This window comes from Enterobacter sp. DC4 (genome assembly GCF_000568095.1).
Classification (GTDB): domain Bacteria; phylum Pseudomonadota; class Gammaproteobacteria; order Enterobacterales; family Enterobacteriaceae; genus Enterobacter; species Enterobacter pseudoroggenkampii.
The window spans coordinates 401,930-629,279 of record NZ_AZUB01000001.1 but is presented as its reverse complement, the minus strand read 5'-3'; the positions used below and the strand labels follow the sequence as shown (position 1 = coordinate 629,279).

The following is a 227,350-nucleotide window of genomic DNA, read 5'->3' as shown; positions in this document are numbered from 1 at the left end:
CCCTGCTGCCGCTGATGGGTGCCGATCTGCATCTGAGCATTGAAGGTATGGGTCTGGTCCCAACGTTAACTCAGGCAGGCTATGCGCTCGGTATCCTGTTCCTGCTTCCCCTGGGCGATCGCCACGACCGCAGGACGTTAATTCTGATTAAAAGCGCAGCGCTGGCGCTGTTTCTTCTCGGCTGTAGCCTGACCGGGCAGATCCATTCTCTGCTGCTGGCAAGCCTGCTCATCGGCATGGCCGCCACCATGGCACAGGATATCGTCCCTGCTGCGGCGATTCTTGCGCCAGAAGGTAAACAGGGGAAAACCGTGGGCACGGTAATGACCGGGCTGCTGATGGGTATCTTATTATCAAGAACCGTGAGCGGCGTAGTGGGCGAAGCCTTTGGCTGGCGCGTCATGTACCAGCTGGCGGCGGCGAGCATTGCGTTCATCGGGGTGATGATGTGGTTTGTGCTTCCCCGTTTTGCCATTCACTCCACGCTGAGCTACCCCGCGCTGATGCGCTCAATGGAACATCTGTGGCGTCGTTATCCGGCGCTGCGCCGCGCGGCGCTGGCTCAGGGTTTTCTGTCGATTGCCTTCAGCGCCTTCTGGTCAACGCTCGCGGTCATGCTGCTGGAACGCTATCACCTTGGCAGTGCCGTAGCGGGTGGGTTTGGTATTGCGGGTGCCGCCGGTGCATTAGCCGCCCCGCTGGCGGGGGGTCTGGCGGACAAACTGGGCGCAGGAAAAGTCACGCAGCTTGGTGCCGTCCTTGTGACCGTCTCATTCGCCCTGATGTTCCTGATGCCCGCGCTGAGCGTTCATGGACAGCTGATGCTGATCGCCGTCTCTGCCGTCGGGTTCGACCTGGGTCTGCAGTCCAGCCTGGTCGCTCACCAGAACCTGGTCTACAGCCTTGAACCGCAGGCGCGTGGTCGTCTCAATGCCCTGCTCTTTACGGTGGTCTTTATCGGGATGGCGCTGGGCTCCGCACTAGGCAGCAATATCTACTCGCTGGCTGGCTGGACGGGTGTGGTCGCGCTGGCCACCGTCTGTGGCGTCATTGCGCTGGTCATCCGTCTGATAGAAAGCGCGCGTGTCGCCTCCGTACCGGCAGAAGCCGCATAAAAAAATGCCCAATCCAGACGGATTGGGCAGTAAAACATGCCCAGTTTCAAGACATGTTCCAAGAGGTCAAGATGTTATTTGTTCAGCTGGAACAGAGACATGCCCTGCATATCGCTAAACGCTTTATAAGACGCCTGCAAGGCCGCCTGCTGCATGGTGTAAGAGGAAATCGCTTCGTTCCAGTCGACATCCACCAGATCACTCATCTGCTTAGTCTGACCCAGAGCGCGGTCATCTCCCAGCGTATCGAGTTTTTCCAGCTCGTTCATCTTGGTTCCCACATCCGCAACGACCGTCAGGACGTTGTTCTGGGCGTTTTTGATGCCGATCTGCGCATTGGCAATCACCTGATTTTGCGCCGTTGCGGCAGCCGGATCGTTCTCAATCGGTGTCTTCAGGGACGCAATGGCAGAATCCAGGATTTTGAACATGTTGGTCTGGCCATATCCACCGCCCGGCAGCTGTTCCGCATTACTGGTAATGCTTTCGAAAATTTGCTGTCCGGTATGGCTAATGGTCATATTTCGCGCCGTATCAACCTGCTGCGAGATGGCCTCTGCGCCGCCGTTATAATCCCCGGTCACGGCATCAAACGGTGCGCTCTCGGTTTTGTATCCCGCAAAGATAAAGCGACCATTGCCATCCGTCGTGTTGGCCAGGTTCATCAGCTGATCGCGGATCCCCTGGATATCGGTCGCCAGAGAAAGACGGTCGTCATCGCTTAATGTGCCGTTCGACGCGTAAACCAACTTCTCGCGCACGCTTGAGATTGCGGTGTTCACCTGGGTTAACACGTTATCTTCCAGCGAGACCTTCTGCGTTGCAAAGGTACGCGCAAGCGCGAACTGGCTGTTTTGCGACTGAGATTGCGACAGAACGATGGCCTGCGACGCGGCGATAGGATCGTCCGAAGGACGGTTAACGCGCTTACCGGTGGACATTTGCTCACCATAGCTCAGCCATCTGCTCTGGGAATCAGTGATCCCGCGCATGTTCTGCTCATACATCATCTGGGTGCTAATACGCATTATTCACCTCAACCTTAACGAATGTTGATAATTGCATCGAAGAGCGTACTGGCAGTCTGGAGAACCTGGGCGTTCGCCAGGTAATACTGCTGATAACGCTGCAAATTGCCATACTCTTCGTCGAGGTTTACCCCAGAGATGGTCTGCTGCTGCTTGATTAACTGCGTTTCCACATTGGCTTTCGTCTGGCTGCTCACCTTCAGTGACGCCGTGGTGCTACCGACGGTACTGACGAGAGAAGCATACGCATCGTTGAAGGTTTTATTTCCACCCACCACTTTGCCGTTTTGCAGATCGAGCAGTTTCTGGCCGTTACGGTTGTCACTTTCGCCGCCGTTCTGTACCGACGCCATCGCCAGTTTGGACTCGTCGCTGATCGCCAGATCCATGTTCATGATGACGTTGGAAACCGGCTTCACGGTGAAACTGTCTTTGGTATTTGCCGTACCGCTCACGTTGACGTTAAGGCCATCAAAAGACAGATTACCGCTGGCATCCGGGCTCATCGTAAAACTGGTTTTGTCTGATGTGCGGGTGACCGTCCAGTCAGTGCCGTTAAACTGCAGCTTATAGTCAGTCGCCTGGACCTGTTTGCTGTCCGCCACAGAGGCCGTAACAACCGCCGATCCGCCGTTCTTGCTGTTGGACAGCACCGCAGGAGAACCAAAGTTGAACAGCTTACCGCCCGCATCACCGTTTGCATCAAAACCAGCTTCATGCTGCGTGTTCATCGCATCGGCAAAGGCCAGCGCCATCTGGTTCAGAGTGTTACGCGCTTTATCCAGATCTTCATTACGGAAGGTCAGTAAACCGCCTAAAGAACCGGTGGTGATAAATTTCTCGGGGATCTCAATATTACCCGCCACGTCATCGACGTAGGCGATGGTCGTACGCGCCGGATCGGCGCTGGACTTCACGGCAGCCAGCTGGCTGGCTTTGCTGCCCTGCACCAGGCTGTAACCATTGCCGAGAGAGATATTAAACGTGCCGCTATCCTGTACGGAGACTTCCACGCCCACGATTTTGTTCAGTTCAGTCACGAGCTGATCGCGCTGGTCGAGCAGGTCGTTAGGCGAAGCCCCCGCGCCAACGCCAGTCAAACGAGAAATCTGATCGTTCAGATTCGCAATCTGCGTCGCGTAGTTGTTGATCTGAGATACGCTGCTTGAGATGGCGGTATTCACCTGCGTATCCTGGTCACGAAGATACTGATCGTTGGTTTTAAACTGATTGACCAGACCGCCCGCTTTCCCCAGCACCGTCTGACGTGCAGCCGGATCTTCCGCGTTGCTCACCAGCGTTTGCAGACTCTTGAAGAAATCCTGCAGGGTGGTGGAGAGCGAGTTGGTGGTATCGGAGAGCACATCGTCAATTTTTGACATCTGCTGATAGCGCGTCGTCAGACCGCTGCTCTGCGTCTGCGCGGCGCGCAGCTGGTTGGTGATGAAGGCGTCATACTCACGCTGGACACCGGAGACATAGACCCCGTTACCCACCCAGCCACCGCCGGTCAGCGTGCTGTTAGATGCGCCCAGCACCGTGGTCTGGCGGGTGTAACCTGCCACGTTATAGCTTGAAATATTATTACTGACGGTATTGAGTGCCGACTGAGCAGCACTGAGGCCACTCATGGCACTGTTAATCAAACTGGACATGGGGGTTCCTTTTATACGTTCAGACACGAGTCCTGATGAAGGTTATCGGCAACCTCCACCGGGACTTGAGAACTTTCAGAACAGATTTTCGATATCTGTGCTATAGGCTTTGCTGACCTTCTCGCCCATGGATTTCAGCTGCTGGATCATGCTGGTGAGCTTACGTGCATAGTTCGGGTCAGTCGCGTAGCCCGCGTTTTGCAGCGCCTGAGCACCCTGCTCCGCCGTCGCCGCCTGCGTAACGGCGGTATAGCGCGGATTTCGGCTCAGCAGGCCAACATAATCGGACAAGGCTTCCAGATAAGAGCTGTAGACGCGGAATTTGGCTTTGACCTTCACCGCCGCACCGTTCTCGTATTCGGTGGTCGTGATCTCCGTTGTCGGCCCCTTCCAGCTGGAGGTGGCCTTCACGCCGAAGATGTTGAAGCTCGGCTCGCCGTTTTCCTTGCGGATCTGACGCTGACCCCAGCCCGACTCCAGCGCGGCCTGCGCCAGAATCAGGTGATGCGGCACGCCGCTCTGTTCGCTGGCAAGGCGCGCAGGCAGAGAAAGCTGCGCCAGGAAGTCTTTGCTGTCACCGGAGAGCGGCTCATCGCCGCTGCTCGTGGCTTTTGGCATCGCTTTACGCACCAGCTGCGTCAGGGCCTGGTTCTGATAGCTGGTCACCGTTTCCAGGTCGAACTTCATCGGCACCTGCTGAGGCTGCTCCTGAGGCTGAATGCCCTGCGCGGCTTCGGTCTGTTTGACAATCATGTCAGCCAGACCGAGGCCTTTACCCGCAGTCATCTGCTGCGCAATCTGCTGGTCATACATGCTGGTGTAGAGACGCGTTGAATCACTGCTGAACATCCCGTCTTTCGGCAGGGTTTCGCGCATGCTTTTCAGCATCATCTGTACAAACATCCCTTCCACCTGGCGGGCGACCGGGCGGATATTCGCCGCCGGGTCTTTACCTGCTTTGGTTTTCAGTTCGTTGAGCGACTGGGCGTCCCAGGCTGCACTGGTCAACAGTTTGCTATCGGTCAGCATTAGATGATTTCCAGTTTGGCGCGCAGGCAGCCCGCGCTTTGCATCGATTGCAGGATGGACATCAGATCCATCGGCGTTGCCCCCAGGGCATTCAGGGCACGCACCACGCTGTTCAGGTTGGCGCTGGAGCGCACGCTTTGCAGTGACCCGCCGCTCTGACGCATATCAATTTGCGTTTGCGGCGTCACCACCGTCTGACCGCCACCAAATGGCGTATTCGGCTGGCTCACGTTCGCGGAGCGGTTTACCGTCACGGAGAGGTTCCCCTGCGCCACGGCGCAGCTGTCGAGCGACACTTCCCGGTTCATGACCACCGAGCCGGTACGGGAGTTGATGATCACCTTCGCATCCTGGACCGGAACGTTCACTTCCATATTCTGGATGTCTGCCAGCATGCGCACCTGGTTGCTGCTGCCGGTGGAGGTACGGATCTGTACGGTGCGCGCATCGAGTGCCGTTGCGTTACCGTAGCCGCGGCTGCGGTTGATGGTATCGGCAATCTGCTGCGCCATCGTGAAGTCTTCATTATTGAGCTGCAGGTTAATGGTATTGCCCGCGCCAAACTGGGTCGGCAGTTCACGCTCAATGATCGCCCCGTTGGTGATACGTCCACCGTTGAGCTGGTTCACCTGCACGCTGCTTCCGCCTGCGGATGCACCCGCACCGCCGACCAGAATGTTCCCCTGCGCCAGCGCATAGACCTGGCTGTCGACGCCTTTCAGCGGGGTCATCAGCAGCGTACCGCCGCGCAGGCTTTTGGCGTTACCCATTGAGGAGACCACCACGTCAATGGTTTGTCCCTGGCGCGCAAACGCCGGGTAGGACGCGGTAACCATTACTGCCGCCACGTTTTTCAGCTGCATGTTGGTTCCCGCCGGCACGGTAATGCCGAGCTGGGAAAGCATGTTGTTCAGGCTTTGGGTGGTGAACGGCGTCTGGGTCGTCTGGTCACCGGTACCATCCAGACCCACCACCAGACCGTAGCCGATCAGGGAGTTTTCACGTACGCCCTGAACGCTGGTGAGGTCGCGAATACGGTCAGCCTGGGCAAACGTTGCCACCAGCGCAAGCGCCACGGCGAAGATCGATTTAAACATGGGTCACCTCGCTTACATCGGCGATAAATTAAGGAAGAAGCGCTGCAGCCAACCCATATTTTGCGCTTCATTGATATAGCCGTTACCGACGTACTCAATGCGCGCATCCGCCACCTGGGTGGACGGAACGGTGTTGGTGCCGCTGATGGTGCGAGGGTTAACCACGCCCGAGAAGCGAATGAATTCAGTGCCCTGGTTGATGGCGATCTGTTTTTCACCCACAACATGTAAGTTGCCGTTAACCAGTACCTGGTCAACCGTGACCGTCAGCGTACCGCTGAAGGTGTTGCTGGCGTTCGCGCCGCCTTTGCCGTTAAAGGTGTTGCCGCCGGACGCGTTCACATCAGCACGCGCGTTGCCGAACAGCCCTTCGAGATAGCGTGGCACGGTATCGAAGCCAAAATTGGTTTTGCCATCGCGGCTGGCATTCGCCGACGAGCTCTTGCTCGCGCTGACGTTTTCCTGCAGCACAATGGTCAATGTATCGCCGACGTTACGCGGGCGGCGATCTTCAAACAGCGGCTGATAGCCGTAATTAATCGGCTGCGCGGTCTGGAAAATGGAGCCGTTTACCACTGGCGCAGGGCCAGGAACGGGCTGGGCAGTCGTCGCACCCTGGACCAATGGTTTGGTCGGGATCAAAGCACACCCGCTGAGGGTGACAGCCAGAACAGTCAGTATCGGATAACGAAACGCCGCGTTTTTTTGCATTGCCTTCATCTTCGAAAACAGGGAGCCGGCGCGGCGTTTACCGCACCGGGCTACACCTTAGAGTTGCGTCAGTTTCTGCAGCATCTGGTCGGTCGTCGACACTGCTTTACTGTTAATTTCATACGCGCGCTGAACCTGGATCATATTCACCAGCTCTTCCGCCACGTTCACGTTGGAGGTTTCAACATAGCCCTGGTACAGCAGGCCCGCACCGTTCAGGCCTGGGGTGCTCTCATTTGGCGTACCGGAGGATTGCGTTTCGGTGTAGAGGTTCTCACCAATGCTTTCCAGACCGGTATCGTTCATGAAGGTGGTCAGGTTGAGCTGCCCAACCTGAACCGGCGCGGCCTGTCCCTGCTGGGTCACGCTGACCACACCGTCACGTCCGATGGTGATGCTCAGGGCGTTGGCCGGGATGGTGATCGCAGGCTGGACCTGGAAACCGCCCGCCGTCACCAGCTGGCCGTTCTGATCGACCTGGAACGAACCGTCGCGGGTATAAGCAGAGGTCCCGTCAGGCAGCTGCACCTGGAAGAAGCCCTGCCCTTTGATTGCCACGTCTTTACTGTTGTTGGTCTGAGACAGGTTGCCCTGACTGTGCAGACGCTCGGTGGCCACCGGGCGAACACCGGTACCGATCTGCAGGCCCGAAGGCAGCGTCGTCTGTTCAGAAGACTGCGCGCCCGGCTGGCGGATGGTTTGATAAAGCAAATCTTCGAAAACCGCGCGCTGACGCTTGAAACCATTGGTGCTCACGTTTGCCAGGTTGTTGGCAATCACATCCATATTGGTTTGCTGGGCGTCCAGGCCTGTTTTCGCGATCCATAAAGAACTGATCATAAGGAGTCCTGTTAACTCATAGCCAGAAGTTGGTTAGCCTTGCCCGCGTTTTCATCCACGCTGCTGATGATCTTCATCTGCATTTCAAAGCGGCGGGCGCTGGCGATCATGTCGGTCATGGCTTCGACCGGCTTGACGTTACTGCCTTCCAGAACGCCGGACATCACGCGGATGCTCGGATCGGCCTGTAAGGTGGCACCCCGCGTCGCCTGCGCCGCCTGGGTCAGACGGAACATGCCGTCGTCGCCACGCTGCACCTCTTTGCCTTCCGCTTTGACCAGCTTCAGACGACCGACGGGCGCAACGGTATTGGCCGGGTCGCCCGGGTTGAGCGCCGAAATGGTGCCGTCCGCAGCGATAGTCAGCTCAGAGCCTTCCGGTACGGTCAGCGGACCCGCTTCCCCCATCACCGGATGCCCCTGAATCGTCAGCTGGCCCGTCGCGCTCACCTGGATGTTCCCGTTACGGGTATAGCCTTCACTGCCGTCCGCCGTTTGCACCGCCAGCCAGCCGTCCTGCTGCAGAGCCACGTCCAGCGGGCGTGAGGTGTAATCCATCTGCCCTGGCGTCATATCGGCGCCAGGGGTCGATGCCGTCACCAGCGTTCGGGTCGGCAGGGAAAGCCCTTCTACCGGCACCGCGCGCAGCGCATTAAGCTGCGCGCGAAAGCCCGGCGTTGAGGCGTTTGCCAGGTTGCTGGCGGTAACGGCCTGCTGATTGAGCGTCTGACTTGCCGCGCCCATCGCGGTATATATTGCGTGATCCATTGCGCTTTCCTGTTAGCCGCTTAACGCAGGTTAACCAGCGTGTTGAGGATCTGGTCCTGGGTTTTGATGGTCTGCGCGTTCGACTGATAGTTACGCTGCGCGACGATCATGTTCACCAGTTCTTTACTCATATCCACGTTGGAAGCTTCCAGCGCGCCGTTGGTCAGCTTGCCAAAGTTACCGGTGCCTGCGGTACCCAGCAGCGCCACGCCAGAGGACTGGGTGGCAGACCAGACGTTATCGCCTTCTGATTTCAGACCTTCGTTGTTGGCGAAGTTTGCCAGCACGATCTGACCCAGAACCTGAGACTGTTCGTTAGAGTAGCTTCCCACCACGGTGCCATCGTCGTTGATCTGGTAGCTCACCAGATCGCCTGGCTTGTAGCCGTTCTGATTGGTAGCCACCACGCTGTTCGCGCCGGTGTTCTGCTGCATGGAGTTCTGGAAGCTCAGGGAGAAAGTCGCCGCCGTCGCACCGCTGACGGAGCCCGTGGTGATGTTAATGGCCGGCGTGGCGTTTGGCGCTGCGCTCAGCACACCCGCCGCGTCGTAGTTATACACACCCGCCAAGTTACCGTTCGCATCAAAGTTCATCTGCGCCGCTTTCGTCGCAGCAGAACCCGCTACGCTGCCGTCCTGAGTGTAAAGGTCCCATTTGTTGTCAGCCGTCTTAACGTAGTAGACGTACATGTTATGGGCGTTACCCTGGCTGTCGAATACGGTCACGGTCCCTTTTTTGTTGTAGGTATCCGGGTTAGTCGCATCGAAGGGAGCGGTTTGAACAGGATCGGTTGAGTTCAGGTTGATCTGCTGCGTCGCGGTGGTGGTCGATTTCGCCGCCATCAGGGTATTCGGGATGGTAATTGCCTGAGGGTTCGCACCGGTCTGAACGGTAGGCGGCGTTCCCGCTACCGGGTAGCCCGTCAGCTGCATGCCCTGCATGTTCACCAGCGTACGGTTTTCATCCAGCTTGAACTGGCCGTTACGGCTGTAGAACACAGAGCCGTTGGAATCGACCATACGGAAGAAACCGTTCTGGCTGATGGCAACGTCCAGACCGCGACCGGTGTTGGTGGTGGTGCCGTCGCTAAAGTCCTGAGTGATGCCCGCAACTTTCACGCCCAGGCCGACTTTGGAACCGGCAAACATGTCTGCAAAGGATGCAGAACCGGATTTAAAACCATAGGTCGCGGAGTTGGCGATGTTGTTGCCAATGACGTCCAGGTTGGTGGCCGCAGCATTCAGGCCGCTGACCGCTTGAGAAAAGGCCATGACTTACTCCTGATAAGTGTTAAGGCTTAGATAATCTGCCGAACTTCGTCGAGTGTGGTGGAACCCGAGGTTCCCAAATCCAGTTTGTTGCCGTCGCTTCCTTTAATCACGCCCTGGACCAGCGCGAACTGCAGCGGCTGCGCTACCAGCTGGGTCGTCCCGTTGCTGGCGCTGATTGCCACTTTGTAGGATCCGTTTGGTGCTTTGGTGCCGTCGGTCAGGCTGCCATCCCAGGTAAAGGTGTGAACGCCCGCCTTCAGCTCGCCGATATCAATGGTGCGAACCACCACGTTATTGGCATCCGTGATCGTTGCCGTCACCTTCTCAGCCGGCTGCTGGAGCTCAACGCCAAACGGCGTGGTCGTCGTGGTGGTATTGCCGTCGGTGGTGCTGGTGCCTGCCAGAATCGTGGTCCCCGGGATCATCACCCCGTGGCCAATCAGGCTTGCCGCCTGCAGAGACTGGGCGCTGTTAATCTGCCCAGAGACGGAACCGAGGGTGGTGTTCAGTTTCTCAATGCCGCTCACGGTGCTGATCTGCGCAAGCTGCGTGGTCAGTTCGTTGTTCTGCATTGGGTTGGTGGGATCCTGGTTCTTAAGCTGCGCCACCAGCAGCGTCAGAAAGCTGCCCTGAAGATCGGCGGCGTTACTCCCCGTCAGGGAGTTAGAACCCGTCGTACTCTTTGTGTTGTTAACACCCGAGTTCGTAGGATCATTCACATTTACGGCGATGGACATGCATGTCTCCTTTACTGGCCGAGAGTGAGTGTTTTGAGCATCATGCTCTTCACGGTATTAAGCACTTCGACGTTGGCCTGGTAGCTACGGGAAGCCGACATGGAGTTCACCATCTCACCCACCACATCCACGTTTGGCATCTTCACGTATCCGCTGGCATCTGCGAGCGGGTTACCCGGCTCATACACCAGCCTGTCAGGCGCCTGGCTCTCTACCACATCAGACACCTTCACGCCGCCCGTCGCCGCGCCCGGCGCAGCATCGACCTGAAAGACAACCTGTTTGGCACGATAAGGCTGGCCGTCGGGTCCGGTGACGCTGTCGGCGTTTGCCAGGTTACTGGCAGCCACGTTCAGGCGTTTGGACTGCGCGGTTAACGCCGAACCGGCAATATCAAAAATATTCAACAAGGCCATCTATCAGTTCCCCCCCTGCAGGACGTTCATCATGCCTTTGATTTGTCCGCCGAGTACGGTCAGGCCCGTCTGGTATTTCAGGCTGTTGTCGGCAAACTGCGTACGCTCCCGGTCCATATCCACGGTGTTACCGTCGAGTGAGGGCTGATCGGGAATGCGGTAAAGTAAATCGGTCGCTGGCGCGGTCATCGCCTGAGCAGGAATATGGCGAGAGGATGTCATGGCAAGTGCAACACCCGTTCCTTCGGCACGTCCACGCTCCATCACCTTTTTGAGTTCACTGGAAAAATCAATATCGCGCGCCTGAAACCCCGGGGTATCGGCGTTAGCGATGTTGGCGGCTAAAATCTCCTGCCGCTGGGCGCGTAAATTGAGCGCTTCCTGCTGAAAACGTAACGCGGCGTCGAGTTTATCGAGCATGTCTCCTCCGCTGATGGCAAAATTTCAGTTCACAGCTTAAATCTCACCCGGTCTCCCCTATCGACGGAATAAGCGCAAAATGCGTCGCTATTTATTGCGTTGATGCAAAACCACTGCAGGTAGAATTCATTCAACTCTGGAAACGGTGGAACTTGCGATGCAAACGTTAAAACGTGGCCTGATGGCAATTTTCTGGCTGTTTAGCCCGCTGGTGCAGGCTGAAGGCTTACAGGATCAGTTGACGGCTTTCTTTGCTGAGAAGCTGGCAGGCTTTAGCGATGACGTTACCGTTACCGTGCGCACGCCACCGAATCTGTACCCGACGTGTGACCAGCCTTCGTTCAGCGTGGTGGGGTTCACAAAGCTTTGGGGGAATGTGAACGTGCTGGCACGCTGCGCCAACGAAAAACGCTATTTACAGGTTGCAGTTCAGGCGACGGGCAATTATGTTGTCGCCGCCGTGCCCATTGCGCGCGGCAGCGTACTGCAGACGAACAGCGTGACGTTAAAACGCGGCCGTCTGGATCAGCTGCCTCCACGCACCATGCTGGAAATAAACCAGGCACAGGACGCCGTCAGCCTGCGTGATGTTGCACCAGGCCAGCCGATACAGCTCTCAATGCTGCGCCAGGCATGGCGGATAAAAGCGGGCCAGCAGGTGATGGTGGTGGCCAACGGAGAGGGCTTTAGTATCAACAGTGAAGGGAAAGCGTTAAACAATGCCGCGGTGGCGCAAAACATCCGCGTCAGAATGTCATCAGGCCAGGTGGTGAGCGGAACCGTCGATTCTGATGGGAATATTCTGATTAACCTATAATCTTTTTAAAGATTTCGCGGCGCGTGCCGATAAATATTCCACTAATGATGATGTCAGGCGCAAACGCCGCGAACCCTCGATGAGGACAACACTATGAGCATTGATCGTACATCAGCCCTGAAGCCGGTAAGCGCTGTACAACCTCGCGAAACGAATGACACTCCTGCGCAGAAAACGCGTCTGGAAAAACCGTCAACGTCCAACAGCACCAGCGTGACCCTGAGCGATGCGCAGGCGAAACTGATGCAGCCAGGCACCAACGATATCAATATGGAACGTGTTGAAGCGCTGAAAACGGCTATTCGTAACGGTGAACTGAAAATGGATACCAGCAAGATCGCTGATGCCCTGATTCAGGAAGCACAGAGTTTCTTACAGAGTAACTAACCGTATGAGTCGACTGTCAGAAATACTGGATCAAATGACGGTTGTCCTGAACGACCTGAAAACGGTAATGGACGCTGAACAACAGCATCTCTCTTCCGGTCACATCAACGGCAGCGCGCTGCAGCGTATTACTGAAGATAAGAGTTCGCTTCTGGCGACGCTGGATTATCTGGAGCAACAACGCCGCGCTGAGCAGGATCCGAAGCGCAGCGCCAATGACGATATTATTGAGCGCTGGCAGACCATTACCGAAAAAACCCAGCACCTGCGCGATCTTAACCAGCATAACGGCTGGCTACTGGAAGGTCAGATTGAGCGTAATCAGCAGGCACTTGAGGTGTTGAAACCGCATAAAGAAACCGGACTGTACGGTGCGGATGGTCAGACAGCGACTGCGCGTATTGCGGGTGTGAAAAAGATTTCGATTTGACGCATCAGCGACAAATCATGCAGTGGGGAGCACCATAAGGTGAACTCCCCTTTTGGCGTTTATGCCGTCCGACGGGCAAACTCTTTCACTTTGAAGCCCAGCACCGCGAGCGTGGCAAAGTACGCCACCACCCCGACGCCCACCACGGCCATCAGCCGCATCAGACGGTAGGGCATGGTGCCCTGAGACCACTCCGGCATCACGTACATCATGCCGAGCAGCGCGGCAGACATCACCAGTACCGCAATGATCAGACGCACCAGGAAACTTCCCCAGCCCGGCTGCGGTGTAAAAATATCCTGCTTGCGCAGCTGCCAGTACAGCAGTCCGGCATTCAGACAGGCCGCCAGACCAATCGATAATGACAGGCCCGCATGCTTCAGCGGACCAATAAACGCCAGGTTCATCAGCTGCGTCATAATCAGCGTCACAATGGCAATTTTCACCGGCGTTTTGATGTCCTGACGCGAGTAGAACCCGGGCGCCAGCACCTTGACGACGATCAGCCCCATCAATCCGACCGAGTAGGCAATCAGCGCGCGCTGGGTCATGGCGGCATCAAAGGCGGTGAATTTCCCGTACTGGAAGAGCGACACCGTCAGCGGTTTGGCCAGAATACCCAGCGCCACCGCGCTTGGCAGGGCCAGCAGGAAGCAGAGACGTAACCCCCAGTCCATCAGGCGGCAATACTCATCATGATTACCGCTGGCAAAACTTTTCGACAGCGACGGCAGCAGGATGGTCCCCAGCGCCACGCCCAGCACTCCGGACGGGAACTCCATCAGACGGTCGGCGTAGTACATCCAGGAAACCGAGCCGGACACAAGGAACGAGGCAAAGATGGTGTTGATAATCAGCGAGATCTGGCTGACGGAGACGCCGAGAATAGCGGGCCCCATCTGCTTGATGACGCGCATCGCCCCGGCATCTTTGAGATTGATGCGCGGCAGCACCAGCATGCCGATTTTTTTCAGATGCGGCAGCTGATACGCCAGCTGCAGCACGCCGCCCACGGTGACCGCCCAGGCCAGCGCCAGCACCGGCGGGTTGAAGTGCGGCGCAGCGAACAGGGCAAAGCCGATCATGCTGACGTTGAGAAACGTCGGCGCAAACGCCGGAACAGAGAAGCGGTTCCAGGTATTCAGGATCGCCCCCACCAGCGAGGCCAGCGAGATCAGCAGAATATAGGGGAAAGTAATGCGCAGCAGCTGCGAGGTCAGCGCAAATTTGTCGGCCGTATCGGCAAAACCGGGCGCGGTCACCATAATCACCCACGGCGCGGCCAGCATCCCGAGTACCGTCACCACCGCCAAAGCCAGCGTCAGCAGCCCGGAGACATAAGAAACAAAGACGCGCGTCGCGTCTTCACCCTGCTTGCTTTTATATTCCGCCAGGATAGGCACGAATGCCTGGGAAAACGCCCCTTCAGCAAAAATACGACGCAGCAGGTTCGGCAACTTGAACGCGACGAAAAAGGCGTCCGTGGCCATCCCTGCACCAAATACCCTTGCCACAATGGCGTCGCGCGCAAAACCCAGCACGCGGGAAAACATGGTCATCGAGCTGACGGCCGCCAGCGATTTTAATAAGTTCATTAACGTGAATTTCCAGAACCATACGGATTTGTAAGCCGGGTAAGCGTAAGCGCCACCCGGCAAAGCCAACAAGCGGCGCTTAGTCTAACCGGATTTCAACGAATTACTATCCGCAGATGTTACAGCGAGTTATTCGCTCATGGCCTCGCGCCAGAGCCTTTCCACAATGCGCTGCGCCATAATGGCCTGCTCACCGGACGTTTCAGGAACCGTCTGATTTTGCACGCAGGTGATAAAGTGGCGGGCACAACCGGCAAAACCGCGCTGTTCAAGCGTGCTCTGCCAGCCAGGGGCAGGAAGCGTCACCACGCCGCTGCCCTTCTCTTCCCGCCATTCACGCATGTCGGTTATGTCGTACAACGCGCCGTCGGTGACGGCCTGGACGGATTCACGCTGACTTCCCGCACGACGATGCATGCTGGTGGTGATCTGCAGATGGTCAATCGCGAAATGATGTTCGGCGTAGACCATTTCGCCCTGCTCGTTCGTCAGTAGCGTGCCACTTTGCAGCTGTGCATTGCCGCTGGCGAGCCACAGCGCCGTATCCACAACGTGCAGATAGTCATCCAGCAGCGTGAAACGCAAATCGTTTGGCCCAATGCTGTCGGTACGGTGCTTATCCATCCGCAGCGAGGCGAGCGTGCCCGACTGCGCCTTCAGCTGTTGATAAAGCGGCGCAAAGCGGCGGTTGAAACCCACCATCAGCGTCAGTTTTTTGCGCGCGGCCAGCTCAATCAGCCGTTCGGCATCCTGAACATTTTCAGCCAGCGGTTTATCCACGCAGACGTGAACCCCCAAATTGAGCAGCTCGCTCACCACCTGATAGTGGGTTGCCGTTGAGGTATGCACAAAAACCGCATCACACTCGCGGGCCAGATCCGGCAGGGAGGCAGCATACGGCATGCGCCAGGTTTCGCAGATACGTTCTGCCTTTTCTCGGGTGGGTGACCATGCCCCTTGCAGGGTCCAGTCCGTCGCCGCACCTAAAACAGGCAGCCAGGCTTTTTGCGCGATGCCGCCCAGCCCCACCACGCCTACGCGTAATTTTTTCACCGTCAGTCTCCCAAATGTGCCAGCAACGCATCCAGACGCTGTTTCAGCCCGGCGACCTCATCTTCCAGCGCCTCTACGCGGGCAACCAAATCGTCATCTCCAGCACTAATATCGGTTGCGCTGGATTTAACTGAAATATCAACTTCACCACTGAACAGATGCATATAGCGGCTTTCGCGTTTTCCCGGCTCTCGCGCCAGACGCACCACGTATGGGCCGTCTTCGCGAGAAGCCAGCCCTTCCAGGGTCTGCTCGACCTCCTGCATATCGCTGAACTCATGCATACGGGAAGCGCGCGTGCGCAGCTCTCCCGGTGTCTGCGCCCCGCGCAGCAGCAGCGTGGTGATGACCGCCACTTCCGCACTGCTCAGCTTCAGGTCGCCAAATTCGGAGTTACAAAAGCGCTGTTCGTATTTGGTCACGCGGTTGCCGAAGCCGCTGACGGTACGCAGATAGTGGCGTTTTACCAATGCATCGAGCACGTCCTGAACCTCATGCTCGCTGAGGTTCATCACCGGCTCGCGGTTGGTCTTCTGATTGCAGGCCATGGTCACGGCGTTGACGGAGAGCGGATACTGCTCCGGCGTGGTGACCTGTTTTTCGAGTAAGCACCCAATCACGCGCGCTTCTGTACCGTTTAGCTGATACTTCATCTTTTCTCCTTAACGACCTGCGGTCCAGTCCCGGGTGGTTAACGCCGTCAGAACGTGGTCGCGCCATTCTCCGTCTATCAGCAGATAGTCTTTGGCGTAACCCTCTTTCTCGAACCCTAAACGCGCCAGCAAATTGCCGCTGCGCTGATTATGCGGCATATAGTTCGCCATGATGCGATGGATATGCTGCGTGCGCTGCATATAACGGATCGCTACCGTCAGCGCCTCGTACATCAGCCCCTGCCCCTGCCATTTCTGACCGATGGAGTAGCCAAGGTAGCAGGCGTGAAACGATCCCCGCACCACGTTTGAAAAATTGGCGATCCCGATAATCTCTTTCTCTTCAGGATCCAGCAGCGCGAAATAAAACGCGCTGCCCTGCTTGTGAAATTCCGTAATCATGCTGAGGCGCGCCTGCCAGCCGGAAGGGTAACAATGGCTCTCATCCCGAACGGGTTCCCAGGGTTTTAAAAACTGGCGATTCTCGGCGTAATAATCCGCCAGACGCCAGGCATCACGCTCATGCACCAGACGAACGACCAGCCTGTCCGTTGTCAGACGCACTTTTGGCACATTACTGCGATAGCCAAACATCGATACCACTCCTTCCCGTCACTTCAGCTTACCCATTAGCTTTACTATACCTGCGCCTGCGCCGTCTGTGAAAACAGTGACATACCATTTTGCCCTCTTTTCATTATTTTCGATGAGAACTCTCTATCAAAGCACCCTTTTGATAAAAAAATATTGTCACGCCCGGGGGTGGGAAAAAACGCGGCGACACCGCAGAATGTTAGCGTGCTCACCTTCTTATTTTCCCTGGAGGGAAAATGTCCCGCGTATCACAGGCCAGGAGCCTGGGTAAATATTTCCTGCTCGTCGATAACATGCTGGTCGTGCTCGGCTTTTTTGTCGTTTTTCCATTGATATCGATCCGATTTGTCGATCAAATGGGCTGGGCGGCATTAATGGTTGGCATTGCCCTGGGGTTACGCCAGTTTGTCCAGCAGGGTCTGGGCGTCTTTGGCGGGGCCATTGCCGACCGCTTTGGCGCTAAACCGATGATCGTGACCGGTATGCTGCTGCGCGCGGCAGGCTTTGCCACGATGGCTGTCGCCCAGGAGCCCTGGCTGCTCTGGTTCTCCTGTTTCCTCTCCGGTATCGGGGGCACGCTGTTCGATCCGCCACGCACCGCGCTGGTGGTGAAGCTTATTCGCCCGCAGCACCGCGGCCGTTTCTTCTCGATTCTGATGATGCAGGACAGCGCCGGGGCGGTTGTCGGCGCTCTGCTGGGAAGCTGGCTGCTGCAGTATGACTTCCGTCTGGTCTGCGCGGCTGGGGCGGTGCTCTTTATTCTGTGCGCGCTGTTTAATGGCCTGTTCCTGCCCGCCTGGAAACTGTCGACGGTCAAAGCACCTGTCCGGGAAGGGCTTGGCCGCGTCCTGCGCGACAAACGTTTTGTCACCTATGTGCTGACCCTGACGGGCTACTACATGCTGGCTGTGCAGGTCATGCTGATGCTGCCGATCATGGTTAACGACATTGCTGGCACGCCTGCTGCCGTTAAATGGATGTACGCCATCGAAGCCTGCCTGTCGTTAACGCTGCTTTATCCGATTGCCCGCTGGAGCGAACGGCGTTTTCGTCTGGAGCATCGCCTGATGGCCGGGCTGTTCCTGATGACGCTGAGCATGATGCCGATCGGCCTGGTGAACTCTCTCCAGCAGCTGTTTACCCTGATTTGCACCTTCTATATAGGGTCGATCATCGCCGAGCCTGCCCGTGAAACGCTGAGCGCCTCCCTTGCGGATGCGCGTGCGCGCGGCAGCTATATGGGTTTCAGCCGGCTGGGGCTGGCGCTTGGTGGCGCATTAGGTTACGCCGGAGGCGGCTGGTTGTTTGATGCCGGCAAAGCGTTAAACCAGCCCGAACTCCCGTGGATGATGCTCGGCGTGGTGGGCTTTATGACGCTCCTTGCCCTGTGGTGGCAGTTCAGCCAGAAACGCAGCGCGAGCGGCATGCTCGAGCCTGGCGCGTAGCCTTTCCTGAGGTATCCCCACGGATTAATGTGGGCAGTGAACAATCCCCTCGCCCCTTTGGGGAGAGGGTTAGGGTGAGGGGAACATACGGCTGTGGTGGTCATTCCGTTCACTTTATATTTCTTGCTACTCTTTAACGACATGACCGGTGAACGTTCCAGGGCGGCTCAATCGCCACCGCCCTGGCAACCCGGGCTCCCGGCGGTAAATCGCCGCTTCGCGGTACCCTCAGCTTATTCCTTCAGGCTATCGGGTCGGGCATGAGCCTGCGTCCCTGCAGGCCACGCCCTCTCGGCGCATCCCTGCGCCTCGTCCCGGCCTTACGGAAACGCCTCGGCGATTTACAGCCGGACCAGGGCATCGCTGTAAGCTTTATATTAATCTGAAGGCCGTGTTAATGCTTCTGGTAACAAATCCAGTGGGATTCATCCGCTCCAACGGGAGTCCCTCCCGCCCCACTTCTCAGTTTTTTCTGCTGGTTTCTGCCCATTCACGCTGACATACTGGCGTAACAGGACAGAAGCGCCGATTTTTCGTTGAGGAACACTATGAAGAAAATTGTCTTTGCCGCTGCATTAGTTGTCAGCGGTCTGCTGGTTGGCTGTAACCAGCTCACGCAATATACCGTCAGTGAACAGGAAATTAATCAGGCGCTGGAAAAACATAACAATTTTTCTAAAGACATTGGCGTGCCGGGGCTGGCGGACGCGCATATCGTGCTCACGAATCTGACCAGCCAGATCGGACGTGAAGAGCCAAACAAAGTCACCCTGGCCGGTGACGCGGATCTTGATATGTCCTCCCTCTTTGGCAATCAGAAAGCCAACATCAAGCTCAAGCTGAAGGCACTCCCCGTTTTCAACAAAGAGAAAGGGGCGATTTTCCTCCAGGAGATGGAAGTCGTCGATGCGCAGGTGTCGCCGGACAAGATGGCGCCGGTTCTGCAAACCCTGATGCCCTATCTCAACCAGTCGCTGCGTAATTATTTCAACCAGCAGCCCGCGTACGTCTTAAGCGAAGATAAAAGCAAGGGCGAAGCCCTGGCGAAAAAATACGCAAAAGGCATAGAGGTTAAGCCGGGTGAAATCATCATTCCTTTCACCGATTAACCTGAAGGGCGCTACGGCGCCCTTTTTTTTACGGAAAAGTGTGCAAACGAAAACGTTTCCGCTTATGATTTGTGTCCGGCAAAAACAGCCATCCTTATGACTGATTCCTGACAAGCCGGAGCTTCCATGACTGCACAACCCCAGGTTCTTAAAATCCGCCGCCCTGACGACTGGCATATCCATCTGCGTGATGGCGATATGCTGAAAACCGTCGTGCCTTATACCAGCGAAATTTATGGCCGCGCGATTGTCATGCCTAACCTGGTTCCACCAGTCACCACCGTCGATGCCGCGATAGCCTATCGCCAGCGCATCCTGGATGCCGTGCCTGCGGGACACGATTTTACCCCGTTGATGACCTGCTATCTGACCGACTCGCTGGACCCTAACGAAGTGGAGCGTGGGTTTAACGAAGGCGTATTTACGGCGGCGAAACTCTATCCGGCGAATGCCACCACCAACTCCAGCCACGGCGTCACCAGCATTGATGCCATCATGCCGGTTCTGGAGCGCATGCAGAAACTGGGCATGCCGCTGCTGGTCCATGGTGAAGTCACGCATGCCGAGATTGACATCTTCGACCGTGAAGCCCGGTTTATCGAGACCGTGATGGAGCCTCTGCGCCAGCGCCTGCCCGCGCTTAAAGTGGTCTTTGAGCATATCACCACCAAAGACGCGGCAGAGTACGTGCGCGACGGCAACGATCTTATCGCCGCCACCATTACGCCACAGCACCTGATGTTTAACCGTAACCACATGCTGGTGGGCGGGGTGCGCCCTCACCTGTACTGCCTGCCGATTCTCAAGCGCAACATCCACCAGCAGGCGCTGCGCGAGCTGGTTGCCAGCGGGTTCTCCCGCGCGTTCCTAGGCACCGATTCCGCGCCTCACGCCCGCCACCGTAAAGAGGCAAGCTGCGGCTGCGCAGGCTGCTTCAACGCCCCAACGGCGCTTGCCAGCTACGCGACCGTATTTGAAGAGATGAACGCGCTGGAACATTTCGAAGCGTTCTGCTCACTTAATGGCCCGCGCTTCTACGGCCTGCCGGTCAACGACAGCTTCATCGAACTGGAGCGTAAGGCGAGCCACGTTGAGGAGTCCATTGCGCTGACGGATGACACGCTGATCCCCTTCCTGGCGGGCGAAACCGTTAACTGGACGGTAAAACGTTAAAAAATCAATGCCCCTTGTTGTCAAATCGATAATATACCTGTATAAATAAACAGTATATTACACAGGGGGCATTTATGCGTATTGAAGTCACCATAGCCAAAACAACTGTTCTGCCTGCCGGCGCGCTTGATGCACTGGCAGGCGAATTATCCCGCCGTATTAACAACACCTTTCCCGACAACGCGGGTGCCGTAACGGTGCGTTACGCCGCGTCGAACAACCTCTCCGTCATTGGTGCGGCGAAAGAAGATAAAGATCGCATCAGCGAAATCCTGCAGGAAACGTGGGAAAGCGCAGACGACTGGTTTATCACAGATTAATACTGCTCCCTCATTGTGTTTTTTGCCGGGTCGCCCCGGCTTTTTTTTGTCTAAAAATACGGTAAGTTCAAATTAATTCGGCATCTTCTTTAAGAATCGTGAACAAGATGGTGTTTTATTGTTCGAACAATCCTAAAAAGCAGAAAAATGTGTTGCCACCTGTTTATTTTTCCCTTCGGAACCCTTATTACTTGGTATACTGAAGATGCTTTCAGAAAAACATGCATTGAACCTCAAAGCCGTTGTCTTCTAACACGCATTAAGGGGGTTATAATGGAAAAGAATAGTGAAGTGATCCAGACCCATCCACTTGTTGGCTGGGATATCAGTACCGTAGATAGCTACGATGCGCTGATGCTGCGTTTGCACTACCAGACCCCGAATCAACTCAACCGTGAAGAAGCGGAAGTTGGACAGACGCTGTGGCTAACAACAGACGTCGCCCGTCAGTTTATTTCTATTTTAGAGGCAGGTATTGCAAAAATAGAATCTGGCGACTATCAGGAAAATGAGTATAAACGGCACTAAGCTTATGCCCACTTTTCTCTCTACAGGCACCCTCGCGGTGCCTTATTTATTTCTCCCTTGTCTAACTCCGCGTTGTTAATTACTCTGCTAACAAAACGTCAGTTTATGAGATGCATATGAGATACGACTTAATCATTATTGGTAGCGGCTCCGTGGGTTCCGCTGCCGGTTATTACGCAACACAGGCAGGTCTGAAGGTCCTGATGATCGATGCCCACCGCCCTCCCCATGCTGAAGGCAGCCATCATGGCGATACCCGCCTCATGCGCCATGCGTATGGAGAAGGCGAGCGCTATGTCCCGCTGGTGCTTCGCGCCCAGACGCTGTGGGATGAACTGGCGAAACAGACCGAAGAGCGTATTTTCGAGCGTACCGGGGTTATCAATCTTGGCCCGGCTCATTCGGAATTTCTTGCCGGCGTCGAGCGCAGCGCGAAAGCCTTTAATCTGGACGTTGAGAAGCTGGACGCAACGGGCATAACCGCGCGCTGGCCTGAAATTAGCGTCCCGGACGATTATATTGGCCTCTTTGAAGCCCACTCCGGCGTACTGCATTGTGAAACAGCGATCAAAACCTGGGTCGACCTTGCCGCGAAAGCCGGCTGTGCACAGCTGTTTAACTGTCCGGTGGAGGCCATCACCCATGACGAGAATGGCGTCACGGTAACGACCATTGACGGCGACTACTCAGCCTCTCGCCTGCTCGTCAGCGCAGGAACATGGGTCACTCACCTGCTGCCGGAGCTGCCAATCCAGCCGGTGCGCAAAGTCTTCTCCTGGTTCCAGTCGGATGGACGCTACAGCGCGCAGAATAAATTCCCGGCCTTCACCGGGGAATTACCGAATGGCGATCAGTTCTACGGTTTCCCTTCCGAGAAAGACGCGCTGAAAATTGGTAAACACAACGGGGGCCAGGCGATCACCTCCCCTGAAGAGCGTAAGCCTTTTGGCGCCTTTCCTCAGGATGGTTCGGAAGCCTTCTCATTCCTGCGGAATACTCTTCCGGGCGTCGGTGGCTTGCTGTATGGCGCGGCCTGTACCTACGACAACACGCCGGATGAAGACTTCATCATTGATACGCTGCCCGGGCATGACAACACCCTGCTCATCACCGGGCTGAGCGGCCACGGCTTTAAATTCGCTTCCGTGCTGGGTGAAATCGCCGCGCAGTTTGCCCAGGGTATCACGCCGCAGTTTGATCTGACGCCCTTCTCCCTTTCGCGTTTTAACGGATAATCCACACGGGCTCCGGACGTCCCGGGGCTCGTTTCACTCACACTGCATTACGAGGCGTTATGCGCAGGATCGTTAGCTTTCTGATGAATAATATTCGCGAGCATTTTATGCTCTATCTCTTATTGTGGGCGCTGTTGGCCATTATTGATTTCGTTTACATTGTATTTTACTGAAAAGCCTTACTGACAATAATTGACGTTAATTTATCTTTACTGAAACTCACCATTTCGCTTGCACGAAGAGATTGAATTAGCGTTAGCGATCCTTTTCAAAATTGCTGAAATAAATAAAATAAAAATCAATAGACAATTATTTCAGTTGCAATATCCCGCCTTCCCGTTCATTTTTACTTTCCGGTTAATTTGAAAATGGACATTCTGATGCAATTGCGTAACTCCTCCCGGCGCTACGGAATAATATCCATAGGTTTGCACTGGATATTTGCTCTTGCCGTCTACGGCATGTTTGGACTTGGGCTCTGGATGGTCACGCTCAGCTATTACGATGGCTGGTATCACCAGGCGCCGGAGTTGCATAAAAGCATTGGTGTCCTGCTGATGCTGGGCTTGGTTTTCCGCGTGATCTGGCGACATATCTCCCCACCGCCTGCCGCGCCGAAGACTCACAGCAAATTTACCCGCGTCAGTGCAGTTGCCGCGCATATTGCGCTCTATGCGCTGCTCTTCGCCATTCTGATTAGCGGATACCTTATCTCGACGGCGGACGGTAAGCCGATTAGCGTCTTTGGCCTTTTTGACGTCCCGGCAACGCTCAGCGATGCGGGCGTTCAGGCTGACACTGCAGGGGTCGTTCACCTCTGGCTTGCGTGGAGCGTCGTGATCCTGTCCGTACTTCACGGGCTTGCCGCCCTCAAACACCATTTTATTGATAAAGACGATACGCTAAGGCGCATGCTTGGCCGCTCGTCAGTTGACTCTGGAGCATAAAATGAAAAAACACCTGCTGGGTATCGCCCTGGGTTCTCTGTTATTCACCGCCGGTTCCGCCGTGGCGGCTGATTATAAAATTGATAAAGAGGGCCAGCACGCTTTCGTCAATTTCCGTATTCAGCATCTGGGATACAGCTGGCTGTACGGTACCTTTAAGGATTTTGACGGCACATTCACCTTTGACGAGAAAAATCCTGCCGCCGACAAGGTCAACGTGACCATTAATACTAACAGCGTTGATACCAATCATGCTGAACGTGATAAACATCTGCGCAGCGGGGAATTCCTCAATGTCGGGAAATACCCGCAGGCTACTTTCACCTCCACGGAAGTGAAAAAAGACGGTGATAAGCTGAATATTACCGGCAACCTGACGCTTAACGGCGTAACAAAACCGGTCACGCTGGATGCTAAATTACTGGGTCAGGGTGACGACCCGTGGGGCGGAAAACGCGCAGGTTTTGAAGCGGCGGGTAAAATTCACCTGAAAGATTTTAATATCACAACGGATTTAGGCCCGGCGTCTCAGGACGTGGAGCTGATTATTTCCGTTGAAGGTGTACAGCAGAAATCATAATAGATTCGCCCGGCAGGCTTTTGCCGTACCGGGCGTTATTATCATTCCGGGTCAGGGATACCCAGTTTGGTATTCAGACGGCCGCGTGATTTATTGAAAATCTTGTTGCCGTTTTCACGTCCTGCACGACGGCGACGCTGTTCTTCTTCCGGCAGGATGCTCTCTTCGCTGCACAATTCGCTACAGCAGCCGTTAAACTTCTCGGCACAGGCCGGACACTGAATAAACAGCAGATGGCACCCGTCGTTTTTGCAGTTGGTATGGGTATCGCACGGCGCGCCGCACTGGTGGCACTGGGCAATAACGTCTTCCGAGATACGCTCACCCATACGCTCGTCAAAGACAAAGTTTTTCCCGATAAAGCGTACCGGTAAACCCTGTTCACGGGCTCGGCGGGCATACTCGATAATGCCGCCTTCAATATGCCAGACCTTATTAAAGCCGTTGTGCTTCATCCACGCGCTGGCTTTCTCACAGCGGATACCGCCGGTGCAGTACATAACGATCTTTTTATCTTTATGTTCCTGCATCATCTCAACCGCTTTGGGCAGCTGCTCGCGGAAGGTGTCGGCCGGGATTTCCATCGCGTTCTCGAAATGCCCCACTTCGTACTCATAGTGGTTACGCATATCAATGAACACGGCATCCGGATCGTCCAGCATCGCATTCACTTCCGCAGCCTTGAGATATTCGCCGACATCCGCCGGGTTAAACTCAGGATCGTCGATACCGTCCGCCACGATGCGTTCACGCACCTTCATGCGCAGCACCCAGAAGGATTTCCCGTCATCGTCCAGGGCAATGTTCAGGCGTAAGCCGTCGAGGGCCGGATCGAAGTGATAAAGAACGTCGCGGAAAGCGCTGACTTTGCTTTCCGGTACGCTAATCTGCGCGTTGATGCCTTCACGGGCAAGGTAGACGCGTCCGAAGACGTTCAGGGCCGTGAACGCCTGATAAAGCGCATCGCGGGTTGCCTGCGGATCGTTGATCGTGAAGTATTTGTAGAAAGAGATGGTGGTGCGCGGTTCGGTTTCAGCCAACATACGCGCTTTTAACATCTCATTCGACACGCGGTTGTGTAACACTGGCATGGTGTACAGTCCTGGAATCGTTAGAGAGAATGAAAAATCGGTCGGCATCATATAGCAAATAAAACTAATTTACATCCACACAATTTACGCTACATTTCACACACCCTGATTAATCAGGCTTAACAATTGCTGTATTCGTGCACGCTTCGAAAGCAGATATTTTGGCTATGTCTAAAAAAATGAGACACTAGCAAAACAGGACGTTTGAACACAGGAAAGACATGACCCAGTTACCAAAATTTACTGCCGCCCTTTTGCATCCCCGCTATTGGTTGACCTGGCTTGGCATTGGCTTTTTATGGCTCCTGGTACAGCTTCCCTACCCTGTAATTTTTCGGTTGGGTAAATTTCTGGGCCGTTTTGCGCAGCTGTTTATGAAGCGTCGCGCCAAAATCGCGTACCGCAATCTTGAGCTGTGTTTTCCGCAGATGAGCGAGACAGATCGTCACGATATGGTTTCGAAGAATTTCGAATCCGTCGGGATGGGGCTTATGGAAACCGGTATGGCGTGGTTCTGGCCAGACAAACGCATGGCCCGCTGGAGTGAGGTGACGGGAACCGGCATGGAGCCTGTGCATACGCTTCAGGCCAACCAGACTGGCGTTCTGCTGATCGGCGTCCATTTCCTGACGCTGGAAATCGGGGCGCGCATGTTCGGCATGCAGGCGCCCGGCATTGGCGTTTATCGTCCTAACGATAACCCGGTCATCGATTTAATCCAGACCAACGGCCGCATGCGCTCCAACAAAAGCATGATCGACCGAAAAGATCTGAAGGGCATGATTCGCGCACTGAAATCCGGTGAAGTGGTCTGGTATGCCCCCGACCACGACTATGGCCCACAGGCCAGCGTATTTGTCCCCTTCTTCGCCGTTGACGAGGCCGCCACAACCACCGGTACCTGGATGCTGGCGCGGATGTCCAAAGCTGCCATCGTGCCTTTTGTTCCCCGCCGTAAGCCGGATGGTTCAGGCTACGAGCTGATGATGCTGGAGCCGGAACTCGCGCCGCCGCTTGACGATGCAGAAACCACCGCGCGCTGGATGAACAGCGTTGTGGAGAAGTGCATCATGCTCGCCCCGGAGCAGTATATGTGGCTGCACCGCCGTTTTAAAACACGCCCACAAGGTACGCCGTCCCGCTATTAATCCTCATGCGGTCCTCAGGGCCGCATGCTGTTTTAGCTTTAAAAGCTCCCCCTCATTGCGGCAATCATAACCCAGGCGCATAATTAGCAGGCTTATTACTTCATGCTTCAGGTGCTCAGCACCTCATTATGCGGATTGTTATGTCACCCTCAGATGCCCCCATAAACTGGAAGCGTAACCTCACGGTTGCGTGGCTTGGCTGTTTTCTTACCGGCGCGGCGTTTAGCCTGGTCATGCCCTTCCTGCCGCTCTACGTCGAACAGCTGGGCGTGACGGGTCACAGCGCGCTCAATATGTGGTCCGGCCTGGTATTCAGCATCACGTTCCTGTTTTCCGCGATAGCCTCGCCCTTCTGGGGCGGCCTTGCCGATCGCAAGGGACGTAAAATCATGCTGCTGCGTTCGGCGCTGGGGATGGCCATTATCATGGCGCTGATGGGCGTGGCGCAAAACGTCTGGCAGTTCCTGATCCTCCGCGCGCTGCTGGGCCTGCTGGGGGGCTTTATTCCCAATGCCAATGCCCTGATTGCCACACAAATTCCCCGCCATAAGAGCGGCTGGGCGCTGGGCACGCTCTCAACCGGCGGCGTGAGCGGCGCCCTGCTGGGGCCACTGGCCGGCGGACTCCTGGCCGATAGCTATGGCCTGCGGCCGGTTTTCTTTATCACCGCCAGCGTGCTGTTCCTGTGCTTTATCGTCACCCTGCTCTGTATTCGGGAAAACTTCACGCCTGTCGCCAAAAAAGAGATGCTTCACGCCAGGGAGGTGCTGACCTCGCTTAAAAATCCCAGACTGGTACTCAGCCTGTTCGTGACGACAATGATTATTCAGGTAGCTACCGGGTCGATTGCCCCTATTCTGACGCTGTACGTTCGCGACCTGGCGGGTAACGTCAGCAATATTGCGTTCATCAGCGGGCTGATCGCCTCCGTACCCGGCGTGGCGGCGCTGCTGAGCGCCCCGAGGCTGGGAAAACTGGGGGACCGGGTGGGTCCGGAAAAAATCCTGATCTTCGCGCTGGTGATTTCCGTCCTGCTGCTTATCCCGATGTCGATGGTGCAAACGCCATGGCAGCTGGGCGTCCTGCGCTTTTTGCTGGGTGCCGCCGACGGTGCGTTGCTGCCCGCCGTACAGACCCTGCTGGTCTACAACTCCACGAACCAGATTGCCGGGCGTATTTTCAGCTATAACCAGTCATTCCGGGATATTGGTAACGTCACCGGACCGCTGCTCGGGGCCGGGATCTCCGCCAGCTTCGGTTTTCGCGCCGTCTTTATCGTGACGGCGGGCGTCGTGTTGTTCAATGCCATTTATTCGTGGTTCAGTTTATCCCGCGCGTTACGGCCCGTGACGGAATAAGACGAACGCCTGAAGCTTATTTTCGCATTCATACTTGCAGAATCTTATATTCAGCTATTCTTTCCCTGAAACCTTCTGGAAAACAGGGAGACACCAATGACCATGTACGCCACGCTGGAAGAAGCTATTGATGCCGCTCGTGAAGAGTTCCTCGCCGACAACCCCGGCGTTGAAGAAGAAGATGCTGACGTGCAACAGCTTAATATCCAAAAATACGTTCTGCAGGATGGGGATATTATGTGGCAGGTCGAATTCTTTGCCGATGAAGGTGAAGAAGGGGAATGTTTGCCGATATTGAGCGGTGAAGGTGCGCAGGCCGTCTTCGATGGCGACTATGATGAAATCGAACTTCGGCAGGAATGGCTGGAAGAGAACACCCTACACGAGTGGGATGAGGGCGAGTTTCAGCTCGAGCCACCGCTGGATACGGAAGAAGGTCAAACCGCAGCCGATGAGTGGGACGAGCGTTAATTTACGCTATTCGTAAGGGCCATGGCTGGCATCAATCGGCAGCAACAGCGTGTCGAAAATCAGCGAGAACGGCAGATCGAGCACGGTGAGGTAGCGCCATGCGGAATCACGGAGATCCCATTTCACGCCAGGGTAATACTGATTTCCGTGGCCCTGCCCTGGAATGGTGCGACTGATGATACTGCCGCAGCCGCTGAGCAGGCATGCCATCAGTACGACGATGATTATTTTCATGAGTAACCTCTAAAAAAATACCGGCAATTAAGCCGGTATTTTATTTGGCGGATGGCGCTTCGCTTATCCGCCCTACTTAAAAACTTACTTCGCCTTCAGTGCAAGCGGATTCAGCTTCACGTCCTTATAGTAGTTCACCCACGAAGAGTATTTCTCCGGAGCGGACCACACGCGGTAGTGAAGACGCGCCATTGTCACCGGGTCGCTCAACAGCACCAGTCGACGGTCGCGGTTGAGTTTTTCCGGGGTCTCGTTAAGCGCCTGCTCAACGTGACGATCGCGGGCAATCTCCAGCACCTGGCTGGCACGGTGGCGCGCAGTGGCCATCGCCGTTGCCAGGGCGTTGAATGACGGGTTAAACACGGCGTGCATAAAGCCGTCATCCAGCGTGCGATTGCGGTTCTGCTCGAGATAACGATCGGTATCCACCAGCACCTGCGGCGGGGAATACTCTTCCGGGATCAGGAACAGTTTCCAGCGTTTGGTCCGCAGCCCCACCGTCGAACGGCTGGAGATCACGGACACAAACGGCGACAGGATCAGCGAGAAGACAATCGGCGCCAGCCAGAACAGGAAGCGCAGATCCAGCCAGGCCATTCCGGCCGCCCACACCAGACCCAGCAGCAGCTGAGAACCGTGGCGCATAAAGGCTTCGCTCCACGGCGTGGAGTCGTCATCACGCTGCGGCGAGTTCCAGACCACTTCCCAGCCCAGGAACGCGCTGACCACAAACACGGTGTGGAACAGCATGCGCACCGGCGCCAGCAGCACGGAGAACAGCACTTCCAGCAGCAGTGAAAGGGTCACGCGGAAGAAACCGCCGTACTCTTTCGAGCCTTTGCACCAGATCAGGATGATACTGAGCAGCTTAGGCAGGAACAGCAGCACCATGGTGGAGGCAAACAGCGCAATCGCCAGCTCCGGACGCCACTGCGGCCACACCGGGAACAGCTGGCGCGGTTGCAGGAAGTATTGCGGCTCCGTCAGGGCATGGACGACCTGCAGCGCAGTGGAGAGCGCAAGGAACATAAACCACAGCGGTGCGGAGAGATAAGACATCACGCCCGTCAGGAACACCGCACGGTGAACCGGGTGCATCCCTTTAACAAGGAACAGACGGAAGTTCATCAGGTTACCGTGACACCAGCGGCGGTCACGCTTGAGCTCGTCCAGCAGGTTCGGCGGCAGCTCTTCGTACGATCCCGGCAGGTCGTAGGCAATCCAGACACCCCAGCCAGCACGACGCATCAGCGCTGCTTCCACGAAGTCATGCGACAGAATAGAGCCTGCAAATGACCCCTCACCCGGCAACGGCGCCAGCGCACAGTGCTCAATGAACGGCTTCACGCGGATGATGGCGTTGTGACCCCAGTAGTGCGACTCACCCAACTGCCAGAAGTGCAGACCCGCGGTGAACAGCGGCCCGTAGACACGGGTGGCGAACTGCTGGCAGCGCGCATAGAGCGTGTCCATACCGGACGCTTTTGGCGAGGACTGAATGATACCCGCGTTAGGGTTGGCTTCCATCAGACGCACCAGACCGCTCAGGCAGTCGCCGCTCATGACGGAGTCCGCATCCAGCACGACCATGTAGCTGTACTGATTACCCCAGCGACGGCAGAAGTCATCGATGTTACCGCTTTTACGCTTCACACGGCGGCGGCGACGGCGGTAGAAGATCTGCCCTTCGCCCTGCACTTCTGCAATCAGCTCCATCCACGCTTTTTGTTCTGCAACGCAGATATCCGGGTTGTAGCTGTCGCTCAGGATGTAAACGTCAAAATGCTCCGCGTTGCCGGTCGCCTTTACGGACTCCCAGGTCGCACGCAGGCCCGCAAATACGCGGTCAACGTCTTCGTTACAGATAGGCATAATCAGCGCGGTACGGTGCTCGGGATTGAGGGGTTCATCCCCGACCGTTGACGCCGAAATGCTGTATTTGTCACGCCCCATCAGCAGCTGCAGGAAGCCCATCAGTGCGGTCCAGAAACCGGCCGAGACCCAGCAGAAGAGAACCGCGAACAGCAGAAGGATGCCGCTCTGCAGAATATACGGCAGCAGCTGCATGAAGGAGACCCAGAGATCCTGGCCCATCATGTCCGTCGGGTTGATGAACGCCCAGCCCTGATAAGGCAGGATGGTTTTCATGTACCAGGTCGCGACGACCGTCTGCGCCAGCGTCAGAAGCAGCAGGATATAGCGACGGATAGTCCCCACGGTACGCCATTTCTGTTCGGACGCCTGCTCTTCTTTTGTCAGGCGCGACAGATAGCGCGGCGTAACATCACGCCCGCGCAGGCGATCCCAGAAGCGGCCCACCGGGTTGGTGCGCCATGGATCGGGGAACATTGAGGAACGCGTGGCCTTCGGCATCGCCTGAAGCTGATCGCGTCCTTCATCGTCTTTAATCAACTGCCCTTCCGCCAGCGAGTCCGGCCAGGCCTGCTCCAGACGCGCCTTGACTGACCCGAGCGGCGTATCATCATCACGGGAAAACTGACGATGTTCACCATCCAGCGCGGTGTGAACCGCGCGGATGTCGCTCTTAGGCAGTGCCGCTTTTTCGATATCCGTCAGCGGCATGGCATCAATATATTCAGATGTATTATTCATTGGCAGGTAGCTGATAGCTCCAGGTTTCACTCAGCGGCTGATCGTTACTGACCAGCGCAGCACGCATTTCAGTGGTCTGTTTCGGATCTTTCACTTTCACGCGCAGGGTCAGACGCCAGCCTTTGGTTACCGGGTTGTAACGCACGGTATTCTCAACGATTTCACCGTTATCACCGATGCTGGCCTGAGCGGCAACGGCGGTGTCCGGCGACAGTTTCTTCATATCCTGGCCGGTGAAGTCCACGACAAACGCCACGGTCCCGTCAGGCTGACGGATAAGATTAGACTGCTTCACATCACCCGTTGAGCGGCGAGTCTGCATCACATACGCGTTATCCGGCGCATGCAGCTTATCTTCGTCGCGGCTGAAGGTAATGGTGTACTTGAAGTTCATCTCTTTACCGGCTTCCGGCAGTTGATCCGGTGTCCAGTAAGCGACGATGTTATCGTTGGTTTCGTCGTTGGTTGGAATTTCTACCAGCTCGACCTTACCTTTACCCCAGTCACCGTTTGGCGTGACCCAGGCGCTTGGACGCTGGTCATAGCGATCGTCCAAATCTTCAAAGCGGGAGAACTGACGACCACGCTGCAGCAGGCCGAAACCTTGCGGGTTTTCCATTGCGAAGCTGCTCACCGCCAGATGTTTCGGGTTATTCAGCGGACGCCAGATCCACTCACCGTTACCGGCATGAATAGACAGACCGTTGGAGTCATGCAGTTCCGGGCGGAAGTTGGTTGTCGGAGACGGCTGGTTCGGCCCAAACAGGAACATGCTGGTCAGTGGTGCAACGCCCAGTTTGCCTACTTTGTCACGCAGGTAAACCTTGGACTGCACGTCAACCACCGTGTCACGACCCGGCATAATCACAAAGCGATAGGCGCCGGTTGCACGCGGGGAATCCAGCAGCGCATAAATGGTCAGACGTTTGTCCGTTGGTTTTGGACGCTCAATCCAGAACTCACGGAAACGTGGGAACTCTTCACCTGATGGCAGCGCGGTATCAATAGCCAGTCCACGCGCAGAAAGCCCGTATACCTGCCCCGCGCCAATGACGCGGAAATAGCTGGCACCCAGCATGCTGACGATTTCGTCGTTTTTATCTTTGCTGTTGATCGGGTAAAGCACCTTGAAGCCTGCGAAGCCCAGGTCTTTCACCGTATCTTTATCGTGTTGCACATTGCCAAAATTGAAATAATCCGGGCTGTACTTAATCTTACGAACCGCTGTCGCCGTCACTTCATTGATGGCAACAGGCGTGTCGAAGTACATACCCTGATGATAAAATTCAAGCTTGAACGGGGTTTTGATATTGCTCCAGTACGCTTTATCGTGATTGAACTGGATCTGCTGATAGTCCGCATACTTCATGTCGCGGAAAACGGAGGGCAAGTTACTTTTCGGCGCTTCGTAGCTCTTGCCTGCCATCGATTTTGCCTGTTTTGCGACATCGTCGATGTTAAAGGCCAGTGCCGATGAGGTATACAGTGACAACACCACTGCAGCACCCAACCAACGCATTTTCATCATCTGTGGTTTATGTTTCATAATAAGTAAGCACTTCCCCCTTTGTGTGCTTATATCGATCCGATCCATTTTAATGGAAACTCAGGCAATCCGACAACATTATCACTGCTTTGTTCAGCTGCTGGCTCAGGGATTAAGCAAATGAAAGAACCCGCTATTCACTTTGCGTGCTTATCCTGGAGACAGGGTGTCGGTCTTGGTGTAGGGTTGCCTTCGAATGTAACCATTATGAGTCTTAGGGATAAGACGAAAAGTCTGAGAATGCACAACGTTATATGAGCACAACACCAACAGAACGTGAATATTTCCTCGACTCGATCCGGGCATGGCTGATGCTATTGGGGATCCCCTTTCACATTTCACTGATTTACTCCAGCCACACCTGGCACGTGAATAGCCAGATGCCCTCCTGGTGGCTGACGCTGTTTAATGACTTTATTCATGCCTTCCGTATGCAGGTGTTTTTCGTCATTTCCGGCTATTTCTCTTACATGCTGTTTCTGCGATACCCGCTCAAGCGCTGGTGGAAAGTGCGCGTAGAGCGCGTGGGGATCCCCATGCTGACCGCCATTCCGCTGCTGACGCTGCCCCAGTTCATTATGTTGCAGTACGTGAAGGGTAAAGCGGAGAACTGGCCGAATCTGACGCTGTATGAAAAGTACAATACGCTGGTCTGGGAGCTGGTATCTCACCTGTGGTTCCTGCTGGTCCTGGTGGTGCTCACCACGGTGAGTCTGTTGATTTTCAGCCGCCTGCGCCACCATCTAAGTACGAAAGCCGACGTATTTTTCGCCAACGTTACGATGGGCAAACTGTCAGTGCTCTTCTTGCTGTTGGGGATTGCCTATGCCGCCGTGCGACGGACCCTGCTTATCGTCTACCCGCCGATTTTGAGCGACGGGTTATTTAATTTTGTGGTGATGCAGTCGCTGTTCTACATTCCGTTCTTTTTAATCGGCGCGCTGGCGTTTATTCATCCGAAGCTTAAATCGCTGTTTGTCACCCCGTCACCGTGGTGCGCGCTGGGAGCCACCCTCGCGTTCGCGGCCTATCTGCTGAATCAGCGCTACGGGAGCGGCGACGCCTGGATGTATGAAACGGAAAGCGTGATCACGATGCTGTTGGGCCTGTGGATGGTGAACGTAGTATTCGCGCTGGGCCACCGTTTGCTGAACTTTAAGTCCCACCGCGTGACCTACTTCGTTAATGCTTCGCTGTTTATCTATCTGGTGCATCACCCGTTGACGCTTTTCTTCGGGGCTTACATCACACCGCACATCGCCTCCAACACGCTGGGCTTCTTTACCGGGCTGGTGTTCGTTGTGGGGGTGGCGATCGTACTCTACGAAATCCATCTGCGGATCCCGCTGCTGCGTTTCCTCTTTTCAGGAAAACCGCAGGCGAAAGCCTCTTAGAACACGCGGCGCACTGGATGCGCCGCGTTTGTTTCAGCTTTCCAGCTCTTGTCTGCGCTGAGTCAGAAGCCGCTGATAAAGATGCGTGGTGTCGTCGTCGAAACAGACAAAAATCACCTTCTCCGGCAGCGGTTTTAACGACAGGTAGCGGTAAACGGTTTCTACGGCGATCGTTGCGGCGGCGGCCTTAGGGTAACCATACACGCCGGTGCTGATGGCCGGGAACGCCATCGTTTTATAGCCGTTGTCGGCGGCCAGCCGTAAACAGTTCCGGTAAGCCTCTTCCAGAATACTCGCTTCGTGCTGGTCCCCGCCATGCCAGACGGGCCCTACGGCATGAATCACCGCTCTGGCAGGCAGATTGCCCGCAAGCGTAATCACCGCGTGACCGGGAGGACATTCGCCCTGCTGTTGCCGCACGGTTTTACAGGCCTCCAGCAGCTGCGGTCCGGCAGCCCGGTGGATAGCCCCGTCCACGCCGCCTCCCCCCATCAGGGAGGGATTGGCCGCATTGACGATAACGTCGACGTGCATGGTCGTAATATCGCCATGAATAATGTCAATTTGCGGTTTCATAAAGCCCCTCTGCAACCCGCCTTTTTCTTAAGTGTATCGCAGAGGAGACCGGGAGAATAAACTATCAGAAAAAATCCTCTTCCACCGCTGGGCGGGAGAGTGCGCATTAGCGATACTGGATTTCGACAACCGCGAGCGTTTTTTCAGGATTAAGGTATTTCATATTGAGCGTCGCCAGGTTTGAGTCACTCACTTTCCCGTTAAGCGCCTCTTCATAGCTCACCATACGCGTTTGCATACGGTTATTATCTGGACATGACATTGCAAACTGTTGCTTCTGGGGAGTGACTTCACAGGGGTCTGCGACAATGGCACCGCGAAAATGAATGACACCACCGTTCACAACGGTGGCCGAATAAGCCGGGATACTCAAAGCAGAAACGACCAGACCCAGACCTGCCGCGAGTCGAGCAAAATAGTTATTCATTATAGGTACTCCTCAATGAAAATCGTCCATGAGGGGTAAACGCGCTTCATTTATTACGGCAAACGAAGTCTCACGTTAAGGAACATAACGACCAGGTCCCTGATATCAGCATAGCTCAACGGCACAGACCCGCCACATTCACAACATATTGATTTCATGAATATTTAGATCGAACTTCCCGCTGGTGACCACTGTTGTGATAAATGAAGCGATTTTCCATCTGAAACGGTGACCACGATTTTTACCGTGTCTCCTGCGTTAATATTTAAACTCAGGCGCATTAAATCAATCGTCTGATTAGCGGGTATAAAAAGGGTATTTTGCTGTCGGGACGAACTTTGTCCCCCCTGCCCTTCCCGAACAGAAACAATTTGAACCTGACAATCACACGATTGCGCCAGAGTGACCTGCGGAATAATGGTAGTCATGTTTTCCTGCTGCGACGTTTTGAACGTTATCTGACTGGAAAGCGCGGCGAGTAGAATTAAGGTATTCATGATGAACTCCCGAAAAAAAACAGGGCTGATGCCCTGTTTTTTTGTAGCACAGATTTCAGTATCAGTACTGATGAGCTGTCGCGTGGTTACCAAAACCGATCTGGGTAACGTTAACAGTTGAGTTGGACGCAGTCTGGTCTACGAGTGCACCGTTAAAGCCGCCGGACTGGCTAACATTCATGACGGATTTTTTACTGTTCCACTGATCAAGTGTTGCACTGTTGCCAAACCCTTTCTGGGTCAGGTTGATTTTACTGTCATCAGAACCCTGACCAACGTCAGCGCCGTTACCGCCACCTGTCTGGCTAATATTCAGGACAGAATTTCTGGCGTCTGTTTGCAGAGCAACCGCGGAGTTACCGCCACCATTCTGATAAATATTCAGGGTTGAATTTGGGCCACCGTATCCGCCATGACCATGCCCATGACCCCAGCCATCCTGATTAATCAGACCAGCCATAGCACTACCAGAAACTACGATTGCTGCAAGCGCTGCCACTTTGAAAAATTTCATGGTAAACCCCCGTCGGATTGATTAAAGTCGTCGCGAAAGCGCTAATGTTGAATAACGTTAATCGCCATTTGCGACTGTTTCTGCACTACAACTGCGGTTTTCTGCGTACCGTACTGCGTAATATTTGCTCTATTACCCGACCCTTGCTGGATAATTTTCGCGCTATTACCGTATCCATCTTGCGTAATACCTGCATCATTCCCGTTACCGCTCTGATCGATCCAGGCTATATTGTAAGCCCCTGATTGATCGACTCTCGCTCTGTTGCCTGCCCCATCCTGGGAAACAATGGATAAGAGTTTTGAACCGTCCTGGCGAACCTGAGCGTCATTGAAAACGCCCCGTTGACCAATAATGGCTGCCTGATTTAGTGATGAAAGACTTAATTCGTTAACCGCAAAGTTATATTCAGCATTTGCCAAATCTGAATTAGCCGCGGTTACAAATCCAGGCGCACCCAGTAATGTAAACATCACAATTAACGATGTGTTTTTCATGTTGTCACCCTGGACCTGGCTATTTAATTACTCCATGTTTAAACGGCTCGTATGGTGTTAACGCGTCGTTACGGTGAAGAGTATGTCCGCTGAAACATTTTAAATATCTCACCCGCGCGGCTTATTTTTATTTTTCGGGTCACCACAAAGTCGTAATTTACAGTAAAAAACACTTTAATCAGGCCGGCTTATATTTTTTAATAAAGGTGTATTGTGAAAGGGTTGTACAACGAGACAAAGGCTGTCCACGCTTCCTCCCGGGTTGTTTAAACGTAACGGCAGGAAACATTTTTCTCTGTGCGTGACACGGAGCCTCTTTTCTTAAGCCAGACAGTCGCTCATTCCTGGGCTTAGAAATCATCTGAAACTCATACTTAATTAGTGCTTTACAAAAATAACAAATATTCTTAATAATCATATCTTTAAAAATATTTGTATGATTTTTAAAATCTGTGCATCTCTATTTAGGTGTACAACTTTCTCATCAATTCTCACCATTCCAAACAATCAAATTTCACAAATTAATATTGATTTTTACGTCCTGTTACATGTTTAACACTTGCTTTAAACTTCGTAAAAGCTAGATTGAAATTAGATGTACGAAATTGGTTTTATATTTACCTCCCTGTGGAGGTTATGGTCTGATTCTACACACAGCAGTGCAACATCTGTCAGTACTTCTGGTGTCCTCTTTTAAACTGGAGGACAGCTGCCAGGTGCCAAAATAAAGTGGGGTTTCATCATGTATAATGAAGTCCATAGTTTACATGGTCATACATTACTGTTGATCACAAAACCTTCTTTGCAAGCGACAGCATTATTACAACATTTAAAGCAATCGTTATCACTGAGCGGGAAATTGCATAATATTCAACGTTCTTTTGATGATATTGCACCTGGCAGCATCATTCTTTTCGATATGATGGAAGCTGATAAAAAGCTTATCCATTACTGGCAGGATATTTTAAGCAGAAAAAACAATAATATCCGCGTGCTATTGTTGAATACGCCTGATGAATATCCTTTCAGAGATATTGAAAGCTGGCCGCATATCAATGGCGTGTTCTACGTCACGGAAGAAGAAGACCGGGTGGTAGAGGGGCTGCAAGGTATATTGCGCGGAGAGTGTTATTTTTCGCAAAAGCTTGCCAGCTATCTCATCACGCACTCCGGAAATTATCGCTATAACAGCTCAGAGTCAGCACTGCTCACGCACCGTGAGAAAGAGATCCTGAATAAGTTACGCATTGGTGCTTCAAATATTGAAATCGCCCGTTCGTTATTTATCAGCGAAAATACGGTAAAGACGCACCTTTATAATCTTTTCAAGAAGATAGCTGTGAAAAACCGAACTCAGGCGGTTTCGTGGGCAAACGATAACCTCAGGCGTTAATCACATGAAGCGCACGTTGAGTTGGATCGCCGCAGCGAGTTTCCTGCTCGCTGCTGGGAATCTGAAGGCCGTCGAGGTCGAAGTTCCCGGATTGTTAACAGACCACACTGTCTCATCGGTCGGGCACAGTTTTTACCGTGCCTTCAGTGACAAATGGGAAAGTACATACACGGGTAATATAACAATCAACGAGCGGCCCAGTGCACGATGGGGAAGTTGGATAACAATAACGGCTAATCAGTCCGTTATTTATCAAACGTTTTTATTCCCGACCAAAATGGACTTCGATAAAAACGTAGTCTTAGCACTGGCACAATCAGAAGACGCTATTAATCGCCTGCAAATAGATAAAGCCCTATTAAGCACCAGCGATTTAGCAAAAGACGAGTTCTAGCGAACCGATATGCGGAGGCTGTCATGCGTATTGCATATGCAGTTGTTTCGATAATGCTGATCACACCCATCAGCTGGGCCGGAAACATGACGTTTCAGTTCCGTAACCCTAACTTTGGCGGTAACCCTAACAACGGCGCGTTCCTGCTGAATGAAGCTCAGGCGCAAAACTCCTATAAGGATCCCAGCTTAAAGAATTTTAGCGTTGATACCCCGTCCGCACTGGATAACTTCACGCAGGCCATCCAGTCGCAGATTTTAGGTGGTTTGCTGACCAACATTAATACCGGTAAACCCGGGCGGATGGTGACCAACGACTTTATCGTTGATATCGCCAACACGGACGGACAGCTTCAGTTGAACGTGACCGATCGTAAAACCGGAAAAATCTCCACCATCCAGGTTTCCGGTCTACAAAACGATTCAACTAACTTCTGAACAACAACGAAATAAGGACAACAATCATGCAGCGCTTCCTGATATTTGTTGCAGTGTGCTTATTGAGCGGTTGTTTAACTGCTCCACCTAAAGAAGCTGCAAAACCAACATTAATGCCTCGGGCCCAGAGTTATCGTGATTTAACGCATTTACCTGCTCCAACGGGAAAAATATTTGTCTCCGTGTACAACATTCAGGATGAAACCGGGCAATTCAAACCTTACCCGGCAAGTAACTTCTCCACGGCAGTGCCGCAGAGCGCCACCGCGATGCTGGTTACCGCACTCAAGGATTCGCACTGGTTTATTCCGCTGGAACGTCAGGGGCTCCAGAACCTGTTGAATGAACGCAAAATCATTCGTGCCGCCCAGGAAAATGGCACCGTTGCGGACAATAACCGGACGCCTCTGCAATCTCTGGCTGCAGCGAACGTAATGATTGAAGGATCGATTATCGGCTACGAAAGTAACGTTAAATCGGGTGGTGCGGGAGCACGTTACTTCGGTATCGGTGCGGATACCCAGTATCAGCTCGACCAAATCGCCGTTAACCTGCGTGTGGTTAACGTCAGTACAGGCGAAGTGCTCTCTTCGGTGAACACCAGCAAAACCATTCTGTCTTATGAAGTTCAGGCAGGGGTATTCCGCTTCATCGATTACCAGCGTTTGCTGGAAGGTGAAATTGGCTACACCTCTAACGAGCCGGTCATGATGTGTCTGATGTCGGCCATTGAAACCGGCGTGATCTACTTAATTAACGACGGTATAGACCGCGGGCTGTGGGATCTGCAAAACAAAGCAGACGTGCAGAACCCGATACTGGTGAAATACCGCGATATGTCAGTCCCTCCGGAATCCTGACAGGAAGCGCATAAAAAAGGCGAGATGATTATCTCGCCTTTTTTTATTCACTCACTGCCGTGATGTTTTGCGCTTTTTCCCGCCGCGACGCCAGCCATAGGCCGCTGTTTTTCATGGCATAGCCAAACAGCAGCCCCAGCGCCAGTGAAGGGACCACCAGCTTCCAGTCACCCTGCCCTGCAAAGGTCGCGCACGCCCCCATAAAGGTTCCCGGCACAAATGAAAGCAGCAGATGCTTAGCCTGGATGCACATTAAAAAGGCGACGACGCCCGTCATGATATACCCCAGCAACTCCAGATGCGGTGCCAGCGCGCTGCCTTTCATGATCACCAGCGCCCAGATAACGCCGCTCATTAGCGTGCAGCCTGAGATAAAGAGCCCTTTTACGCCCCCCTGCGGACAGGCGAAATAGGCGGTACAGCCGAGGAATCCGGCCCAGCTGAGCAATCCGAGAGACACGGCTACCCATCCCCAGAGCCCGGAGAGAATACCTGTCGTTATTGCGATACAAAGTAATATGTTCATGGCGCGCATCTTAGCAGAAGCGCACCATAGAAATGAGATCATCAGCACATTACATGCAAAATGAATTGATGAGTTGCAGAATTTATGTGACTTAAATCACTCTTCGTTCTCTTCTTCCAGCTCATCCCACATTGCCGCGATAGCGTCGCGGGTCAGCGGCGCCAGCGTTCTCCAGAATGGCGAGGTGGCATGCGCTTCAACTTTACCCAGGAACGTCCCGACCCACGGCAGCAGGTACGTTTCGAACAAGGTTTCAATGGCTTCGTTCTCATCATCACCGGCGTTATCTTCAATCCAGGACGCTGCCAGCAGCAGCGTACCGATATGATCGGCTGGCGTCTCGCTCAGCGGCATACCGCGGGTGGAGAGGAAAGCACGGACTTCCGCTTCCGTCGCCCCTTCCTGCCAGGCAGAACGGTATGGCGAAACGCGGCACTCATCGCCGACAAACAGCGCATTGTAGTCGGTCGCAATCTGCTGCATGTCGCAGCTTTTTTGCAGACGTTCCAGTAAATCATCCTGTTCCAGCGGCCAGTTCTGCGCCAGTTTACCTTCACGAATTAACGTAAAAAGTGGCACCAGCAGCGGGTCTTGCGGCTGGCGATAATAGAGCGTACCCAGCACGCGGCAGAGGATGGAAAACTCGTTCATTTTTTTTATTCCATTACACAATTAAAGATCGGCAAATTCGGCAATCGGTTCCATTCCGCGCGACTCGAGGAAATCGAGCATGCGGCGTGGGGTCACGTTCAGGATTTGCGCTTCCGGGAAGTTAACATCATTCAGCACTTTCAGGCACTCGCTGAAATCACCCAGCGTAAACGCGGTATGAGAGTCTGAGCCCAACGCCACCATGCCACCCGCATCACGCACGGCGGCCGCCACGGCGCGACAGTTGTCTTCGCTGCCCTTACGCGAGTGAACAAAGGAGGAGTTATTAATCTCCAGCGCCACGCGGTGTTTTGCTGCCGCCTGCGCGACAGCCTGAATATCAATCGGATACTTCGGGTTACCGGGGTGGCTGATAATGTGCACATTGCCGCTGGCAATAGTGGCAATCATCGCCGCGGTGTTGGTCTCTTTATCCTGAGGCGGGAAAACCGGCTCATGAAAACCGGCGAGGATAAGGTCCAGAGACGTCAGCATCGGGCCGGTGCAGTCGATCTCACCGTCGATATTTTTGATGTTCGCCTCAATGCCGCGCAGTATCCCAATGCCGTCCACCAGACGTGGCCAGATCCGCATATTCACAAAATGCCAGTAGTGCGGCGCATCCGCCATGTCCGGACCATGATCGGTGATCGCCAACAGCTTAATACCTTTAAGCTTCGCCTGAGCGATATAATCATGGAGGTTGCTGTATGCGTGGGTGCTGGCGACGGTGTGCATATGCAGGTCAACGGGATACATCTCTTTCTCCTCTGCGGTTTTTCCAAAGGATAGCAGTTATCAGCGGCGAATATTAGCAAAAACCCGGCGAACGCCGGGTTTCTCTCAGTAGCCGCGCTGTCTGTCGACCTGTCCGGTGACCGCGTTGCCCTTTTCCATTTCGCTGATGGTATGGGATATATAGGCCACCGCTTCTGCCGGACGCGTCACGGCAGCCACATGTGGCGTCATCGCGACGCGCGGGTGCTTCCACAGCGGGCTTTCCGCGGGTAGCGGTTCACGGCTATAGACATCCAGCATGGCGCCTTTTAGCTTTCCGCTGTCCAGGGCCTTCAGCAGATCGGACTCGACCAGATGCACCCCGCGCGCCAGGTTCATCAGGTAGCTCTGATCGACGAGCTGATTGAGCAAGGTTTCATTGATGATCCCTACCGTTTCCGCCGTGTTTGGCAGCAGATTGATCAGCACGCGCGTGCCGTTCAGAAAGGCCGGAAGCTCATCCGTTCCGGCAAAGCTCTCTACGCCCGGATAGTCCTTACGGCTGCGGCTCCAGCAGCGCAGCGGGAAGCCCCACGGAGCGAGTGCTTCTGCCACTTTTGAGCCTAGCACGCCCGCACCGAGGATGCCGATCGTAAAATCTTCGCGACGGTACTCAGGCAGCGGCTCCCAGTGGGCCTGCTGTTTAAAGGCCTGATAGTCATCAAAGCGGCGGAACCAGTGCAGCACCTGGCTCACGGCATATTCCTGCATTTGCTGGCCCATTCCGGTATCTTCGAGGCGGAACAGAGGGATATTTTCAGGCAGCATTTCGGGATGCGCTTTCAGTTTACTGAGGATCGAATCAACACCCGCGCCCAGGGCGAAAACCGCCTTCAGCTTGCGGCCCTGCAGCATCTCAACCGGTGGATGCCAGACCAGCGCATAGTCGGCATGTTCATTATCGCCACGCTTCCACTCGCGAACGCGTGCGCCGGGTAACGCCGCCGTAAGCGCCTTGATCCAGTATGCCGTATCAAACGTGGGGTGATAGAAGAGTATATCCATAGTTATTCCTGCCTTTGATTGCGCTGTTTTGTTTTCATTTTCAAGTGGATTGCCAGCATAACAAATTTACTGCGTAACTGTGTTGCTGATAAAAAAGACGCTTTCAGCACATTTAAGAATCATGTTGCCTGAAGTTTGTCTAAACGCGCTAAATTACTGAAAAAGTGGGTTGACGGCCGTTCGGCTTTTCCTTACATTAGCGCCCGTCCCGGCAACAACGGGATGACAATATGGTGAGGTGTCCGAGTGGCTGAAGGAGCACGCCTGGAAAGTGTGTATACGGCAACGTATCGGGGGTTCGAATCCCCCCCTCACCGCCATATTTGAAGAAGAGCTCGCATGAAAATGCGGGCTTTTTTTTCGCATGTTGCACGCCTGCGGGGAAGATGCCGCAATATACACTATCGTTGGCAGGGTAAGGCCCAGGCCACACCCGGCAATTGCATCCCTCCTGAACTCCCTTCTCGAAGTTGTTTCATGTTGTAAAAACAGCAGAAAATGAGTTATAGATGTCATATCCCATTTAGCAGTACTGTTTTCAATTCTGATCAGGAATTTCTCATGCTAGATCTCTGTCTGGAATACCTAAAAGGAAGAATGGACCAATCGATAAAAAATGTTTTTGAATTATCTGATGACCTGGTGGTTGTCTCTCCGCCAGCCGATCTTGATGGTTCAAAATCGCCAAAAATACAGAATAAAATCCTCATCTTTATTAGTAACATCGAAAAAGACTCCTTTTCCAAAAGTTACAGACCCGAAAACATCCACAACAGCAATCGTTCGACTATTTCCTCAAAACCCCTCTTCATTACCATGACAGTCACGATCGCGGCCAACTTTGCTACCAGTCACTATACTGATGGATTAAAGGTGCTTTCCCACTTACTGGCGTTCTTTAATCGTCATAACAGTTTCACCCGCCAAAACTCGCCAGATCTACCGAGGGATATTGAACAAATTAATATGGAACTGGAATCTATCCCGGGTGAACAGTTAAACCATATGTGGGGAATATTTGGCTCTCATTACCTGCCATCGTGTATTTATAGAGTGAGAGCGTTGATACCTGATAGCGAAGCAATTTTGTCGCAGGTTGGCAAGATTCATGTCTCAGATACTGATTTAACAAAAAGAGAGAACTAAATGACAGACTATCAATCCATCCTGGTCATTAATATAAAGCATGAATACTATAACGCATACAAAGATGAATTAGCGTCTGTAGAGGTCTGCCCCGCTCAGAAAACACAGCATTTACTGAGACAATACGGTATGTTGCTGAGATCGGGCCCCGGGTTCGCACAATTAATAGTTGAGAAAGAACTATTTAGCGACCTTGCTTCGCTAACTCGTGATTTTCATCTCAGATTTTATCTCGTCAGCACCGACCCTGTCCTCAGAAGCATCACCAAAATGCCAAGTATGTTTGATATCTCATACGTCAATGCAGTATTTGTTGATGATATCAATCTGAACCTCACGGTCAGCAACTGGATGGGAATAGATGATTTAGTTCAAGAGGATACTTTTCATACATCCGCTATTTGTAGAAGAAATTTAATCGGCGTACTGGACGTTCATATTCCTGGCAGTCACTTCACGCTGGAGAGAAAATCAATAACCATCCATTTCAAAACCATATCAACCTATTGGAAGTACTACATTTCTCTACAAAGAAAGCAGAAAGACATGAATATTTCCTGCCCACTCAATGATGCCCTCTCATTCACTGAACAGGAAGACGAAAAAATCTCAGGCAAAACTGTCAGGATTTTTCTTTCAAACAATGAAATTCCATTGACCAAGTCTTATGGTGATTCAGTGTCACTATCAGTGGAGAATAAAATCCTCATTAAAACACTACCTTATCCAGTTCCTGAGAGGACCTCAACATTATTTACTGAAGAAAAAACAAAACTTATCTCTCACATTTACGTTAACTAACGCCCAGTCGCCACCCTATTTTAATAATGCCCATATGAGATATCACCCACTGAATTGTTATCAAGCGTAGCCCATGTAGCTCCGATTATGATTCATGATATATAATATTTTTATTATTTAAACACCACTAAAATTCATTGAAGCACACGTAAACTATTGTATTATTCTTTAAATGCGCGTTATGCCGACATTGAAAGGAAGCGGCCGCACCGAGAATCCGCAGTGATTGGTTAGGTATCTGCAGCGCGAAAAAATATCTATTTGTAAAAAAGAAAAGGGAACTAAAAAATATCGCAATAATCTGTTGACAGAAAACAAAGGTCACGTTATACCAATCATGTCAATCAGATTAGTCTTTTATTGAATGCCTTTCTTAGCAGCGTCTTTTCCTGTGTGTTGACAGTTGGGCATGGTTGCCATTCAATTACATGAAGGTCCGGACTATGGGCGTAATGAAAACACCTGGCGTTTATATTGTTGAGAAGAATGCTTTTCCAAACTCTGTTGTTGAAGTTGCTACCGCAGTTCCTGCATTTATTGGATACACTGAAAAAGCTGACAATGGAGGTAAATCGCTAATCAATCAAGGATGGCGTATTACGTCAATGTCAGAATACCGGCAATATTTCGGCGGAGAGCCTCAGCATTTATTTGAAATAGCCGAAATCAGCGCCCCCCCCGATTCGAATACTCGAGAAGCCTTTAAGCAGTCAGGAAAGACCTATCAGATAACGCAATCAAATACCCGTCATCATCTTTATTACAGCATGCTATTTTTCTTTCAAAATGGTGGTGGTCCGTGCTATATCGTTTCGGTAGGGAGCTATGCTGATAACATTGATGCTGGCGTATTAAAAAGTGGTATTACACCTCTTATTAAAGAAGCCGAACCGACCATGCTGCTCATTCCTGAAGCCGTGCAACTTTCTGAAGATGACTGCATAAACGTCGAGCAGGCAATGCTGGCTCACTGCGGTGGCAAAATGAGAAATCGTGTCGCCATTCTGGATATCTGGAACGGTTACAAAGACCGCCAGCATCCTGATGGTGACTGCATTGAAAACTTCCGCTCTAAGCTGGGCACAAACTATCTCGATTTTTCATCCGCCTATTATCCGTGGCTCAATACGTCTATCGTACTGGACAGCGACGTCAGTTTTCTTAACGTTAGCAATGTCGATAAGCTCGTAGAACTGCTGAATGCTGAAGTCGCGTCTATATTTAGCGACTTAGATGGCCTTTCAGAAGAAGAGCTCAGCACTGGGGGCAATAAGCTAAGAGCAACTCGTAAGCAAGCGATGCTCGATGAAATTGCCAGGCTCAGTGGCGATATCTCAAAGCCGGATGCGGTGTTACTGCACAAAATCCTCTTCAATATGAGTCCACTGTATCAAACCATCATGGCGGACATTAAATTCCAGCAAAACATCCTGCCGCCTTCGTCGGCAATGGCCGGTATTTATACCATGGTTGATAACTCCCGTGGGGTATGGAAAGCGCCAGCCAACGTCAGCGTTAACGCTGTTGTCTCTCCTACCGTCAGCATTAGCGATGATGAGCAGGAAGATTTAAACGTCAGCACGCAGGGTAAATCGATCAATGCCATTCGGCCTTTTATTGGTGAAGGTACCCTGGTTTGGGGAGCAAGAACACTTGATGGCAATAGCCTGGACTGGCGCTATATCAACGTCAGACGCACGATGATCATGCTGGAAGAATCCATTCGCCTTGCGTCGAAAGCTTACGTCTTTGAACCTAACATCGCCAATACGTGGGTATCTATGGAAAGTATGCTTGGAAACTTTCTCTATGGTATCTGGAAACGAGGCGGCCTGGCCGGCTCAACGCCAGGCGAAGCTTACAGTGTCAGCGTTGGTCTGGGTAAGACCATGACTGCTAACGATATCCTGGAAGGTATTTTGCGCATTACCGTGCTGGTCGCAATGGTCCGCCCGGCGGAATTCATTGAAATCACCTTCCAGCAGAAAATGCAGGAGTCATAGAGACGTACGCAGTTCCTGGTTTTGATTAGCATTCAATATTAACGGTAACGACGTGGAAAGCTTTTAGGAGATCCCCATGGCAGATGATGGCTCAGCTCAATCTGAAACCGTATGGCCAATGCCGAAATTTCATTTCGAAGTGAAATGGGATGGTGGCGCTGGCGCTGGTATGGTTTCAGCTTTTCAGGAAGTATCAGGACTTGATTCGGAAGCACAACCCATCGAATACCGGGCGGGTAATAGTCCTGTATTCTCGACCATAAAAATGCCTGGCCTGATTAAAAGCGGCAACATCACGCTTAAGAAAGGTATTTTTAAAAGTGATAATAAGTTCTACGAATGGTATTCAAAGATAAAAATGAACACAATTGCCCGAACCGCTGTCACCATTAACCTGTTAGATGAAAGTGGCGCGCCTGTAATGAGCTGGAAATTAAAAAATGCCTGGCCCACCAAAGTGACCGGTACTGACCTAAAGTCGGACAGTAATGAGGTTGCAGTAGAATCTATTGAGCTTGCTCATGAAGGACTGGAAATATCCGTTTGATTTTTGTCATTAGGCCAGCCCTGATTTATCCTCTAGACCTAACATTTTATTAAGGATGCTCAGAACATAATATTATGGGAATCATTACAGGTTCAGGTGCGAGTCAGGGTGATGGCGAGTGGCCACTCCCTGCATTTTACTTTACTGTTTCCATCAGCGGCTGTGCTGGCGACACAGCCTTTCAGGAGGTCTCTGGTCTGGAATTCCAGATAGAAACGGAAGAGTACAGTGAAGGTGGAAACAACCTGGTTTATCACCTGCCGAAAACCATAAAAACCAGCAACCTTATTTTAAAAAGAGCCGTTACTGATAACGCGTCTAAACTGCTTGCATGGTGCCTGAGCATTTTAAACGATGGACTGTCAAAACCGATCCAAACAAAAAACGTTTCAATTAATTTACTCAATGAAAATGGTACAACCTGTAAGAGCTGGACAGCCTCGAATGCATATCCGGTAAAGCTGAAGATGGCATCATTCAACGCCATGCAAAATGACGTGGCGATAGAAGAAATTGAGATCTGTTTTAATCGTTTACAGAGGAACTTATAACTGTGCCATTAGAAATAAAGCAACTCGTTATTAAGTCGAAAGTGATTGGTGAGCAAAGCAAAAAAGAGGCTCTCGTTTCAGACGAGTGGAATGTTGATGATGATCAAAATCCGCCAGAGATAAGTCGAGCTTATTATGCCACTGACCCATTTAATGAAACAAGAGAAAGATAGTTGATTTAATTAAAGGGAATGTCGTATGGAAAGAATAACAATAAAATCTGTGACGTCTGATGGAAATGTCGCCCAAACATTCTCAGCAACATTGAATCCCAATAGTATAAAACATAGCTTTGGAATTTCCTATACTAATAAAGGCATACAGCAACAAGGGGATATCTCACCCAGTACATCTTTTAAGGGATATGACAGTGAAAAACTGGATTTTGAACTGTTGCTTGATGGGACTGGCGTCACAGGTAACACCAGTACCAACACTGTTCAAAAGCAACTTTCAACATTAAAAAAAGTGACCTATGCCTATAACGGTGAACAGCATGAACCCTATCCGGTAATGATATCGTGGGGAACATCTGTCAGTTTTCGCGGACGTTTAACGTCCCTCAGCGTGAGTTACTCTCTTTTTGACTCCTCCGGGAATCCATTACGTGCTACGGTGGCGCTCAGCTTTACAAAATTTTTAACGCAAAAGGAAAAAAGTGCGTTAAAAAAACAATCTTCACCTGACTTAACCCACATTATTGAATTTAAGGCGGGTGACACGCTCCCGATGCTGTGTCATAAAATATACAATGACAGTAGTTATTATATTGACGTTGCTCGAGCCAACAACTTAAGCAGTTCAAGACAAATCAAGCCGGGCACGAAAATTTACTTTCCACCTTTAATTTAGGCATCAGAATCTTATGGCAATCTCTCCCTCAAGCAATAGCAATGGCGTAACAACCTATACCATTAAAATAGATGGAAAAGCAATTGACAGTTCAATTGGCATTATCACCATTCATGTTGATTACCGTATAAATCATATCGCCACGGCCGAGATCACTATTAGTGATGGTAACATGGCCTCTCAGTGCTTTGACGTTAGTGATGGAGATACCTTTAAGCCAGGATCGGCTATTTCCATTTCTGCAGGATATGCAGCTGATGAAAGCACGATATTCGAAGGTATTATTATCAGTCATGGTATAGAAATAGCGACTGATAATAGCACCTTCCTGAAAATTGTTTGTAAAGACCAGGCTATCGCAATGACTATCGCCAGGCATAGCCAATGCTTCCTCGCTAAATCTGACAGCAATATCATTAGCGGTCTTATCGCCAATTATTCAGGGCTCACCGGCACTGTCGCGAGTATTAGTGAGACTCACGCTGAACTCGTCCAGTTCAACAGCACTGACTGGGATTTCCTTCTCGCTCGCGCTGAGGCCAATGGTTTCGTGGTCACCAATCAATCCAATAAAATCATTGTCGATAAACCTTCTGTCAGCGATACGGCAACTCTCATTGTGACTTATGGCACGGATTTAATGTCATTCTCTGCAAAAGCTGATGCCAGAAACCAGTTAAATACTGTCACGGCAGCATCCTGGGATCCGACAACACAAGCCATGCTGACAGGCACCAGTTCAAGTCAGTCCATTTCAGGACAAGGCAATTTCACGACGGCTGATTTAGCCGCAGTATTGGGCATTAGCGATTACACGCTACAAACCGCCGCCACGATCGGTTCTGATTCTCTGACTCACTGGGCCAACGGACAGCAAGTTAAGGCCATGCTAAGCAAAGTGCGCGGGAGCGTCTCCTTTCAGGGAAATGCCGGTGCCAGGATTAACAGTCTGATTGAACTGGCGGGTGTAGGTGAACGCTATAGTGGCTCACATTATATTGGCGGAATTCGGCACAGCATTGAAAAAGGCCAGTGGATCACCACGGCTGAACTGGGTCTTTCCCCCATGTGGTCTGCGGAACATCGCGATCTTGGGGCGCCACCAGCTTCGGGTTACTTACCTCCAGTCGATGGTTTGCAAATCGGCGTGGTGACGAAACTGGATGGCGATCCAGAGTCAAATTATCGAATTCAGATACAAATTCCCACCCTTAACAGTGAATCAAACGTAATCTGGGCGCGTCTGGCCACCTACTATGCATCTTCAGGTTACGGCAACTTTTTTATTCCAGAAGTGGGTGATGAAGTTATTGTTGGCTGTCTCAATCAGGATCCCAGCACCCCCGTTATTCTTGGTTCATTGTACAGCAGCAAGAATAAAATGCCGGAAGAACTTACGCCTGATAACCCGATTAAGACCCTGGTTACCAAAAGTCAGATGAAGGTTATTTTTGACGATGAAAAGAGCGTCATGACGCTGAAAACCCCCAACGGTAACTCCATTGTGGTGAGCGATAAAGATAAATCAATTACGCTGACCGATCAGAACAGCAATACGATAAGTATGGGTGAAGGGGGTATTACGATATCCAGCAATAAAGACATCACTATTTCGGCGAAAAACGTCATCAATATGTCATCGACCAGCAATACCAGCATTAATGCTACCGGTGACGCAAAAATTTCAGGCCTGAATGTTTTAGCACAGGCCAGGACGGGGTTAACGCTAAAAGGAAATGCAACCTCCGAATTGTCTTGCTCGGGGATCACGACCGTCAAGGGCGCACTGGTTAAGATTAATTAATAATTTGCGGAGCTGATTTATGCCATTTGCAGCAAGAATTACTGACTTACAAATTTGCCCAATGGCCACGCCGGGTCTTCCCCCTATTCCCCACGTCGGCGGCCCGGTTATCGGGCCGGGGGTGCCCACCGTACTCATCGGCAGTTTACCCGCAGCAGTAGTGGGTGATAGCTGCGTCTGTGTAGGGCCACCCTCAACCATTGTTAAAGGATCGACGACGGTAATGATTGGCGGTAAACCTGCGGCTCGAATGGGCGATACCACCAGCCACGGGGGAAATATCACTATAGGCTGCCCCACTGTAATCATTGGCGGCTAAGGTAACTATGGCTAACGATAACGCATTCTTAGGCACCGGCTGGGCATTTCCTCCCCGCTTTAGCGGTGCAAATCATCAGGTCATCATGAGCTCTGATATCCAGGACATTGAGCAAAGTTTAACGATCCTGCTCTCCACAACGCCTGGTGAACGACCTATGGCACCTGATTTTGGGTGCCGGATTAATCAGTTTGTGTTTGAAGAACTCACTCAGACGGTGCTCACGCAGTTAGAGTCTGAGATCCGCCATGCCATTGTATTCTTCGAATCGCGCATTAATGTCGAAGATATCCATTTTTTACCCGACCCTGTTTCCGGACAATTACTCATTCAAATTGACTATCACGTGATCACCATTAATACCCGCAGTAATATGGTTTATCCGTTTTATTTAAACGAAGGAACGTTAATATCACCGCAATTGCTACCGCTTTTTGATGTGTGGGATTTAGCAAAATGACAACGCGGTTGCAGCGACAGGATGAAGCGATTCATTCATCCGTATTTAGCCCGCATGAGCTTAACTTTGAGCAGTTAGTGGTCTGGGCCCATCAATTTGCCCAACGGCTGCCGTTCAAAAATCTGCAAGATGAGGTTGAGGGAAACTGGGGCGACTTATTTAAACAAAATGAAATCGTCGTCTGTGCGGCCATCTCAACCAGTGATACAAAACAGATCCAGGAACAATTTAAACACGCCCTGACCCACGGTGAAGAGACAACCGTTGAGTTTTTACTGATTCTACTGAAGCGGCTACAGGAGTGGTATTTGCATCTGCCGGGTACGCCAGAATCCGCATACCAGTTCAAATATTACCTGCTACATGAGTATCAGCATCATCTTTCACTGCCGCTCAGAGTGATGATTACCCGTCTGCCTGAACAATTTCGCCACAGCGTGCAGAAGCTGGATCCATTATGGAATCTTGATCAGCAAACAGTAGATACTGCGTCAACGGTGTTGCAACACAGCAGCTTTACTGAACAAATGCGTCACTGCTTTGCCAAAATAGTGTACGTCATTGAACAAATAAAACAGCACAGCCAGCAGGTATTACAAGCTGCATTATCACATCAGGTAAACAGCCCGCAGCAGGCACTCTATTTTGCCTTCCTGAAACTGTTTGAACGAGCACAGCAATGCCTGAATCAGTTCACGGAAAAACATCTGCAGTTTTACTATCAGCAAGTCCTGCAACAGCACAAGAAAGTGACATCTGACAACTCGGTGTACCTGAAGCTCTCATTAAATAATCAAACAAACGATACTATTCATTTTGAACGTGGAACCGAGTTTAGCCCTGGGGACGCTCCTGACTTTAATTCGATAATTTACCGCAGTCGTTATCCTATAGAAGTCACGGATGCCGAGGTGTCACATATTTTCAACCTCACGTTACAACGAGATCCGCTTGTTTCACCTGAAAAAGAATCAGGGCTAGTTTGTGGCGTGAGCGGACAACAACTGCTGATGACGCCGGGTGCCACTGGCAACGATTTTCCGAAAGACCAGCAATTTGCTCTCTTTAATAACAAGTATAAAACGGAAGAGCACACCCAACCGATGGGGATAATCATCACCGATCCCCTGTTTGCGATGCAGCAAGGGAACCGGACTATCGATGTCGTCTTTCAGCTTAAAGAAGTGAAATCCGGTATCGTGGCGCAGGAGCTACTGGCTATCGATGACGATGAGAAAACCAGAACCGCATTAATCCGAGTATTTTCTCAATTACTGACCACCCATGCCCACCTGTTCGAGGATTGGGCCGTCAGGATCACCGCCAGCCACTTAGCCAAACAAATAATACCTGAACAGCTCAGGCAGCTCCGTCACTTTAAACATTCACAACGGGTCTGGGCGACCTATAAATTATTTTATCTGCAAATATTGCAGTTTATTAGCTCAACGCCGGATCAGGGGGAACAATATGGTTTATCCCGCACAGATCTGCTATTTCGGGTATTAGGACAGAAGATAAGTCGACGCTGTCTTTACACGGTCCCATGGTTAACCGCCGCCGATATTGAGGGGATCCTTACAACCCTTACTCCACTTCTTGCTACAGATCCTGGCGCTTTTACCACCATCAAAGAATTACTGAGCCACTCCTCGACGGCGGCTTTTTATCAGCTTTTTCAGGATATTTTCCATGTTGAAGTCTCAACCGAAACCGGCTGGCAGCCAGTTGAAAATGTGGAAATTTATCCCTGTGCTTCTCATGAATGTCAGATGGGTTTTAGGATGAAATGCCATATTGATGCTGGCTTCGCACCGATCATTCCTGTTCATGCGCATCTTCCGCACAGTGCATCATTAAAGATCACGTTGAAACGGCAAAGCCATTGTTTCTCCTACGCCATTTTCCGTGATTTCGAATTATCAAAACTCGCCATGACGACTCATGTGAGCGGAGTAACTCAACTGCAGTTATTTAACCCTGAGGGACAAGTGGACCCATCCCAACCCTTTTACTTATTTGGGTCTCAGCCTTATCCCGATGCTTATATGGTCATCGCCAGTGAAGAAATCGCCAGGAAAACCGTTAAGTATTTATCACTGTATCTTAGCTGGGGTAACCTGCCTCGTGGGTCTGGCGGCTTTAGACAGCACTATGCTCAATACTCTTATCATTACAGCAACGCCAGTTTCCGAATGAGCATGGAAGTTCTGGATAATGGACAATGGGTTGCGTTTGGTCCCGCTGACTTGCCTTTATTTACACCGACCAGTGGTTTTCTTCAGCACGACCGGCGCCTGTCATTCCCGAATATCAAAAACAGCTACACGCCTATTACTCAGCCATGGCCCAAAACGCCTTACAGCAACCAGTCTGGCTTACGTAACGGACTCTTCAAGTTAAAACTCACGGCACCTGAGCAGGCCTTTGGCCACAAAGAATATGCGTCCTTGTTGAGTGATACACTGACTTATAATGTGAGCAAAAAACATAAAAAAACGCTGCCTAATCCTCCTTACACGCCATTAGTGACCCACATTTCAATCGACTATTCGGCGGAGTCGACCATTGATTTAATGCGGATTGACGATCACGTCCAGAGTGAGATTATTCACCTGCACCCTTTTGGCACAAACGCAATTTACCCGCCGAAGCAAACTCGCCAGCTAAGTCGGCCACGCTTCTTCCCGGATTATCAGGAAGACAGCCACTGCTTTATCGGCATCACCGCCAGCGAATTATCGGGGTATTTAAATATTTTCTTCGTTTTTGGCGGCAGTTCAAAACTCCTGATGCCCTACCCATCGACGTCATACCGCTGGTATTACCTGGTGGATAATGACTGGCATGAGCTCAATCCCCACCAGATTATTCATGATACGACGCTCAACTTTCTGACGACCGGTATCGTCACTCTGGATTTACCTGATGAAATCAACACAGAACATACCGTGATGCCGTCAGGTTTGTTTTGGTTGCGGGTGAGTACCAATAAAGGAATTGACCACTACCCTGACTGCCTGCATGTTGCCACGCACGTAGTAAAAGTCACAGGAAAAGGCATCCCCCTCGCCAGCGATGGGATCACCCCGCAGCTTTATTCTGCATGGCGAAGCACACCGCGAAAACCCAATCTGGCAAACATTGCACAGTTAAACGCAATGATAAATATCCCAGAAGCCGAAAGCGATCAGCATTTTCAGATGCGAGTGAGTGAAAGCCTGCGCCATAAAGGCAAGGCCTTAACCCCCTGGGATTACGAACACCTTATTCTGGAAAATTTCCCTGAAGTCGGCGCGGTATATTGTTTCCCGACACGAACATATTACTCACACCGCAAAGTACCCGGTAACGTCTTAATCATTGTGACGCCGGTGAATATCGATTGCGATCATTCCCTTTGTGCCCCAAAACAGCTGGATTCCTCTTGTCTGATCGCTATTCGCCGCTTTTTGATGGCTGTGTCTCGCTCACATGTGCAAATCGACGTTCGTAATCCCGGCTACGAAACAATACAGATACGCTGCAAAGTGACTTTAAACGAGGGCGTAAGCCATGGCCCCGCACTGCGAAGACTGGAAAAGGCGATTAAATCGCAATTATGCCCCTGGGAAGCGAATACCCTCAATACGGGACCGGGGTTTAGCTTATCGCTAGAAAAGCTCAGTGCCTTTATCCTCAGACAGAAAAACGTCATTAAGGTCAGCTCATTATCCGCACTGAAGATCAGCGTTGATGAAAATACTGTTTACACACTCCAGGACAGTGCGGCGTCCAGTCAGCCGATTCGCGCGGCCTATCCCTGGTATTTTTTAATCCCCGAAGAACATCAGTACATTCAAATTTCACCGGATAATCTCACTCACAAGCCCATGACGGTGGGTATCGGTGAGTTAGTGATCGGCGAACAGTTTATCGTCAGCACCTCAACAGCGTCGAATTCTGAAGGCGAAAAAAATAATGGCTAAACGCAATCGCAGCACGCTCAAAAATTATTTCCGTCATGGGACCATGCCGTCTGCCGAACATTTCTCAGATCTGATTGACTCCTGCGTGAATCAGAATGATGAAGGTTTTATCAAGCCTCCGGAGACAGGTCTTCAGCTCAGAGCGTTAGATCAGGAACATTTACTGAGCTTCTATCAACAAAACAGCCCGGATACCCCACTCTGGCATGTTGGATTTGCACCACAAAGTATTAACTTGCAGGTTTTTGCCAATCCGGATGCGGATATCACCGAAGACAACGTGGGCACTGACGGGGCAGTAAAAGCGATAAATCTCTCGATGACGCCGACGGGAAATGTGGGCGTTAACACGGCGACCCCCACTCAGACACTGGATGTCAACGGCACCATCGCGTCGAAGGGAAGAATGGGAGGGTTACTCATCACAACCTCGATCCCCGCCGATGGTGAGTGGCACGATATTACCCCGGTTCTGGAAGGCTGCCATATGTTCGAAGTGGTTGCAGGCGTCGGCATCCGATACAGCGGTCGTTATGCGCTCGTTCACGCTATTGCTATTAATACCTGCGCCCCTAACAGCCAGTGGTGGCACTGGAGGGACAAAAATCCCATCCGAATAACTCAGTCCTGGTTCCACTCTTCAGCAGACAAAATTCAACTTCGCTGGCGGCAAAACAACCACAAAGGCACTGTGCGTCCCTACGCTTTACAAATCCGTACCAATACCCCCTTTGAAGCAGAGCACACGATCCAATACCACATTACGCAACTATGGAATGACCCCTTTATGCAGCAATGCCAGCCAGCGGTAATCGGGGAGTAACTCAATTATGTCCAAGACAATTTCGAAAAAGCTGCATAATGATAACCCGAATAGTTTTGAACATCTTTACCAGTTGGGTCTGACCTGGATCCAGCAGCTGAGTGGTCGCATCTGGACTGACTACAACACACATGATCCGGGCGTGACAATCCTGGAGCAGGTTTGTTATACCCTGACCGATCTCATTTACCGCTGCGAGTTTGAGGTAGCGGACTACCTTACTGAAAGTACCGGTCATATCGATTACAAGGCTCACGGGCTGGCATTAGCACAGGACATTATCCCGGCGTTCCCTCAGCAGCCCGCAGAGTATGAAACATGGTTATTAACCCGGCTCCCTGAACTCGATAAAGTGTGGTTACGCTCGTGTGAAAATAACCCAGCACCGGGTATTTACATCCTCAATGCGCAGCTCAACCACTTTTACGCGCTAAGCCAGCAGCGCACCGATCCTGGCAATCGCTGGATTTACACTCAGCAGCATGCCGCCATTAGCCGTATTCGCCATGAGTTTCATTGCATCCGGGCGGTAGGAGAAGATTTGGCCGCCATTGAATTAACCGGCCAGCATCCCCTGACGCTCACCGCGACTATTCACATCAGCGATGATGTCACCGATGTCACCTTGCTTGCAGCCAACATTTATTACCGGATTGGTCTCTGGCTGGGCGCTAATACGCAAAACACGTCTGCTGACGTTATCCAGGAAATACTGCTCGCTGAAGACGGTATCCTACAAATCGACCGTCTGCAATTTTGCCGCTACCCTGATAATACCGACGATTTCGAGCCTGCGGCTATCAATGAGATAGCGCCTTTCTCATATTTAACACTGCCAGAATTTTCAGCCAGTTCAGGCCTTGAGATAATCCAGTTTCAGCATCCAGTCAGCCTCGACCATGCCGACCTGACCATTCAGATAGAGCAGATCCAATACCAGCGGCGCACCACTCAGCTCAAAGCCGTTAACGCCCCTGCACTCCCAGTCGGGCAATATTTTGACTTTAGCCGTTATGAATCGATTCAGACTCTCTTTCCCCGAAACTATCACTTAGCGCCGGGATTGCCGAACCAGTACCTTACACAGCAGCAAGCGCAGCGACATCAGCTACGCAGTTATTTACTGCTGTTTGACCAGCTGATGGCCAATTTCTGTGACGACATTGCCGGGTTGAATACGCTGTACTCGTTATCCCTGACCCCTGAGGCAACCTACCGCGCCCATCTGTTACGGGATGATGAGTTTTATAACATTGGTAAGCACTATCCCGCTAATGCGAGCAACACACTGGATCAATTGCGCAGTCAGTTTGATGATTACCCGGAGAGGAAAAACCGTATCTTCAATTATTTACTTGCCCTCTATAGCGAACGTTTTCCTGAGTCACTGCACCGCCAGTTCAACCCTTATTTTTCTGCAAAAAAGCTAGAAAAACAGCTCCTCAAATATAAGCAAATTTTTATTCTGAATATTGTTACGATGACCAACGGCCGGGGGATTGGGGATAATTTACTCCAGCCAGCCCATCGGGGAGGTTACAGTCAACGCCTTGCGCTTCTTCTTGGGCTGGTGCTAAAAACCGATTCCACGAGCAGTTATTTGCGAGCCATCACCGATCAGTCACTGAAGCTGGTGTCGGACCAAACCTTCGTGCTCAGCAATGCGGGCAGAAAAGCTTTATGGCTGTTGGATCCTGATATCGTTGCGAGTTTGCACCCCTTGGACGAGAACCATTCTGCGGAAAATCTGCACGAAAATAAAATTCGGCACAACCTGTTATCTCTCCCCCTGTTCAATCAGCAGACGCTACCCGAAGTGTTGTTGCAGTTTGGTATTGATAGCAGCCGATATCGGGTGCTTCAACGTGTGAAGCAAGGTGACTATCAGCTGTTTTTTAAAGCCAACAGAGAAAACAGCCAGCACTGGTTCTGTATTGCCAGCCACAAGAGCCAGCAGAAACTGACTCAGCTTTGTCACCAATTGCAACACTGGCTCATTCAGCTGAACCAGAACAGTGAAGGGCTTTATGTTGTTGAACCCATTTTGCTCCGACCAACGAACAATGACGAGCAGTTAAGTGACTATGCAAACCGTGTCACAGTTGTATTGCCTGGCTACACCGCGCGTTTTAATAACCGCAGATTCCGGGAACAGGCCGAACAACTGATCGTTGAAAATAGCCCGGCGCATCTGCTGACGGAATGTCTGTGGCTCAATTTTTCCGCTTTTGGCCACTTTGAATCCCTGTATAGCCAGTGGCGGCAGGCAAAATCCAGCGCTCTGCAACATAAAGAGCACCAGCAGGTATGTGACGATGTTGCTCTGCGGTTATACCAGTTGATTCAGTCTCATCTGAATGAAACTGAAGAGTCACAAAGACGATGACGTACGTGCACCTCATCAAGCAAGCTCACCTGGAATTTGACTTTACCGGGTTTGCGGATGCAGAAATCTTCGAAACTCAGGCCGCAGCGTGGGTTATTCAGCACGTTCTGCCGGTGGTTGAGGCGGTATTTGACGAAGTGTGCCCGGAGCATCTAACCCTGGTTATTGATAGCCTGACTCTCGATCTCGGTAGCCTCAATGCAAAAACGTTTTACACGCAGGCTCCGGAAAAACTCAGGCAGGTTCTGCAAGATAAGCTCAACGTAGAGTTACGCGCAGCTGCGCAGGCGCTTCAGAATATGGGTGCCGCCAGACCGGGCGATGCTGAGTCGCCAGACATGACAATATTGAGCCAGCAACAGCAGCGCTGGAACATACTCTGGCAGTTTCTCAGTACCGGAATTCTCCCTTGGTCGGTTTCAGGCCTTCAGCCGCTGGACGCTCTCGGTTTCTCTGATATGTTGATTGAACATGCGGCTCAATTTACCAGTATGCTCAATCAAATCGCTCACCCTGAACACACATTACGTCGGGTGATTGAGCAATTCCCTGTCAGCCAAATTGCAGGCTTATTTCCGTTGTTAACATCAGAACAGCAGTGGCAAATGATGTTACTGCTTTTAACGCACCCTAAAAGCCACGCCGCTGAATTAGCAGGCCATCTGACAGAAGCCTGGTTCGCCCGTATCACGCAGTTATTCGCGCAGCACAATTTAGCCCCGCTTCGCCTTCACTGGGAAAAGCTCATTAAGCAGTTCGCACCGCAGCTGATTAAAGCGCTCTATCTGCGTCATCGTGACAGCCAACTTCCTGAATATCTGGTGCGAGATTTAACTGAGGACGAGCGCCTGTTGCTGCTTAGCGTGTTAACGCCGCAAGACTATCCCTTCCTGGCCACGATCCTACGTGCACCGGCATGGTGGCATATGGAAAGCCTTCCCCCACTTAGGGTCCGCCCTCCTCAGACACTCCGCATCATGCGGCCTACCACGCTGTTGCCACAAGAGCAGATCCAGCAGCATTTGTGGCTTTTTACCTTCCAGTATCTGCTGGTTGACCGGGGGAGTGCCTTCAATCGCCAGAGTTACATGACGGGCCTGATTGTCCGGATGGCGCACGCGCAAAACCAGACGGCAGAGATCCTGCTGGCGTCACTAATTTCAGCCCTCAATAGCAGCAATCTCGACAGCGCGCTGCGAGGACAACTGCTGGATTTACTGTATACCATCCAACCCGCGATCGCTTCCGCGGATCCATTGCCGCCAAAAGTTGCTGCTCAGCCGATCGTTCCTGAGGGCTCAATACCACCCGTTGGGGAAGCTCAGCTACGTGATATTAATGAGCTGGTTCTGGCTCTCTGTTCAGGCCCGGAAAATCAGCTTATCCAGTACTGGCCACGCGAACGAGAGCACTTTGCCGCCCTGTTACGCTGGTGCGGTCAGCTGGACTACGTGCGCCGCCACTGGGCAGAAACATATTCAGACAAGATCTTACTAGCGCTGATCGACGTGCTGGATCCTGCAGCAACGCCGCTGATACGCCTGCTGGCCGCGAACATGGAACGCACGATGGCCGCTTATCTGTGGAAACAGTCCTTCACATTCCTGATTGTGGAAAAAGGCAAGGATACATTTCATCCACAAAACTATTTCAACTATGTGATCCAGCAGCTGGCTGCCTGGCACCGCGGCTCTTATTCGGATCTGTTGGAAAAAATGCATCGCAGCATCCTCCGTCACGGCGATTTTTCCTTGTCTGGCATATCGATGAATAGCCTGCTGGAAAACCTTACCCGCCAGGTGCAAATCGTCGAGCGCGATGAGTCGCGTCCTGCTCTGCTTCAGTCTTCGCTCTCTTCATCGTTGGTAAGTGCCTTTTCATTCAGCCAGCTAACCGACATTGACGAGATCCTCACTACGCTAAAAAGTGCCAACCAGCAAAAGTGGGATAGGCACATTAAGCAGTGGCAGCATGAATATGGCCGACAGCTACCGCTGATTATTCGCGATACCGGACGTTCAGCCTCCGTGTTAACAGACTGGGTGACGCATTTCGATGACTCAGCGCTCTCAACATTAACCGCTATTATCAATCCACACGCAACAGAGAGCGTGCGCACTCTTATTAACCAAAGGCAGCCTCTGGGCGCGGCCATCAACCAGACCACCACCAACACCAGAAATGCGCTCTGGGAATTGACGTTGCACTACCTGATTAGCCGTCGGGGCAGTGAATTCAATCAATACCAATATTTGCTGAGCATCACGGAGCAACTGTCAGCGCGCTACCAGATTAAAACTGAAGTCTTAATTGAGGAGTGGTTAAATCTCAGCGAAAGTGGCTTTTTATGGCGACAGCAGCTGCTTGATCTTATCGATGACCAGCAACGGCCTCCCGTCACTGCCCCCGAATTACTCGCCACGCTTCAGTTCGCCAGCGATACTTCGACGCTAGGCCAACAGCAAAGCGCTCTTCTGCATCACTATACCGCGAGCAACGCAGCTGTGATGGCAAGGCAGCTGCAAACCTGGAATGCCCCTGAGTTAGCTCGCCTGCTACGGATTATGCAGCCACTTGTGAGTGAGCGAGTCACCCTGCTGCTGCCTTTATTGCTGGATATCGTCCGCCGCTTTCACCTCGCTCCCCACTGGTTTTATCCGCTGTTGATGGGTCGGGATTGCCCTTCAACAGCCGAGCAATGGTTACAGCACATGTTGCGTCAAATTAATCGTCATGCCCCATCGGCAGCGCGGTCACACTATCAGCAATTGCGACAGCTAGTGCTCAGCAGTCAGGCAATACATCAACACCAGGATGAGCGGAAGCGCTGGCTGTACAGCATAATCCCGGAAGAAGAACTGTCGGAAACAGTACAACGCTGGCTCGAAGGTAAGGCCCCCGCGCCTGAGCAAGCCTTGCTGCTCGGGGTGTTACGTCACTCGCGGCAGAATGTATTGCTGCAAGGGTTACAGCAAGCCCTGGTAAATCCACGCTATTTACAGCGCTGGTGCCAGGCGTTGTCTCCCGAGATACATCGGGTGATTTTACTCCCAACGTTAACCCGTAGCGCCATCGCCCTGCTGGCAATCCGCCGTGCCGTTTGCCCGCTCTTTGGTTCCTGGCATCAGGGTGAACCGCTGTTCTGGCAAACGCTTTATCACCTGCACTGGATTAGAGGTATAGCCCTGACCGGCAACACGCTAATGCGGGAATTGCTTACAGAGTTAAACCGTCTCTGGCTGGACGCCATGCCTCAGGGCCAAACATCGCCAGACACGTCGGTGGCAGGTTTGATTACGCAACTACTCCCCCTGGTATCCTCGCCGTCACTGCGAAAGACGTTAGCGGACATTGCCAGTCAGGCAGAAGCTCGCCAGCCAGACGGCCCGAAATGGGCCGACCGTTTACATGACCAACGACCCGAGATCAAACAGCTTATTGAGGCCATTAAAATGCAGCACAAGGACGTAAAAAAAAGCGCAGGTATTCTCTGGAAAAACCCGCAGGATGACGCTGACATCAGCAGCGACCCCGTGACCATTCATAATGCGGGATTGGTTATCGCTTCGCCCTATATCCCAATGTTATTTCAACGTTTAGGGCTGACCAACGGATCGGCCTTTGTTGATATTCAGGCGCAGCATCAGGCTCTGTTTTGCCTGCAGTGGATGACAAACTGTACCAACAACGCCCCGGAGTACCAGCTCCTGCTGAATAAAGTGTTGTGTGGGGTAGCGGCAACCACCCCGATCCCGCAACAGGCTTTATTACCGGATGGCGCCGAAACCCTTATTGATGGCTTATTTACGGCGTTGATTGCGCACTGGAAAGTGCTGGGAAACACCAGTATCAGCGCACTGCAATCCACCTTTATTCAACGTGAAGGTCTGCTCATGGAAACCCCCAAACACTGGCAGCTGAATATCGTTCCCGGCTCGTTTGACATGTTACTAGACCATCTGCCCTGGAGTTTTCAGACCCTTAAATATCCATGGATGGATAAACCCCTTTTTGTTTCATGGCGCTAAGGACGAAAACAATGATCAATCCTGGTTTCAGTTTGTTATCACTGATGCGTAAGCCACCTCTGCGCTCCGCCCTGCATGTTATCGGCTGGGTCATATGCGGTGGTCTGATTGGCAGTATCCCAACGTCAGGTTACACCAGCCAGAGCAACACCGCGGAACAGGCGGCGGCGCTTAAAACCTGCAGTCTGCAGTTAACGCCCAGCGATAATCGCTATCTGGGAAGAGTAATTCAAACTCAACTGGCCTCTCTTTATCAGAACAACAGCGATTTTCAGGCTCAGTTGAAAAACGGCCGCCTGCTGAATGATGGCATCGTTGGGCCGGCAACACGCTACTGGCTGGATTATTTTTGCGGTGAATTTGCCTTCACCACGCCCCAAACGTCCACCAACCAGCACCAGGTTTTTATCGAGTCTTTACTGATTGAGCTAAGTCGCGCCGCCCAGCTTAATGCGCTATTTCCGACGTGGCGTACAGCGATTAAACCCGCTGAGCTCCTGCACTTAACCTCGCCGGCGATAGTGCAAAAACTCGCATCAGGTGCCGCTAACGGCAACAGAGGAGCTGCGGTCCCCACGCCAGCGCCACAAATTCCCGACAGCAGTACCGCGCCTTATTACTATCAGTTAACCGAGGAGAATATCGCCAGCCTGACGCAGCGCCAGAGCCTTCTGGATACGCTGACAAAATTAGAAAAGCAGCAGTTTGATCAGCGCAGCCAGCTCTATAATCAGCTCAGCGATTTATTTACCCAGTTGCAAAAGCCGAATACGCCGTTACCGAACATCGATAGCCTGATTGACTCTTATTCTATTGAGGATTCCCACTCCAGCAGCAGTGCAACGACCAGCACCAGCACGAGTACGAGTACGAGTACGAGCACCAGTCAAAGCGCGAATAGCGCAGGGACGGATACCAGTACCGTTAATCAAAGTCCTGATGATAAAACCGCCGACATCCCGGATACCTCAACGCAGGTCATTGAGACAAGTACGCAAAGCGACACGCAGATGACGGCGCCGCAAATAGTCTGGCAGCTAAACGCTGAAGCCCTGCACAACATGCTTAAGCAGATGGGAATTACTGCTCTGTCCAAAAAAGAGTTAAAAGCACTGGCACCGCTGCAGAATGAAGTTTTCCCGAGCCTGTATTTATTAAAAATGGCGGTGAATGAGTCGGGTATTCCACCTGAGGAAATGCAGGACAAAGGCGTCTTTGCCTTGGCCCGAAAAGATGGCCTGAGCCCCCGCCACGCAGTCCCTATGCAGTGGGATGCCCCCCCGGACTGCGGGTGCCAGGACAGCACTAAGTCTGTCTTTAATGTGGGGAGCTTTTATGGTTTCTACCCTTACTGGCAGCACCCCGCTAAAGGTCAGACTATCGATTTTAGTCGCTTAGACCGCGTCGGCTATATTGCCGCGGTAATGAAACCGGAAGGGAATGGCAATACGTTAGCGCTGCCGCAAAACTGGTTAGCCGGGCAAAAATTTAGTCAGTTTATTCAGACGACTCACCGTTACCGCACCAAACTCGACCTGGTTGTCACCACGCCTGGGGATCTGTCCAGGGACCAGTTGACCGCGCTGTTTACCGACGACATGGTGAAAAATCTGGTCGACGCTGTCACAGCACCTATGGATAACTACCTGATTAACAGTCTAAAACCAGTAATAAGCTTCGGATTTGAAGATGTGCCCTCAATGGCTGACGGTATTACTTTTGATATCGATCTTTCTATCCTGAATACCCAGGAAAGCCAGCAGGCGCTATTCACATTCCTCGATAAGCTGAAAATTGCGCTGCGCCAGAGCTATAAACGTCAGGCGGTCGCCAGTGATTTAGATTATCCCATCAGCAACAGCGATAAATATTATCTGAATGTGATGATTCCCATTAAAGATGTGGTGAACTCGAAAGATAATTTTTACAGTTTCAACAATCTCAATACGCTTTCACAGAGTACTAACCTGCTGATTGCTCAGCCTGGTTCACCAGTGGTGAATGATAAAGCAGACGACGAGCTGGCTCAAATTAAGCAATTACAGCAGTGGCTTAGCAATCAGGAAAACCAGCTGGCCGTGCAGCAGGTGTATAAACGGCTGGTACCGGTGCTGATTACGGAGGATAACCGCGAGGCATCCACCCTGCCGCAGCTGGTAAATCTTTCAAGCTGGAGCTTTTTGGGCGCGGCCTACTGGCCTCTACCATTAAGCGAGACCAACGAGAAGCTGATTGATAAAACGTTCTTCCCGGAAGCCACTCAATATCCGCCACCGATCAATAGGGTGATCAATGGCGCCACCAGCCTGTTAAACTGGATCTGTATTTATCGCTGGGAGATAAGAACAGGATTATTTGTCTCGTTTATCTTTATCTTCGTGTTCCTGGCTGTCTGCATCTGGTCATTCCCACTCAGAAAATATCTGAGCCGCGTCCCGTTCGTGGCCCTGACGTCGCTCTCCATCTGCGGCCTGATGCTGGTGTTTGTCGCCGACCCGTTATTTAAAGACTATCAGGGGCCTATCTTGCTGGTCTTTATGGTGGCGATTGGCTGGATACTGTTTGCGGTGCGGATGGTTAGGAAGGAGGGGGATAAGCCTTAACCAGCAGCTTTCAGTTGCAGCTTGGCGCTGTTCTGTTGTTACTATTTAGCACAAGCGCCAAGCGTACACCTGATTATTAAATAACATATATTGCTGCTTTATTTAATTCACAAAAAAATCAATCAACGTAACTGCTATAGGCACAGTCTGAGCATCATTGTCTCATCTGCACTGGAATTAGTTACGTCATATTATTCATCGGATTTTTTTTCTTCAACATCGGACTCAGATCCTGATGAATCAGAATCTGAAGGCTCTCCGGCCTTCATAAAGAAATCATGTGCATTTCCTCCTCCATCAACAGGGTTGGAACCTTTATGAATAAAGAAAGTACGTGTTTGAGGAGAAGTTTTTTTGTGACGGTGCTTCCTTTTCACCGCTACTTCAATATCATTCCCGCCATTTGCATTATGGCTAATCACTTGTGCACTACCGGCGGACAATTGCTCTTCTGCATGACTCATAACTGATTCACTCGCAACTGTCGGAGGTATGCCTGCCCTCCCTCTATTTCTTTTTCTTATTTTTCCTGTATACCCCTTAATATGTTTTTCAGGTGCTCTAAAACTCGGGTCGCTCAAACCATATGGGCATTCAAGCACCCCCGCATGCTCCGGATGGTTATGTTGACAAAGCTGCGTAACCTCAGTACTGCTGCCTGACGAATTAACAATCGATGTGGTTTGATTGGCTACTTTGGCTTTTAATTGTGCAGCACCCGCGCAGGAGGAACACCCACACCCGTTTGTATGCATCGCCGCTCCAGCTCTATTATCAACTATCGCCATGCTGTACTTTCCATTCCCTTTCTTCTGGGCAATAGAATTACCTATTATCTTATATTTATTGTCTTGATTTTTTTCTGCTTGTTTATACATATTCCAACCCCTTTAAATTTTTATCAGATATTTTCAGTACTCTTTATATTCTGTCACGGACCTAAAAACTGACAACCTACCCTCCACGCAAAGCCGTAGCCCCCATCACATCTGCCTCATGTTCTAAAGCAGGACTATCATTGACCGCCATTCCGGCAACGGAGGTTGTCGCAGAAACCCGCCCCTGCGCCTGTTGCACCACGTGCCCCAGCTCGTGTGGTAGATGTTTTTCCTGGCCGGAGGCAAGGTGGATATCGCTACCCTGGGCGTAGGCATGCGCCTGCACTGTAGCGGGTTTAGCGGAGTTGTAATGCACCCGGACGTGATCCAGACTTATACCGCTGAGATTTTCCATCCCGCTTTTTAAGTTATCAGGCAGACCGGTTTTATTGGCCTGACGTTGCACGGTTTGAGGGCGATTATCCGCCAAAGCCGCCGCATGATTTTCTTTGCGCTGCGATATTGCTGCCTGGGAAACCGTCTGTCGGGCTGAATGATGTCGGGCCTTCTGTTTTGAAAACATAACAAACCGTCCTCTTGCTCAATCCTGCAATCTTAGTCAAAAAACAACACTTTCTCACTTCTTGCGCGCCAGCGATGTGACACGGCTTCACTCAAAGAAAAGTTTATTATCTTTGCGGAATTCCTGGCGAATGCTGGCAATAATATCGTCCTGATTCACGGTACGTTGATTGCGTTGAATGGCCATCAGTGCGCACTGGCGCAGCACGTTAATAATTTGTCCGCCGGCGACTTCATAACGCTCGGCAATCTCTGGCAAATTGACATCCGCGGCAAGTTCACAAGCACCGTTAAAGGCGTTTTGCCATAGCTGCAACCGTTCCTGTGGGCCCGGAATGGTAAATTGCACCATGCTCTGAAAACGCCGGGTAAAGGCTTCATCCATGTTGGTTTTCAGGTTGGTGGCAATAATAATGGTGCCGGGAAAATCTTCTATTTTTTGCAATAAATAGCCCGTCAGCTGATTCGCATGTCTGTCGTTGGACGAACTCACCTCAGAACGCTTGCCAAACAACGCGTCACCTTCATCAAAAAACAGGATCCACTCTTTGTAGCTGGCTGCCTCAAATACGCGGGATAAGTTTTTTTCCGTTTCACCGATATATTTCGACACCACCATGGATAAATCGACACGATAAACATCCCGCTTTGTCGCTTTGCCGAGCAGCGCCGCCGTCAGCGTTTTCCCCGTGCCCGGCGGACCAAAAAAAACAGCCCGATAGCCTGGCTTCACCTTTTTCGCCAGCTGCCACTCATCCATTAATGTGTGGCCGTATTTAAGCCAGGCATGCAGCTCTTCAATTTGCGCCATGACGTCGCGATCGAGTACCAGATCTTTCCATTCCAGCGGGGATTCCAGCAAATGCGCCGGAAAGCTCGCGCTTAGCTCAGGGCGAAGACGCTCTCCGGTAGTAAAATAGTGCAACCACTCTTCGTTTAATCGATATATCCCTGCCCATTTCGGTACACCGTCATCGACGGGTAATAGCTGTGTGACCTGCTCGGCCATCAGGCGGTGTTTGTTTGAAAAAAGGGCGTGTGAATAGATGCGCCAGTCCGGATCGTTAGCGCTAATAAGAAAGTTGAGCGTTTGCCCGGTCGGAATGAAACCGCTAAAGGCTTTGTCACTGACGCCGCCAAATTCCGTAAAGGGGCGGTCGATAAGGCTGTTCAGGCCGAAGAAGATATCGAGGGTGTCGGGTTTAACGCCAGGTGCCATCGCCAACGCGAGCGCCAGGCGTTCAATGATGGATAATTGCCAGTCAATTATCAGGTCGGCGTACGGCGTTCCCTTTATTAATTCCGGTGGCGAAATATCTGACCAATGGCGTTCGTGCCCATCCTGTTTGAGATAGCTGCAAATAACCTGATTAATCACCAGTGATAACCATGCCATCTCGCGATGGAGCATAATGACATTATTCGCCTGCTGAGGATTGTCGACATCTGTTTGCTGGAGCATGGCACATCCTTGCTAAGAAGTGAGTCCGCTTTTTGTCTGAATCGTTTGTGATAAATCTTTTATAGCTTCGCTCACAATAGCTGTTTTTTCCACCATTTCCGAGCTCAGAAGATGCCAGCAGGATCGCCTGGAAAGTGGTTACCCTACTCCTCCACCATCTTCGCATACTCTTCAGTCAGAAAATCCACCAGCGTCCTGACCGACGGCAGCATGCCGCGCCGCGAAGGATAAACCGCGTGAATCACTTCCCGTCGGGGTTCCCACGCGTCCAGCACCCGTACCAGTTCCCCTGACGCAAGCTGATCCTTCACCATTAATATCGGCAACTGTACAACGCCCACGCCCGCCATCGCCGCTTCCCGCAGTGCCAGCATGTCGGTGGTAATAAAGCGCGGTGCGTAGTGGATCTCCGCTTTCGCCCCTTCTGGACCACTGAGCTCCCATTTATGCACCTGTTTACCGGCCCCCATACTTAATCCAGGCCATTCATTGAGCTCGGAAGGCATTCGCGGTTTACCCATACGTTCAATCAACTGCGGACTTGCCACCAGGCAATGCCCCCTGTCAGCCAGCACCCTTAAGACCAGATCGCTGTCATCAAACGGACGCGGACGCACGCGGATAGCGACATCAATACCTTCGCCAACAAGATCGACCCGACGATTGGTGGCCTCAAGCTGGAGATTAATCCCGGGGTAGCGCGCCATAAACCGCGCCAGCATCGGCCCCACGTGGACGTGCAGTAACGTGACGGGACAGGTGATCCTGACGACGCCGCGCGGCTCAGCCTGCAGCGCAGCAACGGCCTCCTCTGCCGCTTCTGCTTCTATCAGCATTGCCTTACAGTGCTGATAGAAAGTGTGCCCCACTTCCGTCACCGTAAACTGCCGCGTCGTGCGCTGTATCAACCGTACGCCAAGCCGCTCCTCCAGCTGCGCGATCCTGCGGCTCAGTTTGGACTTGGGTTGGTCAAGCGCCCTTCCCGCCGCCGCAAACCCCCCGTAGTCCACCACCTTCACAAACCAGACGAAGTCATTGAGATCCTGCATAAGTCCTCATTGTTCTATTTTCGGAACAGTGAATGCCATTTTCACTATCTACCGGGATATTAACCCTGAATATAAGCTAATTACATCAACAGAACATCAGGAGTTAATCATGAAAAACGTAACAGGCGTTTATACCGCTCCTCGTCAGCACTGGGTTGGCGATGGTTTCCCGGTCCGTTCAATGTTCTCTTATCAAACCCACGGCGAGCCACTGAGTCCGTTCCTGCTGCTGGACTACGCAGGCCCGTACACCTTTCCGGCAGATGGTGCGAAACGCGGCGTAGGCCAGCATCCTCACCGGGGTTTTGAAACGGTCACCATCGTTTATTCAGGTGAAGTGGAGCATCGCGACTCCACGGGCAAAGGCGGCGTGATTGGCCCCGGCGACGTGCAGTGGATGACCGCAGGCGCAGGTATTTTGCACGAGGAGTTCCACTCGAGCGCGTTCTCGCAGAAAGGCGGAGAACTGAAAATGATGCAGCTTTGGGTCAACCTCCCTGCGAAAGACAAGATGGCCGCACCGGGCTACCAGAGCATCACGAAAGCCGACATCCCGGTGGTGACGCTGCCTGACAACGGTGGAACGCTGCGGGTTATTGCCGGTCGCTACGACACGGTTACCGGCCCGGCGCACACCTTCTCGCCGCTCAACGTCTGGGACATCGCACTGAACCAGGGAAGCCATCTGGCGCTCAATCAGCCCGAAGGCTGGAGCACCGCGCTGGTGGTGCTTGAGGGCAACATCACGGTGAACGGTACCACTCAGGCAGGTGAAGCCCAGCTGGTCGTACTGAGTCAGGAAGGCGACAAACTGCACCTTGAGGCGAACAGCGATGCAAAAGTGCTGCTGATGGCCGGCGAGCCGCTGAATGAACCCATCGTGGGCTATGGCCCGTTTGTGATGAACAGTAAAAGCGAAATCAACGAAGCCATTCGTGATTTCAACTCCGGCCGCTTCGGCCAGATCTGAACGTAATAAAGGAGAAGAAGATGTCTACACCTGCGAATTTTAATGGCACCCGTCCGGTTATTGATGTGAACGATGCGGTGATGTTGCTTATCGATCACCAGAGCGGTCTGTTCCAGACCGTCGGAGATATGCCAATGCCAGAGTTGCGCGCCCGTGCGGCAGCGTTAGCGAAGATCGCGACCCTGGCGAAGATCCCGGTGATCACCACCGCGTCCGTTCCGCAGGGACCGAACGGACCGCTTATCCCGGAGATCCACGCCAACGCGCCGCATGCGCAATATGTTGCCCGTAAAGGTGAAATCAACGCCTGGGATAACCCGGAGTTCGTGGCTGCGGTAAAAGCCACCGGGCGCAAAACGTTGATTATCGCGGGCACTATCACCAGCGTCTGCATGGCCTTCCCGTCAATTAGCGCGGTGGCGGACGGGTATAAAGTATTTGCGGTGATTGATGCCTCCGGCACCTACAGCAAGATGGCGCAGGAGATCACCCTGGCGCGCGTGGTGCAGGCCGGTGTGGTTCCGATGGATACGGCGGCGGTGGCCTCTGAGATCCAGCGAACCTGGAACCGTGAGGACGCGGCTGAGTGGGCTGAGGTGTACACCCACATCTTCCCGGCTTACCAGTTGCTGATCGAAAGTTACGGCAAAGCACAGGAAGTGGTTAAAAACAGCGAAGTGCTCGATTCTCAGCGTTAATAACCCGTGCTGCGACAAGAGCTGATTAAGGCTTAACCGAACGCACACGAATACAGAAAATCTGCTTGACCGTTTTAGCGCAACTCCCTATAGTAGCGCCCCGTTGCCCCCCAAGCGGTCAGGCAGCAAAACAATATGGTGAGGTGTCCGAGTGGCTGAAGGAGCACGCCTGGAAAGTGTGTATACGGCAACGTATCGGGGGTTCGAATCCCCCCCTCACCGCCATATTTGAAGAAGAGCTCGCATGAAAATGCGGGCTTTTTTTTCGCATGTTGCACGCCTGCGGGGGGATGAGAATCCCCGACCGGGGTTCGACAACTGGCGACAGCCAGTTGGACAGACTGAGAGCGTAGCGAACAGGCTGCCCGCAGGGCGAGCGAAGCGAGTCAATCCCCCCCTCACCGCCATATTTAAGATGAGAGCTCGTACGAAAGTACGGGCTTTTTTCTTTTGGATCGCACCTGGGGATTCGAACCTTGAGACTCCCTGCGCTCTTTATGCCTGGTGGCGCTGCGCTTACCCGGCCTACGGGTATTGTCGGTCGGGTAAGCGCAGCGCCACCCGACTCATGCCTTCACAAAAAACAAAGCCCGGTTTCCCGGGCCTTGAACACAACAGCAAACTCAATAATACGCTTGCAGCGTGCGCTGGCAGAGCGCCGAACGCACGCAGTCCTCTTTGGTGAAGCGTACCACCCCAATCATCTCATCTTCCTCAAAACGTGACATGGCGTCGCTCAGCCCGGATTTCACGCCGGATGGCAGGTCACACTGGGTAATATCGCCGTTAACGATAACCGTCACGTTCTCCCCGAGGCGCGTTAAGAACATCTTCATTTGCGCAGCGGTCACGTTCTGAGCCTCGTCAAGAATGACGACCGCATTTTCAAATGTACGTCCGCGCATATAGGCGAACGGCGCGATTTCCACCTTGCCAATCTCTGGTCGCAGGCAGTACTGCATGAAGGATGCGCCCAGTCGCTTCACCAGCACGTCATAGACGGGCCTGAAGTACGGGGCAAACTTCTCCGAAATATCTCCGGGCAAGAAGCCGAGATCTTCATCAGCCTGCAGTACCGGACGGGTAACAATGATTCTTTCCACGTCCTTATGGATCAGCGCTTCCGCCGCTTTGGCTGCACTAATCCAGGTTTTCCCGCATCCGGCTTCACCGGTTGCAAAGATGAGCTGTTTACTCTCGATAGCATTCAGGTAGTGCGCCTGAGCCTCATTGCGCGCCACAATTGGAGAATTATCACGGCTGTCTCGGGCCATGCCAATTGCTTCTACGCCACTCATCTGCACAAGCGAGGTGACCGATTCTTCTTCACGCTGTTTATGGCTACGTGAATCCCGTCTCAGCACACGTTTTGCTTCGCGACGAGCTTTGATCACTGCTTTTTGTCTTCCCATGGATAGCACCTTGAGTTGTTGGTATTCATCACACGCGCCAGCTTCGGCACGATTATGCGCACGAACATCAGAGGGTTGGCTTCCTTGTAAGCCATTGCTTGCTTTATCGGATGACGATACGGAACAGCTACGCGCACCGTTCTGCACGTCGGTCGAATCAGATTCTTGAGGAAGGGGGGAGAATTTAGTGGTGAGGAAATCGCTGCCGGAGTCTGAGCCTCCGCGCCGGGTGCTGCGGTTGTTATGTTTACCTTGTCCAGTACAGGACGCAACCATTCGCGATCTCCATAGTGATTCAGCATCACTGCCGGGAACTACCGCTGTCTTATCTTAAGTACATCAGGAGTTATCACAAATGCAACATTTATTTTACCTGAATGCAACTTTTAAGACTGCACCTGCAGTGGATTCAGTCTTATATAGAAATATTACAGAAATATAACAACAAGATAGTCATATGAAAAAATAATGTCCCCGCGAACTATCGCAGGGACGATTATCAGGCTTCGAGCAGCCCTTGAGCGAGGTACGCGTTACTGTCGCGCGCCCCTGGCAGGGCAAAGAAATAGCCGCCGCCGATGGGTTTAATGTACTCTTCCAGCGCTTCACCGTTGAGCCGCTTCTGCACGGTGAGAAAGCCCTTTTCCAGATCGTGCTGATAGCAGACGAACAGCAGCCCCATATCGAGTTGACCGGAGTTAGTCACGCCGAGCGAGTAGCTGTAGCCCCGACGCATCATCAGGCTCGATTGCGTCTCTTTGGTGCGCGGGTTGGCCAGACGAATATGGCTGTCGAGCGCAATTACATCGCCATTGGGATCGCGGGCGTAGTCAGGCACATCATGCTCGTTCTTCATGCCGAGCGGTGCCCCGCTTTGCTTATCCCGACCAAAGATCGTCTGCTGCTCTTTGAGCGGCGTGCGGTCCCAGAACTCCACGTGGAACTGAATAATCCGCACCGCCTGATAGCTTCCACCAACCGCCCATGCCGGTTCGCCCTGATCGGCAGTGACCCACACCACCTCCTTCATGAGCGCGCCATCGTGGCTGTCCGGGTTGGCCGTACCGTCCTTAAAGCCCAGCAGGTTCACCGGAGTCTCTTTCCCTTTGCTGCGTGCGGCGTGGTCCGAGATAAACCCTTCCCGCTTCCAGCGCACGCTCAGCAGATCCGGCGTGTGCTTAATGATGTCGCGCAGGGCGTGGATCACCGTGTCCTGGGTATTGGCGCAGATCTGCAGGAGCAGGTCGCCGTGACACAGCGCCGCATCCAGGGAGTCATTCGGGAAGCGCGTCATTTTTTGCAGCGCCTTCGGCTTCTGTTTTGCCAGCCCATAGCGCGCGTCAAACAGCGATTCACCGAGCGAAACGGTAATGGTCAGGTTATCCGGGGCGATAAACGGCCCCAGAATGCCGGAGTCCATTGGCGGCAGACGCGGGTTCGGCGTATCGGGCGCCGGCCCACCGGCGGTAAGAAACGCGATGCGCGTCGTCAGCAGGCGGAACAGGCGTTCCAGATCGGCTTTATCGCTGGCCAGCGAATCAAAGGCCACCAGCATCATAGACGCCTGCTGCGGCGTCAGGATACCCGACTGATGCTCGCCATAAAACGGCTGCGTCTCCATGCGGGCATTGGGTGACAGCGTGCCGGGTGCGCTTTGCGGTTTCTCCGCATGCGCCACCGGACAGCCACCGGCCAGAGCAAGCGCGCCCCCCAGCGCCCCTACTCCTTTTAACAATCGACGACGTGAAGGCTCAACCACGTCGTTCTCGCTATGCTTATTCATCGTGCTTAGTCCAGACCCAGTACGCCACGCAGCAGAGAGAGATCTTCCGCCAGGGCGGTGATCGGACCTTTCAGCGCGTTGCGGTCGGCATCGGTCAGCTTGTCGTAGGTCTCAAACCCGTCTTTGGTGCGGTACTTCGCCAGGATGGTGTCGACCTTTTTGAAGTTGGCATCCACTTTGGCCAGCAGTTCGCCGTTCTCTTTCTGCAGCTGAGGACGCAGCAGGTTAACAATTTTCTGCGCGCCGTCGACGTTAGCCTGGAAGTCCCACAGGTCGGTATGGCTGTAGCGATCCTCTTCGCCGCTGATTTTGCTGGCGGCCACTTCTTCAATCAGCCCGGCCGCGCCGCCCACCACTTTTGACGGCGGGAAGGCCAGCTCGCTGATGCGCTTTTGCAGCTCCAGCACGTCGCTGTTCAGCTGGTCGGCATACTTCTCCATCCCTTTGGCAGAATTATCGCCAAACAGGGCTTTCTCCAGACGGTGGAAACCGGTGAATTTCGGATCGGCCGCTTTCTGCTCGAAATCATCTTCGCGGGCGTCAATGCTGCCATCAAGGTCAGAGAACAGCTCGGCGATCGGCTCGATGCGCTCGTAGTGCTGACGGGTTGGCGCATAGAGGGATTTCGCTTTTTCGATATCACCGGCTTTCACCGCATCGGTAAAGGCTTTGGTTGCCGTCGCCAGGTCCGCCGTCTCTTTCGTGACATAGGCTTTATACGCGGTAATCGCATCGCCCAGGCTCAGCACCGCAGCGCCTTTCGCCGCATCGGCCGTCGCTTCACCTTTGACGATCAGCTTCCCTTTAGGGTTGGTCAGCAGACCGCAGGTCATCTCATACTCGCCCGGCTGCAGGTTGGCGGTCATTTTCTGGCTGAAGCCAGGGGCGATATTTTCACGCTCCTCCACCACCAGAACCCCTTTCAGGATCTCCCACTCCAGCGCCTTCTGGCTGTGGTTCTGAATAATGAACTGGGTTTTGCCGCTGTTCACCGTGAGGGTCATCGGCTCGCACTGCTTATCGTTGACGGTGACTTTAACCTGAGGAACATCCGCGCTCCAGGCGGAGAATGCAGAAGCGAACAGCGCGGCAATGCCTGCGCATAACGCACTACGACGGAACTGAATTGCCATGACTCTTCCCTTTAAAAGTATGTTGTAACTAAATCAACTATTACGGCGCAACGCGCGACGCCTGCGTGCCGGTACGCGGCGGCATAGCGAACAGCACCAGCGCCGGAACCAGATAAATAAAGTACATCGCCACTTCGCTGACGCTTGGCGTTTCCTGATAGCCGAAGATACCTTCGAGCAGGGTGCCGGTCAGAGAGTGCGTGGAGAGGACGTTGCTGAGGTCGAACGCCACGTCCTGGAAGTGGTTCCACAGGCCCGCTTCATGGAAGGCGCGAATCGCCCCTGCCGCCAGACCCGCGGCCACCAGCAGAATAAACAGGCTGGTCCACTTGAAGAAGGCGCCCAGGTTCAGGCGGATACCGCCCCAGTAGAGCAGGAAACCGAGCACCACGGCCGTGGCGAGGCCCAGCATGGCCCCCAGCGGCGGCCAGATCCCCACATCCTGCTGAAACGCCGCCAGCAGGAAGAAAACAGACTCCAGCCCTTCGCGCGCGACGGCGAAAAAGACCATCATAATGAGCGCCCAGCCGTGGTTATTGCCCTTTTGCAGCGCGTTATCCACCGCCTGCTCCAGCTGCACCTTCACGTTACGGGAGACCTTACGCATCCAGAACACCATCCAGGTGAGGATCACCACCGCAATCACGGCGACGATACCCTCAAACAGCTCCTGCTCTTTCTGCGGAAACTCGCCGGTGGTTTCGTTGATGAGGATACCGAGGCCCAGGCAGAGCGCCGCGGCAAGGAATACCCCGATCCACATGACGCCAATCCAGCGCCCGCGCTGGGTTCGCTTCAGATAACTGGCGATGAGGCTCACGATAAGGGCGGCTTCGAGCCCTTCACGTAACATAATGAGAAATGGAACAAACATGCCGACACCTTAAATGTTTATCGCGGTCAACTGATGCAAAGAAAGGTAAATTCTTGTGATAGTGATTATCATTACGGCAGAAAGAAACACAAGCGAAATGTGCGGTGTTTTGATAACGAGTTGTAAACGCCCAGCCTGATAATAGTTTCAGGTGTTATCGTTAAGTTTATAAGTTATAACGAAAATGCCCATTTACGCTGATTCAGGGCTGTGGCTAAATAACCGCCTCAAACACCTGGTGAAATTAAATTATGTTTAAAATTGTCCATTTCCTGCTGGCGCTGGTCATTATTCTCGCGCTTGCCTGGCTGGTGAGTTTCGACCGCCGAAAAATTCGCATTCGTTTTGTTTTACAGCTGATTGTCATAGAAATTGCCCTGGCGTTCTTTTTCCTGCACGCCGAAAGCGGGTTATTCCTGATTAAATACGTCTCAGGATTTTTTGAGTCGCTGCTCAAATTTGCTGGTGAAGGCACTAATTTCGTCTTTGGCGGCATGGGAGAAAAAGGTCTGGCGTTCATTTTCCTCGGCGTACTTTGCCCGATTATTTTTATTTCCGCGCTGATTGGTATTCTTCAGCACTGGCGGATCCTGCCGATTTTTATTCGGGTAATCGGTACGCTGCTGTCAAAACTGAACGGTATGGGCAAGCTGGAATCCTTTAACGCGGTGAGTTCGCTGATCCTCGGTCAGTCGGAAAACTTCATTGCCTACAAAGGCGTGCTGGGCGATCTCTCCTCTCGTCGACTCTTCACCATGGCAGCCACGGCGATGTCGACGGTCTCCCTGTCGATTGTCGGGGCGTATATGACCATGCTCGACGCTAAATTTGTCGTCGCGGCGCTGATTCTGAACATGTTCAGCACCTTTATTATTCTCACGGTCATCAACCCGACGCGCCCGGAAGCGGAGCCGGATATCAAACTGGAAAAACTGCATGAATCGCAGAGCTTCTTCGAGATGCTTGGCGAGTATATTCTGGCCGGTTTTAAGGTGGCGATGATTATTCTGGCGATGCTGATTGGTTTTATCGCGCTTATTAGTGCCGTTAACGCCCTCTTCTCCAGCGTATTTGGCATGAGCTTCCAACAGATCCTCGGCTATGTATTTTATCCCCTGGCATGGCTGGTAGGGATTCCTCTGAGCGATGCCTTAAACGCGGGCAGCATTATGGCAACCAAGCTGGTAGCGAATGAATTTGTGGCGATGATTGAGCTGCAAAAAATAGCGCACCAGATGTCCCCGCGCGGGCTGGGCATTTTATCCGTCTTCCTGGTGTCGTTCGCGAACTTCGCCTCCATCGGCATCGTGGCCGGGGCGATTAAGGGCCTGAACGAGCAGCAGGGTAACGTGGTATCGCGGTTTGGTCTGCGTCTGGTGTACGGTGCGACCCTGGTGAGCCTGCTGTCGGCGAGCTTTGCGGGGTTGGTGCTGTAAGTTTTGTGCCGTTTGTGCCCGGCGGCGCTTGGCTTGCGCGGGCCTACGATACAACAACGGCGGGTTATCCCGCCGTTTTCATTAAAACTGCACGCACACCGGCTGGTCGACGCGCATCACCGACTCCTGCGCGAAGCGTGATTTATAAATCCCGCGCAACGCTTCGATGTTCTTCTCGCTCTGCGCATCTTTACCGTGGATCAGCATCAACGCCTTGCTCGGTTCACGCGCCACTTTCCCGTCGTTCCCCAGCCACTGCCCGCGGGCATCAAACACCGTTAAGCCATCGCGGAAACGCGGCGTCACGTCCTGGTCAACAAACTGCTGCCATTCGTTGCTGGTGATCTGCGCCCCGGCAGGACGGTTTAAGCCGAAATAGAGCGTGGTTTGCTGCATCTGGTTATCCGCTTTGCAGGTTTCTACCGCCGCATGTTGCGATGGCGCGTTGCAGCCCGCCAGCATCAATAATGCTGCCGCCATTAACCCTGTTTTGATTGTCATGCTTCGCTATCCTCATTGTTATAAGTGCAGCGATATCAACGTAATTCTGGAAAATTTGCAAGAAAAAGCCGGGTGGCGCTAACGCTTACCCGGCCTACGGTGTTACGTGGGAAAATTATTCCGGCTGCAGCTTAGACGGCGGTGCGGAGTGGTAGTGCGCGTCTGCTTCCGCAAAGCGTTTCTGCATGGAGGCAGACGGTGCTTTACCCAGCAGACTGAAGACCACGATACCGATGCTGCCGAAGATGAAGCCTGGGATGATTTCGTACAGGCCCAGCCACGCGAACTGTTTCCAGACGATAACGGTCAGCGCACCGATAATCATTCCTGCCAGCGCGCCGTTACGGGTCATACGTGACCACATGACGGAGAACAGCACGACCGGACCAAACGCCGCACCAAAGCCCGCCCACGCGTAGCTCACGAGACCCAGCACGCGGTTTTCCGGGTTGGCCGCCAGCGCGATGGCAATCAGCGCCACCACCAGCACCATAAAGCGCCCTACCCACACCAGCTCTTTCTGGCTCGCGTTTTTACGCAGGAAGGCTTTGTAGAGGTCTTCGGTGATCGCACTGGAGCAGACCAGCAGCTGGCAGCTCAGGGTGGACATTACCGCCGCCAGGATCGCGGAGAGCAGAATACCGGCAATCCAAGGGTTAAACAGAATCTGCGCCAGCTCGATAAACACGCGCTCGGCGTTCTGGTTCACCGCGCCCGCCTGCGCCGGGTTATTGCTGAAGTAGGCAATACCGAAGAAGCCGACCGCACACGCCCCCGCCAGACACAGAATCATCCACGTCATACTGATGCGACGCGCATGGACGATGGTGTGGTGAGAATCCGCCGCCATAAAGCGCGCCAGGATGTGCGGCTGACCGAAGTAGCCCAGACCCCAGCCCATCAGGGAGACGATAGCGACGAAGTTCAGCCCTTTCAGCATATCGACGTTTTCGATACTCTTCTGCTTGATCACCTCCAGCGAATCGCCAAAGCCGCCAACGGTGAAAATCACAATCACCGGGGTCAGGATCAGCGCGAAGATCATCAGGCTCGCCTGCACGGTGTCGGTCCAGCTTACCGCCAGGAAACCGCCCACGAAGGTATAGAGAATGGTTGCCGCCGCACCGGCCCACAGGGCGGTTTCGTAGCTCATGCCGAAGGTGCTTTCGAACAGGCGCGCACCGGCCACGATGCCGGAGGCACAGTAGATCGTGAAGAACACCAGGATCACCACCGCCGAGATAATACGCAGCACGCGGCTGTTATCTTCAAAGCGTCCGGTGAAGTAGTCCGGCAGCGTCAGGGCGTTGTTGTTGGCCTCGGTGTGCACGCGCAGGCGGCCTGCCACCAGCTTCCAGTTGATCCATGCACCGACGGTCAGACCGATGGCGATCCAGCTTTCAGAGATACCGGAGATGAAAATCGCGCCCGGCAGCCCCATCAGCAGCCAGCCGCTCATGTCGGAAGCGCCCGCAGAGAGTGCGGTCACCATTGGGCCTAAACTGCGTCCGCCCAGAATGTAGTCGTCAAAGTTTTTCGTTGAACGCCACGCCAAAAACCCTATCAGGATCATGCCAAATATATAAACGAGAAATGTCACCAGCATCGGTGTGCTAATAGCCATTCAAATTCTCCAAAAGTGTCGAGCGACAACCGTCCGGGTTGCCTTGTTATATGATCACCGGAACGTGGTGACGGTATCTTGTGTTTCGGTGAGGCGCGCTATCCTGCCGTATGCGCCCTCCGCTGACAAACGATTTAACACTGCATTTACATCAATTTCATCCCCGGCTTGATACGAGTTTCCTATAGGTTGCACTCGCTCACGCTTTTACGGGTTGCACCTTTTAAAAGTGTTAACTCCCGCATAAAAACAGGCTTCCCGGGACAAAAGCAGCACGTTTTTCCAGCTAACCATTCGTTAACAATCCATTCATTTTCCGGGTTGCAAACCAGGTCACATTTAACACGGTTGCACAAAGTTGCAACATGGGGGATATTTCACGCTATCTACAGAACGCTATTACAGAACAACAGGAGCTTTGGCATGGGTATGACCACCATGGGGGTTAAGCTGGATGACGCCACCCGCGAACGGATTAAGACCGCGGCAACCCGCATTGACCGCACGCCGCACTGGTTAATTAAGCAGGCGATTTTTAACTATCTCGAAAGACTCGAGAGCGATGAGGGCCTGCCGGAGCTACCTGCCCTGCTGGCCGGTGCAGCGAACGAAAGCGAGGAAGCGCCAGCCGCTGGTGACGAGAACCATCAGCCGTTCCTTGAATTTGCCGAGCAGATCCTGCCGCAGTCCGTCAGCCGTGCCGCCATTACCGGCGCCTACCGCCGTGCCGAAACCGACGCCGTACCGATGCTGCTGGAGCAGGCTCGCCTGCCGGAAGCCGTTGCCGCACAGGCGCACAGCCTGGCGTATCAGTTAGCCGACAAGCTGCGTAACCAGAAGACCGCCACCGGCCGCGCCGGGATGGTTCAGGGTCTGCTGCAGGAATTTTCCCTCTCCTCACAGGAAGGCGTGGCGCTGATGTGCCTGGCGGAAGCGCTGCTGCGTATTCCGGATAAAGCCACCCGCGACGCGCTGATCCGCGACAAGATCAGCAACGGTAACTGGCATTCCCACATTGGCCGCAGCCCGTCGCTGTTCGTTAACGCGGCGACCTGGGGCCTGCTTTTTACCGGCAAACTGGTCTCCACCCATAACGAAGCCAACCTGTCACGCTCCCTGAACCGCATTATCGGTAAGAGCGGCGAGCCGCTGATCCGCAAAGGCGTGGACATGGCGATGCGTCTGATGGGCGAGCAGTTCGTCACCGGGGAAACCATTGCCGAAGCGCTGGCGAACGCCCGCAAGCTGGAAGATAAAGGTTTCCGCTACTCGTACGACATGCTCGGCGAAGCGGCCCTGACCGCCGCCGACGCGCAGGCCTATATGGTCTCTTACCAGCAGGCGATCCACGCCATCGGTAAAGCGTCCAACGGTCGCGGTATTTATGAAGGCCCGGGCATCTCGATTAAGCTTTCCGCCCTGCACCCGCGCTACAGCCGCGCGCAGTACGACCGGGTGATGGAAGAGCTCTACCCGCGCCTGAAGTCCTTGACTCTGCTGGCGCGCCAGTATGACATCGGCATCAACATCGACGCCGAAGAGGCCGACCGTCTGGAGATCTCCCTCGACCTGCTGGAAAAACTGTGCTTCGAGCCGGAGCTGGCGGGCTGGAACGGCATCGGCTTCGTTATCCAGGCCTACCAGAAGCGCTGCCCGTTCGTCATTGATTACCTGATTGACCTGGCCAGCCGCAGCCGCCGTCGCCTGATGATCCGTCTGGTGAAAGGGGCCTACTGGGACAGCGAAATCAAACGCGCCCAGATGGAAGGGCTGGAAGGCTATCCGGTCTATACCCGCAAGGTCTACACCGACGTCTCTTACCTCGCCTGCGCGAAAAAGCTGCTCGGCGTGCCGAACCTGATCTATCCGCAGTTCGCTACCCACAACGCCCACACCCTGGCGGCAATCTACAGCCTGGCAGGGCAGAACTACTACCCGGGCCAGTACGAATTCCAGTGCCTGCACGGCATGGGTGAACCGCTGTATGAGCAGGTGACCGGTAAAGTGGCGGACGGCAAGCTGAACCGCCCGTGCCGTATCTATGCTCCGGTGGGTACCCACGAAACCCTGCTGGCATACCTGGTGCGTCGCCTGCTGGAAAACGGCGCGAACACCTCCTTCGTTAACCGCATCGCTGACACCACCCTGCCGCTGGACGAGCTGGTGGCCGACCCGGTGCAGGCCGTAGAGAAGATGGCGGCCCAGGAAGGCCAGATTGGTCTGCCGCATCCGAAGATTGCCCTGCCGCGCGAGCTGTACGGCAAAGGCCGCGTTAACTCGGCGGGCCTGGATCTCGCCAACGAACACCGTCTGGCATCCCTCTCCTCTGCCCTGCTCAACAGTGCATTGCAGAAGTGGCAGGCCAAACCGATGCTGGAGCAGCCCGCTGCTGACGGCGACATGCAGCCTGTTATCAACCCGGCAGAGCCAAAAGATATCGTCGGCTACGTGCGTGAAGCCACCGAAGCGGAAGTGGATCAGGCGCTTGACAGCGCGGTGAACAACGCCCCTATCTGGTTCGCCACGCCGCCACAGGAGCGTGCCGCCATTCTGGAGCGCGCGGCGGTGCTGATGGAAGATCAGATGCAGTCGCTCATCGGTATTCTGGTGCGCGAAGCGGGTAAAACCTTCAGCAACGCCATCGCCGAAGTGCGCGAGGCGGTCGACTTCCTGCACTACTACGCCGGTCAGGTGCGCGATGATTTCGACAACGAAACCCACCGTCCGCTCGGCCCGGTCGTCTGTATCAGCCCGTGGAACTTCCCGCTGGCGATCTTCACCGGCCAGATTGCCGCCGCGCTTGCCGCAGGCAACAGCGTGCTGGCAAAACCGGCAGAGCAGACCCCGCTGATTGCCGCACAGGGCATCAACATTCTTCTGGAAGCTGGCGTACCGGCGGGCGTGGTCCAGCTGCTGCCGGGCCGCGGTGAAACTGTGGGCGCCAAACTGACCTCTGATAACCGCGTGCGCGGCGTGATGTTTACCGGTTCGACCGAAGTGGCCTCGCTGCTGCAGCGCAACATTGCCACCCGTCTGGATGCGCAGGGGCGTCCTACTCCGCTCATCGCGGAAACCGGCGGCATGAACGCCATGATCGTTGACTCCTCCGCCCTCACCGAGCAGGTAGTGGTCGACGTGCTGGCCTCCGCCTTCGACAGCGCAGGTCAGCGCTGCTCCGCCCTGCGCGTGCTGTGCCTGCAGGACGACGTGGCGGACCACACGCTGAAGATGCTGCGCGGCGCGATGGCCGAATGCCGTATGGGCAACCCGGGCCGTCTCACCACCGACATCGGGCCGGTGATCGACGCGGAAGCCAAAGCCAACATCGAAAACCACATTCAGACCATGCGCGCGAAAGGCCGTCCGGTGTTCCAGGCGGTGCGTGAAAACAGCGAAGATACCCGCGAGTGGCGGACCGGCACCTTTGTGCCGCCTACGCTTATCGAGCTGGCGAGCTTCGACGAGCTGAAAAAAGAGGTCTTCGGTCCGGTACTGCACGTGGTGCGCTACAACCGTAACAACCTCAACGAGCTGGTTGAGCAGATCAACGCCTCCGGCTATGGCCTGACGCTTGGCGTACATACCCGTATCGACGAGACCATCGCGCAGGTAACCGGCAGCGCCAAAGTGGGCAACCTGTACGTTAACCGCAACATGGTTGGCGCGGTCGTGGGCGTGCAGCCGTTCGGCGGTGAAGGCCTCTCCGGCACCGGCCCGAAAGCGGGCGGTCCGCTCTACCTGTACCGTCTGCTGGCGAACCGTCCGGAGAACGCGCTGGGCGTCACCCTGGCACGTCAGGATGCGGAATATCCGGTGGATGCACAGCTGAAAACCGTGCTGACGCAGCCGCTGGAGGCCCTGATCGCCTGGGCGGAGAAACGTCCTGAACTGCGTGCCGTTGCGCAGCAGTACGGCGAGCTGGCACAGGCCGGTACGCAGCGTCTGCTGCCGGGGCCGACCGGCGAGCGCAACACCTGGACGCTGATGCCGCGCGAGCGCGTACTGTGCGTGGCCGATAACGAGCAGGACGCGCTGGTGCAGCTGGCTGCCGCGATGGCAACCGGGTGTGAAGTGCTGTGGCCGGACGATGCGCTGCATCGCGATCTCACCAAACAGCTGCCGAAAGCGGTCTCGGCCCGCATTCACTTCGCGAAAGCCGATGCGCTGCTGTCGCAGCCGTTTGATGCCGTGATTTATCACGGTGATTCCGACCAGCTGCGCGAACTCTGCGAGCAGGTTGCGGCCCGCAGCGGGGCAATTGTTTCGGTGCAGGGCTTCGCGCGCGGGGAAACCAACCTGCTGCTGGAACGCCTGTATGTAGAACGCTCTCTCAGCGTCAATACCGCGGCGGCAGGCGGTAACGCCAGCCTGATGACCATCGGTTAATCGTGTAAACTTTCCCCGGTGGCGCTACGCTTACCGGGGCTACAAAACAACCGTAGGCCGGATAAGCGCAGCGCATCCGGCTTTTTTACACGGAGGGGATGATGAAAAGAGTATTTCTCGCAGGCGCAGCGCTGCTGCTGAGCGCCAGCGCGCTGGCCGACGAGTGCGACAAAGCGACCACTCAGCTTGAACTGAATACCTGTAGCGCGCAGCAGTACCAGACTGCCGATAAAAAGCTCAACCAGACCTATCAGGCCGCCATCAAGCGTGCGGCTGCTCCCCAGCGCGATCTGCTGAAAAAAGCGCAGCAGGCGTGGATTGCCCTGCGCGACGCGGACTGTGCGTTTATCGGTTCGGGGACGGAAGGCGGGAGCGTCCAGCCAATGATTGTTAACCAGTGCCTGGCGGAAAAAACCGTGGAGCGCGAAGCGTTTCTGGCCTCGCTGATGCAGTGCGAAGAGGGCAACCTAAGCTGTCCCCTCTCCCCATAGGGCCGAGGGAGAAAAGACAGCACAGAACAGTTCCCTCTCCCCTCTGGGGAGAGGGTTAGGGTGAGGGGAACTAACGCAGGCGGATCCCTTCGATAATCATCCGCTGTACGTTTTCCAGGGTGCTGTGGAAAAACGCTTCGTCCTGGAGCGTTTTACCGGTCACCGCCTCGACCTGGGCCGCAAAGTCAGCGTAATGCTGGGTGGAGGCCCAAATCATAAAGATCAGATGATGCGGATCGACCGGAGCCAGTTTTCCGCTGGCCACCCATCCGGCGATAATGGCCGACTTATCGTCCACCAGCTGTTTTAAATCTCCGGTTAATTCCGCCTGCAACAGCGGCGCCCCCTGCAGCATCTCAAGACAAAACAGTCGTGAAGCCTGCGGGTAATCGCGCGACACCTCCAGCTTTAGGCGAATGTACTCTTTGATCGCCACCAGCGGGGCCAGCTCTTCGCGGAAGGCTTTCAGCGGCGCCAGCCAGATATCGAGGATCTGCTGCATCACCGCGACATACAGCGCCTCTTTCGACGGGTAGTAGTAGAGCAGATTGGTTTTGGAGACCCCGGACTGCTCCGCCACCTGCTCCAGGCGCGTGCCGTGAATACCAAACTGCGAAAAGGTCTCCAGTGCCGCGCTGAGGATCGCCTGTTTCTTAGCGCTCACCGCCTGCGAACGTTTACCTGGTGTTTTCACTGCGCCTTGTGTCATTCCCGCTCTCCTTATTCTGCGTTGCCCTCAGCATAGCAAAACCCCCGTCTCGCCACGACATCCTGCACTCCGATCGCGCATGAATGCCTGTTTTCTGTGCAATGTTTTTGACCAGTTAGTCCACATTTAGCTGCATCAATCCACCAACTTCTGATTAACACATTAATAACACAGCCATTTTCAAAACTGGCACTGCCTTTGCAAAAACACCGTTACACCTGCGACGTAATGAAGAGAGGTTCGTGATGAAAATTGGCGTATTTGTACCCATCGGCAACAACGGCTGGCTTATCTCGACCACTGCACCGCAATACATGCCGACCTTTGAGCTAAATAAAGCCATCGTGCAGAAAGCGGAGCACTACCAGTTCGACTTTGCGCTTTCGATGATCAAGCTGCGCGGCTTTGGCGGCAAAACCGAATTCTGGGACCACAACCTGGAGTCTTTCACCCTGATGGCCGGGCTGGCCGCAGTCACCTCGCGGATCCAGATCTACGCCACCGCCGCCACGCTCACCCTGCCCCCGGCGATCGTGGCGCGCATGGCCTCCACCATCGACTCCATCTCCGGCGGGCGCTTTGGCGTCAACCTGGTCACCGGCTGGCAAAAACCGGAGTACGAGCAGATGGGGCTCTGGCCGGGGGACGATTACTTCTCGCGTCGCTACGACTACCTGACCGAATACGTGCAGGTGCTGCGCGATCTGTGGGGTACCGGCAAAAGCGATTTCAAGGGTGACTTCTTCACCATGAACGACTGCCGCGTCAGCCCGCAGCCGTCGGTGCCGATGAAGGTGATTTGCGCCGGGCAGAGCGACGCGGGAATGGAATTCTCGGCGAAATACGCCGACTTTAACTTCTGCTTCGGTAAAGGTGTGAACACGCCTGCCGCCTTCGCCCCGACCGCCGCGCGCATGAAAGAAGCCGCCGACAAAACCGGGCGCGACGTGGGATCCTACGTGCTGTTTATGGTGATTGCCGACGAAACCGACGACGCGGCGCGCGCAAAATGGGAGCGCTATAAGGACGGCGCCGACGAGGAAGCCCTGAGCTGGCTCACCGAGCAGAGCCAGAAGGATACCCGCTCCGGCGCGGACACCAACGTTCGTCAGATGGCCGACCCGACCTCCGCCGTCAATATCAACATGGGCACCCTGGTCGGCTCGTACGCCAGCGTTGCCAGAATGCTTGACGAAGTGGCGGCCGTCCCTGGGGCGGAAGGCGTCCTGCTGACCTTCGATGACTTCCTCACCGGCGTGGAAACCTTCGGCGAGCGCATCCAGCCGCTGATGCAGTGCCGAGCCCACATCCCTGCCGTCACGAAGGAGGTGGCGTAATGACAACCCTTAACGCACGTCCGGAAGCCATCACCTTTGCGCCGGAGCAGAGCGCGCTGATCGTGGTGGACATGCAAAACGCCTACGCCAGCCAGGGCGGCTATCTGGATCTGGCGGGGTTCGACGTCTCCGCCACCCGACCGGTGATTGAGAACATTAAAACCGCCGTCGCCGCCGCGCGCGCCGCGGGCATGCTCATCATCTGGTTCCAGAACGGCTGGGACGATCAGTACGTCGAGGCCGGAGGCCCCGGCTCGCCCAACTTCCACAAGTCGAACGCCCTGAAAACCATGCGTAAACGGCCCGAGCTGCAGGGCAAACTGCTGGCGAAGGGCGGCTGGGATTATCAGCTGGTGGATGAACTGGTCCCGCAGGCGGGTGATATCGTCCTGCCGAAACCGCGCTACAGCGGCTTTTTCAACACGCCGCTCGACAGCCTGCTGCGCAGCCGGGGCATTCGCCACCTGGTCTTCACCGGCATTGCCACCAACGTTTGCGTGGAGTCGACCCTGCGCGACGGCTTTTTCCTCGAGTATTTCGGCGTGGTGCTTGAAGACGCGACTCATCAGGCCGGGCCGGATTTCGCCCAGAAGGCGGCCCTGTTCAACATCGAAACCTTTTTTGGCTGGGTCAGTAACGTTGCGGATTTCTGCGACGCCCTGAATCCCCCGCTCGCCCGTATCGCCTGAGGAGACACACGATGCCGAAATCCGTAATTATCCCGCCGGGCACCAGCACGCCCATCGCCCCGTTTGTCCCCGGCACCCTTGCCGACGGCGTGGTGTATGTCTCCGGCACGCTGCCGTTTGATAAAGACAACAACGTGGTGTTTATCAACGACCCAAAGGCGCAAACCCGCCACGTGCTGGAGACGATCAAAACCGTGATCGAAACGGCGGGTGGCACGATGGAGGATGTGACCTTCAACAGCATCTTTATCACCGACTGGAAAAACTACGCCGCGATTAATGAAATCTACGCGGAGTTCTTCCCCGGCGATAAACCGGCCCGTTTCTGCATTCAGTGCGGGCTGGTGAAGCCGGACGCGCTGGTTGAAATCGCCACCGTTGCGCACATCGCGAAGTGAGGCGGCCATGAAACTCTCCGTCTCACCGCCCCCGTATGAGGGTGCGCCCGTGGTGGTCCTTATTTCCGGTCTCGGCGGCAGCGGCAGCTACTGGCTGCCCCAGCTGGCCGCGCTGGAACCGGAGTATCAGGTGGTGTGCTATGACCAGCGCGGAACGGGCAATAACCCCGACGCCCTGCCGGAAGGCTACAGCCTGGCACAGATGGCGGACGAACTGGCCCAGGCGCTGGCAGAGGCCGGGATCGCGCGCTACAGCATCGTCGGCCACGCGCTGGGGGCGCTGGTCGGCCTGCAGCTGGCCCTCGACAGGCCCGACGCCCTCACCGCGCTGGTGTGCGTCAACGGCTGGCTGACCCTCAACGCCCACACCCGTCGCTGCTTTCAGTTCCGCGAGCGCCTGCTGCATTACGGTGGCCCGCAGGCGTGGGTTGAGGCGCAGCCGCTGTTTCTCTACCCGGCAGACTGGATGGCCGCTCGCGCCCCCCGTCTCGAGGCCGAAGAGGCCCTGGCGCTGGCCCACTTTCAGGGAAAAACCAACCTGCTGCACCGGCTTAGCGCCCTGAAAAAGGCCGACTTTAGCCGCCACGCCGCACGCATCCGCTGCCCGGTACAGATCATCTGTTCCGCCGACGACATGCTGGTGCCCTCTGTCTGCTCGTCTGAGCTGCAGGCTGCGATCCCGCACAGCCACAGCGCGGTGATGCGCCAGGGCGGTCATGCCTGCAACGTCACCGAGCCGGACACCTTTAACACCCTGCTGCTGAACGGGCTGGCCAGCCTGCTGCACAGTCATGAACACGCTTTATAAGGAGCTGTAATGAGCGAAGCCATTAATTCCACCGCGCTGGAAACGCTGTTCACCGGCGCCCGCACCCATAACGGCTGGCAGGATATTGCCGTCAGCGACGAGACGCTGCGCGAAATTTACGACCTGATGAAATGGGGGCCAACCTCCGCCAACTGCTCCCCGGCGCGCATTGTGTTTGTGCGAAGCGCAGAGGGAAAAGAGAAGCTGCGCCCGGCGCTCTCCAGCGGCAACCTGGAGAAAACGCTCACCGCTCCGGTCACGGCGATTGTCGCCTGGGACAGTGAATTCTACGAGCGCCTGCCTGAACTGTTCCCGCACGGCGATGCCAGAAGCTGGTTTACCGCAAGCCCCGCACTGGCGGAAGAGACCGCCTTTCGCAACAGCTCACTGCAGGCCGCCTACCTGATTTTCGCCTGTCGCGCGCTGGGGCTGGATACCGGCCCGATGTCGGGCTTTGACCGACAAAAGGTCGACGAGGTCTTTTTCACCGGCACGACGCTTAAAAGCAATCTGCTGATCAACATTGGCTACGGCGACCCGGGCAAACTTTACGGCCGCCTGCCGCGCCTGACCTTCGACGATGCCTGCGGGCTGGCGTAAGGAGCGATGATGACGACACCGGATAAACAAACCTTTCGCGACGCCATGGCCTGCGTCGGCGCGGCGGTGAATATCATCACCACCGACGGTCCCGCGGGGATGGCAGGCTTCACCGCCAGCGCGGTGTGCAGCGTCACGGATTCCCCGCCCACCCTGCTGGTGTGCCTGAACCGCGGCGCGTCCGTCTGGCCGACGTTCAGCGAAAACCGCACGCTGTGCGTGAATACCCTGAGCGCCGGGCAGGAGCCGCTCTCAAACCTGTTTGGCGGCAAAACGCCGATGGAAGAACGCTTCGCCGCCGCCCGCTGGCAGACGGGCGACACCGGCTGCCCGCGTCTGGAGGATGCGCTGGCCTCGTTTGACTGCCGCATCAGCCAGGTGGTGAGCGTCGGTACCCATGACATTTTGTTTTGCGACATTGTTTCGATTATTCGCCACCCCGCGCCGCAAGGGCTGGTGTGGTTTGACCGCGGTTACCACGCGCTTATGCGCCCCGCCTGTTAACCCGCTTTAAGGAGACAGACCATGTTCGGATTTCCCCACTGGCAGTTGAAATCGACCTCCACAGAAGCAGGCGTGGTCGCGCCGGATGAACGCCTCCCGCTCGGGCAGACGATGGTGATGGGCGTCCAGCACGCGGTTGCGATGTTTGGCGCCACGGTGCTGATGCCGATGCTGATGGGGCTCGATCCCAACCTCTCTATTCTGATGTCGGGTATCGGCACCCTGCTGTTCTTTTTTGTCACCGGCGGGCGCGTGCCCAGCTATCTGGGATCCAGCGCCGCCTTTGTCGGCGTGGTTATTGCCACCACCGGGTTTAACGGCCAGGGGATCAACCCCAACCTGAGCGTGGCCCTCGGCGGCATCATCGCCTGCGGTCTGGTGTATACCCTGATTGGTCTGGTAGTGATGAAGATCGGTACACGCTGGATCGAGCGCATGATGCCCCCGGTCGTAACGGGCGCCGTGGTGATGGCGATTGGCCTGAACCTCGCCCCGATTGCGGTCAGAAGCGTCTCCGCCTCGCCGTTTGAAAGCTGGATGGCGGTGATCACCGTGCTGTGCATCGGCCTGGTGGCGGTGTTCACTCGAGGCATGATCCAGCGGCTGCTGATTCTGGTCGGGCTGATTGTTGCCTGTCTGGTGTATGCCCTGCTGGCGAACATTTTTGGTCTCGGCAAGCCGGTGGATTTTACCCTGCTGCATCAGGCCGCCTGGTTCGGCCTGCCGAAAGTGACCTCGCCCACCTTTAACACCCAGGCGATGATGCTTATCGCACCGGTGGCGGTGATCCTGGTGGCAGAGAACTTAGGTCACCTGAAGGCGGTCGCGGGAATGACCGGGCGCAGCATGGATCCGTACATGGGCCGCGCGTTCGTCGGTGACGGGCTGGCAACCATGCTCTCCGGTTCCGTGGGCGGCAGCGGCGTCACCACCTATGCCGAAAACATCGGCGTAATGGCGGTGACCAAAGTCTACTCGACGCTGGTCTTCGTGGCGGCGGCGGTGATGGCGATGCTGCTCGGCTTCTCACCGAAATTCGGCGCGCTGATCCACACCATTCCGTCACCGGTTATCGGCGGGGCATCGATTGTGGTGTTTGGGCTGATCGCCGTGGCCGGCGCGCGCATCTGGGTGCAGCATCGGGTCGATCTCAGCCAGAACGGTAACCTGATTATGGTGGCCGTCACGCTGGTGCTGGGTGCGGGCGATTTTGCCCTGACGCTGGGCGGCTTTACGATCGGCGGGATTGGCACAGCGACCTTCGGCGCGATCCTGCTTAACGCCCTGCTCAGCCGCCGGATGGCCGCTGTCCCACAGGGCGAGGTGGTGCGTCAGGAGTCGTGAAATCTCAATGTCGGGTGACGGCTATGCCTTACCCGACCTTTACGTTCCGTAAGAACACCCTAATGTCAGGCAATCAGGCCTGCTCAAACAGTCGTTCGATAGATTTTGTAGGAAAGAAAAGAGAATGGCTGTTTTCACCCGTCAGCGGAATAAAACCCTGCTTCAGATAAAATCGTCTTGCCCGGTCATTGAGTGCATCAACAAATATTCCGTGTACGCCCACCGCCTGCGATGCCAGATAGACAACCCGCATGGCATGCGTGACGAGCGTCGTTCCCCACTCCTGTCCCTGCAGGTCTTTATGTATCGCCAGACGTCCCAGCGTTACGCTCGGTTCGTTGCTATAAGGGATCCGACGCTGCTGAGTCCTGGAAGGCAGCGTCGCTTTTTCAAAACAGCTTCCAGACAACGTGTAATAGCCCAGGACTCGCGGACGATCGCGCTCTTTAAGCAGATACCCTCGTAAAATACGCCCATTGTGCTGACGCACCAGATGTTCTGTAAGGAAGACATTTAGCGAGGGTTCACCACAATCGAAGTCCCTGAAATCATAATCTTTTCCCTCTGAAAACATTTCGACCGTGAGATTATCCACGACGCTTCACTCCATGTTTCGAAGACGTTTTGCCGCTCGCTTCAGGCGTTCATTTGGCTCTGGCGGATTGTCGATGGCATCCATCACCGCATTCCATGATGCTTCGTTTAAGACGAGACGCCGATGCTGTTCGATGACCTCCGCAGCGCGCTCTGACGCACTGTTCACCATAAACTGGGTGATCGTTTGGTTCGTCATCGCCGCCGCTTCTTCAATCATTGTTTTGTCTTCGTCCGTTAAGCGAAGATCGATACGCTGTTTTTTAAGTGCTGGCATGATTTACTTCATCGTGTACGGTAATTATCCGTACATATCGTAGATAAACCCGTCTATTTTTTCAATCTAAACCTTCTTCAGCTGTCATATCGCTCACCTGGCTCCGACGTTTTCTGAGCTTCAACTCGCTCACCAGCACCCCGGCGACAATAAATGCCGCGCCCACCAGGGCCAGCAGCGGCAGACGTTCCCCGGCCAGTCGCCCGAAAATGCCCGCCCAGACCGGTTCACCGGTATAAATCACCGTCGCGCGGGTTGGTGATACGCTGCGCTGCGCCCAGTTCATGGTGACCTGGATAATGGCGCTGAAGATACCCAGCCCCAGTGCGACCACCACCAGACCGGTGGACATCGGCGGTATGGACTCGCCTGCCGGAACCATCGTCGCAAAGGCCACCAGCGACGCGGTAGCGAGCTGTACTACCGTAACCCGCTTGACGTCCACCTTGCCCGCCCAGGCGCTAATCAGAATAATTTCCGCCGCAATCGCAACCGCCCCGACGAGGGTGATGATCTCGCCCGGCCCCAGCGCCAGGAGGTTGTTTTCCGGCCCGGCCAGTAAGATCAGACCGATAAACGCCAGCACGATGCCAATACAGGACATCAGACCGGGCAGCCGCCCCAGGCACAGCCACTGCAATAGCGGCACCAGCGGCACATACATCGCGGTGATAAACGCGGATTTGCTGCTGGAGATGGTCTGCAATCCCCACGTCTGCAGGCTGTAGCCCATCGCTATCGCGACACCAATGGCCACGCCGGCCTTCAGCTCTTTGAGCGTCAGACCCCGCAGCGTGTTAAGCGAAATCAGCCCTACGGCAAGCGCCGCCGTCGCAAAGCGCAGACCAACGAAGAAGAACGGATCACTGAGGGTCACCGCGTACTGAACGGCCAGAAACGTCCCGCCCCAGAACATGGTGATGAGAATGAGGATGGCTTCCTGCGGTTTTACGGAGAATTTAAAGCGTGAGACAGACATGCGGCACCAGCAAGTGAGAACAATTCTGTAGTGTGCGTTGCCTTTGGTTACAGTTCAATGTTGCAGAAATAAAAAAACCGCCGGGAGATCCCGGCGGCAGGGGTTCAACCCGGCGTGTTACTTACTGCTGCTGCCGTGGCTGTTTTTACCCCCTTTCTTGCCAGCTTCAGATGCGCGTTGCGGGTCATTCTTGAAGTTGCCCCCGCTATGCTGGCCACCTTTACGGCCTGCTTCTGATGCTCTTTCACGGTCTTCTGCGAAATTACCTGAACCACCACGATGGTTTGCCATCTCTAACCTCCAGAATGTGAAACATTAGACATCATATTGCATTCAGTAAAAGAGGATTCTTTCACCTCGCAACACAAGGGCAGAGCCTTTATCTGTGCTGCGTGAAACTAAGCTTAGTGGAATGCCGCTATCCGGCAAGCCGCAGGTAATATTCTGCAACATGAACTCAGCCTTTCGGGTGAGATGACGCGACGGGGATGCATAAACCTTTCTTATCATTTTAAAAATCCGCACCGGGAAAGTTGTATCATTTTGCTACAAAGTCATTTTTCTACGCATGTTGTTATAAATCAAATAAATGGCGTTCATTTTTGCAGTCTGGCTGTGATGACATATCTTTAAAAGAACGCAGCGATCCGCTGTCAGAAAAACCAACGAGGAGTGATGCAAAATGGCAAAAGTTCTGGTGCTCTATTATTCCATGTATGGACACATTGAAACCATGGCTCACGCGGTAGCAGAAGGTGCAAACAGGGTTGATGGCGTTGAGGTTGTGGTCAAACGCGTACCGGAAACCATGCAGGCGGAAGCCTTCCTGAAAGCCGGGGGTAAAACACAAAACTCCCCGGTCGCCACCCCGCAGGAACTGGCGGATTATGATGCCATTATCTTCGGCACCCCGACCCGCTTCGGCAATATGTCGGGCCAGATGCGCACCTTCCTCGATCAAACCGGCGGACTTTGGGCATCCGGGGCGCTTTACGGCAAACTCGCGAGTGTATTCAGCTCTACCGGGACCGGCGGCGGCCAGGAGCAGACGATTACCTCAACCTGGACTACCCTTGCTCATCACGGGATGGTGATTGTGCCGATTGGCTACGGCGCACAGGAGCTGTTTGACGTTTCCCAGGTGCGCGGCGGTACGCCGTACGGCGCAACCACCATTGCCGGTGGGGATGGCTCACGTCAGCCAAGCAATGAAGAACTGTCTATCGCCCGCTATCAGGGTGAATATGTCGCGGGTCTGGCCAAAAAACTGAACGGCTAACACCCAACAGGAGGACAAGCATGCCAACTCAAGAATCCAAAGCTCACCACGTGGGCGAATGGGCAAGTTTACGCAACACCTCTCCGGAGATTGCCGAAGCTATCTTTGAAGTCGCGAAGTACGATGAAAAGCTGGCCGAGCAGATTTGGGAGGAAGGTAACGATGAGGTGCTGGTGCGCGCCTTCGAAAAAACGGACAAAGACTCGCTCTTCTGGGGCGAGCAAACCATCGAACGTAAAAACGTCTAAGCGTTTCCCCCCGCGATCACGCGGGGGGTTCTCCTTTACTTCGCCGCGTTATTCATCACCGCATTGAATTTGTCGACAGGACAGAAGCCGTTCGCATCTACCGGGCAGCCCTTCAGCTCCAGCGTCACGCGCTGTGCCGGAGACTGCAGCGACAGCACGCTGGCGTTACGCAGCTGCTCTGAGCTCTGGTAGACATACTCAATTTTCATCAGCTCCTGGTTGGCATTTTTGTCGTGCCAGCGCTGGAAGACAATTTTGCCGCCAATCGGGGTGCGCTCCTGCTGGTCGTGCAGCTGATAGGGTTTGAAATCCAGGGCGGTGAGCAGGGAAGCAATGTTCGAGTCATGCCCCACCAGCAGGGTGATCTTAGGTGCTTTCGTCTGGTCGGTAACCAGGGTTTTATCGATATATTTCACCAGCGGCTTCGCCACGTTTTGTGCCACCTCGGTGGAGGTAAACAGCGAATCCTGATAGCCGTTCTTCAGCTTCGACAGCACGCGCCACTGCTGGTCGGTCTTGATTTCGCCCCAGGCCACCTGGTCGGCCGGGAAGCCTTCGTAATACTGCAGCGTGAACGCATCCACCAGCGAGTTGCCCACCTTCAGCGGCCCGGATACACCAGGCTCTTTTTCATAGTCGGCGCTGAAGGTATCTTTCGCATCCGCCAGCGAGCAGACTTTTTTCTCTTTGCACGACGGCGAGTCGGCGTAGTTTGTCATCTGCTCCAGCAGCTTGTAGCTGTCTGCGAGCTGCATTTTCTGCCGCTCGGCCTCCATCGCCTTCAGCGCTTTTTCGCGGAATTCAGGTGAGTTGTCGGTAATCACCGGATTGAAGATCGGATCCATGGTGCCCATTTTTTCCTGATGGTGCACAGGAACGTCGCAGCCCGGGAACGCGCCGGTGATAAAGAACTGCGCTGTGGCGACGGTACGCTGCAGGCTGTTGGCATAAGCGTAAACGCTATCCGCCGCTGGACATTCTCCCGTCTTCACCATCCCCTGCTGCGCCAGCCACTCGCGCATATAATGGCCCATATAGACTTCCAGCACGCCACCCTTGGTAGTGAGCTGACCGCCCGGCACCTCCCACTCCGGCCACTGCTTCGGCGTGGACTGCTCCAGCACGCTGCCGTTGTTGGCGAGCGGCGCGCGCAGGTTATGGCGACTCATGATTAAAACTTGCTCCAGCTGATACCCTTCCGGCGTCTCTTGCGCCTGCACGCCAAACGTTGCTGAAATGGAACCGGCGACTGCCAGCGCGAGTAGTGCTTTTCTCATCCCTAATTCCTCACTCGTTTTAAAATATCGCGCTCAGTGTGACAGATTCGTCACAATTTTCCGGGAAGCATTTCTCAAACTGATGATTAACGTGCTTACGGTGTGTACGGATTAGTTTTATAATAAAACCATACCCCACTGGAGAATTCGCTGTGAAACGTACCCGCCTTGAAGAGAGCACCTGCCCCGTCGCCCGTTCGCTGGATATCATCGGCGACTGGTGGTCGCTGCTGATTGTTCGCGACGCGCTGCGCGGGATTAAACGCTTCGGCGAGTTCCAGAAAAGCCTCGGTATCGCGAAAAACATGCTGACCACGCGGCTAAAACTGCTGGTTGATGAAGGCATCCTCCGGCTTCAACCCGCCTCCGACGGCAGCGCCTGGCAGGAATACGTCCTGACCGAAAAGGGGCGTGCCCTGCAAACCGTGCTGGTTGCCCTGTCCCAGTGGGGGAATGAATTTTTGTTTGCTGAAAACGAATGCGGCACCGTGCTGGTCGATTCCGAACAGCGCAAACCCCTGCGCAAACTGGCGCTTATCGCCGACGATGGGCGCGAACTGACGCCTGAAGAGATCGTGGCTAAACTCCCCTCCTGACCGTTCCCGACGGCAAAAGCACAAAATGATCGCCAATATGGTTGCATTATAAAACCAAATAGCAGAGAGTTAATTCAGTTTCATCTTGAAACCAAATAACCCACTTTGCTTTGAGGTAACACACGATGACTACGCAAATCACCACCGCCCTGATCACGGGTGCCTCCTCCGGGATTGGCGCCGTTTATGCCGATCGTCTTGCCGCGCGCGGTGCCAACCTGGTGCTGGTCGCTCGCCGCGAAGATCGCCTGAAAACCCTCGCCGCCGACCTGCGCGCGCGCTATGGCGTGGCCGTCGATATTCTGGTGGCCGATCTTACCGATGAAGTCGGGATCCGCGCCGTGGAAGAGGAACTGCGCAGCAATGCCGCCATTGATACGCTCATCAACAACGCGGGCACCGCGCAAATGGCACCGTTCCTCGCGGGCGAGGTAGCGCAGCATCAGGCCATTAACACCCTGAACACCACGGCGCTGATGCGCTTGACCTACGCCATCCTGCCCCGTCTGGCGCAGAATAACCGCGGCACGCTGATCAATATCGCGTCCGTGCTGGCCCTGCACGTCCGGGCGGGAAGTGCGCTCTACAGCGCCACTAAGGCGTGGGTACTGAGCTTTACCCGTGGGTTACAGGAAGAATTTGCCGACAGCAGCGTGCGTATTCAGGCCGTGCTGCCCGCCGCCACGGCGACGGAAATCTGGAGCCATTCAGGCGTCACGGTGGACGATCTGCCGGAAGGTTCGGTAATGACCACCGACGATATGGTGGATGCGTCGCTGGCGGGTCTGGATCAGGGCGAACCGATCACCATCCCGCCGATGCATGATGCAGGCCTGTGGGAGCGCTACGAAGCGGCGCGCCTTGAGCTGTTTAGCAGCGCACGCACCGGCATCCCGGCACCGCGCTACGTAAAGCAGTAACCTAACGCTGAAGCTGGTCGCCGTACTCGCTCATCCAGGCGGCCAGCGGCGAGAGTGCATCCTGCAGGGTTAACCCCAGCCCGGTGATCTGATACTCCACGCGCGGCGGGATCTCCGGGTAGACCGTCCGCGTCACCAGCCCGCGCTGTTCAAACAGGCGCAGCTGCTTCGTCAGCTCTTTCTGGGTGATGGGTGCAGCCGCCCGCAGCAGGTCGCCAAAGCGTACGGGCGTATTGAAGACAATCAGGCGATAGAGAATGGGGATCGCCCATTTGCCGGAAATCAGGTTCACAAACTGCGTCATCGGGCAGGTATACGCCTCAGATTTTTTTTCACAGCACTCCTCCAGCATTTCTGCCATAGCACACCTCTTGCCTCTTTAGTATCCATTTGGTACCTGGTTTCCTTTCGATACTAACGTTTCTATAGTGCTTTCTCCAGAGACATTTCAGGAGAAGAACATGGGTCGTTTAACCGATAAGTATACGTTGATTACCGGCGGCACCAGCGGCATCGGTCTTGCCACCGCGCAGGCGTTTATCGCCGAAGGGGCGCGCGTCGCCGTGACCGGACGCAACCCGGACACCCTCGCCGAAGCAGAGCGCATTCTGGGCGATAAGGCCTGGGTGATCCCAACCGATGCGGGCGATATCGCGTCGCAGAAAGCGCTGGCGGAAACCCTCGCCGCCCGCTGGCCGCGCCTCGACGCGGTGTTTCTCAACGCCGGCGACGTAACGCACGCGCCGCTGGAAGCCTGGCAGGAGGATACGTGGGATCGCCTGATGGGCATCAACCTGAAGGGACCGTTCTTTTTAATTCAGGCGCTGCTGCCGCTGCTGAATAACCCGTCGTCGGTGATCCTCTGCGGCTCCGTGAGCGCGCGCATCGGCCTGCCCACCAGCAGCGTGTATGCCGCGAGCAAGGCCGCCCTGCTGTCGCTGGCGCGCACGCTGTCGGCGGAGCTGCTGCCGCGCGGGATCCGCGTCAACGGCCTGAGCCCCGGCCCGGTGGAAACCCCGGCCTTTACCAAAACGGGCTTAAGCGACGAGGCGCTTAACGCGATGATGGCGGAGATCATCAAGCTGGTGCCGCTCGGCAGAATGGGCTCGACGACGGAGCTGGCAAAAGCCGCGCTCTATCTGGCGTCCGACGAGTCGAGCTACACGGTAGGAACGGAGCTGCTGGTGGACGGCGGCATGGGGAGTTTGTAACTCAAAAGGCGCTGATGCCGGTGACGATGCCGACATACAGCGCCGCCCATACGCAGGCGGAAATCAGGCTGACGGCGTAGACCTTTGCTGCATTCAGCCTGAGCATCCCCGCCGCCAGCGGGACGATGTAACGCAACACCGCCAGAAATCGCGACGTAAAGAGCACGATGACACCGTTCTTTTGCAGCTGATGCTGTACCCGCAAGAACTTGTCGGCATGCTTTGAGGTAAAACGCGTGACCAGCCGGGTGTGCCCCATCATCTGGCCGATATGGTAGTTCAGCACCGAACCCGCCGTTGCCCCCAACACCACGGCCAGCCACGCCAGCGCAGGATGCATGCTCGCCTGGCTGACGGTCATGCCCGCCAGCAGCATCACCGAGGCGGGCGGCAGCACGGAGGAGATCAGCACCGTCGACTTGCTCAGCGCCATCATAAATAACAGCGCGAACAGATGTGCCGGATACAGCGCAAAATGATTCAGCAGATTATCAAACCACGCCATTTTCCTCTCCTCCGGTGATTATATAATCCTCCATTAGAAATGAATGACCTTAAATAAACCGTCAACGCTTTATTAATAAGATTCTCCTAAACCGTTCTTAAACATTATTTAATTTTCCGAGCGGCAATATCAAATAAGCGTATTATTTCCCTCGTTTTACAACGATCTCGTTATGGCGAGGCTCCTGTACAAATACACGTTATCGCTCTGGTAGGTTCGAGAGAATCGACACAGGGTAAAACAGGCACTGTCGAATCAAGGCTTTGTCAGTATAACTTCCCTCACGGGATACGGTGTACAGTGCTGAACCCAGGACGTGGGGATCTCCTCTTCGACATGCCCTGTCTTGCTCGCCCCTGAGAGATTTTATTATTCAAAGGGAATTCACTATGTCTTACGCTATTCACAACCAAAACCTGGCATTCAATGACAGCGCGATCGCGCAATATATGAATACCGATTTTATTGTCCTCGATATTTCATTATGCGTGGCGCTGGCGCGCGAGCAATTTTTCGAAAAATTAAAAGACGACGATATTCCGTCTCATATTTTTATTGAAGACAATGGCCGCCTGGCGGGCATGATTGCCGTGCGTAAATTGCTGCAGACCGCCGACACGGTACAGCCGGTGAAATCGCTGATGATTTCGCAGTTTTTGCAGGTCAAACCGGAGGATGAACGTGCCGACGTTGCCGGGCTGCTGGCGCACGGCGGCGCGGACGTGGTGCCCGTGGTCACCCACGGCAAGCTCGTCGGCTGTCTGACCGAGCGCGAAATCGCCCATCTGCTGGAAGATGACGTCACCGAAGATGCTCAGCTTCAGGGGGCGACGCTGCCGCTGGAGAAGCCCTATCTGGACACCAGCCCGTATAGCCTGTGGAAAAAGCGCTCCGTCTGGCTGCTGCTGCTGTTTGTCGCGGAGGCCTACACCAGCTCGGTCATCCAGCATTTTGAAGAGGCGCTGGAGTCCGCCATCGCGCTGGCGTTTTTTATTCCGCTGCTGATCGGCACGGGCGGCAACAGCGGGACGCAGATCACCTCCACCCTGGTGCGCGCCATGGCGCTGGGGGAAGTGCGTCTGCGCGACGTTGGCCGCGTGCTGCGTAAAGAGATGACCACCTCGCTGATGATTGCCGCCACGCTGGGTCTGGCCGGATGCATTCGTGCCTGGATGATGGGGATTGGGCTGGAAATCACGCTTATCGTCAGCCTGACGCTGGTGTGCATTACGCTGTGGAGCGCGATTGTGTCGTCCGTCATTCCGATGGTGCTTAAGCGCTGCGGCATTGACCCGGCGGTCGTCTCCGCCCCGTTTATCGCGACGCTGATCGACGGCACCGGGCTGATTATCTACTTTAAGATCGCGCAATATACGCTGGGGCTGGAGTAACGCTGTTCCCTGCCGGGTGGCGCTACCGCTTACCCGGCCTACAAATTAACGCGCACCACCGTCAGCCAGCGTTCTCACCGCCCGCCCAAATGCCTCAATCGCCAGGGCAACATCTTCAGCCATCACCGATTCGGCCGGATGGTGGCTGACCCCGCCCCTGCAGCGCACAAACAGCATCCCCACCGGCCAGCGTTCCGCCAGGGCGATGGTGTCATGGCCGGCGCCGCTGGGCAGGGATAACGAGCGCCCCTGCACCGTTTCAACGGCCTGCCCCAGCAGATCCTGCAAACGCGCATCGCACGGCGTGGCGACGATACGGTAAAACTCCTCGGCGCTGAAGCTCAACCCGCGACGCGCGGCAATCGCCTGCGCTTGCGCCAGCAGTTCAGCGAGCAGCGCGTCAAGCGGGGCATCCTGCGGGCCGCGAATATCCAGCGAGAGCGCAACCTCGCCCGGGATCACGTTGACCGCGCCGGGCAGGCAGCGCAGCTCACCGACCGTCGCCACCCGGTTGCCGCCCTGCTGTCGGGTGATGTTTTCGATCAGCACCATCCATTCGGCGGCGGCGGCCAGGGCATCCTTACGGTGACTCATCGGCACGGTACCCGCGTGTCCGGCCTCGCCGGTGAAGCGGCAGTTGAGGCGGCGCGCGCCGTTAATGGCTTCCACCACGCCCAGCGCCAGCCCTTCCTGCTCCAGACACGGCCCCTGTTCGATGTGCAGTTCCAGACAGGCGCTGAAATCGTCCTGATGACGTGCCGCGAGCGCCACGCGGGCAGGATCGAGCCCCGCCTGCACCATCGCCTGCGCCACGCTGATGCCCTGAGCATCGCACGTCTCCAGCCAGCCCTGCGGCCAGGAGCCCGTAATACCCCGGCTGCCTAACAGGGTGATCCCAAAACGGGTTCCCTCTTCGTCGCCAAAGCCGACAATTTCTATGGCCTGCGCCAGATGCAGACCCTGCTGGTGCAGGCTGTCCACCACTTCGATGGCGGTGAGCACCCCGAGCATGCCGTCGTAGCGCCCGGCGTTGCGCACGGTATCCAGATGCGAGCCGAGCAGCACCGCCTGCGCCCCTTCCTGCGCACCTTCATAGCGTCCGCAAATGTTGCCCACGCTGTCCTGCCAGACGGTCATGCCCGCCTGGCGCATCCACTCCCCGACCAGCTGGTTGGCCTGCAGATGCTGCGTGGAGAGATAGACCCGTGTCAGCGCATCCGGGGTTTCGCTGATGGCGGCCAGCGCGTCGGCGCGCGCCATCACCCGCTCTGCCGCCGGGCTCATTGCGGCGTCTCGCGGCTATAGTGGTCCCACGCGGCCTGCATGGCGGCCCCCTGCGTGGTGGTGAATTTGAGGTAGTTCAGCACCGACTCCAGCGCGCTCAGGGTGGTCATCACGCAGTCCTTGCGCGCGTTATAGCCCATGGTGCCAATGCGCCACACTTTGCCGTGCAGCGGGCCAAACGAGGTGCCGATTTCAATCCCGAAATCCTCCAGCATCAGCTTACGCACCTGGTCGCCGTTGATCCCCTGCGGAATGACCACGCCCAGCACGTTGTTCATCTTGTGCTTCAGGTCGCCGAAGGTCTCCAGCCCCATCGCCTGAATGCCCTTCAGCAGCGCATCGCCGTGCAGCTTATGGCGCGCGATGCCGTTATCCAGCCCTTCCTGCAGGATCAGCCGCGCGCATTCGCGGGCACCAAACAGCGCGGTGGTGGCTTCGGTGTGGTGGTTCAGCCGCTCCGGCCCCCAGTAGTCCATCACCATGCCGAGATCGAAGTAGTTGGAGTAGATCATCTCCTCGTCGCCGTCGCGGTGGGCGTCGGTGCGAATGCCCTCCTCCACGCACTTGCGGCGGCGGATCGCCTCTTCCATCCGCGCGCTCAGCGTGATCGGCGACGTGCCTGACGGGCCGCCGAGGCATTTCTGCATCCCGGCCGAGACGGCGTCCAGCCCCCAGGCGTCGGTCTCCAGCGCGTTACCGCCGAGCGACGCGGTGGCGTCGGTATAAAACAGCACGTCGTAGCGGCGGCAGATGGCACCCAGCTCCGCGAGCGGTTGCAGCATGGTGGTGGAGGTGTCGCCCTGCACGGTCAGCAGCAGGCGCGGACGAATACGCTTAACCGCATCCTCGACCTGGTCTGGGGTAAACACCTCGCCCCACGGCACCTCGATGGTATGCACCTCCGCGCGGCAGCGGCGGGCAATTTCGCACAGCAGATGGCCAAAGCGGCCAAAGACCGGCACCAGCACCTTATCTCCCGGGCGAATGGCGGAGACCAGAATGGCTTCAATTCCCGCGCGGGAAGTGCCGTCCACCAGCATCGTCCAGCGGTTTTCGGTGCGGAACACCCCGCGGTAGAGCGCCATCACCTCGTTCATGTAGTGGGTCATGGCCGGATCGTACTGGCCGATCAGCTGGCTCGACATGGCGCGCAGCACGCGCGGGTCGGCGTTGATCGGGCCCGGCCCCATCAGCAGGCGCTGGGGCGGATTGATTTGCGGAAATTGTGCGATATCCATTGTTAAGTCCTTATCAGTTGAGGCCGCGCACGGAGGAGATGAACTGCTTCAGTTCCGTGGTCTGCGGGTTGGCGAACAGCGTTTTGCTGTCGCCCTGCTCCCAGACTTTCCCCTGGTGCATAAACACCACGCGGTCGCCCACTTCGCGGGCAAAATTCATTTCATGGGTAACAAGTATCAGCGTCATCCCCTCGGCCGCCAGCTGCTCCAGCACCTTAAGCACTTCGCCCACCAGCTCCGGGTCAAGCGCGGAGGTGATCTCGTCACAGAGTAATACTTTCGGCGACATCGCCAGCGCGCGGGCAATCGCCACGCGCTGCTGCTGGCCGCCGGAGAGGCTCGACGGGTAGTAATCCAGACGGTCACCGAGGCCGACTTTTTCCAGCATGCGCTGCGCCAGCTCGCGGCATTCAGCGGCGCTTTTCTTCAGCACCCGACGCGGGGCGAGCATCACGTTTTCCAGCGCCGTCATGTGCGGGAACAGGTTGAAGCTCTGGAACACCATCCCGACCGAGCGGCTGATTTCACGCGCCTGGGAATCCCGATCGGTAATGGTCATGCCGCCCAGCTTGATGCTGCCGTCCTGATAGCCTTCCAGTCCGTTGATGCAGCGCAGCAGCGTGCTTTTGCCCGATCCGCTGCGCCCGATAATGGAGATCACCTGGCCCATGTCGATATCCAGATCGACGCCCTTGAGCACGTGATTATCGCCGTAGTACTTCTGCACCTGATTAATGGTGATGAGAGGCATTGAATTTCGTCTCCAGATAGCGGCTGTAGCGCGACAGCGGATAACACAGAATAAAGTAGCCCAGCGCCACAAGCGCAAAGACCTTAAACGGCTGATAGGTCACGTTGGTCAGCATAGTCCCGGCCTTGGTCAGCTCGATAAAGCCGATAATCGACGCCAGCGCGGTGCCCTTGATCACCTGCACGGCAAAGCCGACCGTCGGGGCGATGCCGATGCGCAGCGCCTGCGGGGCGACCACGCGAAACAGGGTCTGGCCAAAGGTCAGCCCCAGACAGCGCGACGCTTCCCACTGTCCTTTTGGCAAGGCGCGAATGCTGCCAAACCAGATATCGAGCAGAAACGCGCTGGTGTAGAACGTCAGCGCCAGCGAGGCGGCGGTCCACGGCGAGACGTCGATGCCGAACAGCGCCACGCCGAAGAAGGCCAGGAACAGCTGCATCAGCAGCGGCGTGCCCTGAAACAGCTCGATATAGCCGCGGATGATGCGCCTCACCGCGCGCCCGCCCGTCAGGCGCAGCAGCAGGAGCGGCAGCGTCACCGCCGCGCCGCCGACGAAGGCCACCAGCGACAGCAGCACCGTCCAGCGTCCGGCCAGCAGCAGGTTGCGAATAATGTCCCAGTCGGTAAAGGTGGTCATCATGCCTGCACCCCCAGCCATTTGCGTCCCGCCGCCATCATCAGCTGGCGCAGGGTAATCGACAGCGCTAAGTAAATCCCGGTGGTCACCAGATAAACCTCAAAGCTCAGAAACGTTCTCGACTGGATCAGGTTGGCGGCGAAGGTCAGCTCTTCATACGAGACCTGCGACACCACCGACGAGCCGAGCATCACGATGATGCACTGGCTCACCAGCGCCGGGTAAATGCGCTGCAGCGCGGGCGGCAGCACCACGCGAATAAAGGTCTGCAGCCGGGTCAGCCCCAGCACGCGCCCGGCTTCCCACTGCCCTTTCGGCGTGACCTGAATGCCCGCACGGATAATCTCGGTGCTGTACGCGCCGAGGTTCACCACCATGGCCAGCAGCGCCGCTTCCCCCGCCGTCATCTTCAGCCCCAGATTCGGCAGGCCGAAGACGATGAAAAACAGCTGCACCACAAACGGCGTGTTGCGGATGATTTCCACGTACGCGCCCCAGATCCGGCTGAACCAGGTCGTGCGTCCGCTGCGGATCGCCGCCCCGAAAATCCCCGTTGCCAGCCCGCCGACGGTGGCCATCACCGTCAGCTGAACGGTGACCCACAGCCCCGCCAGCAGTTCCGGCCAGTGCGGCCAGAGGGCTGAAAAATCAAGTTGCTCAGTCATCGGCTCAGGCGCCAAGGTTTGTCGACAGCGGAGCCTTCAGCCATTGCTCAGACAGGCCGTTCAGCGTGCCGTCCTTGATGCCCTGCTCGATCAACGCATCCACTTTTGCCTTCAGGGCCGGTTCGTTCTTCTTCAGGCCAATAAAGCACGGCGAATCTTTCAGCATAAAGCTCGGCACCGGGGCTTTCGCCGCGTTCTGGCGCGAAATGGCCGCCACCACAAGGTTGCCGGTTGCCACGTACTGCACCTGACCGGAGAGGTAAGCGGAGAGCGTGGTGTTGTTGTCTTCGTAGCGCTTCACCTCCGCGTCTTTCGGCGCCAGGCCGGTCAGCACCATGTCCTCCACCGCCCCGCGCGTCACGCCGATGGTTTTTCCGCTGAGCGCGGCGGCATCCTTCAGTTCAGCCCCTTTCGGACCAAACACGCCGAGGAAGAACGGGGCGTAGGCGCGGCTGAAGTCGATCACCTTCTCGCGCTCCGGGTTTTTACCGAGGCTGGAAATGACCAGGTCCACCTTGTCGGTTTGCAGGTACGGCACGCGGTTGGCGCTGGTTACCGGTACCAGCTGCAGCTTGAGCTTCATCTGTTTGGCCAGATAGCGCGCCATGTCGATGTCATAGCCCTGCGGCTGAAGATCGGTCCCCACCGAGCCAAACGGCGGGAAGTCCTGCGGCACGGCAATGCGAATGGTGCCGCGCTTCTCGATATCCTGAAGCTGGTCAGCCTTTGCCGGCAGCTGTGTGAAGAGGCATGCGGCCCCGGCCAGTGCAATCAACAATTTTTTCATGGTGCTTCCCCGTAACGTTAACATGAAACAAAAGATTCTTTGAATGTGATTTTGCAACTAATGTGCCAGATAAGGCGAAGCGGGAAATATTGTTGTAAAGCCTGATAAAACGCGGACGGGTCGAAAAAACGTGCGTTTCTCCGCCCCACCAGCTGCACCATTTCAATGCAAAGCACCAGCCTGATGCCCCATTATCGCTGTTCGAGTTCGTCCAGCTGCTGGTAGAGGGAGGCAATTTCGTGAATGCGCGGACGGCCTTTATCGAGAATTTCATGCAGGAAGGCGTTCGCCAGCAGGTTGATCAGACTGTTGACCGAGGAATAGCTGTCATAGGCCGAGACGCTGTCCAGCGGGGCGCAGAGCTGCCAGCTCGCCAGCGGGAACAGGCTGTGCGCCTGCGGCTCGCACATCAGCAGCACCGGAATACCGCTGCTCTGAAGCTGCTGCATCAGCGGGCGGATAATGCGCGGGCGGCGGCGGAAGGCCATCATGACCACCAGATCGTCCGGCGTTAAATCCACCAGCTCCTCGCCCAGGCTCTGCCCCGGCTGCGGCAGGACCAGCACCTGACCGCGCGCCTGCAGCAGCTGCTGGCGCAGGTGCAGCGCCGCCGGATAGGCGTTACGCATGCCGATAATGACGATGCGCCGCGCCTTAACCATGCAGGCCATGGCGTCGGCAAACTGCTGCGCGTCGAGGGCATTGACCCACTGGGTCAGGTTCGCCATCTCCTGCTTATAGTGACGCGCCAGCAGCGTATTGCCCTGCACCGCATCGCGGTTATCGGTGAGCGGCATCCCGCTCTGGCGCAGGGTGCGCAGCTCGTCGCGCATGTCTTTATATTTCTCATAGCCCAGACGCTTAAACAGACGGCTGACCGTGGCTTTCGACACCCCGCTCAGCTGCGCCAGCTCGGCGCTGTTGTAGCTAATGAGATCGTCAAAATGGTCGAAAATAAAGTCCGCCACCCGCTGCTCCTGCGGCGACAGCGACGGGTACTGTGCTTTCAGACGTTCATCCAGTTGTTCCATAGCGCCTCTGTAACTTTTGTTTCATCACATTTTGCCTTTCATTCTACCTTTCATTATACGTGCCAGTTTACTGAAACTTTTCTTTCAGAACTGGAACAGCTTTTGCAGCACCTTGTGACCTTCAGGGTTACGAGGACTCCTCATGCAAAGTAATGTCTCCACACACGGTATGGCGGTTGCGCCCCACCACCTCGCCAGCCAGAGCGCGCTGGCCGTGCTGCGCGAAGGCGGCAGCGCCATTGAAGCGATGGTCGCGGCGGCGGCCACCATTGCCGTGGTTTATCCACATATGAACGGGCTGGGCGGCGATGGCTTCTGGCTTATCGTGCCCCCGGAAGGCGAACCTGTCGCCATTGATGCCAGCGGCGCGGCGGGATCGCGCGCGACGCTGGCTGCCTACGACGGGCTCACGCAGATCCCCCATCGCGGCCCCCGTGCGGCGCTAACCGTCGCTGGCACGGTGAGCGGATGGGACGAGGCGCTGAAGGTCTCGCGCGAGATGACCGACAGGGCGCTGCCGCTGGCTCGCCTGCTGGCCGACGCCATTGACTATGCGCAGAACGGCACGCCGGTCACAGCCTCTCAGGCCCACGCCACGGCCAGTAAATTCAACGAGCTGAAGGACGTTCCCGGCTTCGCGGAAACCTGGCTGGTGGACGGCAAGCCGCCGCAGGTCGGGAGCCGTTTTTATCAGCCCGCCATGGCCACGACCCTCACGCGCCTGGTGGAGGACGGCCTGGACAGCTTTTATCGCGGCCCGCTGGCGGAAGTCCTGGCGCGCGGCATGGAGACGCTGGATCTCCCCGTGACGCTGGCCGATCTCAACGCTCACGCCGCCCGACGCACCGCGCCGCTGAAGCTGCAGCATCAGCAGGGGGAGATCTTTAACCACGCCCCGCCGACGCAAGGACTGGTCTCGCTGGCGATACTCGGCATCACCGACCGCCTGAACATGGCGGAGGCCGACGACGCCGAAACCCTTCACCGCATTGTTGAAGCCACCAAGCTGGCCTTTGGCCTGAGGGATGCCCACATCACCGACCCGCGCGCGCTGAAAACCGATATTCAGGGTCTGCTGGATCCCGCCGCTCTGCAGGCGCTTGCCGACAGGGTTGACGACGGCCGCGCCGCGCCGTGGGGAGCCGGCAAAGGTCCCGGCGATACGGTGTGGATGGGGGTAATGGATAAAAGCGGGCTCGCCGTGTCGTTTATCCAGAGCATCTATCACGAGTTCGGCAGCGGCGTGGTGCTGCCCGATACCGGCATCGTCTGGCAGAACCGGGGCGCATCGTTCAGTCTCGATCCCGCCCATCTTCTGGCCCTCGCGCCGGGCAAACAGCCTTTCCACACCCTGAACCCGGCGGCGGCGCGTCTGAAGGACGGTCGCGTGATGGTCTACGGATCGATGGGCGGCGACGGGCAGCCGCAAACCCAGGCCGCGCTCTTTACACGCTACGTTGTTCAGGGCGTCCCCCTGCAGGAGAGCATCACCCGCCCGCGCTGGCTGCTGGGACGTACCTGGGGACAAACCTCGGACACCTTAAAGCTTGAAGGGCGTTTTTCACCCGAGACGGTCGCGCGCCTGCAGGCCCTCGGTCACGAGGTGGAGCTTTTTCCTGACTTTAGTGAAGCCATGGGCCACGCGGGCGCCATTGTTCGCCACCCCAACGGGCTGTTCGAAGGGGCATTTGACCCGCGCAGCAACGGCGCGACAGCCGGATTCTGAGGAGAAAAAAATGACGACACCACAACCCGACTGGCAGGCCTATCTGGCGCAAATGGAAACCGTGCTCGGCGTTGAGCTGGACGATGCCCGCCGCGCCGAGCTGCAGCTGCAGTTCAGCCGCATTGCCAGCATGGCCGCTCCGCTGATGGCGCTGCCGCTCGACGGCCGTCTGGAGATCGCAGGAGTGTATAAAGCATGAGGCTACACGAGATGAGTATCGGCGCGATCCAGCAGGCGCTGAACGCGGGAGAGCTGAGCGCTCGTGAGATTGCCCGCCAGACGCTGGAGGCGATTGCGCGCGTGAACCCACAGATCAATGCCTGGACCGCCGTGACCGAAGAACGCATGCTCGCCGAAGCCGAGAACATCGACACTCTGCGCCGCGAGAAGCGCCCTCTGCCGCCGCTGGCGGGCGTGCCCTACGCGGTGAAAAACCTGTTCGACGTTGCCGGCCACACCACTCTCGCCGGGGCCGAGCTGTTCAGCCAGCGCCCTGCTGCTGCCGCTGACAGTTTCGCGGTGCGCCAGCTGCGCAGCGCGGGCGGGCTGCTGACCGGGATGGTGAATATGGACGCCTACGCCTACGGCTTTACCACCGAAAACAGCCACTACGGCACGACGCGTAACCCGCACGACCTGGCGCGCATTGCGGGCGGGTCGTCCGGCGGCTCGGCCGCCGCCGTGGCCGCCGGGCTGGTGCACTTCTCGCTCGGCACCGACACCAACGGCTCAATTCGCGTTCCGGCCTCCCTGTGCGGCATCTATGGCCTGAAGCCCACCTTTGGCCGCCTGTCGCGATCCGGCAGCCATCCGTTTGTCGCAAGCCTGGATCATATCGGCCCCTTTGCCCGCCGCGTGTGCGACCTGGCGTCCGTGTACGACGCGCTGCAGGGGCGGGACAGCAGCGACGGTTTTCAGGCAGAGAGCTCCCGCGAGCAGACGCGCCCCCTGCTCGATCGCGGGCTTGACGGCCTGCGCTGCGCGGTGCTCGGCGGCTACTTCACCACCTGGTGCGACACGGACGCCAGAGACGCCGTGGCGCGGGTGGCGAAGGCGCTCGATGTGCAGGATGAGCTGCAGTTCCCGGACGCCGAGCTGGCGCGCTCTGCGGCGTTTATCATCAGCGCCTCGGAAGGGGGAAACCAGTACCTGCCCGCGCTTCGCCGCGAGCCCGAGCGCTTTGAGCCGCACTCCCGCGAACGCCTGCTGGCCGGGGCGATGATCCCCTCCGCCTGGTATATTCAGGCCCAGCGGTTCCGCGCACACGCCCGGCAGGCGTTTAAAACCCTGTTCGCGCAGGCCGACGTGCTGATCGCCCCGGCCACCCCGCGCAGCGCCACGCTGGCGGGCGAGCAGACCATGGAAATTAACGGTCAGCTGCTGCCCATTCGCGCCAGCATGGGGATGCTGACTCAGCCAATTTCGTTTTTGGGCCTGCCCGTGACCACCGTTCCGCTGCGTACCGCGCAGGGTGCGCCTATCGGCCTGCAGCTGATTGCCGCGCCGTTTAACGAGCAGGCCTGCCTGCGCGTCGCGCGGGTTCTGGAGGAGAGCGGCATCACCGATGCCCGTCCGGCGGAGATAGCAGCATGATGAATCACGATGATATTAACCTCCCGTGGGTGGTTGCCGAGGTGACCGCCGCGTTTTACCGCTATGAAGACGCGCTGGTCAGCAACAACGTTGCGGTGCTGGACGAGCTGTTCTGGCACGACAAAAACACGGTGCGGCTGGGGGCGGGTGAAAACCTGTACGGGATTGATGAAATCCGCGCCTTTCGTGCGGCGCGCCCCGCCGCCGGGCTGCAGCGGACGCTGCGCCACACCGTCATCACCACCTTCGGAGAGGATTATGCCGTGTGCAGCACCGAGTTTACACGGGAGAGCACGGAACGCATTGGCCGCCAGCAGCAGACGTGGGTACGGTTTGCCTATGGGTGGCGGATCGTGGCGGCGCAGGTGAGTTTGATGTCGTAGGCCGGGTAAGGCGCAGCCGCCACCCGGCGAAACATCGCACACTTACTTCTGAAACGGATGCACCTCCCGCCAGTGGTCGGCAATCTGCTGGCGGGTACAGACCCACACCCGCTCGTGCTGCTGCACATAATCCAGGAACCGCTGCAGCGCGCGAAAACGCCCCGGTCGCCCCAGCAGGCGGCAGTGCATGCCGATGGACATCATCTTCGGGGCGCTTTCCCCCTCTTCGTACAGCACGTCAAAACTGTCCTTCAGATACGTATAAAACTGCTCGGCGGTGTTAAACCCCTGCGCGGTCGCGAAGCGCATGTCGTTCGCATCCAGCGTATAGGGCACAATCAGGTGCGGTTTGCGGGCGCCGTCGCCGCAGGCCACTTCCGTCCAGAAGGGCAAATCGTCGCCGTAGTAGTCGCTGTCGTAGTCGAAGCCGCCGTGCTCCACCACCAGCTGGCGGGTGTTGGGACTGTCGCGCCCGGTGTACCAGCCCGTCGGCGGCTTGCCGAACAGGTCGGTCAGCACCTGTACCGCTTTGCGCAGGTGTTCGCGCTCCTGTTGGATATCCATGTGCTGATAGTGGATCCAGCGCCAGCCGTGGCTGACCACGTCGTAATCCGCCGCCTTGATTGCCTCGACGATCTCCGGGTGACGCGCCAGCGCCATCGCCACGCCGAAGACCGTCAGCGGCAGGCCGCGTTTCTGAAATTCATTGTGGATCCGCCAGAACCCGGCGCGGCTGCCGTATTCGTAGAGGGAGTCCATCGACATGTGTCTGTCCGGATAGCTGGCCGCGCCGATGATGTCCGACAGGAACTGCTCGGACCCGGCATCGCCGTGCAGAACGTGGTTTTCCGCCCCTTCTTCGTAATTGAGCACAAACTGCACGGCGATGCGCGCCTGATTCGGCCACCGCGCGTGCGGCGGGTTTCCCGTGTAGCCGCGCAGATCCCGCGGATAATCCTGTTCGAAAAGCCCCATTGCCACCCCCAAAAATTAAAATGAATTCAATGCCTGAAAATGCCCGCTTAACGGTTTGTTCTCCGGGAACGCCAGATCCCCGTGCTTGCTGGTCGACAGCCCCAGCGCCACCAGCGATTCCACCATCTTCACCGCCGCGCTGACGCCGTCGATCACCGGCACGCGCAGCTCGCGGGTCAGCTCCTGCGCCAGGGTCGCCATGCCGCCGCAACCCAGCACGATGGCGCCGCAGCCGTCCTCTTTCAGCGCCTGTATACAGCGCGCGCGCACTTTTTCCTGCGCCAGACCACTGCCGTCTTCCAGCGCCAGTACCGGAAGGTCGATGGCATGCAGCGCCGCGCAATGGTCCTGAAAGCCATACTGGTACAGCAGATGACGGGCAATAATCAGCGTGCGCGGCAGCGTGGTGACCACCGAAAAGCGCGTCGCGACCAGCGTCGCCATATGCATAGCGGCTTCGGCGATGCCGATAACCGGCCCCTGCGCCAGCTCGCGCGCCGCCAGCAGGCCCGGATCGCCAAAGCAGGCGATCACGTGACCGTCCACGCCCTGCTCCCTGCCTTTTTTGATCTGTTCCAGGACACCAACGGCGGCGATGGCCTCATCAAAGTGGCCTTCTATAGACGGCACGCCCGCGCTCGGGCAGACCGCGAGGATCTCCGTCCCGGGTGCCGCCACCGCGCGGGCCGCCGCGCCGATGGTTTCCGTCATCGCGAGGCTGGTGTTGGGGTTGATCACTTGTATACAGACAGACATTACGACTCCTTGTGGCCGGCAAACAGCCGGGCAAAATCAGGCAGGCACTCGCCCGCCCGCTCGAAGCAGAGGCTGGCGACAATATGTTCAAAATGGTGCATTAGGGCATCGCTTAATGGCTCAAGCGCTTTCTGGCGCAGCAGATCCACCAGCTGTTCGTGATCGTTGCAGCGGCAGCCCTGACGCCACGGCGCGCCCCAGGTGGCGATCACCAGCGACGAGCGCTGGCTCAGGCCGGTCACCATCTCAGTGATCACCTGGTTGCCGGAGATGGCCTGCAGCTGAATGTGGAAATTGGCGGAGTGGCGAATCGCCGCCGGACCGTCATAGGCCTCGTGCGCCTGCTGTTCCTGGCGAATAATGGTCTCCAGCGCGGCAAGATGCGGCGGCTGGCAGTGCGCCAGCACGTCCGACAGGTTGGCGACCTCCAGCAGGGCGCGGGTGCGGAAGATGTGCCTCGCCTCTTCCACCGTCGGGCTGGCGACGTGTGCACCACGCTTGGGCGTCAGGGTGACCATTTGCACAGCGGCGAGTCGTTGAAGCACCTTGCGGATGCCCGTGCGGCTCACGCCAAAGACCTCGGCCAGCGCCTCTTCCGGCAGTTTGCTCCCCGGCAGCAGCTGGTGTTCGACAATTGCGGTCATCAGCGCCTGAAAGATCGATTCGTCTTTGTCATGCAGGTCTGGCGCGGTCTGCAGGGCGTTTATGTTGTTCATTTACCACTCCGAATTTTACTTTCCGTTATCGAATCGTATACATAAAAATAAAATATTGCATACAAGATTTATTATTTTGGCCTGGATCCTGCAACACCGTTTGCACTCCCACTCAACGGGTTTTCATTCACAGGAGCAGGTTTCATGCCAAACAGTCAAAACGCGCAGCAGGGTACGGCCGCTGATTCCGGTGCGGTTTACAGCCCACGTCTTTGCAATGAGGATCTGGCACCGACGCGTGACCAGAACTGGAGCTGGTACAACATCTTTTCGTTCTGGATGTCGGACGTTCACAGCATGGGGGGTTATGTTGTCGCCGCGAGCTTCTTTACGCTCGGGCTGGCAAGCTGGCAGGTGCTACTCTGCCTGCTGGTGGGGATTTGCATCGTGCAGCTGTGCGCCAACCTGGTGGCCAAACCGAGCCAGATGGCAGGCGTGCCCTACGCGGTGATCAGCCGTCAGGCGTTTGGCGTCTTCGGGGCCAATATTCCGGCGGTGATCCGCGGGCTTATCGCCTTTGCGTGGTACGGGATTCAGACCTATCTCGCCGCCAACGCGCTGATGCTGGTGGCGCTGAAGTTCTGGCCGTCGCTCTCTTCACTCACTACTGGCGCATTCCTGGGCCTGTCGCATCTGGGCTGGATCTGCTTTGCCATTATGTGGGTCCTGCAGGCGATGGTCTTCTGGCACGGCATGAGCGCCATCAAGCGCTTTATTGATATCGCCGGTCCGGCGGTGTATGTGGTGATGCTGGCCCTCGCAGGCTGGATTGTATACAAGACCGGCTTTGACGGGATCTCCTTCACCCTCGCCAGCAAATCCCTGAGCGCGGGCGAGCAGACCTGGCAGATGATCACTGCCACCGCGCTGGTGGTTTCTTACTTCTCCGGCCCGCTGCTCAACTTTGGCGATTTCTCCCGCTACGGCAAAAGCATGGGCGAGATCCGCCGCGGCAACCGCTGGGGGCTGCCGTTTAACTTCCTGCTGTTCTCCATCGTCACCGTGGTGATTGTCTCCGGCACCCAGTCGCTGTTTGGCCGCATGATCACCGATCCGATCGAAACCGTCAGCCGCGTGGGCAACGATCTGGCCGTGGCGATTGGCCTGCTGACGATGATCACCGCCACCATCGGGATCAACATCGTCGCGAACTTCGTCTCCCCGGCGTTTGATTTCTCTAACTGCTCGCCGCAGAAAATCAGCTTCCGCACCGGAGGCATGATTGCCGCCGTCGGCTCGATCCTGCTCACTCCGTGGAACCTGTTCAACTCGCCGGAGCTTATCCACTACACCCTGGACGTGCTCGGGGCATTTATCGGCCCGCTGTTCGGCATTCTGATTGCCGACTTCTACCTGATTAAGCGCGGCAAGGTGTCGGTCGACGATCTGTTCGACGACACGCCAAAGGGTAAATACTGGTACCGCAACGGCTTTAACCCGAAAGCCATTGGCGCGCTGATCCCGTCCGTTGCCGTGGGTCTGGTGATTAGCTTTATTCCGGCCCTGCATGAGGTGGCGAACTTCAGCTGGTTCATCGGCGTCTTCCTCGGCGGCGTCACCTACCGCTGGCTGGCGCGGGAAGAGCGCGAGACGGCAGGCGCGACGTCGTTCAGCTCCCGCGTGGCGACGCAAAAAGAGTAATCCCTTCCCTCTGGCCGCAGCTTATCTGCGGCCCGTTCATTCTGGCACCGTTCTTGCTGAGCCTTCTTACCCCCGCTACGCAAACACGAAGGCAGGAACCATGATGGAATACCAGACTGCGATACGCGGTGCATTTTTTGATATTGCCCGGGTCTGCGACAGCGCAGACGCCATTGCCGAGCACGCGCGCTACCTTGAGGACGGACTGCTGTTTATCCAGAATGGAAAAATTCTGGCACAGATGCCGTGGCAGGAGGGCGAGCAGTATCTTGACCCGCACATAGGCTATACCGACCTGCGCGGCAGGCTGCTGCTGCCCGGTTTTATTGACACCCACGTCCACTATCCGCAAACGGAGATGATCGGCGCCTTTGGCGAACAGCTGCTGGAGTGGCTGACCACCTACACCTTCCCGGTGGAGAGCCAGTTTTCCGATGAAGCCTACGCGAAAGAGATCGCCGAATTTTTCATAAACCAGCTGGTGAGCAACGGCACCACCACCGCACTGGTATTTTGCACGCTGCATCCGGAATCGGTCGAGGCGCTGTTTACCGAGGCCCTGCGCCTGAACATGCGCCTTATCGCCGGAAAGGTGATGATGGACAGACACACGCCGGACTACCTGAGCGAAGACGCGAAGCAGAGCTACCGACAGACGCGGGCGCTGATCCAGCGCTGGCATCACCGTGGACGCCTGGGCTACGCCATTACGCCGCGCTTTGCCCCGACCTCATCCCCCGAGCTGCTTGCGGCGGTCAGCCTGCTCAGAGAGGAGTTTCCGGATACCTGGCTGCAGACCCACCTGAGCGAGAACCCCAACGAAGTGGCCTGGGTAAGCGACCTCTGGCCGGAGCACGAGCGCTATCTGGACGTGTATCACCACTACGGCCTGACCGGCGAGCGCAGCGTGTTTGCCCACGCGATTCACCTTCACCACAGCGAGTGGCAGTGCCTGCATGACACCGGCTCGGCGGTGGCGTTTTGCCCCACCTCGAACCTGTTTCTCGGCAGCGGGCTGTTTCGCCTGCCCGCCTGCTGGCAGCACAGGGTGCGGATGGGCATCGGCACCGACGTCGGGGCGGGCACGACCTTCAGCATGCTGCGCACCCTGGGGGAAGCCTACAAGGTGGGCCAGCTTCAGAGCTACCGCCTGCGCGCCAGCGAGGCCTTTTATCACGCCACGCTGGGCGGCGCGCACGCTCTCCGGCTGGACGATAAGATTGGCAACTTCACGCCCGGCAAAGAGGCGGATTTCGTGGTTATCGATCCTGACGTAACGCCGCTGCAGCGCCTGCGCAATCGCCGCTGTCAGGATATCTACGAGCAGCTCTTTGTGCTGATGACCCTCGGCGACGAGCGCAACATCAGCGAGACCTGGGTCAACGGCGAGCGGGTATGGTCAACTGCCCCGGTAGGTTGACCACCCGCCGGGGGCAATCACAAACGGCAGATGGAAATGCTCGTCTGCCGTTTCTCCCGTCACAAAATCAATTTGCGCACAGGGGTAGAGCGTGTCGCGACCGGTTTCGCGAGACCACGCGCCGATCTCCGCCACCAGTTGGTAGCGGCCCGCGGGCAGAGAGGGAACGAACGCGGCGATGCGCCCCTGGGCGTTGGTCACCCCCGTGGCCAGCGTCTTCCCGTCCTGTTGCAGATGAACCGTTACGCCTTCTGCGGGTTTGCCCGTCGAAATATCAAGAATATGGGTGCTGAGTGTGCTCATTCGCTAATGACTCCTTCCAGCCGTAGCAGCGTAATTTCCCGCAGCTGTTCCAGCGCGGCACGGATTTCCTGCGCATCGCTGTTTTCCAGCCGCGCGTGCAGGGCCTGTAATATCTCCTCGCCGCTGCGGCCCTTCGCGCGGATCAGAAAGACGCGTCCGAAGCGGGCCTCGTAGCGAGCATTTCCTTCACGCAGCGCCTGCGCAAGGGCGGCATCGCGATCGTTCACCGCTCCCTGCTCCTGCCGCGACAGCGCCGCCTCCGCCCGCGCGCCCGCGGGCTTTTCCCCGATGCGCGGATGGGCGCTCAATGCTTGCGTTAATGCTGCTTCATCCCAGCGTTGCGCCAGGGCCTGCGCCGCAATGAACAAGGCTTCCCGGCTCGAATAAGGCCGTCCGTCAACCAACGCGTCGGCCCAGCCGGGTATCGCCACGCAGGGCTGAAGCAGCGTAAGAGCGTCTTTCTCAGGCAGCTGATTGAAATCGTGCAGTGCGATCATAGGTTCTCCTTGATTATCCTCCTGCTTATTGCACAAACCACGCCACTCTTGAGGCAGACGTGAAACAGTCGATTCCGGATGGCTGACCAGGAAATTTTTGATTCAAAAAAAGGCACGCTCACCGCGTTTGCGCACCTTAGCAGTGCAAACCTCTCACTCACAACGCCGTTTTCGCCACTCTGCAGCCTGGTACGCAAATTGCTGAACGTCTTTACACCCTGCAAAAGGAGAGAAGCATGAGAGCAATCGTTATTGGTGCGGGTATTGGCGGCCTGAGCGCCGCCGTCGCGCTGAAAAAAGCGGGCATCGACTGTACCGTATTTGAAGCCGTAAAGGAGATCAGGCCCGTCGGGGCGGCCATCTCCATCTGGCCTAACGGCGTGAAATGCATGCAGCACCTCGGCATGGGCGACATCATCGAGACCTACGGCGGACCGATGCGTTTTATGGCCTATAAGGATTACCGGCGCGGCGATACCCTGACCCGCTTTAGCCTTGCTCCGCTGGTTGAGCGTACCGGCGGGCGTCCCTGCCCCGTCTCGCGCGCTGAGCTTCAGCGCGAAATGCTGGACTTCTGGGGGCGCGACAAAGTGCAGTTCGGCAAGCGCGTCGAACGCGTAAATGAATACGACTCGGGCGTGAGCGTGACCTTCACCGACGGCACCACGGCATCCGGCGATTTCCTGATTGCCGCCGACGGCAGCCACTCGGCGGTTCGCCCGTATGTGCTGGGGTACACCCCGGAGCGCCGCTACGCCGGCTACGTGAACTGGAACGGGCTGGTGAAGATTGACGAAGAGATCGCCCCGGCGCACCAGTGGACCACCTTCGTTGGCGAAGGCAAGCGCGTGTCGCTGATGCCCGTCTCCGGCGGACGCTTTTACTTCTTTTTTGACGTGCCGCTCCCTGCGGGCCTGACGGAGGATCGCACCACCCTGCGCGCAGACCTCACGGGCTACTTCCGCGGCTGGGCGCCGCCTGTGCAGACGCTTATCGCGGCGCTGGATCCTGACACCACCAATCGCATTGAGATCCACGACATCGAGCCATTCGACAGCCTGGTGCGCGGCAACGTCGCGCTGCTCGGCGATGCCGCTCACAGCACCACGCCGGATATCGGCCAGGGCGGCTGTGCGGCCATGGAAGATGCGGTAGTGCTGGGGGAATGCCTGCGTGAAAACCACAACATCACGCTGGCGCTGCGGCAGTACGAGGCGCTGCGCTGCGACCGGGTGCGTGACCTGGTGCTGAAGGCGCGTAAGCGCTGCGACGTCACCCACGGCAAAGACATGGCGTTGACGCAGGCCTGGTATCAGGAGCTTCGCGAGGAGACCGGAGAGCGCATCATCAACGGTCTGTGCGAGACCATTCAGGGCGGCCCGTTAGGCTAAACGTAAGAGGGACAACGATGAAAAGAGAACCGACTCCACCCGCCCACTGCACGTTTGAGCCAGAGGACTGGCTGCGTCTGGCGAAATGCTGGCATCCGGTCGCGCGCGCCTGCGACGTCGGTCCGGCGCCGTTCAAGGCGACGTTGCTGGATGAACAGCTGGTGATTTACCGCATAAACGACCAGGTCGTGGTCGCCCGTGACGTTTGCCCGCACCGCGGCGTGCCGCTGACGCTCGGCTATCACGACGAGCACGGGATCGTCTGCCCCTACCACGGCCTCCGCTTTGGAGAGGACGGGCGCTGCAACCGCATTCCCTCCAGCCCCGACCAGTCCGTTCCGGCGAAGCTCAACCTGATTAACTACGCCGTGGAGGAGCGGTTCGGGCTTATCTGGACCTGCCTGGCCTTTGATCCGGAAAATCCTGTGCCGCTGCCCACCATGCCGCACTGGAATGACGCAGGTTTTCAGCAGATCAACTGCCCGGCGTTTGAGGTGAATGGCTTCGCCGGGCGACAGGTGGAGGGGTTTCTGGACGTGGCGCACTTTGCGTGGATCCACACCGATACTTTTGCCGATCCCAATAATCAGCTTGTGCCCGCCTATCAGCCGCAGGAGACGCCGTTCGGCTTCGTGGCGGATTACTGGAGCTCCGTGAGCAACTATCCCGCCAGTTCCCCCGTTCAGGCGCCAGAAGGCTTCCAGTGGCTTCGACATTTTGAAATGCATCTGCCGTTTACCGCCACCCTGACCATTCATTTTCCGGGAGAGTCGAGACTGGTCATTATGAACGCCGCATCGCCGGTGTCATCGCGCGTGACCCGCATGTTCGCCCCTATCGCCCGTAATTTTGACCTGCATATTCCGGTGGAGGATGTGCACGCCTTCAATCTGCGCATTTTTGAAGAGGACCGTCTGATGGTCGAAACCCAGCGCCCGGAAAGCCTGCCGCTGGACCTCACCCTGGAAGCCCATATTCCCGCCGATAAAAGCTCAATTGCCTACCGTCGGGGACTGAAGAAGATGGGCTTTGGCGAATTTTTCCTGGTATGACGGAGGCCGCTATGCTGAGCGTAATTGTTGACGGGCTGTGGCGCGAGGGCGACAAAAGCCTCGCCGTCAGGCTGGTGGCTGAAGACGGCGAAGCGCTGCCGCCGTGGCAGCCCGGCGCGCACATTGATGTCCACCTGCCCTGCGGCGTGGTACGCCAGTATTCCCTGACCGGGGCCTGTGAGGAAGGGAGCTATCTTATCTGCGTGGGGCGGGAAACCGCCTCGCGCGGCGGATCGCGCTACGTTCACGAAACACTGCGTCCGGGGCAGAAGCTGCTAATTTCAGCCCCGCGCAATCTGTTTCCGCTGGTTCAGGCAGAACGGGTTTTATTGCTGGCGGCGGGGATTGGCATTACGCCGCTGTATGCGATGGCCCTGCAGCTGAAGGCCGCCGGCACGTCGTTTTCGTTGCACTATTACGTCAGGAAGCGCGAAAGCGCAGCGTTTGCGCGCGAACTTTCGCAGTGCGGTGAGTGCATCATTCATACCATCAGCCCGCGCACAGCGCTGGCAGAGCATCTCCCCATGCCTGAAGCGGGTTTGCGAGCCTGGGTCTGCGGACCTGCGGGGTTTATGGAAAAAGTGCGTGAAGTCGCCAAGGCGAAGGGATGGGATGACGCCCATCTTCACAGCGAGGCGTTTCAGCCCGCCGCCCCTGCCACAAGCGGTATCGCGGGTGAGATCTTTACGGTCAAGCTGGCCTCCACCGGGGAGCGCTGGCCGGTGCCAGCGGACAAAACCATTGCCCAGGTGCTGCAGGAAAATGGCGTGGACGTTCCGCTGTCCTGCGAAATGGGGATCTGCGGAGCCTGCCTGACGCCGGTAATTGACGGCGTGGTGGAGCACCGGGATAGCGTGCAGTCGGAGGCGGAAAAAAGCGCAACGGACCAGCAGGTGGCACTGTGCTGTTCGCGGAGCCATTCCGGGGAGCTGGTGATCGGGCTGTAAACCGTCTGCACACGCTTTCTTGCCCGGTGGCGCTGCGCTTACCCGGCCTACAATCCGTAACAATATCAATATATTGCACTATTCATTGTAGGCCCGTGCAAGCGTAGCGCCGCCGGGCGAAACTTACAAATCGCACTTTGCCAGACCGTAAACGGGCTCGCTATCCTGCCACGCATAAACAATATGGCTGGCCTGCTCGCGCGACAACGCGTCATCGCCCTGCAATCGCGCCGCCAGGGTAAAGGCGAAATCAAATACTTTACCCAGCCCACGGCCGCTCAGCAGATTGCCGTCTTCCACCACGTCGGCATCGACGTAGATGCCATCGCTGACGGTTTTCCACAGATCGCCGGAGCAGACATAACGACGTCCCTTCAGCACTCCATTGCCGCCCAGCACGCGGGCAGCGGCGGAGCAAATCGGGCAGATATATTTGCCCGCTTCATCGTGGCGGCGGACGAAAGCAATGGCCTCCGCGCTTTTCGCCAGGTTAACGCTGCCTTGCGGGCCGCCCGGTAACACCACGGCGTCAAAGGTCCGATCAAAGCTGGCCTTCAGGGTGCTGTCCGCAACCATTGAGATGGCGTGATAGCTCACCACTTCGCGACGCTCGCCGCAGGCAATCGTCTGCACCGTAATATTCAGGCGGCGCAGGATATCGATAGTGACGATCGCTTCCCCCTCTTCAAAACCGGGGGCTAATAGCACGGCTACGCTTTTCATTTTGCTCTCCATTGCTTCAGGGTTACCAGTACGGGTGCCAAATCTGTCGCAGCCGCGCCAGCAGCTCAAGATAGAAATAGTCCCCCCAGCTACAGCACTGATCGACCCCCTTACCGCTGCCCATATGATAAACCGAGTGCTGCAGTAGCCCTTCGGTCGGATCGTCGTTATGAGCAAGGTAGTTATCGGTCAGCGACAGCGCGATACGCAGCGCCATCTCTTCATAATATGCACGGTTTGCGTCGAGCGTCGGCAGCGCCTTAACCAGCTCCAGCAGGCCACAGGCGGCAATTGCCGCCGCTGAACTGTCGCGCACGGCGTCGGTACCGAGCAGCGCCAGATCCCAGTGGCAAACATCATCTTCCGGCAGACGGTTGAGGAAGTAATGCGCCAGGCTGCGCGACAGCTCAACCATCTGCTTATCGCCGGTGTGCTGATAGCTGAGCAGAAAACCGTAAATACCCCATGCCTGGCCGCGCGACCAGCACGAGGTATCGCTGTAGCCCTGATGGGTGTTGCCAAAGCGCGGCTCACCCGTCTGCACATCCATATAGTAGGTGTGATACGTGGAGGCATCTTCACGCACGATATAGGCCGCGGCCTGTGCGGCATGAGCCGTCGCCGCCTGCGCATAGCGCGGATCCCCGGTCTGTTCGCTGGCCCAGTACAGCAGCGGCAGGTTCATATTGCAGTCGATGATCATTCTTCCCTGCTGCTCAGGGTCGTTTAAATCACCCCACGCCTGAATAATGTTGGCCGTCGGGTTAAAGCGCTCCATCAGGCGATTGGCAGCCAGCAGCGCCGACTGACGAGCGGCTTCGTTGCCGGTGAGCCGCCAGGCGCTGATGCAGGAGAGCGAATAGAGGAACCCGAGATCGTGCGTGGCGGTGTCGATGCGCTGCTCAATACGCCGGGCGAACGACGGTAAATAACGTTCGGCGGCTTCGCGATAGTGCGCTTTGCCGGTCATCTCCCACGCCAGCCACAGCTGGCCAGGCCAAAAGCTGGTGGTCCATTCCACGTTATCGGTGCGCGGCCATACCCCCTTCTCACAGGCCTCACCGGGGAACTTATCGCCGAAGGCGACAATATTTTTGTCGAGCTTGCGCGTGACGCGGGTTAACGCCGCTTCCAGCTTCTGGCTCAGTGCCAGGCGATCGACCTGATGCAGTTCGATTGGCCGCAGCGCTTCGGTGATGACAGATTTGGTCATAACAACTCCTGAATTAATGTTTGGCCGGTTCAACCGGGGCGGTATCTAAAGCCGGAGCAAAGGATCGTGAGTCATCGCGCGTCGACTGACAGCGCGACAGCGTAAAGGCGGAAATCAGCGTAAATACCAGGGCGCAGCAGCCCATCAGCAGATAGGTATGCTCAAAGCCAATCCTGTCGTACAGATAGCCGGCAGGTGGAGCGACCACAATCGAACCCACGTAAATCATTGCCTGGTAGCCCAGCAGGTACATCGTGGCGTTAACCCGACGATGGAAATGTTCCGCGATGTATTTGAAGACCGAGATGAGCAGCAGCGCGATCTCGACGCCATAAAACGGTTTGATGATGGAGATAACAATCGGGTCGCTGGTCAGCCCGGAGGCGATCAGCCGCGCTCCGACCACACAGCCGCAGAACAGCAGGCCGCGCTTGGCGCCGTAGCGGTTCACCAGCCACGGGATAAACATCATCATCACGAACTCCATCCCCGACTGGACAGTGCTCAGGTAGCCGTACCAGGCATTACCCTGCTCTTTGGTGGCGAAGAACGACACGAAGTAGCGCGGGAACTGCTGTTCAGCGATAAACATCATCCACGCCACCCCGGCGACGTAGAGGCTGAACATCCAGAACTTGCGGTTTTTCAGCAGCATCAGCACATCGGCGAAGACGATCTTATTGGCGGAAATGACGCTGTTATTGCGCAGCTGCTCGTCGCCGATTTTGAGGCTAATCAGCACCAGCAGCATCAGTACCGAGGTCCCGCTGCTGAGCAGAAAATTGGCCAGCGGGGTGACGTTAAACAACAGCCCGGAGACCGACGCCGCCATCGCCCAGCCCAGTGAACCCCACATTCTGATGCGGCCAAACTCCAGCCCGTACAGGCGGCTAAAGCGGTCGGCATAAGATTCAGACGCCGCCACGCCGGCGTACCAGCCCAGGCTCAGATACAGCGCGCCGATGATAATCCCCGCCATCGCATGGCTTTGCAGCAGCGGCTGGTACACCAGCGCGAAGAACGGCGCCATCAGCGCGGAAATGGCGCAGACAAAATAGAGCAGCCATTTGCTCATACCTATTTTGTCCATGATGTAGCCGTACACCGGCTTCAGAACCACCGCGAAGACACCGTTGATGGCGAACACGCTGCCGATGGTGACGCTATCGAGGCCCACTTTCTGGCTCAGCCACAGGGCGTACAGGCCAAAGCTGGATGACCACGTGAAGAAGTAAAGGAAAATAAAGGTACTCATTTTGTACTGCGCGGCGCGTACGGACGATGATGTGCTCATAGCGATGCCTCCGGAGCCAGAACGAGCGTCGTTTCTTGTCGTGCCGTCACGAAGCGTACCGCGTCATCGCTAATGAAGGCCTGCGGGCAGCGTTGCGGATCGAAGTCGGCGGCATTTCCCGCCCACACCGCGCTGATTAACATATGCGTGCCGGGGTCAAGCTCGCCGCGCAGCACCGGCACCGCCGCGCGCTCGGCGAACAGCAGATTACTGTTTGGCGGCGTCACCACCGTCTCGCCGCGTCGGGCGTGCGGGTGTAGACAGAAAATGGCTGAGACATCCCAGGCACTGCGTAACCAGCAGGCACCGTCACTCTCGTGTACCTGCGGCTGCGGGCGGTTCGCCAGGCTAAAGCCACCCTCCGCGCAGTCCAGCGCGCGCCGGGTATTGATGCGATGGACGCGTAGCTGCCAGTCGCCCAGCGCCAGCAGCCAGCTCTCAATCTCCACGTCGCGCCACGGCAGCCAGCGGCTGTAAATGGTGCCGTCAGCGGTGACCACGTGCTGGCATTCGCGGCGGCCACGCCAGTAGTTATCCTTTTCGGCCAGCAGCAGCATCGAATCGGGCGCGGCATGGTTCAGGTCGTAGCGCCCGCGTTCGATGGTGAAGCCAAAGCGGGTGGAATAGGCAAATTTGCAGTATTTCGCTTCGGTGTTCACGAAGTTGTTCAGCTCCAGCTGGCCGGAGGTCAGCATCCACAGGTGATCGGCCTGATGCACCACCACCTGATCCGCGTGGGCTATCGTGTGCCGGGCGGGCAACGGCGGCAGCGGCAGCTCGGCCGCCTGCCAGAAAGCATCGCCCTCATCTAATGCCAGCACCAGCAGGGTCTTCAGGCCCCAGTACGGTGAACCCGGCGCGTTGTAGTCTTCCGCCATCGCCAGATTCGGGTAGCTGTAACCGACGCTGAGTACGCCGTCGCGGTCGAATATCGGCTGCTTCAGCCACCAGCGCAGATGACGCAGAACGATGCCCTTCATCACGCCGGGCGAAAAGACCTCCAGCCCGGCGAAGGCCGCCGCACTCCAGAACGCCGCCTCGGCAAAGCGGTAGGTCAGGCTACGGCCAAACGGGATCGCCGCGCCGTCTTCGGCAAAGAAATGGATGAAGTCAGAGGAGAAACGTGCGGCCCGGTGACGCAGCGTAGCGCAACGCTGTGGATCGACCCCGGCCATGAGCTTCGCGTAAATCAGGCCATAGAAATGGAAGCCCATCGAGATGTAATAGTCGCGCGGCCGTCCCGGACCATCGGCGTACCAGCCATCGCCGAGGTAGTAGTGCTCCATGGCAGCAAAATGATCTTCCAGCGCCTGCGGGTTGGTCGGCATGCCGCAATAATGGAAGCCGACCTGCACCAGAATCGGAAAGAAGTGCCAGTTGTTATCGGGGATTTTCTGGGTCTCGCACTGCTTTAGCCAGCGCCATAAATTCTCTTTCTCTGTCTCAGTGAAGTGTGCCAGTACGGTTTCACCCGCCAGCGCCAGCAGCAGCCCGTAGGCCGCCATCTCGACGATTCGCTGATCGTAAGGCCCGACGTCTCCCCAGTAATCGGCATGCTGCGGATCGGTGCCGTTTTTTATCGCCTGTAAATAGAATGAGAAGTGCTGCGGCTCGCTGCCGCCAGCTAACAGCGGCGTCACGCCCCACAGCAGGCGGGAAAACGCTTCCATGCTCGCCACCTGCTGGCCGTAGTGAGCGGTAAAGTTCGCTAAATCAATGCGGCTGGCGTCTTTTTTAAACCAGGGCGACACCGCGTTCAGCATGTCGTTAACCAGCCGTAGCACCTCTTCCCGGCTTGTCAGTGGATTATCCAGATGAATATTTTCAGGTTGCACAGGGTCCTCCCGCATTACACGAGGGTAGAGATAAGTTATTGTTATTAGGCTTTTTAAAGCCACGAGTGCGACGTCTGAATGAAGAGTAACTGCTTTTATTCCCGGCGCTGAGTGAGCAGACTCACAAAATTAAACCGCCATTTCATTTTTGCTGGATTTTGTCGAACGCGAGGGGGATAAATTACAAATGATGGCCTAAAAACTTAAATCTGTTGACCTGGAGGTAATATGGGTGAAACGCAGCTGCTGGAACGGATTACGCTCGATCGGCAGGCCATTTCTTTTAACCGCATGTCCACCACCAGCGCGATTTACTACCACTGGCATCAATGCGTTGAATTGCTCTATATATCCAGCGGCTACGGCATCGTGGTGGTGGATAATCAGCACTACACCGCCCGTCCGGGGCGATTATTTATCTTCCCGCCCTTCCGTTTGCACAAAGTGCAGGTCGATCATAGCGATAAGAATCCCTATCACCGCACCACCATGCACATTGAGCAATCGGTGGTCGAAAGCGCACTCAGCACGTTCCCACGCCATCAGGCCCGGTTCGCCGCGCTGGCCGCCAGCAATCTGCCAGCGCAAATCTACGATCTCAGCCAGCATGCGGCGTTTATCGAAAGGATCCTTGAACAGTTTCAGCGCCTGGAGGGCAGCGAGCAGACCGAGGCCTGCGAGGTGGCCTTTCTGATGATGCAGCTCATGACGTTTCTGCCCGAGCAGCCGCAGCCCTACCCGCCGCGCCAGCAGACCGTCGCCTCGCGGATTATGAGCTGGGTCGAAGCCCACTATGCCAGCAAGTTTTCGCTCGACCAGCTAGCGCACGACCTGGGACTTTCGCGCAGCTATACCTCACGCATTTTCCGCCAGCAGACAGGCGGTAGCATCCACGAATATTTGCTGACCCGGCGGATAAAAACCAGCTGCGAGCTGTTGCGGTACAGCGATGAGCCAATTGACGCTATTGCGCTGGCAGTCGGGTTTAGCGAGGTGACCTATTTCATTACCTGCTTTAAAAAGATGATGCGTCAGACACCGCTGCAGTATCGGCGCAGTATCCGCTGCACCAGAATGCCCTGTTAAGGGGGTCTTGACCGCTGGCCCAAAGCTGGACGCTTTCCGGCGTCCAGCCTGGCTGGGGTTTTTGCCTTTCCGTCATGCCGGAACGGGCAACTCAATGCCGCTTTGCGCCAGTTGCCCCATCTCGCAGTACATTGCGCAGGCCGCACTGACGATAGACATTGCCAGCGCGGCACCGCTCCCTTCGCCAAGACGCATGTCAAGATGGATAAACGGCGCCAGCCCAAGGTGCTCCAGCGCGCGCCTGGCCCCCTTTTCGGCGGAAAAATGAGAGGGAATACAGTAGTTCTTCACTTCTGGCGCAATCTGACAGGCGGCGATGGCGGCGGCATACGAGAGAAAACCGTCTAACACCACGGGCAGTCCGCATGCGCCAGCGCCCAATATCACCCCGGTCATGCCCACCAGGTCATAGCCGCCGACTTTGGCCAGCACATCAACCGCATCGCGCGCATCCGGCTGGTTTATGCGTATCGCCTGCCGGACGATGGTTTCCTTATGCTGCACCCGGTCCTGCGGCAAATTGGCCCCAATCCCCACCACATCATGCGGATCGCTGTCGGTCAGCACGCTGATGATTGCCGAGGCCGGCGTCGTATTGGCAATACCCAGCTCGCCTACGCCAAAGACGGAGATCCCCTCCTGCACGCGTTTTTTAACGAGGCTGGCACTCGCCAGCAGCAGGTGCTCGGCATCCTGACGGCTCATCGCCGGCCCCTGAGCGATATTCCCGCAGCCGCGCGAGAGTTTAAGGCTGAGCATATTGTCGATAGGCTCACCGTCAATACCGATGTCAACGGGCAGTACCGACGTCTGGCTATTGCGGGCCAGCACGCACACTCCGGTCAACCCCTTTTGCATATTGACGGCCTGAAGCCAGGTCACCACTTTCGGCGTCACGGCCACGCCTTCATCAAACACGCCATGGTCGGCGCACATGACGATAATCTCTTTTTGCAGATTATCGAGCCTGTCGATGCCCCACATTCCCGAAAGCTGTATTGCCAGACTTTCCAGCCGACCCAGGCTGTTTGTCGGCTTTATTAAGCCATCAACATGCCTTGAGGCCGCCTGAATCTTCTGTTTATCAAGCGGTCTGATTGCCGCCGCCAGCGCCTTCACTGTCCCCATCCTCATCACCCTCACTCTTCTGTTTGCCAAACGCTTCTGCCATTAAATACCCGTAACACCCAATGCCCGCCCCGATTTTCAACGACCGTGTAGGCATCGTGACTGAACGGGAAATGCCACATCGCCGCCACGGGCATCCCTAACCAGGTTGCCAGCAGCAGGCTCAACACGCCCTGATGCGCCACAATGAGCATGTCTTCGCGCTGCTGCAGCTGACTCATCTCATCCGCCGCCGCCCTGACGCGCGCGGCGAAATGCGGGAAGGCTTCGCCGCCGTCTGGCGTTGCGTTTTGCCAGTCATCCATCCAGCGCTGCCACGACGCGGGACTTTCTTTTTCGATGTCGCTGAAGTGACGCATTTCCCATTCGCCAAAATCCAGCTCGTTAAGCCGCGCATCGACGTGGACATCATGGGCTGCCGGCACGATAAGCCGCGCCGTTTGCTGCGAACGCTGCAGCGCGCTGACGCGCGCGTGCCCGAACGCGACCCCGGACAGGTACCCGGCAACACGCTGGCTTTGGGCAATGCCCTGCGGCGAGAGCGCCAGATCGGTACTCCCGTAAAATACGCCGCTGATGTTAGCGGCTGTTTGACCGTGACGAACCAGAAAAAGACGCATACATCAGACCCACAGTAGCGACAGCAGGAAGACCATTTCACCGATCTCCTCCATCGCGCCCAGGGTATCCCCCGTCAGCCCGTTCAGTCGGCGGCTTAAAAAGGTCTTTACCGCGTTGACGACCATCCAGGTGATGATGCTGGCGATAAGCCCGTGCGCCCCGGCCAATAGCCCCACGAGCGCCACGCCGATGCAGAGGGTGATGACCGTCTCTTTGCCGCTGATATGGCCGAGATAGGCGTTTGCCATTCCAGCCCCTTCGCGCGCATAGCGCTGCCGGTACATGGCCAACACCATTGCCGTTCGCCCGACGATCGGCGCGCAGACCAGCAGCGCAAACAGGGTATTAACTGGAAGGTGGGCCAGGGAAATTACCGCAGCGACTTTGATAAGGATGCAGAATACGATGGCCAGACCGCCGTAGGTCCCCAACCGGCTGTCGCGCATAATCTCCAGCATCCGTTCGCGGGTGCGGGCAGAAAAGACGCCATCGCAGGTGTCCGCCAGACCGTCCAGATGAAACCCGCCGGTCAGCAGCACCAGCGCCAGAACCCAGGCGACCGCACCGATATAGATCCCCCCGCCAGTCTGGCTCACCGCCAGATAGCCCAGGGCAGCCAGCACGCCAACGATCAGGCCCACTACCGGGAACCAGGGGACGCCACGGCCATACTGCGAAAATTCAACGCCGTCGCTCCACTTTTGCGGCACCGGAATGCGGGTAATGAATCCCAGCGTCGCCCACAACATTTTTAACGGCATTTAATCTTTACTCCAATTCCCGAGACAACCAGCCACACTTCCTGCGCCGCCTGCGCCAGCCTTTGGTTCGCGCGCCCGGCAATATCGACAAAATGACGCGCCAGCCGATTCTCTGGCGTGATGCTCATGCCCAGCTCATTGGTCACAATATAAACCGGCGCCGCCGACTGCTGGCAGGCCGCAATCAGGTCGTCCACCTGCTGTTGCAGCACCGCCTCAAGCGCGGAAAAATCGAGGGTCTCCGGCGACGCGCCGCCGCTGGCGTCATAGAGCAGGTTTGACAGCAGGGTGGTGACGCATTCCAGAACCACACCTTCGCCCGGCTGCACCTGGTGGCGAATCACGTCGCCCAGATCGCGATACCCTTCCCAGGTTCGCCAGTGCGCAGGACGCTGGGCGCGGTGCTTATCAACGCGCAGCGCCATCTCTTCATCGGTAATCACCGACGTCGCGATATACAGCACGCGCTCGCACTGCTGCGCCGCCAGCTGTTCGACGTGCGCACTTTTCCCGCTGCGCGCGCCTCCGGTGACCAAAATCATGCGCCTTCCTCCTGATGCTCCCGCATTATTTGATAGATCTTTTTAATATCAATATGTTCTCTCATCGCGTTCGCCAGGATATCAAACTGTTGCGCTTTCCAGGCGGCGTAATCTACCGCAACGTCTAAGGGCGCCAGTCCTTTGCGCTGGCGCAAGCCGTCCACCATCGCGCGCGTGAAGGCATCGTTATCGAATAGCCCGTGGAGATAGGTCCCTATCACCTGCCCGTCAGCGCTGATGGCACCGTCCGCGATGCGCTCGCCCTCTTTTTTCAGAAACAGCGCCGGGCTACCGTCGGATGTCAGTTGGGTCTCTCCCATATGGATCTCGTAGCCCTGCACCTTAATGCCCGCTGCCGACTTAAGCCACGCCGGGAGCGCCGACGCCATCTGCGCCGAGACCTGCGTCGTGGTTTTTCGCTGCGCGAAGCGGGTCACGGTATGGAGCAGACCCAGCCCCGGCTGGGTTCCCAGCCCCGACTCCACCTCATCAATGATGGTGTCGCCAAGCATCTGGTAGCCGCCGCAAATGCCCATGACGGGCACGTTCTGCTGGTGGGACTGGAGCACCGCGTGCGCCATGCCGCTTTCCCGCAGCCAGGCCAGATCGCCCAGCGTATTTTTACTGCCGGGGAGAATCACGAGATCGGCCCCCGCCAGCTCCTGGGGATAACGGACATAGCGCACGCGAACATCGGGCTGCGCCGCCAGGGCGTTAAAATCGGTGAAGTTGGAGATATGCGGTACCTGCACCACGGCAATGTCGATATCGCGCTGGGCCGTTCGCAGGTATTTTCCCTTTTGCAGCGCCACGCCGTCTTCATCTTCCAGATCCACATCCAGCCATGGCATCACGCCCAGCACCGGCACGCCGGTCAGGTTTTCTATCTGCTCAATACCCGAGTAAAGCAGCGCAACATCGCCACGAAATTTATTGATGATGACCCCTTTCACCCGCGCCCGCTCGCGATCGTGCAAAAGCGCCAGCGTGCCGTAGATGGCGGCAAACACGCCGCCTCTGTCAATGTCCGCCACGAGGATCACCGGGCACTGCGCCATTTCGGCCATCCCCATGTTGACGATATCGCGATCGCGCAGGTTAATCTCCGCCGGGCTGCCCGCGCCTTCCAGCACCACCACGTCATACTCTCCGGCCAGGCTGTTATAGACGTCGCGGATCTGCTCCCGCAGGCGCGGTTTGTACTCGTGGTAGCTGACCGCGTCCATATCGGTTGCCACCTGCCCCATCAGCACCACCTGCGCTTTACGATCGCTGGTCGGTTTTAACAGCACCGGATTCATCCGTACGTCCGGCGTTATCCCCGCCGCCTGAGCCTGAAAAATCTGCGCGCGGCCCATCTCTTTTCCCTCCGGCGTAATACCGGAGTTGAGCGCCATATTCTGCGACTTAAACGGTGCGGTACGCAGGCCATCCTGATAAAAAATCCGGCACAGCCCCGCCACCAGGACGCTTTTACCCACGTCAGAAGCGGTGCCCTGCAACATAATTGCCTGCGTCATGAGGCCTCCTTCATTACGTTTTTTTGTCGCATACGGCTGAAAAATTCATCTTCAGTTTTACATAACGGCAGGCCAAGCTGCGCGTGCAGCTTGACGAGCCAGGGCTGCGTTAATCCGGCCCGTTCAATCAGTTCGCCGCGGGCAAAGACCTCACCCGGCGCGCCGTGCGCCAGCACTTCTCCCTGACGCAGCACGTAGACGGCATCGCTGACTTCGTAAATCAGGTCAATATCATGACTGGAAATCACCACGTGGTTCCCCTGCGCCACAATGCGCCTGATAATCTCGATCATCTGCGTGCGTCCTGAAGGATCAAGCCCGGCCGTGGGCTCGTCCAGCAGAAGATAGCGGGCGCCCAGCACCAGCGCCCCGGCAATGGCGACGCGCTTCTTTTGCCCGTGGCTCAGGCACTGGATCGGCTGCTGGCGAAAACGCTGCGCGTCAACCAGCGTCAGCGCATCGTCGACGCGCCGTGCAATCTCCGGTTCCGCCACGCCCAGATTGCGCAGGCTGAAGGCGATGTCGCTATCAATATCGGTATAAAAGATCTGCTGATCGGGATCCTGAAACACCGTTGCCACCTGCTGACGGAGCGCCAGCAGTCCGCGCTTGCTGTAGTCCAGCGGCTTCCCCTGCCACAGCACCGCACCCTGCTGCGGCTTCAGCAGGCCGCTCAGGTTCATAAATAACGTCGACTTTCCGCAGCCGTTAGCTCCGACCAGCCCGGTGACCGGATGGGTCGAAAAATCCAGCGTCAGCCCTTTGAGCACCTGCGCCTCCTGATAGCGAAACCAGAGATCGGCGGTGGTAAGCATGGTGCGATTCCTTACAGGGGAAAATCACCCTGGTAGAGTTTAATATCCAGCGTGGTCGCCATCTGCTGATAGCGAATCAGCACCCGGGTAAACAGCAAACCAACCAGCATCGCCAGCGAGCGATAGCCTTTTGGCAGACTACGATAGCCAAAACGCAGCGTCTGCGCGCGGTGAATTGCCAGCGCTTCGTCTAACAGAATAAAAATAAAGCGCCAGGTCAGCAGGATCTGCTCGGTAAGCAGGCGCGGCACGCGCGCCCGCTTAAGCAGCACAATCAGCTGCGGAAACGGCAGGTTCAGGACCAGCCAGAAGGTCGCCGCCAGCGCGGCAAGGCTGCGCCAGAAGGTTTCATTGGCGGCAGTCAGCCCGGACGCGGTTATCCCCAACCAGTAGTGCCCCACCGGGACGCCTGCCGCCAGCGTGTTCGGGTCACGGGTGACGCTAAAGAGGATCGTCAGCACGCCGACCAGCAGAAAGCCAAACGGCAGCGCCATCCAGCGGCACCAGCGCCAGAAGGTCATCCGCAGCAGCCAGCAGGTCAGTCCCGCCGTCAACGCCAGGACGATCCCCTGCCCCAGCGGCGACAGCGCAAACGCCAGCGTCATCAGCGCCAGCCAGAGCAGAAACTTGCGTTCCGGCGCCACGTGAGCCCAGCGGCTCTGATAGCTTAGCCTGTCAAGCCCGGTCATCACGGCGCTGTCTGCCTTTGGTGTAGCCCAAAATATAGAAAATCACCGCTGCGCCAATGGAGCCCTGGAGCGTAAACAGCAGGCTTTCAATTTCGCCGCTGGCGGGTTCATAGAGCGGCGTGAACCACGGCGTGTAATGCGGCGCCACAACCTGAATTTGATTTTCGGCTTCACCATCCGAGCCGCCAAATTCCCCCCCGTGATCGATAAAAAATGGCAGTACGATCAGAGCAAGCACCATCGCCAACAGCATCAGCGTCTTTTTCATCTCAGTGTCCTTGTGCGGTAATCAGCTGACGTTTGGTCAACTGGTCATAAATCATGACGGTTAACAGTCCCTCCGCGATGGCGATGGGGATCTGCGTCAGGCAGAAAATGCCCATGAATTTCACAATCGAGCCCGCGGCACCCGTCGCCGGGTCCGGGAATGCCGCGCCAAGCTGGACTGAGGTGACAAAATAGGTCACCAGATCCGCCAGCATCGCGCACAAAAATACCCCGACGTCACGACGGAGCCCGGCACGGCAGGCCATTTTCCACACCATGTACCCGACAACCGGGCCAATCAGCGCCATCGACATGCCGTTCGCGCCAAGCGTGGTTAACCCGCCGTGCGCCAGCAGCAGCGCCTGAAACAGCAGCACGATGGCGCCGAGAATGGCGACGACGCCCGGCCCGAACAGAATCACGGCGAGCCCCACGCCGGTCGGATGCGAGCAACTGCCGGTCACCGAGGGGATCTTCAGCGCCGACAGCACGAAAATAAACGCCCCGCAGAGCGCCAGCAGCACTTTCTGGTGGCTATCCTCCTGCACGATACGGCGCAGGCGCACCAGTCCATACCACAGACACGGTAAGAAGATCAGCCACCACGCCAGCGCCCACATGGGCGGTAAAAAGCCTTCCATGATGTGCATCGCGAACGCCTGCTCCGGCACCACCATCAGCAATAGCGCCGCCGCCAGGCCACTTAATGACAGCTGTTTAAGCTGTTGTTCGAGTTTCATTGCGCATACTCCCACTGTTTGTTGACCAGAATGGTCGAGAAATAGGGTAACGGCTGGTCGTCAGCAACCTCATCCAGATGCCGCCAGCACTGCTCACCGGGGAGCGTGGCTTCTGACATCATCAGCGCGCAGTTCAGCAGCCCGGCCTGCGTCAGCAGCGCTTTGATGCGCGCAAACCGGCCATAGACCTTCATCAGCACCAGGCTGTCGTGCTGCTGCAGCGCCTGCGCAATCTCCGCTTCCGGCGCGGTGCATGCGATCACCGCCAGCGACTGCTGTTCCATCGCCAGCGGCGTTTTGGATCGCGCGGCAATCGCGGCAAACGACGTCACGCCGGGCACAATCTCCAGCCAGTCCGGGCTGCCGATGCGCTGAAGTAAGAACACCCAGGTACTGAACAGCATCGCGTCGCCCAGGGTGATAAAGCCAACCAGCTTTCCGTTGTTCACCTCCGTTACTAACGCGTCGGCCACCGCATCCCACACCGCCTCCTTTTCAGCGCTGTCGGCGCTCATGGGAAAGTGGCAGCAGCGGATTTCAGTCTGCTCACCGACATATTCACGAACGATAGAAAGCGCCAGACTGTCGCCCCCTTTTCGTCCCGCCGGGGCGTAGAGAATATCCAGCGAACCGAGGATCCGTGAGGCGCGCACGGTGATAAGGTCCGACGCGCCCGGACCGGTACTGAGGGCGTACAGTTTGCCGCTCATGCTGCCTCCTCCATCGCCACGCTCAGCGCCTGCTGTAAATGGGCGACGAACATCGCGCGCACCGCCGGGTTTTCGCCCAGCCCGCTCAGCCACGGCGTTGCCGGGATCCCGGCAGCGTTAAACAGCGTCTTCCAGGAGTCCTCGTCATCAGAGGCCATATCGTTAATGGCGTGATCGCCCGCCACCAGCATCAGCGGCATCAGATGCACGGCGGTGACGCCTTGTTTACAGAGGCTCTCAATCAGGATGTCGACTTCCGGATAGCTCTCCACCGCGCCGACGCGGGCCGGGAAGCCCTGGGCCATCATCATGTGGTCGAGGCAGGCATAGGCCGCAAAGGCGTGATGGCTGGCGCCGTGGCCCATAAACACCACTTTTTCCGTGGCCCCAAGCGTCGGCATCTGCTGTTGCAAGGCGCACATCAGCTGCGCGTAATCGTCGTGGCTGCTCAGCAGCGGTACCCCCAGCGTCAGGCGGGTAAACAGCGGGCGCAGGCTCTGCACTTCACGGACGATTTTCTCGTACTCATCGCCGTTGATGATGTGCAGGGACTGGATCGCCACGTCCTGATATCCCTGAGCCGCAAGCTTTTTCAGCGCCTGCAGGGGCGTATCGATCTCAATGCCGTCACGCTGTTTGAGCTTGCGAATGATCATCCCGGAGGTGAATGCCCGAAACAACTCGCGGTCAGGGCAGCTTTCCGCCAGCGCACGCTCGCAGGCCACAATGTTTTTCTCGCAGGTATCGTGGTAGCTGGTACCAAAGCTGACCACCAGAAGCGCCTTTTTCATCTCTAACTCCTTAATCAGCGGCCAGCCAGCGGGCTAAGCGCCCGGCGAATGCGGCCTGACTTTCCAGTAACTCCTCTCCCGTCACCAGCGGCGCCGGGCGTGTAATCACGATGCAGGGGATGCCCGCATCCAGACAGGGTTGAACCTTTTCCCGATAGCCGCCTTCCGCACCGGACGCTTTGGTGATCATCACGTCAGCCCGGCACTGGCGATAAAACGCCGCGTTAAACTCAGCGCTGAATGGCCCGCACATCGCGAAGATCTCGGTAACGCCAAAGCCAAGCCCGGCGCATTGCTCAAGGACCTCGGGCACCGGCAGCACCCGGGCCAGCAGCGTTTTCTCCGGCAGCCCGGCGCGCCAGCGCGCCAGATCTTTACTGCCGGTGGTCAACAGCACGCGTTCGCCCAGCCGCCGCGCGATGTCGCAGGCCTCTTCTATGCCCGGCACGCTGTAGAGCAGCGGATGCGTCAGCTCGCTGAGCTGTTCGGGGCGCTGATAGCGGCTAAGCAACACGCCCACCGTTTCACAGGCCGCCAGGATGTTGCGGCTGACCACCTCAGCGTAGGGATGCGAAGCGTCAATCACCCAGCGGGTCCTGTTTTGCGCAAGCCAGTTAACCATCTGCTGCTGCTCCAGGCGGCCACAGCGCACCCGGCCGTTAATGTCGCCCGCCAGCCGCTGCCCGGTGGCCGTCGCCACCGACAGGGTGTAGGCCACGCCGGCCGCATCCAGCTGCTGGCAGATCGCGCGGGCATCGCTGGTGCCGCCCATGACCAGCACGTCGCCATAGTTCACAGCATATAGCCCCGGGGTGTGATCATCAGCCCCTCCTGAACGTAAGTGGCCTTATTTCCGACGATCACCAGGCTTGTCATATCGACCGGCTCAAAGTCCATGTCGCCCAGCGTGGTCAGCCACTTCTCCTGCTTTTTGCGCCCGGCAGACTTCACTACCCCTACCGGCGTTTGCGGGCTTTTGCTGGCGGACAGCAGCTCAAACGCCCGTGCCAGATGGCCCTCGCGACCCCGGCTGCGTGGGTTATAGAAACAGATGACGAAGTCCGCTTCTCCCGCAGCAACAATGCGTTTTTCAATGACCGGCCACGGCGTCAGCAGATCGCTTAAGCTGATGTGGCAAAAATCGTGCATCAGCGGCGCGCCAAGCAGAGACGCGGCGGCGATACTGGCCGTCATCCCGGGGATCAGGCGAACCTCAACGTCCAGCTTCTGTTTGCTGACCAGTTCCAGCACCAGCCCCGCCATGCCATAAATACCGGCGTCGCCGCTGCTGATAAGCGCGACGTTATGCCCGGCCTGCGCCAGCTCGATCGCCGCCTGACAGCGTTCAATCTCTTTGCACATCCCGGTTTTGATCACCTGTTTGTCGCCGGTGAAGGCCTTCACCAGATGGGTATAGGTTTTGTAGCCAACGATGATTTCTGCCGCCTGCAGCGCGTCTACGGCTTCCATGGTCATCATGGCCTGCGAGCCCGGGCCGATTCCAATTACGGTTAACATCAGTGTGAAACTCCCAAAGTGATAGTGACGCCCTGTTCGCGCAGGGTTTCTCCTCGTAGTTGCCCATGGCTCAGCAGCCACGCTGCCGGTCCCGAGACGCTCCCCACCCCAACCGTCTGGCGTACAAACGGTGAAGTCGGAAAGCGGTGTTCGTGCTCACGCAGCGCGTCAGCGGTAAAGGTTTCAAACGGCACACCCCAGCAGGCGGCAAGCTGAAGCAGGCCCGCTTCGTCTTTTTTAAGGGAGACGCTGCCAATCGCTTTCAGCGCCAGCGGATCGAACTGCTGCGCCGCAAGCTGGCGCATCAACAGGGTCGCCAGCAGCGGATACGGCGTGTCGCGTCGACAGCCGATGCCCGCCACGACCCGCTGGGGAACCAGCGTCCAGTGCGGTAACGGCAGTTCCGGCAGCGCGTTGCGCAGCGTAATACACACCAGCGCATCCAGTTCCGGGAGGTGCTGCAGGTCGCTCACGGTGATAAACCCGCGCCGATCGCACTGACTGACGTCGTCGTCGAGTTCCGCATCCCACCACAGCCCTACCCGCTGATGGCTCACCAGCATCTGGTTGACGATTTTCACCGTCGTTCGGAAATCGCGCATTCGGGCATTCAGCTGGAAGGCAAGGGTATCCAGCGCGGCCATCTCGTTGACGTCCGTGGCGGTGGTAATCACCGGATCCGCCCCCAGCATTTCCGCCAGATAGCGGGTCAGCGCATTCGCCCCGCCAGCATGGCCGGAAAGCAGGCTAATCACGTGCTGCCCACGCTCGTCGATCACCACTACCGCCGGGTCGCTCAGTTTGTCGTGGATGAGTGGCGCCAGAACGCGCACCGCAATGCCGGTGGCGCCGATAAAAATCAGCGCCGGGTAGCGGGTGAACGCCTCGCGCACCGCCGGGGCAAAGCCGCCGTCGAAGGAGATAAAGCCCTCTTCCCGCAGGCCCTCGCTGGTAAAGCAGGTGACCGGCAGCATTGCCGCCAGACGCTTCGCCAGCTGCACGCCGCCCGGCGTCAGGCAAAACAGCGCGATGGGCTCAGGCTTTACGGTATTCATGGCTAAAATCCGCGGCATAGAGTTTTGAGTAGTGATACTCCTCGCCCAGGAACTTCCCAACCAGAATGAGCGCCGTTTTGCGGATCCCCGCCTCGCGTACTTTGTCGGCGATATCCGCCAGCGTGCCGCGTACGGTGTGGCTTTCCGGCCAGGTCGCTTTATAAATGACGGCAACGGGCGTGGTGGCCGGATAACCGCCTTCAATCAGGCGTTCCGCCACCCGGTGAATACGCTGGACCGAGAGATAAATCGCCATGGAGGTTTGATGGCTGGCAAATGACTCCAGCTGTTCACGTTCCGGCACCGGCGTGCGGCCTTCGAGGCGGGTAATAATCAGGCTCTGCGAGACTTCAGGGACGGTGTATTCCACCCCAAGCTCCGCCGCGGCGCCGAGGAAAGCGCTGACGCCGGGCACCACCTGCCAGGCAATGCCCCGTTTGGTCAGCTCTTCGCCCTGCTCGCGGACGGAGCCGTAGAGCGAGACATCCCCGGTCTGCAAACGTACCACCGTTTTTCCGGCCTTCACGCCCGCCGCCATCAGGTCGATTATCTGTTCTAAATGGAGTTCCGCGCTGTCGTGGCATTCGGCTCCCTGCGGGCAATACGCCAGCAGCTCGGTATTGATCAGCGAACCGGCGTAGATAACCACCTGCGCCTGCAGCAGCAGCCGGTAGCCCTTGAGCGTGATAAGCTCACGGTCACCGGGACCGGCACCGACAAACCACACGCAACGAGAATCAAACGTCTCAGACATGGTGTTCTTCCTTCTGACAGGCGATAACAAAAACGGGATTATTCGGTTTGAAATAGTGACCGCTGCCGAGCGGGGTCAGCGCGGAGACCTGTATTTGCAGGCAATCAATGTTCTGGACGCCGATCTGCTGCAGATGGGCCAGCGCAGTAGTGAGGTTTTCCATCAGGATAAACGTCATCACCAGACGTCCGCCCGGATGTAGCTGGCGCAGGGACCAGTCAATAAGCGAGGTCAGATGGCCGCCGCTGCCGCCCATAAAGACCGCATCGGCCTTATCCGCCACGGGTAAGGGCGCAACGCCCGGCAAAATCGCGATATTGCGACAGGCAAAATGCTGGCGATTTTCCGCAAGCAGCTGCAGAGCCGCAGGGTTACGCTCTATGGCCGTCACGTGCAGCGAGGGAAACAGCAGCGCCGCCTCTATCGACACGCTCCCGGTTCCCGCACCGACGTCAATCAGGTGGCTGGCGCGATGCAGCTCGAGCTTCGTGAGGGCCAGCGCGCGTACCGCCTCTTTGGTCATCGGCACCGTTTCGCCGCGCAGAAATAGTTCATCTTTCATCGAGGATCACCACCGCATTCATCTCATAGTCGGCACTGACCTCACTGACGGGCAGCCAGTGGATCCGTTCATTTTCCATCGCCAGGTTTTCACCAATCACCATCCAGCGATGGCCCTTCCCGCGCGCCACCAGCTGCGCGGCAATCTCTTTCGGCCCATACTGGCTATCGGTGACCATCGCCACTTTGCGATGCCGTGCCAGCTCGTCAACATTCACGCTGCGGCCATGGCTGCTGGTGAGCCACATCTCATTCATATCAATGCCCGCCTGCGCGCACAGGTACTGCACCGCGCTGATGCCGGGAATAATGCGCACGCGCGCCATACCGAAATGCGCCACCATCCGCGATCCGATGCCGTAAAAGAGCGGATCGCCAGAGGCCACAATCACCACCTTTTTCTCCTGACGCGCCTCAACCCAGGCCAGCAGCGCCGGAATGTTGGCCCCCAGGACAAACGTCTCGCCGCAAAACGCCGGGAACTGCAGCAGATGGCGTTTTCCGCCGACCAGCGCCTCGGCGCGATCGATAGCTTCACGCGCGGCGGGCGTCATCAGGCGCAATCCCGCAGGCCCCATTCCCACGACCGTTAACATTGCAGCGCCCGGGCAATCGCCTCGACCGGGCGGTTGCTGCCCAGCACCTGGTTATCAAAGGAAAACAGAATGGCGTCACAGGTCGGCGGATTTTTGGTAAAGCGCAGCATCTGCATTACGCGCAGGCAGATCCGTTCGGCGAGATGGCTGTAAAGCGCCTGAAAACCCCAGGTTTCGATGTGTTCCATCGCCGCTTCGGTGGTATCGCATTCGCTGACGACGGTGAGTAATTCCAGCGGCGCACCGAGCAGCGCCAAATGCGCCACCAGCGTTTCCATGCGCGCATCGGCGATATGGCTGTGGGTGTGGAATATCCCGGCGGCAATTTTGATGAGCTTGCCGGGATGGCCGACCAGCACTATCTGGCGAAACCCCAGCCGCACCGCCTCTTCGATCATGTAGCCAACAAAGTTGCTCATGGTGACCACGACATCTTGATCAATGCCCATCTGCTCGCGCACAAAGCGCTCGCCATGATTGCCCGGCACCAGCACGACCCGCTCCAGCCCGGCCGCGCGTTTAATCTCCAGCTCCAGAGAAAGCGAGCGTTTCCAGCTCTCCTCTGACATTGGCGTGACAATGCCGGTGGTGCCGATGATCGAAATACCGCCCAGGATCCCGAGGCGTGAGTTGTAGGTTTTCTGCGCCCGCTCTTCGCCTTCAGGGGCGAAGATTTCCACGTCGGCCCCGCGCGTCGGGCCAATCGCCTCGCGCACGGCGGACTCAATGGTGTGACGCGGCGTGCGGTTGATCGCCGCGCTGCCGATGGGCAGGCCAATGCCTTTGCGCGTCACGGTCCCCACGCCCTCGCCGCCCGCCAGCGTAATCTCGCCGCTGTCGTTGAGCGTCACGCGGGCGAAAATCAGCATGCCGTGGGTGGCGTCAACATCATCACCGCCGTCTTTGCGGATGGCCGCAATCGCCTGCTGCCCTTCAATGTGCGGCGATTCCACGTTCAGACACAGCGTGACGCCGGAGGGTGTCACAATGGAAACCTGATGAATCAGGTGCTGGCGCAGCACCATCAGTGCGGCGACTTTCGCTGCCGCGGTCGCGCAGGAGCCGGTGGTGTAGCCTTTACGTAATGCCTTCCCGTTATGCCATACCGGGGCATCGAAGGTGGAATCGCTCATCGCGCCCCCTGCAGGTAATAGAGCATGGCGTTCACAATCGCCGCCGCCACATTGCTGCCGCCTTTGCGCCCGAGTGCCGCAATCGCGGGCAGATGGCTGTGCGTCAGCGCCTCTTTCGATTCCGCCGCCCCCACAAACCCCACCGGGACGCCCACCACGCCGCTGACGGCAACATCATGCTCAAGCAGGCGAAACAGCGCCGTGGGCGCATTGCCAAAGACGAAGATCTTCTCGCTCTCTTCCGTCACCGCGATATCCACGGCCGCCATCGAGCGGGTGATTCCCTGGGTCTTTGCCTGCGCCACCACCCGCGGGTCGCTGATATAGCAGCGGCATTCGCCCCCGAATGTGGACAGCAGCGTTTTGTTGATCCCGGAGAGCGCCATCGTGGTATCGGTATAGATAACGGACGGGCGACGGAGCGCCGCGCAAAGCTGCTCCAGCGCGTCATCTGAAAACCAGAGAATATCCAGCCAGTCGAAATCTGCGGTGGTATGGATCACCCGCTTGACGATCGCCTCATGCAGCGGGCTGGCGAACCGGTACTCTGGCCGCGTTTCGCGAACGATCTCGCCAATGATGTCGAAACTTTTGGCTTCAATCGCCTGGGGTTGCTGGATGTATTGCATTTTTTATTCTCCTCAGGCCACGCCAGCCATCAGCCAGCGTGCTGCGATAAACAGCGCCAGCGCCAGGGTGGAGGAAACCCACATCAGTCGAATCGTTCGGGAAATGTCGTCTACCGCAATCGGGCGCAGCGCGTCGCCGATCCACGGCTTTTCCACGCGCTGGCCAAAATAGGTGTTGGGTCCGCCAAGCCGGATGCCCAGCGCACCGGCAACCGTCGCTTCAGCCCACGCGCAGTTGGGGCTGCTGTGGTTATAGCGGTCGCGCCAGCCGACGCGCAGCGCGCGGGAGGGATCCTCGCGGCATAGCCACGCCGCAACGCTCAGCAAGAGCCAGCTCAGGCGCGCGGGGATAGCGTTCGCCACGTCATCCATACGGGCGCTGACCATGCCGATCGCGCGGTATTTTTCATGCTTGTAGCCCACCATTGAATCGAGGGTATTCACCGCCTTATAGGCCATCGCCAGCGGCGCGCCGCCCAGCAGGAGGAAGAACAGCGGGGCGATAACGCCGTCGACCGTGTTCTCCGCGACGGTCTCCACCACCGCCCGGTTGATCTGTTCCGGCTGAAGCTGAGAGGTATCGCGCCCCACTATCCAGGAGAGCTTTTCGCGGCTTTCATCAAGATCGCCTGCCCGCAGCGGGCGTTCAACGTCCCGCGCGGCGTTTGCCAGACTGCGCCCGGCCAGCACGGTAAACATCATCCACACCTCAATCGCCCAGCTCAGCCAGGGATGCACCCACCGTCCGAACGCCAGCACGCCCCAGGCTATGCCCCAGGTCAGCCCCACGACGGCCAGCCACATGACGCCGCCGCCAATGCGTAACGCCGCGTCGCTATGGCAGCAGCGGCGAACACCCCGCTGCACCGCATTGATCAGGTTGCCTATCCAGCGCACCGGATGCGGCCAGTGTTGCGGGTCGCCGATGATGACATCGAGCAACCACGCGACGCACCATGCCATCAGGGTCATAGCGCCCCCCTCGCCGCCGTCAGCCAGCGGCTGAGCATCGTGGGGCGTTGGGCAAAGTGGAGGTGCAGGTAGCTTGCGAACGTGTTGCCAACCTGCCAGCCACCCGCCCATTCCTGCATCGTCACGCCATCACGCACTTTTCGGCACGCCAGTACCGCAGGGGTTTGGGGGGAGAAGTCGGAATAGTGAAACTCATGCCCACGCAGCACCTCCCCGCTATCGGCCAGCAGCGTGGGCTGGCGCGCCTGCGCCTCACAATAGCCAAAACGGGTCAGCCGTTTACCCATCCTGCTGTGGCCGGGGATAATATTGGCCATCCGGTGGGTGCCCCCCTCGCTATCTTCCAGCGTGTTGCCGAGGTACATCAGCCCACCGCACTCGGCGTAGATCGCCACCCCGCGCCGGTGCGCCTCCCGCAGGCTGGCGAGCATCGCGGTGTTTTCCGCAAGCCGTGCCGCATGCAGCTCCGGGTAACCGCCCCCGAGCCAGACCATCTGGCAGTCAGGTAAGCGGCTATCGCGTAGCGGGCTAAAGCGGATAATGTCGACCCCGGTACGTTCAAGCAGCGTGATGTTATCCGGGTAATAGAAGTTGAAGGCCTCGTCATCGGCCATCGCGAGCGTTAACCCGCGCCCGGCGTCCCCGTCAGGGCGCGCGGGCCAGGCGCCCTGCGGCAGCGACGCCATCTGGCTGAGCGCGAGAAGTTGTTCGATATCCAGCGTACGTTCGAGAATGGCGGCAAAATTTTGCCAGGTCTGCGGGTCCGCGGCCGACTCCCGGGCGGTGACCAACCCAAGATGGCGCTCGGGCAAACCGACGCCCTCAACGTGCGGCACATAGCCCAGGACGGGTAGCGTGCAGTAGTGCTCAATGGCCGTTTTGAGCAGCTGATAATGTGATTCGCTGTTGACGCGATTGACAATCACCCCGGCAATACTGAGGGTAGGATCGAACCGCTGAAAGCCCATTACGGTCGCGGCAATCGACGTAGAAACCGCCTTGCCGTCCACCAGCAGAACCACCGGACAGCCCAGCTGTTTTGCCATCGCGGCGGTGCTGCAATAGTTCGGATCGGTGCCGTAGCCGTCATACAGCCCCATCACGCCTTCAATGACCGCGATATCCGCCTGCTGCATATGCTCGCAAAACAGCGCGTTGAGTATTGGCTCAGGAAGCATGAAGCTGTCGAGGTTGCGGGAGGAGGTGCCGCTGACTTTGGTATGCCAGCCGGTATCAAGATAGTCAGGGCCCACTTTATACGGCTGGACGCGTAATCCACGCTGTTTTAACAGACTCAGCAGGCCGAGCGTCACTGTGGTTTTACCACAACCGCTTCCGGTACCTGCCAGAACAAACGCGTACTGCTTTGCCGCCATGACCCCGATCCTGTCCAGGGTGGTTGGGAGGTATAGATACACGTCGTCCCAGTCTTTCGACTGTATGATGCATCAGTACAACCCACTTCCCACCGAAGTTGTTGAACGTTCCCGACAGGCAGGTCTTCTGGCTTAGCGTCTTCCTCGCCCGTCCTTCCCAATCTCGCGATCAGTGGTCATTACGGGGTCGTCAGCATCACAGCAGCGGGGGCTGCGGGGGATTGTCACCCCCTTCCCTGCCACAAATGTGGCAAAACCTGTCGGCTTACATTATGAGAAAGAGTTCGTTCTCAAAACAGCAATGCTATTTGCGGCGCTTCAATTCACCTTAGGCAAATACTTAACCACAAATGAAAACCATGCTGAGTAAAACGTGGCGCCAGAATAATTGACGCCTTTCTCAATAACTCAACGTTTTATCACAAAAAATAAAAAGCAAAGATAATCACGCTTAAAATCTCAATATTTATTGTTCTATGACAAGTTATTGCACCACTTGATATTTTTTCATTTTATTGTGATCAAAATTCATCAGGATATTAAAGCCTGGCAAAAACATAATATTGCTGCCCAACGTAAGTCAGTGTGATTTCATTGATGCATTACGCGTTCAGCAGGATCGCAAAATAATATGGAGGCTATCCAGGTCGGAATTTGCGGTATATCAAGGTAAGAGGAATATCCTCATGACACTATGCTCCAGAAATTTCTGACCAGTAAGGTGGAAACGTGGCTGTTGCGCAATGCCCCGCGTCGTGCGGTGAGCTTATCCAGGGCTGGATTTTGGGCAGTGAGAAGCTGGTCTCCTGCCCTGTCGAATGGTACAGCACCGTTGAGGTGAGCCACGGCTCACCCGTGGCGGATGAACGCCCGCTCTCGCGCGCGATGGTCGAGCGATTGTTGCAGCACTGGCACTATCCGGCGCAGCTAAGCCAGGATATCCGCATTGACGTGCACTCGACCATCCCGGTTGCCAAAGGGATGGCCAGCAGCACCGCGGATATTGCCGCCACCGCCGTCGCCACCGCCCACCATCTGGGGCGTCAGCTCGACGAAAGCACGCTGGCAACGCTTTGCGTTTCGCTCGAACCCACCGACAGCACCGTGTTTCGCCAGTTGACCCTTTTCGATCATAACGACGCTTCCACGCAGATCGCCTGCAACGCCCAGCCCGCTCTCGACCTGCTCGTTCTGGAAAGTCCGCAAACGCTGCGTACGGCAGATTACCACCGCATCCCGCGTCAGGCGGGGCTACTGGCCGGTGCGCCAGCGCTGGAACGCGCGTGGGGAAAAGTCCAGGAGTCCTGCATAACGCAAAACCCTTATCGGATGGGCGAAGCGGCCACCCTCAGCGCCATCGCCAGCCAGACGCTGTTGCCTAAACCGGATTTTGACGCACTGCTCTCACTGGTGGAGGAGTGCGATATTTACGGGGTGAACGTGGCGCACAGCGGCAGCGTCGTGGGTCTGATGCTGGACAGAAATAAAGACGATGTCGATTATGTGAAATGGCTGCTGGTAAAAAAACAGCTCACCCGCCACTGGCCTGAACAACACCTGCTGCGGATGGTAAAAGGCGGCGTGACGCTACTCTGACAGCAGCCTGTGCTGAATGAGCCACTCGACCTGCTGCCTGACCTCTTGCTCGTGCTCCTGCGCTAAAGCCTGTTGCAGCGGAGCATGCCGGAAGAACGCGGCCCAAAATGCACGCTTGCGCTCCCGGTCACCGCATGCGCTATTAATTTGTTCACGCAGCGTCCCCGCCAGGCGCACGCTTTCCCGCATGCCCGGAGGAAGGTGGGCGGCGACATGCGCTTTGAGGATCTTGCTGTACACCGGCGCGTTGCCCCCGCAGCTCAGCGCAATAATGACCGGCGAATGGTCGATTATGGCCGGTGAGATAAAGGTGGCAGCCGAAGGGTCGTCCGTGACATTGCAAAAGATACGCTCCGCGCTGGCGGCCGCGGCGACCTGACGGTTCACCTGCGGATCGCTGGTCGCGGCAATGACCAGCCAGCACGATTGCAGATACTGCGGCGAAAACATCACCGGAAACCACTCGATGTCACCGCTCGCGTGCAGGCTGGCGAGTTCCGGCGTCAGGGTGGGCGCAACCAGATGCAGCACAGCCCCGGCCGCCAGCAGCCCCTTCGCCTTATGCGTTGCCACCTGCCCGCCACCGACGATCAGGCAGCGTTTCCCCTTCAGGTTGCAAAAAATCGGGAAATAGTCCATCGCCCTAGCCTTGTAAAACGTGAGTCAGCGCGTCAATAAACCGACGGTTCTCCGCCTCGGTACGCACGGCAATCCGGTAGTAGTCGCGATCGAGCCCTGGATAGTTTTCGCAGTGGCGGATAAGGATGTGATGGCCGAGCAGCGCCGCCTTCAGGTCGAAACCCGGACGCAGACAGCGGAAGAAAATAAAGTTGGCCTGCGGCTTCCAGACCGCCAGCGATGAAAAGCGCGCCATCGCCTGCCACAGGAAATCCCGCTCCCGGGCGATAAAGGCGTGGCTGCGAGCAATATAGTCCTCATCCGACAGCAAATGTTGCCCCACAAGCGCCGAGAAGGCATTCACGGACCAGGGCTCACGGGTGCGTTTCAGCTGGTGAATGGTTTGCGTATTGCCGCTCAGCAGATACCCAAGGCGCAGCCCGGGAATAGCAAAAAACTTGGTCAGGGATCGCAGCAGGTAAAGATAGCGTGACTCCGCCAGCCGCGGCGCCAGCGTGGAGCCCTGCGGCAGAAAATCGATGAACGCCTCATCCACAATCAGCGCAATCTGCAGCGATTCGCACAGCGAGGCCAGCCGGTCGAGAAGACCGGCATCAGGCATGAGTCCGGTAGGGTTGTTTGGCGTCGCGATAAACAGGCAATCGGGCCTGTGCGCGCGAACGGCGTCCAGTATGGAAACATCCACCTGGAACCCGTCCTGCTCACTCAGCGCATAGTCAATTATCTCGCAACCCTGCAGCTGTAATGCCCGGCGATATTCGGCGAAGCCCGGTACCAGCAGCATCGCCCGGCGAGGGGCAAGCGTTCGCACCAGGCCATAGATCAGCTCCGTTTCGCCATTCCCGGCAATCGTCTGGTCATAGTCACACCGGCTGGCGATGGCTAGCGCCTGATGAAGATGGCGGTATTCAACGTCCGGGTACTGCATGATGATATCCAGATGGGACACAATGAGCGACCTGACGCGATCGGGCAGCCCTAACGGATTGATGTTCGCGCTAAAGTCCACCAGCAGCTCGGGATCGATCCCCAACTGCAGCCCCGTTTCCAGAACGTTACCACCATGCTCACTCATTCGTTTCACTCGTCCATTTCGAAAATGTCAGGATAACATCAGACAACAACCTGATTCAGCGCGATATGTGATGCGGTAAACGCCAGTATCTCCTGCAGGCTGACCACCTCACCGATGACGATAAGCGCCGGAGCATGCAGTTTTTGACGTTCAACCTCGAGGTGAATATCGGTCAGCGTGCCTTTGGCGATCTGCTGACGAGACTGGCTGGCATACATCACCACCGCTACCGGCGTTTCAGCGGACATGCCTCCCTCGATGAGCTGCTGGCAGATTTCCGTCAGCCGCGTCATTCCCATCAGAACGATCAGCGTTCCGTTGATTTGCGCCAGGGCATGCCAGTTTTGCGGGTCGTTCCCCTGGCACATATGACCGGTCACAATATGAAAGCTGGAGGCGTAATGACGGTGCGTGACCGGGATCCCGGCATAGGCCAGTCCGCCAATTGCGGAACTGATCCCCGGCACAATTTCGAACGTCAGGCCGTCTTTCGCCAGCTGCTCGGCCTCTTCGCCCCCGCGGCCAAAAACGTAGGGGTCCCCGCCTTTCAGGCGCACCACCTGCCGCCCTTCCCCGGTATGCTTGACCAGCAGGGCATTGATTTGTTCCTGAGGCACCGGATGATGGCTTGGGGTTTTACCGACATCAATAATCAGACAGCCTGCCGGAGCCTGAGCCAGAAGTTCAGGGTTTACCAGGCGATCGTGAACAATCACCTCCGCATGGCGGATACAGTGCAAACCTTTTACCGTAATCAAAGACGCATCGCCAGGCCCTGCCCCTACAAGCCAAACCTTCCCTTTACTCATCGTTATATCCTCAGATTAAATATTTAAAGACGCAAGAAAGCGGGTAATTAAAATTAGTGCTGAATTATACATCCCCTCCACTCATCAAAAATTTGATGTATTTATCACTCTTTCTTAATTTTACGAATGGCGTTTATGACCAATATCAATAAAACAGTGAATACCGCCTTCCCTCTGCCATTACGACATTATTGCTTTGGTCATCATGCTTAAAAAAACATATAAATCGCCTTCAGCAATAAAACAGGCGCGCGATCACAAATATTACGATGGTTTTGTCAGCGACGTTTACAGATAAATATCAACCCTAAAATAAAGTACGCACAAGCAATTGATATAAAACACTTTTCAATGCAACATCATTACCATCATCATTTTTGGAAGGATTTTTTGAAAATAGATCAATTGCATCCCTTTCGTCTTCAAAACACACTCCAACACCATTAACAGACCCAATGTACATTAACCGTTTTTAATACCCATTTTATTTTCACTATCAGCCCTACAGAGGATTACCCATGAAGAAATCAACACTTGTTATTGGCGTCATTGGTGCTGACTGCCATGCGGTAGGCAATAAAGTTCTGGATCGTGTTTTTACTTCCCATGATTTTCACGTCATCAATCTTGGTGTGATGGTGAGCCAGGATGAATATATTGATGCGGCCATCGAAACGGGTGCTGATGCTATTGTCGTTTCATCCATCTACGGCCATGGCGACATCGACTGCCTGGGGCTGCGCGAGCGCTGCATCGAACGCGGTATCGGCGACATTCTGCTTTTTGTTGGCGGTAACCTGGTCGTGGGTAAGCACGATTTCGCCGATGTCGAAGCCAAATTCAAAGAGATGGGTTTCAACCGCGTGTTCGCTCCGAGCCACGACCTGGAAGACGTCTGTCAGCTGATGGCGAACGATATACAGCAGCGTCAGCGCGTTGAAGAGCTCTGTCTTGAAGAGGGCTTCTGATGCAAATCGTCTCAGTCGACATTGGCTCGACGTGGACCAAAGCCGCACTCTTCACGCCGGAGGGTGATGCGTTAACGTTGGTCAACCACGTTCTGACCCCGACGACGACCCACCATCTGGCGGAGGGTTTCTTTACCAGCCTGAACCAGGTGCTAAACGTTGCCGATGCGCGACCGTTGCTGAACAGCGGGGACGTTACGCTGAAATACTCGTCGTCGGCAAAAGGCGGGCTCGCCGTTGCCGCAATGGGTCTGGTGCCGTCAATAACCCTGGAATCAGCCAAAGTCACCGCCCATTCAGCGGGTGCCAAAATCGCCCAGTATTACTCGTACAAACTGAACCGTCACGATATCCAGGCGCTGGAGGACTCCCCGCCGGACATTCTGCTGTTCACGGGCGGTACGGACGGCGGCGAAGAGAGCTACGGACTGGCCAATGCCCGCGCGCTGGCAGCGTCAACGCTGGACTGCGCCATTATTTACGCCGGAAATCGCGATATTCAGGACGACGTGCAGGCCATTCTTGGCCACAAAGATCTGATCGTGGTCGACAACGTTTTGCCTGACCTCGATCACCCGAATCCGTATGCCGCCCGCAAGGCTATCTGCGATGTCTTTCTCTCCCGCATCGTGAAGGGGAAAGGGCTGGACGTTATCGTCGGGGAAACCGGCGAAGAGCCGATGCCTACGCCGTGGACCGTCTACGAGCTGGTGAAAGCGATAAGCGACATCGACAGCGCGTGGAAAGAATTCATGCTGATCGACATGGGCGGAGCCACCACCGACGTCTATTCCGCCAGCGCTAACATGCTCTCCCCGGATACCGTCCTGCACGGCGTGCCTGAGCCGTTTGTGAAACGTACCGTAGAGGGCGACCTCGGCATGCGCGTCTCGGCGGTGGTGGTTGGCGAGAGTACGCAGGAACTGGTGAACGCGGTGTTCGCCCACCAGCCTCAGCGCAAGGAAGCGTTCTATGGCTATCTGCGCCATCTGGTCGCGCATCCGGACTACCTCCCTGCTACCGAAGAAGAAAAGCATTTCGACACGCTGCTGGCCGGGCTGTGCGTGGGGTACGCCAGCGAGCGCCATGCCGGCACCAAAAAACAGGTCTGTACCTGCGTAGGCAACGTCGATTTGCAGATGGGGCGCGATCTGACCACCGTGCGCAAAGTGGTGGGTTCCGGGGGATGGCTCTCCCGCGCCAGCCAGTTCGATATTCACCGCTGGCTGAAGTACCGCGAGCTGGACGACGGCAGCAGACGCGTTCTTTTACCCGGGCAGTTTGACTATTACCGCGATGCAAAAGGTCTGCTTCCTCTGCTGGCGAACGTCGCCAGGCTGGACCCGCAGGCGGCGGCTCGCACCAGTATTCAATGTTTAACCCTATAAAACCTAAGGCAGCAACGAATGGAACTTCGAAATAAAAAGCTAACCCATGACGAATTCATGACTGAGCGGCAACAGGTCTTGCAGACCTGGCAAACCGGCAAGGACGTTGAGAACTTCGAAGATGGCGTGAAGTACCAGCAAACCATTCCTGAGCAAAAACGCTTTTCTCACGCCCTACTGAAGGCGGACCAGGAAGGTAAAACCCTGAGCCAGCCGCGCGCAGGCGTAGCGCTGATGGATGAACATATCGCCCTGCTCAAAACGCTGCAGGAAGATTGCGATTTGCTGCCCAGTACCATCGATGCCTACACCCGTCTGAATCGCTATGAAGAGGCGGCGGTAGGGATCCAAAAATCCATCGAAGCGGGCACCTCCAAACTTAACGGCTTACCGGTCGTCAACCACGGCGTCGCCGCCTGCCGCCGCATGACTGAAGCGCTGGAGAAACCGATTCAGGTACGTCACGGCACGCCGGATGCGCGCCTGCTGGCGGAGATCGCGATGGCCAGCGGCTTTACCAGCTATGAAGGCGGCGGTATCTCCTACAACATTCCGTACGCCAAGCGCGTCACTCTGGAAAAATCTATCCGCGACTGGCAGTACTGCGATCGCCTGATGGGCCTGTACGAGGAGAACGGCATTCGCATTAACCGTGAACCGTTTGGCCCGCTGACCGGCACCCTGATCCCGCCGTTTGTGTCCCACTCGGTGGCGATTATCGAAGGTCTGCTGGCGCTGGAACAGGGCGTGAAGTCAATTACCGTCGGCTACGGCCAGGTTGGTAGCCTGACGCAGGATATCGCCGCGATTCAGGCTCTGCGCGAGCTGTCCCACGAATATTTCCATAACCACGGCTTTGACGATTACGAGCTGAGTACCGTCTTCCACCAGTGGATGGGCGGCTTCCCGGAAGATGAGTCGAAAGCGTTTGCCATTATCTCCTGGGGCGCAGCGGTTGCCGGTATGTCCGGGGCGACCAAAGTGATCACCAAGAGCCCGCACGAGGCGTTCGGTATTCCGACCGCCGCCGCAAATGCCCAAGGGCTGAAGGCCTCGCGTCAGATGCTCAACATGGTCAGCGATCAGAAGTTCCCGCCATGCGCCGCCGTCGAGCAGGAAGTCGAGCTCATTAAGAGCGAAGTCCGCGCCGTGCTGAAGAAAGTCTTCGAACTGGGCAACGGCGATGTCGCACGCGGGACGGTGCTGGCGTTTGAAGCGGGCGTGTTGGACGTACCGTTCGCCCCTGCCTCCTGCAACGCAGGCAAAATTCTGCCGGTGCGTGATAACGCCGGTGCCATTCGCGTGCTGGAAGCCGGTGCGGTTCCGCTGCCGAAAGATATCCTCGCCCTGCATCACGATTACGTCGCCGAGCGCGCGCGTTTTGAAGGCCGTAAGCCCTCATTCCAGATGGTTGTTGATGACATCAACGCGGTATCCCACAGTAAATTAATAGGAAGACCATAATGAAAATTAAGCAGGCCCTTTTCACCGCAGGCTACTCCTCGTTCTATTTCGACGATCAGCAGGCCATCAAAAACGGCGCCGGTCATGACGGGTTTATCTATACCGGCAATCCGGTAACGCCTGGATTTACGTCCGTTCGTCAGGCGGGTGAATGCGTATCCGTACAGCTGATTCTGGAAAACGGCGCGGTGGCGGTGGGCGATTGTGCAGCAGTGCAATATTCAGGGGCAGGCGGTCGTGATCCGCTATTCCTGGCTGAACACTTCATTCCGTTCCTCAACGATCACATCAAGCCGCTGCTGGAAGGCCGTGACGTTGACCGGTTCCTGACGAATGCCCGTTTCTTTGACGAACTGCGTATAGACGGCCATCTGCTGCATACCGCCGTACGCTATGGTCTGTCGCAGGCGCTGCTCGACGCGGCGGCACTGGCGACCGGCCGCCTGAAAACGGAAGTCGTGTGTGATGAATGGCAGCTGCCGTGCGTTCCGGAGGCCATTCCGTTATTTGGTCAGAGCGGCGACGACCGCTATATCGCCGTCGACAAGATGATCCTCAAAGGCGTTGACGTACTGCCACATGCGCTTATCAACAACGTGGAAGAGAAGCTGGGCCTGAAAGGGGAAAAACTGCGGGAGTATGTGCGCTGGTTATCCGACCGCATCCTGAGCCTGCGCACCAGCCCGCGCTATCGCCCGACGCTGCACATTGACGTGTACGGCACCATCGGTCTGATTTTCGATATGGATCCGGTACGTTGCGCCGCCTATATCGCCAGCCTCGAAAAAGAAGCCCAGGGCCTGCCGCTGTACATTGAAGGGCCGGTGGATGCGGGTAACAAGCCGGATCAGATCCGCCTGCTGACCGCCATCACCCACGAGCTGATGCGTCTGGGTTCCGGCGTGAAAATCGTTGCCGATGAGTGGTGTAACACCTATCAGGACATTGTGGACTTCACCGATGCGGGCAGCTGCCACATGGTGCAGATTAAAACCCCGGACCTGGGCGGTATTCACAACATCGTTGATGCGGTGCTGTATTGCAACAAGCACGGCATGGAAGCCTATCAGGGCGGTACCTGTAACGAAACGGAAATCAGCGCCCGCACCTGCGTGCACGTGGCCCTCGCCGCTCGCCCGATGCGCATGCTGATCAAACCGGGCATGGGCTTCGATGAAGGTCTTAACATCGTGTTTAACGAAATGAACCGCACCATCGCACTGTTGCAGACTAAGGATTAAAAGATGGCACGTACATTTAAGATCTTATCGCCAACGGCTATCCTGGGCTATGGCTTCCCGGAAGAGAGCTTTCGGAAGGCCATGGAAGCGTCGCCGGATCTTATTGCGGTCGACGCAGGCTCTTCCGACCCTGGCCCCCACTACCTGGGGGCAGGTAAGCCTTTCACCGACCGGGCGGGGGTAAAACGCGATCTACGCTATATGATCGTGGCTGGCGTTAAGCACAACATTCCGGTGGTGATCGGTACCGCCGGTGGGTCCGGCGCCGCGCCTCATCTGGAGTGGTGCCGCCAGATAATCCTTGAGATTGCTCAGGAAGAGAAACTCTCATTCTCCATGGCGCTGATCCCGTCGGATGTCGATAAAGCCACCGTGCATCAGGCGCTGGATGACGGGAAAATCACCGCCCTGGATTTCGTCCCGGAACTGACCCACGAGGCTATCGAAGAGAGCACCTATATCGTGGCGCAGATGGGTATCGAGCCTTTCCAGCGGGCGCTGGCGGCCGGGGCGCAGGTGGTGCTGGGCGGACGGGCGTACGATCCGACCTGCTTTGCCGCGCTGCCCATCATGCAGGGCTTCGATGAAGGTCTGGCGCTGCACTGCGGTAAGATCCTCGAGTGCGCGGCGATTGCCGCTACGCCGGGGTCCGGCTCCGACTGCGCGATGGGCATCATTGACGATAACGGCTTTACGCTGAAAACGTTTAATCCGAAGCGTAAATTCACCGAAACGTCGGCGGCGGCGCACACCCTGTACGAGAAATCTGACCCGTACTTCCTGCCGGGGCCGGGCGGCGTTCTGAACCTGAAAGGGTGCAGCTTCAAAGCGGTCAACGAGGGCGAAGTGTACGTCAGCGGTTCCCGCCACGAAGAAACGCCGTACGCGCTGAAGCTGGAAGGCGCACGCCGGGTCGGCTTCCGCTGCCTGACCATTGCCGGTACGCGCGACCCGATCATGATTGCCGGGATCGATAATATCCTCGAAGAAGTGCAGGTCAGCGTGAAGCGCAACCTCTCGCTGAATGACGACAGCATCCGCATGACGTTCCACCTGTACGGAAAGAATGGCGTGATGGGCAACCATGAGCCGATGCAATCCGCCGGGCACGAACTGGGTATTTTGCTGGACGTAGTGGCCCCCACCCAGGATATCGCCAACAGCGTCTGTTCGCTGGTGCGCTCTACCTTGCTGCACTACGGCTATGAAAACCGGATCGCAACAGCGGGCAACCTCGCGTTCCCGTTCTCCCCTTCCGACATTCAGAGCGGACCGGTGTATGAGTTCTCAATCTACCACCTGATCGAAGCGAGCGACGCGCTGCGTTTTGATTTCCACCTCGAGCAGGTCACGCCAGAAGGAGTTCAGTTATGAAACAGGGTATTTGCTCACTGGCGCAGGTCATTCGTTCTAAAAACGCCGGACCGTATGAGCTGGTTCTGGATATTTTATTTAAAACGCGTGAAGACTATCAGCGGGTAAAAGCCTCGGAGCAATTAACGCCGCAGCTTATTGCCCGTTTATATAACGTTAAGCCTGACTTTATTCATCGCATTATCTGGTTCGATCCGGCCAATGCGGTCAAAATCGTCATGCCTCGCGATATTATCTCCGGCAACGTCGGTGACAATGATGTCTATGGTGCCCAGCAGCATGCACCGTTATTAAGTATCGAGTTTGATCTGTAACACTACAAATAAAACAACGTCCATTGGGATATAGATATTTGCTGTATCACTGTATTCCAGATAATTCATGCGGTTGGTCACAACAAACGTGCGTCTGAGCGGTTCATCAGGGCTCAGGCGCACGCGACCCTACACATTAACCAACCTTTATCCGATGGAGTAAACATGAAAAAAATAAGCTTAACGAAAATGATCATATTAGGTTTGATACTCGGCATGATTGCCGGGGTGGTCATTAATAATATGGCATCAGCAGATACAGCAAAAACGTACGCACAGGATATCTCTATTTTCACCACCATATTCTTACGCATGGTGAAAATGATTATCGCCCCGCTGGTCATTTCCACCCTGGTGGTCGGTATAGCCAAAATGGGTGATGCTAAAACGCTTGGCCGTATATTCTCCAAAACCTTTTTCCTCTTTATTTGCGCCTCGCTGCTGTCCATCGCCCTGGGGCTGGTTATCGTCAACATCTTCCAGCCTGGCGCAGGCATTAACTTTGTCCCCCATGACGCCGGGGCCGTTGCGGCCGTTCAGTCCGAACCGTTCACGCTGAAAGTGTTTATCTCTCACGCGGTACCGACCAGCATCGTTGATGCGATGGCCCGCAACGAGATTCTGCAAATCGTGGTGTTCTCGATTTTCCTCGGCTGCAGCCTGGCCGCCATTGGTGAGAAAGCCGAACCCATCATTAAGGTGCTCGACTCTCTGGTGCACGTGATGCTGAAGCTGACGGGCTACGTCATGCTGTTTGCCCCGCTGACCGTATTTGCCGCGATCTCCGGACTGATTGCCGAACGCGGTCTGGGCGTGATGGTCAGCGCCGGTATTTTCATGGGTGAGTTCTACATGACGCTCGGCCTGCTGTGGGCGATTCTGATTGGCCTGTCCACGATGATTGTCGGTCCGTGCATCAGTCGTCTGACTAAAGCGATTCTCGAACCTGCGCTGCTGGCCTTTACGACCTCAAGTTCAGAAGCGGCTTTCCCGGGCACGCTGAACAAACTGGAAAAATTCGGCGTCTCCTCCAGGATTGCCAGCTTTGTCCTGCCCATCGGCTACTCCTTTAACCTGGTCGGCTCAATGGCCTACTGCTCGTTTGCGACCGTGTTTATCGCCCAGGCGTGCAACATCGAACTGAGCATTGGCGAGCAGATCACCATGCTGCTGATCCTGATGCTGACCTCTAAAGGGATGGCGGGTGTGCCGCGCGCATCGATGGTGGTTATTGCCGCCACGCTCAACCAGTTCAACATTCCGGAAGCGGGTCTGATTCTGCTGATGGGCGTCGATCCGTTCCTCGACATGGGCCGTTCCGCCACCAACGTGATGAGTAACGCAATGGGGGCCGCTATCGTCGGTCGCTGGGAAGGCGAGCACTTCGGCGCCGGCTGCCGCGGCAAGGTTCCGGCCAAAGAAAGCACTGCTTCAGAAACTGAAATCGCCATGTATTGATTACAAAGGCCAACCGTGGTTGGCCTTTCGTCTTCCGATGTACAGGAAAGCTCCATGAAGATAAACATTTTCGGCGTCAGCCTCTTATCCGTTAGCCTGATGTTTAGCGCTGCCACGCTGGCGCAAACCGCGCCGGACTATGCGCAGCTGCTTGAACAGGCTCACCAAAAATTCAAAGGTAATCATGAGGGGAAGGTCGCCGACTACATCCCTGCCCTGGCGACCTATAGCCCCGACAATTTCGCCATCACCCTCGCCACGGTCGACGGCAAGATTTACCAGGTTGGCGACGTGAAAAAAGCGTTTCCAATGGAGTCGCTGAGCAAGGTTTTCACCCTGGCGCTGGCGATGGAGCAGCGCGGTCCGCAGGAGGTGCTGGATAAACTCGGCGCCAGTGCGACCGGTCTGCCCTTCAACTCCGGTTTAGCCATTGAGCTGACGAAAGGTGCGCCGCAAAACCCACTGGTGAATGCAGGGGCGATGAGCACGGTTAGCCTGATTGAGGCGAAAGATAAGACCGACCGCTGGAACACAATCCTCAATAACCTGAACGCGTGGGCGGATGCCTCGCTGACCGTCAACGAGCCGGTGTTCAAATCGGAAATGGAGACCAATCAGCATAACCAGGCGCTGGCGATGCTGATGGCCTCCTATAACAGCTTTTATGGCGATACCCGGGAAGCCGTCGAAATCTACACCCGCCAGTGTTCCGTAGACATCACCGTTGAGCAGCTCGCCAAAATGGGCGCGGTGCTGGCGAACAAGGGCAAATCGCCTTTCAACGGTAAGCAACTGCTGAATGAACGCTACGTGCCGCAGGTTCTGGCGGAAATGGCGATTGCCGGGCTGTACGACGGCAGCGGCAAATGGCTGTACACCGTTGGGATCCCGGCGAAGAGCGGCGTCGGCGGCGGCATGGTTGCCATCGTGCCCGGTCAATACGCCATCGCGGTCTACTCGCCACCGCTGGATGCCGCCGGGAATAGCGTTCGCGCGCAGCAGACGATTGCGTATGTTGCCGGGGCGACGCAGGCCAGCCTCTTTTTAGCCCATTGACTGTGATTTTGTCAGCCGGGCGCGGCAGCTGCGCCAGCGCCCGGCAAAAACAACCACAAAGTGAGAAGTACTATGTCTAAACCATTTGTCTGGCAGGAACTGTTTGTTCAGAGTAACGATACGACGGAATATGAACTCCTCAGCAAACAGCACGTTACGGTGACGGAGCTTGAGGGCGAAGAGGTCATTAAGGTGGCGCCTGAGGCATTGACCCTGTTGGCCCAGCAGGCCTTTTATGAAGCCTCATTTTTCCTGCGCGCCGGACATTTAACGCAGATAGCCAGCATCCTGCATGACCCGCAGGCCAGCAGTAACGATAAGTATGTCGCCCTGCAGCTGCTGCGCAACGCCGAAGTGTCGGCAAAAGGCGTCCTGCCAAACTGTCAGGATACCGGCACGGCCACCGTTGTGGCGAGCAAAGGCCAGCACGTCTGGACCGGCGGTGATGATGCCGAAGCGCTGAGCAAAGGGATTTATACCACCTTTAGCGAGTGTAACCTGCGCTACTCGCAAAACGCACCGCTGGACATGTATACCGAGGTTAATACCCAAACCAACCTGCCGGCGCAGATAGACATCAGCGCGACGCCGGGGAGCGAATATCGCTTCCTGTTTGTCAATAAAGGCGGCGGTTCGGCTAACAAAGCCGCGCTGTTCCAGGAAACGAAATCGATTCTGCAGCCGGAGAAGCTCACCGCGTTCCTGATCGAGAAGATGAAGTCGCTCGGTACCGCGGCCTGCCCACCGTATCACATTGCCTTTGTGGTCGGCGGCCTCTCTGCCGACCAGGCGCTGAAGGTGGCGAAGCTGGCCTCAACAAAATATTATGACAACCTGCCCACCAGCGGGAACGAGCTGGGCCAGGCGTTCCGCGATACGGCGCTGGAAGCCACGCTGCTCAACGCCAGCCGCGAATTCGGCATCGGTGCCCAGTTTGGCGGCAAGTATTTCGCGCACGATATTCGCGTCATCCGCCTGCCGCGTCACGGTGGCTCCTGCCCTGTCGCCATGGCGCTCTCCTGCTCCGCCGACCGCAATATCAAAGCGAAAATCAACAAGCACGGTATCTGGCTGGAGAAGCTGGAACATAACCCAGGGAAATATATCCCCGACGCCAGCCGTGAGGAACACGACGCCCGAACCGTACAGATCAACCTAAACCGCCCGCTGCGCGAGATCCTGCGCGATATGTCTGCCCTGCCGATCGGCACCCGGCTGTCGTTAAGCGGCCCGATCGTCGTCGCACGCGATATTGTTCACGCAAAAATCAAAGCCCGGCTGGATAACGGCGAGCCGATGCCGGAGTACATGAAAAACCATATCGTCTATTACGCCGGTCCGGCGAAAACACCGGAGAATCAGGCCTGCGGCTCCCTCGGTCCGACCACCGGCGGGCGCATGGACGGCTACGTCGATGCTTTCCAGGCCGCAGGCGGAAGCCTGATCATGCTTTCCAAGGGCAACCGCAGCCAGCAGGTTACCGATGCCTGCCATAAGCACGGCGGCTTCAACCTCGGCAGCATCGGCGGTGCGGCGGCGCTGCTGGCGCAGCAGTATGTGAAAAGCCTTCGCTGCCTTGAGTATCCCGAACTGGGCATGGAGGCGGTATGGATGATGGAGGTCGAGAATCTGCCCGCCTTTGTGCTGGTTGACGACAAAGGGAATAATTTCTTCAGCCAGTTTGAGCAGCAGCATCGCTGTGCATCCTGCCCTGCCGGACATTAAGGAGCCACTATGGAAGCGCGAGCTAACGCAGAAAAACACCGCCAACGACAGCAAAAGCGCAAAGAGCAGGTTGATATCCGCGTGGCGGCGGCAACAGAGAAGAAAGGCATTCTGATCGTCTTCACCGGCAACGGAAAAGGCAAGTCCACCGCCGCCTTCGGTACGGCGACGCGTGCCGTCGGCCACGGTAAAACCGTTGGCGTCGCGCAGTTTATTAAAGGCCAGTGGGATAATGGTGAATACAACACCCTGCATCCGCTCGGCGTCGAATTCCACATTATGGGCACCGGCTTTACCTGGGAGACACAAAACCGGGAGACGGATATTCAGGCCGCAGCGGCGGTGTGGCAGGAGAGCAAGCGCATGCTGGCTGACCCGAGCTACGACCTGGTGGTTCTGGATGAGCTCACCTATATGCTGGCTTATCACTATCTGGATACTCAGGAGGTGATCGCGGCAGTTGAGAACCGTCCGGTGCAGCAGACCGTGATCGTCACCGGACGCGGCTGTCACTCGCAGTTACTGGCGCTTGCCGACACGGTCAGCGAAATGCGCCCGGTAAAACACGCATTTGACAGCGGTATTCAGGCGCAGGAGGGCATTGACTGGTAAGCATGTCTGTACCGGATGGCGCGCCGCACTGCCGCCATCCGGTGTTATTACGCGGCCGGCGATACCACTGATTTTTGTAATAGCCACTCGCGAAAGGTTTGTAACGGCAGGGACTGAGCCTTTTCCTCCCGCCACGTCATGATGAAGCGGTTGCCGGTGCGGATAGGAACATCACAGGGGATCACCATCTCGCCGCAGTCCAGGTCATGCTGGATGGCGAAGCGGGGAAGCAGCGCGACCCCAAGATTCGATCGTACTGCGGCAATCAGCATCGAGAGGAGGTCAAAACGCGGGCCAAGGTTCACGTCCGGACTGTTAATACCGGACAGCGCAAACCACTCCTGCCAGCCATTGATGCGAGTGCTTTGGTGTAACAGCGGAAACTCACTGAGCAGCTCCTCAACCCCCAGCTTCTGCTCCGCGCTGGGGAGCAAGCTTCGGCTGCAGACCGGCAGGATCTCCTCTTCAAATAAATAATCGACTTCCGACCACGGGGGACAAAAATCGGCGCGCATAATAGCCGCATCGTATTCACGATTTAAAAAATCGCCGATATTGGCCAGCGAGTGAATGTTAACAATAATATCAGGATTTAATTTATTAAACTCCCATAAATTAGGGATCAGCCAATGCGTACTGAAGGTGGGATTTACCGCCAGCTCCACAACCTGAACGGCAGGCTGCCAGGACATTATCATATTTGTATCGCGTTCCAGCTTATTAAGCGTCTCTTTGACGATATTCAAATAATGCTTGCCTGCTGCATTCAGAAAAATCCGCTTTTTGGCATGATTGAATAATGAGGTGTGTAAAAACTCCTCCAGGGCCGTCACCTGTCTGAACACTGCACTCTGCGTTAACGCCAGCTCTTCTGCCGCGCGGGTATAGCTTTCGTGACGCGCCACAACTTCGAACGTCACCAGCAACTCGCTCTTGGGGATTTTTCCTCTCATCATGTCTTCCATTCATGGTGGGTAACAGTAATTTTTTGAAGCGAATAAACCCTGCTTCAGAACGATACCGCCATTATATTTTAGTTATGCTCTGTCGGCAGTGATCCACACCATGATTTAATCAGTTTTGCGCGTCAGGCCAAACTACTTGCAGAAAATGAAATGAAACATGAAAGATTATTAAGAACCTGTTCTCTTTTGTGCCTCGTGTAATGGAGACAGCGTCTTATTATATGAAAAATCATATGGCCATTAAAAACAGGAATAGCATCGGGCTGGACGTTAAAAAATATAAAACAAAACGTTGTGCTAAAAATAGAACAGGGTTCTGTGTACGTCTTTTGATCACCGGCGCACCCGCGTGACGGATGCCAGAGCACCGTTCCAGCGCCTCTTCAGTACGCAAGCAGAAACCGGCTCAAAACAAAAAACCCAGATCGCATAACGATCTGGGTTTCGAATTTGGCGGAAGCGTAGAGATTCGAACTCTAGAACCCTTTCGGGTCGCCGGTTTTCAAGACCGGTGCCTTCAACCGCTCGGCCACGCTTCCAAAGTGAGGCGCACTATAAACATCTATTAGCGCCTTGTAAAGCAGGAATTTTTCTATTTTTAGCCACCGGCGTTTGACTGCGCAAAAATCACCCAGACGCTTACCGCGCATCGGTCTCTGCTCCCTTGTACATACCGTTACACAGCAACGCTCATCCTTTTAAATCGCTCTGGTATAGAATGCCACAAAAATAGACGGCCATTTGTTGTGTAATTGTTATAAATCTGAGTACCGACAGATTTTAGAAATTACTGCCATGCAGTGTTACTGGTTGATGATGAAAATCAAAAATACGCTTTGCTTACATATCCTGATGGCGACCCTGGCCATTTTGTTCCTGTGTGTTCACCCGCTGGTGACGAGCTTCGATCCGCCCCTCACGTTCCAGCCGCTGATTAAATCAATGGAGGGCACGCCGAAAGAACAAGCGGAAAAAATTGCGACTATTTCCCATGCCTTACAAGGTAATGCGATTTTCTTCATTGGCGCGTCTGAGGTTGCCACCTCAGAAGATGAACATTACGCTGTATATAATTACTTTAATAAGCGATTGCACACACCCGTTGTGGCGTATGGCGATGCGTTTGTCGATGACGAAACGCAGTTTTTACTGTTCTCGCGTTTTAAAAATAGCCTTAACGCAAACAGTAAAGTTGTTTTACTTCTGGCACCTGACAGCTTTTACTCAAAAGGGCTGCCACCGGCTATCTATGCCGATAATTTCCCCGGTTCTATTTTTAATCCGCTGATGAAGGACCCGCAGGCGCGCCCGCTGCTGGTTAATTATTTAAAGCATATTAATAGTAAAGAGATAAGCCATTTAACCTTTGGCCAAATGCGCGTCTTTGGCTGGCACCCCGATCTGATGTGGGACGAGCTGAGCTTCCAGTTTGCGAACGTCTGCACAATGATAAAAAACGACTGGCTGGCGCTGCTCAACGTCACGCCCCAGACGGTACAGCCGTGGCCGCAGCAGCCCACCACCCACATTACCCCTGACTGGGATAAAGAGCTGGCGAATGCGCGCGAGTTAAATAAAAAACGCCAGCAGAGCGCGGCCACGCTGTGGATGGACAAAACGATTTACGAAGAGGACGGTAAGCCGCAACAGTGGGATGACACGCCGGTCGTGCCTGCGCAAATCGCCGCGTTCAGTAAAACCGTCCAGCTGCTGAAGGAACGTCACGTGCAAGTAATTGCTATCGTCGACCCGGTTAACCCCTGGGCGCTTTACAATACCGATACCTTCCGCCCGGTTGATAAGCAAATTAAAACCATTCTGGAAAAGAACCAGATCCCTTATTTAGATATGTACGCCATGCCTTATCAGAATGGCTGGAACTGGGATCGTTTGCACCCTTCCGAACTGGCCTGGGTTCCTATGATTCGCTTTATTGCACAGAGCTTTAAATAATGAAAATCGCGATCCGTCTTTTTTTCCTTTATCTCCTGCTGGCGATCACTATCGTCGCGTGGACCTCTGTCGATGACAGCATGAGTATGCAGCTGCATTTTGAATATCAAAAGTTCTGAGGCCGAATGATGTATAGCTCAGGAATGTTTTTTGTCTATTTGTTTTCATCCGCTCTGGTGTTTGCGCTGGTCAATCGCGTATTACGTCATCGCCTGACTTATTTATCGGCCTTATCTGTCCTGGCTGCATTAGGCTGGGGTTATATTTTTCAGGGTGATTACCGTGTTCCCGCGGTCGTTTTTATCAGTTTTTACCTTGTCGCCGCGTTAAAAGAAAAAGGATGGTTAAAAACCTGGCAAGCTATTGTATTAACGCTGCTTCCTTTATTTTTAGTGAAATTACACGTTAATCATCATCTCGGCATGATCGGCCTCTCTTTTATGACGTTCCGCGCAGTAGACGTGCTGCTCTATCGCAGTAAAAAGGAAGGCCAGAATTTCCTGCACTATTTCTGCTATCTGTTTATGCCCTTTATCATCCTGGCAGGCCCGATGTACCGCTGGCGGACATGGATGAGTGACGTCAGCAAGCCCGTGTTTGCCCTTAACCGTGAACAGTTTTTGGTCGCGTTAGAGCAAATCATTACCGGCATTATCCAGAAGTTCCTGTTTGCCATGCTGGTTGATTCACTTGTCGTGCAGTCCTGGAGCCATAAGCCGTTTACGCTGACCGTGGGCGTGGTGATGTCGATTGCCTATAGCGCCTACCTCTACTTTGATTTTGCGGGCTACAGCAATATGGCCATCGGTGCGGGCCGCCTGTTTGGGCTGAACATTCCGGCAAACTTCAATATGCCCCTTCTGGCAAAGAATCCGCAGGACTTCTGGCGCCGCTTCCACATCAGTTTGTCTGAATGGCTGCGCGATGTGGTCTTTATGCCCGTCTATATGAACCTGATGAAGTTCAACTTTTTCCGTCAGAACAAAACGCTGGCGCAAAATATCGGTATTTTTTGCACCCTGTTCTGCATGGGGGCATGGAATGGCCTGGAACGCCATTACGTCATCAGCGGCGCGCTGTTTGGCGCGATTTCCGTTACTCATAACATGCTGCTGTGGTCAGCCAAGCGCAGCCCGGCATTGCACCGCGGTTTGCAGTATCCGGCCGTTGCGTTTTTAGGGAGAATTCTGACGCTGGGAAGCGCCGCGGGATCCCTTTACATCTTTAGTGGAATGTCACCTCTATGAAAAATCACTCCGATCTTCAGGAACTGCAGGATTTCTTACGTGCGGCATTATGCGATCCCGCCTCCCCGCAGCAACTGGCCATCAGCGGCAGCGACGAAGCCTTAAGCTGGCTACAGCTTTCTGCTGCCGTGACGGACTGGGCACAGCGCTACCAGCGTTGCCAGCCTGTTGCCGGTACGCCGGTCGTCTTGTACGGACACCAGCAGGCCGAGTTCGCCGTGGCGATTTATAGCTGTCTGCTGCACAATATTCCGTACATCCCGGTGGACTGCATCTACCCACAGGAGCGCCTGCGGGAGATCTGCCATCTGGCCAATGCCCCTTACTATTACGACGTCGCGACCCGGCAGTTCATCGCCACGGGTGAACCAGGCAAGGTGCTGGAGGAGCAGGATCTGGCCTATATCATGTTTACCTCAGGCAGCACCGGCAAGCCTAAAGGGGTGCAGATTGGGCGTGAAAGCGTATGGCACTTCATGAAATGGGTCAGTCAGGACTTTTCGCTGCCGGAAAAACCGGTGCTGATGAACCACGCGGTGTTCAGTTTTGACCTCTCCCTGATCCCTTTGCTGGCGAATCTGGCGATGGGCGGACACATTGTGCTGAACGCCAAAGACGATATTCAGAAAGAGAACTGGCTGGAGCGACTGAAAAGCAACGCGGTCTCCGCCTGGGTTTCCACCCCCTCTTTTGCATACCAGCAGCTGCTTTCCCCGCAGTTCAACAGCGAGTATTTGCCTGCGCTCAACGTCTTTATCTTCATTGGTGAAGTGTTAAATAAGGCGCTGGTTAAACAGCTCCGCCGCCGTTTCCCGCAGGCCAAAATCATCAACTCCTATGGCCCGACGGAAGCGACCATCGCAACAACTGTCGTTGAAATCACTGATGAGATCCTGAACAGCGACAGCGCAGTGCTGCCGGTGGGAGTCATGATGCCTGAGAGCAGAATGGAAATTTCCGCTGAGGGCGAGCTGATTATCTGGGGTAAAAACGTCATGCGCGGCTACCTCGGCCTGCCGCAGGAGAACGCAGAAAAATTACTCCGTCGGGAAAATGAAGCATTTCGCGGCTACCGGACAGGGGATCTGGGCTATGAAGCGGGGCTTATCTATTGCCAGGGCCGCAACGATAGCCAGGTCAAACTGAATGGCTACCGTATTGAAATCAATGAGATTGAAAACCGCCTGCTGGCCATGTCCGGTATCAACGAAGCGGTGGTTCTGCCACTGATGAAATCCTGCGGCAGCGTGCTGCGCATTGCCGCGTTCTGCGTGACGGATATGGCGCCGGATACCATCAAAACGTCGCTGTCGAAGGTGGTCCCGCACTATATGGTGCCTTCACAAATTATCGTAAAAGACGCTTTGCCGCTGAATCCTAACGGCAAAATTGACCGCAAGCTGCTGGACGCTTACGCCCGCACAAATTAATGACTCCAGGAAAAATTATGGAACAAGAAATTCTCGCCCTGTTCGAAAAAGTGTTATCCCGTAAGGTGGGCTTTCACGATGAACTGATTGAATCCGACATTCTCGACTCCATCCTGGCAGTCGATATGGTGCTGGAAGTGCAGGACGTTTACGGCTGTATGATCCCGCCAACTGACGTGGCGACGGTGCTGAAAACCCCGGCGGACCTGGCCCGCTATATTGAAGAAAACCGTTAATCCGGAAGGCTCTGGAGGCATGCTCCAGAGCCTGTTTCATTTATGCTGTCCAGATTACCTGCAAGCCACCTACCGCCGTCCTGCCTCACTCCCGATACAAAAAGTTATCAACAGCGCCATAATTGATACGTGCTTAACTTTTTGTTCAGGAATTCAGTATGCCGCCACGTACCGCCAGCGATCTCTATTCAGAAATGAAAAATATGTCCGTTGAAGAGCGGATCCGCTTTTTCTCTCTTTCGCTGGCGGAAATGCACAGCGAACTGCAGGAGAGCATCAGCCAGATAGAGTCGATGAAGCAGGCGCTGGAAGAGAGTGAAGAGTACCATCGTCAGCTGGTTGAAACCGCGCAGGATGCGGTGATAACCATCGATCATGCCGGTAACGTTGTGAACTGGAACCAGGCGGCAGAGCGCATGTTTGGCTGGTCAGCGGAGGAAGCGATAGGCAACAGTCTTGGCAAGATGATCGTGCCGGAAGCGTTTCGAGAGCAGCACGCACGCGGCCTGATGCGCTTTAAGGCCGGACAACCGTCGAATATTCTCAACCGCACTATCGAGATTGCTGCGCTGCATCGAACCAAAGGCGAGTTCCCTATTGAGCTCTCGATATGGCCGCATCAGCAGGCGGGTAAGCAAATATTTTCAGCCTTTATTCGCGATATTACCGATCGCAAACAGCGTGAACATATCGCCTGGCTGCACGCTAACTTTGATGCCCTGACGGGGTTACCGAACCGGAGATTATTGGTTAACCGTCTGGAACTGGCGATCGCCCAGGCTATCGCTCACGATAAAGAAGTGGCGCTGCTGTTTATCGATCTCGACCGGTTTAAACCGGTGAACGATCGGCATGGTCATGCCGTTGGCGACGAGCTGCTGCGGCTGGTGGCATTTCGTCTGCAAAGCGTACTGCGCGAAGGCGACACGGTTGCCCGACTCGGTGGCGATGAGTTTGTCGCCCTGCTCCCCGATTTAACGACCGATGATGCCTTACCCACACACACGGCGGAAAAGATCAGCGCCGCGCTGGCACAGTCATTTTTGATTAACGAGCAGGTGATTTCCATCTCAGGCAGCATTGGTATTGCACGCTTTCCTCATGATGCGTGTGATGCCGATACATTGCTCAATAGCGCAGACAAGGCGATGTATACCCGCAAGCGGGTTACGCCGGGAGAACGATGATGGAGCTGGCGCTTTCGATGCCTTTAACAGGAATGAAACCGACTGCTTTTACTATTTCTCCTACACTTTAGGAGTACTGTCGGTACGGGAAACAGAAAAAAGCCAAATTAATTAAGGCATTAATGATTCACTGTGCGCTCAGCCGGGGATCATTTTGCCTTTAACAGAGGAGTCTGCGGTATGGCATTCGTAACCACGAAAGACGGCGTCAACATTTACTACAAAGACTGGGGCCCAAAAGAGGCCCAACCGATTGTTTTCCACCACGGCTGGCCGCTAAGTGCCGATGACTGGGATAACCAGATGCTCTTCTTCCTTGCAGAAGGCTATCGCGTTATCGCTATCGATCGCCGTGGTCATGGGCGTTCGGACCAGGTGAGTGAAGGCCACGACATGGATCATTATGCGGCCGATGCGTCAGCCGTGGTTGAAAGCCTGGATCTGCGTAATGCCGTGCACGTCGGTCACTCCACCGGCGGCGGCCAGGTCGCCCGCTATGTTGCGCGGTATGGCCAACCGCAGGGGCGCGTCGCCAAAGCGGTGCTCGTCAGCGCCGTTCCCCCTCTGATGGTAAAAACCGAAACTAACCCCGGCGGCACGCCCATTGAGGTTTTCGACGGCTTCCGCAAAGCGCTGGCGGCTAACCGCGCCCAGTTTTACCTCGACGTTGCCAGCGGTCCGTTCTACGGCTTTAATCGCAATGGCGCGGACGTTTCACAGGGCACGATCCAGAACTGGTGGCGTCAGGGGATGATCGGGAGCGCCAAGGCCCACTACGAGGGGATTAAGGCGTTTTCAGAGACCGACCAGACGGAAGATTTGAAAACCATCACGGTTCCTGTTCTGGTGTTGCAGGGCGATGACGATCAGGTCGTGCCGTATAAAAATGCTGCCCTGCTGCAGGACAAGCTGCTGGCGAACAGCGTACTGAAAATTTATCCGGGCTTCCCGCACGGGATGCATACCACCCATGCGGATACCATCAACGCGGACATTCTGGCTTTTATTCGCTCATAACGCCGCGTTTCTTGCCGGGTGGCGCTGCGCTTACCCGGCCTACATTCCGCCACGATATCCCGTTCAATGCATGAACGCCACCCGAGGGTGGCGTTATTTATTCCGCTTAGCGATTATCCAGCTGGGCGCGAACGTTGTTCAGCCCGGTGGTGTTGATGCGGTAAGGCTGCCCGTTCACGGAACGGATCAGCTTTTTGGTGCGGAGTTTTTTAAAGACGCTGAGCGTACAGTCGCTCAGCACCAGCCCTTCGCGGGTGTAGCACTCAACGGACGTGACGCGGCCAGAACTGTCGCGGACGTGCACAATACGTCCACCTTTGGCGAGAACGTGTAAGGTACGTTGTTCCTGACGGGATAAATTCATACTGGAAAACCTGTGTAATCATCATGCGTAAAAACGAGCCCACACCCGCAGGTGCGTGCGTAAGGTTTAAGCGCAGCGATAACCAGTCCGTCCTGAAAAGGGCGGGAAGCTGATTATCTGATGAAAACATTCTCCAGCATCAAAGCCTCGGTAAGAGATGAAAAGGTATTTACGGGGTGAATGATAACGCGAGTTTTTTACAGGGGAATAGCGGGAAGTTAAAAGTGTGAACGGGATCGGTCCGTAAAATCGTCTTTCGTCAATTTTACTGCCAGACTGAAACCCTTTACTGAACACCGACTGGAGCTCTTCTTATGCCTGATAACTATACCGTGGTTGAAACCGTCCCCACTGCAGAAGCGTTTTGCCGGCTGCGCGAAATCTCGGGTCTTAGTCCTCGCCCGCTGGAAGCGGCACAAAAAGCGCTGCCCGGCAGCTGCTATGGCATGCATATAGTGTTTCAGGGAAAACCGGTCGGTATGGGGCGCATCGTGGGGGATGGTGCGTTGAATTTTGATATTGTCGACGTCGCGGTTGATCCGCTTCATCAGGGGAAAGGGCTAGGCAGAATCATTATGGAAACGCTTGTTGCCTGGCTGGATAACCATGCCTGCAAAGGTGCCTACGTTTGTTTAATGGCGGATATTCCTGAGCTTTATGCAAAATTTGGTTTTACGCTCGTGCGCCCGTCAAGCGAAGGGATGGCCAGAGTCTGGTGAAGGGCAAATCCGCGTTAAGACAAAAAGAAAAACCCCAGGTTAACGAGTAACCTGGGGTTTATATCTGGCGGAAGCGCAGAGATTCGAACTCTGGAACCCTTTCGGGTCGCCGGTTTTCAAGACCGGTGCCTTCAACCGCTCGGCCACACTTCCTAAGTGAGGCGAACTATAAACACCTCACCGCGTGCTGTAAAGAGTGGTGGCACTCGTTCGCTGTAAAAATAGTCAAAACGTGTTTAATCGGTTGAACTGACGACACATCGACGATTTTATCAGCACAGGCTTAGTGTTTTTTGATGTACATGTCTTTCGTGTAATAGTACCCGAGCTTATCCGGCGTAAATCCACCGACCCACGGTTTAACCAGGTGCGTGCGGACATAGTGATAAACCGGAATGGCAGGCACATCACGACCCAGCAGATCTTCCGCCTGCTGGTAGTACTTACCCCGCTCTTCCGCAGTGTTGGCTTTTGCGGCATTGAGCAGCGCCTGGTCGTATTCCGGATTGCTGTACTGACTGGTGTTTTCGCTGTCGCCGGTGCGGAAGTTGTTCAGGAAGGTCGCCGCATCGTCGTAATCGGCAATCCACGCGTACCGCACCGCATCAAAATTGTGGGTGTGCATGGTATCCAGCATGGTTTTCCACTCCTGATTTTGCAGCTTCGCGTCCACGCCGAGGTTTTTCTTCCACATGGAGCTGGCCGCAATCGCGATGCGCTGGTGCGATTCAGAGGTGTTATAGAGCAGGTTGAAGCTCAGAGGATGGCTGGCATTATATCCGGCCTCATTCAGCAGCTTTTTCGCCTCCGCGATGCGCTTGTCCAGCGGCCAACTGGCGTAATCCGGGTTCTGGAGCTTAACGCCGCCAATATCCGGCTGGCTGATGAGCCACGCCGGGCGCTGCCCCTGCCCTAATACTTTTCCGGCAATGATGTCTTTATCGAGCGCCATGTTCAGCGCCTTGCGCACGCGCGCGTCGTTGAACGGCGGACGGGTGGTATTGAATTCGTAGTAATAGGTCGCAAGCTGAGGTGAAACGTCCAGCTGGCTGCCCAGGGTTTTCTTGAGCTGGGCAAACTGGTTAATCGGCACCGTGTAGACAATGTCAATTTCGCCCGCTTTATAGCGGTTCACATCCGAGGCCTCGGAGGTGATAGGCAGATACGTCACCTTGTTAATCACGGTATGGTCATTATCCCAGTAGCGCGGGTTGCGCTCCGCCACGATGCGTTCGTTGACCACCCACTGGGACAGCTTATACGCCCCGCTGCTGACGAAATGTTCCGGCTTGGTCCATTTGTCGCCAAAGCGGCCAATCAGCACTTTATCCACCGGCACCAGCGACGGGTGCGCCAGCATGGCCAGGAATGCCGCATTAGGCTGCGTCAATGTGACTTCCAGCGTGGTGTCGTTTATCGCTTTCACGCCCAGCGTATCGGGGGCTTTTTTCCCCTGCGCAATATCCGCACCATTCACAATGTGCATGTTGCCTGGATAGCTGGCGTACGGAGAAGCGGTTTTAGGATCAACCAGACGCTGCCAGCTCCAGACTACATCTTCCGCGGTGATGGCAGTGCCGTCGCTCCAGGTGATGCCCGGGCGCAAATGGAACGTCCAGACGGTGTTGTCCTTGTTCTCCCATTTTTCCGCCAGTCGGGGCTGGACTTCTCCTGCAGGAGAGACGCTGACCAGCCCTTCGAATAAATCACTGATAATATTGAATTCGACATCGCTTTCGACTTTATGCGGGTCGAGCGAAGCGGGCTCATTACCGTTGTTCCTGACCAGTTCCTGCTTATCGGCCAGCTGCGTTCCTGCCGGCACGTTAGCCGCCCAGGCTGCCGTGCTGGCGCACAGGATCCCGGCGGTAAGTAAAGAGAGCGTAAAGCGCGTGCGTGTTTGTGGTTTCATTTCCTTCGCCTTATTGTCTGTTTTTGTGACGATCCGGAAATAACTCTTAGCGGCCTTATGGTAATAACGCAATAATTTTCAGTAACCTATAAGAGGTTGATCTGATTAATCGCGTCAAACCGCTGTTCATACTGGTGAAACCTATTTATGCAGAAGAAACAACCAGCTCCCGCGCTAACCTGCTGAGTAAAGATGGGTAAAACCACTTTGAGAGTGACGCGCCGTTTCCTATTCTTTCCGTTAATTACATCTGTCATAAGAGAGTGACTCATGGATCGTATAATTACTTCCTCACGCGACCGCACATCGCTTCTCAGCACCCACAAGGTGCTGCGCAATACCTATTTCATGCTCAGCCTGACGCTGGCGTTTTCCGCGATCACCGCCACCGCCAGCACCGTGCTGATGCTGCCGTCTCCGGGGCTGATCCTGACCCTGGTGGGTATGTATGGTTTGATGTTCCTGACCTACAAAACCGCTGACAAACCGGTCGGTATTCTGTCCGCGTTTGCCTTCACCGGCTTCCTGGGCTACATCCTGGGACCGATGCTGAACGCGTATCTGTCTGCCGGTATGGGTGACCTTATCGGTATGGCGCTGGGCGGTACCGCGCTGGTGTTCTTCTGCTGCTCGGCCTACGTGCTGACCACGCGTAAGGACATGTCCTTCCTCGGCGGCATGCTGATGGCGGGTGTTGTGGTGGTGCTGGTGGGTATGGTGGCCAACATCTTCCTGCAGCTGCCTGCCCTGCATCTGGCGATCAGCGCCGTGTTTATTCTGATTTCTTCCGGCGCGATCCTGTTTGAAACCAGCAACATCATTCGCGGCGGTGAAACGAACTATATTCGCGCCACCGTCAGCCTGTACGTGTCGCTGTACAACATCTTCGTCAGCCTGCTGAGCATCCTGGGCTTCGCCAGCCGGGATTAAACCGCAGCGCTGTGAACCTGGCCCCGCTTATGCGGGGCTTTGTTTTTTGGTACACTGCTGCGGTTTTTGACTGACGCGTGAATGACTATGTTGAGTTTTGAAGGCAAAGAGATCGAGACCGATAACGACGGTTATCTGAAAGAGAGTGGCCAGTGGAGCGAAGCGCTGGCAGAAGTGATTGCTGAGAAAGAAGGGATTACCCTCACCCCCGAACACTGGGAAGTGGTGCGTTTTGTCCGCGAGTTCTACCTCGAATTCAACACCTCTCCGGCCATCCGCATGCTGGTCAAAGCCATGGCCAATAAGTTCGGTGAAGAGAAAGGCAACAGCCGCTATCTGTATCGTCTGTTCCCGAAAGGCCCGGCAAAACAGGCCACCAAAATTGCCGGCCTGCCTAAACCGGTGAAGTGTATTTAATAACGAATACCGAAGTTCATATATTCCCGGCCGGGTTGATGCGGTTCCGTTAAGACCTTATCAACCCGTGCGCTGCGCGGCCCACCCGCTTTCAGCCACGCCACCAGCTTGTCGACCTGCTCCGCTTCGCCGCAGGCGACCACCTCAACGCTGCCGTCGTCCATGTTTCGCGCGTATCCCGTTAGTCCAAGCTGAACAGCTTCGCGCTGGGTGCTGTAGCGGAACCCCACGCCCTGAACGACGCCGTGAACCCAGGCAATGGTGCAGACTTTAGACATTATTTTTCTCCTTAACGTAGCGTTTTCGGCAAACAGCCGTAGTGTTGCCGGAAACGGGCGGTGAAACGAGAGCTGGAAAGATATCCACATTGTAATGCGATTTCGCCAATCGGTAATCGGGTTGACTGTAGCTGTGACAAAGCAACGGCCATCCTCACCTCCTCCACAATCTGGCGAAAACTCTGTGACTCCTCGCGTAACCGCCTGCGCAGCGTCGGTACGCTTAAGGCCAGACGGCTGGCGACGTCCTGCGCGCTCCAGGCTCTGGCGGGCGACAGCATAATGAACTGCCGCACCTGCTCGGTAAGGTTACTGTGTCGCTCAATAAGCAGCGGACCTGCCACGCCGTCATGCAGCAAGGCCAGCAACAGACCAAAGGCCTGATGCTTTTGTAGTGCCTCCGGTAAATCCTGACGCACGGCGTGCAGCAGGTTATCCCACATAAACGCCAGCCCCTCGCTCAGCGGCGCGCAGAGCGAATGCAACGTCGTGCGCGGCCAGGATTTCAGGTAATGCGCTTTAAACTCGGCAACGATCTCCGGAGATAACATGAGCAAGTCCGATCGAAACATGCCGTTCGCGGGCTGATTGATAATCTCCATCACCGTATTGGCAGGGATAATGATGAGTTGATCCCGTGTCGCCTCCAGGCGGTTATCGTCCTGAACAATCACCTTACTGCCGTGAGTGATATGACAAATAGCCGGAAAGAAGAGTTTAACCTGGTGCAGGCGATGCATTTTGCTGGCAGTCACTTCACCCGCAGTAAGATGTTTATGTCGAAAATGGAACTCCTGCACCCTGTCATCCTTATCTGCTGTAGGTTGCTGTTAACTGAGCCTTTGCCAGAGTGTGACTATTAATCATAAAACCGACCAGCGCGCCGCTGGCATTTTTGTCGACGGGCAGTGTATCCACGTCCAGCGCCCAGACGGTAACCTGATAGCGGTGAGGCTTGTCCCCGGCAGGTGGACATGCGCCGCCGAATCCAGAATAGCCGAAATCATTACGCCCCTGCACCACGCCGGCAGGTAATTTCTCGCCGTTCGGGTTACCGGCATCAGCGGGCAGCGTCATTGTATTCGCCGGTATATTGGCTACGGTCCAGTGCCACCAGCCGCTGCCGGTGGGCGCATCAGGGTCATAGACCGTAACGGCAAAACTTTTTGTACCGGCGGGCGGATTTTTCCATGCCAGCTGGGGAGAGGTATTCCCACCATGGCAGCCAAATCCCTCAAATACCTGCTGCTGCGCCAACCGGCGTTCGCCGGAAATATCCTGGCTGGTGATGCCAAAAGGCGTTGCCGCGAAAACCTGAAAACTCATTGCCGTCAGAGCGGCTATTGTGATGGCACTGCGCTTTTTCATGGGTGCTTCCTCTGCTGAACTGGAGGCCCTACTGTAAAGCCTGCTGCAATGCCGTAATGTGCCTAAGCGATTCGATTTTGTGCCGAAACGCTCAACGGCATCCGCAGATGATTGCGCCTTGCTGAATGTGCTACTCTACGCGCCATTTCCTTGGAATCGACAGAACAGCAAATTATGAGTGTACGTTTAGTGTTAGCCAAAGGGCGCGAGAAATCATTACTGCGCCGTCATCCCTGGGTCTTTTCCGGCGCGGTTGCCCGTATGGAAGGCAAAGCCAGCCTCGGTGAAACCATTGATATCGTTGACCATCAGGGGAAATGGTTAGCGCGAGGCGCTTACTCGCCAGCGTCCCAAATCCGTGCTCGCGTCTGGACGTTTGATAAAGATGAAACCATCGACATCGACTTCTTTGTGCATCGTCTGCAGCAGGCGCAGCAGTGGCGCGACTGGCTGGCAAAACGCGACGGGCTGGACAGCTACCGCCTGATTGCCGGTGAGTCCGACGGTCTGCCGGGCGTGACCATCGATCGCTTCGGTAACTTCCTGGTGCTGCAGCTCCTGAGCGCCGGAGCGGAATACCAGCGTGCCGCGCTGATTAGCGCGCTGCAAACGCTGTTCCCGCAGTGCGCCATTTACGACCGCAGCGATGTGGCGGTGCGCAAAAAAGAGGGCATGGAGCTGACGCAGGGTCCGGTTACGGGTGAACTGCCGCCTGCCCTGCTGCCGATTGAAGAGCACGGCATGAAGCTGCTGGTGGATATTCAGGGCGGGCACAAAACGGGTTACTACCTCGACCAGCGCGACAGCCGCCTGGCTACGCGTCAGTACGTTGCCGACAAACGCGTGCTGAACTGCTTCTCCTATACCGGTGGTTTCGCCGTTTCGGCACTGATGGGCGGCTGTGCCCAGGTGGTCAGCGTGGACACCTCACAGGAAGCGCTCGACGTGGCAAAACAGAACGTCGAGCTGAATAAGCTGGATCTGAGCAAAGCGGAGTTTGTGCGCGATGATGTGTTCAAGCTGCTGCGTAAATATCGCGATCAGGGCGAGAAGTTCGACGTCATCGTGATGGATCCGCCAAAGTTTGTGGAAAACAAAAGCCAGCTGATGGGCGCGTGCCGTGGGTATAAAGATATCAACATGCTGGCTATCCAGCTGCTGAACCCGGGCGGGATTCTCCTCACCTTCTCTTGCTCAGGCCTGATGACCACAGATTTATTTCAGAAAATCATCGCCGATGCCGCAATAGATGCTGGCCGTGATGTACAATTTATAGAGCAGTTCCGTCAGGCAGCCGATCACCCCGTGATTGCTACCTACCCGGAAGGACTGTATCTGAAAGGGTTTGCCTGTCGCGTCATGTAACTTGAAAAGAGAAATATTGCCCGCACATAACGTGTAAGTCGTATTTCCCGGGAGGTGACTATGATTGCCAGCAAATTCGGTATCGGCCAGCAGGTCCGCCACACTTTGCTCGGGTATTTGGGTGTGGTCGTGGATATCGACCCGGAGTATTCCCTTGATGAACCGTCAGCAGACGAGCTGGCGGTGAATGCAGAGCTTCGCGCCGCGCCCTGGTACCATGTGGTGATGGAAGGTGATGATGGACAACCCGTTCACACCTATCTTGCTGAAGCGCAGCTGAGCAGCGAGCTGCAGGAAGAGCATCCGGAGCAACCCACTATGGATGAACTTGCTCAGACTATCCGCAAACAGTTACAGGCTCCGCGCCTGCGGAACTAAGCGTGTAAAAAAAGCCCGATGAACGGGCTTTTTTTTATTACTTCGCCAGCCCCAGGCGGGGGATGTCGATCGCCGGACAGCGATCCATGACGACGTTTAACCCCGCATCCCGCGCCAGCACCGCAGCCTGCTCGTTAATCACGCCCAGCTGCATCCACAGCGTTTTCGCCCCGACGGCGATAGCGTCCTGCGCCACTTCCCACGCCGCCTCGGAATTTCGGAAGACATCAACCATATCAATTTTTTCCGGCACGTCAGCGAGCGTGGCATAACCCTGCTGGCCCAGTAAGGTTTTCCCCGCCACTTTTGGCGAGACCGGGATGACGTGATAGCCCTGATCGAGAAGGTATTTCATCACCCGATAGCTTGGACGATCGGGTTTATCGCTCGCGCCCACCAGCGCAATGGTACGCGTGGATGTCAGAATCTCGGCAATATCGTTCTCTTTCATGGTTTTTCTCCTGGCTTTTCTAAAAGTGTACGCCAAACCGCACATCTCAACCATCCATCCCATACCGACGCATGAGGGCAAAACGGCGAAATATGTCTATATGTTAGTAAACATGATTCTCGAAAAATTTAGATACATTAATGCGGCGACAGGATTTCTGACGGGAGCCTTCTATGAAAACCGGTATTGCCACTGCTCTGATTGCGTTAGTGATGCCGGTCTGCGTTTTTGCTACCACTCTCCGGCTCTCTACCGATATTGACCTCCTGGTACTGGACGGGAAAAAAGTCTCCAGTTCCTTATTGCGCGGTGCGGACAGTATCGAGCTGGATAACGGACCGCATCAGCTGGTATTCCGGGTGGAAAAATCGATCGGTCTGGCGAATCACGAGCAAAGGATGTATATCTCGCCGCCGCTGATCGTCAGCTTTAATACCCGGCAAATCAGTCAGGTCAACATTACCCTGCCTCGTCTTGAAACGGAGAAAGAATCGGCGGCCTTCGACGCGTCTCCGCGCATTGAATTGCTGGACGGAGATGCGATGCCGATTCCGGTGAAGCTGGATATTCTGGCACTGACGACCTCACCAAAAGGTCCGGACTACGAGGCCGCGACCCAGACCTATAACAAAGCGGGTAAACGCGCGTCGCTTCCTCAGTTTGCCACCATGATGGCTGACGACAGTACGCTGCTTTCCGGCGTCTCTGAACTGGACGTCATTCCTCCCCAGTCCCAGGCCCTGACGGAACAGCGCCTAAAATTCTGGTTCCAGCAGGCCGATCCCGACACGCGGGCCCGGTTTTTACAGTGGGCAAAACAACAACCTTCATCATAAGCCACATTTTTTACGCCTTTCTCTTGCAGCGTCAGACAGTTCCCGTCATCGTGTAGGCAGTTAACCTGATGGATATGATTATGGAACTGACAACACGCACGCTACCTGAACGCAAACACATTGCGCTGGTGGCGCACGATCACTGTAAACAAATGCTGCTTAACTGGGTTCGCCGCCATCAGTCTTCGCTGGAAAAGCACGCTCTGTCGGCGACCGGTACCACCGGTAACCTGATCCAGCGCGAAACGGGTCTGCAGGTGAATGCCATGCTGAGCGGCCCGATGGGCGGCGATCAGCAGGTCGGCGCGCAGATCTCCGAAGGGAAGATTGATGTGCTGATCTTCTTCTGGGACCCGCTGAACGCGGTTCCGCACGACCCGGATGTCAAAGCCCTGCTGCGTCTGGCGACGGTGTGGAATATTCCGGTGGCGACAAACCTCTCGACGGCGGATTTCATCATCGAATCGCCGCAGTTTAACTCGCCGGTTGATATCCTTATTCCGGACTATCAGCGTTATCTTTCCGACAGATTGAAGTAGCTTTTTTGCCGGGTGGCGGCTACGCCTTACCCGGCCTACAAAACCTTGCCTGACGTCGTTATGGTTTACGCGCTACCGGCACATCAATACTCTTCAGGATATCGACAAACACGGATGGCTCCTCTTTATTGAACAGCAGCCACACGCGATGGCGCGCGCGGGTCATAGCCACATACAGCAAACGCCGCTCTTCGGCATCCGGGAAGTCTTCCGGCACCGGCAGCAAGGCCTGTTCCATTACCGACTCGCGGGCCGGAGCCGGGAAACCGTCGCTGCCCTCTTTCAGCCCCATGACAATCACATAGTCGGCCTGCTGCCCTTTGCTGGCGTGAACCGTCATAAATTCAAGCTGCAGCTTCGGCCAGCGGGTGGCCGCCTTTTCCAGCGCCTCGGGTTTGAGGTGATGGTAACGCGCCAGCACCAGGATACGCTCATCGGGCTTCGCATAGCCGCTGAGCTTGTCCAGCAGCGGTTCCAGCTGATCGTCCGCCAGCAGGGTCACGGCTTTTTTATCCCCTGCCCGCAGGCTATTGAGCGGTTTTGCCAGCTGATGCGGGTTCTGCTGGATAAAGCGGTTGGCGATTTCACCAATCCGTGAATTGAAGCGGTAGGTCGTGTCCAGATCGCTGCGATCGCCTTCGCCAAAATAGTGGTGGAATGCGGTTGTCAGGGAGAGCTGCGCCCCGCTGAAGCGATAGATGGCCTGCCAGTCGTCCCCCACCGCAAACAGCGAGGTATGTTTATTTTGCGCCCGCAGCGCTGAGAGCAACGCTGCACGCTGCGGAGAGATGTCCTGGAACTCGTCCACCAGAATATGTTTCCACGGGCTGACAAAACGTCCCTTCTCAAGAATGATGATGGCCTGATGGATCAGGCCGGAGAAATCAACGGCATTTTCCGCTTTCAGCGCGGTTTTCCAGGCTTTCAGTAGCGGAGCCATCAGCTTGACCCGCTTTGAAAACAGATCGCGGATCGCCTCCGGCGCGCTTTCAATCATCTCTGCCTGCGATCCACCGTGCATTCGCATCAGGCTGACCCAGCGGTCAAGTCGCGAACCCAGCCGACGCGCCAGCTTATCATCCTGCCAGAAGCTACCCTCTGGCACGTCCCAGCTGAGCTCCTCCTCCAGCCACTGACGCCACCCTTTTGCCTGCGCCTTTTTCTCACTGCACTGCTGGCGCCACGTTTTGATGAACAGCGCCTGACGCGCCTGCGCGTCGTTTTCCAGCTTACTGATGGAAGGCACTTTTTTACTGCCCTGCTGAATAATATGCAGCGCAAGGGCATGGAAGGTTCTGGCCGTGATATCCCGGGTGTGCAGGCGTTCCTGGATACGTTCGTCCATCTCCTGGGCAGCCTTGCGGCCAAAGGCCAGAAGCAGAATTTGATCGGCTACCGCTTCCCCGGTCGTCAGCAGCCAGCCGGCACGCGCCACCAGCACCGACGTTTTACCGCTACCGGCCCCCGCCAGCACCAGCAGCGACTGCTCGCCGTTGACCACCGCGCGCGCCTGGGCCGGATTGAGCGGTGACGATTCCACCGTACTGAAAAAGTCGGCATATTGGGTGAGCATGGCGTCCGTCCAGGCCTGATTATGGGCGAGACGGCTTTTATCCTTATCATTCAGCCAGGCCTGACACTGGCGCCAGGCGTCGCGACAGTTGTCAAACTCGTCGAGACGCGTCACGGAGAGCGGCAGCGCCGAGAGTGCCTGTCGGATCTTTTGCTGCAGCCCGGCGGTCTGCTGACGGGTCAGCCACGCGTGTTGCGCGTTGCTTTGCGCGATATCGTCCAGCACCTGCTGGAGCACCTGGGCGGCAATCACGCTCATATCCTGGCTCCACTGCTGCCAGAGCGCGTTCAGGTGATGGTGGAAACGCTGAGTTTCCGCCCACTCGGTGCCGTGAAGACGCACGACTTTATCGTCAGGCAGAACGAACTCCAGCTCGCCCCACACCAGCCCGCGTTTGCAGTGGATAGCCAGAAGCTGATTAAACGGAATAAGGTATTCGTGGCGTTCCCCGGAGACTTTCACCCCGGCATTAAGGAGAACAACCCTGTCGTAAGGGTGTTGCGCCAGGCGTTTGCCTAACGACGTTGCTTTCAGTTCCATGTTCCGCCAAATCCACGAAGAGATAATTTACCTGACAGTTTAACTGCCAGTTTTAAGGTGCTCCAGCCTAAAAAAACGTTACAATCATTGGGCGTTAATTTTATCGAAAGGAAGTGAGGGTTTATGCGTACCGTTCTGAATGTGTTGAATTTTGTGCTGGGCGGTTTTGCCACCACCCTTTCCTGGCTTTTTGCCACGCTGGTGAGCATCGTCCTGATTTTCACGCTTCCCCTGACCCGTTCCTGCTGGGAAATCACGAAACTCTCCTTAATCCCCTACGGAAATGAAGCCATCCACGTTGACGAGCTGAATCCGGAGAACAAAAACGCCCTGATGAATACGGGCGGAACCCTGCTGAACATTCTGTGGCTCATTTTCTTCGGCTGGTGGCTCTGCATCATGCATATTTTTGCCGGTATTGCACAGTGCATCACGATTATTGGTATTCCGGTGGGGATCGCGAACTTTAAGATCGCCGCTATCGCCCTTTGGCCCGTCGGTCGCAGGGTTGTTCCGGTAGAAGTGGCCCAGGCGGCGCGTGAAGCAAACGCTCGTCGTCGTTTTCAGTAAATAAGGACTGGCCGCATTTATGCTAAGCCCACTGCTTCGCCGTTATACCTGGAACAGCACCTGGCTTTATAACGTCAGGATATTCATCGCGCTTTGTGGCACGGTTGCTCTGCCCTGGTGGCTGAATGATGTCAAACTCACTATTCCGCTCACGCTGGGAGTGGTGGCCGGGGCGCTGGCGGACCTGGACGATCGTCTGGCCGGGCGTTTGCGTAATCTGGTCATTACGCTTGTCTGCTTTTTTATTGCGTCAGCGTCCGTTGAGCTGCTTTTCCCGTGGCCCTGGCTGTTTGCCCTGGGTCTTACCCTCTCAACCAGCGGGTTTATTTTGCTGGGTGGCCTTGGGCAGCGCTATGCCACCATCGCTTTTGGTGCATTGCTGATCGCCATCTACACCATGCTGGGCGTTTCCCTGTACGACCAGTGGTACCAGCAGCCGGTTCTGCTGTTGCTGGGTGCCATCTGGTATAACCTGCTGACGCTAACCGGTCATCTGATCTTCCCGGTTCGCCCTCTGCAGGATAATCTTGCCCGCAGCTTTGAGCAGTTAGCCCACTATCTGGAACTGAAATCCCGGCTGTTCGACCCGGATATCGAGGAAGAAAGCCAGGCGCCGCTCTACGATCTGGCGCTGGCAAACGGCCAGCTGGTTGCCACCCTTAACCAGACAAAAGCCTCTCTGCTGACCCGTCTGCGCGGCGATCGCGGTCAGCGCGGAACGCGAAGGACCTTACACTACTATTTTGCCGCCCAGGATATTCATGAACGCGCCAGCTCATCGCACGTTCAGTATGCCGCACTGCGCGAGAGGTTCCGCTACAGCGACGTGATGTTCCGCTTCCAGCGCCTGCTCTCCATGCAGTCTCAGGCGTGTCAGCGGCTCTCGCGCTCCATTCTGCTGCGCACGCCCTATCAGCATGATCCCCGCTTTGAACGGGTATTCAGCCACCTTGATGCGGCGCTCGACCGCGTTCAGGCCAGCGGAACGTCACCGGAACACATCAAAGCGCTGGGCTTTCTGCTGAACAACCTGCGGGCGATTGATGCACAGCTGGCGACCATTGAGTCCGAACAGGCGATGGCACTGCCGGGCAGTGAGGTTGAAAACCAGCTTGCTGATGACAGCGTGCACGGCGTTAGCGATATGTGGCTACGGCTGAGCCGCAACTTTACGCCGGAGTCGGCTCTCTTTCGCCACGCGGTGAGAATGTCGCTGGTGCTGTGCGTGGGGTATGCCTTTATTCAGATAACCGGACTGCACCACGGCTACTGGATCCTGCTGACCAGCCTGTTCGTCTGCCAGCCGAACTATAACGCCACCCGACATCGTCTTGCGCTGCGTATTATCGGTACGCTGGTTGGCGTCGCGATCGGCCTTCCGGTGCTCTATTTCGTGCCTTCCGTCGAAGGTCAATTGATTCTGATCGTGATCACCGGCGTGCTGTTCTTCGCGTTTCGCAACGTGCAGTATGCCCACGCCACCATGTTCATCACGCTGCTGGTGCTGCTCTGCTTTAACCTGCTGGGTGAAGGGTTTGAAGTCGCCCTGCCCCGTGTGATCGATACCCTGATTGGCTGCGCAATTGCCTGGGCCGCGGTCAGCTTTATCTGGCCGGACTGGCATTTCCGTAATTTGCCGCGCGTGGTCGACAGGGCGATGAATGCCAACTGTCGATACCTTGACGCTATCCTGGAGCAGTACCACCAGGGGCGCGATAACCGCCTGGCTTACCGGATAGCACGTCGTGATGCGCACAACAGTGATGCAGAACTGGCCTCCGTTGTCTCTAACATGTCAACGGAGCCTCGCGCCACGGCGGAAATTCGTGAGACTGCGTTCCGCCTGCTCTGCCTGAACCATACGTTTACCAGCTATATTTCGACGCTGGGTGCCCACCGTGAGAAACTCACCAACCCGGGTATTCTCAACCTGCTCGATGACGCCGTCTGTTATGTCGATGACGCGCTTCATCACCGCCCTGCCGATGAACCGCGCGTACAACAGGCGCTGAATGAACTGGCGCAACGCATTGCGCATCTTGACCCGGGAAACGACAGCAAAGCGCCGCTGGTTCTTCAGCAGATAGGCCTGCTTATCGCTCTGCTGCCTGAAATTTGCCGGCTGCAACAGCAAATCGCTATCTGGAGGAGTGATTCTCCTTTGGCTCAGGCAGCGCATTAAACCACTCCGTCAGCTCCCGGCGAATGCCTGCCGGGAGTGCCGCCTCATGCAGCCCCTCGATAGCCCCTTCGAGTGCGAAGAGGACTTTAATACTGAGCGCTTTATTTTTCGCCCGCATCTTCAGCCAGCTGGCTCTGGCGCCCAGCGCCCGCAGCGTTTCCTCATTAGTGATACCGGCTTCAAAAAGCAAGACTTCAAGCTGAAAGGTCAGGTTTGGCAGATCCTTGAGTCGATTTCGTTGATGGCGCTGATAGCGCTCTTTTCTTGCCGCACTGAGCGCAAACGAGGAGAGCTGAAGCAAGCGCTCCCTGTCCTGCCATAATCCGTCATCCACACGATAATAATTGAGCAGCACCGGGCGGCCTCGCTTCATCAATGTCAAAAATGAGGAGGCATTCTTTACACAGTATTTCGCACTCTCCTCACAAGCCCGAAGATAAAGCTCGCCATCAGACACCATGGCAAAAACCGCATCATCCACCGCCAGGGTGTAGCCGCCAAACAGCGCGCGAGGATGAATCTCGCCCAACGGGGAGAGGTATTCCTGGGATTTATAAATCCGTTCATAAGATATCTTTTTCATGATATTTCCCTTCAAAATCATAAAGTAACAACGAAATTTCTTACTAGCGGATCCGTTAGCAGGAAAATAGGCAACTTATCGCCGTTGAGCAAGATGATTTTTCCAGGGGCATCAAGATTGAATGAATTTTGCGAGTCGCTTTCCGAAAATGAGGTTGATCTTTATGCATACAGGGGTTACTGTATATTCATACAGTAACTACAGGGCTGGAATGAATATGCACACTTCAGGCTATGCAAATCGCGCAATCTCTCTCTCTTCTGCCGCAGGCAATGTCGCGCAGAATTCCGTCGAGCGTGTTTCCACAGGGCTTATCAGTGAAGTGGTTTATCGTGAAGACCAGCCCCTGTTGACGCAACTTCTGTTGTTGCCATTATTACAACAGCTTGGTCAGCAATCGCGCTGGCAGCTTTGGCTCACCCCTCAGCAAAAACTGAGCCGTGAGTGGGTTCAGTCCGCTGGCCTTCCGCTGACCAAGGTCATGCAGATTAATCAGCTCTCGCCGTGCGATACCGTTGAGTCGATGATCCGCGCGTTACGCACCGGAAATTACAGCGTGGTAATTGGATGGTTATCAGAAGAATTGACGGAAGAGGAACATTTCCGTCTGACTGAAGCCGCTGAAGAAGGGAGTGCGATCGGGTTCATTATGCGTCCGGTTCGATCGGATTCTTACCGCAGAGGACAACTTTCTGGGCTAAAAATTCACTCAAATTTGTATCATTGAGTGAAATTAAGATTTTTCCTGGAATTTTTTTCGACCACAAGATGGCATTAAAGTTCCCGGTCTGAAAATTGCGGCAAGGCTTGTCTGGTGCGGTTCTCCTTCATTTTATTGCACAAAATTCGTTCTAAAAATGTTAAATAATCGGTATACGGAACTTTTTTTTTCATATGCCTGACAGACTTCACACTTGTAAGTTTTCAGCTACGTTGTAGACTTTACATCGCCAGGGGTGCTCGGCCTAAGCCGAAGATATCGGTAGATTTATATTTGACCACGCCCCCCGGTGAAGGATTTAACCGTGATTCTCTCTTGAGACTTTCATGGCGAATTTTGGATGATAACGAGGCGCAAAAAATGAAAAAGACAGCTATCGCGATTGCAGTGGCACTGGCTGGCTTCGCTACCGTAGCGCAGGCCGCTCCGAAAGATAATACCTGGTATGCAGGTGGTAAACTGGGCTGGTCTCAGTTCCACGACACCGGCTGGTACGACAGCGCAAACAACAATGATGGCCCTACTCACGAGAGCCAGCTTGGTGCAGGTGCGTTCGGTGGCTATCAGGTTAACCCGTATGTTGGTTTTGAAATGGGTTACGACTGGTTAGGTCGTATGCCATACAAAGGCGACAACGTAAACGGCGCTTTCAAAGCACAGGGCGTTCAGCTGACCGCTAAACTGGGTTACCCAGTAACTGACGATCTGGACGTGTACACCCGTCTGGGTGGTATGGTATGGCGCGCTGACTCCAGCAACAGCCGTGCTGGCGACGATCATGATACCGGTGTTTCCCCAGTATTCGCTGGTGGCGTTGAGTGGGCTATGACCCGTGACATCGCTACCCGTCTGGAATACCAGTGGGTTAACAACATCGGCGACGGCAACACCGTTGGTGTTCGTCCAGACAACGGCATGCTGAGCGTAGGTGTTTCCTACCGTTTCGGCCAGCAGGAAGAAGCAGCACCAGTTGTTGCTCCAGCGCCGGCTCCAGCTCCAGAAGTACAGACCAAGCACTTCACTCTGAAGTCTGACGTTCTGTTCAACTTCAACAAAGCGACTCTGAAACCAGAAGGTCAGCAGGCACTGGATCAGCTGTACTCTCAGCTGAGCAACCTGGATCCTAAAGACGGTTCTGTAGTGGTTCTGGGCTTCACCGACCGTATCGGTTCTGACGCTTACAACCAGAAACTGTCTGAGAAACGTGCTCAGTCTGTTGTTGATTACCTGATCTCTAAAGGTATCCCAGCTAACAAGATCTCCCCACGTGGTATGGGCGAATCTAACCCAGTTACTGGCAACACCTGTGACAACGTGAAAGCTCGCGCTGCACTGATCGACTGCCTGGCTCCAGATCGTCGCGTAGAGATCGAAGTTAAAGGCATCAAAGACGTTGTAACTCAGCCAGCGGCATAAGTTATCGTCTTATAAAAAAACCCCGCCATGCGGGGTTTTTTATTGTCTGAAGGAAAGAAAAATCTATTTTTTACCCAACAGAGCCTGAAGGTCGTTCTTCAACGTCGACATCTGGTTGGCGTACTTCTCTTTATGTTCGGCATCCTCAATCAGCTGCACGATGGTTTCGGACAGCGTTTTGCCCCGTCGTTGTGCCAGCCCGGCCAGGCGCTGCCAGACAACAAATTCCAGGTCGATTGATTTTTTGCGAGTGTGCTGATGCTCAGCATTAAAATGCCGTTTGCGTCGCGCGCGGATCGTTTGCTTCATCCGGTTTAACAACGCAGGATTGATGTGTTTCTCAATCCAGCCGTTAACCTGTACCGGTTCATTTTCGAGGGTCAGCAAAATATCCACGGCTTCTTGCGCAGCGCTGGCTTCGATGTAGCAGGTGATCAGCTCCCCTTCACGGTGCTTTTTGACCAGGTACTTCCATTTCCAGCCGCTTTCGAGATTTTCCAGTTGTTGATATTTCATTGCGATCTCAGTGTTACCACGTAACTCTGTTCAGAATATCAGTTTTTTAGCAATCTGCTGAAAAGAAATCATATCCTGTGAGTGAATGCAGCCAATCGCCCTGTCGAAATACCCAATCCTGCTTGGGTACAGCCCCCCGCTTACGGTATACTCCACGCTTTTACATCTGACTAAAAAACATCAACTTTGACCATTACGAAACTTGCATGGCGTGACCTTGTTCCGGATACCGAAAGTTATCAGGAACTGTTTGCACAGCCCGAACTCGCAAAAGAACACGAATTCATCCTTAGCGATACGCAGCCCCGTTTGCATTACGCGCTGGAGCAGGTCTTAAGCCCATGGACAACTGCGCCTTTCATGCTGCTCAAAGCCCCGGAAGAAGCGGAATACCTGACGTTGTTCGGGGATGCCGTGCGTCAGTTAAAGCCGGAAGCGAATGCCGTTTTTGGCGGCCAGTATCGTATCGCGGGACACGATGTCACTTTCGAACCGGCGGCACAGGCCGACGGCCATTTTGCCGCTAAGGGCGAGGTGATTACCGCTAACTGGGTTGAGGCTGAACAACTCTTTGGTTGTCTGCGCCAGTTTAACGGCGAGCTTTCGCTGCAGCCTGGGCTGGTACATCGCGCAAATGGCGGTGTTCTGATCATCTCACTGCGTACCCTGCTCTCGCAGCCGCTGCTGTGGATGCGTCTGAAAACCATCGTGCGCCAGCAGCGTTTCGACTGGGTCGGCTACGATGAGTCTCGTCCTCTGCCCGTCTCTGTTCCGTCTATGCCGCTGTCGCTGACCGTCGTGCTGACGGGCGACCGTGAATCGCTGGCGGACTTCCAGGAAATGGAGCCGGAACTGTCTGAGCAGGCGGTGTATAGCGAATACGAAGACAATATCCAGATTGCTGATGCCGACGATATGGCGCAGTGGTGCCAGTGGGTGATGGCCGTTGCTGAACGTTCTGCGCTGCCAACCCCTGCGGCTGACGCATGGCCGGGCTTAATCCGCGAAGCAGTACGCTACACCGGTGACCAGGAAACGCTGCCGCTTTGCCCGCTCTGGATCGGCAAACAGCTGCGTGAAGTGGGTGTAATCAGCGGTGACGGGGCGTTCACCGGCGAACAGCTCACTCAGATGCTGGCACAGCGTGAGTGGCGAGAAGGCTATCTTGCTGACCGTATGCAGGATGAAATTCTGCTCGAACAAATTCTGGTGGAAACCGAAGGCGAACGCGTCGGGCAGATTAACGCCCTGTCGGTGATTGAATTTCCTGGCCATCCGCGCGCGTTTGGGGAGCCATCCCGTATCAGCTGCGTTGTGCACATTGGCGATGGCGAGTTCACCGATATTGAACGGAAAGCCGAGCTGGGCGGAAACATTCATGCCAAAGGCATGATGATCATGCAGGCGTTTTTGATGTCGGAGCTGCAGCTTGAGCAACAGATCCCCTTCTCCGCCTCGCTGACGTTTGAGCAGTCCTACAGCGAAGTGGATGGCGACAGCGCCTCTATGGCCGAGCTGTGCGCCTTAATCAGCGCCCTGGCGGAAGTGCCCATCAATCAGAACATCGCGATCACCGGTTCGGTGGACCAGTTTGGCCGCGCCCAGCCAGTGGGAGGCCTCAACGAGAAAATTGAAGGCTTCTTCTCTATCTGTCAGCAGCGCGGTTTAAACGGCAAGCAGGGTGTGATTATCCCGGCACCCAACGCACGCCATTTAAGCCTCAGTCAGGAGATTCTGGATGCGGTGGAACAAGAGCAGTTCGCTATCTGGGCCATCGAAGGGATTGAGGATGCACTACCCTTACTGACAAACCTGGTATGGGACGGCGAAGGGCAAACCACCCTGATGCAGACTATCCAGGAGCGCATTGCTCAGGCGACACAGCAGGATGCTCGTCATCGTTATCCATGGCCGTTACGCTGGCTGGGCTGGTTTAGTTCGAACTGATCGGACTTGTTCAGCGTACACGTGTTAGCTATCCTGCGTCCTTCACTAAAATAAGGCTTACTGAGAACATGGTAGATAAACGCGAATCCTATACAAAAGAAGATCTTCTTGCCTCTGGTCGCGGTGAACTGTTTGGCGCAAAAGGCCCACAGTTACCGGCCCCGAACATGCTGATGATGGACCGTGTCGTGAAAATGACCGAAACCGGCGGCAACTTCGATAAGGGTTACGTAGAAGCAGAACTCGATATCAACCCGGACCTGTGGTTCTTCGGTTGCCACTTTATTGGCGATCCGGTAATGCCTGGCTGTCTGGGCCTGGATGCCATGTGGCAGCTGGTTGGCTTCTATCTGGGCTGGCTGGGCGGCGAAGGTAAAGGCCGCGCACTGGGCGTGGGCGAAGTCAAATTCACTGGCCAGGTTCTGCCTACAGCGAAGAAAGTGACCTATCGTATTCACTTCAAGCGCATCGTTAACCGCCGCCTGATTATGGGCCTGGCAGATGGCGAAGTGCTGGTAGACGGGCGTCTGATCTATAGCGCAAGCGACCTGAAAGTTGGCCTGTTCCAGGATACTTCTGCGTTCTGATTGTACTTTTCGCACTCCCGGAAAGGCGAAACCTCCGCATTGCGGAGGTTTCTTTTTTGAAAGAGACGTTATCAGGCTATGAGTGCCCTGTCGCCGATGGCTTCTCGCCAGCCTCCAAGCCATTGTGACCTTTGATTTATCGTCTGATAAGGACACATTTCTTTAGAACGTCCAGCGATGCCGGCCTGATAACCACGTTGATGAGCCCGTTCCAGGCGATCTCGTTTCTGTCTCTTCATGCCTCGTTTCCCTCATTCTTTTGTCTGGTGGAAAGAAAACAGTGTCTGCACTCAATGTACAGGCACAGATAACGAATACCCCGAATTAGCCCCATCGTCAATGTTCAAAATTCATACGGGTGTCATATTTGTGAGCTACCTGGAAGTTCATTTGTACAAAAATTGTGATGCAGCACAAGTAACAATCTGAAGTGAAAACGAAAAAAAACCGCAATCAGCGAGATGCCAACTGCGGTTTTTGATGATGAATTTTACTTATGGCAGCCGGGAAATTTCCCTCGCGATGCTGGCCGACTCCTGTGCCCAACCCTGAGCCAGGACTTTCACCATTTCGTCATAGCCATCTTTCTGCTGCTTCAGCTCCAGATGGAAAGGACGCTTAATCAGCTGTCCCTGATGATTCAGCAACCACTCCCCGCTGATCACCACCGCACCATCATAACGGCCGTGGAAGCCCGTTACGGTAACGTTCAGCGTATCCTGGTCGTTACCCAACGGCTGCGACGCGACAACCCAACCCGGTAGCTGACTGCCCAGATTGGCCACCAGCGTGTTGCGCAGCTGTTGATCCAACGGGCTGGCCCACAGGTTGTTTGTCGCAATCACGTATTTAACGTCGCTGGTCTGATAGACCACGCCGTTTCCTGCCAGATAATCCGGCACCGCAACCTGCTCAACCCACAGCTGACGGTTTCCCTGGCTGGCCGTGCTTTGCCCACCGCTGTGGGTCGCCACAGGCAGCTGATAGTAGCTTTTATTATCTACTCCTGAACTGCACGCCGTTAACAGCAGAGCACCAATCATCAATAGCCACTTTTTCATTCTTTTGCCCTCTTCGGCTCAGGATCCTTTTTATCTTTCGCTTCGAACACCAGCGCATTGCTCTTCTCGTTGAGCGTTTTCAGCACCGGCTGCAGTTCACGTAAGACCTGATCAAGACGCTGCATATCTGCCACCATCTTGTTGTAGGCCGCTGAACCCGGCTGGAAGCCCTGCATACTGCGGTTCAGCTCACGCAGCGTTTTCTGCATGTCCTGCGGAAGCTGCTGCATGCTCTGGCTCGCCGTAATCTTGTTGATGTTATCCAGCGTGGTTTGCAGACGCTGCATTGTCTCCTGGCTCTGATGCAACGACCCGGTCGCCGCTTCAATCATCGGGTTCAGTGGCAGATTGTTGATCTTATCCAGCGTCTCCATCAGACGCTGCTGGATCTGCGCCAGGCCGCTGCTCACCGTTGGGATGATCTTATAGCCACCGAATTCACGGATACCAGTAATCGGCGGTGCTTTCGGGTAGAAGTCCATATCCACATACAGCGCACCGGTGACCAGGTTGCCGGTTTTCAGCGACCCGCGCAAACCGCGTTCCATCAGTTGGTTGATATGGGCAGCAATATCCTGATTTTCGCCAATCTGGTTAAGCAGGCGCTCCGGCTCAATGCGGATCAGCACCGGAATACGATAATCATCATCCAGCATCTGGCTCAGGCCCGGGACGAAGAACGGAACTTGTCCAACCGTACCGAGACGAATACCGCGGAACTCAACAGGCGCCCCCGGCTGCAGACCGCGGACGGAATCTTTGAAGAACATCAGGAAGTCGACGTGATCGGTATAGAGCGCATCCTGAATGCTTTTTTGATCGTCAAAGAGACGGAAAGCGGTGTTCTCTGCGACAGGCTGACCCAAATCCAGGCCTTCCGGCACGTCAAAACTCACGCCGCCGCCAAACAGCGTGGTCAGCGAACCCATTTCAACGCGCATACCTGCCGAGGTCAGATCCACCGCGATCCCGCTGTCTTTCCAGAAACGGACGTTGCTGGTGACCAGTCGATCGTTTGGCGCATTGATAAAGAGCTGATAGCTGATCGCGCGTTTCTGCGGATCAAACGTGCTTTTCTCAACCGATCCCACGCGGTAGCCGCGGAACAGGACCGGGTCGCCCGCCGTAAGCTGACCTGCTTTTTTACTGTCGAGGATCACGCGGATACCCTTGGCATCAGGTGGTGCAAGCGGCGGTGAATCCAGAAGCTGGTATTTGGCTGGCTGGTTACCCTTAGCGCCAGGCTGCAGCTCAATGTAGGCGCCCGAAAGCAGCGTCCCTAAGCCGCTGATTCCCTCACGCCCCACCTGCGGCTTAACGACCCAGAAAACGGAATCGCCGTGCAGCAGTTTTTCCATGCCGGCATTAAGGCGCGCCTTGATCTCCACATGGGTTAAATCGTCGGTCAGGGTTGCACTTTCCACCACGCCCACATCCACGCTTCGGCTTTTGATAGTCGTTTTACCGCCCTCAATCCCCTCGGCATTGGTGGTTATCAGCGTGACTTCCGGTCCCTGATGGCTGTAATGATAAAACAGGATCCATGCACCGATCAGCGCAGTCACGATGGGGAAAATCCACACCGGCGACCAGTTTTTGACCTTCTGCACTTTCGCCTCTCCACTCTTATTTTCCATGCTCTTACTCTTCCTCATGGCTTGATTCAGGCTCACGGTCCCACGATAAACGAGGGTCGAAGGTCATGGCCGCAAACATGGTCATAATCACGACCAGTGCAAACATTAAAGCCCCCATCGCGGGATAAATACTCATCAAACCGCCCATCCGCACCAGTGCAGAGAGAACGGCGATGACAAACACGTCAATCATTGACCAGCGTCCGACAAACTCGACCACTTCATAAATCAGGTGCATGCGTTCGCTATCGCGTTTTCCATGCCCTTTCGCATCCCAACAGAGCCAGGCAATGGCAATCATTTTTAAGGTGGGCACCATAATACTGGCGATAAAGATGACGCCGGCGACCGGATAAGAACCTTCGCCCCAGAGCAGTATCACCCCGGCCAGGATCGTCGAGGGCATTTTGTCGCCGAGCAAATCGGTGATCATGATCGGCAGAATATTGGCTGGCAGATACAGCATGATGGATGTGACCAGCAGCGCCATCGTCCACTGCAGACTATTTTTACGGCGTACGTGACCTTTCGTTTCGCAGCGCGGACAAACGTCGAGATCGGCGGGCAGCACGGCGGTGCAGCACGGGCAGGAACGCAGCCCCTGACGAATACCGGGCACGCCGACCTTCACCGTCTGCGCAAGCGTCGGTGCCGGAGCGACATCATCCCACGCCCAGCGCCTGTCCACGCACTGGAATGCGCGCAGCTGCAGAACGCAGTACAGACACCAGGGAATAAAGCTGCTGCCAATCCCCACGTCGCCGTATGCCATGAGCTTCACGAAGCTGACCAGAATCCCCGCCAGAAAGATCTCGGCCATCCCCCAGCTTTTGAGCTGAAAAAGGATACGCGCCAGTCGGATTTTCAGCGGTGCCGGCATCCTGACGCGGTTGACCAGCAAAAGGATAACGACCAGGCAAAAAGCCGGGACTATCTGGACAAACAGGAGAAAAAAGGTACCGAGGCTGGCGTAATCTTCCGAGAACATCACGCCCGGAATTTCAAGCAAATCTACCTGGCTGGTGATCCCCCCCACCTTCATATAGATGAAGGGGAAGAGATTGGAGAGCAGCAGCATGAACAATGCTGCCAACGCGTAAGCAGTGGGACGCTGCCGCGGCGCGTCCCACTCGGTTGTCAACGTCGCACCGCAACGTGGACACAGGGCTTTATGTCCGTGACCAAGCTCTGGCAACGCCACGAGCATATCGCATTGCGAGCATAAAATATGCCTGTCGGCATGGTGCTGGTCACACATATGTTATCCCTGTTTATGCGCCGTTTTTCAGAGACTCAAGGTACTCCCAGCGCTCAAATGCTTCTTCCAGGGCTTTTTCAGCCGCGGACATTTCTGACAGTACTTTCTGAGTATAGTCATGCGATTGAGTAAAGAATGACGCATCAGCAACCTGTTTTTGCAAATCCTCAAGCGCGGCTTCCAGCTCTTCAAGACGCTGCGGTAGCCCCTCCAGTTCGCGCTGCAGGTTATAGCTTAGTTTAGCCGAGGTTTTCTTGACAGTTTCTGCTTTTGTTACAGCAGGTTCAGAACTTATTTTGGACTTTGACTGTTTCTGCGCCAGAGACTGCAATTGCTGCCCTTTTGCATCATGATAACCGCCTACGTATTGCCCAATTCGCCCTTCACCTTCGAAGATCCAGCACTCGGTCACGGTGTTATCCACGAACTGGCGATCGTGGCTGACCAGCATCACGGTACCCTGATAGCCGTCAATCAGTTCTTCGAGCAATTCCAGCGTTTCGACATCGAGGTCGTTCGTCGGTTCATCGAGGATAAGCAGGTTGCTTGGCTTCAGGAACAGGCGCGCCAGCAGAAGGCGGTTTCGCTCACCGCCGGACAGCGCGCGCACCGGCGTCATGGCGCGTTTCGGATGGAACAGGAAGTCCTGCAGGTAGCCCAGCACGTGGCGTGGCTTGCCGTTCACCATCACCTCCTGCTTACCTTCGGCGAGGTTGTCCATCACCGTACGGTCCGGATCCAGCTCCGCGCGGTGCTGGTCGAAGTAGGCGACCTCCAGCTTGGTCCCGCAGTGAATACGTCCGCTGTCGGCCTGCAGCTGGCCCAGCATCAGTTTCAGCAGCGTGGTTTTACCGCAGCCGTTCGGGCCGATGAGCGCAATTTTGTCGCCTCGCTGCACCTGCGCGGAGAAATCGTTCACCAGCACTTTACCGTCGACCTGATAGTTGACGTTTTCCATTTCGAAGACAATCTTGCCGGAACGGGACGCCTCTTCCACCTGCATTTTGGCGCTGCCCATCACTTCACGGCGTTCGCTGCGCTCGCGACGCATCGCCTTCAGGGCACGCACGCGGCCTTCGTTACGGGTACGGCGGGCTTTGATGCCCTGGCGGATCCAGACCTCTTCCTGCGCCAGCTTGCGGTCGAACTCGGCATTCTGCAGCTCTTCCACGCGCAGGTTTTCTTCTTTCTCCAGCAGATACGTATCGTAATCGCCGGGATAGGTCACCAGCTTGCCGCGGTCGAGGTCGACAATGCGCGTCGCCATGTTGCGAATAAACGAACGGTCATGCGAGATAAAGATGATGGTGCCGCTGAAGGTTTTCAGGAAACCTTCCAGCCAGTCGATCGCTTCGATATCCAGGTGGTTGGTCGGTTCGTCCAGCAGCAGCACCTTCGGCCCGCTGACCAGCGCGCGGCCCAGAGCCGCTTTACGCAGCCAGCCGCCGGAGAGCGCCGACAGTTCCATATCGGGTTCCAGACCGAGCTGCGCCAGTACTTCATTAATGCGGTTTTCAAGCTGCCACAGACCGTGGTGATCGAGCATCTCCTGCACTTTCGCCAGTTCGTTGAGGTTTTTGTCGCTCGGATCGGTCATCACCAGATGCGAAATCTCGTGATAGCGCTTCAGGTATTCAGCCTGCTCGGAGATCCCTTCCGCCACGAAATCGTAAACGCTGCCGGTCACGTGACGCGGTGGGTCCTGCTGCAGGCGGGAGACAATCAGATCCTGCTCGTAAACAATACGCCCGTCATCCAGACCCTGTTCACGGTTGAGGATTTTCATCAGCGTGGATTTACCCGCGCCGTTACGACCCACCAGACAGACGCGCTCGTTATCTTCGATGTGCAGTTCTGCATTGTCGAGAAGCGGTGAGTCGCTGAAAGAGAGCCACGCGCCGTGCATACTAATTAAAGACATTTATTTTTCCTTTCAGACCGCGGTAATCAACCAGCAGTTATGGATTTGACGGTTACGGGCAAAGTCCTGAGACAGCGTTTTTTGGCTGATTTCTTGTGCTTTCAGTCCCAGGGCTGCTAAGCCGTCATGATCCATACGGAAGCCGCGTTTGTTGTTCGAGAACATAATGGTGCCGCCTTTGCGCAGCAGGCGCTTCAGGTCGGTCATCAGGCGCAGGTGATCGCGTTGTACGTCAAAGCTATCTTCCATACGCTTGGAGTTGGAGAAGGTCGGCGGATCGATAAAGATCAGGTCAAACTGCTCGTCGGTGTCGCGCAGCCAGCCCAGCACGTCAGCCTGCATCAGGCGATGCTGACGTCCGGTTAAGCCGTTAAGACGAAGGTTGCGCTCCGCCCATTCCAGATAGGTGCGGGACATATCCACCGTGGTGGTGCTCCGCGCGCCGCCCAGACCCGCATGCACGCTGGCGCTGCCGGTATAGGAGAAGAGATTCAGGAAGTCCTTGCCTTTACTCATCTGGCCCAGCATGCGTCGGGCGATACGGTGGTCGAGGAACAGACCGGTATCCAGATAGTCGGTCAGGTTGACCCACAGGCGCGCGTTGTATTCGCCCACTTCGATAAAGTCGCCCTTCTCGCCCATCTTCTGATACTGATTTTTTCCTTTCTGACGCTCGCGGGTTTTCAGCACCAGCTTGTTCGGCGCAATGCCGAGCACGGCGATGGTGGCGGCAATGACGTCCAGCATGCGCTGACGCGCTTTTTGCGCATCAATGGTTTTCGGTGGCGCATATTCCTGAATCACCACCCAGTCCGCGTAGCGGTCAACCGCCACGTTGTATTCCGGCAGGTCGGCATCGTACAGGCGATAGCATTCAATGCCCTCCTGCTTCGCCCACTTCTCAAATTTCTTCAGGTTCTTGCGCAGGCGGTTGGCGTAATCTTCCGCCACGCCGGACGGATTGCTGTCGGCCGCTTTCTCCGCCAGATGGTAGTTCTTCTGCACGCAGTCCAGCGGGCCGTTTTTGGCCTTAAACTGGCGATCGGCGCGCAGCTGGAGGCAGCTCAGCAGCTCCGGCGAGGCGCTAAACAGAGACAGGTTCCAGCCGCCGAAGTGGTCCTTCATATTGCGGCCCAGCAGGCTGTGCAGGGCAATCAGCGCTGGCTCGCTGTCCAGACGCTCGCCGTATGGCGGGTTGCTGATGACGGTACCGTACGGGCCTTTTGGCAGTGGGTTGGTCAGGTTCGCCACGTCTTTCACTTCAAAGGTGACCAGCTCGCCGATACCGGCACGGCGGGCGTTGCTGCGCGCACGCTCAATGACGCGAGGGTCGCTATCAGAGCCGTAGAAATGAGAGGTATATTCCGCCAGCCCCTTCCGCGCGCGGGTCTGCGCGTCGTCTTTGACCTCTTTCCAGAGCGCTTCATCGTGCTGCGCCCAGCCCTTGAAGCCCCACTGGCCGCGGTGCAGTCCCGGCGCGCGGTCGGTAGCCAGCATGGCCGCTTCAATCAGCAGGGTACCGGAACCACACATCGGGTCGAGAAGCGGCGTGCCCGGCTGCCAGCCGGAGCGCATCACAATCGCGGCCGCCAGGGTCTCTTTGATGGGTGCCATACCGGTACGATCGCGGTAGCCGCGCAGATGCAGGCCTGCACCGCTCAGATCGAGAGAGATGCTCGCCGTGTCACCGTTCAGCCAGACGTTAATACGCAGATCGGGGTTTTCACGATCGACGTTCGGGCGTTCCTTATTTTTACGCGTGAAGCAGTCCACAATGGCGTCTTTTACGCGCAGGGCACCGTACTGGCTGTTGCGGATCTCGTCGTTCACGCCGTTGAAATGCACCGCAAAGGTGGCATTCGGGGTGAAGATCTCTGTCCAGTCGATCATCTGTACGCCGGTATAGAGGTCAAGGTCGCTATAAACCTTGCACTCCTTCATCGGCAGCATGATGCGCGACGCCAGGCGACTCCACATCAGGCTCTGGTAAATAAGCCGCGTGTCGCCCTCAAAATGGACACCACCCTGAACCACCTGGCACTCTTGTGCGCCCAGGCTTTCCAGTTCAGTTTTTAACAGCTCTTCCAGCCCACGGGCCGTACTGGCAAACAGAGAATTCATATCGTCACTTTTACTCTTAGAAAATTGTCGCGCATTATAGCTAATATGGCGTGTATGTCATAAAGTTGAAGGCTTATTTTCATTTGTGGGAGTGTGCAGTGGCGACGTTATCCAGGCTTTTTATTCATCCGGTGAAATCCATGCGCGGCATCGGCGTCTCTCACGCGCTGGCCGACATGAGCGGATTCGCCTTCGATCGTATTTTTATGGTCACCGAGCCTGACGGTACGTTCATTACCGCACGCCAGTTCCCGCAGATGGTTCGCTTTACCCCTTCCCCGCTTCACGACGGTTTGCACCTGACCGCGCCGGACGGTTCCAGCGCGGTGATTCGCTTTGCGGATTTTGCGCCCGTCGATGCGCCAACGGAAGTGTGGGGCAACCATTTTACCGCGCGCATCGCCCCGGATGAGATTAACCGCTGGCTGAGCGGCTTCTTCTCCCGCGACGTGCAGCTGCGCTGGGTTGGGCCTGAACCGACGCGACGCGTGAAGCGCCACGACGCCGTTCCCCTCTCCTTCGCCGATGGCTTCCCGTTCCTGCTGACTAACGAAGCCTCGCTGCGTGATTTACAAGGCCGCTGCAAAGCCAGCGTTCAGATTGAACAGTTTCGTCCGAACCTGGTGGTGACCGGTGTTGACGCCTGGGACGAAGACACCTGGAAAGTGATCCGCATTGGCAGCGTCATCTTTGATGTCGTAAAACCCTGTAGCCGCTGCATTTTCACCACGGTGAGCCCGGAGAAAGGCCAGAAGCACCCTTCCGGCGAACCGCTGAAGACGCTGCAGTCATTCCGCACCGCGCAGGACAACGGCGATGTGGATTTCGGCCAGAACCTGATCCCGCGCTCCAGCGGTGCAATCCGCGTTGGTGATGAGGTAGAGATCCTTGCCCGAGGGCCTGCAAGAGTGTACGGCTCAGGTCAGGAAGAAGAAATGGTCGACGTTGTGACGAATGTCGCCTCTGCGGTAGATATTCACTGGCAGGGCAACATCATCCGTGGCAACAACCAGCAGGTATTACTGGAGCAACTGGAGCAGGCAGGTATTCGCGTCCCCTATTCCTGTCGCGCAGGCATTTGCGGATGCTGTCGCATCAGGCTGGTGGATGGCGAAGTAAGTGCGTTGAAAAAATCGGCAATTGGAAATGACGGCACAATTCTGTGCTGTAGCTGCATACCGAAAACGTCCGTACAGCTGGAAGCTTAAACCGCCTGTTCGAGGCTGAAAGAATCTACGCGCAGCTGTGGCTTCAGCCTGTCGTTCATCACTTTAATGGCATCGCCAAGCTGCATCGTCCGCCCGGCAATGGTTACGCCGGGCTGGGCCAGCAGGCAGAGCGCAGCATTTTCACCAGGCTCAACCACCAGCAGGCTTACCTCTTCTGCGGTATCGCTCAGATTGACGCTCGCCGCGTCACCCGTTGCCGGGGTCCAGTTCATACCGTGCGGCAGGAAATGCCAGCTTTTCGGCATTTGCGGTTTCAGGAAGCGGATAGCCACCAGCGCATTTAATACCAGCTCGGCACGCTGCTCTTTAGAAAGCACCAGATCGCGGCATTTTTCTTCGAAAGAGAAATAAAGCGCCGCATCGTCAACGCAAAAGCCCGACGGGGAAAACGCGTCCGGGGTTAACATTCGGCGGGCGAAACGAGAGCGAAACAACATGCCATTGGCTAAATCGAGCATCATTCGATCATGCTCGTCGCAAAAATACCAGCGCCAGTTATCGTCAGGTTTAATTCGCATGTTTCTCTCCCGTCCCCGAAACGTCCTGTACTAAAAATGTCCTGATCGCCGCTTCGTTTATAACACCATTAATAAAAGACTATAATGTCTAAATAAGCAACAGTGACGGAATATAAAACAACCAGGGCTGGAAATAAAGCCCTGGTTGTCTGATTAAGAGAAAAGATTAGATATGAGTAACGATTTCTTTAATCAGCGGTGGTCCTTTAAAAATAAAGCCGGAATAGATTTGCACCAGTGACGCACCCGCCGCCATCTTCTCGCGCGCAGCAATCACGGAGTCGATGCCACCGACGCCAATAATCGGCAGGCGTCCTTTTAATTCCGCAGACAGGGCGCGAATAATCTCGGTGCTTTTTAATTGTACCGGACGTCCGCTTAACCCACCCGCTTCGTCACAGTTTTTCATTCCCTGCACGAGGGAGCGATCGAGGGTGGTATTGGTTGCAATCACACCATCAATATTATGGCGAACTAAACTGTCGGCAACCTGGATCAATTCTTCGGCAGAAAGATCCGGGGCGATCTTAACCGCGACCGGAACATATTTATGGTGGATCGTCTGGAGTTCATTTTGCTTATTTTTAATGGCACTCAGAAGATCGTCCAGCGCTTCGCCATATTGTAAGGAGCGCAACCCCGGAGTATTGGGTGAAGAAATATTCACCGCAATATAACCGGCATAGGCGTAGACTTTTTCCATACAAATCAGATAGTCATCTTTACCCTGCTCGACCGGCGTGTCTTTATTTTTGCCGATATTGATGCCCAGAATTCCGTCAAAGTGGGCTTTTTTAACGTTCTCAACAAGGTGATCAACGCCAAGGTTATTAAAGCCCATGCGGTTGATCAGCCCTTCGGCTTCAACCAGGCGGAACAGTCGCGGCTTGTCATTTCCCGGCTGCGGGCGCGGCGTGACGGTCCCGATTTCAATGGAGCCAAAGCCCATCGCGCCCAGGGCATCGATACACTCGCCATTTTTGTCCAGACCAGCCGCCAGACCCAGCGGGTTTTTAAAGGTCAGACCCATGCACTGCACAGGTTTTACCGGGACATGCTGACGCACCAGCGCGGCCAGCGGCGTTCCGGTAATACGACGTAATTGCTGCATTGTAAATTCATGAGCGCGCTCAGGGTCGAGCTGGAAAAGAGCTTTACGAACGAAGGGGTAGTACATGAACTCTCCTGGATTCCCGGTGTGCAAACCGGGAGGGGATTATGGGCGATCCACGCGCGAAAGGGAATTGACCTGCGGCAAAAAATCAGCGTAAAACGCAATCGTTTACCTCCCTGTCTATTTCTTATGCAATTTTTCGCATTTTAATTGCAGATAAATCATTTAGTGGAATAACCGCGCGGTGTCACACTCCTGAAAATTGTTATGAATGTTAGATAAAAGCAAACAATTAGTTATAAGGAGGAAGTATGCGCGTCATTACCCTGGCCGGAAGTCCACGATTCCCTTCGCGCTCCAGCGCCCTGCTGGAATATGCCCGCGAAAAACTCAATGCCCTGGATGTGGAAGTGTGCCACTGGAACCTGCATAACTTCGAACCTGAAGATCTGCTTTATGCCCGTTTCGACAGCCCTGCGCTTAAAACGCTCATCGAGCAGCTTAACGGCGCTGACGGCCTAATTGTGGCAACGCCCATTTATAAAGCCTCTTTTTCCGGGGCGCTGAAAACCCTGCTCGATCTGCTTCCGGAACGTGCCCTGGACGGCAAAGTCGTGCTGCCCCTGGCAACGGGCGGTACGGTTGCCCATTTACTGGCCGTGGATTATGCCCTGAAGCCGGTGCTGAACGCATTGAAAGCGCAGGAGATCCTCCACGGCGTTTTCGCCGATGACTCCCAGGTTATCGATTATCAACATAAACCTCATTTTACGCCGAACCTGCAAACCCGCCTCGATACTGCCCTGGAAACCTTCTGGCATGCTCTGCACCGCAGGGATATCCAGGCGCCGGCGTTTGGTCAGCCTCAAGGAGTCGCACATGTTTAAAACGTTAACCCGTATCGGCCTGGCAGGTCTGATGGCGCTTTCCTCGCTGGCCCATGCCGCAGAAACGGCTCCGGACAGTTTACGCATTGGCTATCAGAAAGGCAGCGTCAGCATGGTGCTGGCGAAAAGCCACCAGCTTCTGGAAAAACGCTTCCCGGACACCAAATTCTCCTGGGTGGAGTTCCCGGCTGGCCCGCAGATGCTGGAGGCCCTGAACGTCGGCAGTATCGATCTCGGCAGTACGGGTGATATTCCGCCGATATTCGCCCAGGCGGCGGGAGCGGACCTCGTCTATGTTGGCGTTGAGCCGCCCAAACCGAAGGCCGAAGTGATTCTGGTGCCAGAAAACAGCGACATTAAAAGCGTCGCCGATCTTAAAGGGCATAAAGTTGCTTTCCAGAAAGGTTCCAGCTCACACAACCTGCTGCTGCGTGCCCTGCAAGAAGCCGGACTCAAGTTCACTGACATTCAACCTGTTTACCTGACGCCTGCCGACGCGCGCGCCGCATTCCAGCAGAAGAACGTTGATGCCTGGGCCATCTGGGATCCGTACTACTCCGCCGCATTACTGCAGGGCGGCGTTCGCGTGCTGAAAGACGGCACCACGCTGAAGCAGACCGGTTCGTTCTATCTGGCCGCGCGTCCTTATGCGGAAAAGAACGGCGCATTTATTCAGGGCGTACTGGATACCTTTACCCAGGCCGATGCGCTGACCCAGACCCAGCGCCAGGAGAGCATTACCCTGCTGGCGAAAACCATGGGCTTACCTGAGCCGGTGATCGCGAGCTATCTCAACCACCGTCCACCGACCACCATCACGCCCGTGGACGCCCACGTCGCCGCGCTTCAGCAACAAACGGCTGACCTTTTCTATCAAAACCACCTGGTGCCGAAACAGGTCACTATTCGCGAACGCATCTGGCAGCCCGCAGGCAAAGAAGGAGCTAAATCATGAGTCTGAATCTTTTCTGGTTTTTACCCACCCACGGTGATGGACACTATCTTGGTACAGAAGAGGGTTCGCGCCCGGTTGACCACGGCTACCTGCAGCAGATTGCGCAGGCGGCGGACCGAATCGGTTTCACCGGGGTGCTGATCCCGACCGGACGTTCATGTGAAGATGCCTGGCTCGTGGCCGCGTCGATGATCCCGGTCACCCAGCGTCTGAAGTTCCTGGTTGCGTTACGCCCGAGCGTCGTCTCCCCCACCGTGGCGGCGCGTCAGGCGGCAACGCTGGACAGACTATCCAACGGCCGCGCCCTGTTTAACCTGGTGACGGGCAGCGATCCGCAGGAGCTGGCGGGCGATGGGGTATTTCTCGACCATACCGAGCGCTATGAAGCCTCCGCCGAGTTCACCCGCGTCTGGCGACGTCTGCTGGAAGGTGAAACCGTTACCTTTGAAGGCAAGCATATCCACGTTCGCGACGCGAAACTCTACTTCCCGCCAGTGCAGCAGCCGCGCCCGCCGCTCTATTTTGGCGGATCGTCGGATGTGGCCCAGGATCTGGCGGCAGAGCAGGTCGATCTCTATCTGACCTGGGGCGAACCGCCTGAGCTGGTGAAAGAAAAAATTGCCCAGGTCCGCGCTAAGGCGGCCGCCCATGGCCGCAAGGTGCGCTTCGGCATTCGCCTGCATGTGATTGTTCGCGAAACCAATGAAGAAGCCTGGCAGGCGGCGGACCGCCTGACCTCGCATCTGGATGATGAAACGATCGCCAGAGCCCAGGCCGCATTTGCCAAAACCGACTCCGTCGGACAGCACCGAATGGCGTCCCTGCACAACGGCAAGCGCGAGAACCTGGAGATCAGCCCGAACCTGTGGGCGGGCGTCGGCCTGGTACGTGGCGGTGCGGGTACGGCGCTGGTTGGCGACGGCCCGACCGTGGCTGCGCGAATTAATGAATACGCCGAGCTGGGCATCGACAGCTTTATTCTCTCCGGCTATCCGCATCTGGAAGAGGCGTACAAGGTGGGCGAGCTGTTATTCCCGCATCTGGATGTCGCCATTCCGGAAATTCCACAGCCGCAGCGGCTTCAGCTTCAGGGCGAAGCCGTGGCGAACGAGTTTATTCCACGCAAAGCCGCACAGAGCTAAGGAGTGACCATGTCTGCCACCTCACAAAAATGGCTGCTGCGCGCCGCGCCGTGGTTTTTACCCGTCGGCATTGTGGCACTCTGGCAGCTCGCGTCGTCCACCGGCTGGCTGTCGAGCCGCATTCTGCCCTCCCCGGAGGGCGTTGTAGAAGCGTTCTGGTCGCTGAGCGTGAGCGGTGAGCTGTGGCAGCATCTGGCGATCAGCTCCTGGCGCGCCGTGATTGGGTTTTCCATCGGCGGCAGCATCGGTCTGGTTCTGGGCCTGATCAGTGGCCTTTCCCGCTGGGGCGAGCGGCTGCTGGATACCTCTATTCAGATGCTGCGCAACGTGCCGCATCTGGCGCTGATCCCGCTGGTTATCCTGTGGTTTGGGATTGATGAGAGCGCCAAAATCTTCCTCGTGGCGCTGGGCACATTGTTCCCGATCTACATCAACACCTGGCACGGGATCCGCAATATCGATCGCGGTCTGGTGGAGATGGCGCGCAGCTACGGCTTATCGGGTTTTTCGCTTTTTATACACGTGATCCTGCCGGGCGCCCTGCCCTCCATTATGGTCGGGGTGCGTTTTGCGCTCGGCCTGATGTGGCTGACGCTGATTGTGGCGGAGACCATCTCAGCCAACTCTGGTATTGGCTATCTGGCGATGAACGCCCGCGAATTCCTGCAAACGGACGTGGTGGTGGTTGCCATCATTCTGTATGCCCTGCTCGGCAAACTCGCCGACGTTAGCGCCCAGTGGCTGGAGCGCAGCTGGCTGCGCTGGAACCCGGCCTACACCCTTCAGGAGGCGAAAGCATGAATACTGCACGACTGAACCAGGGAACACCGTTACTGCTGAACGGCGTGACCAAACGCTACGGCGAAAACACCATTCTTAACGGGCTGGATCTGCATATTCCCGCCGGACAATTTGTGGCCGTTGTCGGGCGCAGCGGCGGCGGCAAGAGTACCCTGCTAAGGCTGCTGGCCGGACTGGAAGCCCCCAACGGCGGCGACATTCTGGCAGGAACAACGCCGCTTTCGAATATTCAGGACGATACCCGCATGATGTTTCAGGACGCGCGGCTGCTGCCGTGGAAAACGGTTATCGACAATGTCGGGCTCGGTCTTAAGGGCAGCTGGCGGGATGAAGCCCGCCAGGCACTGGCCGCCGTTGGGCTGGAAAATCGAGCCGATGAATGGCCTGCCGCCCTCTCGGGTGGGCAGAAGCAGCGCGTAGCGCTGGCGCGGGCGTTGATTCACCGTCCTGGCCTGCTGTTGCTTGATGAACCGCTCGGCGCGCTCGACGCCCTGACGCGGATCGAAATGCAGGATTTGATTGGATCCCTGTGGCAGGCGCACGGCTTTACGGTACTGCTGGTGACGCATGACGTGAGCGAAGCCGTCGCGATGGCGGACCGGGTGCTGTTAATAGAGGACGGGAAAATAGGTCTGGATCTGACGATGGATCTTCCGCGGCCTCGTCGCGTGGGCTCGGCAAGACTGGCGGAGCTCGAAGCTGAGGTATTAGATCGAGTGATGAAGCGCGGGAGCATAGAGTTACAGCGAGCTAAGGCTAATGCCTGATGCCCTCACCCGGCCCTCTCCCACGGGGAGAGGACGGGTTAACTTATATTACGCTAACGCTTTGGCGATCTTCTCGTACAAATCACCAGACAGATTTTCCAGCCCTTTCAGCTGCTCAAGCGCGGCACGCATCTTCGCCTGACGCTTCGCATCGTAACGCTTCAGACGGATCAGCGGCTCAATTAGGCGCGACGCCACCTGCGGGTTACGGCTGTTCAGCTCGGTCAGCATTTCCACCATGAACTGATAACCGCTGCCGTCTTCGGCGTGGAACGCTGCCGGGTTGCTGCTGGCAAACGCGCCAATCAGCGAACGCACGCGGTTTGGGTTGCTCAGGGTAAAGGAACGATGCTTCAGCAGGCTGCGTACGTTGCTGAGTGCATCGGCCGCCGGGCTGGTCGCCTGCAGGATGAACCACTTGTCCATCACCAGACCATCCTGATGCCACTTGTCGTCGTACTCCTGCATCAGCGCATCGCGGCACGGCAGTTCGGCGGCAACGCTTGCACCCAGCGCGGCCAGGGCGTCGGTCATGTTATCCGCCTCGTGATACTGCTTGCTCACCAGGGTGTTCGCCAGCTCGGTTTCACCAAACGCCAGATAGCGCAGGCAGGTGTTGCGCAGAGAACGTTTACCAATGTCCGCGTGCTCAACGCGATAAGCGTCAAGCTTGTTGGCGTTATAAATGGCGAGGAACTCGTCCGCCAGTTCAGTAGCCAGCGTACGGGTCAGCGCTTCACGCACCGCCACGATCGCGATCGGATCGATAATCTCGAACAACTCCGCGATTTCAGTCGCTGACGGCAGGGTCAGAATTTCAGCGGCCAATGCAGGGTCAATCTTCTCATCCAGCAGGATCGCGCGGAACGCGTCAGCCACATGGACAGGCAGCGACAGCGGCTGGCCCTGCTGATGACGGTTTACGTTGAGCTTGATGTAGGTCGCCAGCAGACTTTGCGCCGCATCCCAGCGGGAGAAATCGTTACGCGCGTGACGCATCAGGAACGTAAGCTGCTGATCGCTCCACTTGTACTCCAGCTTCACCGGCGCGGAGAATTCACACAGCAGCGCAGGCACCGGCTGGAAGTAGACGTTATCGAAGATAAAGGTCTGCTCGGCCTGGGTCACGTTCAGCACGTTGTGTACCGGGTGGCCGCCCTTCTGCAGCGGGATGACTTTGCCTTCGTTATCGTACAGCTCAATGCTGAACGGAATATGCAGCGGGTATTTCTCTTCCTGCTCTGCCGTCGGCGGCGTGCGCTGGCTGATGGTCAGCGTGTACTGCTCGGTTTCCGGATTATAGTCGTCTTTGACGGTAACAATCGGCGTACCGGCCTGGCTGTACCAGCGGCGGAAGTGGGAAAGATCGACATTAGAGGCATCTTCCATTGCCTGCACAAAATCGTCGCAGGTGGCCGCGCTGCCGTCATGACGCTCAAAGTACAGCTGCATCCCTTTCTGGAAGTTCTCTTCCCCCAGCAGGGTGTGGATCATGCGGATAATTTCGGCGCCTTTCTCATACACCGTCAGGGTGTAGAAGTTGTTCATTTCGATGACTTTATCCGGACGGATCGGGTGCGCCATTGGGCTGGCATCTTCCGCAAACTGCAGGCCGCGCATGGTACGCACGTTGTTGATGCGGTTTACCGCGCGTGAACCCAGATCGGAGCTGAACTCCTGGTCACGGAAGACGGTCAGGCCCTCTTTCAGGCTGAGCTGGAACCAGTCGCGGCAGGTGACGCGGTTGCCGGTCCAGTTGTGGAAATATTCGTGGCCGATGACGCGTTCGATATCGAGGTAGTCTTTGTCCGTTGCGGTATCGGTACGCGCCAGAACGTATTTGGAGTTAAAGACGTTCAGGCCTTTATTCTCCATTGCGCCCATGTTGAAGAAATCGACGGCGACAATCATATAGATGTCGAGGTCATATTCGAGGCCGAAGCGCTCCTCGTCCCACTTCATGGAGTTGATGAGGGAAGTCATCGCCCACGGCGCGCGGTCAAGGTTGCCGCGGTCAACAAACAGCTCCAGCGCCACCTCACGGCCTGAGCGCGTTTTGAAGGTGTCACGCAGCACGTCGAAGTCCCCCGCCACCAGCGCAAACAGGTAGCACGGTTTCGGGAACGGATCCTGCCACTGCACCCAGTGACGGCCATTCTCCAGCTCGCCTTCACCTACGCGGTTACCATTGGAGAGCAGGAAGGGATAGAGGGTTTTATCGGCGATGATTTTGGTGGTGAAGCGCGCCAGGACGTCCGGGCGGTCAAGATACCAGGTAATGTGGCGGAACCCTTCCGCTTCACACTGGGTACACAGCGCCACGCCTGACTGATAAAGCCCTTCCAGCGCGGTGTTGGCGGCCGGGCTGATTTCATTCACGATGCGCAGCGTAAACTGTTCCGGCAGGTTGTCGATGACCAGCTGGTTGTTTTCTTCTTTATAGTCTGACCAGGCTTCATCATTAATATGCAGGGAGACCAGCGTCAGGTCTTCACCATCCAGACGCAGCGGCACCGCAGTTGCGCTGTGGCGCGTCACCTTGCTTACCGCCGTGACAACGGTTTTAGTGGCATCCAAGTCAAAAGTCAGATCGATTTCGCTAATCAGGTAATCCGGCGCACGGTAGTCGTGGCGGTATTTGGCTTGTGGCTGTTGTGTCATAGAAAACCTTATGCATCGTTTGTCGAGTAACGTTTCAATATATTCCTGTTGCGCAAAACGCGCTATGCAGAATGTTCATCTTTTCAGGGTCAAAACCTTTTTTTGCTACATTTGTATAACACGGGGCACAAAATGCCCTCGACCATAAAACGCGCTTATGTTGTGATCGGGGTTCAATAAATCACTAAACAAGGTATACTCCGGAGTTGTTTATTGTACTAAACGCTCCTGTGAGAGGATGCTACTGCGCACCTATGACTCAATTCGCTTCTCCAGTTCTGCATACGTTGCTGGATACCGACGCGTATAAACTGCATATGCAGCAAGCCGTTTTCCACCATTACTATGACGTTCATGTCGCGGCGGAATTCCGCTGCCGTGGCGACGACTTGCTCGGTATCTACGCAGACGCCATTCGTGAACAGGTCAATGCTATGCAGCATCTGACGCTGCAGGACGAGGAATATCAGTGGCTTTCTGGCCTGCCTTTCTTCAAAGCCGACTACCTGAACTGGCTGCGCGATTTCCGCTATAAGCCGGAGCAGGTCACCGTGCTTAACGATAACGGCAAGCTGGATATTCGCCTTGAAGGTCCGTGGCGGGAAGTGATCATGTGGGAAGTGCCGCTTCTGGCGGTGATCAGCGAACTGGCTCACCGCTACCGTTCGCCGGAAACGGGCGTCGAGCAGGCGGTCGCCGCGCTGGAAAATAAACTCGCTGCCTTCTCCACGCTGACCGAAGGGTTAGACATGTCCCGCTTCCGCCTGATGGACTTTGGCACCCGCCGTCGTTTCTCTCGCGACGTTCAGGAGGCCATCGTTAAACGTCTTCAGCAGGAGCCGTGGTTTGTAGGCACCAGTAACTACGATCTGGCACGTCGCCTTAGCCTGACGCCAATGGGTACCCAGGCGCACGAGTGGTTCCAGGCGCATCAGCAGATCAGCCCCGATCTGGCTAACAGCCAGCGCGCGGCACTGGCCGCATGGCTTGAGGAGTACCCGAATCAACTCGGGATCGCCCTCACCGACTGTATTACGATGGATGCCTTCCTGCGCGACTTTGGTCCCGAGTTCGCTGAACGTTACCAGGGATTACGCCACGACTCCGGGGATCCGGTTGAATGGGGCGAGAAGGCCATTGCCCATTACGAGAAACTCGGCATTGATCCGATGAGCAAGGTGCTGGTCTTCTCCGATAACCTCGATCTGGCGAAAGCCGTCGAACTCTATCGCCATTTCAACGCCAGAGTGAACCTGAGCTTTGGGATTGGTACCCGGTTAACCTGCGATATTCCTCAGGTAAAACCTCTGAATATCGTAATAAAGCTGGTGGAATGTAACGGCAAGCCGGTGGCGAAACTCTCCGACAGCCCGGGCAAAACCATCTGCCATGACAAAGCGTTTGTTCGCGCGTTGCGCAAAGCCTTCGATCTTCCTCAGATCAAAAAAGCCAGTTAAGCGCTTACGGGAGCCTTTATGGCTCCCCTCTCCTTATTTATTTCTTAATTCTTCTCTTTTGACTGCGAAATTTACTTGTCTGATAGCGGATGGCAGGTAACATAGATATCCCCCCATAAGGGTGGACAAGTGTTTATTTTTTCCGACTATTAACAGAGAGAATATTATGAGCGTTGTGCCTGTAGCCGACGTACTCCAGGGCCGTGTCGCCGTTGACCAACAGGTCACCGTGCGCGGATGGGTGCGTACCCGCCGAGATTCTAAAGCTGGCATCTCCTTCCTTGCCGTCTATGACGGTTCCTGCTTTGATCCTGTACAGGCCGTCATTAATAATTCTCTGCCCAATTACAATGATGACGTTCTGCGCCTGACGACGGGCTGTTCCGTTATTGTCACCGGCGTGGTTGTGGCATCCCCGGGCCAGGGTCAGAGTTTCGAAATTCAGGCCTCAGCCATTGAAGTCACCGGCTGGGTTGAAGATCCAGATACCTACCCGATGGCAGCAAAACGTCACAGCATTGAATACCTGCGTGAAGTGGCGCACCTGCGTCCACGTACCAACCTGATTGGTGCGGTGGCGCGCGTGCGTCATACGCTGGCGCAGGCGCTGCATCGTTTCTTCGACGAGCAGGGTTACTTCTGGGTGTCTACCCCGCTGATCACCGCGTCCGACACAGAAGGTGCGGGTGAGATGTTCCGCGTCTCGACGCTGGACATGGAAAACCTGCCGCGCACGCCGGAAGGTAAAGTGGACTATGACAAAGACTTCTTTGGTAAAGAAGCTTTCCTGACGGTATCTGGCCAGCTCAACGGCGAAACGTACGCCTGTGCGCTGTCTAAGATCTACACCTTTGGCCCAACCTTCCGTGCCGAAAACTCCAACACCAGCCGTCACCTGGCGGAATTCTGGATGCTGGAGCCGGAAGTGGCATTCGCCGACCTGGACGATGTTGCGGGTCTGGCGGAAGCGATGCTGAAGTACGTGTTCAAAGCGGTGCTGGAAGAGCGTCCTGACGACATGAAATTCTTCGCCGAGCGCGTAGACAGCGATGCTGTGGCGCGTCTGGAGCGTTTTGTATCTGCCGACTTTGCGCAGGTGGACTATACCGACGCGGTGGCGATCCTCGAGAAATGCGGTGAGACTTTCGAGAACCCGGTTTACTGGGGCGTTGACCTGGCGTCTGAGCACGAACGCTATCTGGCCGAGAAACATTTCAAAGCGCCGGTTGTCGTTAAAAACTACCCGAAAGACATTAAGGCCTTCTATATGCGCCTTAACGAAGACGGTAAAACCGTGGCAGCGATGGACGTACTGGCGCCGGGCATTGGTGAAATCATCGGTGGCTCTCAGCGTGAAGAGCGTCTTGACGTGCTGGACGCGCGTATGGAAGAGATGGGGCTCAACCCAGCGGACTACAGCTGGTACCGCGATCTGCGTCGTTACGGTACCGTACCGCACGCCGGTTTTGGTCTCGGCTTCGAGCGTCTGATCGCCTACGTTACCGGTGTTCAGAACGTTCGCGACGTGATTCCATTCCCACGTACACCACGTAACGCCAGCTTCTAATCGGTAAAAGACTAAAATGGCCAGCCTGTGCTGGCCATTATTTTATTCTGCATTGTCAGTTTTCGTCAGCGTAAAGTCAGCATCTTTAAACCTTCGCTCCGTCACAACCACTACCTGTTACGTTTTGTTTCCGCGAAATATCCAGCCACAAAAAATAAACCCCATTCTTATTGCGATTATTACATCCTCAAGCGATAGCACAAATTTCAACCACTTTTTCAGCCATCCAGAAGTCTTTTTGGGGTCATAAGAAAAACAGAGTCGTTTAACGTCTGTTTATATGAATCGCCTTTATCTCAATTAATCATAAGCAATTCATATATATAGGATAGGTTTTGTTGTTTAATTCGCCAGGGCGCTCTGAAGTTTGAGGTGGTTCACAAAGTTCCCAAAAATAAACATTTGGTTACACATATTTTCTTTTGGTTACTTAATCTTGAGAATTGTAGCACTTTCAGGCTAGCGAAACGCTTCGCCGAATGGAAAGATGCCTGTCAGATACATAAAGACACCAAACTCTCATCAATAGTTCCGGAAATATTTATTGACAGAATTTATTGACGGCAGTGGCGAGTGTCATAAAAAAACCAATGAGGGTAATAAATAATGATGAAGCGCAATATTCTGGCAGTGGTAATCCCTGCCCTGCTGGTAGCCGGTGCAGCTAACGCTGCAGAAATCTATAACAAGAACGGCAACAAACTTGATCTGTACGGAAAAGTTAATGCTGAGCGTGACTTCGTTACCAATGGCGATAACACCAACAACTCAGACTCAACCTACGCACAGATCGGTTTCAAAGGCGAAACTCAGATCAACGACCAACTGACCGGTTATGGTCAGTGGGAATACCGTGCACTGGCCAGTTCTGCGGAAGGTGAACAGTCTGCAAACAACTCTACTCGTACTCGTCTGGCATTCGCTGGCCTGAAAATGGCTGACGCTGGCAGCCTCGACTACGGCCGTAACTACGGCATCGTATACGATGTAGAATCCTACACCGACATGGCGCCAACCTGGTCCGGCGAAACATGGGGCGGCGGCAATGTTGATAACTACATGACCAGCCGTTCTACTGGCCTGCTGACCTACCGTAATAACGATTTCTTTGGTCTGGTTGATGGTCTGAGCTTCGGCCTCCAGTACCAGGCTAAAAACGAACGCGCTGACCTGCGTCGTGCGAATGGCGACGGTGTTGGTTACTCTGTAGCTTATGACTTCGGCAGTGGCTTTGCTCTGACTGGCGCGTACAGCAATGCTAACCGTACTCTTGACCAGAAGGCCGATGGTAAAGGCGACAAAGCCGAAGCATGGGCAATTGGCGGTAAATACGATGCAAACAGCCTGTATCTGGCTGCTGTATACGCAGAAACCCGCAATTTGAGCCTCCTGGCTAACACCACCGGTTCCAACACCCCTGATGCTTCTGGTGACGTGTTCAACGTAGCGAACAAAACCCAGAACTTCGAAGTTATCGCTCAGTACCAGTTCGACTTCGGTCTGCGTCCATCCCTGTCCTACGTCCAGAGTAAAGGTAAAAACCTGAACACTGTATCTGGCGGCGATGCAGATCTGGCTAAATACGTTGAAGTTGGCGCTACTTACTACTTCAACAAAAACTTCAACGTGTCTGCTGATTACCGCATCAACCTGATCGACGAAGATCAGGCCAAGCGCACTGGCGGCGGCTGGGTTGGTACCGACGACCAGGTTGGTCTGGCTGCTGTTTACCAGTTCTAATCAGTACACCACTTTGTTATATGCTTAATGAACAGGGCTTCGGCCCTGTTTTTTTATGCGTGACAGAAAATAATGGCGACTTTTGAAAAGCCGCACGCTTTTCGTCGCAAACGGTTGGCATTTTGTAAATCTACCGTTAACCTGATAGCGGATTTCACTTCTGTAATCACAATGGAACTTCGTCATGTTTGAGAACATTACCGCCGCTCCTGCCGACCCTATTCTGGGCCTGGCCGATCTGTTTCGTGCCGACGACCGCCCTGGCAAAATCAACCTGGGTATTGGTGTATATAAAGATGAAACCGGCAAAACTCCGGTACTGACCAGCGTTAAGAAAGCTGAGCAGTATCTGCTGGAAAACGAAACCACCAAAAACTACCTCGGTATTGATGGTATCCCTGAATTTGGTCGCTGCACCCAGGAGCTGCTGTTCGGTAAAGGCAGTGCAATTGTGAGTGACAAACGTGCCCGTACAGCACAGACTCCGGGCGGTACCGGTGCGCTGCGCGTGGCGGCGGATTTCCTTGCGAAAAACACCTCTGTTAAGCGTGTCTGGGTGAGCAACCCAAGCTGGCCGAACCACAAGAGCGTGTTTAACTCTGCGGGTCTGGAAGTGCGTGAATACGCCTACTACGACGCGGCAAACCACTCTCTGGACTTTGACGGCCTGCTGGCGAGCCTCGGCGAAGCGCAGGCAGGTGACGTGGTGCTGTTCCACGGCTGCTGCCACAACCCAACCGGTATCGATCCGACGCTTGAGCAGTGGCAACACCTGGCGAAGCTGTCCGTAGAGAACGGCTGGCTGCCGCTGTTTGACTTTGCCTACCAGGGCTTCGCCCGTGGTCTGGAAGAAGATGCCGAAGGCCTGCGCGCGTTCGCAGCCGTGCATCAGGAGCTGATTGTCGCCAGCTCTTATTCCAAGAACTTCGGTCTGTACAATGAGCGTGTGGGTGCCTGTACGCTGGTTGCTGCTAACGAAGAGACCGTCGATCGTGCGTTCAGCCAGATGAAATCGGTTATCCGCGCTAACTACTCTAACCCACCGGCACACGGTGCGTCTGTTGTTGCCACTATCCTGAGCAACGATGCGCTGCGCGCTATCTGGGAACAAGAGCTGAACGATATGCGCCAGCGTATTCAGCGCATGCGCCTGCTGTTTGTGAACACCCTGGCTGAGAAAGGCGCAGACCGCGACTTCAGCTTTATCATCAAACAGAACGGCATGTTCTCGTTCAGCGGCCTGACCAAAGAGCAGGTTCTGCGTCTGCGTGAAGAGTTTGGCGTGTACGCCGTGGCCTCTGGCCGCGTGAACGTTGCAGGCATGACGCCTGACAACATGGCGCCGCTGTGCGAAGCGATTGTCGCCGTACTGTAATTTGCGCCCATAAAAAAAGCCTGCGTTATGCAGGCTTTTTTTTTATTCGGGTTACCAGACAGGCATTTCATCCTGAAGGAACGGGTTATGGAGCCGTTCATAGCCCAGCGTCGACATCGGACCGTGCCCAGGGATAAACGTAACGTCATCACCCAGCGGCAATAACTTTTGTTTAATCGACTGAATCAGCTGCCCGTGGTCGCCGCGCGGAAAATCGCTGCGTCCTACGCCACCTTTGAAGATCACATCGCCGGAAATCAGCAGACGAGACTGGTCATCAAAGAAGACGATATGGCCTGGCGTATGCCCAGGACAATGCAACACCTGTAAAGTCACATTCCCTACGTTAACGCGCTCTCCCTCGTTCAGCCAGCGATCGGGCGTCAGGGGCTGACACTCATCAAGGCCAAACATGCGGCTTTGGGCGGGTAACCCCTGCAGCCAGAACTCATCTTCTTTTTCCGGGCCGATCACCGGCACACCGTAGTGTTCAGCCAGTTCAGCGGCAGCACCTACATGGTCAAGATGACCATGAGTGAGCAAAATCTGCATCAGCGTGACGCCGCTTGCTGCGACTTCCTGCTTGATTTTCTCAGCGTCACCGCCGGGATCGACAAGCGCGGCCAGTTTAGTCTGTTCGCACCAGATCAATGAACAATTCTGGGAGAACGCGGTAACCGGAATAATACGATAGTTCATACTGCTCCTGTGTTTCGTTATTACCAGTGCCGAACCGGACCGGTATCAATATGTACAAAGTTGCTGCTGGGGTAATATCCTACACCACCTGCGCGCATAGATAACGCAGCTTTGCGAATATTGGCTAACGAAACGCCTTCAATATGGAAATCCATTGCCTGTCCCTTCGTGTGATAGCTTTTTTTCGCTACCCCGCGACTGTGGGCGCGCAGTTCATTGTTGGTATCAATCGAGCGATAGCCAGAAATGAGCTGCACCGGCTTGCTGGTGCCCAGCAGGCCCTGAAGGCGGAAAATCTGATCAAACAGTCCTGGATCGATGGCTTTTATTTTATTCGCGCGGAAATCACGGAAAAAATGGTTAAGTCTTGCTAATTCATCCTGAATATAGCCTCTGCCATCGAAAAACTCCGCTTTTAGCGACTCACCGGTATGAAGATTGTTGAGCGTTAAAACTCGCGGACGAGGTGTCGAGAGGGTGGCAAATGCTGGCGTCGGCAGGATGGCCGCTGCGCCGAGCGCAACGCCACCTAACGCCAGCAGTTTGCGGCGATTAGCGTCAAATTTGTCCATGATAATCAGGTCTACAGGTAAAAGAAATCGTAATATGCTTAGCGCACGAAGGGCACCATAACTGGCAAAACCAGGTACGTCAAGGCGCCCAACCCCAGTGAATACGCGGCTTGCAGCGATATAGCCCCTTATTCACCATAACTTACGACAATCATTTTTCCCGAACTGCTTCATTTACCTGATTAATTGTTCCGCTTTTGGCAAAATTTGTGCGCCGGATCGCGCGGTGAGATCATAATTGTAAATATCTGTACGATACTGGGTACGCCCGTCCTCGCCCACAAACGCCGTCAGATAGTAAAGATTGACCGGAATATTGTGGCGAATATTAACGTAACGCGTATCCCCCTGCTTCAGGGCATCCGAAATACGCGTATCGTTCCAGCCCGCATCCTGAAGCAGCATATTGGCCAGCTCCGAGGCTTTGTTCACGCGCACGCAGCCAGAACTCAGCGCGCGGGTATCTTTCTGGAACAGGTTGTGGTTCGGCGTATCGTGCAGATAGATAGCTTCTGAACTCGGCATATTGAATTTGTAGCGCCCTAAAGAGTTATGCGCCCCGGGAGCCTGCTGGAAACGGAACGGCAGATTTGACGCTGTGATCGTCGACCAGTCGACCATATAAGGATCGATGGCCTCTTTACTGTTCCATCCACGCATCACCGTATAGCCATGACGTTCCAGATAACCCGGGTCGTTCCAGACCTTCGGCAGAATGTCTTTTCGCGCCAGAGTCGGCGGCACGTTCCACGGCGGGTTTACCACCACGTTATTCAGCGCGCTGCTCATCATCGGTGTTTTACGATCCGGACGCCCGACAATCACGCGCGACGCCAGTTTTTCGCTACCGTCCTGGTAATAGACCAGGGAATACGCCGGGATGTTAACCATAATCCCGGTAGAGAGCGTTCCCGGCAGCAAGCGCAAACGCTGGATATTGAGCGCCAGCACCCCTGCCCGCTGCGCAGGCGATACGTTCAGCCAGTCACGCGTCGTCTGGCCAATGACGCCATCGGCCCCCAGCCCCTGAGCGGCCTGGAATTGCTTAACGGCCGCAACCAGCTCGCGATCGTAAGCCGCGGGTTTGCTGCTCAGGACATCGGCTTTCTTCTCTTTCACGGGAGCTGACGGGCTGACGGCGACGTTCTGTGGATCATCACCCGGGAGAGCAATCTTTGGCCCGCCTTCCAGAATACCGGAACGCACCAGGATCTCGCGCAGGGCGGACACATCGCTGCTCCACTGCCCCGGACGCAGCGTCGCGGTACCGCGCATTTGCGGCCACGGACGCGTGTCCCCCACCAGCGCGAGGAGCGACTGGTGCAGAGTGGCATATTGTGGGTGCGTCGGTGCCAGGCTGGCGATAAAGCGCGGCAGTTCGCCATTATCCAGCGCTAGCTGCCATTGATTAATCACCGACAGCGCTGGCGTCGCCAGTTTGTAAGGTTTATCGCTGTACAGCCAGCGGTTGCCATTGACAGGAATACCCGCCACGAACTGCAGGTAGCCCATCATGGCATCGGAAAGCACCACGTCCCGCGCCTGCCCGGTGACAGCAGGATCGGTTAACAGCTCAACCCATTTTGTAAACTGCGGCTGAAACCCTGCAATCGCGACCTCCGCCAGCTGTTGCTGGAAGGCGCGCACGGCATCGCGGTTTTCCCACATCGGTTTCATATCACGGGCAGCATAGAGGAGCGTGAGCTGATTGATATAGACAGGCGTGTAGCCTGACGGCAGCCCTGACTGCAGCTGCTGACTGAGCGATTCGGCGTCGATGCCTTCCGGCAGCGGTTTAATACCGGCCATGATAGCCGTCGCCGGAGACTGGTCCAGCGGCTGGGACAACGACGTAGGCTGTGCGCCTGTCGTTGCCGAGCTGTCAGTCGGCACAATTTCAGGCTCGTCGGCCTGGGCGGTTAACAGTGGAGCAAACATCACTGCCAGGCATAAACTTAGCGCCGACAGCTGACGACCACATTCTTTCTTAAGCAACATCCCTTGCCCCCTGTTTTCACGACATGCCCATCACGTTGGGGCTTTCTTTCATTATAGGTAGACGGCTAAGCTGTTGCCTTACCTTATGTAAAGAAGTTTAAAGATAACGCAGCCCTAAGCACAAGTTAAGTTTAAAAAAAAAGCGGCGCCAGGGCGCCGCTTCGGGTCAGAAGATACTTCAGGAAGCGTCGGCTGTGGTTTCCGGCAATGACTCTGGTGGCTGCGGCGCAAAGCCACGCAGCCCCACAACGTGAACGTGTTCGCTGTTCTGGAACACTTTGCGCACCAGTTTGTAGGTAGTGCCTTTCTCGGGGCTGATGTTCTCCGGCGCCGCAATAATGAGCTGCATATCGAGACGTTCGCAAAGCTCGAACAGCGTGGCAATGGAGCGGGCATCAAGACGCGCCGCCTCATCCAGGAACAGCAGTCGGCATGGCGAGATGTCTTTGCCGCGCAGACGGCGCGCTTCATCTTCCCAGCTCTGTACGACCATCACCAGAATTGACATCCCGGTACCGATCGCTTCACCGGTAGAGAGCGCCCCGGATTCCGCACGCAGCCAGCCGTCTGAGCCACGGTTTACCTCTACCTCCATTTCCAGGTAATTACGGTAATCCAGCAGCTCTTCACCGATGGTTTGCGGCGTACGCTGGCCCATATCAATCTGTGGATTCAGGCGCTGATACAGCTTCGCCAGCGCTTCGGAGAAGGTCAGACGGTTGCTGTTGAACAGATCCTGATGCTGCTCGTGCTGCTCAGACAGCACTTCCAGCAGCGTCGCGTGGGCTTCACGCACGTTGACGTTGAGGCGCACGCTGTTCACCTGGCCAAACGACACGCTCTGCAGGCCCTGGTTCAGCTGGCGGATACGGTTCTGTTCGCGCTGAATGGTTTTACGAATAATATTCGCTACGCTGCGGGAGCTGATCGCCAGCTTCTGCTCGCGGGAGGTCAGCTCCTCCGTCAGGCGACCCAGCTCGATTTCCATCTGTTCGATGGCTTCAACCGGATCGTCGGTACGGATGATGTCCTGACGAATACGTTCGCGCAGGTGCTGGTAAACCGCCACGAAGAACTGGATTTTACGTTCCGGACGTTTTGGATCTTCCGACATACGCAGCACGTCGCGCAGGTGTTCGTTATCCGCCACCGCCAGACGCAGCGCACCCAACGCCTTATCCGACATGGAACGCAGCTCGTCGGCTGAGAGATATGCCAGTTCACGGCGGTGCAGACGACGCTCAACGTTATTGTCTTTCACCATGCGCATCACCGCGCACCAGCCCGCCTTCGCGGTCACAACCTGCTCACGCATCTCAAAGTAGTCGCGCTCCAGCTTGCGCAGGCGACGGGTCAGGTTATCCATTTCCGCTTCGCAGAAGGTCAGCGCTTTTTCCAGCTGATTACGACGCGCACGGTTATTGCTGAGCTGCGAATGCAGCTCGTCACGACGAATACGCGCGCGCTCTTCTGCCCCGCTGTCGGCACGCACGCCGATGTCCTGAAGCTCTTTCTGCAGATCGTTTAACAGCTCTTTCTTGGTGTCGAAGGAGCTTTTCAGCGAGGCCAGCACCTGGTTGTACTGGTTCAGCTGAGCGGAGTGGCTGCGCATTGCTTCACGGGCGCGAGTACGTTCAGCTTCCGCCTGCTCAAGGCGCTGACGCAGCTTTTCGTTCAGGTCGCTGTTACCGCTCAGCATTTCTGCCGAATCGGAGTAGCCGAAGTGGGCGCGACGCTGCACCACCTCCGTCAGGGCAAACGCCTGCTGACGCGCCTCGCGCTGCACCTGCTGTGACCAGGCATAATCTTCTTTTAACTGCTCGAACTGTTCCGGGTCGCTCTGCAGTACAGATACGACGGGCTCCAGCTTCGCCAGCTGATTGCCGTGCTGCTGAACGAAACGCGCGGCTTCCTGCGCTTCATCCAGGCGCTCCTGGATCTCATCCACACGGTCAGCCAGCGTGTCATCCGCCAGCAGATTCAGGCGCGGCAGAATGCGGTTAAGGGCCGCGACGCCCTCTTTCGCCTGTTCAAACTGCACGCGACTCTGCTGGTTATCACTTTCATGACTGGCAATCGCCCGCTCCAGCTCTCCACGGCGGGTATTGAGCTTGCGAATTTCCGCTTCCGGGTCAGCTTCAAAGGCCACGGCCAGATGGCTGCCGATAAAACGGCTAAACGCCTGGTGCAGACGCTGGGTTTTCTGCACGTCAAACGACAGGGTCGCGAAACGTTCAGACAGCGTTTCACGCTCGGCGTGCAGGCTTTCGATGCGGCTTTCGCGCGCGGCGCGGCCAAACAGCGGCAGCTCAGGGAAGCGGGAATAACGCCACTGACGGTCGGCGATTTTCACCACCACCGCTTTTTCCAGCTCGTCGACGCTGAAGACGCTGTCATCGAACGACTGCGGATCCCCTTCGATCAGGTAGAGATCCTCCGGGCAATCTTCCAGGCCGGCAAGCTGCTCAGAAATCAGCGACAGATCCGGAACCACAATCGCGTTACGGGATGGACCGTACAGCGCGGAGAAGTATGGCGCGTCGTCCAGACCGACATCGTCGTAAATCTCGGACAGCAGCACGCCGCCAAAACGCTCCGCCAGGGCATTGAGGCGCGGGTCTTCCGCACCGCCCGGCTGGCTTAAGCGTTCAATTTCTTCGTCGACTTCACGCTTGCGCGTGCCGACTTCGTCACGCTCAACAATGGCTTCGCGCTCGCGCTCCAGCAGCTGCTGCAGGTATTCGGTCACTTCCTGGCTGGATTCGAACTGCTCGCCGCACTGTTCGCTGAGCTGATTCAGGCTGCTTTGAGCCGCCAGCCAGACCGGCGCTCGTTGCAAGAGCGTCTTCGAACGGGACTGAATCTGCTCCAGCTCCTGACGCAGCGTCATACGCTGTTCGCTGGCGTTTGATACGGTATCGGACAGGGCCGCGATACGCGCTTCCAGCTCCTGATGCAGGGCCTCAAGCTCGTCGAAATCGTAATTTTTTCCCTGACGCTTGCAGAATTCCGCCAGAAGACGCTCGGCCTCCTGCTGCTCGCGCAGGCGCTGTTCCAGCTCGTTCAGACGCATCCGCAGCGGCTGAACCTGTTCGGCCAGATGGCGCTGGTTCACACCGTCGCGCAGCAGTTCACGGGCAACGTCCCAGGCTTCGTTACGCGCCAGCGGGCCGTTAATTGCGACCACCAGCTGATAAGCCTGCTCAAACTGGCTGTGCGCCGTTTGCGCGACGCTCATTTTCTGTTCGAGGGAGAGCAGCTTCTCGGTGGCTTCCTGTTCTTTGGCCTGGAAGGTATCCAGCCACTCGTCGGCGCTATCCGGCGTCAGGTCAGGCAGATGGCACAGCTCTTTCGCACGCTGTAATGCCTGCAATGCCTGGGTGTACTGAATCGCTCGCGTCTGCTGCACGTCAAGTGCCTGCTGGTAATCGGCAAGCTGGCTTTTCAGCTCATCCACTTCCAGCTCGGCCGCTTCGGCGCGGGCTTCGTTCTCTTCCTGCATGTCGGCGGCTTCGGCCACCACTTCATTTTGCTCTTCGAGACGAATTTGCAGCTCGTCGAGATCCGCTTCATAGCGCTCGATTTTTTCCTGCTGACGCAGCGCGGTCTGCACCAGATTCAGGTGATCGCTGGCGGCCTGGTAATCGGCTTCCAGGTCGCCTTCTGCACCGTTGTGCTCACCCAGCTCGCGCGCCATTTCGACGTGCTTGTACTGCTCGGCCACCAGCTGTTTACGCGAGGTAAACAGCTCGCGGCGATATTCTAATGCCTGATCAAGATGCACGCGTCGCTCGTTGGCGTGACGCATGTAGTCCGCCGCCACATAGTTGGTGGCTTCGCTGATCAGGTGTTTAAACAGGTCGCGGTCGGACTGGGTAACGCGAATCGCTTCCAGCGTCATGCGGTTTTCACGCAGCGCCGCTTCCATATCCTGGAAGGCCTTACGCACGCCGCTGTTTTCCGGCAGCAGGTAGTCGCGCAGGGAGCGGGTGATGGCGCTGGAGATACCGCCATACAGAGACGCTTCGATCAGGCGGTAGTATTTGCTACGGTCTGATGCCGAGCGCAGACGACGCGCTACCACGCCCAGATCGAACATCAGCGCGTGGTAGTCGGTAATCGAGTTGAACTGTTTGAACTGTACGCCTTCGATAGCTTCGAGCTTATCTTTCAGCTCCTGCAGCGTCAGCACACGCGCCTGACGTTCGTTCAGGGTTTCCGTCAGCAGCGCCGTTGGCTGCACGGACGTTGGAAGCCCCTGGATCGCAAACGGTTTGATATCCACTTTACGGTCGCGGCCAGCAACCTGCTGCAGGCGTACGCCCACCACCACACGCTGATGACGGGAGTTAATGACGTCCAGAACCGAATAACAGACGCCGGCCTTCAGCTTCCCGTGCAGGCCTTTATCACGGGAACCGCTTGTGGCCCCCGCTTCGGTGGTGTTACGGAAGTGAAGCAGCGTCAGGTCAGGGATCAGCGCCGTGACAAAGGCCGCCATGGTGGTGGATTTACCCGCTCCGTTACCGCCGGAGAGCGTCGTGACCAGCTCATCCAGATCGAACGTTCGGGCAAAGAAGCCGTTCCAGTTAATCAGCGTCAGTGAGCGAAATTTACCGCGTTCAATCATTACTCTTCCTCCCCGCTATCCGGCAGATTCTCTTCATGCTCATCATTGAGCTGCAAATGGTTTTCCACCGGCATCGCTTCACCGTCGCGGATCATGCGAAGCTGCGCTTCACGCGCGTCATCACCCGCACGCACGTCGGCGCCAAAGCGGAAGACAGATTCCGTGATGCGGAATTTGCTGCTGTCGTGGCCCATAAACCAGACCATCCCCAGACGACGCAGACGGTTCAGGGAAGAGCGAACCTTTTCCTGTAATTTCTGACGGTCAAGATCCGACCCCGTGGAGCGGTTGTTCACCAGCTTGAGCAGTTTGCTCTCATCTGCCAGCGTCAACAGCTCGTCGTAAAGTTCCTGCTGGGTGAAGATCCCTTCATTCGCCAGACGTTCCGGGCTGAGATAGAGGTAGCAAAGAATTTTGCCGACCATCATATCCAGCTCCGAGAGCACGGAACGCGGAATCAGCGTCGTGGAGCGTGGACGCAGGTAGAAAAACCCTTCCGGCGCGCGAATAAGCTCCACGTTGTAGCGTGCGTAAAACTCTTCCAGGTACTCCTGAAAGTCCATCAAAAAGGCGTGATTATCCAGCTCGTCTAAGCCAATGTGACGACCGGCACGCAGCTGGCTGTCCAGCGCCGGAAATAACGGATTCGCCAGCGCCTGTGCCAGCTTAACTGGCATCACTTGTTCAATATTTGTCAATGACATGCGCCTGTACCTTGGCTCCGTAATCGTTAATTGGCTGCCACTTCGGCGGCAGTCCGGTGAAATCTGCTTGCGCGACGCCCAGGCGCACCGCCTGGTCTACCACAATGCGGGCAACGTCGAAGTGGCGCGCGCGCGGATATTGCGCCAGATAGTCGCGCACCACGAGCCCAAGATCCAGCGGCACTTGTCTGGTTTTGTAGACAGCGAGCTGTTCTTCGATCATCGCCGCAAGCTGCTCGCGAATTTCGTTAAATTCTTCGTATTCCAGATCCGGTGGCAGTTCACCGGTCACCTCTTCATCGCGCAGCGCCATCTCTTCGTCGCGCATATCCAGCAGACGATCGGCATTGGCGTAGGTCAGCGCCCACGGCGCATCGAAATAGGTCTGCACCGACTGACGCAGACGCTGGGCAAAGACGCGGTTTTTATCCATATCAATCGCGGTACGGATAAATTTATGCACGTGTCGGTCGTAGCCGATCCACAGGTCGATCGACTGCTGGCCCCAGCTGATAATGCGGTCGAGTTTGCTCTGCAGATCGAATACCAGACGGTCGATAAAATGCAGATCGTCATGCGCCAGCGTCGCGTCCTGGATGCGCAGCAGGTTAGCCTGCAGCTTGTCCCCTGCGGCTTCCAGCGTATCCTGGAGTTCGCGCAGCGTGCCGGAGGTTTCTGACAGCAGAAGTTCACAGCTGGAGATAGCCGCTCGCCAGTCTTTATTCAGTAACTGCGCGATATCGTCTTTCACCTGCTGCTGCTGTTCGTCCATCAGGCGCTGGGTGAGATCGATACTGTCGAAGATTTCCGCCACCGAATATTTCAGCGGCGCGTAGACGTTACGGTGCCAGTGGAATTCGTCACCGTTTTCATCCGCCGCGTCGGCGGCGCGCTTAAGCTCACCCGCCACGATCGACAGCTGCATGGAAAGACGCAGCGTGGAAAATTCACGCTGGCGAATATAGTAATCGGTGATGCCGATGCCCAGCGGCGTCAGGCGATAGATGGCGTTTCCTTCCGCCTGCTCGCTGGTAAAGCGGTTCAGCAGACGTTGACGCACCATATCGTTGATCGCGTTGTTGGCACGCACGCTAATGGTTTCGCTGGTTTGCTCAAACGCATCACTGACGTGGCGGAACGCATCCACCAGTTCACCCTCGCTCATTTCACCATCCAGCCGCTCGCCGTTCAGCGTGGCGACCGCCAGCAGGAAAGAGAGTCTGTCTACCGGCAGCGAGATGGAGAAATCGTTTTTCCTGGCCCAGGCAACCAGTTCGGGGACTGTCTGGGAAAATTCACTCATAGGTTATCCTTGCATCTGCGGCTTGTGCGCGGTGACGTGAATATAGCGGCCAAGGCTGACAAAAGGCTCCTGACGGCAATACCGCGTTTCCAATTCTGTTAAGGTGTCAAAACAGTCACGCTGTTTGTGTTTTTCACGCAGATAATCATGAAACACCCTGACGCCCGTCTTCCCGACAATCTGCCAGCCAATCGCTTCCAGCCAGCCATAAACCTGCTGTGGATCGCGCGGATAGTCCGGGGAAAGCGTGCGCTTTTTCTTTTTGGGCATCCCGACCTGAACATAGTCGAAGTTTCCCGCAACCATGTTGTGCATCAGGAAGCCGTTAGCATTGTAGAACATCAGCGACAGCGTGCCGCCCGGGCGCAACATCGACCACAGGGTTTGTAACACGCTTTGCGGATCGGCAACCCACTCCAGCACCGCATGAAACAATATCAGATCAACCTGGGTTTCCAAATGCTGCGCGATGTCCTGAGCGGCGCATTGTATAAAATGCATGTTGTCGCTCACACCTTTCTCTTCTGCCGCACGCGTCGCGCGGGCGACCATTTCAGCAGAAAGATCGCAAAGCGTGACGTGATGGCCGCGCTCGGCCATTTTTATCGCCGTCTGCCCTTCACCGCCACCGGCGTCCAGCACGCGCAACGTTTGACCGCCAAAGGTAGCCAGAATGGTGTCCAGATCCTGCCAGAGGATCGTCTGACGGAGCTGCCCTTTCGTGGTGCCATAAATGTTGCGCGAAAACTTTTCCGCGATGTCATCAAAATTGCGATCCCGCATTGGGAGAGTTCCACTCGCTAACTGCAAAACCGCTATTTTGTCACACCCGCGCGGAGAATGAACCTCTCTGGTGTAATATCACCGGTAATCACCTGCTATATGGTCAAAAAAGGAACCAAAAAGGATGCTTTTTACCCTTAAGAAATACATTGGAGGGATGATGCTTCCCCTTCCGCTGCTGCTCATCATCATCGCGCTGGGGCTGGCGCTGGTGTGGTTCAGTCGCTTTCAGAAGAGTGGCAAAACGCTTATCACGCTCGGCTGGTTTATCCTGCTGCTGTTGAGCCTGCAACCGGTCGCGGATGGTTTGTTACGCCCCATCGAAAACAAGTACCCGACATGGCAGGGAAATCAGAAAGTGGCGTACATCGTGGTACTGGGAGGCGGATATACCTGGGATCCTGACTGGGCCCCCAGTTCAAACCTGATTAACAACAGCCTGCCACGGCTAAACGAAGGCATTCGCCTGTGGCTGGCGAATCCGGGATCAAAAATGATCTTCACCGGCGCGGCGGCCAAAACGAACCCGGTGAGTACGGCTGAAGCGGGCGCCAGAGTCGCGGAATCGCTCGGTGTACCGCGTTCCTCCATCATCACCCTGGACAGCCCAAAAGATACCGAAGAAGAGGCTGTCGCAGTGAAGCAGGCAATTGGCGATGTCCCGTTCTTGCTGGTGACCTCCGCCTCGCACCTGCCACGCGCGATGATTTTCTTTGAGAAGCAAGGCCTGCACCCGCTTCCCGCACCGGCAAACCAGATGGCTATCGACGCGCCGCTCAACCCGTGGGAACGGGCGATACCGTCCCCGGCGTGGCTGATGCATAGCGATCGCGTCGGTTATGAGACGCTCGGACGCCTCTGGCAGTGGCTGAAAGGATCGTCAGGCGAGCCAGGGCAGGAGTGATTTTGTTGCCAGATCGAAGTTTGCGCGATTAAAACGTCCGGTATTGACCAGTTGCGCAACTTCGTCCCAGAGCAGATAAAGCCAGCGCCGCCAGAGAAACGCTTCTGCAACGGGCGCGCGTTGAAGGTAATGCCACAGTAAACCTTCCGCCGCCCCGCTGTCGCTGAGCCTGAACAGCTCGTATTCGCGCGGAGCCCAGAGCATGATCCCCGGCCCCAGCATCGCCAGAAGCTGATCGCTGCGGGAGTCTTTGAGCATGCTGCGCAGGGTGAAATTACCGTGGATTAGCACGCAGTTGTCATTAAAACCGTCGAACAGCGCCGGTAAACACTCGCGGGTGCGAAACAGAATTCGCTTATCCTGCATGGTTAAACCGGTATTGTTGAACTGGTTAAGCGTCCCCCACAGAACCTCAACCCGCTGGCGATACCACAGCGGCCACAGGTTTTCCTGAGTGCTGTCGACCGGACCGACAAGTCCGCGGCTATCCTGACGGTGCCAGGCCAGCAGCGCCTCGACAATCTGGTCTTTTAACTGCTCCCAGCGCTCCGGCGTGCGCGCGGGCGCTTCAACGGGCACGCCGCGCAAGCGCTCAATCAGCAGTACATCCGGGCCGGGATGTTCCTCATGGGTCATCACGCCGTACACCGTCGGCATACGGACGGTTCCCTCCCGCGCCAGCATCGACATTTTCCAGGCAAGCTGCCTGGCCACACCCGGTGAGGTGAAACTTCTGGCCATCAGCGGCATTGGGTTACCCTGACTGTCATACAACGACCAAAGCGCGGTATCGGCCTTTTCACTCACGCATTCGACACGGCTTAATTTCTCACCCAGCAGATGGCTAAGTTCGGCACGCAGCTGTTCCATATGAGATTACCCCCATTAAGACTACTGCTTTTATAATGAGCGTCCTGAAGGAAGATGTCACCCGGAAGAGATCAATTAGGGAAAAGAAAGGGAAATTAACGAGGAGAGGAACATCCCCCCGTCAGGAGGGATGCAGGCGGTATTAGCGCAACTCAGCGCGAACGCGCTCAAGATCTTCCGGCGTGTCAACGCCCGTACCAGGCACTTCGCTGGCAACGGCAACGTGAATTTTTTCGCCATACCAGAGCACGCGAAGCTGCTCCAGCATTTCGATATGCTCCAGCGGACTCGGTGCCCAGGTCACATATCGACGAATAAAACCGGCCCGATAGCCGTAGATCCCTATATGACGCAGGAAGGTATCACCGATGGTCTCTTTAGAGAGCGCAAAGCGATCGCGATCCCACGGGATCGTGGCGCGGGAGAAATAGAGCGCATAGCCTTCGGCATCCATGACCACCTTCACCGCATTCGGGTTGAAAGCCTCTTCCGCATGGTGAACAGGCACCGCGAGCGTCGCCATACCGACCTGACGCTGCGCCAGGTTTTCTGCCACCTGACGGATAATCACCGCCGGGATCATCGGCTCGTCACCCTGCACGTTAACGATGACCGTATCATCACTAAAACCACATTTCTCAACCACTTCCGCCAGACGCTCGGTGCCGGACTGGTGATCGGTGCGGGTCATGCATACCTCACCGCCTGCCGCCTCAACCGCACGGGCGACGTCGGGATGATCGGTTGCAACAATCACGCGGTCGGCACCGGATTCCCTTGCACGCTCAAGGACATGCACAATCATTGGCTTGCCGTTGATATCCACCAGCGGTTTACCCGGCAGACGCGTAGACGCGTAGCGCGCAGGAATAATGACAACAAAACTCATGGTTTGCTCTCTTCTGCCACCAGTGAACGCGCTTCATTTTCCAGCAGTACCGGAATGCCGTCACGCAGCGGGAAAGCCAGGCTGTCCAGCTTGCAGATCAGCTCCTGTTTGTCCTGGCTGTAGTAGAGTTTGCCGTTGCATACCGGGCAGGCAATAATTTCAAGTAAACGGTGATCCATAGTTCCTCCGTATGGGTAATCGCTAAAGCTTAACACATTCCCTTTTCAGGGCGTGCCTGTTTCCCAGCCACTTCGACAGGATGTAAACAGTCCGTCGGGTACCCGGCCCAGCGTCACGTCGTCGGCACCCTGCCAGCGCGCGAATTCGCTAATGGCGGACGTTAACCCTTTTTCCAGGCTCGCCGTCACCCTGACGCCCTCTTGCAGATAAAGCGCAATGATTTCAAGCGTGCCGGTCTTGCGGTGCATTTTGGCGTCCATGCGCCCGACCAGCTGTCCCTTATGCAGCAGCGGTAAAACAAAGTAACCATACAGGCGCTTTGGGGCCGGGGTATAACATTCCAGCCGGTAGCTGAAATCAAAGAGCTGCTCGGCGCGTTTTCTGTCCCAGACAACCGGATCGAAAGGCGATAATACCGCGCTGTGGGTTGCCTGAAGTTTCCCCTCCAGAGCCTGAGGCAATAACGGGAGGAGATCCGCATGCAGCCACATTTCGCCCAGCGTTTCCACCGTGACGGGGATAACGCGCTGTTCGCGTTGCCACATGTCCAGCAGCGGTTTTAGCGCGGGCTGACGCAGGCGATAATAATCTGCCAGCCACTGCGCGCGAAAAATCCCCAGGCTACGGGCGCTGTTCTCCAGCATAACGGCCTCGGCCGCCTCCTGAGTAAGCAGGTCGCGCTCGTCGTCCCAGTGCGGCATCACGCGATGCGTCAGGTCGTATACGCGCTGAAAATTACGCCGTTCAATCACCATGACTTGGCCAGAGGTAAACAGCCCTTCGAGATGACGTTTGTGCGGCTTCCACTCCCACCAGCCGCTGGTGCCCTTGCGCGGGTGTTCAAAATCGGCGGAGCGTACGGGACCGTTTTCCTGAATATGCGCGATAAGCTGCTCAATTTCGGCCGCATGTTCCTGCATCCACGCCTGTCGGTATTTCCAGCCCATCTTTTCCGGGGCAAGCATACGGTGGCGAACCAGGGCAAAATCGCTGCGGGGCAGGAAGCAGGCTTCGTGCGCCCAGTACTCCATTAACTCCCCCTTGCTGAGCGCCTCATCCAGCCACTGAGAAGGATAACTCCCCAGGCGGCTAAACAGGACCAGATAAGGGCTGCGGGCCACAATGTTAATGGTGTCGATTTGCAGTAGCGACATGCGCTGAACGGTCGAGAGAATATCGGCAGGCTGCGCGCGGCGGCGGGGCTTTTTGAGCAGCCCCTGCGCGGCAAGGTGTAAATGACGTGCAGCTGAAAGCGAGAGTTGCGGTAAAGACATGCGTTTTCCTGTCAGTCAAAGCGCCACCAGAACCGCGTAAGCCTTTACTGCACCAACGCAATCAGTTCCTTGAGCAATTGTTCCGGCTGCTCGCCGCTGAGTTCAGCGTCAACCGGCAGATACCACCAGTTATCTTTCGCAAAGGCACGGCATTTCACCGCATCTTTTTCGGTCATGATCAGCGCCTGTCCGGGTACGGTCAGGGCGTCTACCTGCCCTTCCACCAGAGCCTGATGGTCGGCCAGCGGAACGCGTTTTTCCAGCCGGGCACCACACTGTTCCAGCGTCGTAAAGAAGCGTGGCGGATGGCCAATCCCCGCCATCGCCACCAGTGAAGGCAGCTCCGCAACCGACCGGCGTTCCCCCGTCACCAGGTTGATCGCCGGACCCGGCTGAAGATGCATCGGGATTTCACCCGCATTTGCCTCACCACCGTTCACAATCACCGCATCGACGGACTTAAGACGCGAAGCGCGTTCGCGCATGGGCCCTGCAGGTAACCACCAGCCGTTACCAAAACGGCGAACGCCGTCGATGACTACAATCTCTTTATCACGCGCCAGGGCGTAATGCTGCAGGCCATCGTCAGTGATAATGATTTGCACCGCTTGTTCGGCAAGCAGTGCCTGAACGGCGTCGCTGCGCACCGGGGAGACCGCAACCGGTGCGCCGGTACGCTGGAAAATCAATACCGGTTCATCACCCGCTTCGGCGGTCGTGGTTTCCGACGTCAGCAGCAGCGGATAACGCGCCGCTTTACCACCATATCCGCGCGATACCACCCCCGGGCGGATGCCGCATTTTTGCAATTGTTCCACCAGCCAGATCACCACCGGCGTTTTACCGTTGCCACCCGCCGTAAGATTACCGACAACCACAACCGGAACCGGCGCGCGCCAGGCACGCTTCAGCCCCAGACGGTAAAGCAGACGGATTGTGCCGCTCACCAGGCCGTATAGCCAGGAGAGCGGCAAAAGCAGCAGACACAGCGGGGATTCACCGGACCAGATGCGTGCAATCATTCGCCAAACTGCATCTTATGAAGCTGAGCGTAAACGCCGCGGTGTTCCAGCAAATCGGCATGGCTTCCGCGTTCAACAATGACGCCATCCTCAACCACGACGATTTCATCAGCCTGCTCGATAGTCGACAGACGGTGCGCAATCACCAGCGAGGTACGGTTCTTTTGCAGTTCATCCAGTGCCGACTGGATAGCGCGTTCAGATTCGGTATCCAGCGCGGACGTCGCTTCGTCCAGGATCAGAATTGGGCTATCGCGCAGCAGCGCGCGCGCAATCGCAATACGCTGGCGCTGGCCACCGGAGAGAAGCACGCCGTTTTCACCAATGATGGTATCCAGACCGTTATCCATCTTATTGATAAAGTCCATTGCATAAGCCATACGCGCGGCGTTCTCAATCTGCTCGCGGCTGTACTCATCTGTGCGCGCATAGGCAATGTTGTTAGCCACGGTATCGTTGAACAGGTGCACGTTCTGGGAAACCAGCGCCACCTGATTACGCAGCGACTGCAGGGTATATTCCCGCAGGTCATGACCGTCTAACAGGATCTCACCTTCGTTAATATCGTAGAAACGGGTGATCAGGCTGGCAATGGTCGATTTACCCGAGCCGGAACGCCCCACCAGCGCCACAGTTTTACCCGCCGGAATGGACAGATTGATATTACGCAGCGCCGGCGTTTCACGACCAGGATAGGCGAAGGTAA

The 227,350-nt window shown here is 55.9% G+C and carries 222 protein-coding genes, 4 tRNA genes, 1 other RNA gene, 1 pseudogene and 2 riboswitches (2 of these 230 cut by a window edge); of the genes and pseudogenes, 108 read left to right on the top strand and 120 right to left on the bottom strand.

The features are described 5' to 3' along the window. Window positions 1-1,115 carry the 3' portion of an MFS transporter gene (locus tag P349_RS21000; RefSeq protein ID WP_032650847.1) on the top strand. Its footprint begins 100 nt before the window's first position, so only the last 1,115 of its 1,215 coding nucleotides appear in the window; its start codon lies beyond the left edge, outside the window; its stop codon occupies window positions 1,113-1,115. A gap of 74 nt (window positions 1,116-1,189) precedes the next feature. Here the strand turns inward: P349_RS21000 and flgL are convergent, their stop codons facing one another. The 11 genes from flgL to flgB form a co-directional block, all read right to left on the bottom strand. Continuing rightward, on the bottom strand, window positions 1,190-2,143 hold the full coding sequence (flgL, locus tag P349_RS21005) for a flagellar hook-associated protein FlgL (protein WP_024909019.1): 954 nt from the start codon (window positions 2,141-2,143) through the stop codon (window positions 1,190-1,192). 14 nt (window positions 2,144-2,157) lie between these two features. Then, window positions 2,158-3,798: a flagellar hook-associated protein FlgK gene (gene flgK, locus P349_RS21010; RefSeq protein WP_032650846.1), complete on the bottom strand. Its 1,641-nt coding sequence runs from the start codon at window positions 3,796-3,798 to the stop codon at window positions 2,158-2,160. 75 nt (window positions 3,799-3,873) lie between these two features. After that, a complete protein-coding gene (gene flgJ / locus P349_RS21015; protein WP_032650844.1) occupies window positions 3,874-4,827 on the bottom strand; it encodes a flagellar assembly peptidoglycan hydrolase FlgJ in 954 nt (317 codons plus the stop codon). Further along, window positions 4,827-5,924, bottom strand: a complete 1,098-nt coding sequence (locus tag P349_RS21020) for a flagellar basal body P-ring protein FlgI (protein ID WP_029740346.1) — start codon at window positions 5,922-5,924, stop codon at window positions 4,827-4,829. Before P349_RS21020 ends, flgJ begins: the two co-directional genes overlap by 1 nt. Window positions 5,925-5,936: 12 nt before the next feature. Then, window positions 5,937-6,635, bottom strand: a complete 699-nt coding sequence (gene flgH / locus P349_RS21025) for a flagellar basal body L-ring protein FlgH (protein WP_032650842.1) — start codon at window positions 6,633-6,635, stop codon at window positions 5,937-5,939. A 57-nt stretch (window positions 6,636-6,692) separates the two neighbouring features. After that, on the bottom strand, window positions 6,693-7,475 hold the full coding sequence (gene flgG, locus P349_RS21030; protein WP_008500810.1) for a flagellar basal-body rod protein FlgG: 783 nt from the start codon (window positions 7,473-7,475) through the stop codon (window positions 6,693-6,695). Window positions 7,476-7,486: 11 nt separating this feature from the next. Then, window positions 7,487-8,242 (bottom strand): flagellar basal body rod protein FlgF, encoded by a 756-nt coding sequence (locus P349_RS21035; protein WP_008500811.1) that lies wholly within the window; start codon window positions 8,240-8,242, stop codon window positions 7,487-7,489. Window positions 8,243-8,262: 20 nt separating this feature from the next. Next, the gene (gene flgE, locus P349_RS21040) at window positions 8,263-9,513 is read right to left on the bottom strand and encodes a flagellar hook protein FlgE (RefSeq protein WP_032650841.1); all 1,251 of its coding nucleotides are present in this window, start codon (window positions 9,511-9,513) and stop codon (window positions 8,263-8,265) included. Between the two features lie 26 nt (window positions 9,514-9,539). Next, on the bottom strand, window positions 9,540-10,250 hold the full coding sequence (gene flgD / locus P349_RS21045; RefSeq protein WP_032650840.1) for a flagellar hook assembly protein FlgD: 711 nt from the start codon (window positions 10,248-10,250) through the stop codon (window positions 9,540-9,542). Between the two features lie 11 nt (window positions 10,251-10,261). Next, complete coding sequence (gene flgC, locus P349_RS21050) at window positions 10,262-10,666, bottom strand: flagellar basal body rod protein FlgC (protein ID WP_008500814.1); 405 nt, start codon at window positions 10,664-10,666, stop codon at window positions 10,262-10,264. A gap of 3 nt (window positions 10,667-10,669) precedes the next feature. Then, window positions 10,670-11,086 (bottom strand): flagellar basal body rod protein FlgB, encoded by a 417-nt coding sequence (gene flgB, locus P349_RS21055; RefSeq protein WP_023311135.1) that lies wholly within the window; start codon window positions 11,084-11,086, stop codon window positions 10,670-10,672. A gap of 157 nt (window positions 11,087-11,243) precedes the next feature. Between flgB and flgA the strand changes: the two genes are divergently transcribed. The 3 genes from flgA to flgN all read left to right on the top strand — a co-directional run bounded on the left by flgA (window position 11,244) and on the right by flgN (window position 12,720). Next, window positions 11,244-11,903 carry a flagellar basal body P-ring formation chaperone FlgA gene (gene flgA / locus P349_RS21060; protein ID WP_024909011.1) on the top strand — a complete coding sequence of 220 codons (660 nt, stop codon included), beginning with the start codon at window positions 11,244-11,246 and terminating at the stop codon, window positions 11,901-11,903. A gap of 93 nt (window positions 11,904-11,996) precedes the next feature. Then, a complete protein-coding gene (gene flgM / locus P349_RS21065) occupies window positions 11,997-12,290 on the top strand; it encodes a flagellar biosynthesis anti-sigma factor FlgM (protein WP_032650838.1) in 294 nt (97 codons plus the stop codon). A gap of 4 nt (window positions 12,291-12,294) precedes the next feature. Next, a complete protein-coding gene (gene flgN, locus P349_RS21070; protein WP_008500818.1) occupies window positions 12,295-12,720 on the top strand; it encodes a flagella biosynthesis chaperone FlgN in 426 nt (141 codons plus the stop codon). Window positions 12,721-12,779: 59 nt separating this feature from the next. Here flgN and murJ read toward each other — a convergent pair whose 3' ends face one another. The 4 genes from murJ to rimJ form a co-directional block, all read right to left on the bottom strand. After that, entirely contained in the window at window positions 12,780-14,315 is a 1,536-nt protein-coding gene (gene murJ / locus P349_RS21075) for a murein biosynthesis integral membrane protein MurJ (RefSeq protein ID WP_032650837.1), read from the bottom strand. A 129-nt stretch (window positions 14,316-14,444) separates the two neighbouring features. Further along, complete coding sequence (locus tag P349_RS21080) at window positions 14,445-15,368, bottom strand: Gfo/Idh/MocA family protein (RefSeq protein WP_032650836.1); 924 nt, start codon at window positions 15,366-15,368, stop codon at window positions 14,445-14,447. A gap of 2 nt (window positions 15,369-15,370) precedes the next feature. Continuing rightward, on the bottom strand, window positions 15,371-16,021 hold the full coding sequence (locus P349_RS21085) for a YceH family protein (protein WP_032650834.1): 651 nt from the start codon (window positions 16,019-16,021) through the stop codon (window positions 15,371-15,373). Between the two features lie 9 nt (window positions 16,022-16,030). Beyond that, window positions 16,031-16,615, bottom strand: coding sequence for a ribosomal protein S5-alanine N-acetyltransferase (rimJ, locus tag P349_RS21090; protein ID WP_008500822.1), 585 nt, complete (start codon window positions 16,613-16,615; stop codon window positions 16,031-16,033). A 236-nt stretch (window positions 16,616-16,851) separates the two neighbouring features. On the opposite strand from rimJ, the gene mdtH reads away from it, so the two are divergent. The 9 genes from mdtH to P349_RS21135 all read left to right on the top strand — a co-directional run bounded on the left by mdtH (window position 16,852) and on the right by P349_RS21135 (window position 23,952). Further along, window positions 16,852-18,060: a multidrug efflux MFS transporter MdtH gene (gene mdtH / locus P349_RS21095; protein WP_024909006.1), complete on the top strand. Its 1,209-nt coding sequence runs from the start codon at window positions 16,852-16,854 to the stop codon at window positions 18,058-18,060. Between the two features lie 548 nt (window positions 18,061-18,608). Next, on the top strand, window positions 18,609-19,169 hold the full coding sequence (locus P349_RS21100; RefSeq protein ID WP_023311126.1) for a lipoprotein: 561 nt from the start codon (window positions 18,609-18,611) through the stop codon (window positions 19,167-19,169). A 126-nt stretch (window positions 19,170-19,295) separates the two neighbouring features. Further along, the gene (pyrC, locus tag P349_RS21105) at window positions 19,296-20,342 is read left to right on the top strand and encodes a dihydroorotase (RefSeq protein WP_032650832.1); all 1,047 of its coding nucleotides are present in this window, start codon (window positions 19,296-19,298) and stop codon (window positions 20,340-20,342) included. Between the two features lie 74 nt (window positions 20,343-20,416). Beyond that, entirely contained in the window at window positions 20,417-20,662 is a 246-nt protein-coding gene (gene dinI, locus P349_RS21110; RefSeq protein WP_032650831.1) for a DNA damage-inducible protein I, read from the top strand. A gap of 273 nt (window positions 20,663-20,935) precedes the next feature. Next, on the top strand, window positions 20,936-21,190 hold the full coding sequence (gene bssS / locus P349_RS21115; protein WP_008500827.1) for a biofilm formation regulator BssS: 255 nt from the start codon (window positions 20,936-20,938) through the stop codon (window positions 21,188-21,190). A gap of 116 nt (window positions 21,191-21,306) precedes the next feature. Continuing rightward, window positions 21,307-22,425, top strand: coding sequence for an N-methyl-L-tryptophan oxidase (solA, locus tag P349_RS21120; RefSeq protein WP_032650829.1), 1,119 nt, complete (start codon window positions 21,307-21,309; stop codon window positions 22,423-22,425). Window positions 22,426-22,484: 59 nt separating this feature from the next. After that, window positions 22,485-22,598, top strand: coding sequence for a DUF2770 family protein (locus tag P349_RS21125; RefSeq protein ID WP_032645429.1), 114 nt, complete (start codon window positions 22,485-22,487; stop codon window positions 22,596-22,598). A gap of 207 nt (window positions 22,599-22,805) precedes the next feature. After that, the gene (locus P349_RS21130; protein WP_032651195.1) at window positions 22,806-23,372 is read left to right on the top strand and encodes a cytochrome b; all 567 of its coding nucleotides are present in this window, start codon (window positions 22,806-22,808) and stop codon (window positions 23,370-23,372) included. 1 nt (window position 23,373) lies between these two features. Next, the gene (locus tag P349_RS21135) at window positions 23,374-23,952 is read left to right on the top strand and encodes a YceI family protein (protein ID WP_024909002.1); all 579 of its coding nucleotides are present in this window, start codon (window positions 23,374-23,376) and stop codon (window positions 23,950-23,952) included. A 41-nt stretch (window positions 23,953-23,993) separates the two neighbouring features. Here the strand turns inward: P349_RS21135 and trhO are convergent, their stop codons facing one another. Further along, on the bottom strand, window positions 23,994-25,043 hold the full coding sequence (trhO, locus tag P349_RS21140) for an oxygen-dependent tRNA uridine(34) hydroxylase TrhO (protein WP_024909001.1): 1,050 nt from the start codon (window positions 25,041-25,043) through the stop codon (window positions 23,994-23,996). A gap of 221 nt (window positions 25,044-25,264) precedes the next feature. Between trhO and P349_RS21145 the strand changes: the two genes are divergently transcribed. The 3 genes from P349_RS21145 (at window position 25,265) to P349_RS21155 (ending at window position 28,020) form a co-directional block, all read left to right on the top strand. Then, window positions 25,265-26,191, top strand: a complete 927-nt coding sequence (locus P349_RS21145) for a Kdo(2)-lipid IV(A) acyltransferase (protein ID WP_032650828.1) — start codon at window positions 25,265-25,267, stop codon at window positions 26,189-26,191. Between the two features lie 140 nt (window positions 26,192-26,331). Beyond that, on the top strand, window positions 26,332-27,549 hold the full coding sequence (gene mdtG / locus P349_RS21150; RefSeq protein WP_032650827.1) for a multidrug efflux MFS transporter MdtG: 1,218 nt from the start codon (window positions 26,332-26,334) through the stop codon (window positions 27,547-27,549). Window positions 27,550-27,645: 96 nt separating this feature from the next. Beyond that, entirely contained in the window at window positions 27,646-28,020 is a 375-nt protein-coding gene (locus P349_RS21155) for a MysB family protein (RefSeq protein WP_032650825.1), read from the top strand. A 6-nt stretch (window positions 28,021-28,026) separates the two neighbouring features. Here the strand turns inward: P349_RS21155 and P349_RS21160 are convergent, their stop codons facing one another. The 3 genes from P349_RS21160 to mdoG form a co-directional block, all read right to left on the bottom strand. After that, window positions 28,027-28,254 (bottom strand): YceK/YidQ family lipoprotein, encoded by a 228-nt coding sequence (locus P349_RS21160; RefSeq protein WP_032650824.1) that lies wholly within the window; start codon window positions 28,252-28,254, stop codon window positions 28,027-28,029. Between the two features lie 84 nt (window positions 28,255-28,338). After that, the gene (mdoH, locus tag P349_RS21165) at window positions 28,339-30,867 is read right to left on the bottom strand and encodes a glucans biosynthesis glucosyltransferase MdoH (RefSeq protein WP_032650823.1); all 2,529 of its coding nucleotides are present in this window, start codon (window positions 30,865-30,867) and stop codon (window positions 28,339-28,341) included. Next, on the bottom strand, window positions 30,860-32,413 hold the full coding sequence (gene mdoG, locus P349_RS21170; RefSeq protein ID WP_032650822.1) for a glucans biosynthesis protein MdoG: 1,554 nt from the start codon (window positions 32,411-32,413) through the stop codon (window positions 30,860-30,862). Before mdoG ends, mdoH begins: the two co-directional genes overlap by 8 nt. Before the next feature lie 254 nt (window positions 32,414-32,667). Here mdoG and mdoC point away from each other — a divergent pair, with 254 nt between their 5' ends. Beyond that, the gene (gene mdoC, locus P349_RS21175) at window positions 32,668-33,807 is read left to right on the top strand and encodes a glucans biosynthesis protein MdoC (RefSeq protein WP_024908993.1); all 1,140 of its coding nucleotides are present in this window, start codon (window positions 32,668-32,670) and stop codon (window positions 33,805-33,807) included. A 33-nt stretch (window positions 33,808-33,840) separates the two neighbouring features. Here the strand turns inward: mdoC and ymdB are convergent, their stop codons facing one another. The 5 genes from ymdB to csgB all read right to left on the bottom strand — a co-directional run bounded on the left by ymdB (window position 33,841) and on the right by csgB (window position 36,318). Next, window positions 33,841-34,383: an O-acetyl-ADP-ribose deacetylase gene (ymdB, locus tag P349_RS21180; RefSeq protein WP_024908992.1), complete on the bottom strand. Its 543-nt coding sequence runs from the start codon at window positions 34,381-34,383 to the stop codon at window positions 33,841-33,843. Window positions 34,384-34,489: 106 nt separating this feature from the next. Continuing rightward, entirely contained in the window at window positions 34,490-34,810 is a 321-nt protein-coding gene (locus P349_RS21185) for a type 1 fimbrial protein (protein ID WP_024908991.1), read from the bottom strand. A 164-nt stretch (window positions 34,811-34,974) separates the two neighbouring features. Next, window positions 34,975-35,307: a curli assembly chaperone CsgC gene (gene csgC / locus P349_RS21190; protein WP_032650821.1), complete on the bottom strand. Its 333-nt coding sequence runs from the start codon at window positions 35,305-35,307 to the stop codon at window positions 34,975-34,977. Window positions 35,308-35,368: 61 nt separating this feature from the next. Beyond that, window positions 35,369-35,821, bottom strand: coding sequence for a curli major subunit CsgA (gene csgA / locus P349_RS21195; RefSeq protein WP_024908989.1), 453 nt, complete (start codon window positions 35,819-35,821; stop codon window positions 35,369-35,371). A gap of 41 nt (window positions 35,822-35,862) precedes the next feature. Beyond that, window positions 35,863-36,318: a curli minor subunit CsgB gene (gene csgB / locus P349_RS21200; protein ID WP_024908988.1), complete on the bottom strand. Its 456-nt coding sequence runs from the start codon at window positions 36,316-36,318 to the stop codon at window positions 35,863-35,865. A gap of 742 nt (window positions 36,319-37,060) precedes the next feature. On the opposite strand from csgB, the gene csgD reads away from it, so the two are divergent. Genes csgD through csgG form a run of 4 tightly spaced genes read left to right on the top strand, consistent with a single transcriptional unit; the run spans window position 37,061 to window position 39,402 of the window. Beyond that, window positions 37,061-37,711 (top strand): biofilm master transcriptional regulator CsgD, encoded by a 651-nt coding sequence (gene csgD, locus P349_RS21205; RefSeq protein WP_024908987.1) that lies wholly within the window; start codon window positions 37,061-37,063, stop codon window positions 37,709-37,711. A gap of 4 nt (window positions 37,712-37,715) precedes the next feature. Next, a complete protein-coding gene (gene csgE / locus P349_RS21210; RefSeq protein WP_024908986.1) occupies window positions 37,716-38,105 on the top strand; it encodes a curli production assembly/transport protein CsgE in 390 nt (129 codons plus the stop codon). A gap of 23 nt (window positions 38,106-38,128) precedes the next feature. Then, window positions 38,129-38,542, top strand: coding sequence for a curli production assembly/transport protein CsgF (gene csgF, locus P349_RS21215; RefSeq protein WP_032648919.1), 414 nt, complete (start codon window positions 38,129-38,131; stop codon window positions 38,540-38,542). A 26-nt stretch (window positions 38,543-38,568) separates the two neighbouring features. Further along, window positions 38,569-39,402, top strand: a complete 834-nt coding sequence (csgG, locus tag P349_RS21220) for a curli production assembly/transport protein CsgG (protein WP_032648920.1) — start codon at window positions 38,569-38,571, stop codon at window positions 39,400-39,402. A gap of 43 nt (window positions 39,403-39,445) precedes the next feature. Here csgG and P349_RS21225 read toward each other — a convergent pair whose 3' ends face one another. The 4 genes from P349_RS21225 to ghrA form a co-directional block, all read right to left on the bottom strand. Next, complete coding sequence (locus tag P349_RS21225; RefSeq protein ID WP_139210879.1) at window positions 39,446-39,928, bottom strand: DUF1097 domain-containing protein; 483 nt, start codon at window positions 39,926-39,928, stop codon at window positions 39,446-39,448. Between the two features lie 96 nt (window positions 39,929-40,024). Then, entirely contained in the window at window positions 40,025-40,579 is a 555-nt protein-coding gene (locus P349_RS21230; protein ID WP_032648922.1) for a TorD/DmsD family molecular chaperone, read from the bottom strand. 21 nt (window positions 40,580-40,600) lie between these two features. Continuing rightward, window positions 40,601-41,338, bottom strand: a complete 738-nt coding sequence (locus tag P349_RS21235) for a phosphatase (protein ID WP_032648924.1) — start codon at window positions 41,336-41,338, stop codon at window positions 40,601-40,603. 84 nt (window positions 41,339-41,422) lie between these two features. Next, complete coding sequence (ghrA, locus tag P349_RS21240; RefSeq protein ID WP_032648925.1) at window positions 41,423-42,361, bottom strand: glyoxylate/hydroxypyruvate reductase GhrA; 939 nt, start codon at window positions 42,359-42,361, stop codon at window positions 41,423-41,425. A gap of 232 nt (window positions 42,362-42,593) precedes the next feature. Between ghrA and P349_RS21245 the strand changes: the two genes are divergently transcribed. From P349_RS21245 to P349_RS26565, 16 genes are all read left to right on the top strand, one after another. Further along, window positions 42,594-42,681: transfer RNA gene (locus P349_RS21245), tRNA-Ser, on the top strand. Window positions 42,682-42,922: 241 nt separating this feature from the next. Next, a complete protein-coding gene (locus tag P349_RS21250) occupies window positions 42,923-43,507 on the top strand; it encodes a DUF4255 domain-containing protein (protein ID WP_032648927.1) in 585 nt (194 codons plus the stop codon). Further along, window positions 43,508-44,308 carry a hypothetical protein gene (locus P349_RS21255; RefSeq protein WP_032648929.1) on the top strand — a complete coding sequence of 267 codons (801 nt, stop codon included), beginning with the start codon at window positions 43,508-43,510 and terminating at the stop codon, window positions 44,306-44,308. 443 nt (window positions 44,309-44,751) lie between these two features. Further along, a complete protein-coding gene (locus tag P349_RS21260; RefSeq protein WP_032648931.1) occupies window positions 44,752-46,311 on the top strand; it encodes a phage tail sheath family protein in 1,560 nt (519 codons plus the stop codon). Between the two features lie 76 nt (window positions 46,312-46,387). Next, entirely contained in the window at window positions 46,388-46,858 is a 471-nt protein-coding gene (locus P349_RS21265) for a phage tail protein (protein WP_032648932.1), read from the top strand. Between the two features lie 74 nt (window positions 46,859-46,932). Beyond that, on the top strand, window positions 46,933-47,409 hold the full coding sequence (locus P349_RS21270) for a phage tail protein (protein ID WP_050597462.1): 477 nt from the start codon (window positions 46,933-46,935) through the stop codon (window positions 47,407-47,409). Window positions 47,410-47,411: 2 nt separating this feature from the next. After that, a complete protein-coding gene (locus P349_RS26570) occupies window positions 47,412-47,582 on the top strand; it encodes a hypothetical protein (RefSeq protein ID WP_193745647.1) in 171 nt (56 codons plus the stop codon). Between the two features lie 25 nt (window positions 47,583-47,607). Beyond that, on the top strand, window positions 47,608-48,261 hold the full coding sequence (locus tag P349_RS25140; protein WP_032648934.1) for a CIS tube protein: 654 nt from the start codon (window positions 47,608-47,610) through the stop codon (window positions 48,259-48,261). Window positions 48,262-48,274: 13 nt separating this feature from the next. Continuing rightward, on the top strand, window positions 48,275-50,065 hold the full coding sequence (vgrG, locus tag P349_RS21280; RefSeq protein ID WP_032648936.1) for a type VI secretion system tip protein VgrG: 1,791 nt from the start codon (window positions 48,275-48,277) through the stop codon (window positions 50,063-50,065). A gap of 19 nt (window positions 50,066-50,084) precedes the next feature. Continuing rightward, complete coding sequence (locus tag P349_RS25135; RefSeq protein ID WP_071995268.1) at window positions 50,085-50,384, top strand: PAAR domain-containing protein; 300 nt, start codon at window positions 50,085-50,087, stop codon at window positions 50,382-50,384. A gap of 7 nt (window positions 50,385-50,391) precedes the next feature. After that, on the top strand, window positions 50,392-50,844 hold the full coding sequence (locus P349_RS21285) for a GPW/gp25 family protein (protein ID WP_032648938.1): 453 nt from the start codon (window positions 50,392-50,394) through the stop codon (window positions 50,842-50,844). Then, a complete protein-coding gene (locus P349_RS21290) occupies window positions 50,841-54,812 on the top strand; it encodes a hypothetical protein (protein WP_032648941.1) in 3,972 nt (1,323 codons plus the stop codon). Before P349_RS21285 ends, P349_RS21290 begins: the two co-directional genes overlap by 4 nt. Then, window positions 54,805-55,635: a hypothetical protein gene (locus P349_RS21295; RefSeq protein ID WP_032648942.1), complete on the top strand. Its 831-nt coding sequence runs from the start codon at window positions 54,805-54,807 to the stop codon at window positions 55,633-55,635. The genes P349_RS21290 and P349_RS21295 overlap by 8 nt, the downstream gene beginning before the upstream one ends. A gap of 7 nt (window positions 55,636-55,642) precedes the next feature. Further along, a complete protein-coding gene (locus tag P349_RS21300) occupies window positions 55,643-58,021 on the top strand; it encodes a hypothetical protein (RefSeq protein ID WP_032648944.1) in 2,379 nt (792 codons plus the stop codon). After that, window positions 58,018-62,049, top strand: coding sequence for a contractile injection system tape measure protein (locus tag P349_RS21305; protein ID WP_032648947.1), 4,032 nt, complete (start codon window positions 58,018-58,020; stop codon window positions 62,047-62,049). The genes P349_RS21300 and P349_RS21305 overlap by 4 nt, the downstream gene beginning before the upstream one ends. 11 nt (window positions 62,050-62,060) lie before the next feature. Then, entirely contained in the window at window positions 62,061-64,652 is a 2,592-nt protein-coding gene (locus tag P349_RS26565; protein ID WP_050597461.1) for a hypothetical protein, read from the top strand. Between the two features lie 191 nt (window positions 64,653-64,843). Here the strand turns inward: P349_RS26565 and P349_RS26155 are convergent, their stop codons facing one another. The 4 genes from P349_RS26155 to P349_RS21325 all read right to left on the bottom strand — a co-directional run bounded on the left by P349_RS26155 (window position 64,844) and on the right by P349_RS21325 (window position 68,563). Continuing rightward, a complete protein-coding gene (locus P349_RS26155; protein WP_152540076.1) occupies window positions 64,844-65,530 on the bottom strand; it encodes a hypothetical protein in 687 nt (228 codons plus the stop codon). A 76-nt stretch (window positions 65,531-65,606) separates the two neighbouring features. Then, on the bottom strand, window positions 65,607-66,053 hold the full coding sequence (locus P349_RS21315; protein ID WP_032648950.1) for an eCIS core domain-containing protein: 447 nt from the start codon (window positions 66,051-66,053) through the stop codon (window positions 65,607-65,609). Window positions 66,054-66,140: 87 nt separating this feature from the next. Then, window positions 66,141-67,514, bottom strand: coding sequence for an ATP-binding protein (locus P349_RS21320; protein ID WP_032648952.1), 1,374 nt, complete (start codon window positions 67,512-67,514; stop codon window positions 66,141-66,143). Between the two features lie 143 nt (window positions 67,515-67,657). Beyond that, window positions 67,658-68,563: a LysR family transcriptional regulator gene (locus tag P349_RS21325; protein ID WP_032648954.1), complete on the bottom strand. Its 906-nt coding sequence runs from the start codon at window positions 68,561-68,563 to the stop codon at window positions 67,658-67,660. 109 nt (window positions 68,564-68,672) lie between these two features. Here P349_RS21325 and P349_RS21330 point away from each other — a divergent pair, with 109 nt between their 5' ends. From P349_RS21330 to P349_RS25130, 4 genes are all read left to right on the top strand, one after another. Next, complete coding sequence (locus tag P349_RS21330; RefSeq protein WP_032648956.1) at window positions 68,673-69,533, top strand: pirin family protein; 861 nt, start codon at window positions 68,673-68,675, stop codon at window positions 69,531-69,533. Between the two features lie 20 nt (window positions 69,534-69,553). After that, window positions 69,554-70,231: an isochorismatase family protein gene (locus P349_RS21335; protein WP_032638688.1), complete on the top strand. Its 678-nt coding sequence runs from the start codon at window positions 69,554-69,556 to the stop codon at window positions 70,229-70,231. Between the two features lie 137 nt (window positions 70,232-70,368). After that, window positions 70,369-70,456, top strand: a tRNA-Ser gene (locus P349_RS21340). A gap of 44 nt (window positions 70,457-70,500) precedes the next feature. After that, a non-coding RNA gene (locus tag P349_RS25130) (RtT sRNA) lies at window positions 70,501-70,638 on the top strand. A 216-nt stretch (window positions 70,639-70,854) separates the two neighbouring features. Here the strand turns inward: P349_RS25130 and phoH are convergent. From phoH to efeU, 4 genes are all read right to left on the bottom strand, one after another. Next, on the bottom strand, window positions 70,855-71,643 hold the full coding sequence (gene phoH / locus P349_RS0124025) for a phosphate starvation-inducible protein PhoH (RefSeq protein WP_024908976.1): 789 nt from the start codon (window positions 71,641-71,643) through the stop codon (window positions 70,855-70,857). A gap of 499 nt (window positions 71,644-72,142) precedes the next feature. Further along, the gene (gene efeB / locus P349_RS21345) at window positions 72,143-73,426 is read right to left on the bottom strand and encodes an iron uptake transporter deferrochelatase/peroxidase subunit (protein WP_032648958.1); all 1,284 of its coding nucleotides are present in this window, start codon (window positions 73,424-73,426) and stop codon (window positions 72,143-72,145) included. Between the two features lie 5 nt (window positions 73,427-73,431). Then, a complete protein-coding gene (gene efeO / locus P349_RS21350) occupies window positions 73,432-74,559 on the bottom strand; it encodes an iron uptake system protein EfeO (protein WP_032648960.1) in 1,128 nt (375 codons plus the stop codon). A gap of 40 nt (window positions 74,560-74,599) precedes the next feature. Further along, complete coding sequence (gene efeU, locus P349_RS21355; RefSeq protein ID WP_032648962.1) at window positions 74,600-75,433, bottom strand: iron uptake transporter permease EfeU; 834 nt, start codon at window positions 75,431-75,433, stop codon at window positions 74,600-74,602. Window positions 75,434-75,684: 251 nt separating this feature from the next. Here efeU and P349_RS21360 point away from each other — a divergent pair, with 251 nt between their 5' ends. Beyond that, window positions 75,685-76,869: a NupC/NupG family nucleoside CNT transporter gene (locus P349_RS21360; protein WP_024908972.1), complete on the top strand. Its 1,185-nt coding sequence runs from the start codon at window positions 75,685-75,687 to the stop codon at window positions 76,867-76,869. An 81-nt stretch (window positions 76,870-76,950) separates the two neighbouring features. Here the strand turns inward: P349_RS21360 and P349_RS21365 are convergent, their stop codons facing one another. Both P349_RS21365 and putP read right to left on the bottom strand, forming a co-directional pair. Continuing rightward, the gene (locus P349_RS21365) at window positions 76,951-77,370 is read right to left on the bottom strand and encodes a DUF3574 domain-containing protein (protein ID WP_032648964.1); all 420 of its coding nucleotides are present in this window, start codon (window positions 77,368-77,370) and stop codon (window positions 76,951-76,953) included. Between the two features lie 115 nt (window positions 77,371-77,485). Beyond that, window positions 77,486-78,994, bottom strand: a complete 1,509-nt coding sequence (gene putP, locus P349_RS21370; protein ID WP_024909642.1) for a sodium/proline symporter PutP — start codon at window positions 78,992-78,994, stop codon at window positions 77,486-77,488. A gap of 423 nt (window positions 78,995-79,417) precedes the next feature. Between putP and putA the strand changes: the two genes are divergently transcribed. Together putA and P349_RS21380 are read left to right on the top strand one after the other, a co-directional pair. Next, on the top strand, window positions 79,418-83,380 hold the full coding sequence (gene putA, locus P349_RS21375) for a trifunctional transcriptional regulator/proline dehydrogenase/L-glutamate gamma-semialdehyde dehydrogenase (protein ID WP_032648965.1): 3,963 nt from the start codon (window positions 79,418-79,420) through the stop codon (window positions 83,378-83,380). Window positions 83,381-83,481: 101 nt separating this feature from the next. Then, entirely contained in the window at window positions 83,482-83,871 is a 390-nt protein-coding gene (locus P349_RS21380) for a lysozyme inhibitor LprI family protein (protein WP_032648967.1), read from the top strand. Between the two features lie 70 nt (window positions 83,872-83,941). On the opposite strand, the gene rutR is transcribed toward P349_RS21380, so the two are convergent. Next, window positions 83,942-84,580 carry an HTH-type transcriptional regulator RutR gene (rutR, locus tag P349_RS21385; RefSeq protein WP_008499819.1) on the bottom strand — a complete coding sequence of 213 codons (639 nt, stop codon included), beginning with the start codon at window positions 84,578-84,580 and terminating at the stop codon, window positions 83,942-83,944. 245 nt (window positions 84,581-84,825) lie between these two features. Between rutR and rutA the strand changes: the two genes are divergently transcribed. The 7 genes from rutA to rutG are packed head-to-tail and all read left to right on the top strand — an operon-like array spanning window position 84,826 to window position 90,260. After that, window positions 84,826-85,917, top strand: coding sequence for a pyrimidine utilization protein A (rutA, locus tag P349_RS21390; RefSeq protein WP_032648969.1), 1,092 nt, complete (start codon window positions 84,826-84,828; stop codon window positions 85,915-85,917). Beyond that, window positions 85,917-86,606 carry a pyrimidine utilization protein B gene (gene rutB / locus P349_RS21395; RefSeq protein WP_032648971.1) on the top strand — a complete coding sequence of 230 codons (690 nt, stop codon included), beginning with the start codon at window positions 85,917-85,919 and terminating at the stop codon, window positions 86,604-86,606. Before rutA ends, rutB begins: the two co-directional genes overlap by 1 nt. An 11-nt stretch (window positions 86,607-86,617) precedes the next feature. Further along, window positions 86,618-87,004, top strand: coding sequence for a pyrimidine utilization protein C (gene rutC, locus P349_RS21400; protein WP_008499822.1), 387 nt, complete (start codon window positions 86,618-86,620; stop codon window positions 87,002-87,004). A gap of 7 nt (window positions 87,005-87,011) precedes the next feature. Further along, on the top strand, window positions 87,012-87,812 hold the full coding sequence (rutD, locus tag P349_RS21405) for a pyrimidine utilization protein D (RefSeq protein ID WP_032648973.1): 801 nt from the start codon (window positions 87,012-87,014) through the stop codon (window positions 87,810-87,812). A gap of 9 nt (window positions 87,813-87,821) precedes the next feature. After that, window positions 87,822-88,412, top strand: coding sequence for a malonic semialdehyde reductase (locus P349_RS21410; RefSeq protein ID WP_032648975.1), 591 nt, complete (start codon window positions 87,822-87,824; stop codon window positions 88,410-88,412). 9 nt (window positions 88,413-88,421) lie between these two features. Then, a complete protein-coding gene (gene rutF, locus P349_RS21415; RefSeq protein ID WP_023327078.1) occupies window positions 88,422-88,916 on the top strand; it encodes an NADH-dependent FMN reductase RutF in 495 nt (164 codons plus the stop codon). Between the two features lie 21 nt (window positions 88,917-88,937). Next, window positions 88,938-90,260, top strand: a complete 1,323-nt coding sequence (rutG, locus tag P349_RS21420; protein WP_032648977.1) for a pyrimidine utilization transport protein G — start codon at window positions 88,938-88,940, stop codon at window positions 90,258-90,260. Between the two features lie 73 nt (window positions 90,261-90,333). On the opposite strand, the gene P349_RS21425 is transcribed toward rutG, so the two are convergent. The 4 genes from P349_RS21425 to P349_RS21440 form a co-directional block, all read right to left on the bottom strand. Continuing rightward, window positions 90,334-90,855 carry a GNAT family N-acetyltransferase gene (locus P349_RS21425; RefSeq protein WP_032648978.1) on the bottom strand — a complete coding sequence of 174 codons (522 nt, stop codon included), beginning with the start codon at window positions 90,853-90,855 and terminating at the stop codon, window positions 90,334-90,336. 6 nt (window positions 90,856-90,861) lie between these two features. Continuing rightward, on the bottom strand, window positions 90,862-91,131 hold the full coding sequence (locus tag P349_RS21430; protein WP_008499829.1) for a type II toxin-antitoxin system TacA family antitoxin: 270 nt from the start codon (window positions 91,129-91,131) through the stop codon (window positions 90,862-90,864). A gap of 61 nt (window positions 91,132-91,192) precedes the next feature. Then, window positions 91,193-92,110, bottom strand: coding sequence for a DMT family transporter (locus P349_RS21435; RefSeq protein WP_024909631.1), 918 nt, complete (start codon window positions 92,108-92,110; stop codon window positions 91,193-91,195). A gap of 117 nt (window positions 92,111-92,227) precedes the next feature. After that, a complete protein-coding gene (locus P349_RS21440; protein WP_024909630.1) occupies window positions 92,228-92,401 on the bottom strand; it encodes a general stress protein in 174 nt (57 codons plus the stop codon). A gap of 391 nt (window positions 92,402-92,792) precedes the next feature. Here P349_RS21440 and wrbA point away from each other — a divergent pair, with 391 nt between their 5' ends. Both wrbA and P349_RS21450 read left to right on the top strand, forming a co-directional pair. Continuing rightward, a complete protein-coding gene (gene wrbA, locus P349_RS21445) occupies window positions 92,793-93,389 on the top strand; it encodes an NAD(P)H:quinone oxidoreductase (RefSeq protein WP_032648980.1) in 597 nt (198 codons plus the stop codon). A 20-nt stretch (window positions 93,390-93,409) separates the two neighbouring features. Continuing rightward, window positions 93,410-93,637 carry a YccJ family protein gene (locus tag P349_RS21450; protein WP_008499832.1) on the top strand — a complete coding sequence of 76 codons (228 nt, stop codon included), beginning with the start codon at window positions 93,410-93,412 and terminating at the stop codon, window positions 93,635-93,637. Window positions 93,638-93,672: 35 nt separating this feature from the next. Here P349_RS21450 and agp read toward each other — a convergent pair whose 3' ends face one another. After that, complete coding sequence (gene agp / locus P349_RS21455; protein ID WP_032648981.1) at window positions 93,673-94,914, bottom strand: bifunctional glucose-1-phosphatase/inositol phosphatase; 1,242 nt, start codon at window positions 94,912-94,914, stop codon at window positions 93,673-93,675. A gap of 152 nt (window positions 94,915-95,066) precedes the next feature. Between agp and P349_RS21460 the strand changes: the two genes are divergently transcribed. Both P349_RS21460 and P349_RS21465 read left to right on the top strand, forming a co-directional pair. Next, window positions 95,067-95,510 carry a winged helix-turn-helix transcriptional regulator gene (locus P349_RS21460; protein WP_032648983.1) on the top strand — a complete coding sequence of 148 codons (444 nt, stop codon included), beginning with the start codon at window positions 95,067-95,069 and terminating at the stop codon, window positions 95,508-95,510. Between the two features lie 125 nt (window positions 95,511-95,635). Continuing rightward, window positions 95,636-96,430 (top strand): SDR family NAD(P)-dependent oxidoreductase, encoded by a 795-nt coding sequence (locus tag P349_RS21465; protein WP_032648985.1) that lies wholly within the window; start codon window positions 95,636-95,638, stop codon window positions 96,428-96,430. Window position 96,431: 1 nt separating this feature from the next. Here the strand turns inward: P349_RS21465 and P349_RS21470 are convergent, their stop codons facing one another. Next, entirely contained in the window at window positions 96,432-96,791 is a 360-nt protein-coding gene (locus P349_RS21470; RefSeq protein ID WP_024909625.1) for a winged helix-turn-helix transcriptional regulator, read from the bottom strand. A gap of 100 nt (window positions 96,792-96,891) precedes the next feature. Between P349_RS21470 and P349_RS21475 the strand changes: the two genes are divergently transcribed. Continuing rightward, window positions 96,892-97,641, top strand: coding sequence for an SDR family oxidoreductase (locus P349_RS21475; protein WP_032648987.1), 750 nt, complete (start codon window positions 96,892-96,894; stop codon window positions 97,639-97,641). Window position 97,642: 1 nt separating this feature from the next. Here the strand turns inward: P349_RS21475 and P349_RS21480 are convergent, their stop codons facing one another. After that, on the bottom strand, window positions 97,643-98,146 hold the full coding sequence (locus P349_RS21480) for a DedA family protein (protein ID WP_032648989.1): 504 nt from the start codon (window positions 98,144-98,146) through the stop codon (window positions 97,643-97,645). Between the two features lie 159 nt (window positions 98,147-98,305). Further along, window positions 98,306-98,475, top strand: a riboswitch (M-box (ykoK) riboswitch). A gap of 60 nt (window positions 98,476-98,535) precedes the next feature. Between P349_RS21480 and P349_RS21485 the strand changes: the two genes are divergently transcribed. Next, window positions 98,536-99,537: a magnesium transporter gene (locus P349_RS21485; RefSeq protein WP_032648991.1), complete on the top strand. Its 1,002-nt coding sequence runs from the start codon at window positions 98,536-98,538 to the stop codon at window positions 99,535-99,537. A gap of 45 nt (window positions 99,538-99,582) precedes the next feature. On the opposite strand, the gene hpxK is transcribed toward P349_RS21485, so the two are convergent. The 7 genes from hpxK to hpxU all read right to left on the bottom strand — a co-directional run bounded on the left by hpxK (window position 99,583) and on the right by hpxU (window position 105,930). Further along, complete coding sequence (hpxK, locus tag P349_RS21490; RefSeq protein ID WP_032648993.1) at window positions 99,583-100,821, bottom strand: allantoate amidohydrolase; 1,239 nt, start codon at window positions 100,819-100,821, stop codon at window positions 99,583-99,585. Next, entirely contained in the window at window positions 100,818-102,059 is a 1,242-nt protein-coding gene (locus P349_RS21495; RefSeq protein ID WP_032648995.1) for a pyridoxal-phosphate-dependent aminotransferase family protein, read from the bottom strand. Before P349_RS21495 ends, hpxK begins: the two co-directional genes overlap by 4 nt. A gap of 13 nt (window positions 102,060-102,072) precedes the next feature. Beyond that, window positions 102,073-102,810 (bottom strand): amino acid ABC transporter ATP-binding protein, encoded by a 738-nt coding sequence (locus P349_RS21500; RefSeq protein ID WP_008499843.1) that lies wholly within the window; start codon window positions 102,808-102,810, stop codon window positions 102,073-102,075. Beyond that, window positions 102,791-103,447 (bottom strand): amino acid ABC transporter permease, encoded by a 657-nt coding sequence (locus tag P349_RS21505; RefSeq protein WP_071787484.1) that lies wholly within the window; start codon window positions 103,445-103,447, stop codon window positions 102,791-102,793. Before P349_RS21505 ends, P349_RS21500 begins: the two co-directional genes overlap by 20 nt. Further along, window positions 103,447-104,112, bottom strand: coding sequence for an amino acid ABC transporter permease (locus P349_RS21510; RefSeq protein ID WP_032648997.1), 666 nt, complete (start codon window positions 104,110-104,112; stop codon window positions 103,447-103,449). Before P349_RS21510 ends, P349_RS21505 begins: the two co-directional genes overlap by 1 nt. Window positions 104,113-104,116: 4 nt before the next feature. Next, the gene (locus tag P349_RS21515) at window positions 104,117-104,899 is read right to left on the bottom strand and encodes a transporter substrate-binding domain-containing protein (RefSeq protein ID WP_032649000.1); all 783 of its coding nucleotides are present in this window, start codon (window positions 104,897-104,899) and stop codon (window positions 104,117-104,119) included. Window positions 104,900-105,090: 191 nt separating this feature from the next. Then, on the bottom strand, window positions 105,091-105,930 hold the full coding sequence (gene hpxU / locus P349_RS21520; RefSeq protein WP_023311063.1) for a MurR/RpiR family transcriptional regulator HpxU: 840 nt from the start codon (window positions 105,928-105,930) through the stop codon (window positions 105,091-105,093). A gap of 142 nt (window positions 105,931-106,072) precedes the next feature. Between hpxU and hpxW the strand changes: the two genes are divergently transcribed. The 4 genes from hpxW to hpxZ are packed head-to-tail and all read left to right on the top strand — an operon-like array spanning window position 106,073 to window position 109,632. Then, the gene (gene hpxW / locus P349_RS21525) at window positions 106,073-107,656 is read left to right on the top strand and encodes an oxamate amidohydrolase (RefSeq protein WP_032649002.1); all 1,584 of its coding nucleotides are present in this window, start codon (window positions 106,073-106,075) and stop codon (window positions 107,654-107,656) included. 10 nt (window positions 107,657-107,666) lie between these two features. Further along, window positions 107,667-107,855: an oxalurate catabolism protein HpxX gene (gene hpxX, locus P349_RS21530; RefSeq protein WP_032649004.1), complete on the top strand. Its 189-nt coding sequence runs from the start codon at window positions 107,667-107,669 to the stop codon at window positions 107,853-107,855. Beyond that, window positions 107,852-109,249, top strand: coding sequence for an AtzE family amidohydrolase (locus P349_RS21535; RefSeq protein WP_032649005.1), 1,398 nt, complete (start codon window positions 107,852-107,854; stop codon window positions 109,247-109,249). Before hpxX ends, P349_RS21535 begins: the two co-directional genes overlap by 4 nt. Further along, the gene (gene hpxZ, locus P349_RS21540) at window positions 109,246-109,632 is read left to right on the top strand and encodes an oxalurate catabolism protein HpxZ (RefSeq protein ID WP_032649007.1); all 387 of its coding nucleotides are present in this window, start codon (window positions 109,246-109,248) and stop codon (window positions 109,630-109,632) included. The genes P349_RS21535 and hpxZ overlap by 4 nt, the downstream gene beginning before the upstream one ends. A gap of 42 nt (window positions 109,633-109,674) precedes the next feature. On the opposite strand, the gene puuE is transcribed toward hpxZ, so the two are convergent. The 3 genes and pseudogenes from puuE to P349_RS21555 all read right to left on the bottom strand — a co-directional run bounded on the left by puuE (window position 109,675) and on the right by P349_RS21555 (window position 112,079). Further along, on the bottom strand, window positions 109,675-110,607 hold the full coding sequence (gene puuE, locus P349_RS21545) for an allantoinase PuuE (protein ID WP_032649008.1): 933 nt from the start codon (window positions 110,605-110,607) through the stop codon (window positions 109,675-109,677). Beyond that, window positions 110,495-111,363: pseudogene (locus P349_RS21550) on the bottom strand (aspartate/glutamate racemase family protein); the annotation flags it as partial. The gene puuE and the pseudogene P349_RS21550, both read right to left, overlap by 113 nt. After that, a complete protein-coding gene (locus P349_RS21555) occupies window positions 111,363-112,079 on the bottom strand; it encodes a GntR family transcriptional regulator (RefSeq protein ID WP_032649012.1) in 717 nt (238 codons plus the stop codon). The pseudogene P349_RS21550 and the gene P349_RS21555, both read right to left, overlap by 1 nt. A 144-nt stretch (window positions 112,080-112,223) precedes the next feature. On the opposite strand from P349_RS21555, the gene P349_RS21560 reads away from it, so the two are divergent. Further along, entirely contained in the window at window positions 112,224-113,720 is a 1,497-nt protein-coding gene (locus P349_RS21560; protein ID WP_032649014.1) for an NCS1 family nucleobase:cation symporter-1, read from the top strand. A gap of 103 nt (window positions 113,721-113,823) precedes the next feature. Then, window positions 113,824-115,140, top strand: a complete 1,317-nt coding sequence (gene guaD / locus P349_RS21565) for a guanine deaminase (RefSeq protein ID WP_032649015.1) — start codon at window positions 113,824-113,826, stop codon at window positions 115,138-115,140. Here guaD and uraH read toward each other — a convergent pair. Further along, on the bottom strand, window positions 115,120-115,443 hold the full coding sequence (gene uraH, locus P349_RS21570) for a hydroxyisourate hydrolase (RefSeq protein WP_032649017.1): 324 nt from the start codon (window positions 115,441-115,443) through the stop codon (window positions 115,120-115,122). The two genes, guaD and uraH, sit on opposite strands and share 21 nt — an antisense overlap. Further along, window positions 115,440-115,940: a 2-oxo-4-hydroxy-4-carboxy-5-ureidoimidazoline decarboxylase gene (uraD, locus tag P349_RS21575; protein WP_032649018.1), complete on the bottom strand. Its 501-nt coding sequence runs from the start codon at window positions 115,938-115,940 to the stop codon at window positions 115,440-115,442. The genes uraH and uraD overlap by 4 nt, the downstream gene beginning before the upstream one ends. 236 nt (window positions 115,941-116,176) lie before the next feature. Here uraD and hpxO point away from each other — a divergent pair, with 236 nt between their 5' ends. The 3 genes from hpxO to P349_RS21590 are packed head-to-tail and all read left to right on the top strand — an operon-like array spanning window position 116,177 to window position 119,330. After that, a complete protein-coding gene (gene hpxO / locus P349_RS21580; RefSeq protein WP_032649020.1) occupies window positions 116,177-117,331 on the top strand; it encodes an FAD-dependent urate hydroxylase HpxO in 1,155 nt (384 codons plus the stop codon). 17 nt (window positions 117,332-117,348) lie between these two features. Continuing rightward, on the top strand, window positions 117,349-118,383 hold the full coding sequence (gene hpxD, locus P349_RS21585) for a molybdenum cofactor-independent xanthine hydroxylase subunit HpxD (RefSeq protein WP_032649022.1): 1,035 nt from the start codon (window positions 117,349-117,351) through the stop codon (window positions 118,381-118,383). Between the two features lie 11 nt (window positions 118,384-118,394). Next, window positions 118,395-119,330: a PDR/VanB family oxidoreductase gene (locus P349_RS21590; RefSeq protein ID WP_032649025.1), complete on the top strand. Its 936-nt coding sequence runs from the start codon at window positions 118,395-118,397 to the stop codon at window positions 119,328-119,330. A 123-nt stretch (window positions 119,331-119,453) separates the two neighbouring features. On the opposite strand, the gene P349_RS21595 is transcribed toward P349_RS21590, so the two are convergent. The 4 genes from P349_RS21595 to P349_RS21610 are packed head-to-tail and all read right to left on the bottom strand — an operon-like array spanning window position 119,454 to window position 124,395. Then, window positions 119,454-120,053: a DJ-1/PfpI family protein gene (locus P349_RS21595; RefSeq protein WP_032649026.1), complete on the bottom strand. Its 600-nt coding sequence runs from the start codon at window positions 120,051-120,053 to the stop codon at window positions 119,454-119,456. A gap of 22 nt (window positions 120,054-120,075) precedes the next feature. Further along, window positions 120,076-121,266 (bottom strand): glycoside hydrolase family 88 protein, encoded by a 1,191-nt coding sequence (locus P349_RS21600; RefSeq protein ID WP_032649029.1) that lies wholly within the window; start codon window positions 121,264-121,266, stop codon window positions 120,076-120,078. A 13-nt stretch (window positions 121,267-121,279) separates the two neighbouring features. Beyond that, window positions 121,280-122,560 carry an oligosaccharide MFS transporter gene (locus tag P349_RS21605; protein WP_024908236.1) on the bottom strand — a complete coding sequence of 427 codons (1,281 nt, stop codon included), beginning with the start codon at window positions 122,558-122,560 and terminating at the stop codon, window positions 121,280-121,282. Next, window positions 122,557-124,395: a DUF2264 domain-containing protein gene (locus tag P349_RS21610; protein WP_032649031.1), complete on the bottom strand. Its 1,839-nt coding sequence runs from the start codon at window positions 124,393-124,395 to the stop codon at window positions 122,557-122,559. Before P349_RS21610 ends, P349_RS21605 begins: the two co-directional genes overlap by 4 nt. Window positions 124,396-124,623: 228 nt before the next feature. On the opposite strand from P349_RS21610, the gene P349_RS21615 reads away from it, so the two are divergent. Continuing rightward, on the top strand, window positions 124,624-125,481 hold the full coding sequence (locus P349_RS21615) for an AraC family transcriptional regulator (RefSeq protein WP_032649033.1): 858 nt from the start codon (window positions 124,624-124,626) through the stop codon (window positions 125,479-125,481). A 72-nt stretch (window positions 125,482-125,553) separates the two neighbouring features. Here the strand turns inward: P349_RS21615 and cobT are convergent, their stop codons facing one another. Genes cobT through P349_RS21720 form a run of 21 tightly spaced genes read right to left on the bottom strand, consistent with a single transcriptional unit; the run spans window position 125,554 to window position 142,659 of the window. After that, window positions 125,554-126,609: a nicotinate-nucleotide--dimethylbenzimidazole phosphoribosyltransferase gene (cobT, locus tag P349_RS21620; RefSeq protein WP_032649035.1), complete on the bottom strand. Its 1,056-nt coding sequence runs from the start codon at window positions 126,607-126,609 to the stop codon at window positions 125,554-125,556. A gap of 11 nt (window positions 126,610-126,620) precedes the next feature. Beyond that, a complete protein-coding gene (gene cobC, locus P349_RS21625) occupies window positions 126,621-127,229 on the bottom strand; it encodes an alpha-ribazole phosphatase (protein WP_032649037.1) in 609 nt (202 codons plus the stop codon). 3 nt (window positions 127,230-127,232) lie between these two features. Continuing rightward, window positions 127,233-127,991 carry an adenosylcobinamide-GDP ribazoletransferase gene (gene cobS, locus P349_RS21630; RefSeq protein ID WP_032649040.1) on the bottom strand — a complete coding sequence of 253 codons (759 nt, stop codon included), beginning with the start codon at window positions 127,989-127,991 and terminating at the stop codon, window positions 127,233-127,235. After that, window positions 127,982-128,533, bottom strand: a complete 552-nt coding sequence (cobU, locus tag P349_RS21635; RefSeq protein ID WP_024908230.1) for a bifunctional adenosylcobinamide kinase/adenosylcobinamide-phosphate guanylyltransferase — start codon at window positions 128,531-128,533, stop codon at window positions 127,982-127,984. The genes cobS and cobU overlap by 10 nt, the downstream gene beginning before the upstream one ends. Continuing rightward, window positions 128,530-130,053 carry a cobyric acid synthase gene (locus P349_RS21640; protein ID WP_032649043.1) on the bottom strand — a complete coding sequence of 508 codons (1,524 nt, stop codon included), beginning with the start codon at window positions 130,051-130,053 and terminating at the stop codon, window positions 128,530-128,532. Before P349_RS21640 ends, cobU begins: the two co-directional genes overlap by 4 nt. Further along, window positions 130,050-130,868, bottom strand: coding sequence for an energy-coupling factor ABC transporter ATP-binding protein (locus P349_RS21645; protein ID WP_032649044.1), 819 nt, complete (start codon window positions 130,866-130,868; stop codon window positions 130,050-130,052). The genes P349_RS21640 and P349_RS21645 overlap by 4 nt, the downstream gene beginning before the upstream one ends. Window positions 130,869-130,879: 11 nt before the next feature. Beyond that, window positions 130,880-131,557 carry an energy-coupling factor ABC transporter transmembrane protein gene (locus P349_RS21650; RefSeq protein WP_032649046.1) on the bottom strand — a complete coding sequence of 226 codons (678 nt, stop codon included), beginning with the start codon at window positions 131,555-131,557 and terminating at the stop codon, window positions 130,880-130,882. After that, window positions 131,544-131,825 carry an energy-coupling factor ABC transporter substrate-binding protein gene (locus tag P349_RS21655; RefSeq protein WP_024908226.1) on the bottom strand — a complete coding sequence of 94 codons (282 nt, stop codon included), beginning with the start codon at window positions 131,823-131,825 and terminating at the stop codon, window positions 131,544-131,546. The genes P349_RS21650 and P349_RS21655 overlap by 14 nt, the downstream gene beginning before the upstream one ends. 1 nt (window position 131,826) lies before the next feature. Continuing rightward, complete coding sequence (gene cbiM / locus P349_RS21660) at window positions 131,827-132,564, bottom strand: cobalt ECF transporter S component CbiM (RefSeq protein WP_032649049.1); 738 nt, start codon at window positions 132,562-132,564, stop codon at window positions 131,827-131,829. Continuing rightward, window positions 132,561-133,274 carry a cobalt-factor II C(20)-methyltransferase gene (locus P349_RS21665; RefSeq protein WP_032649051.1) on the bottom strand — a complete coding sequence of 238 codons (714 nt, stop codon included), beginning with the start codon at window positions 133,272-133,274 and terminating at the stop codon, window positions 132,561-132,563. The genes cbiM and P349_RS21665 overlap by 4 nt, the downstream gene beginning before the upstream one ends. Beyond that, complete coding sequence (gene cbiK, locus P349_RS21670; protein ID WP_032649053.1) at window positions 133,271-134,065, bottom strand: sirohydrochlorin cobaltochelatase; 795 nt, start codon at window positions 134,063-134,065, stop codon at window positions 133,271-133,273. The genes P349_RS21665 and cbiK overlap by 4 nt, the downstream gene beginning before the upstream one ends. 10 nt (window positions 134,066-134,075) lie before the next feature. Then, complete coding sequence (locus P349_RS21675) at window positions 134,076-134,861, bottom strand: cobalt-precorrin-6A reductase (protein ID WP_032649055.1); 786 nt, start codon at window positions 134,859-134,861, stop codon at window positions 134,076-134,078. Next, window positions 134,858-135,583: a precorrin-3B C(17)-methyltransferase gene (locus tag P349_RS21680; RefSeq protein WP_032649057.1), complete on the bottom strand. Its 726-nt coding sequence runs from the start codon at window positions 135,581-135,583 to the stop codon at window positions 134,858-134,860. The genes P349_RS21675 and P349_RS21680 overlap by 4 nt, the downstream gene beginning before the upstream one ends. Next, a complete protein-coding gene (gene cbiG / locus P349_RS21685; RefSeq protein WP_032649059.1) occupies window positions 135,583-136,638 on the bottom strand; it encodes a cobalt-precorrin 5A hydrolase in 1,056 nt (351 codons plus the stop codon). The genes P349_RS21680 and cbiG overlap by 1 nt, the downstream gene beginning before the upstream one ends. After that, the gene (locus P349_RS21690; protein ID WP_032649061.1) at window positions 136,619-137,392 is read right to left on the bottom strand and encodes a cobalt-precorrin-4 methyltransferase; all 774 of its coding nucleotides are present in this window, start codon (window positions 137,390-137,392) and stop codon (window positions 136,619-136,621) included. The genes cbiG and P349_RS21690 overlap by 20 nt, the downstream gene beginning before the upstream one ends. Continuing rightward, window positions 137,385-137,954, bottom strand: coding sequence for a decarboxylating cobalt-precorrin-6B (C(15))-methyltransferase (locus P349_RS21695; protein WP_032649063.1), 570 nt, complete (start codon window positions 137,952-137,954; stop codon window positions 137,385-137,387). The genes P349_RS21690 and P349_RS21695 overlap by 8 nt, the downstream gene beginning before the upstream one ends. Continuing rightward, window positions 137,944-138,549: a cobalt-precorrin-7 (C(5))-methyltransferase gene (locus P349_RS21700; protein WP_032649065.1), complete on the bottom strand. Its 606-nt coding sequence runs from the start codon at window positions 138,547-138,549 to the stop codon at window positions 137,944-137,946. Before P349_RS21700 ends, P349_RS21695 begins: the two co-directional genes overlap by 11 nt. Then, window positions 138,543-139,682 carry a cobalt-precorrin-5B (C(1))-methyltransferase CbiD gene (gene cbiD, locus P349_RS21705; RefSeq protein WP_032649066.1) on the bottom strand — a complete coding sequence of 380 codons (1,140 nt, stop codon included), beginning with the start codon at window positions 139,680-139,682 and terminating at the stop codon, window positions 138,543-138,545. Before cbiD ends, P349_RS21700 begins: the two co-directional genes overlap by 7 nt. After that, a complete protein-coding gene (locus P349_RS21710) occupies window positions 139,679-140,311 on the bottom strand; it encodes a cobalt-precorrin-8 methylmutase (protein ID WP_032649068.1) in 633 nt (210 codons plus the stop codon). The genes cbiD and P349_RS21710 overlap by 4 nt, the downstream gene beginning before the upstream one ends. A 12-nt stretch (window positions 140,312-140,323) precedes the next feature. Continuing rightward, window positions 140,324-141,283: an adenosylcobinamide-phosphate synthase CbiB gene (gene cbiB / locus P349_RS21715; RefSeq protein ID WP_032649071.1), complete on the bottom strand. Its 960-nt coding sequence runs from the start codon at window positions 141,281-141,283 to the stop codon at window positions 140,324-140,326. Then, complete coding sequence (locus P349_RS21720) at window positions 141,280-142,659, bottom strand: cobyrinate a,c-diamide synthase (RefSeq protein WP_032649073.1); 1,380 nt, start codon at window positions 142,657-142,659, stop codon at window positions 141,280-141,282. The genes cbiB and P349_RS21720 overlap by 4 nt, the downstream gene beginning before the upstream one ends. Window positions 142,660-142,759: 100 nt before the next feature. Then, window positions 142,760-142,935: riboswitch (cobalamin riboswitch) on the bottom strand. A gap of 453 nt (window positions 142,936-143,388) precedes the next feature. On the opposite strand from P349_RS21720, the gene P349_RS21725 reads away from it, so the two are divergent. Continuing rightward, a complete protein-coding gene (locus P349_RS21725; protein ID WP_032649075.1) occupies window positions 143,389-144,255 on the top strand; it encodes a GHMP family kinase ATP-binding protein in 867 nt (288 codons plus the stop codon). Here P349_RS21725 and P349_RS21730 read toward each other — a convergent pair. The 3 genes from P349_RS21730 to cobA are packed head-to-tail and all read right to left on the bottom strand — an operon-like array spanning window position 144,247 to window position 146,778. Then, window positions 144,247-144,894, bottom strand: coding sequence for a precorrin-2 dehydrogenase/sirohydrochlorin ferrochelatase family protein (locus P349_RS21730; protein ID WP_032649077.1), 648 nt, complete (start codon window positions 144,892-144,894; stop codon window positions 144,247-144,249). The two genes, P349_RS21725 and P349_RS21730, sit on opposite strands and share 9 nt — an antisense overlap. A 4-nt stretch (window positions 144,895-144,898) precedes the next feature. After that, window positions 144,899-145,969: a threonine-phosphate decarboxylase CobD gene (gene cobD, locus P349_RS21735; RefSeq protein ID WP_032649079.1), complete on the bottom strand. Its 1,071-nt coding sequence runs from the start codon at window positions 145,967-145,969 to the stop codon at window positions 144,899-144,901. A 38-nt stretch (window positions 145,970-146,007) separates the two neighbouring features. Continuing rightward, window positions 146,008-146,778: a uroporphyrinogen-III C-methyltransferase gene (gene cobA / locus P349_RS21740; RefSeq protein ID WP_032649081.1), complete on the bottom strand. Its 771-nt coding sequence runs from the start codon at window positions 146,776-146,778 to the stop codon at window positions 146,008-146,010. Window positions 146,779-147,296: 518 nt separating this feature from the next. Here cobA and glmS point away from each other — a divergent pair. The 10 genes from glmS (at window position 147,297) to cobO (ending at window position 158,378) form a co-directional block, all read left to right on the top strand. Continuing rightward, window positions 147,297-147,746: a methylaspartate mutase subunit S gene (glmS, locus tag P349_RS21745; protein ID WP_024907732.1), complete on the top strand. Its 450-nt coding sequence runs from the start codon at window positions 147,297-147,299 to the stop codon at window positions 147,744-147,746. After that, window positions 147,746-149,134: a methylaspartate mutase accessory protein GlmL gene (gene glmL / locus P349_RS21750; RefSeq protein WP_032649083.1), complete on the top strand. Its 1,389-nt coding sequence runs from the start codon at window positions 147,746-147,748 to the stop codon at window positions 149,132-149,134. Before glmS ends, glmL begins: the two co-directional genes overlap by 1 nt. An 18-nt stretch (window positions 149,135-149,152) precedes the next feature. Further along, window positions 149,153-150,598 (top strand): methylaspartate mutase subunit E, encoded by a 1,446-nt coding sequence (locus tag P349_RS21755; RefSeq protein WP_024907734.1) that lies wholly within the window; start codon window positions 149,153-149,155, stop codon window positions 150,596-150,598. Continuing rightward, entirely contained in the window at window positions 150,598-151,839 is a 1,242-nt protein-coding gene (locus P349_RS21760; RefSeq protein ID WP_024907735.1) for a methylaspartate ammonia-lyase, read from the top strand. Before P349_RS21755 ends, P349_RS21760 begins: the two co-directional genes overlap by 1 nt. A gap of 3 nt (window positions 151,840-151,842) precedes the next feature. After that, complete coding sequence (locus tag P349_RS21765; protein WP_032649085.1) at window positions 151,843-153,213, top strand: acyclic terpene utilization AtuA family protein; 1,371 nt, start codon at window positions 151,843-151,845, stop codon at window positions 153,211-153,213. Next, window positions 153,210-153,527, top strand: a complete 318-nt coding sequence (locus tag P349_RS21770) for a DUF4387 domain-containing protein (protein ID WP_024907737.1) — start codon at window positions 153,210-153,212, stop codon at window positions 153,525-153,527. Before P349_RS21765 ends, P349_RS21770 begins: the two co-directional genes overlap by 4 nt. 165 nt (window positions 153,528-153,692) lie before the next feature. Continuing rightward, window positions 153,693-154,985, top strand: coding sequence for a dicarboxylate/amino acid:cation symporter (locus P349_RS21775; protein WP_032649088.1), 1,293 nt, complete (start codon window positions 153,693-153,695; stop codon window positions 154,983-154,985). Between the two features lie 54 nt (window positions 154,986-155,039). Next, a complete protein-coding gene (glsA, locus tag P349_RS21780; RefSeq protein ID WP_032649090.1) occupies window positions 155,040-156,041 on the top strand; it encodes a glutaminase A in 1,002 nt (333 codons plus the stop codon). Window positions 156,042-156,113: 72 nt separating this feature from the next. Continuing rightward, complete coding sequence (locus P349_RS21785; protein ID WP_032649093.1) at window positions 156,114-157,766, top strand: class I fumarate hydratase; 1,653 nt, start codon at window positions 156,114-156,116, stop codon at window positions 157,764-157,766. Between the two features lie 9 nt (window positions 157,767-157,775). Beyond that, window positions 157,776-158,378, top strand: a complete 603-nt coding sequence (gene cobO, locus P349_RS21790; RefSeq protein WP_024907741.1) for a cob(I)yrinic acid a,c-diamide adenosyltransferase — start codon at window positions 157,776-157,778, stop codon at window positions 158,376-158,378. A gap of 47 nt (window positions 158,379-158,425) precedes the next feature. Here cobO and P349_RS21795 read toward each other — a convergent pair whose 3' ends face one another. Next, window positions 158,426-159,331, bottom strand: a complete 906-nt coding sequence (locus P349_RS21795; protein ID WP_032649096.1) for a LysR substrate-binding domain-containing protein — start codon at window positions 159,329-159,331, stop codon at window positions 158,426-158,428. Window positions 159,332-159,794: 463 nt separating this feature from the next. Next, window positions 159,795-159,882 (bottom strand) — tRNA-Ser (locus P349_RS21800). A gap of 277 nt (window positions 159,883-160,159) precedes the next feature. Between P349_RS21800 and P349_RS21805 the strand changes: the two genes are divergently transcribed. From P349_RS21805 to P349_RS21830, 6 genes are all read left to right on the top strand, one after another. Continuing rightward, on the top strand, window positions 160,160-161,296 hold the full coding sequence (locus P349_RS21805) for a D-alanyl-lipoteichoic acid biosynthesis protein DltD (protein WP_032649098.1): 1,137 nt from the start codon (window positions 160,160-160,162) through the stop codon (window positions 161,294-161,296). 128 nt (window positions 161,297-161,424) lie between these two features. Further along, window positions 161,425-162,543: an MBOAT family O-acyltransferase gene (locus P349_RS21810; protein WP_032649101.1), complete on the top strand. Its 1,119-nt coding sequence runs from the start codon at window positions 161,425-161,427 to the stop codon at window positions 162,541-162,543. Then, on the top strand, window positions 162,540-163,973 hold the full coding sequence (locus tag P349_RS21815) for an AMP-binding protein (RefSeq protein ID WP_032649104.1): 1,434 nt from the start codon (window positions 162,540-162,542) through the stop codon (window positions 163,971-163,973). The genes P349_RS21810 and P349_RS21815 overlap by 4 nt, the downstream gene beginning before the upstream one ends. Window positions 163,974-163,990: 17 nt before the next feature. Then, complete coding sequence (locus tag P349_RS21820) at window positions 163,991-164,209, top strand: acyl carrier protein (protein WP_008499867.1); 219 nt, start codon at window positions 163,991-163,993, stop codon at window positions 164,207-164,209. Window positions 164,210-164,367: 158 nt separating this feature from the next. Continuing rightward, the gene (locus P349_RS21825; RefSeq protein WP_032649106.1) at window positions 164,368-165,396 is read left to right on the top strand and encodes a diguanylate cyclase domain-containing protein; all 1,029 of its coding nucleotides are present in this window, start codon (window positions 164,368-164,370) and stop codon (window positions 165,394-165,396) included. Between the two features lie 180 nt (window positions 165,397-165,576). Further along, window positions 165,577-166,413: an alpha/beta fold hydrolase gene (locus tag P349_RS21830; protein ID WP_032649107.1), complete on the top strand. Its 837-nt coding sequence runs from the start codon at window positions 165,577-165,579 to the stop codon at window positions 166,411-166,413. A 106-nt stretch (window positions 166,414-166,519) separates the two neighbouring features. Here P349_RS21830 and P349_RS21835 read toward each other — a convergent pair whose 3' ends face one another. Continuing rightward, entirely contained in the window at window positions 166,520-166,777 is a 258-nt protein-coding gene (locus P349_RS21835; protein ID WP_021240841.1) for a YjhX family toxin, read from the bottom strand. Window positions 166,778-167,091: 314 nt separating this feature from the next. On the opposite strand from P349_RS21835, the gene P349_RS21840 reads away from it, so the two are divergent. Then, window positions 167,092-167,496, top strand: a complete 405-nt coding sequence (locus tag P349_RS21840; protein WP_032649109.1) for a GNAT family N-acetyltransferase — start codon at window positions 167,092-167,094, stop codon at window positions 167,494-167,496. 65 nt (window positions 167,497-167,561) lie between these two features. On the opposite strand, the gene P349_RS21845 is transcribed toward P349_RS21840, so the two are convergent. Further along, window positions 167,562-167,649 (bottom strand) — tRNA-Ser (locus tag P349_RS21845). A gap of 130 nt (window positions 167,650-167,779) precedes the next feature. Next, the gene (locus P349_RS21850) at window positions 167,780-169,408 is read right to left on the bottom strand and encodes an ABC transporter substrate-binding protein (RefSeq protein WP_032649111.1); all 1,629 of its coding nucleotides are present in this window, start codon (window positions 169,406-169,408) and stop codon (window positions 167,780-167,782) included. A 270-nt stretch (window positions 169,409-169,678) separates the two neighbouring features. On the opposite strand from P349_RS21850, the gene yccA reads away from it, so the two are divergent. Together yccA and tusE are read left to right on the top strand one after the other, a co-directional pair. After that, entirely contained in the window at window positions 169,679-170,338 is a 660-nt protein-coding gene (gene yccA / locus P349_RS21855) for an FtsH protease modulator YccA (protein ID WP_023335168.1), read from the top strand. Window positions 170,339-170,425: 87 nt separating this feature from the next. After that, the gene (gene tusE, locus P349_RS21860; RefSeq protein WP_032649117.1) at window positions 170,426-170,755 is read left to right on the top strand and encodes a sulfurtransferase TusE; all 330 of its coding nucleotides are present in this window, start codon (window positions 170,426-170,428) and stop codon (window positions 170,753-170,755) included. On the opposite strand, the gene yccX is transcribed toward tusE, so the two are convergent. Genes yccX through P349_RS21875 form a run of 3 tightly spaced genes read right to left on the bottom strand, consistent with a single transcriptional unit; the run spans window position 170,752 to window position 172,401 of the window. Then, window positions 170,752-171,033 (bottom strand): acylphosphatase, encoded by a 282-nt coding sequence (gene yccX, locus P349_RS21865; protein ID WP_024907755.1) that lies wholly within the window; start codon window positions 171,031-171,033, stop codon window positions 170,752-170,754. The two genes, tusE and yccX, sit on opposite strands and share 4 nt — an antisense overlap. 11 nt (window positions 171,034-171,044) lie before the next feature. Next, a complete protein-coding gene (locus P349_RS21870) occupies window positions 171,045-171,833 on the bottom strand; it encodes an AraC family transcriptional regulator (RefSeq protein WP_032649118.1) in 789 nt (262 codons plus the stop codon). Between the two features lie 10 nt (window positions 171,834-171,843). Next, window positions 171,844-172,401, bottom strand: coding sequence for a kinase inhibitor (locus P349_RS21875; protein WP_032649120.1), 558 nt, complete (start codon window positions 172,399-172,401; stop codon window positions 171,844-171,846). Window positions 172,402-172,575: 174 nt separating this feature from the next. Between P349_RS21875 and rlmI the strand changes: the two genes are divergently transcribed. Together rlmI and hspQ are read left to right on the top strand one after the other, a co-directional pair. Beyond that, a complete protein-coding gene (rlmI, locus tag P349_RS21880; protein WP_032649122.1) occupies window positions 172,576-173,766 on the top strand; it encodes a 23S rRNA (cytosine(1962)-C(5))-methyltransferase RlmI in 1,191 nt (396 codons plus the stop codon). Window positions 173,767-173,826: 60 nt separating this feature from the next. Beyond that, complete coding sequence (gene hspQ, locus P349_RS21885) at window positions 173,827-174,144, top strand: heat shock protein HspQ (protein WP_008499919.1); 318 nt, start codon at window positions 173,827-173,829, stop codon at window positions 174,142-174,144. Between the two features lie 37 nt (window positions 174,145-174,181). Here hspQ and P349_RS21890 read toward each other — a convergent pair whose 3' ends face one another. Next, window positions 174,182-174,595 (bottom strand): CoA-binding protein, encoded by a 414-nt coding sequence (locus P349_RS21890; protein ID WP_008499920.1) that lies wholly within the window; start codon window positions 174,593-174,595, stop codon window positions 174,182-174,184. Window positions 174,596-174,768: 173 nt separating this feature from the next. On the opposite strand from P349_RS21890, the gene csgI reads away from it, so the two are divergent. After that, window positions 174,769-175,431 carry a curli synthesis inhibitor gene (gene csgI, locus P349_RS21895; RefSeq protein ID WP_032649125.1) on the top strand — a complete coding sequence of 221 codons (663 nt, stop codon included), beginning with the start codon at window positions 174,769-174,771 and terminating at the stop codon, window positions 175,429-175,431. Window positions 175,432-175,511: 80 nt separating this feature from the next. Further along, a complete protein-coding gene (gene mgsA, locus P349_RS21900) occupies window positions 175,512-175,970 on the top strand; it encodes a methylglyoxal synthase (RefSeq protein ID WP_023311034.1) in 459 nt (152 codons plus the stop codon). Between the two features lie 58 nt (window positions 175,971-176,028). Here the strand turns inward: mgsA and helD are convergent, their stop codons facing one another. Continuing rightward, complete coding sequence (gene helD, locus P349_RS21905; protein WP_032649126.1) at window positions 176,029-178,083, bottom strand: DNA helicase IV; 2,055 nt, start codon at window positions 178,081-178,083, stop codon at window positions 176,029-176,031. A gap of 123 nt (window positions 178,084-178,206) precedes the next feature. On the opposite strand from helD, the gene P349_RS21910 reads away from it, so the two are divergent. Together P349_RS21910 and yccS are read left to right on the top strand one after the other, a co-directional pair. Further along, window positions 178,207-178,653 (top strand): YccF domain-containing protein, encoded by a 447-nt coding sequence (locus tag P349_RS21910; RefSeq protein WP_032649128.1) that lies wholly within the window; start codon window positions 178,207-178,209, stop codon window positions 178,651-178,653. Between the two features lie 19 nt (window positions 178,654-178,672). Next, window positions 178,673-180,835: a YccS family putative transporter gene (gene yccS / locus P349_RS21915; RefSeq protein ID WP_032649130.1), complete on the top strand. Its 2,163-nt coding sequence runs from the start codon at window positions 178,673-178,675 to the stop codon at window positions 180,833-180,835. On the opposite strand, the gene P349_RS21920 is transcribed toward yccS, so the two are convergent. Then, a complete protein-coding gene (locus P349_RS21920; RefSeq protein WP_032649133.1) occupies window positions 180,792-181,418 on the bottom strand; it encodes a TfoX/Sxy family DNA transformation protein in 627 nt (208 codons plus the stop codon). The two genes, yccS and P349_RS21920, sit on opposite strands and share 44 nt — an antisense overlap. A gap of 217 nt (window positions 181,419-181,635) precedes the next feature. Here P349_RS21920 and sulA point away from each other — a divergent pair, with 217 nt between their 5' ends. Together sulA and ompA are read left to right on the top strand one after the other, a co-directional pair. After that, window positions 181,636-182,145, top strand: coding sequence for an SOS-induced cell division inhibitor SulA (gene sulA / locus P349_RS21925; RefSeq protein ID WP_032649134.1), 510 nt, complete (start codon window positions 181,636-181,638; stop codon window positions 182,143-182,145). A 354-nt stretch (window positions 182,146-182,499) separates the two neighbouring features. Continuing rightward, window positions 182,500-183,555, top strand: a complete 1,056-nt coding sequence (ompA, locus tag P349_RS21930) for a porin OmpA (RefSeq protein WP_152540077.1) — start codon at window positions 182,500-182,502, stop codon at window positions 183,553-183,555. 63 nt (window positions 183,556-183,618) lie between these two features. Here the strand turns inward: ompA and matP are convergent, their stop codons facing one another. Continuing rightward, on the bottom strand, window positions 183,619-184,071 hold the full coding sequence (gene matP, locus P349_RS21935) for a macrodomain Ter protein MatP (protein WP_008499929.1): 453 nt from the start codon (window positions 184,069-184,071) through the stop codon (window positions 183,619-183,621). A 186-nt stretch (window positions 184,072-184,257) separates the two neighbouring features. Between matP and P349_RS21940 the strand changes: the two genes are divergently transcribed. Together P349_RS21940 and fabA are read left to right on the top strand one after the other, a co-directional pair. Then, window positions 184,258-186,018, top strand: a complete 1,761-nt coding sequence (locus P349_RS21940) for an AAA family ATPase (protein WP_032649138.1) — start codon at window positions 184,258-184,260, stop codon at window positions 186,016-186,018. A 68-nt stretch (window positions 186,019-186,086) separates the two neighbouring features. Next, window positions 186,087-186,605 carry a 3-hydroxyacyl-[acyl-carrier-protein] dehydratase FabA gene (gene fabA / locus P349_RS21945; RefSeq protein WP_008499931.1) on the top strand — a complete coding sequence of 173 codons (519 nt, stop codon included), beginning with the start codon at window positions 186,087-186,089 and terminating at the stop codon, window positions 186,603-186,605. Between the two features lie 71 nt (window positions 186,606-186,676). Here the strand turns inward: fabA and rmf are convergent, their stop codons facing one another. The 6 genes from rmf to rlmKL all read right to left on the bottom strand — a co-directional run bounded on the left by rmf (window position 186,677) and on the right by rlmKL (window position 194,603). Further along, window positions 186,677-186,844, bottom strand: coding sequence for a ribosome modulation factor (rmf, locus tag P349_RS0124015; protein WP_013097261.1), 168 nt, complete (start codon window positions 186,842-186,844; stop codon window positions 186,677-186,679). Between the two features lie 255 nt (window positions 186,845-187,099). Continuing rightward, window positions 187,100-187,666: a membrane integrity-associated transporter subunit PqiC gene (gene pqiC / locus P349_RS21950; RefSeq protein WP_032649140.1), complete on the bottom strand. Its 567-nt coding sequence runs from the start codon at window positions 187,664-187,666 to the stop codon at window positions 187,100-187,102. Continuing rightward, a complete protein-coding gene (gene pqiB / locus P349_RS21955; RefSeq protein ID WP_032649142.1) occupies window positions 187,663-189,303 on the bottom strand; it encodes an intermembrane transport protein PqiB in 1,641 nt (546 codons plus the stop codon). Before pqiB ends, pqiC begins: the two co-directional genes overlap by 4 nt. A 4-nt stretch (window positions 189,304-189,307) precedes the next feature. Next, window positions 189,308-190,561 carry a membrane integrity-associated transporter subunit PqiA gene (pqiA, locus tag P349_RS21960; RefSeq protein WP_032649148.1) on the bottom strand — a complete coding sequence of 418 codons (1,254 nt, stop codon included), beginning with the start codon at window positions 190,559-190,561 and terminating at the stop codon, window positions 189,308-189,310. A 13-nt stretch (window positions 190,562-190,574) separates the two neighbouring features. After that, window positions 190,575-192,482 carry an ABC transporter ATP-binding protein gene (locus P349_RS21965; RefSeq protein WP_024907770.1) on the bottom strand — a complete coding sequence of 636 codons (1,908 nt, stop codon included), beginning with the start codon at window positions 192,480-192,482 and terminating at the stop codon, window positions 190,575-190,577. Between the two features lie 12 nt (window positions 192,483-192,494). Further along, the gene (gene rlmKL, locus P349_RS21970; protein WP_032649149.1) at window positions 192,495-194,603 is read right to left on the bottom strand and encodes a bifunctional 23S rRNA (guanine(2069)-N(7))-methyltransferase RlmK/23S rRNA (guanine(2445)-N(2))-methyltransferase RlmL; all 2,109 of its coding nucleotides are present in this window, start codon (window positions 194,601-194,603) and stop codon (window positions 192,495-192,497) included. 98 nt (window positions 194,604-194,701) lie between these two features. Here rlmKL and P349_RS21975 point away from each other — a divergent pair, with 98 nt between their 5' ends. Beyond that, a complete protein-coding gene (locus P349_RS21975) occupies window positions 194,702-195,811 on the top strand; it encodes a YcbX family protein (RefSeq protein WP_032649150.1) in 1,110 nt (369 codons plus the stop codon). Here P349_RS21975 and zapC read toward each other — a convergent pair. Beyond that, window positions 195,808-196,350, bottom strand: a complete 543-nt coding sequence (gene zapC, locus P349_RS21980; protein WP_024907772.1) for a cell division protein ZapC — start codon at window positions 196,348-196,350, stop codon at window positions 195,808-195,810. The two genes, P349_RS21975 and zapC, sit on opposite strands and share 4 nt — an antisense overlap. 166 nt (window positions 196,351-196,516) lie before the next feature. Beyond that, window positions 196,517-197,527, bottom strand: coding sequence for a quinone-dependent dihydroorotate dehydrogenase (gene pyrD / locus P349_RS21985; protein WP_032649152.1), 1,011 nt, complete (start codon window positions 197,525-197,527; stop codon window positions 196,517-196,519). Between the two features lie 248 nt (window positions 197,528-197,775). On the opposite strand from pyrD, the gene ssuE reads away from it, so the two are divergent. Genes ssuE through ssuB form a run of 5 tightly spaced genes read left to right on the top strand, consistent with a single transcriptional unit; the run spans window position 197,776 to window position 202,016 of the window. Continuing rightward, a complete protein-coding gene (gene ssuE / locus P349_RS21990; RefSeq protein ID WP_023335146.1) occupies window positions 197,776-198,351 on the top strand; it encodes an NADPH-dependent FMN reductase in 576 nt (191 codons plus the stop codon). Beyond that, window positions 198,344-199,306, top strand: a complete 963-nt coding sequence (locus tag P349_RS21995; protein WP_032649154.1) for a sulfonate ABC transporter substrate-binding protein — start codon at window positions 198,344-198,346, stop codon at window positions 199,304-199,306. The genes ssuE and P349_RS21995 overlap by 8 nt, the downstream gene beginning before the upstream one ends. Then, window positions 199,303-200,448: an FMNH2-dependent alkanesulfonate monooxygenase gene (gene ssuD / locus P349_RS22000; protein WP_032649157.1), complete on the top strand. Its 1,146-nt coding sequence runs from the start codon at window positions 199,303-199,305 to the stop codon at window positions 200,446-200,448. Before P349_RS21995 ends, ssuD begins: the two co-directional genes overlap by 4 nt. A gap of 9 nt (window positions 200,449-200,457) precedes the next feature. Further along, the gene (gene ssuC, locus P349_RS22005) at window positions 200,458-201,249 is read left to right on the top strand and encodes an aliphatic sulfonate ABC transporter permease SsuC (RefSeq protein ID WP_023311016.1); all 792 of its coding nucleotides are present in this window, start codon (window positions 200,458-200,460) and stop codon (window positions 201,247-201,249) included. After that, entirely contained in the window at window positions 201,246-202,016 is a 771-nt protein-coding gene (ssuB, locus tag P349_RS22010; RefSeq protein ID WP_032649159.1) for an aliphatic sulfonates ABC transporter ATP-binding protein, read from the top strand. Before ssuC ends, ssuB begins: the two co-directional genes overlap by 4 nt. 48 nt (window positions 202,017-202,064) lie before the next feature. On the opposite strand, the gene pepN is transcribed toward ssuB, so the two are convergent. Further along, entirely contained in the window at window positions 202,065-204,677 is a 2,613-nt protein-coding gene (gene pepN / locus P349_RS22015; RefSeq protein ID WP_032649161.1) for an aminopeptidase N, read from the bottom strand. A 254-nt stretch (window positions 204,678-204,931) separates the two neighbouring features. On the opposite strand from pepN, the gene pncB reads away from it, so the two are divergent. The 4 genes from pncB to aspC all read left to right on the top strand — a co-directional run bounded on the left by pncB (window position 204,932) and on the right by aspC (window position 210,816). Continuing rightward, a complete protein-coding gene (gene pncB, locus P349_RS22020; protein WP_032649163.1) occupies window positions 204,932-206,134 on the top strand; it encodes a nicotinate phosphoribosyltransferase in 1,203 nt (400 codons plus the stop codon). A gap of 166 nt (window positions 206,135-206,300) precedes the next feature. Next, the gene (gene asnS / locus P349_RS22025) at window positions 206,301-207,701 is read left to right on the top strand and encodes an asparagine--tRNA ligase (protein WP_024907781.1); all 1,401 of its coding nucleotides are present in this window, start codon (window positions 206,301-206,303) and stop codon (window positions 207,699-207,701) included. 606 nt (window positions 207,702-208,307) lie between these two features. After that, the gene (locus tag P349_RS22030) at window positions 208,308-209,441 is read left to right on the top strand and encodes a porin (protein ID WP_032649165.1); all 1,134 of its coding nucleotides are present in this window, start codon (window positions 208,308-208,310) and stop codon (window positions 209,439-209,441) included. A 184-nt stretch (window positions 209,442-209,625) separates the two neighbouring features. Further along, the gene (gene aspC, locus P349_RS22035) at window positions 209,626-210,816 is read left to right on the top strand and encodes an aspartate transaminase (protein WP_032649167.1); all 1,191 of its coding nucleotides are present in this window, start codon (window positions 209,626-209,628) and stop codon (window positions 210,814-210,816) included. A 51-nt stretch (window positions 210,817-210,867) separates the two neighbouring features. On the opposite strand, the gene P349_RS22040 is transcribed toward aspC, so the two are convergent. The 7 genes from P349_RS22040 to cmoM all read right to left on the bottom strand — a co-directional run bounded on the left by P349_RS22040 (window position 210,868) and on the right by cmoM (window position 221,505). Continuing rightward, window positions 210,868-211,515: an MBL fold metallo-hydrolase gene (locus P349_RS22040; protein WP_023311009.1), complete on the bottom strand. Its 648-nt coding sequence runs from the start codon at window positions 211,513-211,515 to the stop codon at window positions 210,868-210,870. Between the two features lie 20 nt (window positions 211,516-211,535). Further along, window positions 211,536-212,087 carry a YcbK family protein gene (locus P349_RS22045; RefSeq protein WP_023335137.1) on the bottom strand — a complete coding sequence of 184 codons (552 nt, stop codon included), beginning with the start codon at window positions 212,085-212,087 and terminating at the stop codon, window positions 211,536-211,538. A gap of 174 nt (window positions 212,088-212,261) precedes the next feature. After that, window positions 212,262-214,085 (bottom strand): L,D-transpeptidase, encoded by a 1,824-nt coding sequence (ldtD, locus tag P349_RS22050; protein WP_032649170.1) that lies wholly within the window; start codon window positions 214,083-214,085, stop codon window positions 212,262-212,264. Window positions 214,086-214,263: 178 nt separating this feature from the next. Beyond that, window positions 214,264-218,715, bottom strand: coding sequence for a chromosome partition protein MukB (gene mukB, locus P349_RS22055; RefSeq protein ID WP_032649171.1), 4,452 nt, complete (start codon window positions 218,713-218,715; stop codon window positions 214,264-214,266). Then, complete coding sequence (mukE, locus tag P349_RS22060) at window positions 218,715-219,419, bottom strand: chromosome partition protein MukE (RefSeq protein WP_008499954.1); 705 nt, start codon at window positions 219,417-219,419, stop codon at window positions 218,715-218,717. Before mukE ends, mukB begins: the two co-directional genes overlap by 1 nt. Beyond that, window positions 219,400-220,722 carry a chromosome partition protein MukF gene (gene mukF / locus P349_RS22065; RefSeq protein WP_024907787.1) on the bottom strand — a complete coding sequence of 441 codons (1,323 nt, stop codon included), beginning with the start codon at window positions 220,720-220,722 and terminating at the stop codon, window positions 219,400-219,402. The genes mukE and mukF overlap by 20 nt, the downstream gene beginning before the upstream one ends. Before the next feature lie 3 nt (window positions 220,723-220,725). Further along, the gene (cmoM, locus tag P349_RS22070) at window positions 220,726-221,505 is read right to left on the bottom strand and encodes a tRNA uridine 5-oxyacetic acid(34) methyltransferase CmoM (RefSeq protein ID WP_032649174.1); all 780 of its coding nucleotides are present in this window, start codon (window positions 221,503-221,505) and stop codon (window positions 220,726-220,728) included. A 124-nt stretch (window positions 221,506-221,629) separates the two neighbouring features. Here cmoM and elyC point away from each other — a divergent pair, with 124 nt between their 5' ends. After that, window positions 221,630-222,409: an envelope biogenesis factor ElyC gene (elyC, locus tag P349_RS22075; RefSeq protein ID WP_032649176.1), complete on the top strand. Its 780-nt coding sequence runs from the start codon at window positions 221,630-221,632 to the stop codon at window positions 222,407-222,409. Here elyC and P349_RS22080 read toward each other — a convergent pair. From P349_RS22080 to msbA, 6 genes are all read right to left on the bottom strand, one after another. Beyond that, window positions 222,386-223,279, bottom strand: coding sequence for a YcbJ family phosphotransferase (locus P349_RS22080; RefSeq protein ID WP_023311002.1), 894 nt, complete (start codon window positions 223,277-223,279; stop codon window positions 222,386-222,388). The two genes, elyC and P349_RS22080, sit on opposite strands and share 24 nt — an antisense overlap. A 142-nt stretch (window positions 223,280-223,421) precedes the next feature. Then, on the bottom strand, window positions 223,422-224,168 hold the full coding sequence (kdsB, locus tag P349_RS22085; RefSeq protein ID WP_032649178.1) for a 3-deoxy-manno-octulosonate cytidylyltransferase: 747 nt from the start codon (window positions 224,166-224,168) through the stop codon (window positions 223,422-223,424). Then, window positions 224,165-224,347, bottom strand: coding sequence for a protein YcaR (ycaR, locus tag P349_RS22090; protein ID WP_006174474.1), 183 nt, complete (start codon window positions 224,345-224,347; stop codon window positions 224,165-224,167). The genes kdsB and ycaR overlap by 4 nt, the downstream gene beginning before the upstream one ends. Window positions 224,348-224,392: 45 nt before the next feature. Further along, on the bottom strand, window positions 224,393-225,622 hold the full coding sequence (locus tag P349_RS22095; protein WP_032649181.1) for a winged helix-turn-helix domain-containing protein: 1,230 nt from the start codon (window positions 225,620-225,622) through the stop codon (window positions 224,393-224,395). A 44-nt stretch (window positions 225,623-225,666) separates the two neighbouring features. Further along, window positions 225,667-226,644, bottom strand: a complete 978-nt coding sequence (gene lpxK / locus P349_RS22100) for a tetraacyldisaccharide 4'-kinase (protein WP_032649183.1) — start codon at window positions 226,642-226,644, stop codon at window positions 225,667-225,669. Further along, window positions 226,641-227,350: the end of a lipid A ABC transporter ATP-binding protein/permease MsbA gene (msbA, locus tag P349_RS22105; protein ID WP_032649185.1), read on the bottom strand. Its footprint extends 1,039 nt past the window's final position; 710 of the gene's 1,749 nt are visible here — the last part of the coding sequence; its start codon lies beyond the right edge, outside the window — the gene reads right to left on this strand; it ends in the stop codon at window positions 226,641-226,643. The genes lpxK and msbA overlap by 4 nt, the downstream gene beginning before the upstream one ends.

Excerpts from the sequence above, each read along its gene's own strand:
- P349_RS21515 (WP_032649000.1), bottom strand. The coding sequence starts at position 104,899 with ATGAAAAAATTGTTGATTGCACTGGCCGGGGCCGCATGCCTCTTCACA.
- P349_RS21700 (WP_032649065.1), bottom strand. The coding sequence starts at position 138,549 with ATGTTAACGGTCGTGGGAATGGGGCCTGCGGGATTGCGCCTGATGACG.
- csgF (WP_032648919.1), top strand. The coding sequence starts at position 38,129 with ATGCGTATTGCATATGCAGTTGTTTCGATAATGCTGATCACACCCATC.
- cobU (WP_024908230.1), bottom strand. The coding sequence starts at position 128,533 with ATGATTTTGGTCACCGGAGGCGCGCGCAGCGGGAAAAGTGCGCACGTC.
- P349_RS21850 (WP_032649111.1), bottom strand. The coding sequence starts at position 169,408 with ATGAAACCACAAACACGCACGCGCTTTACGCTCTCTTTACTTACCGCC.
- P349_RS21555 (WP_032649012.1), bottom strand. The coding sequence starts at position 112,079 with ATGAACAACATAAACGCCCTGCAGACCGCGCCAGACCTGCATGACAAA.
- P349_RS21775 (WP_032649088.1), top strand. The coding sequence starts at position 153,693 with ATGAAAAAAATAAGCTTAACGAAAATGATCATATTAGGTTTGATACTC.
- P349_RS21300 (WP_032648944.1), top strand. The coding sequence starts at position 55,643 with ATGTCCAAGACAATTTCGAAAAAGCTGCATAATGATAACCCGAATAGT.
- flgK (WP_032650846.1), bottom strand. The coding sequence starts at position 3,798 with ATGTCCAGTTTGATTAACAGTGCCATGAGTGGCCTCAGTGCTGCTCAG.
- ssuB (WP_032649159.1), top strand. The coding sequence starts at position 201,246 with ATGAATACTGCACGACTGAACCAGGGAACACCGTTACTGCTGAACGGC.
- flgH (WP_032650842.1), bottom strand. The coding sequence starts at position 6,635 with ATGCAAAAAAACGCGGCGTTTCGTTATCCGATACTGACTGTTCTGGCT.
- flgJ (WP_032650844.1), bottom strand. The coding sequence starts at position 4,827 with ATGCTGACCGATAGCAAACTGTTGACCAGTGCAGCCTGGGACGCCCAG.
- P349_RS21485 (WP_032648991.1), top strand. The coding sequence starts at position 98,536 with ATGTCTTACGCTATTCACAACCAAAACCTGGCATTCAATGACAGCGCG.
- hpxZ (WP_032649007.1), top strand. The coding sequence starts at position 109,246 with ATGATGAATCACGATGATATTAACCTCCCGTGGGTGGTTGCCGAGGTG.
- cbiG (WP_032649059.1), bottom strand. The coding sequence starts at position 136,638 with ATGAATACCGTAAAGCCTGAGCCCATCGCGCTGTTTTGCCTGACGCCG.
- yccA (WP_023335168.1), top strand. The coding sequence starts at position 169,679 with ATGGATCGTATAATTACTTCCTCACGCGACCGCACATCGCTTCTCAGC.
- rutA (WP_032648969.1), top strand. The coding sequence starts at position 84,826 with ATGAAAATTGGCGTATTTGTACCCATCGGCAACAACGGCTGGCTTATC.
- flgM (WP_032650838.1), top strand. The coding sequence starts at position 11,997 with ATGAGCATTGATCGTACATCAGCCCTGAAGCCGGTAAGCGCTGTACAA.
- P349_RS21265 (WP_032648932.1), top strand. The coding sequence starts at position 46,388 with ATGGCAGATGATGGCTCAGCTCAATCTGAAACCGTATGGCCAATGCCG.
- P349_RS21185 (WP_024908991.1), bottom strand. The coding sequence starts at position 34,810 with ATGAATAACTATTTTGCTCGACTCGCGGCAGGTCTGGGTCTGGTCGTT.
- cobA (WP_032649081.1), bottom strand. The coding sequence starts at position 146,778 with ATGAGTAAAGGGAAGGTTTGGCTTGTAGGGGCAGGGCCTGGCGATGCG.
- pqiC (WP_032649140.1), bottom strand. The coding sequence starts at position 187,666 with ATGAAAAAGTGGCTATTGATGATTGGTGCTCTGCTGTTAACGGCGTGC.
- P349_RS21650 (WP_032649046.1), bottom strand. The coding sequence starts at position 131,557 with ATGACCGGGCTTGACAGGCTAAGCTATCAGAGCCGCTGGGCTCACGTG.
- mdoG (WP_032650822.1), bottom strand. The coding sequence starts at position 32,413 with ATGAAACATAAACCACAGATGATGAAAATGCGTTGGTTGGGTGCTGCA.
- P349_RS21825 (WP_032649106.1), top strand. The coding sequence starts at position 164,368 with ATGCCGCCACGTACCGCCAGCGATCTCTATTCAGAAATGAAAAATATG.
- kdsB (WP_032649178.1), bottom strand. The coding sequence starts at position 224,168 with ATGAGTTTTGTTGTCATTATTCCTGCGCGCTACGCGTCTACGCGTCTG.
- matP (WP_008499929.1), bottom strand. The coding sequence starts at position 184,071 with ATGAAATATCAACAACTGGAAAATCTCGAAAGCGGCTGGAAATGGAAG.
- glmL (WP_032649083.1), top strand. The coding sequence starts at position 147,746 with ATGCAAATCGTCTCAGTCGACATTGGCTCGACGTGGACCAAAGCCGCA.
- P349_RS21450 (WP_008499832.1), top strand. The coding sequence starts at position 93,410 with ATGCCAACTCAAGAATCCAAAGCTCACCACGTGGGCGAATGGGCAAGT.
- uraD (WP_032649018.1), bottom strand. The coding sequence starts at position 115,940 with ATGATCGCACTGCACGATTTCAATCAGCTGCCTGAGAAAGACGCTCTT.
- P349_RS21315 (WP_032648950.1), bottom strand. The coding sequence starts at position 66,053 with ATGTTTTCAAAACAGAAGGCCCGACATCATTCAGCCCGACAGACGGTT.
- rutF (WP_023327078.1), top strand. The coding sequence starts at position 88,422 with ATGACGACACCGGATAAACAAACCTTTCGCGACGCCATGGCCTGCGTC.
- P349_RS21605 (WP_024908236.1), bottom strand. The coding sequence starts at position 122,560 with ATGAGCACATCATCGTCCGTACGCGCCGCGCAGTACAAAATGAGTACC.
- P349_RS21755 (WP_024907734.1), top strand. The coding sequence starts at position 149,153 with ATGGAACTTCGAAATAAAAAGCTAACCCATGACGAATTCATGACTGAG.
- P349_RS21380 (WP_032648967.1), top strand. The coding sequence starts at position 83,482 with ATGAAAAGAGTATTTCTCGCAGGCGCAGCGCTGCTGCTGAGCGCCAGC.
- csgI (WP_032649125.1), top strand. The coding sequence starts at position 174,769 with ATGAAAACCGGTATTGCCACTGCTCTGATTGCGTTAGTGATGCCGGTC.
- P349_RS21665 (WP_032649051.1), bottom strand. The coding sequence starts at position 133,274 with ATGAGCGGCAAACTGTACGCCCTCAGTACCGGTCCGGGCGCGTCGGAC.
- pepN (WP_032649161.1), bottom strand. The coding sequence starts at position 204,677 with ATGACACAACAGCCACAAGCCAAATACCGCCACGACTACCGTGCGCCG.
- pqiA (WP_032649148.1), bottom strand. The coding sequence starts at position 190,561 with ATGTGTGACCAGCACCATGCCGACAGGCATATTTTATGCTCGCAATGC.
- P349_RS22045 (WP_023335137.1), bottom strand. The coding sequence starts at position 212,087 with ATGGACAAATTTGACGCTAATCGCCGCAAACTGCTGGCGTTAGGTGGC.
- uraH (WP_032649017.1), bottom strand. The coding sequence starts at position 115,443 with ATGAGCACACTCAGCACCCATATTCTTGATATTTCGACGGGCAAACCC.
- putP (WP_024909642.1), bottom strand. The coding sequence starts at position 78,994 with ATGGCTATTAGCACACCGATGCTGGTGACATTTCTCGTTTATATATTT.
- P349_RS21680 (WP_032649057.1), bottom strand. The coding sequence starts at position 135,583 with ATGTTAACCGTAATTGGAATCGGCCCGGGCTCGCAGGCCATGATGACC.
- P349_RS21440 (WP_024909630.1), bottom strand. The coding sequence starts at position 92,401 with ATGGCAAACCATCGTGGTGGTTCAGGTAATTTCGCAGAAGACCGTGAA.
- P349_RS21470 (WP_024909625.1), bottom strand. The coding sequence starts at position 96,791 with ATGGCAGAAATGCTGGAGGAGTGCTGTGAAAAAAAATCTGAGGCGTAT.
- yccX (WP_024907755.1), bottom strand. The coding sequence starts at position 171,033 with ATGTCTAAAGTCTGCACCATTGCCTGGGTTCACGGCGTCGTTCAGGGC.
- mdtG (WP_032650827.1), top strand. The coding sequence starts at position 26,332 with ATGTCACCCTCAGATGCCCCCATAAACTGGAAGCGTAACCTCACGGTT.
- hpxO (WP_032649020.1), top strand. The coding sequence starts at position 116,177 with ATGAGAGCAATCGTTATTGGTGCGGGTATTGGCGGCCTGAGCGCCGCC.
- cobC (WP_032649037.1), bottom strand. The coding sequence starts at position 127,229 with ATGCGTCTTTTTCTGGTTCGTCACGGTCAAACAGCCGCTAACATCAGC.
- P349_RS21475 (WP_032648987.1), top strand. The coding sequence starts at position 96,892 with ATGGGTCGTTTAACCGATAAGTATACGTTGATTACCGGCGGCACCAGC.
- P349_RS21795 (WP_032649096.1), bottom strand. The coding sequence starts at position 159,331 with ATGAGAGGAAAAATCCCCAAGAGCGAGTTGCTGGTGACGTTCGAAGTT.
- pyrD (WP_032649152.1), bottom strand. The coding sequence starts at position 197,527 with ATGTACTACCCCTTCGTTCGTAAAGCTCTTTTCCAGCTCGACCCTGAG.
- P349_RS21430 (WP_008499829.1), bottom strand. The coding sequence starts at position 91,131 with ATGCCAGCACTTAAAAAACAGCGTATCGATCTTCGCTTAACGGACGAA.
- cbiB (WP_032649071.1), bottom strand. The coding sequence starts at position 141,283 with ATGACCCTGATGGCATGGTGCGTCGCGTGGTTGCTCGATGTCATCATC.
- flgL (WP_024909019.1), bottom strand. The coding sequence starts at position 2,143 with ATGCGTATTAGCACCCAGATGATGTATGAGCAGAACATGCGCGGGATC.
- ssuC (WP_023311016.1), top strand. The coding sequence starts at position 200,458 with ATGTCTGCCACCTCACAAAAATGGCTGCTGCGCGCCGCGCCGTGGTTT.
- tusE (WP_032649117.1), top strand. The coding sequence starts at position 170,426 with ATGTTGAGTTTTGAAGGCAAAGAGATCGAGACCGATAACGACGGTTAT.
- sulA (WP_032649134.1), top strand. The coding sequence starts at position 181,636 with ATGCACACTTCAGGCTATGCAAATCGCGCAATCTCTCTCTCTTCTGCC.
- P349_RS21730 (WP_032649077.1), bottom strand. The coding sequence starts at position 144,894 with ATGGACTATTTCCCGATTTTTTGCAACCTGAAGGGGAAACGCTGCCTG.
- P349_RS21155 (WP_032650825.1), top strand. The coding sequence starts at position 27,646 with ATGACCATGTACGCCACGCTGGAAGAAGCTATTGATGCCGCTCGTGAA.
- zapC (WP_024907772.1), bottom strand. The coding sequence starts at position 196,350 with ATGCGAATTAAACCTGACGATAACTGGCGCTGGTATTTTTGCGACGAG.
- P349_RS21255 (WP_032648929.1), top strand. The coding sequence starts at position 43,508 with ATGACAGACTATCAATCCATCCTGGTCATTAATATAAAGCATGAATAC.
- rutB (WP_032648971.1), top strand. The coding sequence starts at position 85,917 with ATGACAACCCTTAACGCACGTCCGGAAGCCATCACCTTTGCGCCGGAG.
- P349_RS21465 (WP_032648985.1), top strand. The coding sequence starts at position 95,636 with ATGACTACGCAAATCACCACCGCCCTGATCACGGGTGCCTCCTCCGGG.
- ycaR (WP_006174474.1), bottom strand. The coding sequence starts at position 224,347 with ATGGATCACCGTTTACTTGAAATTATTGCCTGCCCGGTATGCAACGGC.
- rutG (WP_032648977.1), top strand. The coding sequence starts at position 88,938 with ATGTTCGGATTTCCCCACTGGCAGTTGAAATCGACCTCCACAGAAGCA.
- pqiB (WP_032649142.1), bottom strand. The coding sequence starts at position 189,303 with ATGGAAAATAAGAGTGGAGAGGCGAAAGTGCAGAAGGTCAAAAACTGG.
- P349_RS21655 (WP_024908226.1), bottom strand. The coding sequence starts at position 131,825 with ATGAAAAAGACGCTGATGCTGTTGGCGATGGTGCTTGCTCTGATCGTA.
- hpxU (WP_023311063.1), bottom strand. The coding sequence starts at position 105,930 with ATGGAACAACTGGATGAACGTCTGAAAGCACAGTACCCGTCGCTGTCG.
- puuE (WP_032649008.1), bottom strand. The coding sequence starts at position 110,607 with ATGGGGCTTTTCGAACAGGATTATCCGCGGGATCTGCGCGGCTACACG.
- efeU (WP_032648962.1), bottom strand. The coding sequence starts at position 75,433 with ATGTTTGTTCCATTTCTCATTATGTTACGTGAAGGGCTCGAAGCCGCC.
- P349_RS21505 (WP_071787484.1), bottom strand. The coding sequence starts at position 103,447 with ATGACCACCTTTACCGACTGGGACATTATTCGCAACCTGCTGCTGGCC.
- P349_RS21020 (WP_029740346.1), bottom strand. The coding sequence starts at position 5,924 with ATGTTTAAATCGATCTTCGCCGTGGCGCTTGCGCTGGTGGCAACGTTT.
- lpxK (WP_032649183.1), bottom strand. The coding sequence starts at position 226,644 with ATGATTGCACGCATCTGGTCCGGTGAATCCCCGCTGTGTCTGCTGCTT.
- P349_RS21695 (WP_032649063.1), bottom strand. The coding sequence starts at position 137,954 with ATGAAAGATGAACTATTTCTGCGCGGCGAAACGGTGCCGATGACCAAA.
- csgA (WP_024908989.1), bottom strand. The coding sequence starts at position 35,821 with ATGAAATTTTTCAAAGTGGCAGCGCTTGCAGCAATCGTAGTTTCTGGT.
- P349_RS21250 (WP_032648927.1), top strand. The coding sequence starts at position 42,923 with ATGCTAGATCTCTGTCTGGAATACCTAAAAGGAAGAATGGACCAATCG.
- mdoC (WP_024908993.1), top strand. The coding sequence starts at position 32,668 with ATGAGCACAACACCAACAGAACGTGAATATTTCCTCGACTCGATCCGG.
- P349_RS21160 (WP_032650824.1), bottom strand. The coding sequence starts at position 28,254 with ATGAAAATAATCATCGTCGTACTGATGGCATGCCTGCTCAGCGGCTGC.
- P349_RS21785 (WP_032649093.1), top strand. The coding sequence starts at position 156,114 with ATGTCTAAACCATTTGTCTGGCAGGAACTGTTTGTTCAGAGTAACGAT.
- P349_RS21285 (WP_032648938.1), top strand. The coding sequence starts at position 50,392 with ATGGCTAACGATAACGCATTCTTAGGCACCGGCTGGGCATTTCCTCCC.
- rimJ (WP_008500822.1), bottom strand. The coding sequence starts at position 16,615 with ATGTTTGGCTATCGCAGTAATGTGCCAAAAGTGCGTCTGACAACGGAC.
- pyrC (WP_032650832.1), top strand. The coding sequence starts at position 19,296 with ATGACTGCACAACCCCAGGTTCTTAAAATCCGCCGCCCTGACGACTGG.
- P349_RS21710 (WP_032649068.1), bottom strand. The coding sequence starts at position 140,311 with ATGCAATACATCCAGCAACCCCAGGCGATTGAAGCCAAAAGTTTCGAC.
- P349_RS21820 (WP_008499867.1), top strand. The coding sequence starts at position 163,991 with ATGGAACAAGAAATTCTCGCCCTGTTCGAAAAAGTGTTATCCCGTAAG.
- csgG (WP_032648920.1), top strand. The coding sequence starts at position 38,569 with ATGCAGCGCTTCCTGATATTTGTTGCAGTGTGCTTATTGAGCGGTTGT.
- P349_RS25140 (WP_032648934.1), top strand. The coding sequence starts at position 47,608 with ATGGAAAGAATAACAATAAAATCTGTGACGTCTGATGGAAATGTCGCC.
- ymdB (WP_024908992.1), bottom strand. The coding sequence starts at position 34,383 with ATGAAACCGCAAATTGACATTATTCATGGCGATATTACGACCATGCAC.
- P349_RS22095 (WP_032649181.1), bottom strand. The coding sequence starts at position 225,622 with ATGTCTTTACCGCAACTCTCGCTTTCAGCTGCACGTCATTTACACCTT.
- bssS (WP_008500827.1), top strand. The coding sequence starts at position 20,936 with ATGGAAAAGAATAGTGAAGTGATCCAGACCCATCCACTTGTTGGCTGG.
- cbiM (WP_032649049.1), bottom strand. The coding sequence starts at position 132,564 with ATGAAACTCGAACAACAGCTTAAACAGCTGTCATTAAGTGGCCTGGCG.
- P349_RS21235 (WP_032648924.1), bottom strand. The coding sequence starts at position 41,338 with ATGTATCCCGTTGACCTGCATATGCACACCGTCGCCAGCACCCACGCA.
- P349_RS22040 (WP_023311009.1), bottom strand. The coding sequence starts at position 211,515 with ATGAACTATCGTATTATTCCGGTTACCGCGTTCTCCCAGAATTGTTCA.
- cbiD (WP_032649066.1), bottom strand. The coding sequence starts at position 139,682 with ATGAGCGATTCCACCTTCGATGCCCCGGTATGGCATAACGGGAAGGCA.
- P349_RS21295 (WP_032648942.1), top strand. The coding sequence starts at position 54,805 with ATGGCTAAACGCAATCGCAGCACGCTCAAAAATTATTTCCGTCATGGG.
- mukE (WP_008499954.1), bottom strand. The coding sequence starts at position 219,419 with ATGTCATTGACAAATATTGAACAAGTGATGCCAGTTAAGCTGGCACAG.
- rutC (WP_008499822.1), top strand. The coding sequence starts at position 86,618 with ATGCCGAAATCCGTAATTATCCCGCCGGGCACCAGCACGCCCATCGCC.
- dinI (WP_032650831.1), top strand. The coding sequence starts at position 20,417 with ATGCGTATTGAAGTCACCATAGCCAAAACAACTGTTCTGCCTGCCGGC.
- rmf (WP_013097261.1), bottom strand. The coding sequence starts at position 186,844 with ATGAAGAGACAGAAACGAGATCGCCTGGAACGGGCTCATCAACGTGGT.
- P349_RS21760 (WP_024907735.1), top strand. The coding sequence starts at position 150,598 with ATGAAAATTAAGCAGGCCCTTTTCACCGCAGGCTACTCCTCGTTCTAT.
- csgC (WP_032650821.1), bottom strand. The coding sequence starts at position 35,307 with ATGAATACCTTAATTCTACTCGCCGCGCTTTCCAGTCAGATAACGTTC.
- P349_RS21360 (WP_024908972.1), top strand. The coding sequence starts at position 75,685 with ATGTTTAAAATTGTCCATTTCCTGCTGGCGCTGGTCATTATTCTCGCG.
- P349_RS21600 (WP_032649029.1), bottom strand. The coding sequence starts at position 121,266 with ATGACCAAATCTGTCATCACCGAAGCGCTGCGGCCAATCGAACTGCAT.
- mukF (WP_024907787.1), bottom strand. The coding sequence starts at position 220,722 with ATGAGTGAATTTTCCCAGACAGTCCCCGAACTGGTTGCCTGGGCCAGG.
- csgD (WP_024908987.1), top strand. The coding sequence starts at position 37,061 with ATGTATAATGAAGTCCATAGTTTACATGGTCATACATTACTGTTGATC.
- guaD (WP_032649015.1), top strand. The coding sequence starts at position 113,824 with ATGGAATACCAGACTGCGATACGCGGTGCATTTTTTGATATTGCCCGG.
- pncB (WP_032649163.1), top strand. The coding sequence starts at position 204,932 with ATGACTCAATTCGCTTCTCCAGTTCTGCATACGTTGCTGGATACCGAC.
- P349_RS21320 (WP_032648952.1), bottom strand. The coding sequence starts at position 67,514 with ATGCTCCAGCAAACAGATGTCGACAATCCTCAGCAGGCGAATAATGTC.
- trhO (WP_024909001.1), bottom strand. The coding sequence starts at position 25,043 with ATGCCAGTGTTACACAACCGCGTGTCGAATGAGATGTTAAAAGCGCGT.
- yccS (WP_032649130.1), top strand. The coding sequence starts at position 178,673 with ATGCTAAGCCCACTGCTTCGCCGTTATACCTGGAACAGCACCTGGCTT.
- P349_RS21410 (WP_032648975.1), top strand. The coding sequence starts at position 87,822 with ATGAGCGAAGCCATTAATTCCACCGCGCTGGAAACGCTGTTCACCGGC.
- P349_RS21765 (WP_032649085.1), top strand. The coding sequence starts at position 151,843 with ATGGCACGTACATTTAAGATCTTATCGCCAACGGCTATCCTGGGCTAT.
- flgA (WP_024909011.1), top strand. The coding sequence starts at position 11,244 with ATGCAAACGTTAAAACGTGGCCTGATGGCAATTTTCTGGCTGTTTAGC.
- P349_RS21830 (WP_032649107.1), top strand. The coding sequence starts at position 165,577 with ATGGCATTCGTAACCACGAAAGACGGCGTCAACATTTACTACAAAGAC.
- P349_RS21835 (WP_021240841.1), bottom strand. The coding sequence starts at position 166,777 with ATGAATTTATCCCGTCAGGAACAACGTACCTTACACGTTCTCGCCAAA.
- cobT (WP_032649035.1), bottom strand. The coding sequence starts at position 126,609 with ATGGGGACAGTGAAGGCGCTGGCGGCGGCAATCAGACCGCTTGATAAA.
- wrbA (WP_032648980.1), top strand. The coding sequence starts at position 92,793 with ATGGCAAAAGTTCTGGTGCTCTATTATTCCATGTATGGACACATTGAA.
- elyC (WP_032649176.1), top strand. The coding sequence starts at position 221,630 with ATGCTTTTTACCCTTAAGAAATACATTGGAGGGATGATGCTTCCCCTT.
- ompA (WP_152540077.1), top strand. The coding sequence starts at position 182,500 with ATGAAAAAGACAGCTATCGCGATTGCAGTGGCACTGGCTGGCTTCGCT.
- P349_RS21125 (WP_032645429.1), top strand. The coding sequence starts at position 22,485 with ATGCGCAGGATCGTTAGCTTTCTGATGAATAATATTCGCGAGCATTTT.
- P349_RS21325 (WP_032648954.1), bottom strand. The coding sequence starts at position 68,563 with ATGCAGGATCTCAATGACTTCGTCTGGTTTGTGAAGGTGGTGGACTAC.
- glmS (WP_024907732.1), top strand. The coding sequence starts at position 147,297 with ATGAAGAAATCAACACTTGTTATTGGCGTCATTGGTGCTGACTGCCAT.
- putA (WP_032648965.1), top strand. The coding sequence starts at position 79,418 with ATGGGTATGACCACCATGGGGGTTAAGCTGGATGACGCCACCCGCGAA.
- P349_RS21645 (WP_032649044.1), bottom strand. The coding sequence starts at position 130,868 with ATGCTTACCACCGCCGATCTCTGGTTTCGCTATCAGGAGGCGCAGGTG.
- ghrA (WP_032648925.1), bottom strand. The coding sequence starts at position 42,361 with ATGGATATACTCTTCTATCACCCCACGTTTGATACGGCATACTGGATC.
- hpxX (WP_032649004.1), top strand. The coding sequence starts at position 107,667 with ATGACGACACCACAACCCGACTGGCAGGCCTATCTGGCGCAAATGGAA.
- P349_RS21085 (WP_032650834.1), bottom strand. The coding sequence starts at position 16,021 with ATGAAGTATCAGCTAAACGGTACAGAAGCGCGCGTGATTGGGTGCTTA.
- rutR (WP_008499819.1), bottom strand. The coding sequence starts at position 84,580 with ATGACACAAGGCGCAGTGAAAACACCAGGTAAACGTTCGCAGGCGGTG.
- rutD (WP_032648973.1), top strand. The coding sequence starts at position 87,012 with ATGAAACTCTCCGTCTCACCGCCCCCGTATGAGGGTGCGCCCGTGGTG.
- P349_RS21365 (WP_032648964.1), bottom strand. The coding sequence starts at position 77,370 with ATGACAATCAAAACAGGGTTAATGGCGGCAGCATTATTGATGCTGGCG.
- efeB (WP_032648958.1), bottom strand. The coding sequence starts at position 73,426 with ATGAATAAGCATAGCGAGAACGACGTGGTTGAGCCTTCACGTCGTCGA.
- P349_RS21480 (WP_032648989.1), bottom strand. The coding sequence starts at position 98,146 with ATGGCGTGGTTTGATAATCTGCTGAATCATTTTGCGCTGTATCCGGCA.
- fabA (WP_008499931.1), top strand. The coding sequence starts at position 186,087 with ATGGTAGATAAACGCGAATCCTATACAAAAGAAGATCTTCTTGCCTCT.
- csgB (WP_024908988.1), bottom strand. The coding sequence starts at position 36,318 with ATGAAAAACACATCGTTAATTGTGATGTTTACATTACTGGGTGCGCCT.
- csgE (WP_024908986.1), top strand. The coding sequence starts at position 37,716 with ATGAAGCGCACGTTGAGTTGGATCGCCGCAGCGAGTTTCCTGCTCGCT.
- P349_RS21435 (WP_024909631.1), bottom strand. The coding sequence starts at position 92,110 with ATGTCTGTCTCACGCTTTAAATTCTCCGTAAAACCGCAGGAAGCCATC.
- rlmI (WP_032649122.1), top strand. The coding sequence starts at position 172,576 with ATGAGTGTACGTTTAGTGTTAGCCAAAGGGCGCGAGAAATCATTACTG.
- P349_RS21805 (WP_032649098.1), top strand. The coding sequence starts at position 160,160 with ATGAAAATCAAAAATACGCTTTGCTTACATATCCTGATGGCGACCCTG.
- P349_RS21135 (WP_024909002.1), top strand. The coding sequence starts at position 23,374 with ATGAAAAAACACCTGCTGGGTATCGCCCTGGGTTCTCTGTTATTCACC.
- P349_RS21225 (WP_139210879.1), bottom strand. The coding sequence starts at position 39,928 with ATGAACATATTACTTTGTATCGCAATAACGACAGGTATTCTCTCCGGG.
- agp (WP_032648981.1), bottom strand. The coding sequence starts at position 94,914 with ATGAGAAAAGCACTACTCGCGCTGGCAGTCGCCGGTTCCATTTCAGCA.
- P349_RS21920 (WP_032649133.1), bottom strand. The coding sequence starts at position 181,418 with ATGAAAAAGATATCTTATGAACGGATTTATAAATCCCAGGAATACCTC.
- P349_RS21995 (WP_032649154.1), top strand. The coding sequence starts at position 198,344 with ATGTTTAAAACGTTAACCCGTATCGGCCTGGCAGGTCTGATGGCGCTT.
- P349_RS25135 (WP_071995268.1), top strand. The coding sequence starts at position 50,085 with ATGCCATTTGCAGCAAGAATTACTGACTTACAAATTTGCCCAATGGCC.
- P349_RS21535 (WP_032649005.1), top strand. The coding sequence starts at position 107,852 with ATGAGGCTACACGAGATGAGTATCGGCGCGATCCAGCAGGCGCTGAAC.
- helD (WP_032649126.1), bottom strand. The coding sequence starts at position 178,083 with ATGGAACTGAAAGCAACGTCGTTAGGCAAACGCCTGGCGCAACACCCT.
- flgD (WP_032650840.1), bottom strand. The coding sequence starts at position 10,250 with ATGTCCATCGCCGTAAATGTGAATGATCCTACGAACTCGGGTGTTAAC.
- flgG (WP_008500810.1), bottom strand. The coding sequence starts at position 7,475 with ATGATCAGTTCTTTATGGATCGCGAAAACAGGCCTGGACGCCCAGCAA.
- flgC (WP_008500814.1), bottom strand. The coding sequence starts at position 10,666 with ATGGCCTTGTTGAATATTTTTGATATTGCCGGTTCGGCGTTAACCGCG.
- glsA (WP_032649090.1), top strand. The coding sequence starts at position 155,040 with ATGAAGATAAACATTTTCGGCGTCAGCCTCTTATCCGTTAGCCTGATG.
- P349_RS21720 (WP_032649073.1), bottom strand. The coding sequence starts at position 142,659 with ATGGCGGCAAAGCAGTACGCGTTTGTTCTGGCAGGTACCGGAAGCGGT.
- murJ (WP_032650837.1), bottom strand. The coding sequence starts at position 14,315 with ATGAACTTATTAAAATCGCTGGCGGCCGTCAGCTCGATGACCATGTTT.
- rlmKL (WP_032649149.1), bottom strand. The coding sequence starts at position 194,603 with ATGAATTCTCTGTTTGCCAGTACGGCCCGTGGGCTGGAAGAGCTGTTA.
- P349_RS21590 (WP_032649025.1), top strand. The coding sequence starts at position 118,395 with ATGCTGAGCGTAATTGTTGACGGGCTGTGGCGCGAGGGCGACAAAAGC.
- asnS (WP_024907781.1), top strand. The coding sequence starts at position 206,301 with ATGAGCGTTGTGCCTGTAGCCGACGTACTCCAGGGCCGTGTCGCCGTT.
- flgE (WP_032650841.1), bottom strand. The coding sequence starts at position 9,513 with ATGGCCTTTTCTCAAGCGGTCAGCGGCCTGAATGCTGCGGCCACCAAC.
- P349_RS21965 (WP_024907770.1), bottom strand. The coding sequence starts at position 192,482 with ATGTCTTTAATTAGTATGCACGGCGCGTGGCTCTCTTTCAGCGACTCA.
- P349_RS21595 (WP_032649026.1), bottom strand. The coding sequence starts at position 120,053 with ATGAAAAGCGTAGCCGTGCTATTAGCCCCCGGTTTTGAAGAGGGGGAA.
- mukB (WP_032649171.1), bottom strand. The coding sequence starts at position 218,715 with ATGATTGAACGCGGTAAATTTCGCTCACTGACGCTGATTAACTGGAAC.
- P349_RS21615 (WP_032649033.1), top strand. The coding sequence starts at position 124,624 with ATGGGTGAAACGCAGCTGCTGGAACGGATTACGCTCGATCGGCAGGCC.
- flgB (WP_023311135.1), bottom strand. The coding sequence starts at position 11,086 with ATGCTCGATAAACTCGACGCCGCGTTACGTTTTCAGCAGGAAGCGCTC.
- hspQ (WP_008499919.1), top strand. The coding sequence starts at position 173,827 with ATGATTGCCAGCAAATTCGGTATCGGCCAGCAGGTCCGCCACACTTTG.
- mgsA (WP_023311034.1), top strand. The coding sequence starts at position 175,512 with ATGGAACTGACAACACGCACGCTACCTGAACGCAAACACATTGCGCTG.
- P349_RS21330 (WP_032648956.1), top strand. The coding sequence starts at position 68,673 with ATGAAAAACGTAACAGGCGTTTATACCGCTCCTCGTCAGCACTGGGTT.
- P349_RS21815 (WP_032649104.1), top strand. The coding sequence starts at position 162,540 with ATGAAAAATCACTCCGATCTTCAGGAACTGCAGGATTTCTTACGTGCG.
- P349_RS26155 (WP_152540076.1), bottom strand. The coding sequence starts at position 65,530 with ATGTATAAACAAGCAGAAAAAAATCAAGACAATAAATATAAGATAATA.
- P349_RS21840 (WP_032649109.1), top strand. The coding sequence starts at position 167,092 with ATGCCTGATAACTATACCGTGGTTGAAACCGTCCCCACTGCAGAAGCG.
- ssuD (WP_032649157.1), top strand. The coding sequence starts at position 199,303 with ATGAGTCTGAATCTTTTCTGGTTTTTACCCACCCACGGTGATGGACAC.
- P349_RS21770 (WP_024907737.1), top strand. The coding sequence starts at position 153,210 with ATGAAACAGGGTATTTGCTCACTGGCGCAGGTCATTCGTTCTAAAAAC.
- cobD (WP_032649079.1), bottom strand. The coding sequence starts at position 145,969 with ATGAGTGAGCATGGTGGTAACGTTCTGGAAACGGGGCTGCAGTTGGGG.
- P349_RS21810 (WP_032649101.1), top strand. The coding sequence starts at position 161,425 with ATGTATAGCTCAGGAATGTTTTTTGTCTATTTGTTTTCATCCGCTCTG.
- vgrG (WP_032648936.1), top strand. The coding sequence starts at position 48,275 with ATGGCAATCTCTCCCTCAAGCAATAGCAATGGCGTAACAACCTATACC.
- ssuE (WP_023335146.1), top strand. The coding sequence starts at position 197,776 with ATGCGCGTCATTACCCTGGCCGGAAGTCCACGATTCCCTTCGCGCTCC.
- P349_RS21290 (WP_032648941.1), top strand. The coding sequence starts at position 50,841 with ATGACAACGCGGTTGCAGCGACAGGATGAAGCGATTCATTCATCCGTA.
- mdtH (WP_024909006.1), top strand. The coding sequence starts at position 16,852 with ATGTCCCGCGTATCACAGGCCAGGAGCCTGGGTAAATATTTCCTGCTC.
- P349_RS21130 (WP_032651195.1), top strand. The coding sequence starts at position 22,806 with ATGCAATTGCGTAACTCCTCCCGGCGCTACGGAATAATATCCATAGGT.
- aspC (WP_032649167.1), top strand. The coding sequence starts at position 209,626 with ATGTTTGAGAACATTACCGCCGCTCCTGCCGACCCTATTCTGGGCCTG.
- flgN (WP_008500818.1), top strand. The coding sequence starts at position 12,295 with ATGAGTCGACTGTCAGAAATACTGGATCAAATGACGGTTGTCCTGAAC.
- solA (WP_032650829.1), top strand. The coding sequence starts at position 21,307 with ATGAGATACGACTTAATCATTATTGGTAGCGGCTCCGTGGGTTCCGCT.
- P349_RS21500 (WP_008499843.1), bottom strand. The coding sequence starts at position 102,810 with ATGCCTCTCATCACCATTAATCAGGTGCAGAAGTACTACGGCGATAAT.
- P349_RS21890 (WP_008499920.1), bottom strand. The coding sequence starts at position 174,595 with ATGAAAGAGAACGATATTGCCGAGATTCTGACATCCACGCGTACCATT.
- P349_RS21510 (WP_032648997.1), bottom strand. The coding sequence starts at position 104,112 with ATGACTGAGCAACTTGATTTTTCAGCCCTCTGGCCGCACTGGCCGGAA.
- P349_RS21035 (WP_008500811.1), bottom strand. The coding sequence starts at position 8,242 with ATGGATCACGCAATATATACCGCGATGGGCGCGGCAAGTCAGACGCTC.
- P349_RS22080 (WP_023311002.1), bottom strand. The coding sequence starts at position 223,279 with ATGGAACAGCTGCGTGCCGAACTTAGCCATCTGCTGGGTGAGAAATTA.
- P349_RS21335 (WP_032638688.1), top strand. The coding sequence starts at position 69,554 with ATGTCTACACCTGCGAATTTTAATGGCACCCGTCCGGTTATTGATGTG.
- phoH (WP_024908976.1), bottom strand. The coding sequence starts at position 71,643 with ATGGGAAGACAAAAAGCAGTGATCAAAGCTCGTCGCGAAGCAAAACGT.
- cobS (WP_032649040.1), bottom strand. The coding sequence starts at position 127,991 with ATGCCGTTAAAAATGTTGTGGGCGACGCTGGGATTCATTACCCGCATT.
- P349_RS21270 (WP_050597462.1), top strand. The coding sequence starts at position 46,933 with ATGGGAATCATTACAGGTTCAGGTGCGAGTCAGGGTGATGGCGAGTGG.
- P349_RS21145 (WP_032650828.1), top strand. The coding sequence starts at position 25,265 with ATGACCCAGTTACCAAAATTTACTGCCGCCCTTTTGCATCCCCGCTAT.
- efeO (WP_032648960.1), bottom strand. The coding sequence starts at position 74,559 with ATGGCAATTCAGTTCCGTCGTAGTGCGTTATGCGCAGGCATTGCCGCG.
- P349_RS21690 (WP_032649061.1), bottom strand. The coding sequence starts at position 137,392 with ATGTCTGAGACGTTTGATTCTCGTTGCGTGTGGTTTGTCGGTGCCGGT.
- P349_RS21640 (WP_032649043.1), bottom strand. The coding sequence starts at position 130,053 with ATGACGCAGGCAATTATGTTGCAGGGCACCGCTTCTGACGTGGGTAAA.
- hpxW (WP_032649002.1), top strand. The coding sequence starts at position 106,073 with ATGCAAAGTAATGTCTCCACACACGGTATGGCGGTTGCGCCCCACCAC.
- P349_RS21495 (WP_032648995.1), bottom strand. The coding sequence starts at position 102,059 with ATGGATATCGCACAATTTCCGCAAATCAATCCGCCCCAGCGCCTGCTG.
- hpxK (WP_032648993.1), bottom strand. The coding sequence starts at position 100,821 with ATGAGCCCGGCGGCAGAGCGGGTGATGGCGCGCGCCGACGCGCTGGCC.
- P349_RS21910 (WP_032649128.1), top strand. The coding sequence starts at position 178,207 with ATGCGTACCGTTCTGAATGTGTTGAATTTTGTGCTGGGCGGTTTTGCC.
- cmoM (WP_032649174.1), bottom strand. The coding sequence starts at position 221,505 with ATGCGGGATCGCAATTTTGATGACATCGCGGAAAAGTTTTCGCGCAAC.
- P349_RS21305 (WP_032648947.1), top strand. The coding sequence starts at position 58,018 with ATGACGTACGTGCACCTCATCAAGCAAGCTCACCTGGAATTTGACTTT.
- hpxD (WP_032649022.1), top strand. The coding sequence starts at position 117,349 with ATGAAAAGAGAACCGACTCCACCCGCCCACTGCACGTTTGAGCCAGAG.
- ldtD (WP_032649170.1), bottom strand. The coding sequence starts at position 214,085 with ATGTTGCTTAAGAAAGAATGTGGTCGTCAGCTGTCGGCGCTAAGTTTA.
- mdoH (WP_032650823.1), bottom strand. The coding sequence starts at position 30,867 with ATGAATAATACATCTGAATATATTGATGCCATGCCGCTGACGGATATC.
- P349_RS21230 (WP_032648922.1), bottom strand. The coding sequence starts at position 40,579 with ATGAACGAGTTTTCCATCCTCTGCCGCGTGCTGGGTACGCTCTATTAT.
- P349_RS21875 (WP_032649120.1), bottom strand. The coding sequence starts at position 172,401 with ATGAAAAAGCGCAGTGCCATCACAATAGCCGCTCTGACGGCAATGAGT.
- cobO (WP_024907741.1), top strand. The coding sequence starts at position 157,776 with ATGGAAGCGCGAGCTAACGCAGAAAAACACCGCCAACGACAGCAAAAG.
- P349_RS21560 (WP_032649014.1), top strand. The coding sequence starts at position 112,224 with ATGCCAAACAGTCAAAACGCGCAGCAGGGTACGGCCGCTGATTCCGGT.
- P349_RS26565 (WP_050597461.1), top strand. The coding sequence starts at position 62,061 with ATGATCAATCCTGGTTTCAGTTTGTTATCACTGATGCGTAAGCCACCT.
- P349_RS21100 (WP_023311126.1), top strand. The coding sequence starts at position 18,609 with ATGAAGAAAATTGTCTTTGCCGCTGCATTAGTTGTCAGCGGTCTGCTG.
- P349_RS21260 (WP_032648931.1), top strand. The coding sequence starts at position 44,752 with ATGGGCGTAATGAAAACACCTGGCGTTTATATTGTTGAGAAGAATGCT.
- cbiK (WP_032649053.1), bottom strand. The coding sequence starts at position 134,065 with ATGAAAAAGGCGCTTCTGGTGGTCAGCTTTGGTACCAGCTACCACGAT.
- P349_RS22030 (WP_032649165.1), top strand. The coding sequence starts at position 208,308 with ATGATGAAGCGCAATATTCTGGCAGTGGTAATCCCTGCCCTGCTGGTA.